This window comes from Bacillus sp. FSL K6-3176, from assembly GCF_038003325.1.
Lineage (GTDB): Bacteria > Bacillota > Bacilli > Bacillales > Bacillaceae > Bacillus > Bacillus altitudinis.
Map to the genome: position 1 here is coordinate 1,494,938 of NZ_JBBOOX010000001.1, position 230,686 is coordinate 1,725,623.

219 protein-coding genes and 1 riboswitch (2 of these 220 cut by a window edge) are annotated in these 230,686 nt (G+C 41.5%); of the genes, 214 read left to right on the forward strand and 5 right to left on the reverse strand.

The annotated features are described in order from the left end of the window. The 46 genes from MHB38_RS07770 to MHB38_RS07995 all read left to right on the forward strand — a co-directional run. On the forward strand, positions 1-516 hold the 3' portion of the coding sequence (locus tag MHB38_RS07770; protein WP_035392138.1) for a cell division protein FtsQ/DivIB. The gene continues 264 nt to the left of window position 1, outside the view; only the last 516 of its 780 coding nucleotides appear in the window; its start codon lies beyond the left edge, outside the window; its stop codon occupies positions 514-516. Further along, on the forward strand, positions 513-1,202 hold the full coding sequence (locus tag MHB38_RS07775) for a DUF881 domain-containing protein (RefSeq protein WP_017367196.1): 690 nt from the start codon (positions 513-515) through the stop codon (positions 1,200-1,202). Before MHB38_RS07770 ends, MHB38_RS07775 begins: the two co-directional genes overlap by 4 nt. Positions 1,203-1,222: 20 nt before the next feature. Continuing rightward, positions 1,223-1,948 (forward strand): DUF881 domain-containing protein, encoded by a 726-nt coding sequence (locus MHB38_RS07780; RefSeq protein ID WP_007499758.1) that lies wholly within the window; start codon positions 1,223-1,225, stop codon positions 1,946-1,948. Next, entirely contained in the window at positions 1,948-2,316 is a 369-nt protein-coding gene (locus tag MHB38_RS07785) for a small basic family protein (protein ID WP_003210988.1), read from the forward strand. The genes MHB38_RS07780 and MHB38_RS07785 overlap by 1 nt, the downstream gene beginning before the upstream one ends. A 159-nt stretch (positions 2,317-2,475) precedes the next feature. Then, a complete protein-coding gene (ftsA, locus tag MHB38_RS07790; protein WP_007499754.1) occupies positions 2,476-3,798 on the forward strand; it encodes a cell division protein FtsA in 1,323 nt (440 codons plus the stop codon). 33 nt (positions 3,799-3,831) lie between these two features. Next, complete coding sequence (ftsZ, locus tag MHB38_RS07795) at positions 3,832-4,977, forward strand: cell division protein FtsZ (RefSeq protein WP_007499752.1); 1,146 nt, start codon at positions 3,832-3,834, stop codon at positions 4,975-4,977. A gap of 299 nt (positions 4,978-5,276) precedes the next feature. Then, entirely contained in the window at positions 5,277-9,596 is a 4,320-nt protein-coding gene (locus MHB38_RS07800) for a S8 family serine peptidase (protein ID WP_445661572.1), read from the forward strand. 248 nt (positions 9,597-9,844) lie between these two features. Then, positions 9,845-10,774 (forward strand): sigma-E processing peptidase SpoIIGA, encoded by a 930-nt coding sequence (gene spoIIGA / locus MHB38_RS07805; RefSeq protein ID WP_017359360.1) that lies wholly within the window; start codon positions 9,845-9,847, stop codon positions 10,772-10,774. A 59-nt stretch (positions 10,775-10,833) separates the two neighbouring features. Continuing rightward, entirely contained in the window at positions 10,834-11,553 is a 720-nt protein-coding gene (gene sigE, locus MHB38_RS07810; RefSeq protein WP_007499746.1) for an RNA polymerase sporulation sigma factor SigE, read from the forward strand. 143 nt (positions 11,554-11,696) lie between these two features. Beyond that, a complete protein-coding gene (sigG, locus tag MHB38_RS07815; RefSeq protein ID WP_003211879.1) occupies positions 11,697-12,476 on the forward strand; it encodes an RNA polymerase sporulation sigma factor SigG in 780 nt (259 codons plus the stop codon). A 150-nt stretch (positions 12,477-12,626) separates the two neighbouring features. Continuing rightward, positions 12,627-13,565: a sugar-binding transcriptional regulator gene (locus MHB38_RS07820; protein ID WP_017359359.1), complete on the forward strand. Its 939-nt coding sequence runs from the start codon at positions 12,627-12,629 to the stop codon at positions 13,563-13,565. A gap of 243 nt (positions 13,566-13,808) precedes the next feature. Further along, positions 13,809-15,053 carry an NAD(P)H-dependent oxidoreductase gene (locus MHB38_RS07825; protein ID WP_008344966.1) on the forward strand — a complete coding sequence of 415 codons (1,245 nt, stop codon included), beginning with the start codon at positions 13,809-13,811 and terminating at the stop codon, positions 15,051-15,053. 12 nt (positions 15,054-15,065) lie between these two features. Next, on the forward strand, positions 15,066-15,497 hold the full coding sequence (locus MHB38_RS07830) for a transcriptional regulator GutM (protein ID WP_008354650.1): 432 nt from the start codon (positions 15,066-15,068) through the stop codon (positions 15,495-15,497). Positions 15,498-15,514: 17 nt separating this feature from the next. Next, positions 15,515-16,045 (forward strand): PTS glucitol/sorbitol transporter subunit IIC, encoded by a 531-nt coding sequence (gene srlA / locus MHB38_RS07835; protein ID WP_003210918.1) that lies wholly within the window; start codon positions 15,515-15,517, stop codon positions 16,043-16,045. A gap of 13 nt (positions 16,046-16,058) precedes the next feature. Then, on the forward strand, positions 16,059-17,069 hold the full coding sequence (gene srlE, locus MHB38_RS07840) for a PTS glucitol/sorbitol transporter subunit IIB (protein ID WP_024720315.1): 1,011 nt from the start codon (positions 16,059-16,061) through the stop codon (positions 17,067-17,069). Positions 17,070-17,095: 26 nt separating this feature from the next. Continuing rightward, on the forward strand, positions 17,096-17,452 hold the full coding sequence (locus MHB38_RS07845) for a PTS glucitol/sorbitol transporter subunit IIA (RefSeq protein WP_007499733.1): 357 nt from the start codon (positions 17,096-17,098) through the stop codon (positions 17,450-17,452). A gap of 126 nt (positions 17,453-17,578) precedes the next feature. Next, positions 17,579-18,355: an ABC transporter ATP-binding protein gene (locus MHB38_RS07850; protein ID WP_019743283.1), complete on the forward strand. Its 777-nt coding sequence runs from the start codon at positions 17,579-17,581 to the stop codon at positions 18,353-18,355. Positions 18,356-18,434: 79 nt separating this feature from the next. Further along, the gene (locus tag MHB38_RS07855) at positions 18,435-18,671 is read left to right on the forward strand and encodes a YlmC/YmxH family sporulation protein (protein WP_008344958.1); all 237 of its coding nucleotides are present in this window, start codon (positions 18,435-18,437) and stop codon (positions 18,669-18,671) included. Between the two features lie 212 nt (positions 18,672-18,883). Then, a complete protein-coding gene (pgeF, locus tag MHB38_RS07860; RefSeq protein WP_136944394.1) occupies positions 18,884-19,747 on the forward strand; it encodes a peptidoglycan editing factor PgeF in 864 nt (287 codons plus the stop codon). Positions 19,748-19,753: 6 nt separating this feature from the next. Continuing rightward, the gene (locus tag MHB38_RS07865) at positions 19,754-20,443 is read left to right on the forward strand and encodes a YggS family pyridoxal phosphate-dependent enzyme (RefSeq protein ID WP_026050091.1); all 690 of its coding nucleotides are present in this window, start codon (positions 19,754-19,756) and stop codon (positions 20,441-20,443) included. A 1-nt stretch (position 20,444) separates the two neighbouring features. Beyond that, positions 20,445-20,903 (forward strand): cell division protein SepF, encoded by a 459-nt coding sequence (gene sepF, locus MHB38_RS07870; protein ID WP_017359354.1) that lies wholly within the window; start codon positions 20,445-20,447, stop codon positions 20,901-20,903. Between the two features lie 9 nt (positions 20,904-20,912). Further along, a complete protein-coding gene (locus tag MHB38_RS07875) occupies positions 20,913-21,191 on the forward strand; it encodes a YggT family protein (protein ID WP_373422526.1) in 279 nt (92 codons plus the stop codon). Positions 21,192-21,245: 54 nt separating this feature from the next. Next, positions 21,246-22,022: a YlmH family RNA-binding protein gene (locus MHB38_RS07880; protein ID WP_025207303.1), complete on the forward strand. Its 777-nt coding sequence runs from the start codon at positions 21,246-21,248 to the stop codon at positions 22,020-22,022. Between the two features lie 26 nt (positions 22,023-22,048). Then, positions 22,049-22,543 carry a DivIVA domain-containing protein gene (locus tag MHB38_RS07885; protein ID WP_008344947.1) on the forward strand — a complete coding sequence of 165 codons (495 nt, stop codon included), beginning with the start codon at positions 22,049-22,051 and terminating at the stop codon, positions 22,541-22,543. 356 nt (positions 22,544-22,899) lie between these two features. Next, complete coding sequence (ileS, locus tag MHB38_RS07890) at positions 22,900-25,665, forward strand: isoleucine--tRNA ligase (RefSeq protein ID WP_008344945.1); 2,766 nt, start codon at positions 22,900-22,902, stop codon at positions 25,663-25,665. Positions 25,666-25,825: 160 nt separating this feature from the next. Further along, complete coding sequence (locus tag MHB38_RS07895; RefSeq protein WP_341003028.1) at positions 25,826-26,200, forward strand: TraR/DksA family transcriptional regulator; 375 nt, start codon at positions 25,826-25,828, stop codon at positions 26,198-26,200. A gap of 94 nt (positions 26,201-26,294) precedes the next feature. Then, entirely contained in the window at positions 26,295-26,762 is a 468-nt protein-coding gene (gene lspA, locus MHB38_RS07900) for a signal peptidase II (RefSeq protein WP_025207304.1), read from the forward strand. After that, positions 26,759-27,673, forward strand: a complete 915-nt coding sequence (locus MHB38_RS07905; protein WP_007499719.1) for an RluA family pseudouridine synthase — start codon at positions 26,759-26,761, stop codon at positions 27,671-27,673. Before lspA ends, MHB38_RS07905 begins: the two co-directional genes overlap by 4 nt. A 170-nt stretch (positions 27,674-27,843) precedes the next feature. Continuing rightward, a complete protein-coding gene (pyrR, locus tag MHB38_RS07910; RefSeq protein WP_007499718.1) occupies positions 27,844-28,386 on the forward strand; it encodes a bifunctional pyr operon transcriptional regulator/uracil phosphoribosyltransferase PyrR in 543 nt (180 codons plus the stop codon). A 155-nt stretch (positions 28,387-28,541) separates the two neighbouring features. Then, positions 28,542-29,870, forward strand: coding sequence for a uracil-xanthine permease family protein (locus tag MHB38_RS07915; RefSeq protein WP_017367205.1), 1,329 nt, complete (start codon positions 28,542-28,544; stop codon positions 29,868-29,870). Positions 29,871-30,000: 130 nt separating this feature from the next. Continuing rightward, positions 30,001-30,924: an aspartate carbamoyltransferase catalytic subunit gene (locus tag MHB38_RS07920; RefSeq protein WP_017367206.1), complete on the forward strand. Its 924-nt coding sequence runs from the start codon at positions 30,001-30,003 to the stop codon at positions 30,922-30,924. Continuing rightward, a complete protein-coding gene (locus MHB38_RS07925) occupies positions 30,908-32,194 on the forward strand; it encodes a dihydroorotase (protein ID WP_017367207.1) in 1,287 nt (428 codons plus the stop codon). The genes MHB38_RS07920 and MHB38_RS07925 overlap by 17 nt, the downstream gene beginning before the upstream one ends. Further along, on the forward strand, positions 32,191-33,285 hold the full coding sequence (locus tag MHB38_RS07930) for a carbamoyl phosphate synthase small subunit (protein ID WP_019743288.1): 1,095 nt from the start codon (positions 32,191-32,193) through the stop codon (positions 33,283-33,285). The genes MHB38_RS07925 and MHB38_RS07930 overlap by 4 nt, the downstream gene beginning before the upstream one ends. Beyond that, positions 33,270-36,485 carry a carbamoyl-phosphate synthase (glutamine-hydrolyzing) large subunit gene (gene carB / locus MHB38_RS07935; RefSeq protein ID WP_060832317.1) on the forward strand — a complete coding sequence of 1,072 codons (3,216 nt, stop codon included), beginning with the start codon at positions 33,270-33,272 and terminating at the stop codon, positions 36,483-36,485. Before MHB38_RS07930 ends, carB begins: the two co-directional genes overlap by 16 nt. Further along, on the forward strand, positions 36,482-37,258 hold the full coding sequence (locus tag MHB38_RS07940; protein ID WP_008344928.1) for a dihydroorotate dehydrogenase electron transfer subunit: 777 nt from the start codon (positions 36,482-36,484) through the stop codon (positions 37,256-37,258). Before carB ends, MHB38_RS07940 begins: the two co-directional genes overlap by 4 nt. Further along, a complete protein-coding gene (locus MHB38_RS07945) occupies positions 37,252-38,184 on the forward strand; it encodes a dihydroorotate dehydrogenase (protein ID WP_017359348.1) in 933 nt (310 codons plus the stop codon). The genes MHB38_RS07940 and MHB38_RS07945 overlap by 7 nt, the downstream gene beginning before the upstream one ends. Further along, complete coding sequence (pyrF, locus tag MHB38_RS07950) at positions 38,156-38,860, forward strand: orotidine-5'-phosphate decarboxylase (protein WP_017359347.1); 705 nt, start codon at positions 38,156-38,158, stop codon at positions 38,858-38,860. The genes MHB38_RS07945 and pyrF overlap by 29 nt, the downstream gene beginning before the upstream one ends. 7 nt (positions 38,861-38,867) lie before the next feature. Further along, positions 38,868-39,506, forward strand: a complete 639-nt coding sequence (gene pyrE, locus MHB38_RS07955) for an orotate phosphoribosyltransferase (protein WP_017367212.1) — start codon at positions 38,868-38,870, stop codon at positions 39,504-39,506. A gap of 159 nt (positions 39,507-39,665) precedes the next feature. Next, positions 39,666-39,768, forward strand: a riboswitch (SAM riboswitch). 74 nt (positions 39,769-39,842) lie between these two features. Next, complete coding sequence (locus tag MHB38_RS07960) at positions 39,843-39,989, forward strand: YezD family protein (protein ID WP_008344920.1); 147 nt, start codon at positions 39,843-39,845, stop codon at positions 39,987-39,989. A gap of 45 nt (positions 39,990-40,034) precedes the next feature. Continuing rightward, positions 40,035-40,736: a phosphoadenylyl-sulfate reductase gene (locus MHB38_RS07965; RefSeq protein WP_008344917.1), complete on the forward strand. Its 702-nt coding sequence runs from the start codon at positions 40,035-40,037 to the stop codon at positions 40,734-40,736. 13 nt (positions 40,737-40,749) lie between these two features. Next, a complete protein-coding gene (locus tag MHB38_RS07970) occupies positions 40,750-41,814 on the forward strand; it encodes an inorganic phosphate transporter (RefSeq protein WP_050827247.1) in 1,065 nt (354 codons plus the stop codon). 57 nt (positions 41,815-41,871) lie between these two features. Next, positions 41,872-43,008: a sulfate adenylyltransferase gene (gene sat, locus MHB38_RS07975; RefSeq protein ID WP_046527256.1), complete on the forward strand. Its 1,137-nt coding sequence runs from the start codon at positions 41,872-41,874 to the stop codon at positions 43,006-43,008. Between the two features lie 13 nt (positions 43,009-43,021). Then, complete coding sequence (gene cysC, locus MHB38_RS07980; RefSeq protein WP_074042033.1) at positions 43,022-43,615, forward strand: adenylyl-sulfate kinase; 594 nt, start codon at positions 43,022-43,024, stop codon at positions 43,613-43,615. A gap of 28 nt (positions 43,616-43,643) precedes the next feature. Further along, the gene (gene cobA / locus MHB38_RS07985) at positions 43,644-44,399 is read left to right on the forward strand and encodes a uroporphyrinogen-III C-methyltransferase (RefSeq protein ID WP_144625882.1); all 756 of its coding nucleotides are present in this window, start codon (positions 43,644-43,646) and stop codon (positions 44,397-44,399) included. A 76-nt stretch (positions 44,400-44,475) separates the two neighbouring features. Further along, positions 44,476-45,261, forward strand: coding sequence for a sirohydrochlorin chelatase (locus MHB38_RS07990; protein ID WP_144740265.1), 786 nt, complete (start codon positions 44,476-44,478; stop codon positions 45,259-45,261). Continuing rightward, on the forward strand, positions 45,242-45,745 hold the full coding sequence (locus MHB38_RS07995) for an NAD(P)-dependent oxidoreductase (protein ID WP_341003039.1): 504 nt from the start codon (positions 45,242-45,244) through the stop codon (positions 45,743-45,745). The genes MHB38_RS07990 and MHB38_RS07995 overlap by 20 nt, the downstream gene beginning before the upstream one ends. A gap of 31 nt (positions 45,746-45,776) precedes the next feature. Here the strand turns inward: MHB38_RS07995 and MHB38_RS08000 are convergent, their stop codons facing one another. Further along, positions 45,777-47,486 (reverse strand): Rqc2 family fibronectin-binding protein, encoded by a 1,710-nt coding sequence (locus MHB38_RS08000; RefSeq protein WP_224559774.1) that lies wholly within the window; start codon positions 47,484-47,486, stop codon positions 45,777-45,779. 165 nt (positions 47,487-47,651) lie between these two features. On the opposite strand from MHB38_RS08000, the gene MHB38_RS08005 reads away from it, so the two are divergent. From MHB38_RS08005 to spoVM, 17 genes are all read left to right on the forward strand, one after another. Beyond that, entirely contained in the window at positions 47,652-50,327 is a 2,676-nt protein-coding gene (locus MHB38_RS08005) for a calcium-translocating P-type ATPase, SERCA-type (protein WP_224559773.1), read from the forward strand. An 83-nt stretch (positions 50,328-50,410) separates the two neighbouring features. Beyond that, entirely contained in the window at positions 50,411-51,286 is an 876-nt protein-coding gene (locus MHB38_RS08010) for a YicC/YloC family endoribonuclease (protein ID WP_007499682.1), read from the forward strand. 76 nt (positions 51,287-51,362) lie between these two features. After that, entirely contained in the window at positions 51,363-51,632 is a 270-nt protein-coding gene (remA, locus tag MHB38_RS08015; protein ID WP_008344898.1) for an extracellular matrix/biofilm regulator RemA, read from the forward strand. Positions 51,633-51,641: 9 nt separating this feature from the next. Continuing rightward, positions 51,642-52,256 carry a guanylate kinase gene (gene gmk, locus MHB38_RS08020; RefSeq protein WP_007499680.1) on the forward strand — a complete coding sequence of 205 codons (615 nt, stop codon included), beginning with the start codon at positions 51,642-51,644 and terminating at the stop codon, positions 52,254-52,256. Between the two features lie 3 nt (positions 52,257-52,259). Next, positions 52,260-52,463, forward strand: coding sequence for a DNA-directed RNA polymerase subunit omega (gene rpoZ / locus MHB38_RS08025; protein WP_008344896.1), 204 nt, complete (start codon positions 52,260-52,262; stop codon positions 52,461-52,463). 115 nt (positions 52,464-52,578) lie between these two features. Next, positions 52,579-53,796: a bifunctional phosphopantothenoylcysteine decarboxylase/phosphopantothenate--cysteine ligase CoaBC gene (gene coaBC, locus MHB38_RS08030; protein WP_017367218.1), complete on the forward strand. Its 1,218-nt coding sequence runs from the start codon at positions 52,579-52,581 to the stop codon at positions 53,794-53,796. After that, positions 53,793-56,201 carry a primosomal protein N' gene (priA, locus tag MHB38_RS08035; RefSeq protein WP_224559772.1) on the forward strand — a complete coding sequence of 803 codons (2,409 nt, stop codon included), beginning with the start codon at positions 53,793-53,795 and terminating at the stop codon, positions 56,199-56,201. Before coaBC ends, priA begins: the two co-directional genes overlap by 4 nt. Before the next feature lie 15 nt (positions 56,202-56,216). After that, positions 56,217-56,699 carry a peptide deformylase gene (def, locus tag MHB38_RS08040; protein WP_017359337.1) on the forward strand — a complete coding sequence of 161 codons (483 nt, stop codon included), beginning with the start codon at positions 56,217-56,219 and terminating at the stop codon, positions 56,697-56,699. A 5-nt stretch (positions 56,700-56,704) separates the two neighbouring features. Then, positions 56,705-57,658 (forward strand): methionyl-tRNA formyltransferase, encoded by a 954-nt coding sequence (gene fmt, locus MHB38_RS08045; protein WP_017359336.1) that lies wholly within the window; start codon positions 56,705-56,707, stop codon positions 57,656-57,658. Next, positions 57,645-58,988: a 16S rRNA (cytosine(967)-C(5))-methyltransferase RsmB gene (gene rsmB / locus MHB38_RS08050; protein WP_341003042.1), complete on the forward strand. Its 1,344-nt coding sequence runs from the start codon at positions 57,645-57,647 to the stop codon at positions 58,986-58,988. The genes fmt and rsmB overlap by 14 nt, the downstream gene beginning before the upstream one ends. A gap of 3 nt (positions 58,989-58,991) precedes the next feature. Further along, positions 58,992-60,080 carry a 23S rRNA (adenine(2503)-C(2))-methyltransferase RlmN gene (gene rlmN / locus MHB38_RS08055; RefSeq protein WP_017367222.1) on the forward strand — a complete coding sequence of 363 codons (1,089 nt, stop codon included), beginning with the start codon at positions 58,992-58,994 and terminating at the stop codon, positions 60,078-60,080. Between the two features lie 3 nt (positions 60,081-60,083). Then, a complete protein-coding gene (locus MHB38_RS08060) occupies positions 60,084-60,854 on the forward strand; it encodes a Stp1/IreP family PP2C-type Ser/Thr phosphatase (protein WP_017367223.1) in 771 nt (256 codons plus the stop codon). Further along, positions 60,848-62,803, forward strand: a complete 1,956-nt coding sequence (gene pknB, locus MHB38_RS08065; protein ID WP_277687765.1) for a Stk1 family PASTA domain-containing Ser/Thr kinase — start codon at positions 60,848-60,850, stop codon at positions 62,801-62,803. Before MHB38_RS08060 ends, pknB begins: the two co-directional genes overlap by 7 nt. Before the next feature lie 12 nt (positions 62,804-62,815). Then, on the forward strand, positions 62,816-63,712 hold the full coding sequence (rsgA, locus tag MHB38_RS08070) for a ribosome small subunit-dependent GTPase A (protein ID WP_019743292.1): 897 nt from the start codon (positions 62,816-62,818) through the stop codon (positions 63,710-63,712). Between the two features lie 3 nt (positions 63,713-63,715). Continuing rightward, a complete protein-coding gene (gene rpe, locus MHB38_RS08075) occupies positions 63,716-64,366 on the forward strand; it encodes a ribulose-phosphate 3-epimerase (RefSeq protein ID WP_007499663.1) in 651 nt (216 codons plus the stop codon). A gap of 59 nt (positions 64,367-64,425) precedes the next feature. Continuing rightward, complete coding sequence (locus MHB38_RS08080; protein WP_341003047.1) at positions 64,426-65,070, forward strand: thiamine diphosphokinase; 645 nt, start codon at positions 64,426-64,428, stop codon at positions 65,068-65,070. Positions 65,071-65,141: 71 nt separating this feature from the next. Continuing rightward, complete coding sequence (gene spoVM / locus MHB38_RS08085) at positions 65,142-65,222, forward strand: stage V sporulation protein SpoVM (protein ID WP_008354550.1); 81 nt, start codon at positions 65,142-65,144, stop codon at positions 65,220-65,222. 69 nt (positions 65,223-65,291) lie between these two features. On the opposite strand, the gene rpmB is transcribed toward spoVM, so the two are convergent. After that, entirely contained in the window at positions 65,292-65,480 is a 189-nt protein-coding gene (gene rpmB / locus MHB38_RS08090) for a 50S ribosomal protein L28 (RefSeq protein ID WP_003212514.1), read from the reverse strand. A 271-nt stretch (positions 65,481-65,751) separates the two neighbouring features. Between rpmB and MHB38_RS08095 the strand changes: the two genes are divergently transcribed. From MHB38_RS08095 to MHB38_RS08555, 93 genes are all read left to right on the forward strand, one after another. Beyond that, positions 65,752-66,114, forward strand: coding sequence for an Asp23/Gls24 family envelope stress response protein (locus tag MHB38_RS08095; RefSeq protein ID WP_008344871.1), 363 nt, complete (start codon positions 65,752-65,754; stop codon positions 66,112-66,114). A 15-nt stretch (positions 66,115-66,129) separates the two neighbouring features. Next, positions 66,130-67,803 (forward strand): DAK2 domain-containing protein, encoded by a 1,674-nt coding sequence (locus MHB38_RS08100; protein WP_025207321.1) that lies wholly within the window; start codon positions 66,130-66,132, stop codon positions 67,801-67,803. Between the two features lie 149 nt (positions 67,804-67,952). Continuing rightward, the gene (gene sdaAB / locus MHB38_RS08105; RefSeq protein ID WP_017367229.1) at positions 67,953-68,615 is read left to right on the forward strand and encodes an L-serine ammonia-lyase, iron-sulfur-dependent subunit beta; all 663 of its coding nucleotides are present in this window, start codon (positions 67,953-67,955) and stop codon (positions 68,613-68,615) included. Positions 68,616-68,635: 20 nt separating this feature from the next. Then, positions 68,636-69,538 carry an L-serine ammonia-lyase, iron-sulfur-dependent, subunit alpha gene (gene sdaAA, locus MHB38_RS08110; protein WP_024720342.1) on the forward strand — a complete coding sequence of 301 codons (903 nt, stop codon included), beginning with the start codon at positions 68,636-68,638 and terminating at the stop codon, positions 69,536-69,538. After that, positions 69,516-71,564, forward strand: coding sequence for an ATP-dependent DNA helicase RecG (gene recG / locus MHB38_RS08115; RefSeq protein WP_249670185.1), 2,049 nt, complete (start codon positions 69,516-69,518; stop codon positions 71,562-71,564). Before sdaAA ends, recG begins: the two co-directional genes overlap by 23 nt. A 112-nt stretch (positions 71,565-71,676) precedes the next feature. Continuing rightward, complete coding sequence (gene fapR / locus MHB38_RS08120; protein ID WP_017359102.1) at positions 71,677-72,243, forward strand: transcription factor FapR; 567 nt, start codon at positions 71,677-71,679, stop codon at positions 72,241-72,243. A 15-nt stretch (positions 72,244-72,258) separates the two neighbouring features. Next, on the forward strand, positions 72,259-73,257 hold the full coding sequence (plsX, locus tag MHB38_RS08125) for a phosphate acyltransferase PlsX (protein WP_017359101.1): 999 nt from the start codon (positions 72,259-72,261) through the stop codon (positions 73,255-73,257). 15 nt (positions 73,258-73,272) lie between these two features. Further along, positions 73,273-74,217 carry an ACP S-malonyltransferase gene (gene fabD, locus MHB38_RS08130; protein ID WP_136944387.1) on the forward strand — a complete coding sequence of 315 codons (945 nt, stop codon included), beginning with the start codon at positions 73,273-73,275 and terminating at the stop codon, positions 74,215-74,217. Next, positions 74,217-74,960 (forward strand): 3-oxoacyl-[acyl-carrier-protein] reductase, encoded by a 744-nt coding sequence (gene fabG / locus MHB38_RS08135; protein WP_156060482.1) that lies wholly within the window; start codon positions 74,217-74,219, stop codon positions 74,958-74,960. The genes fabD and fabG overlap by 1 nt, the downstream gene beginning before the upstream one ends. A gap of 81 nt (positions 74,961-75,041) precedes the next feature. Next, on the forward strand, positions 75,042-75,275 hold the full coding sequence (acpP, locus tag MHB38_RS08140; RefSeq protein WP_003212028.1) for an acyl carrier protein: 234 nt from the start codon (positions 75,042-75,044) through the stop codon (positions 75,273-75,275). A 184-nt stretch (positions 75,276-75,459) separates the two neighbouring features. Further along, a complete protein-coding gene (rnc, locus tag MHB38_RS08145; protein WP_017367233.1) occupies positions 75,460-76,203 on the forward strand; it encodes a ribonuclease III in 744 nt (247 codons plus the stop codon). Positions 76,204-76,308: 105 nt separating this feature from the next. Beyond that, a complete protein-coding gene (gene smc, locus MHB38_RS08150) occupies positions 76,309-79,869 on the forward strand; it encodes a chromosome segregation protein SMC (RefSeq protein ID WP_341003056.1) in 3,561 nt (1,186 codons plus the stop codon). A gap of 21 nt (positions 79,870-79,890) precedes the next feature. Then, positions 79,891-80,877, forward strand: coding sequence for a signal recognition particle-docking protein FtsY (gene ftsY, locus MHB38_RS08155; protein WP_017359097.1), 987 nt, complete (start codon positions 79,891-79,893; stop codon positions 80,875-80,877). A 342-nt stretch (positions 80,878-81,219) separates the two neighbouring features. Further along, the gene (locus tag MHB38_RS08160; protein WP_017367235.1) at positions 81,220-81,552 is read left to right on the forward strand and encodes a putative DNA-binding protein; all 333 of its coding nucleotides are present in this window, start codon (positions 81,220-81,222) and stop codon (positions 81,550-81,552) included. Between the two features lie 13 nt (positions 81,553-81,565). Then, the gene (gene ffh, locus MHB38_RS08165) at positions 81,566-82,909 is read left to right on the forward strand and encodes a signal recognition particle protein (protein ID WP_008344842.1); all 1,344 of its coding nucleotides are present in this window, start codon (positions 81,566-81,568) and stop codon (positions 82,907-82,909) included. 105 nt (positions 82,910-83,014) lie between these two features. After that, positions 83,015-83,287, forward strand: a complete 273-nt coding sequence (gene rpsP / locus MHB38_RS08170) for a 30S ribosomal protein S16 (protein ID WP_008344841.1) — start codon at positions 83,015-83,017, stop codon at positions 83,285-83,287. After that, the gene (locus MHB38_RS08175; protein WP_012009937.1) at positions 83,287-83,532 is read left to right on the forward strand and encodes a KH domain-containing protein; all 246 of its coding nucleotides are present in this window, start codon (positions 83,287-83,289) and stop codon (positions 83,530-83,532) included. Before rpsP ends, MHB38_RS08175 begins: the two co-directional genes overlap by 1 nt. 103 nt (positions 83,533-83,635) lie before the next feature. Continuing rightward, positions 83,636-84,022 carry a YlqD family protein gene (locus MHB38_RS08180; protein WP_008344839.1) on the forward strand — a complete coding sequence of 129 codons (387 nt, stop codon included), beginning with the start codon at positions 83,636-83,638 and terminating at the stop codon, positions 84,020-84,022. An 8-nt stretch (positions 84,023-84,030) separates the two neighbouring features. After that, entirely contained in the window at positions 84,031-84,555 is a 525-nt protein-coding gene (gene rimM / locus MHB38_RS08185; protein WP_017367236.1) for a ribosome maturation factor RimM, read from the forward strand. Next, complete coding sequence (gene trmD, locus MHB38_RS08190) at positions 84,552-85,286, forward strand: tRNA (guanosine(37)-N1)-methyltransferase TrmD (protein WP_007499635.1); 735 nt, start codon at positions 84,552-84,554, stop codon at positions 85,284-85,286. Before rimM ends, trmD begins: the two co-directional genes overlap by 4 nt. 137 nt (positions 85,287-85,423) lie before the next feature. After that, a complete protein-coding gene (gene rplS / locus MHB38_RS08195; protein ID WP_008344834.1) occupies positions 85,424-85,771 on the forward strand; it encodes a 50S ribosomal protein L19 in 348 nt (115 codons plus the stop codon). Between the two features lie 90 nt (positions 85,772-85,861). Then, positions 85,862-86,710 carry a ribosome biogenesis GTPase YlqF gene (gene ylqF, locus MHB38_RS08200; protein WP_007499632.1) on the forward strand — a complete coding sequence of 283 codons (849 nt, stop codon included), beginning with the start codon at positions 85,862-85,864 and terminating at the stop codon, positions 86,708-86,710. Between the two features lie 76 nt (positions 86,711-86,786). Next, entirely contained in the window at positions 86,787-87,551 is a 765-nt protein-coding gene (locus MHB38_RS08205; RefSeq protein ID WP_341003060.1) for a ribonuclease HII, read from the forward strand. A gap of 28 nt (positions 87,552-87,579) precedes the next feature. Continuing rightward, positions 87,580-89,313, forward strand: a complete 1,734-nt coding sequence (locus tag MHB38_RS08210; protein ID WP_341003062.1) for a glycosyltransferase — start codon at positions 87,580-87,582, stop codon at positions 89,311-89,313. Then, entirely contained in the window at positions 89,310-89,585 is a 276-nt protein-coding gene (locus MHB38_RS08215) for a FlhB-like flagellar biosynthesis protein (protein ID WP_008344827.1), read from the forward strand. Before MHB38_RS08210 ends, MHB38_RS08215 begins: the two co-directional genes overlap by 4 nt. A gap of 176 nt (positions 89,586-89,761) precedes the next feature. Further along, positions 89,762-90,922, forward strand: coding sequence for an ADP-forming succinate--CoA ligase subunit beta (sucC, locus tag MHB38_RS08220; protein ID WP_008344824.1), 1,161 nt, complete (start codon positions 89,762-89,764; stop codon positions 90,920-90,922). A gap of 22 nt (positions 90,923-90,944) precedes the next feature. Further along, the gene (sucD, locus tag MHB38_RS08225) at positions 90,945-91,847 is read left to right on the forward strand and encodes a succinate--CoA ligase subunit alpha (protein WP_007499624.1); all 903 of its coding nucleotides are present in this window, start codon (positions 90,945-90,947) and stop codon (positions 91,845-91,847) included. Between the two features lie 63 nt (positions 91,848-91,910). Then, entirely contained in the window at positions 91,911-92,813 is a 903-nt protein-coding gene (gene dprA / locus MHB38_RS08230; protein ID WP_341003064.1) for a DNA-processing protein DprA, read from the forward strand. A gap of 194 nt (positions 92,814-93,007) precedes the next feature. Further along, positions 93,008-95,083 (forward strand): type I DNA topoisomerase, encoded by a 2,076-nt coding sequence (gene topA, locus MHB38_RS08235; protein ID WP_008344821.1) that lies wholly within the window; start codon positions 93,008-93,010, stop codon positions 95,081-95,083. A 70-nt stretch (positions 95,084-95,153) separates the two neighbouring features. After that, positions 95,154-96,458, forward strand: a complete 1,305-nt coding sequence (trmFO, locus tag MHB38_RS08240) for an FADH(2)-oxidizing methylenetetrahydrofolate--tRNA-(uracil(54)-C(5))-methyltransferase TrmFO (RefSeq protein WP_007499618.1) — start codon at positions 95,154-95,156, stop codon at positions 96,456-96,458. A gap of 62 nt (positions 96,459-96,520) precedes the next feature. Further along, on the forward strand, positions 96,521-97,438 hold the full coding sequence (gene xerC / locus MHB38_RS08245) for a tyrosine recombinase XerC (protein WP_007499616.1): 918 nt from the start codon (positions 96,521-96,523) through the stop codon (positions 97,436-97,438). 14 nt (positions 97,439-97,452) lie between these two features. Continuing rightward, the gene (gene hslV, locus MHB38_RS08250) at positions 97,453-97,998 is read left to right on the forward strand and encodes an ATP-dependent protease subunit HslV (protein ID WP_007499614.1); all 546 of its coding nucleotides are present in this window, start codon (positions 97,453-97,455) and stop codon (positions 97,996-97,998) included. A gap of 16 nt (positions 97,999-98,014) precedes the next feature. After that, the gene (gene hslU / locus MHB38_RS08255; RefSeq protein ID WP_057079562.1) at positions 98,015-99,415 is read left to right on the forward strand and encodes an HslU--HslV peptidase ATPase subunit; all 1,401 of its coding nucleotides are present in this window, start codon (positions 98,015-98,017) and stop codon (positions 99,413-99,415) included. A gap of 34 nt (positions 99,416-99,449) precedes the next feature. Beyond that, positions 99,450-100,229, forward strand: coding sequence for a GTP-sensing pleiotropic transcriptional regulator CodY (gene codY, locus MHB38_RS08260; RefSeq protein ID WP_007499612.1), 780 nt, complete (start codon positions 99,450-99,452; stop codon positions 100,227-100,229). A gap of 288 nt (positions 100,230-100,517) precedes the next feature. Next, a complete protein-coding gene (gene flgB, locus MHB38_RS08265; protein WP_017359092.1) occupies positions 100,518-100,907 on the forward strand; it encodes a flagellar basal body rod protein FlgB in 390 nt (129 codons plus the stop codon). Next, positions 100,907-101,359: a flagellar basal body rod protein FlgC gene (gene flgC / locus MHB38_RS08270; protein WP_008344813.1), complete on the forward strand. Its 453-nt coding sequence runs from the start codon at positions 100,907-100,909 to the stop codon at positions 101,357-101,359. The genes flgB and flgC overlap by 1 nt, the downstream gene beginning before the upstream one ends. A gap of 11 nt (positions 101,360-101,370) precedes the next feature. Further along, positions 101,371-101,688, forward strand: coding sequence for a flagellar hook-basal body complex protein FliE (gene fliE / locus MHB38_RS08275; RefSeq protein WP_007499609.1), 318 nt, complete (start codon positions 101,371-101,373; stop codon positions 101,686-101,688). Positions 101,689-101,738: 50 nt separating this feature from the next. After that, positions 101,739-103,331 (forward strand): flagellar basal-body MS-ring/collar protein FliF, encoded by a 1,593-nt coding sequence (gene fliF / locus MHB38_RS08280; RefSeq protein ID WP_024720350.1) that lies wholly within the window; start codon positions 101,739-101,741, stop codon positions 103,329-103,331. A gap of 11 nt (positions 103,332-103,342) precedes the next feature. Beyond that, positions 103,343-104,359, forward strand: a complete 1,017-nt coding sequence (gene fliG, locus MHB38_RS08285; RefSeq protein WP_017367244.1) for a flagellar motor switch protein FliG — start codon at positions 103,343-103,345, stop codon at positions 104,357-104,359. Then, complete coding sequence (gene fliH, locus MHB38_RS08290) at positions 104,352-105,116, forward strand: flagellar assembly protein FliH (protein ID WP_341003070.1); 765 nt, start codon at positions 104,352-104,354, stop codon at positions 105,114-105,116. The genes fliG and fliH overlap by 8 nt, the downstream gene beginning before the upstream one ends. Then, positions 105,113-106,429 carry a flagellar protein export ATPase FliI gene (gene fliI / locus MHB38_RS08295; RefSeq protein ID WP_008344803.1) on the forward strand — a complete coding sequence of 439 codons (1,317 nt, stop codon included), beginning with the start codon at positions 105,113-105,115 and terminating at the stop codon, positions 106,427-106,429. Before fliH ends, fliI begins: the two co-directional genes overlap by 4 nt. Positions 106,430-106,437: 8 nt before the next feature. Next, positions 106,438-106,881 (forward strand): flagellar export protein FliJ, encoded by a 444-nt coding sequence (fliJ, locus tag MHB38_RS08300; protein WP_024720352.1) that lies wholly within the window; start codon positions 106,438-106,440, stop codon positions 106,879-106,881. Positions 106,882-106,893: 12 nt separating this feature from the next. Then, positions 106,894-107,580, forward strand: a complete 687-nt coding sequence (locus MHB38_RS08305) for a MotE family protein (protein ID WP_017359089.1) — start codon at positions 106,894-106,896, stop codon at positions 107,578-107,580. After that, a complete protein-coding gene (gene fliK, locus MHB38_RS08310) occupies positions 107,581-108,903 on the forward strand; it encodes a flagellar hook-length control protein FliK (protein ID WP_272511497.1) in 1,323 nt (440 codons plus the stop codon). Beyond that, positions 108,903-109,346, forward strand: a complete 444-nt coding sequence (gene flgD / locus MHB38_RS08315) for a flagellar hook assembly protein FlgD (protein ID WP_017359087.1) — start codon at positions 108,903-108,905, stop codon at positions 109,344-109,346. The genes fliK and flgD overlap by 1 nt, the downstream gene beginning before the upstream one ends. 21 nt (positions 109,347-109,367) lie before the next feature. Next, the gene (flgG, locus tag MHB38_RS08320; RefSeq protein WP_017359086.1) at positions 109,368-110,159 is read left to right on the forward strand and encodes a flagellar basal body rod protein FlgG; all 792 of its coding nucleotides are present in this window, start codon (positions 109,368-109,370) and stop codon (positions 110,157-110,159) included. A gap of 37 nt (positions 110,160-110,196) precedes the next feature. After that, a complete protein-coding gene (locus tag MHB38_RS08325) occupies positions 110,197-110,412 on the forward strand; it encodes a flagellar FlbD family protein (protein ID WP_008344794.1) in 216 nt (71 codons plus the stop codon). After that, a complete protein-coding gene (fliL, locus tag MHB38_RS08330) occupies positions 110,409-110,837 on the forward strand; it encodes a flagellar basal body-associated protein FliL (RefSeq protein WP_007499592.1) in 429 nt (142 codons plus the stop codon). The genes MHB38_RS08325 and fliL overlap by 4 nt, the downstream gene beginning before the upstream one ends. Before the next feature lie 32 nt (positions 110,838-110,869). Then, on the forward strand, positions 110,870-111,868 hold the full coding sequence (gene fliM / locus MHB38_RS08335; RefSeq protein ID WP_008354483.1) for a flagellar motor switch protein FliM: 999 nt from the start codon (positions 110,870-110,872) through the stop codon (positions 111,866-111,868). After that, positions 111,858-112,979: a flagellar motor switch phosphatase FliY gene (gene fliY / locus MHB38_RS08340; RefSeq protein ID WP_007499588.1), complete on the forward strand. Its 1,122-nt coding sequence runs from the start codon at positions 111,858-111,860 to the stop codon at positions 112,977-112,979. Before fliM ends, fliY begins: the two co-directional genes overlap by 11 nt. Before the next feature lie 27 nt (positions 112,980-113,006). After that, positions 113,007-113,369, forward strand: a complete 363-nt coding sequence (locus MHB38_RS08345; RefSeq protein ID WP_007499584.1) for a response regulator — start codon at positions 113,007-113,009, stop codon at positions 113,367-113,369. Between the two features lie 18 nt (positions 113,370-113,387). Next, positions 113,388-114,047 carry a flagella biosynthesis regulatory protein FliZ gene (gene fliZ, locus MHB38_RS08350; protein WP_144740250.1) on the forward strand — a complete coding sequence of 220 codons (660 nt, stop codon included), beginning with the start codon at positions 113,388-113,390 and terminating at the stop codon, positions 114,045-114,047. Beyond that, the gene (gene fliP / locus MHB38_RS08355) at positions 114,040-114,705 is read left to right on the forward strand and encodes a flagellar type III secretion system pore protein FliP (protein ID WP_007499580.1); all 666 of its coding nucleotides are present in this window, start codon (positions 114,040-114,042) and stop codon (positions 114,703-114,705) included. The genes fliZ and fliP overlap by 8 nt, the downstream gene beginning before the upstream one ends. A 16-nt stretch (positions 114,706-114,721) precedes the next feature. Next, positions 114,722-114,991: a flagellar biosynthesis protein FliQ gene (gene fliQ, locus MHB38_RS08360; protein ID WP_003211206.1), complete on the forward strand. Its 270-nt coding sequence runs from the start codon at positions 114,722-114,724 to the stop codon at positions 114,989-114,991. Positions 114,992-114,997: 6 nt separating this feature from the next. Then, a complete protein-coding gene (gene fliR / locus MHB38_RS08365; RefSeq protein ID WP_007499578.1) occupies positions 114,998-115,777 on the forward strand; it encodes a flagellar biosynthetic protein FliR in 780 nt (259 codons plus the stop codon). After that, positions 115,774-116,862, forward strand: coding sequence for a flagellar biosynthesis protein FlhB (gene flhB, locus MHB38_RS08370; RefSeq protein ID WP_144740247.1), 1,089 nt, complete (start codon positions 115,774-115,776; stop codon positions 116,860-116,862). The genes fliR and flhB overlap by 4 nt, the downstream gene beginning before the upstream one ends. A gap of 29 nt (positions 116,863-116,891) precedes the next feature. Continuing rightward, positions 116,892-118,925, forward strand: coding sequence for a flagellar biosynthesis protein FlhA (gene flhA / locus MHB38_RS08375; RefSeq protein WP_035392063.1), 2,034 nt, complete (start codon positions 116,892-116,894; stop codon positions 118,923-118,925). Further along, positions 118,925-120,043, forward strand: coding sequence for a flagellar biosynthesis protein FlhF (gene flhF, locus MHB38_RS08380; RefSeq protein WP_144740244.1), 1,119 nt, complete (start codon positions 118,925-118,927; stop codon positions 120,041-120,043). The genes flhA and flhF overlap by 1 nt, the downstream gene beginning before the upstream one ends. Beyond that, complete coding sequence (locus tag MHB38_RS08385) at positions 120,040-120,945, forward strand: MinD/ParA family protein (protein WP_144740241.1); 906 nt, start codon at positions 120,040-120,042, stop codon at positions 120,943-120,945. Before flhF ends, MHB38_RS08385 begins: the two co-directional genes overlap by 4 nt. Further along, complete coding sequence (locus tag MHB38_RS08390; RefSeq protein ID WP_008344775.1) at positions 120,942-122,024, forward strand: protein-glutamate methylesterase/protein-glutamine glutaminase; 1,083 nt, start codon at positions 120,942-120,944, stop codon at positions 122,022-122,024. Before MHB38_RS08385 ends, MHB38_RS08390 begins: the two co-directional genes overlap by 4 nt. 5 nt (positions 122,025-122,029) lie before the next feature. Then, positions 122,030-124,057, forward strand: a complete 2,028-nt coding sequence (locus MHB38_RS08395) for a chemotaxis protein CheA (protein ID WP_052320408.1) — start codon at positions 122,030-122,032, stop codon at positions 124,055-124,057. A 24-nt stretch (positions 124,058-124,081) separates the two neighbouring features. Next, positions 124,082-124,543: a chemotaxis protein CheW gene (locus MHB38_RS08400; RefSeq protein ID WP_008344771.1), complete on the forward strand. Its 462-nt coding sequence runs from the start codon at positions 124,082-124,084 to the stop codon at positions 124,541-124,543. A gap of 12 nt (positions 124,544-124,555) precedes the next feature. Continuing rightward, on the forward strand, positions 124,556-125,182 hold the full coding sequence (locus MHB38_RS08405) for a chemotaxis protein CheC (RefSeq protein WP_017367253.1): 627 nt from the start codon (positions 124,556-124,558) through the stop codon (positions 125,180-125,182). Beyond that, entirely contained in the window at positions 125,182-125,682 is a 501-nt protein-coding gene (locus MHB38_RS08410) for a chemotaxis protein CheD (protein ID WP_007499566.1), read from the forward strand. Before MHB38_RS08405 ends, MHB38_RS08410 begins: the two co-directional genes overlap by 1 nt. Positions 125,683-125,706: 24 nt before the next feature. Further along, entirely contained in the window at positions 125,707-126,474 is a 768-nt protein-coding gene (locus MHB38_RS08415; protein WP_007499565.1) for a FliA/WhiG family RNA polymerase sigma factor, read from the forward strand. 21 nt (positions 126,475-126,495) lie between these two features. Continuing rightward, entirely contained in the window at positions 126,496-127,035 is a 540-nt protein-coding gene (locus MHB38_RS08420) for a hypothetical protein (protein ID WP_017367254.1), read from the forward strand. 155 nt (positions 127,036-127,190) lie between these two features. Beyond that, entirely contained in the window at positions 127,191-127,925 is a 735-nt protein-coding gene (rpsB, locus tag MHB38_RS08425; protein ID WP_007499561.1) for a 30S ribosomal protein S2, read from the forward strand. Positions 127,926-128,016: 91 nt separating this feature from the next. Next, entirely contained in the window at positions 128,017-128,898 is an 882-nt protein-coding gene (gene tsf / locus MHB38_RS08430; RefSeq protein WP_007499558.1) for a translation elongation factor Ts, read from the forward strand. Positions 128,899-129,032: 134 nt separating this feature from the next. After that, the gene (gene pyrH, locus MHB38_RS08435; RefSeq protein WP_008344767.1) at positions 129,033-129,755 is read left to right on the forward strand and encodes a UMP kinase; all 723 of its coding nucleotides are present in this window, start codon (positions 129,033-129,035) and stop codon (positions 129,753-129,755) included. A 1-nt stretch (position 129,756) separates the two neighbouring features. Next, on the forward strand, positions 129,757-130,314 hold the full coding sequence (gene frr, locus MHB38_RS08440) for a ribosome recycling factor (protein ID WP_008344764.1): 558 nt from the start codon (positions 129,757-129,759) through the stop codon (positions 130,312-130,314). 129 nt (positions 130,315-130,443) lie between these two features. Then, positions 130,444-131,226: an isoprenyl transferase gene (locus tag MHB38_RS08445; protein ID WP_007499552.1), complete on the forward strand. Its 783-nt coding sequence runs from the start codon at positions 130,444-130,446 to the stop codon at positions 131,224-131,226. 12 nt (positions 131,227-131,238) lie between these two features. Beyond that, positions 131,239-132,033 (forward strand): phosphatidate cytidylyltransferase, encoded by a 795-nt coding sequence (locus tag MHB38_RS08450; protein ID WP_007499550.1) that lies wholly within the window; start codon positions 131,239-131,241, stop codon positions 132,031-132,033. Between the two features lie 39 nt (positions 132,034-132,072). Next, a complete protein-coding gene (gene dxr / locus MHB38_RS08455; protein ID WP_019744167.1) occupies positions 132,073-133,224 on the forward strand; it encodes a 1-deoxy-D-xylulose-5-phosphate reductoisomerase in 1,152 nt (383 codons plus the stop codon). 6 nt (positions 133,225-133,230) lie between these two features. Then, positions 133,231-134,496, forward strand: coding sequence for an RIP metalloprotease RseP (gene rseP, locus MHB38_RS08460; protein ID WP_007499546.1), 1,266 nt, complete (start codon positions 133,231-133,233; stop codon positions 134,494-134,496). Between the two features lie 80 nt (positions 134,497-134,576). Beyond that, a complete protein-coding gene (locus MHB38_RS08465) occupies positions 134,577-136,274 on the forward strand; it encodes a proline--tRNA ligase (RefSeq protein WP_341003076.1) in 1,698 nt (565 codons plus the stop codon). Positions 136,275-136,349: 75 nt separating this feature from the next. Next, positions 136,350-140,663, forward strand: a complete 4,314-nt coding sequence (locus MHB38_RS08470; protein WP_017367257.1) for a PolC-type DNA polymerase III — start codon at positions 136,350-136,352, stop codon at positions 140,661-140,663. Positions 140,664-141,081: 418 nt separating this feature from the next. After that, on the forward strand, positions 141,082-142,932 hold the full coding sequence (locus MHB38_RS08475) for a glycoside hydrolase family 9 protein (RefSeq protein ID WP_202734495.1): 1,851 nt from the start codon (positions 141,082-141,084) through the stop codon (positions 142,930-142,932). Positions 142,933-142,949: 17 nt separating this feature from the next. Further along, positions 142,950-145,058 (forward strand): glycoside hydrolase family 48 protein, encoded by a 2,109-nt coding sequence (locus tag MHB38_RS08480; protein ID WP_046343546.1) that lies wholly within the window; start codon positions 142,950-142,952, stop codon positions 145,056-145,058. 79 nt (positions 145,059-145,137) lie between these two features. Next, positions 145,138-146,364, forward strand: a complete 1,227-nt coding sequence (locus MHB38_RS08485; RefSeq protein ID WP_202734494.1) for an endo-1,4-beta-xylanase — start codon at positions 145,138-145,140, stop codon at positions 146,362-146,364. A 20-nt stretch (positions 146,365-146,384) separates the two neighbouring features. Further along, positions 146,385-147,515 carry a glycoside hydrolase 5 family protein gene (locus MHB38_RS08490; RefSeq protein ID WP_058213774.1) on the forward strand — a complete coding sequence of 377 codons (1,131 nt, stop codon included), beginning with the start codon at positions 146,385-146,387 and terminating at the stop codon, positions 147,513-147,515. A gap of 241 nt (positions 147,516-147,756) precedes the next feature. Continuing rightward, complete coding sequence (gene rimP, locus MHB38_RS08495) at positions 147,757-148,230, forward strand: ribosome maturation factor RimP (RefSeq protein WP_008344744.1); 474 nt, start codon at positions 147,757-147,759, stop codon at positions 148,228-148,230. A gap of 32 nt (positions 148,231-148,262) precedes the next feature. After that, entirely contained in the window at positions 148,263-149,378 is a 1,116-nt protein-coding gene (gene nusA / locus MHB38_RS08500; RefSeq protein WP_007499530.1) for a transcription termination factor NusA, read from the forward strand. Positions 149,379-149,393: 15 nt separating this feature from the next. Continuing rightward, positions 149,394-149,678, forward strand: coding sequence for an RNase P modulator RnpM (gene rnpM, locus MHB38_RS08505; protein WP_008344742.1), 285 nt, complete (start codon positions 149,394-149,396; stop codon positions 149,676-149,678). Continuing rightward, positions 149,671-149,973, forward strand: a complete 303-nt coding sequence (locus MHB38_RS08510; protein WP_007499528.1) for a YlxQ family RNA-binding protein — start codon at positions 149,671-149,673, stop codon at positions 149,971-149,973. The genes rnpM and MHB38_RS08510 overlap by 8 nt, the downstream gene beginning before the upstream one ends. Positions 149,974-149,992: 19 nt before the next feature. After that, positions 149,993-152,113 carry a translation initiation factor IF-2 gene (gene infB / locus MHB38_RS08515; RefSeq protein ID WP_007499526.1) on the forward strand — a complete coding sequence of 707 codons (2,121 nt, stop codon included), beginning with the start codon at positions 149,993-149,995 and terminating at the stop codon, positions 152,111-152,113. After that, entirely contained in the window at positions 152,110-152,388 is a 279-nt protein-coding gene (locus MHB38_RS08520; RefSeq protein WP_017359071.1) for a DUF503 domain-containing protein, read from the forward strand. Before infB ends, MHB38_RS08520 begins: the two co-directional genes overlap by 4 nt. Positions 152,389-152,405: 17 nt before the next feature. Then, entirely contained in the window at positions 152,406-152,756 is a 351-nt protein-coding gene (gene rbfA / locus MHB38_RS08525; RefSeq protein WP_007499525.1) for a 30S ribosome-binding factor RbfA, read from the forward strand. Between the two features lie 68 nt (positions 152,757-152,824). Next, positions 152,825-153,754: a tRNA pseudouridine(55) synthase TruB gene (truB, locus tag MHB38_RS08530; protein ID WP_202734493.1), complete on the forward strand. Its 930-nt coding sequence runs from the start codon at positions 152,825-152,827 to the stop codon at positions 153,752-153,754. Positions 153,755-153,772: 18 nt separating this feature from the next. After that, entirely contained in the window at positions 153,773-154,723 is a 951-nt protein-coding gene (ribF, locus tag MHB38_RS08535) for a bifunctional riboflavin kinase/FAD synthetase (RefSeq protein WP_017367263.1), read from the forward strand. A gap of 155 nt (positions 154,724-154,878) precedes the next feature. After that, the gene (gene rpsO / locus MHB38_RS08540; RefSeq protein ID WP_008354438.1) at positions 154,879-155,148 is read left to right on the forward strand and encodes a 30S ribosomal protein S15; all 270 of its coding nucleotides are present in this window, start codon (positions 154,879-154,881) and stop codon (positions 155,146-155,148) included. 183 nt (positions 155,149-155,331) lie between these two features. Next, positions 155,332-157,449 (forward strand): polyribonucleotide nucleotidyltransferase, encoded by a 2,118-nt coding sequence (gene pnp, locus MHB38_RS08545; protein ID WP_007499522.1) that lies wholly within the window; start codon positions 155,332-155,334, stop codon positions 157,447-157,449. Between the two features lie 125 nt (positions 157,450-157,574). Next, positions 157,575-158,528, forward strand: coding sequence for a polysaccharide deacetylase family protein (locus MHB38_RS08550; protein WP_056704734.1), 954 nt, complete (start codon positions 157,575-157,577; stop codon positions 158,526-158,528). Positions 158,529-158,561: 33 nt separating this feature from the next. After that, on the forward strand, positions 158,562-159,794 hold the full coding sequence (locus tag MHB38_RS08555) for a M16 family metallopeptidase (protein ID WP_041090488.1): 1,233 nt from the start codon (positions 158,562-158,564) through the stop codon (positions 159,792-159,794). A gap of 52 nt (positions 159,795-159,846) precedes the next feature. Here MHB38_RS08555 and MHB38_RS08560 read toward each other — a convergent pair whose 3' ends face one another. Continuing rightward, positions 159,847-160,110 (reverse strand): acyl carrier protein, encoded by a 264-nt coding sequence (locus MHB38_RS08560; protein WP_052463354.1) that lies wholly within the window; start codon positions 160,108-160,110, stop codon positions 159,847-159,849. Between the two features lie 170 nt (positions 160,111-160,280). Here MHB38_RS08560 and MHB38_RS08565 point away from each other — a divergent pair, with 170 nt between their 5' ends. From MHB38_RS08565 to MHB38_RS08575, 3 genes are all read left to right on the forward strand, one after another. Continuing rightward, positions 160,281-161,201 carry an aminoglycoside phosphotransferase family protein gene (locus MHB38_RS08565; protein WP_234922840.1) on the forward strand — a complete coding sequence of 307 codons (921 nt, stop codon included), beginning with the start codon at positions 160,281-160,283 and terminating at the stop codon, positions 161,199-161,201. A gap of 173 nt (positions 161,202-161,374) precedes the next feature. Continuing rightward, positions 161,375-163,144 (forward strand): ABC transporter ATP-binding protein, encoded by a 1,770-nt coding sequence (locus MHB38_RS08570; protein WP_341003080.1) that lies wholly within the window; start codon positions 161,375-161,377, stop codon positions 163,142-163,144. Next, entirely contained in the window at positions 163,141-164,856 is a 1,716-nt protein-coding gene (locus MHB38_RS08575) for an ABC transporter ATP-binding protein (RefSeq protein WP_135227173.1), read from the forward strand. Before MHB38_RS08570 ends, MHB38_RS08575 begins: the two co-directional genes overlap by 4 nt. On the opposite strand, the gene MHB38_RS08580 is transcribed toward MHB38_RS08575, so the two are convergent. After that, positions 164,843-165,103: an acyl carrier protein gene (locus MHB38_RS08580; RefSeq protein ID WP_041507289.1), complete on the reverse strand. Its 261-nt coding sequence runs from the start codon at positions 165,101-165,103 to the stop codon at positions 164,843-164,845. The genes MHB38_RS08575 and MHB38_RS08580 overlap by 14 nt on opposite strands. Before the next feature lie 101 nt (positions 165,104-165,204). Between MHB38_RS08580 and MHB38_RS08585 the strand changes: the two genes are divergently transcribed. The 4 genes from MHB38_RS08585 to MHB38_RS08600 are packed head-to-tail and all read left to right on the forward strand — an operon-like array spanning position 165,205 to position 169,157. Next, positions 165,205-166,218, forward strand: a complete 1,014-nt coding sequence (locus MHB38_RS08585; RefSeq protein ID WP_135227172.1) for a hypothetical protein — start codon at positions 165,205-165,207, stop codon at positions 166,216-166,218. A 19-nt stretch (positions 166,219-166,237) separates the two neighbouring features. Beyond that, positions 166,238-166,816: a CYTH domain-containing protein gene (locus tag MHB38_RS08590; protein WP_057079546.1), complete on the forward strand. Its 579-nt coding sequence runs from the start codon at positions 166,238-166,240 to the stop codon at positions 166,814-166,816. Positions 166,817-166,821: 5 nt separating this feature from the next. Beyond that, entirely contained in the window at positions 166,822-167,967 is a 1,146-nt protein-coding gene (locus MHB38_RS08595; protein WP_135227171.1) for a nucleotidyltransferase domain-containing protein, read from the forward strand. A gap of 23 nt (positions 167,968-167,990) precedes the next feature. After that, positions 167,991-169,157: a hypothetical protein gene (locus MHB38_RS08600; RefSeq protein ID WP_341003083.1), complete on the forward strand. Its 1,167-nt coding sequence runs from the start codon at positions 167,991-167,993 to the stop codon at positions 169,155-169,157. On the opposite strand, the gene MHB38_RS08605 is transcribed toward MHB38_RS08600, so the two are convergent. Continuing rightward, the gene (locus MHB38_RS08605) at positions 169,154-170,236 is read right to left on the reverse strand and encodes a serine hydrolase domain-containing protein (RefSeq protein ID WP_167764463.1); all 1,083 of its coding nucleotides are present in this window, start codon (positions 170,234-170,236) and stop codon (positions 169,154-169,156) included. The two genes, MHB38_RS08600 and MHB38_RS08605, sit on opposite strands and share 4 nt — an antisense overlap. 109 nt (positions 170,237-170,345) lie before the next feature. On the opposite strand from MHB38_RS08605, the gene MHB38_RS08610 reads away from it, so the two are divergent. The 51 genes from MHB38_RS08610 to mutS all read left to right on the forward strand — a co-directional run. Beyond that, positions 170,346-171,575, forward strand: a complete 1,230-nt coding sequence (locus MHB38_RS08610; RefSeq protein WP_135227169.1) for a methionine adenosyltransferase — start codon at positions 170,346-170,348, stop codon at positions 171,573-171,575. Positions 171,576-171,580: 5 nt separating this feature from the next. Beyond that, entirely contained in the window at positions 171,581-172,615 is a 1,035-nt protein-coding gene (locus MHB38_RS08615) for a hypothetical protein (RefSeq protein WP_135227168.1), read from the forward strand. A 14-nt stretch (positions 172,616-172,629) separates the two neighbouring features. Then, entirely contained in the window at positions 172,630-173,181 is a 552-nt protein-coding gene (locus tag MHB38_RS08620) for an AAA family ATPase (protein WP_135227167.1), read from the forward strand. A 4-nt stretch (positions 173,182-173,185) separates the two neighbouring features. Further along, positions 173,186-174,175 carry a phosphotransferase enzyme family protein gene (locus tag MHB38_RS08625; RefSeq protein WP_135227166.1) on the forward strand — a complete coding sequence of 330 codons (990 nt, stop codon included), beginning with the start codon at positions 173,186-173,188 and terminating at the stop codon, positions 174,173-174,175. Next, complete coding sequence (locus tag MHB38_RS08630; RefSeq protein ID WP_041507281.1) at positions 174,172-174,900, forward strand: SDR family NAD(P)-dependent oxidoreductase; 729 nt, start codon at positions 174,172-174,174, stop codon at positions 174,898-174,900. The genes MHB38_RS08625 and MHB38_RS08630 overlap by 4 nt, the downstream gene beginning before the upstream one ends. Before the next feature lie 14 nt (positions 174,901-174,914). Next, entirely contained in the window at positions 174,915-175,688 is a 774-nt protein-coding gene (locus MHB38_RS08635) for an SDR family NAD(P)-dependent oxidoreductase (protein ID WP_048001546.1), read from the forward strand. A gap of 16 nt (positions 175,689-175,704) precedes the next feature. Further along, the gene (locus MHB38_RS08640; RefSeq protein WP_096881418.1) at positions 175,705-176,511 is read left to right on the forward strand and encodes a histidinol-phosphatase; all 807 of its coding nucleotides are present in this window, start codon (positions 175,705-175,707) and stop codon (positions 176,509-176,511) included. A 24-nt stretch (positions 176,512-176,535) separates the two neighbouring features. Beyond that, complete coding sequence (locus MHB38_RS08645) at positions 176,536-177,618, forward strand: inositol-3-phosphate synthase (RefSeq protein WP_234922839.1); 1,083 nt, start codon at positions 176,536-176,538, stop codon at positions 177,616-177,618. Between the two features lie 3 nt (positions 177,619-177,621). Continuing rightward, entirely contained in the window at positions 177,622-178,473 is an 852-nt protein-coding gene (locus tag MHB38_RS08650) for an HAD hydrolase family protein (protein WP_135227164.1), read from the forward strand. Continuing rightward, complete coding sequence (locus tag MHB38_RS08655; protein WP_135227163.1) at positions 178,474-179,610, forward strand: aminoacyl--tRNA ligase-related protein; 1,137 nt, start codon at positions 178,474-178,476, stop codon at positions 179,608-179,610. Then, positions 179,597-180,727: a nucleotidyltransferase family protein gene (locus tag MHB38_RS08660; RefSeq protein ID WP_341003093.1), complete on the forward strand. Its 1,131-nt coding sequence runs from the start codon at positions 179,597-179,599 to the stop codon at positions 180,725-180,727. The genes MHB38_RS08655 and MHB38_RS08660 overlap by 14 nt, the downstream gene beginning before the upstream one ends. A 4-nt stretch (positions 180,728-180,731) precedes the next feature. After that, positions 180,732-181,988: an ATP-grasp domain-containing protein gene (locus tag MHB38_RS08665; RefSeq protein WP_135227161.1), complete on the forward strand. Its 1,257-nt coding sequence runs from the start codon at positions 180,732-180,734 to the stop codon at positions 181,986-181,988. After that, entirely contained in the window at positions 181,975-183,285 is a 1,311-nt protein-coding gene (locus MHB38_RS08670) for a hypothetical protein (RefSeq protein ID WP_053069925.1), read from the forward strand. The genes MHB38_RS08665 and MHB38_RS08670 overlap by 14 nt, the downstream gene beginning before the upstream one ends. Beyond that, a complete protein-coding gene (locus MHB38_RS08675) occupies positions 183,251-184,444 on the forward strand; it encodes an acyl-CoA dehydrogenase family protein (RefSeq protein ID WP_048001540.1) in 1,194 nt (397 codons plus the stop codon). The genes MHB38_RS08670 and MHB38_RS08675 overlap by 35 nt, the downstream gene beginning before the upstream one ends. 25 nt (positions 184,445-184,469) lie before the next feature. Further along, positions 184,470-185,465, forward strand: a complete 996-nt coding sequence (locus MHB38_RS08680) for a hypothetical protein (protein ID WP_135227160.1) — start codon at positions 184,470-184,472, stop codon at positions 185,463-185,465. Beyond that, positions 185,434-185,988: a hypothetical protein gene (locus MHB38_RS08685; RefSeq protein WP_041507274.1), complete on the forward strand. Its 555-nt coding sequence runs from the start codon at positions 185,434-185,436 to the stop codon at positions 185,986-185,988. Before MHB38_RS08680 ends, MHB38_RS08685 begins: the two co-directional genes overlap by 32 nt. Positions 185,989-186,006: 18 nt before the next feature. Beyond that, positions 186,007-187,968, forward strand: a complete 1,962-nt coding sequence (gene asnB, locus MHB38_RS08690; RefSeq protein WP_167764462.1) for an asparagine synthase (glutamine-hydrolyzing) — start codon at positions 186,007-186,009, stop codon at positions 187,966-187,968. 61 nt (positions 187,969-188,029) lie between these two features. After that, positions 188,030-188,302, forward strand: coding sequence for a YlmC/YmxH family sporulation protein (locus MHB38_RS08695; RefSeq protein WP_341003096.1), 273 nt, complete (start codon positions 188,030-188,032; stop codon positions 188,300-188,302). Between the two features lie 327 nt (positions 188,303-188,629). After that, entirely contained in the window at positions 188,630-189,532 is a 903-nt protein-coding gene (gene dpaA, locus MHB38_RS08700; RefSeq protein WP_007499517.1) for a dipicolinic acid synthetase subunit A, read from the forward strand. Continuing rightward, positions 189,529-190,122, forward strand: coding sequence for a dipicolinate synthase subunit B (dpaB, locus tag MHB38_RS08705; RefSeq protein ID WP_008344723.1), 594 nt, complete (start codon positions 189,529-189,531; stop codon positions 190,120-190,122). Before dpaA ends, dpaB begins: the two co-directional genes overlap by 4 nt. A 139-nt stretch (positions 190,123-190,261) precedes the next feature. Next, positions 190,262-191,281 carry an aspartate-semialdehyde dehydrogenase gene (gene asd / locus MHB38_RS08710; RefSeq protein ID WP_341003097.1) on the forward strand — a complete coding sequence of 340 codons (1,020 nt, stop codon included), beginning with the start codon at positions 190,262-190,264 and terminating at the stop codon, positions 191,279-191,281. Between the two features lie 92 nt (positions 191,282-191,373). Beyond that, positions 191,374-192,588: an aspartate kinase gene (dapG, locus tag MHB38_RS08715; RefSeq protein WP_025207348.1), complete on the forward strand. Its 1,215-nt coding sequence runs from the start codon at positions 191,374-191,376 to the stop codon at positions 192,586-192,588. A 30-nt stretch (positions 192,589-192,618) separates the two neighbouring features. Beyond that, the gene (gene dapA, locus MHB38_RS08720; protein ID WP_008344717.1) at positions 192,619-193,485 is read left to right on the forward strand and encodes a 4-hydroxy-tetrahydrodipicolinate synthase; all 867 of its coding nucleotides are present in this window, start codon (positions 192,619-192,621) and stop codon (positions 193,483-193,485) included. A 171-nt stretch (positions 193,486-193,656) separates the two neighbouring features. Next, entirely contained in the window at positions 193,657-195,324 is a 1,668-nt protein-coding gene (gene rnjB, locus MHB38_RS08725) for a ribonuclease J2 (protein WP_074042026.1), read from the forward strand. Positions 195,325-195,445: 121 nt separating this feature from the next. Beyond that, positions 195,446-196,174, forward strand: coding sequence for a ClpP family protease (locus MHB38_RS08730; protein WP_008344713.1), 729 nt, complete (start codon positions 195,446-195,448; stop codon positions 196,172-196,174). Continuing rightward, on the forward strand, positions 196,171-196,407 hold the full coding sequence (locus tag MHB38_RS08735) for a YlzJ-like family protein (protein WP_008344712.1): 237 nt from the start codon (positions 196,171-196,173) through the stop codon (positions 196,405-196,407). Before MHB38_RS08730 ends, MHB38_RS08735 begins: the two co-directional genes overlap by 4 nt. Positions 196,408-196,517: 110 nt before the next feature. Further along, positions 196,518-198,893, forward strand: a complete 2,376-nt coding sequence (locus MHB38_RS08740) for an FtsK/SpoIIIE family DNA translocase (RefSeq protein ID WP_035392030.1) — start codon at positions 196,518-196,520, stop codon at positions 198,891-198,893. Between the two features lie 164 nt (positions 198,894-199,057). Next, a complete protein-coding gene (locus tag MHB38_RS08745; protein ID WP_057079526.1) occupies positions 199,058-199,783 on the forward strand; it encodes a GntR family transcriptional regulator in 726 nt (241 codons plus the stop codon). Between the two features lie 103 nt (positions 199,784-199,886). Further along, entirely contained in the window at positions 199,887-201,116 is a 1,230-nt protein-coding gene (locus MHB38_RS08750; RefSeq protein ID WP_445661580.1) for an MFS transporter, read from the forward strand. 319 nt (positions 201,117-201,435) lie between these two features. Next, complete coding sequence (locus MHB38_RS08755) at positions 201,436-204,552, forward strand: MMPL family transporter (RefSeq protein ID WP_202734486.1); 3,117 nt, start codon at positions 201,436-201,438, stop codon at positions 204,550-204,552. 145 nt (positions 204,553-204,697) lie between these two features. After that, entirely contained in the window at positions 204,698-205,978 is a 1,281-nt protein-coding gene (gene yfmF, locus MHB38_RS08760; protein WP_182489155.1) for an EF-P 5-aminopentanol modification-associated protein YfmF, read from the forward strand. Further along, complete coding sequence (gene yfmH / locus MHB38_RS08765) at positions 205,975-207,267, forward strand: EF-P 5-aminopentanol modification-associated protein YfmH (RefSeq protein WP_341003102.1); 1,293 nt, start codon at positions 205,975-205,977, stop codon at positions 207,265-207,267. The genes yfmF and yfmH overlap by 4 nt, the downstream gene beginning before the upstream one ends. Positions 207,268-207,418: 151 nt before the next feature. After that, positions 207,419-207,895, forward strand: coding sequence for a MarR family winged helix-turn-helix transcriptional regulator (locus MHB38_RS08770; RefSeq protein WP_007499493.1), 477 nt, complete (start codon positions 207,419-207,421; stop codon positions 207,893-207,895). Then, on the forward strand, positions 207,873-210,992 hold the full coding sequence (locus tag MHB38_RS08775; RefSeq protein ID WP_202734485.1) for an MMPL family transporter: 3,120 nt from the start codon (positions 207,873-207,875) through the stop codon (positions 210,990-210,992). Before MHB38_RS08770 ends, MHB38_RS08775 begins: the two co-directional genes overlap by 23 nt. A gap of 29 nt (positions 210,993-211,021) precedes the next feature. Then, positions 211,022-211,750, forward strand: a complete 729-nt coding sequence (ymfI, locus tag MHB38_RS08780) for an elongation factor P 5-aminopentanone reductase (protein ID WP_341003103.1) — start codon at positions 211,022-211,024, stop codon at positions 211,748-211,750. 73 nt (positions 211,751-211,823) lie between these two features. Further along, complete coding sequence (locus MHB38_RS08785) at positions 211,824-212,081, forward strand: DUF3243 domain-containing protein (protein WP_008344693.1); 258 nt, start codon at positions 211,824-211,826, stop codon at positions 212,079-212,081. A gap of 131 nt (positions 212,082-212,212) precedes the next feature. Next, entirely contained in the window at positions 212,213-213,004 is a 792-nt protein-coding gene (locus MHB38_RS08790) for a DUF3388 domain-containing protein (protein WP_003211480.1), read from the forward strand. Positions 213,005-213,027: 23 nt separating this feature from the next. Then, positions 213,028-213,939, forward strand: coding sequence for a helix-turn-helix domain-containing protein (locus tag MHB38_RS08795; protein WP_135227155.1), 912 nt, complete (start codon positions 213,028-213,030; stop codon positions 213,937-213,939). Positions 213,940-214,012: 73 nt separating this feature from the next. Continuing rightward, complete coding sequence (gene pgsA, locus MHB38_RS08800; RefSeq protein WP_008344688.1) at positions 214,013-214,594, forward strand: CDP-diacylglycerol--glycerol-3-phosphate 3-phosphatidyltransferase; 582 nt, start codon at positions 214,013-214,015, stop codon at positions 214,592-214,594. A gap of 16 nt (positions 214,595-214,610) precedes the next feature. Further along, complete coding sequence (locus MHB38_RS08805; RefSeq protein WP_057079522.1) at positions 214,611-215,861, forward strand: competence/damage-inducible protein A; 1,251 nt, start codon at positions 214,611-214,613, stop codon at positions 215,859-215,861. A gap of 177 nt (positions 215,862-216,038) precedes the next feature. After that, positions 216,039-217,082: a recombinase RecA gene (recA, locus tag MHB38_RS08810; protein WP_007499478.1), complete on the forward strand. Its 1,044-nt coding sequence runs from the start codon at positions 216,039-216,041 to the stop codon at positions 217,080-217,082. A 300-nt stretch (positions 217,083-217,382) separates the two neighbouring features. Beyond that, positions 217,383-218,945 (forward strand): ribonuclease Y, encoded by a 1,563-nt coding sequence (gene rny / locus MHB38_RS08815; protein ID WP_007499477.1) that lies wholly within the window; start codon positions 217,383-217,385, stop codon positions 218,943-218,945. 89 nt (positions 218,946-219,034) lie between these two features. After that, entirely contained in the window at positions 219,035-219,829 is a 795-nt protein-coding gene (locus tag MHB38_RS08820) for a TIGR00282 family metallophosphoesterase (RefSeq protein ID WP_019744184.1), read from the forward strand. A gap of 202 nt (positions 219,830-220,031) precedes the next feature. Further along, positions 220,032-220,292 carry a stage V sporulation protein SpoVS gene (spoVS, locus tag MHB38_RS08825; RefSeq protein WP_003211281.1) on the forward strand — a complete coding sequence of 87 codons (261 nt, stop codon included), beginning with the start codon at positions 220,032-220,034 and terminating at the stop codon, positions 220,290-220,292. Positions 220,293-220,495: 203 nt separating this feature from the next. Beyond that, entirely contained in the window at positions 220,496-223,540 is a 3,045-nt protein-coding gene (locus MHB38_RS08830; RefSeq protein WP_135227152.1) for an efflux RND transporter permease subunit, read from the forward strand. Between the two features lie 176 nt (positions 223,541-223,716). After that, a complete protein-coding gene (tdh, locus tag MHB38_RS08835; RefSeq protein WP_135227151.1) occupies positions 223,717-224,781 on the forward strand; it encodes an L-threonine 3-dehydrogenase in 1,065 nt (354 codons plus the stop codon). Continuing rightward, positions 224,778-225,959 (forward strand): glycine C-acetyltransferase, encoded by a 1,182-nt coding sequence (locus MHB38_RS08840; protein WP_123766738.1) that lies wholly within the window; start codon positions 224,778-224,780, stop codon positions 225,957-225,959. Before tdh ends, MHB38_RS08840 begins: the two co-directional genes overlap by 4 nt. Positions 225,960-226,116: 157 nt before the next feature. Then, entirely contained in the window at positions 226,117-227,643 is a 1,527-nt protein-coding gene (gene miaB / locus MHB38_RS08845) for a tRNA (N6-isopentenyl adenosine(37)-C2)-methylthiotransferase MiaB (RefSeq protein ID WP_007499471.1), read from the forward strand. Between the two features lies 1 nt (position 227,644). Beyond that, positions 227,645-228,079, forward strand: coding sequence for a RicAFT regulatory complex protein RicA family protein (locus MHB38_RS08850; protein WP_008344661.1), 435 nt, complete (start codon positions 227,645-227,647; stop codon positions 228,077-228,079). Positions 228,080-228,327: 248 nt separating this feature from the next. After that, on the forward strand, positions 228,328-228,873 hold the full coding sequence (cotE, locus tag MHB38_RS08855) for an outer spore coat protein CotE (RefSeq protein WP_007499466.1): 546 nt from the start codon (positions 228,328-228,330) through the stop codon (positions 228,871-228,873). Positions 228,874-228,997: 124 nt separating this feature from the next. Beyond that, positions 228,998-230,686 carry the 5' portion of a DNA mismatch repair protein MutS gene (mutS, locus tag MHB38_RS08860; protein ID WP_341003117.1) on the forward strand. It continues 888 nt past the right edge of the window, so the window shows 1,689 of its 2,577 coding nt (coding positions 1-1,689); its start codon is at positions 228,998-229,000; its stop codon lies beyond the right edge, outside the window.

The window sequence follows — 230,686 nt, forward strand, 5'->3', positions numbered from 1 at the left end:
AATAAAGATATGACAGCAGACCATATAAAGCAAAATAAATTGATTAAAAGTGTCAATATCAAAAAACATTTCCCTAATAAGGTCAGTATTGCTGTCAAAGAGTATGCAAATATTGCGTATCTGCAAAAGGGACATTTTTATTATGAGCTTCTTGAAAACGGGACGGCTTTGCCAGATGAAGTAACGCCAAGTCACGCAGGACCTATTTTTGTCGATTGGGACAATAAAGAGAAATTGAAGCAAACAGTGAGAGCTCTGAATCAACTGCCGGCTTCTATTCAGGAACTAATCTCAGAAGTATATTACGTACCGACTAGCTCCAATCAGTGGCTCGTTAAATTTTATATGAATGATGGAAACACCGTTATTGCATCAATTAAAACATTCGCAGATAAAATGACGACGTACCCTGCCATTGTCAAAGAGCTTTCGTCCTCTGAGAAAGGTACTATTCATATGGAAGTAGCTACGTATTTTGAAGCTTTTAAATCTAAGAAAAAGGAAGATGAACGTTGAGAGGCAAAACCGTCATATTCTCAATTGTAATGCTTGTTCTTGGATTTCTGATTTCTTTTTCATACCAATATACGAAGCAGCATCAAGCAGATGTCAATCGAACAGAACAATGGAAAAAAGAATATTCTTTGAAAAGTCAGCTAACAAAGCAAGAAAAGGCGAATCAAAAACTTGAAAAAGAACTTTATCGTCTTCAATCAAAGGTTCAAGCAACAGAGTTTGGTTTGAAAAATGAAAAAGAGCAGTATTTTAATGTTTTGGAAGATGTTGAGAAATACAGAATGTTTACAGGAGAAATAGGTGTAAAAGGGAAAGGGGTAAAAGTATCTCTTGAAGATGCATCTTATATCCCGAGTGGACAAAATGTCAATAATTACATTGTGCATGAGAGCCACATTTTCCATGTGATAAACGAACTATTTATATCAGGGGCATCTGCTGTAGCTATAAACGGACAAAGAATCACACACCAATCATACATACATTGTAACGGTCCAGTCGTCACGGTTGATGGTGTTCAACATCCAGCACCATTTGTCATTTCTGCTATTGGAGATCCAGCTGTTTTAATTCCTGCATTAAACATTGCAGGCGGGGTGGTTGATCAGCTGACAAGTGATCATATTTCCATGACGATTGAAAAGAAGGATATTCGTATGAATCCTCTTCTAAGAAACAAAGATTAAATGTGAAAAGGTGAGTGGTGTTGAGGAAAAAGAAGCCATTACTTAGTTTGACAGTCCTGATGGTCATATTTGGCATCATGGTCTCCATCCAGTTTAACTCTCTACAAAAGCCTAAAGTTCGCGATACTCGAGACGTTTGGGAATTAAGAGAGGATTTATCTGCATCTAAAAGTAAGGAACTGGATCTATTGAAAGAAATTGATAAATATGATGAAATGCTAAAAAAGTATGGCAACCAAGAAGATCAATCCAAAGAAGCACAATTAACAAAAACGTTGAAGGATTTGAAAGAAAAGGCTGGTTTTACAGAGGTAACGGGTGAAGGAGTTGAAATAGAAATTACTCAGCTTTTTTCTAAGGAACTTACCGGAGAAGAAGTCAAAAATATACCACCTGATCTTCTGAAAAAATTAATCAACGAAGCCAATATGTTTGGGGCAAAACATATTTCCATTAATGAACACCGGGTGATTAACACCAGTGTTATTCGAGATATTAATGGTACGACGAAAATGGATGGTTACAGCATAGATGGTGATACAGTCACTATTAAGATGGTCAGCGAGCAGGCCGATAAATTATACAGCCGTTTAAATGTATCAGATATTGGTGATTTGTTTGCTCAGGAAAATTTTAGTTTGAGTATTAGACCGCCGAAGAAAAAAATTCATTTAAAAGCATTTGACGGTACAATTCAGTTAAATGAATTGAAGCCTCTTGACGATGTAAAGGAGGGAAAATCTTAATGTGGCTTCCTGTACTTGGTCTAATCATAGGAGTTGCGATCGGTTTCTTAACGAATTTTACGATACCGAATGAGTATTCTAACTATCTTTCCCTCGCTGTACTTGCTGCGCTTGATACATTGATTGGTGGAATCAGAGCACATCTGCAAGGGGCATACGATGAACTAGTGTTTGTATCAGGTTTCTTCTTTAATATTATACTCGCAATAAGTTTAGCTTTTCTGGGCGTCCATCTTGGTGTAGACTTGTATTTAGTCGGAATGTTTGCATTCGGTGTTAGATTGTTTCAAAATATCGCCGTTATTCGAAGAATTCTACTAACAAAATGGACAATTTCTAGAGAAAAAAAGAAAAAAAGTGAGTCATAAAAAAGGATATACATATGATGTAACGAATATTTTCAGTAATCCTAATAAAAAATGTTGATTTTTTAAGTTTTGTTACACACTTGTAAAAACACATTCATTGTATTGTTGTTCAGCAAATAATAGAATAGAAAGTATTGATATGTGAGGAGGTGCCATAGAATGAACAACAATGAAATTTACGTCAGCCTTGACATCGGTACATCCAATATAAAAGTCATCGTCGGAGAAATGGCGGATGATTCGCTTAACATTATAGGTGTTGGAAATGTCCCTTCAGAGGGGTTAAAAAAAGGATCGATTGTTGATATAGATGAAACAGTTCATTCTATTAGACAAGCATTTGAACAGGCTGAGAGAATGGTAGGTTTTCCTTTACAAAAGGCGATAGTCGGAATTAACGGAAACCACATTCATATTCAGAATACGAGCGGCGTGGTCGCAGTGTCTAGTGAAAATAAAGAAATACATGCTGAAGATGTGAGACGTGTCTTGGATGCTGCACAGGTAGTATCTATTCCGCAAGAACATCTCGTAGTAGACGTCATTCCGAGACAATTTATCGTCGACGGAAGAGATGAGATCACAGATCCGAAAAAAATGCTAGGTGTACGGCTAGAAGTGGATGGATCGTTAATCACAGGTTCTAAAACGATTCTACATAACTGGCTCCGATGTGTAGAGCGGGCTGGTATTGAAATTATGGATATTTGCTTGCAGCCACTCGCATCGGGTTCAGCAGCGTTATCGAAAGATGAAAAAAATCTAGGGGTAGCTCTTGTCGATATTGGCGGCGGCTCTACTACGATATCCGTATTTGAAAACGGGCATCTCTATTCTACTCACAGTATCCCATTGGGCGGAGAGAACATTACAAAAGATTTGTCTATAGGACTTAGAACTTCCACTGAAGAAGCTGAACGAATCAAAAAGCAATTTGGGCATGCATTCTATGATGAGGCATCGTCTGAGGAGACATTTGAAGTTTCCGTCATCGGTACGGACCAAAAGCAGACGTATACACAACTTGAAGCAGCCAATATCATCGAAGCGCGATTGGAAGAGATTCTGCTTTTTGTGGCAGAGGAATTACGCAATATGGGTGTCCATGATTTGCCTGGCGGATTCGTTCTAACAGGTGGACAGGCAGCTATACCAGGTATCCTTTCTCTGGCACAAACGGTCTTACAAAACAATGTAAGAATCGCAAGTCCTAATTATATTGGGGTCAGGGAACCTCAATATATGACAGGAGTGGGCCTGATCCATTTTGCTTATCGCAATGCAAAGATTCAGGGCAGACAGGTTGGATTCCAAATGCCGGATGAAGCATTTCATGAAGTAGGCGCGTCCATGGAGCCGGTTTCTTCTACACCACAAGTAAAAGAAGCTCAGCCAAGACCGAAAGTGAAACAAAAAGCGCAACAAGAGACAAATAAAAAACCGGGCAAAATGAAAAAACTATTTAATATGTTCTGGGAATAGAACTAGATTTTCGACGGATTAGGAGGATTCAGCATGTTGGAGTTTGAAACAAATATAGACGGCCTAGCATCAATTAAAGTAATCGGTGTAGGTGGCGGCGGAAATAATGCTGTCAACCGAATGATTGAAAATGACGTACAGGGTGTCGATTTTATTGCAGTGAATACAGATGCACAGGCGTTAAACTTATCAAAAGCAGAAACAAAAATGCAAATCGGTGCTAAGCTGACAAGAGGGCTTGGAGCAGGTGCGAATCCTGAAGTTGGTAAAAAAGCTGCTGAAGAAAGTAAAGAACAAATTGAAGAAGTCCTAAAAGGCGCTGACATGGTCTTTGTCACAGCTGGTATGGGCGGTGGAACTGGTACGGGTGCTGCACCTGTCATTGCGAAAATCGCAAAAGATTCTGGAGCCTTGACAGTTGGAGTTGTGACTCGTCCTTTCACATTTGAAGGAAGAAAGCGTCAGCTTCAAGCAGTTGAAGGGATTGCTTCTATGAAAGAAGCAGTTGATACGTTAATCGTGATTCCAAACGATCGCCTGCTTGAAATTGTCGATAAAAACACGCCGATGCTTGAAGCATTCCGTGCAGCAGATAACGTGTTAAGACAAGGTGTTCAAGGGATCTCAGATCTCATTGCAACACCAGGTTTAATTAACCTTGACTTTGCTGACGTGAAAACGATCATGTCTAACAAAGGTTCAGCTCTTATGGGAATTGGTGTCGCAACAGGCGAAAACCGTGCTGCTGAAGCAGCGAAAAAAGCCATTTCTTCACCACTTCTTGAAACAGCGATTGATGGAGCACAAGGTGTTATCATGAATATTACTGGTGGTACGAACCTTAGTCTTTATGAGGTACAAGAAGCAGCGGATATTGTTGCATCAGCCTCTGATGAAGATGTCAACATGATCTTTGGATCTGTCATTAATGATAACTTGAAGGATGAAATTGTGGTCACAGTCATCGCAACCGGTTTTATTGAGCAAGAGCCGGAAGTGACAAAACCTCAAAGAAATCCATTAGGACAAGGATTAAAGCAAAATCAATCCATTCCACAAAAGCGTGAAGTAAAACGTGAGGAACATCAGCAAACATCATCACAACCAAGACAAAATACACAGTCAAGTGATGATACATTGGATATCCCAACGTTCTTACGTAACCGCAATAAACGATAAGCAAGCACGATTCAACCCCTTCCTTTGGAAGGGGTTTTTTATGTATGCATGGTGAGAAGATCCTGAGCCTGATTGATATAAAAGTCTTGTTTCTGTGTGTTAATTGGAACTATCGTATGTGTTTTGGCTTGAGTTTTTTAAGTCAAAAGAATCATTTTTAATTTCCTTTACAAAAAACGACAAAATGTTGAACTTTATTTGACTACATTAATGAGAACACCAAGAAACTTGTCATGATCAAAAAGAAGGGGGAGGGGCAGGATACACACTGTTTGACCATTTGAGGAGGAGGGATTTTATTGAAAGTGAAGTTTCGCAAAACCGCCGTCTATCGTTTCATAAGTCTTTTGGTGATTGGTACTTTAACGATGACAAGCTTTGGGATGGTTCAAGCAAAATCGACTTCTACCTCATATCAGGAGGAAGCCGTTTCCTCTAAGACAACAAAAGCCAAGATTTCTTCGAGATTAAAGAAGCAGTTTCAAAAGGAAGATAAGGTGACCTTCTTAGTCAAAATGAAGGAACAAACGAATGTACAAAAAGTAGCAAAAGAAGCTGTATCAAAAGCAAAAAAACAAAAATTAACTGCGGCTAAAACGCAGTACACAAAAAGATCAGCCGTTGTATCTGAGCTGAGAGCAACATCTGATGAAACGCAGCAAGCGCTCCTAGCGTATTTACAAAAGGAAAAAAAGAATAAGCAAGTGAATGATATTCATTCCTACTATATTGTGAATGGTCTAGCTGTGACGGCAACAAAAGAAGTGATGGAAAAGGTTGCTTCTTTTCCAGAAGTAGCTCAAGTGCTGCCGAATGAAACACGTCAACTTCATCGTCCTGTTGATTTGAAGCATGCTAAGCCAAACAAACAAATCAAAGCAGTAGATGGAGTCGAATGGAATATTGCTCAGGTGCATGCACCAGAAGCGTGGGATTTAGGCTATGACGGGACCGGAACCGTTGTGGCAAGTATTGATACAGGTGTCGAATGGGATCATCCTGCGCTAAAAGAAAAATACCGCGGGTTTGATCCTGCTCGTCCGAACGAACCATCTCATGAACTGAATTGGTATGATGCCACGACAGGCTCTGAAGTCCCTTATGATGACTTGGAGCACGGGACCCATGTGACAGGCACAATGGTTGGTTCTGAGCCAGATGGAAAGAATCAAATTGGGGTCGCACCGGGAGCAGAATGGATTGCAGTGAAAGCTTTTTCAGAAGATGGCGGTACAGATGCTGATCTGTTAGATGCTGGTGAGTGGATTTTAGCCCCGAAAGATCAAAACGGAAATCCTCACCCAGAAAAGGCACCTGATGTTGTGAATAATTCGTGGGGCGGTGGGCCAGGTCTTGATGATTGGTATAAAGATGTAGTGAATGCTTGGAGAGCAGCAGACATCTTTCCAGAATTTTCAGCCGGTAATACCGATTTATTCAATCCAGGCGGTGCGGGTTCGATTGCAAATCCTGCTAACTATCAAGAAGCCTTTGCTACAGGCGCAACAGACCAGGACAACAAGTTAGGGTCTTTCTCCCTTCAGGGTCCTTCTCCATATGGCGTAATGAAACCAGATATTGCGGCTCCGGGAGTAAACATTCGTTCTTCGATCCCGGGAAAAGGATATGAGGATGGGTGGAATGGTACATCGATGGCAGGTCCGCATGTCTCAGCAGTTGTTCTTCTTCTTCGCCAAGTGCAATCAGACCTTTCTGTTGATGAAATACAGCAAATTCTCATTGAGACAGCGAAACCACTGACAGATCAGCAATTTCCTGAATCCCCTAACAATGGCTATGGGGCAGGGTTGGTTGATGCAAGAGAGGCGATTACGGCTTTAACCAATGGAATCGGTACGATTGAAGGTCAGGTGACAAAAGAGGGAGAAGATACAGAACCACCTGTTTTTTCACATAAAGGTCCGAATGAAATTTTTGCTGCAACGCCAACCCCATTAACCATCACTGCAGAAGATGGGATAGCAGTGACAAATGTTTCTTTGACTTACCGAGTAGATCAAGGTGAGTGGGAGACGCTGAAAGCCGACCGCACGGATGGAAATCATTTAAAAGGAACCTATACGGTGCAGCTCCCTGAACTTGAGGGGGAAAACGTGACATACCGATGGATTGTGAAAGATTTTGGAGGAAATGAAGCGGCATCAGATTCTTATACACTTCCAATTAAAACATCCATCACCACTGGCTACTCACAAGATTTTGAAGCATGGCCAAGTGGATGGTTCAGTGGTGGAACAAAAGATCCGTGGCAGTGGGGAAAACCGTCCACAGGTCCAAAACAAGCATTTAGCGGGGAACATGTCTATGCCACTAATTTAGACAGTCCTTATGAAAATAAAACGGACGCCAATTTGTCTATGCCGCTCATTGCTGTACCAGATTCAGGTTCTTCCTACCTGCAATATCAATACTGGCATGATCTCGAAGCCAATTATGATTATGTGCATGTCTATGTACAGCCAGAGGGTGAAGACGCTGTTCAAGCGACAGCTTATACGGGGAAAACAAATGCGTGGACAGCAGGCGAAGTTGATTTATCTGCTTATAAAGGTCAAAAAGTGAGAGTCTTGTTTCAGATAAGAACAGATGGCAGTGTCACAAAAGATGGCTTTTATTTAGATGATGTGAAAATCACAGATGAGGCATTGTCTCAACAAGCCAAGAACCAGTTGGGTGTGATCAAAAAAGAAAAATCCACAAGCCAGAATAAGAAATCAGTTGATCCAAAAAAGGCAAAGCCTGCTAAAGTAAAAAATAAACATGTACAAATTCAAAAGCAAAACAGTCATGATGCTCCGTCTATTCAAGCTCTTCCAATGAGAGCGCAAATCAGTGTTCTAGAAAGCGGAAAATCAACTTCCACCGATGAAGCGACAGGGAAATATCAGCTGTCTCAAGGAGCAGGAGAATGGACAGTGAAAGCGGAAGCTTACGGCTTTGAATCACGGTCCCAAAAAGTCAAAGTGGCATCAAAAGAAACAGCAGAAGCGAATTTCTCCTTACAGCCGCTAGAGAAACGAACGATCTCCGGCACGGTCGTCAATGAAACAACTGGTGAAAAGGTGAAGAATGCAACTGTTTATCTTGTGGAGGACGCAAAAATTGAGCCGGTGAAAACAGATGAATCCGGTGAATTTTCTCTAGAGGCATTAAGCGGTGTCTATACAGTCAAAATTTTTGCGAAGGGGTTTAAAGGCTATACGTTTACAGCGGATGTGACGGAAAAGCCGCTTGAAAAGTCAGTGAAACTTGAGCCTTTTATCGGTTTTCCGGGAGAGATTGGCTACGATGATGGAACGGCTGAAAATGCACGGGCTTTCTACGATCCTGGCAATGGCTGGGCTGTGAAGTTTTCATTAGAAAAAGGAAAGAAACAAGCACAAGTCACAGGTGGTCTTTTCCGGTTTTGGACATCAGAATGGCCAGCTCCTGGAGGCGATGAATTTGCTGTTGAAGTATATGATGCTTCTGGGAAGGGTGGCGCACCAGGTGAGAAAATCGCAGGACCTTTAAAAGCAAATGCGCTGCGTAATGGTGAATGGACAAAAGTAGATTTAGAAGATCAAGCCATTACAGTGGATGGCGATTTCTATCTTGTTTATATTCAAACGAAAAAGAATACCGAATCTCCGGGACTTGCCACAGATGAAGATGGCCCTAATGCTGAAAGAAGCTGGCAGCTGACGAGCGGTGCTTTTTCTCCTTCTCCGAAAGAAGAGGGGAATTATATGATACGTGCGCTCGTAAACTATGAAGCAGATATACCAGAAATCACTTCTCCAAAGGCAGGAACCATTACAAATCAAGGTGAATTGACGATTGAAGGCACGGCCTCTCCGGGTCTCGATGTGGCCATTTATCAAAATGATGAAGAGGTGGCCAACGTCAAATCAGATGAGTCGGGTACTTTCAAAGAAAATGTATCTGTTCCAAGTGGAGAGCATGTCTTCACGGCGGCGACTGTAACGGATAAAGGCTCAACAAAACATTCCAAGCCAGTCAAGGTGATCATCGATCAAACAGCACCGACATTGACCATTGATACACCGAAAAAAGGCGACAAGTCTAATAGAGAATCACTCACGGTGGAAGGGAAAGTAGCGGATGATTATCTAGATCAAGTCACAGTCAATGGAAAAAAAGCGACCGTAAAGGATGGGGCATATTCTGCAAGGGTGCTGCTTGAGAACGGGAAAAATACAATCAAAGTGACAGCAAAAGATGCGGCTGGAAACAAAACGACTAAAAAGGTCGACATCGATGTACAATATGATGCACCTGTCATTTCTGAATTAACGCCAAAAGACAATATGAATCTATCATCAGGTGAATCGGTTAAGATTTCATTTAAAAGCAGGGAAAAGCTAGATGCCACCTTTGTTCTTCATATGCCGCTGACAAATGCTAGATCAAAACTTCAAAACACAACCGAACTGCCGATTCGTGAAGTAGCACCGGGAACGTATGAAGGGTACTGGACGGCGACATCTATTGCAAAAGCAAAAGGTGCAGTGATTGAAGTCATTGTCAAAGATGATTATGGAAATGTCACAAGACAGAAGGCAGAAGGAACACTCACCATCAATGAGAAAGAATGACAGCGAAAAAGACACGACTCTTCGGAGCGTGTCTTTTTTGTGCAATTGATAGAGGAGACACTTGTCCAACAAATCATCCTGATGTTCTTTCTGTTTCATACGTCGACAAAAACGATAACAATCCACCAAAAGTTCTCTATCATCCCCTACAAGAATTGACAGACTTCCATCCGATGACTGTTTTATACTGGTACAAACAAGTGCAAGTACTGCTTTTGATTCTTTGTTTCAGATGAAAGGAGCAGAAGGTGGTCATTTATTTAGATGTCATTTGGCTGTTAAACTTTTGTTTTGATCTATTGCTGCTCTTACTCACGGCATTTATTCTCAAACGACAAGTGAAAAAAAGGCGATATATGTTAGGAGCTCTCATTGGATCGAGCATTGTTCTCTTGCTCTTTACGCCATTTGCAATGATTGTGTCGCACCCTTTAGGCAAACTGCTTTTTTCTGTCTTGATCGTGCTTGGAACCTTTGGCTTTCAAAGATTTCGTTCCTTTTTTCAAAATCTGTTTGCTTTTTACTTTGTCACATTTTTGATGGGAGGGGGCATGATCGGGGTTCATTCGTTTTTGCAGACAAATACAGTTATTCAAGATGGACTGCTTATTTCACAAAATGATGGATTTGGTGATCCCATTAGCTGGCTTTTTGTTCTCACTGGCTTTCCGGCCATTTGGCTGTTTTCAAAGAAACGATTAGGAGAGGTTGGTGCGAAAAAAAGACAATATGACGAACAAGTACTTGTGGAGATCCACATTCAAGGAGAAACGATCCGCTTAAATGGTCTGGTCGATTCTGGAAATCAGCTGTATGATCCATTGACGAAAACACCTGTCATGATCGCCCAGCTCGATCAGCTCACATCTATTTTCGGAGAGCCATTTATAGAAAAAATGAAACAGTTTCATCCTGTTGAAGTGATGCAAAAGCTCGATGACCATTTTCCGCTGCTTGATCGTTTAAGACTTGTTCCGTATCGCGCAGTCGGTCATGATCACGGGTTTCTACTATGCTTTAAACCAGATACGGTCGTCCTTTATACAAAAACGCATATGATCCAGCCAGCGAAGTGTTTTGTTGGGATGAGTCTAAGTGGATTATCAGCAGATCAGGAATTTCAATCCATCATTCATCCAGAGATGTTAGACGGAAAAATGATACAAGGGGTGTCGTAGTTTTTTTGTGATGTCTTTTATCTTACGAAGTCAACTGGACATTTAGAAGGGAGAAGAAGATGAAAAAATTAAAATTTAAACTCACTTACTACTGGTATAAACTCCTCATGAAGCTAGGGCTAAAGAGTGATGAGATTTATTATATTGGTGGAAGTGAGGCACTGCCTCCGCCATTATCAAAGGATGAAGAACAAGAATTGCTCGTTAAATTACCTAAAGGTGATCAAACAGCAAGAGCCATTTTGATCGAAAGAAATTTGCGATTGGTCGTTTATATCGCAAGAAAATTTGAAAACACAGGCATTAACATTGAGGATTTGATTAGTATCGGAACGATAGGCCTCATCAAGGCAGTAAATACGTTCAATCCAGAAAAAAAGATCAAACTGGCCACATATGCGTCTAGATGTATTGAAAATGAAATTTTGATGTATTTGCGCCGAAATAATAAAATCCGTTCAGAAGTATCCTTTGATGAACCGCTTAACATCGACTGGGACGGTAATGAACTGCTTTTATCAGATGTACTTGGGACAGATGATGATATTATCACCCGCGATATTGAAGCAAATGTCGATAAAAAATTACTGAAAAAAGCGTTAGAACAATTAAACGATCGTGAAAAACAGATCATGGAACTGAGGTTCGGTTTAGTTGGCGGTGAAGAAAAAACACAAAAAGATGTTGCCGACATGCTTGGTATTTCTCAGTCCTATATTTCAAGGCTCGAAAAAAGAATTATTAAACGATTGCAAAAAGAATTTAATAAGATGGTCTAAAAAAATTTTTTTGAAAGCTTTATCCCTGCACTGTCAAAGGGATCACCATTTTTTCACATCTTTCTCGTCGTAGACCGTGCATATTTTTCCATCCCACGGAGATACTGAACTTTGTACAACAGCTCCTGTAGGGAGGGAAAAAAGTGTCCAGAAATAAAGTGGAAATCTGCGGAGTCGACACCTCCAAACTGCCTGTGCTGAAAAACGACGAGATGAGAAAATTATTCAGACAGCTGCAAGATGAAGGTGACGATACAGCAAGAGAAAAGCTAGTTAATGGCAATTTGCGGTTGGTTTTAAGTGTGATCCAGCGTTTTAACAACAGAGGCGAGTATGTTGATGATCTCTTCCAAGTAGGCTGTATCGGATTAATGAAATCAATTGATAATTTTGATTTAAGCCACAATGTCAGATTTTCAACTTATGCGGTCCCTATGATCATAGGAGAAATCCGTCGATACTTGCGCGATAACAACCCTATCCGGGTGTCTCGTTCACTAAGAGATATTGCCTATAAGGCGCTTCAAGTCCGTGAGAGATTGATTAGTGAGACAAGCAAGGAACCAACGGCAGAAGACATTGCCAAAGTGTTAGAAGTCCCTCATGAGGAAATTGTTTTTGCCCTAGATGCCATTCAAGATCCTGTTTCTTTGTTTGAACCGATTTATAATGACGGAGGAGATCCGATTTATGTGATGGATCAAATTAGTGATGAACGGAACAAAGATACACAATGGGTAGAAGAATTGGCCTTAAAAGAGGGAATGCGCAGATTGAATGATCGAGAAAAAATGATTCTTCGTAAACGCTTTTTCCAAGGCAAAACACAAATGGAAGTGGCAGAAGAAATCGGTATTTCTCAAGCACAAGTATCAAGGCTTGAAAAAGCAGCAATCAAACAAATGAATAAAAATATTTTTTAAAGCCGCCGCTAATGTGCGGCTTTTTTCATTCTTTTTAGAGAACCCATCTCTAGTATTGACTCTGTTATTTTTTTCATTTAATCTGTTTTTAACAAATGTTATTTAAAATATCATTTGTGAGGGAATAGAGAAGCGGAAAGAAGGGTTATTATGACATTCCATGATGAAAGAAGGCTGCTCATTAAGGTTGCGCATATGTACTATGAAGAAGGCGCCACTCAATCTAAAATTGCAGAAGCTGTTGGGGTTAGCCGTTCGCTCATATCGAAATATTTGGCAAAAGCACGTGAAGCAGGAATCGTGGAAATCATTATTCATGATGAAGTAAATCAACAATATGGTTCGTTAGAAAGAAAAATAGAGCGAAAATACGGGCTGCGAGAAGTCGTGTGTGTGGAATCTCTCAGTCAAGAAACAACAAAAAGTCGAATAGGAGCTGCGGCTGCGGGCTTTTTATTAAAAGTCATGAAGGATGGACAAGTCATCGGTTTTTCATCAGGGACAACCTTGCATGAAATGGCGAAAGCGCTTACGTCTGTTCAGCATTTTCCGTCTGTGACATTTGTTCCGCTTGTCGGAGGCGTCGGAAATGAAGATGTTGATATTCATGCCAACTATATTATTGGAAGATGCTCAGAAGCACTCAAATCCAAATGTGAGTTTTTACATGTACCTGTCATGCTTGATACGAAAGAAGCGAAAGATGTACTCATTAGACAGCCGTCGATCAAAAAAGTCATTGAATTAGGAGAATCATCAAATATCGCGGTCGTAGGAATAGGCGGTGTTCCGCAACATTCAACGATGGTGAAATCCTATATGACAAGTGGTGAGGAAGATATCCTGCAAGCGAAAGATGTCGCGGGTGACATTTGTTATAACTTTATTGATCATACAGGTGAAGTGTATCCGCATCCGTGGAACGACCGGGTGATGGGGATCAGTCCTCAAAAACTGAAAGAGATCCCGCTTGTGATTGGTGTCGCTGGAGGAGAAGAAAAAATTGAAGCGATCAGGGCAGCGTTAGAAGGTGGATTAATTCATGTGTTAATTACAGATGAACAAACCGGAGATGCCCTATTAAAGTAACTACCTAAGCCGATTAGGTAGTTTTTTTGAGTCTTTAGACTCAAAAAGATTGAAAATTTTATCGATTTTATCTTGACACAAAGTTGACACATCATATAAACTAAGTTCATAACAAATGATAAATAAAATAACAAATGTTACAAGAAACAGATTTTTGTTAATTTTTATAACATTTGTTAAAAGTTTCAGATTATTTTTCTAGCAATCTATTGTGAAGCAAGAAAACCTGAAAGGATGATTTAGATGTCAATTTATCAACAATTGTTAGCACGAGAACGCAGCGGAGATCCAATCAAAGTTGGGATAATCGGGGCAGGCCAAATGGGGTTTGGACTCATTTCACAAATTTCTAAAATTCCAGGCATGATTGTCGCAGGTGTTTGTGATATTCATCTTAGTGCAGCTGAGAAAGCAGCGAATTTTTACAAGCAACATGCGAAACCACATCAAATGGTCGTCACAAATGATTACAGAGAAGTGATTCAATCAGATTCCGTGGAAGTCGTTGTGGATGCAACAGGTGTTCCAGAGGTCGGAGCAAACATTTCTTTGGAAGCGCTTAATTCAAAAAAACATCTCGTTCTTTTAAATGTAGAAGTCGATATTACGATCGGTTTGGTCATGCATAAATTATTCACGAATGCAGGACTTGTTTACTCTGGATCAGCTGGAGATGAACCAGCAGCAACGCTAGAACTATATGAATTTGCAAAAACAATGGGGCTTGAAGTATTGGTTGCTGGGAAAGGTAAGAACAACCCATTCTTCCCAGAAGCAAACCCAGATACGTGTAAAGCTGAAGCAGATAGTAAACATATGAGTGCCCACATGCTGGCAGCATTCCAAGACGGAACAAAAACGATGGCAGAAATGAACCTATTAAGTAATGCAACAGGACTTTTGCCTGATAAAGTCGGCATGCACGGAGTAGAAGCGAATTTAGAAAATGTAGCAGATAAATTAAATCAAAAACAGCAAGGCGGCGTACTGGATAACTTCGGAGTCGTTGAATATGTAAACGGACTGGCACCAGGTGTCTTTGTCATCGTCAAGAGTGATCTTGAGCCAGTAGATGAAGAGCTTCGTTACTTAAAAGTTGGAAAAGGTCCTCACTACACACTGTATCGTCCTTTCCACTTAGCAAGCCTTGAAACACCAGTGACGATCGCAAAAGCAGTCTTACAACACGATTCTTCAATCCATCCAATTGGTGTACCAGTATCAGAAACTGTCGCTGTGGCGAAAAGAGATATTAAAGCAGGAGAAACACTTGATGGTATTGGCGGATACTCCGTAAGAGGTGTACTTGAAACACATCAAGACATGAAAGCGAACGGCCACATCCCAATTGGCTTAATCAGCGGAAAAGTGGTAGCGAAAAAAGATATCAAATTGGGGCAATTCCTATCTCATGATGATGTAGAACTTGATTCAAACACAACGGTCTGGAAGCTGCGTTCATTACAAGATCACTTATTTCAATCATAAGGACGTGAGGCTATGGAAAAATTAGCAATCGTACTTTGTATCATTCTGATTGTGCAGTATGGTTTATCGTTTATTCAAATCAAGTACTACCGCAAAAGCATGGATTCACTGATTGACGACTATAAAGGGAAACAAGGCTATCACTTGTTTTCAGGAATGGAGCGGCGCAAATTTGGCCCTGGAGCCATTGCGCTCATCATTGTCGATGAATCATACATCATTCAAAAGTGTCATGTGCTGGGTGGCGTCTCGATTTTGTCTAAATTTAAGGAACTGCCTTCCTATGAAGGAAAACATGTGGGGGCTGTGCTTGATGAGCATCACATGATGAAACAAACATTGAAAAAGCGCAAAAGGGGACCAGCTGTCATGCAAGCACTCTCCATGGCAGCGGAGCAGGCGCTTGTCTCGATTTCTAAAAAAAATATAACAAATGTGAACTAAGAAAGGGGAGATGAAACATGGAATGGATTCAATGGTTTGGAGAGCACTTTATCGGGATGTTTGAAGCCGGCGGAAAGCAATTCATGGGTCTTGTTACAGGTATCGTTCCAACGCTTGTTGTGTTACTTACTTTCACTTATGCTGTCATGAAGTTTATTGGAGAAGAGCGAGTGAATAGAGCGATTCAGTTTGCAGCGAAATATACCATTTTGCGCTATACGTTAATGCCGATCTTATCCGTTCTTATTTTGACAAACCCAATGGCTTATACGTTTGGCCGCTTCTTACCTGAAAAACAAAAACCAGCATTCTATGATTCAGCTGTTTCATTTGTTCATCCGGTAACATCACTGTTCCCGTATGCCAACGCAGGAGAACTGTTTGTCTACTTAGGAATTGCGAACGGGATTAAAGAAGCTGGATACTCTATGTCAGAGCTGGCTGTTCGTTACTTCTTAGTCGGGATCGTTGTCATTTTACTTCGCGGAATCATTACGGAATGGATCACAAAGTACTTAGCAGGAAAAATGAAAGCGAATTCACAATAGGGGAGGGTTAGACATGACAAACCACAAAGTATTTGTTGCAAAAGGTGCTGGCGGATGGGGAAAAGGATTAGAGCTTGAACCAACCGGTAAAAGAAGAAAGGTCGTTTCCATTACAGGAGGAGGCATTCACCCAGTTGCACGTAAAATTGCAGAAATGACAGGGACAGAAGCATGTGATGGCTTTAAAAATTCTATACCAGAAGATGAAATGATGTGTGTTGTCATTGACTGCGGAGGAACAGCGCGAATTGGGCTTTATCCAATGAAACGCATTCCTACTGTCGATGTGCTGGCATCCTCTCCTTCTGGACCGCTTGCAAAACACATTACAGAGGATATCTTCGTATCAGGTGTCACAGAAAAAGATATTTCCTTTGCGGAAGCATCTGATAGTGAAGGGAATGTAGAAGGTCAAGAAAGCAGCGGCCCAATTGACAAAGAGAATTTCAAAGAAACCTATTCAAAATTGAAAGAGGAAAATATCGAACGTCAAGAAAAAGGGAATTTCCTCATGAGATTCTCAAGAGGAATCGGAAAAGTAACCGGCACATTCTATCAAGCTGGTCGTGATTCTGTTGATATGCTCCTTAAAAACATTATTCCATTCATGGCCTTTGTCAGTATGTTAATTGGAATTATCAATTATACAAAAATCGGTGATCTGATTGCCCATTTCCTTTCACCTTTGGCAGGATCTTTATGGGGGCTCTTACTGCTCGTTGTTGTCTGTACCTTACCGTTCCTATCGCCTGTCTTAGGACCTGGGGCAGTCATCGCACAAGTCATCGGTGTACTGATTGGTAGTCAAATTGCACTAGGAAACATTCCGCCTCAATTTGCTCTTCCAGCACTGTTTGCGATCAACGGTCAAGTAGGGTGTGACTTTATCCCGGTTGGGCTATCACTTGGTGAAGCAAAGCCGGAAACGGTACAATATGGGGTACCAGCTGTTTTGTATAGCCGTCTCATTACAGGCGTTCTATCTGTTGTGATCGCATACGTTGCCAGCTTCGGTATGTATTAAACGTATTAAAGGAGGAATCGAGATACATGGTAACACAATCTGTCGTAAAAGAAATTGGGATCTTAGTCCCGCAGTTTAAAGAAGATAAGCTGATTGTTTTATTTGGACCAGCAGCGCCGCAGGAATTAAGAGATATGTCTGTCATTCATGAGTTTGAACACTTAGAAGAAGAGCCGCTGAAATTAGGCGGAACGATTCAAGTGGGCGACCAAACGTATACCATTACTGCTTTAGGCAATAAAGCAAATGACAACTTTAAGGAACTCGGCCATATTTCGATCTACTTCCAAGAGCCGTTTGATGATGTATTACCGGGAGCTGTCTTTGCATCCCCGCATACGTTTCCTGATATTAAAGAAGGCGTACGAATTGAAATTTCGTAACCATGGAAAAAGCTGTTCCTTATAGGGAGCAGCTTTTTTGCGTTAGGTTTACTGATTGAAACATTTGCGATATGCTGTAGACGTTATTATTTGTATATTCAGAATTTTTATTCAGGAGGAAAAGATGTGTCGCTTGACTTGAAGGATGTTTCTTTAAAACGAAATGGAAAATGGCTGCTTCGTTCTATTGACTGGCAGGTGAAAAACCAGGAACACTGGGTGCTTTATGGTTTAAATGGTGCTGGGAAAACGGCTTTATTAAATATGCTTTGCTCATATTATTTTCCAACGTCAGGTGAGATGACGGTGTTAGGCCATGTGTTTGGCAAGGAAGCGCTTGGTGAAAAACTAAGGAAGAAAATTGGTCTCATCTCTGCTGGTCTTGAAAAGAAGCTGCACAGAGATGACAATGCATTTGAAATTGTTTTGAGCGGGGCATTTGCTTCCATCGGACTTTATGAAACACCGACAGATGAGATAAGAGAGAAGGCGATTGATTTATTAAAAACATTTGGCTCATTTCAATATGCCAATCGCACGTATGAAACCCTGTCGCAAGGGGAGAAACAAAAAGTGCTCATCGCAAGAGCTTTAATGAATGATCCGAAGCTTCTAATCTTAGATGAACCTGTGACGGGTCTTGATTTTTTAGCAAGAGAACAAGTGCTGGAGACGATCTCATTGATTGCATCAAAACCAGATGCGCCCACATTGCTCTATACGACCCACCATGCAGAAGAGATTCTCCCGATTTTTCAGCACACTTTATTATTAAAAGAAGGTACTGTTTTTCATAAAGGGGAGACAAAGCAGATGATGACAAGTGACTTGCTTTCTTCCTTTTTTGAATGTCCAGTCGAAGTCATGTGGCAAAACGGCCGTCCTCACTTAAGTAAATTGTAGATAAGAGAAACTATTGGTCTGCTTCCCTGCTTTTCCATCATACATATTATAGTAGAAAACGAAAGGCGGGGAAGGACAGATGATCAGTATTTCTGAATTCCAAATCAAAGATGTCGTCGATGTGTCCAGCGGAAAAAAATTAGGTACTATTGGAGACATTGATATCAATGTCACGAGCGGTAAAATACAAGCGATTATCATTGGCGGTACAGGTAAAATGATGGGATTTTTCGGAAAAGAAGAGGAAATGATTGTCCCGTGGCGAAATATAGTAAAAATTGGCGAAGATGTGATACTTGTCCGTTTGTCTTCTTAATTTGTGTAAATTCCTCAACTAATAGATCAAATTTTCCTTAAAACAAGCTCTCCATTCTCAGCAATCAATGTCTTTTTCGGGTAAAAAGATTACGTTTTCATATCAATTTGAAAAAAAACCTGTAGAAAGGGCACATTTGAGTGTAATATTTAATGAATCCCACTAACTGTCTTAGCAGGTCTTGTGGTAAAATAGGAGCGATATAAAGAGAGATGAATGAAAGGTGGGAGGCAGCTTTGATAGACAAATATGACCCCTTTCAGCAGAAATCACCTTATGCAATGCTGATCCATGATTGGACGAACATGACATGTTCTGGAAAAGAGATATTGGCCGGTTTTACGACAAAAAATGGCGGCTTTAGTCTTTCTCCATATCAATCAATGAACACTGGACTCCATGTAGGAGATGATGCTTCTAGTGTCCAAATGAATCGTCAAGTCATTGCAGATGCTACTGCTGTGCCGCTCTCAAATTGGGTGTTTGCTGACCAAACACACGAGGATCGCATCATGAAAGTCACAAAGGAACAAAAGGGAAGAGGAAGTCTTCAGTATGATGAGGCGCTCTCTAGAACAGATGGTTTATACACCTCTGAACCAAACATCATGCTCGCTCTTTGTTTCGCTGACTGTGTTCCGCTTTATTTTCTAGCGCCGCAATCTGGGCTGATTGGAACGGCTCATGCCGGCTGGAAAGGAACCGTCAAACAAATTGGCGCCAACATGGTTCATGCATGGGTTCGCCAAGAAGGCGCTGATGCCGATCATATACAAGTCGTCATTGGACCATCCATTGGCAGCTGCTGCTACATAGTAGATGATGTTGTCATAGATCAAGTGAAACAGCTTCCTTTTTCAACAGAGGATGTGTATTCCGAGATGTCACAAGGACAATACAAAATTGACTTAAAAACACTAAACAAAAACGTATTACTTCATGCAGGATTAAAAGAAGAAAACATACATGTCAGTTCGATGTGCACAAGTTGCAATGAGCAGCATTTCTTCTCACATCGGCGTGATCAAGGGAAAACAGGACGTATGATGTCTTTTGTCGGGTTTAAGGAGGCATAACTGCAATTGAATGTACGAGAGAATCTCAGACAAATAAATGAACAAATCAACGAAGCATGTAAAAGAGCAGGTAGACATCCAGACGATGTATCGGTTGTCGCTGTCACAAAATATGTCTCGATTGAACGAGCATTAGAAGCAAAGGATGCCGGAATTTTGCACTTTGGTGAAAATCGTGACCAAGGGTTACTTGAAAAACAGGCAGCTATAACCGATGAAAACATTAGCTGGCACTTCATCGGCAGTTTACAGACGCGAAAAGTGAAATCTGTCATTCAGACCATTGACTACTTACATTCGCTAGACAGAATGTCCCTTGCGAATGAAATTGAAAAAAGAGCGGATCACACGGTTCGCTGTTTTGTACAGGTGAACACATCACTTGAGGAGTCAAAACACGGCTTACAAAGCGAAGACGTGATTCCATTTGTCAAACAGCTCGCTGATTTCAAACATATTGAAATTGCTGGACTCATGACGATGGCTCCATTTACAGATGATCATACTGTGATACGAAACTGTTTTAAAACATTAAAAAGCCTTCAACAAGAGGTAAAACAACTGAACCAAGTAAATGCACCTTGTCAGCATTTATCGATGGGCATGTCAAACGATTTTGAAATCGCAATTGAAGAAGGTGCGACATTTGTTCGGATTGGCTCTTCACTTGTTGGAAATGAAACAGGAGGTGCGTGACATGAGCATAAAAAATAAGTTTAAAAGCTTCTTCACACTCGATGATGAAGAGTATGAGTACGAATATATTGATGAAGAAAGAGAACCAGCACAAGAAGAAAAAAACACAAAAGATAAAGCGGCATTTCAAGAGCGTCCTCAGGCAGGAAAACAAAATGTCGTCAGCTTGCAAAGCGTGCAAAAATCCTCTAAAGTGGTGTTAAGTGAGCCACGTGTTTATGCAGAGGCTCAAGAGATTGCAGATCATATTAAAAATCGGCGTGCAGTCGTCGTCAATTTGCAGCGCATTCAGCACGATCAAGCAAAGCGAATCATCGACTTCTTAAGCGGAACGGTTTATGCAATCGGTGGAGACATTCAGCGTATTGGCTCGAATATATTCCTCTGCACTCCTGATAATGTGGATGTATCTGGCACAATATCAGAGCTATTGACAGAGGAAGAACCTCAGAGGTGGTAAATCATAGTTATTCTAAATTTCATTTTTAATATTTTGGGTACGGTATTAACGATTTACTCATTCGCGATCATTATTTACATCTTTATGTCATGGGTGCCATCTGCAAGAGAAACATCGATTGGCCGCTTCTTGACAAACATTTGCGAACCGTATTTAGAACCATTCCGTAAAATTATTCCGCCAATTGGCATGATTGACATCTCGCCGATTGTGGCATTGCTTGTGATTCGTTTCGCATCATCGTATGGACTAACTGGTCTTTATAATATGATTGTACGATTCATGTAAACAGGCTGCCGGGCTTGGCATCTGCCAGGCTCTTTTACATAAAAGGGGAACAAAATGAGCGATATTTATCAACATTTTAGAAAAGACGAACAGCCATTTGTCGACCAAGTATTAGGCTGGAAAAACATCGCACTCGATCAATATCGAATGAAATTAACAGACTTTCTTGATCCGCGTGAGCAGTTCATTACCCAGTCCGTGATTCAGCATTCTGATGAACTGGGTCTCATGTTTTTTGGCGGGTATGAGGAAGCAGAGCGAAAAAGGGCTTTGATCTATCCTGATTATTTAGCACCGTCTATACAGGATTTCGAGCTGACTTATTTTCAGGTGAACTATGCGAAAAAGTTTATTTCTATAGAACACCCCAACCTTCTCGGTTCGCTCATTGGGACAGGCCTGAAGCGTCAAAAATTCGGTGATTTGTTGTTTTCAGAGGACAATGTGCAATTTATTTGTACAAGCGATGTTGCCGATTTTGTTCGGGCTCAGCTGACGCATGTCGGCAGAGCATCTGTTTCATTAGAGGAAATTAGCAAGGCAGATCTTCAGCCAGTCATCAGCAAAACCGATATCAAAGAAGATACGATTTCTTCACTGCGGCTTGACGCTGTATGTGCTGCTGTCAGCCGTCAGTCTCGGCAAAAAGCACAACTTTTGGTCAAAAATGGTCTTGTCAAAGTAAACTGGAAAGTCACTGAAGACCCTTCCTTTACAATTGGTGAAGGTGATCAGCTCTCTGTCAGGGGATTTGGCCGCTTTAGCTTAAAAACAATTGATGGGAAGACGAAAAAAGATAAATTTAAAGTAACATTTGAGCTTCTGACATAACGAATTTGAATCTGGAGGTGGCAAGATTGCCATTAACACCTAATGATATTCATAATAAAACGTTCACAAAAAGTTTTCGCGGCTATGACGAAGATGAAGTAAATGAGTTTTTAAGCCAAGTACGTAAAGATTACGAGATCGTACTTCGCAAAAAGAATGAGCTTGAAGACAAAGTCAACGAGCTTGATGAAAGACTAGGCCATTTTGCAACAATTGAAGAAACATTAAACAAATCCATTCTTGTGGCGCAAGAAGCAGCAGAAGACGTGAAGCGTCATTCTGATAAAGAAGCGAAATTGATCATTCGTGAAGCTGAGAAAAATGCAGACCGTATTATCAACGAAGCGTTATCAAAATCAAGAAAGATTGCAATGGAAATCGAAGAGCTCAAGAAACAGTCGAAAGTCTTTAGAACTCGTTTCCAAATGCTCATCGAAGCTCAGCTTGATCTTCTAAAAAATGATGATTGGGATCATTTGCTGGAATATGAAGTTGACGCTGTCTTTGACGAAAAAGAATAAGCGCATCACCTTGACATGACGTGCTCATGTTGCATATAATACCATCATAAATTAACAAGAGATAAACGTTTGAAAGGGACACTCGCAGCGGTTACATGCGTAATAAAGCGAATCAGGGACGGTGGAAGCCTGACATTACGAAACGCTGCAATGAGATCACCCCTTTAGTTCCTTTTCTGAAATGAATGAGTAAGTAAAGGCGTCTGATCACGTTACGATTTTAGAGTGGATAAGCGGCAATTTCAAAGCGCTTGTCTAAAAGGGTGGTACCGCGAGACAAGCCTTCTCGTCCCTTATGGGATGAGAGGGCTTTTTTTATTGTTTTTTAATACGAATTTGCATGTGGAGGAATAGGTATGAACTACAAAGACACCTTATTAATGCCAAAAACAGAATTCCCGATGAGAGGGAACTTGCCGAACAAAGAGCCTGAAATCCAAGAGGAGTGGGCAGAAAAAGACATCTATCAAATGGTTTTAGAGCGGACAAAAGGACGCCCGACCTTTATTTTGCATGATGGACCTCCATATGCGAATGGTGACATTCATATGGGGCACGCACTCAATAAAATCCTCAAAGATTTTATTGTCCGTTTTAAATCAATGAATGGATTCCATGCACCGTACGTACCGGGCTGGGATACACATGGCTTACCGATTGAAACAGCCCTTACGAAAAATAAAAAAGTCAAACGCAAAGAAATGTCGACAGCAGAATTCCGTAAACTATGTGAGGAGTATGCTTGGAAACAAATCGAAGGTCAGCGCAATCAGTTTAAGCGTTTGGGCGTAAGAGCAGACTGGGACAATCCATATGTGACATTAAAGCCTGAATACGAAGCGCAGCAAATTCTTGTCTTTGGTGAAATGGCGAAAAGAGGCTATATTTACAAAGGTCTTAAGCCTGTTAACTGGTCTCCATCAAGTGAATCAGCACTTGCTGAAGCAGAAATTGAATACAAGGACAAACGTTCACCATCGATTTACGTATCATTTAAAGTGAAAGATGGCAAAGGCGTACTTGAAAACGGCGAGCAGTTCATCATCTGGACAACAACACCTTGGACACTTCCTGCAAACCTTGGCATTTGTGTACATCCAAACCTAGAGTACAGTGTGCTTCAAGTGGGTGCTGAGCGATATGTCATCGCATCTGAACTAGTTGAACAAGTGGCAAAAACACTTGGCTTTGAAGAGTACGAAGTTGTGAAAACGTTAAAAGGTAAAGAATTAGATAAGGTCGTTGCAGCACATCCAATTTACGATAGAGATTCTCTTGTGATGCTTGGCGATCACGTCACAACAGATGCAGGAACAGGCTGTGTTCACACAGCGCCAGGTCACGGGGAAGATGACTTTATCGTAAGTATGAAGTACGGTCTTGATGTGTTATGTCCAGTAGATGAAAAAGGTGTGATGACAGAAGAAGCACCTGGTTTTGAAGGACTATTCTACGAGGATGCCAATAAAGCCATCACAGAACAGCTTGAAGCAAAAGGCGCATTGAAAAAACTCGACTTTATCACGCACTCCTATCCGCATGACTGGAGAACGAAAAAACCAACAATTTATCGTGCAACTGCTCAGTGGTTTGCTTCCATTAAAGATTTCAGAGAAGCGCTATTAGATAATATTAAAGAAACGAAATGGGTTCCAGCTTGGGGCGAAACGCGCCTGTTCAATATGGTGCGTGACAGAGGTGACTGGTGCATTTCAAGACAGCGTGTATGGGGCGTTCCAATCCCAGTCTTCTATGCTGAAAATGGTGAGCCAATCATCACAGATGAAACGATTCAGCACGTCTCTCAATTATTTAGAGAACATGGCTCGAATATTTGGTTTGAAAAAGAAGCAAAAGAATTATTGCCTGAAGGCTTTACACATCCAGGCAGCCCGAATGGTGAATTTACAAAAGAGCAAGATATCATGGATGTATGGTTTGATTCTGGTTCTTCTCACCAAGCGGTATTAGAAGAACGAGATGACCTTGTTCGTCCGGCAGACCTTTACCTTGAAGGTTCTGATCAATATCGCGGCTGGTTTAACTCATCTTTATCTACAGCAGTTGCTGTCACTGGAAAAGCGCCATATAAAGGTGTTCTCAGCCATGGCTTTACGCTTGATAAAGAAGGACGCAAGATGAGTAAATCATTAGGCAATACGATTGATCCGACGAAAGTGGCGAAGCAGCTTGGTGCGGAGATTCTTAGACTTTGGGTATCTTCTGTCAACTATCAAGCCGATCATCCAGTGTCTGACGACATTTTAAAACAAGTCGCAGAAGTTTATCGTAAAATCCGTAACACGTTCCGCTTCTTGCATGGTAACCTGTTTGACTTTGATCCAGCAGTCAATGCAGTACCAGTCGAAGAGCTTCGCGAAGTGGATCAATATATCTTAATCAAATTAAACAAATTGATTGATAAAGTGAAAAAAGCTTATGATGATTACGAATTTGCGGTTGTCTATCATGCCATCCACAACTTCTGTACGATTGAGCTTAGCTCTTTCTATCTCGATTTTGCAAAAGATGTGGTATACATTGAGCATGCGGATCATCCAGACCGCCGCAGCATGCAAACGGTCTTCTATGAAACATTAATGGCGTTAGTGAAGCTGACAGCACCAATTCTTCCGCATACAGCAGATGAACTATGGAGCCACTTAAGCTTTGTTGAAGAGCCAAGTGTTCAGTTAACAGATATGCCAGAAGGTGTGGCTGTTCCTCAAGCAGAAGCGACAGAAGTGAAGTTTGACCGCTTTATGGAAGTACGTGACGATGTGCTAAAAGCGCTGGAAATTGCGCGTAATGAGAAAGTCATCGGACGTTCACTTGAAGCAAGTGTGACCCTTTATGCAACAGAGGAAGTGAAAAACCTTCTTGCATCCATTAAAGAAGATGTGAAGCAGCTGTTTATCATTTCTGAGTTAACAGTAGAAGATGAGAAGCATGCAGACGCATCAGCGCCTGAATACACATCAGGACGTATTGTTGTTCAAAAAGCAGAAGGAGAACTGTGCGAACGCTCCCGCATTATTTCAAAAGATGTTGGCGCAAATCCAAAATACCCAACATTGTCTCTCAAAAATGCTGAAATCGTGGAGAAATATTACCAGAATTAACAGCGTGATATCACCAACTAGCGCCCCGCATATAGCGGGGCGTTTTTGATATAGAGAAAATGACAGCGTTTAGAGCGAAAGGAAAAATCTTATGGCTTTAAAGTGAACAGGCGGGGCAACAATATGATTATCACGACAGGGCAGGAGTTGAAACAGCGACATGAATGGCGATCTAGAGACGATTTACATGGAACTCCTTCAAATGAGAGAAGAACTGCAATCGAAACTGTTTGAATATGCATCATTGCGTTCACCCGCTGAACATGTCACGTTTGATCAAGCAAAAACGACCACGCTTCTTTATCACATCAAAGAAGAACTGCAAGATGTTTCGCTCGCGATTGCAAAAATTGAACAAGGAACTTATGGCATATGTGAGGCGACAGGGCATACAATGCCTATTGAACAAATGAGTATTCTTCCGACGGCTCGTACGACTGACGACTTTTTATATCATAAGCAATATGAGAAAAAAGCATTCACCCATTATCCTTATGAATCAAACGATTCTCATTTTGAAGCCTTCCACATGTAGGGAGGTTTTTGTCTGTCAACTAAAGTTTCTTTACTCCTTCCTGTTTTCTTGATAAAATGCTTAAAGACCAAAGTATGAAGATGGAGGAACGTGTGTGTTCTATTACATAATCGCATTCGTGATAATTTGTTTAGATCAATTTACAAAATGGCTCATTGTCAAACATATGATGCTCGGTGATTCTATTCCTGTGATTGATGGCTTCTTTTACATCACATCCCACCGAAATTCAGGAGCCGCATGGGGGATTCTCCAAGGACAAATGTGGTTTTTCTATGTGATCACACTCGTTGTTATTGCAGGAATTGTTTATTATTTGCAAAAACATGGACAAAAGGACAAGCTACTTGGCGTAGCGCTTGCCTTAATGCTTGGCGGAGCGATTGGAAACTTTATTGACCGTATTTTCCGTCAAGAAGTGGTTGATTTTGCTCATTTCGTATTTGGGGATTATCATTATCCAATCTTTAATATCGCAGATTCCTCTCTATGTGTGGGGGTCATTCTGCTCTTTATTCAAATGCTGTTAGATGGAAAGAAAAATAAGGAGTCAACTACATGAATCAAGTAAACATTGCCGTTTCAGAAGAACAAACGAGTGAACGGCTTGATAAATTTTTAAGCACAACTGAACCAGAATGGTCAAGAACCCAAGTCCAGCAGTGGGTGAAAGATGGGCTCATCGAAGTAAATGGAAAACAAGTGAAGGCCAATTATAAAGTACAAGCTGGAGATCAAATCAAAGTAGAGATTCCAGATCCAGAAGCACTAGATGTAGAAGCGGAATCAATGGATCTTGATATTTATTATGAGGATGAAGATGTACTAGTGGTCAATAAACCAAGAGGAATGGTCGTTCATCCAGCACCAGGACATGTGACAGGTACTCTTGTCAATGGCCTCATGGCTCATTGCAATGATTTGTCAGGCATTAATGGTGTGATGAGACCAGGAATTGTTCACCGGATTGATAAAGATACGTCAGGGCTTTTAATGGTCGCAAAAAATGATATGGCGCATGAATCACTCGTCAATCAGCTGGTGGCGAAAACGGTCACTAGAAAATACACAGCCGTTGTTCATGGTATCATTCAGCATGATACTGGAACGATTGATGCACCAATTGGTCGAGACAAAAAAGATCGCCAAAGCATGACGGTCACAAAAGAAAATGCAAAGCAGGCAGTCACTCATTTTGATGTGATGGAGCGCTTTAAAGACTTTACCGTTGTAGAATGCCGCCTTGAAACGGGAAGAACCCACCAAATTCGTGTTCATATGAAATACATTGGCTATCCGCTTGCAGGAGATCCAAAATATGGCCCGAGAAAAACCGTTGATTTCAATGGACAACTGCTGCATGCAGGCGTGTTAGGATTTGATCACCCTAGAACAGGAGAATATATGGAGTTTACAGCTCCAATTCCAGCTGATATGCGGGGCTTTATAGATTCATTAAGAAATAACGATTGACAGGCCGTTCTTTTTTTGAAATAATAAACGAAGAAATTGAGATTCTTTAAAACAGTCCAGAGAGGCTGAGAAGGATAACGGATCAATTTGTGCACGAGTATGCACAAATGAGCGCCCCTCTCTGCCCTTTGCAGAAGGGGCTTTTTATTTGTCAAAAAGAGGTGTAAAAGATGGAACAAAAAGCAGTCATTCTTGATGAACAAGCGATAAGACGAGCGCTTACCCGTATTGCACATGAAATGATTGAGCGCAACAAAGGGATGAAGGATGTCATCCTAGCCGGGATCAAGACAAGAGGCATTCATCTTGCAAAGCGCCTTGCAGAGCGCATCGAGCAAATTGAAGGAAACCCAGTGACTGTGGGTGAACTTGATATTACGCTATACCGTGATGACCTGACAAAAAAGACAGAGAACCAAGACCCGCTTGTCAAGGGTGCAGACATCCCAGCTGACATTAATGACAAAACACTGATTGTCGTAGATGATGTTTTGTTCACAGGTAGAACCGTCAGAGCGGCTATGGATGCGCTTGTGGATGTAGGAAGACCATCTTCCATTCAGCTAGCTGTTCTAGTCGACCGGGGACACCGGGAGCTGCCGATTCGAGCGGATTATATCGGGAAAAACATCCCGACATCAAAAGCAGAGACAGTCATGGTTCAGCTCAATGAAGTAGATCAAAACGACCTTGTCGCTATATATGAAAAATAACCTTTTTAAATGCATTCCAGAGAGTTTGCAAAGAGGGCATTAACAAGAGACACCGAGCACACGGCTAAAGTGACGTGTACGGTTTTTCTAGGCCTCTTTGCGCATACTCGCAAAGAGGCTTTTTAATGAAAAAGGACACATCTAGGAGGAAAATCATGAGTCAGCAAAAAGCCAATTTAGGCATTCGAGATATCCCAAAACCGTTCACATGGCTGTCACTCAGCCTGCAGCACTTGTTTGCGATGTTTGGTGCAACCATTCTTGTACCAAAGATCATTGATATGAGCCCAGCCGTCGCGCTCATATCAAGCGGGGTTGGAACCATTGTGTATTTAATCATCACAAGAGGGCAGATTCCGGCGTATCTTGGATCGTCCTTTGCTTTTATCGCCCCCATAGTGAATGTAAAAGCCACTGGCGGCCCTGGAGCTGCAATGGTAGGTGCCTTTATGGCGGGTGTGGCTTATGCACTCATCGCATTATTTATCAAATGGCTCGGCACAGGCTGGCTAATGAAGCTTCTGCCTCCTGTCGTTGTAGGACCCGTCATTATGGTTATCGGACTCGGACTCGCTGGAACAGCTGTTAACATGGCGATGTACGTCGATCCAAATGCAAAGGAGCTTGTTTACAGCCTGAAGCATTTAATGGTTGCAGGCTTCACGCTCGCTGTCACCATTATTAGTATGATCTTCCTAAGAGGATTCCTTAGCTTGATTCCAGTCTTAATCGGCATTATTAGCGGCTACCTCTTTGCCTTAACACAAGGCATTGTGAACTTCCAGCCGGTCATTGCTGCAAAATGGTTTGCTGTTCCAGACTTTGTTGTACCATTTGTCGACTATACACCCGCTGTGACCTTAAGCATTCTCACAGTGATGGTGCCGGTTGCCTTTGTGACCATGTCTGAGCACATCGGCCATCAAGTCGTGTTAAGCAAGGTGGTCGGGCAGGATTTTATTAAAAAACCAGGTCTTCACCGCTCCATTTTAGGAGACAGTGCAGCGACGATCTTTGCATCACTCATTGGCGGACCTCCAACAACGACTTATGGAGAAAACATTGGCGTCCTTGCCATCACAAGAGTGTTCAGTATCTTCGTCATCGGCGGAGCAGCGGTGTTTGCGATCTGCTTCGGCTTTGTTGGGAAAATTTCAGCATTAATCAGTACAGTACCGTCCGCGGTTATGGGAGGCGTTTCGTTCCTGCTCTTTGGAATCATAGCTTCAAGCGGACTGCGAATCCTGATTGATCATAAAGTGAATTTTGAAGAAAAGCGCAATCTCATTATCGCATCAGTCATCTTAGTCATTGGTATTGGCGGGGCATTCATTGAGGTGAAACAAATCAATCTGACGCTGTCAGGAATGGCACTCGCTGCTATTACTGGCGTCCTGCTAAACCTGATTCTGCCGCATCAAAAGGCAGAAGATGATGAGTCAAATGAATCGAATACCGAAAACCTTTTAAAAGAAGTCCAGTGAGGCTGACAAGGGTTCTAAACGGAGCAGAACGTGCGAAAGCACCCCTGCTTCTTTTGGAGAACCCTAAGCTGCCGAGGCTTAGGGTTTTTTTGAACCTGAAAGTGATGAAAAACTAGAGGGGGCAGAAAAAATGAATGATTTATCGACAATGAGCAGCTTGTCAAAGGAAGAAATTTTACAGCTGATTGAAGAAGCATGTGCATTGAAAAAAGGGAAACAGGAACATGGTTTAGCAGGTGAATTTGTAGCGAACCTCTTCTTTGAACCAAGTACAAGAACGCGTTTTAGCTTTGAGGTGGCAGAGAAGAAACTTGGAATGAATGTGCTGAACCTAGACGCAGCAAGTACCTCTGTTCAAAAGGGAGAGACCCTTTACGATACAGTGAAAACACTTGAATCCATCGGAGTCAAGGCATGTGTCATCAGAGACAGTACAGACGAATATTACAAAGAGCTGATTGGGAAGGTCGGGATTCCAATCATTAATGCTGGAGATGGCTGCGGTCAGCACCCTACCCAATCATTGCTGGATTTGATGACGATCTTCGAAGAGTTTGGCGGTTTTGAAGGCTTAACCATCTCGATTCATGGTGATATCAAACATAGCAGGGTGGCAAGGTCCAATGCTGAAGTCCTCGCAAGACTAGGAGCGACAGTGCTCTTTTCAGGACCAGCTTCTTTCCAAGATGAACAAAACCCTCATGGAACGTATGTCGAAGTGGACGAAGCCATGAAGCGGTCTGACGTGGTGATGCTGCTGAGAATTCAGCATGAAAGACACTCAGAAAAGATGGGCAATGAGGGTTACTTATCGACTTATGGATTAACAGTAGACAGGGCAAGCAAAATGAAAGAAAGAGCGATTATTATGCATCCAGCACCAGTAAATAGAGGTGTTGAAATAGATGATTCATTAGTAGAGTCAAAACAGTCAAGGATTTTTAAACAAATGGAAAATGGTGTGTATATCCGAATGGCTGTGTTAAAAAGGGCTTTTCAAAATAGCAGACTACATCAAAAAGGGAGAGATTCTGTCTATGTCATATCTCATTAAAAACGGTTTTATCTTATCAAGCACAGGGGAAAGAGTGCAGCAGGATATTAGGGTAGAAGGAAAAGTGATTCAAGCAATGGGTCACTTAGAAAGAGAAGACGGAGAAGAAGTCATTGATGCAGCAGGGCTATTTGTATCACCAGGTTTGATTGATCTGCATGTGCATTTAAGAGAGCCAGGCGGTGAGAAAAAAGAAACCATTGAAACAGGTTCTAAGGCAGCAGCAAGAGGCGGGTATACGACCATTGCAGCGATGCCGAATACACGGCCAGTTCCAGATACAAAAGAACAAATGGAATGGCTGATGAATCGAATCAAAGAGACCTCCTCTGTAAGAGTACTGCCATACGCTTCCATCACGACGAGACAAATTGGCGAAGAGATGACAGACTTTGCAGCGTTAAAAGAAGCGGGCGCTTTTGCCTTTACGGATGACGGTGTAGGTATTCAAACCGCAGGCATGATGTACGAAGCAATGAAAAAGGCAGCAAGCCTTGATCAAGCCATAGTGGCGCACTGTGAAGATAACTCACTCATTTATGGAGGATGCGTTCATGAAGGAGACTTTTCAAAAGCAAATGGGTTAAACGGGATACCGTCAATTTGTGAATCGGTGCATATTGCAAGAGATGTCCTCTTAGCAGAAGCAGCGAATTGTCATTATCATGTATGTCATATCAGTACAAAGGAATCCGTCCGAGTGGTACGCGATGCAAAAAAAGCAGGCATTCGTGTGACGGCTGAGGTCTCTCCGCATCACCTGCTCTTATGTGATACAGACATCCCAGGTCTTGACACAAACTATAAAATGAATCCGCCGCTCAGAGGAGCAGAAGATCGCGAGGCACTGATCGAGGGACTCTTAGATGGCACGATTGATTTTATCGCCACAGACCATGCACCGCATACAGAAGAAGAAAAGAACGAAACGATGCAGAGAGCACCTTTTGGGATTGTCGGACTTGAAACAGCGTTCCCGCTTCTGTACACACGTTTTGTGAAAACAGGGGAATGGACATTAAAAGAACTTGTTGATTATATGACCATCAAACCAGCAGAAGCCTTTGCTCTTCCATACGGAAAGCTGGAAGAAGGTCAAATCGCTGATATCACACTGATTGATTTAAACAAAGAAATGGCAATTGACAAAAAAAGCTTCTTATCTAAAGGACAAAATACACCGTTTGACAAATTGACTGTATCAGGATGGCCGGTCATGACACTTGCATCTGGGAAAGTCGTTTATGAAGAGGGGAGACTAGTAAAATGAAGAGACGCTTAGTGCTAGAAAACGGAACAGTATTCGAAGGAACAGGCTTTGGCAGCTTAGAACCGTCAGTCGGAGAAGTCGTCTTTAACACAGGGATGACAGGCTATCAAGAGATTTTGTCTGACCCGTCGTACTGCGGACAAATTGTCACACTCACTTACCCGCTGATCGGCAACTACGGCATTAACCGTGATGATTTTGAATCGATCACACCGTTTGTGAAAGGGCTGATCGTGAAAGAGCTTTGTGAAAAGCCTTCAAACTGGCGCTCTTCATACTCACTTGATGAGTATTTAAAAATGAAAAATATCCCGGGTCTTAGCGGCATTGATACACGCAAGCTCACGCGCATGATCCGAAGTGCAGGTACATTAAGAGGAGCTTTTGCAGGACCGGATGAACAAGTAGAAGACGTTGTAAGCCGCCTTCAAACGATGCAGCTACCAACAGATCAAGTAAGCCAAGTATCTGTGAAAAATGCGTATCCAAGCCCAGGAAGAGGCAAAAGAATTGTGCTTGTCGATTTCGGCATGAAGCACGGCATTTTGCGCGAGCTCAATAAGCGAGATTGTGATGTCATTGTGGTGCCATACAATATCACGGCAGATGAAGTATTACAGTTAAAACCAGATGGCATCATGCTTTCAAACGGACCTGGGGATCCAGTCGATGTGCCAGAAGCAGTTGAAATGATTCAGCAGCTGATTGGAAAGGTACCACTCTTTGGTATCTGCCTGGGACACCAGTTATTCGCGCTTGCGTGCGGCGCAAGTACAGAAAAAATGAAATTTGGGCATAGAGGATCCAATCATCCAGTCAAAGAACTAGCAACTGGCAAGGTAACCTTGACGTCTCAAAACCACGGTTACACGGTTAGCGCCATTAATGAAGACGTGCTTGAAGTCACACATATTGCGCTAAATGACAATACCATTGAAGGATTAAAACATAAAGAAGCACCAGCATTCACTGTCCAGTATCACCCAGAAGCATCACCGGGTCCAGAAGATGCGAACTACTTATTCGACGAGTTCATGGACATGATTCATACAACTGAGAAAGAAGGGGAAGAAGTATGCCAAAACGCGTAGATATCAAAAAGATTTTAGTGATCGGTTCAGGTCCAATCATCATCGGTCAGGCAGCGGAGTTTGACTATGCAGGCACACAGGCTTGCTTAGCGCTAAAAGAAGAGGGCTATGAAGTCGTTCTTGTGAACTCTAACCCGGCGACGATCATGACAGATACAGAAATGGCCGATAAGGTATACATCGAACCACTGACACCAGAATTTTTAACACGAATCATTCGAAAAGAACGTCCTGATGCGATTCTGCCGACACTTGGCGGACAAACTGGATTGAACCTTGCTGTTGAGTTATCAGATCTTGGTGTACTCGCTGAATGCGGTGTTGAAGTACTAGGCACCAAGCTGTCAGCTATTCAAAAAGCAGAGGACAGAGATTTATTCCGTAATCTAATGAATGAATTAAATGAACCTGTACCAGAAAGTGAAATCATCCATAACCTTGAAGAAGCGATGGCATTCACAGATCAAATCGGTTTCCCGGTCATTGTTAGACCAGCCTATACACTAGGCGGAACAGGCGGCGGAATTTGTACAAATGAGCAAGAATTAAAAGAAATCGTCGAGAATGGACTGAAGTTAAGTCCGGTGACACAATGCTTGCTTGAAAAAAGTATCGCAGGCTTTAAAGAAATTGAATATGAGGTCATGCGTGACAGCGGAGATCATGCCATTGTGGTTTGTAACATGGAAAACTTTGATCCTGTCGGCATCCACACAGGTGACAGTATCGTTGTGGCACCAAGTCAAACGCTAAGTGATCGTGAATATCAGCTGCTTCGTAATGTGTCACTCAAGCTGATCCGTGCACTTGGCATTGAAGGCGGATGTAACGTACAGCTGGCGATTGATCCAGACAGCTTCCAATACTATATTATCGAAGTAAACCCGCGCGTGAGCCGTTCTTCTGCTCTTGCGTCTAAAGCAACTGGATATCCGATTGCAAAACTTGCAGCGAAAATCGCAGTTGGCCTAACACTTGATGAAATGATGAACCCAGTCACAGGTAAAACATATGCAGCGTTCGAACCAGCACTCGACTATATCGTTTCAAAAATCCCGCGCTGGCCGTTCGATAAATTTGAATCTGCCAACAGACGACTTGGAACACAAATGAAAGCAACGGGTGAGGTCATGGCGATCGGCCGTACATTAGAAGAGTCTCTTTTAAAGGCTGTTCGTTCACTTGAAGCGGATGTGCATCACATTGAATTAAAAGACGAAGCGGACATTACGAACGAAGTGCTCGAAAAGCGGATTATCAAAGCAGGAGATGAGCGTCTGTTTTATATCGCTGAGGCGCTAAGAAGAGGCTATACCGTCGAACAGATTCATGAATTCTCGAAAATTGATTATTTCTTCCTTCATAAGCTGAAAGGCATCATCGCATTTGAAAAGACACTAAAAGAAAACAAAGGCAATGTAGACGTTTTAAAAGAAGCGAAAGAAAAAGGTTTCTCAGATATTTATATTAGCCGCGAATGGAATATGAATGAGGCAGATGTCTATAACCTAAGAACAGAAGCAGGCATCGTTCCTGTGTATAAGATGGTGGACACATGTGCGGCAGAATTTGAATCAGAAACACCGTATTTCTACAGCACATATGAAGATGAAAATGAATCCGAACGAACAGATAAGAAAAGTGTCATCGTGCTAGGCTCAGGTCCAATCAGAATCGGACAAGGGGTTGAATTTGATTATGCGACCGTTCATTCAGTGTGGGCAATCAAACAAGCAGGCTATGAAGCCATTATTATTAACAACAACCCTGAAACCGTCTCAACAGACTTTAGTATTTCAGATAAGCTCTACTTTGAACCACTCACTGTAGAAGATGTGATGCACATCATCGACCTTGAACAACCAGAAGGTGTCGTCGTTCAGTTTGGCGGACAAACAGCGATTAACTTAGCAGATGAATTATCAAATAGAGGGGTTAAGATACTTGGAACATCGCTTGAAGACCTTGATCGCGCGGAAAACCGTGACAAGTTTGAACAAACATTAGAAACTCTCGGCGTGCCGCAGCCAAAAGGTAAGACAGCAACGTCTGTGCCAGAGGCAGTAGCAATTGCGAATCAAATCGGTTACCCCGTGCTTGTCCGTCCTTCCTATGTATTAGGCGGCCGTGCAATGGAAATTGTGTATCAAGAAGCTGAGCTCCTTCACTACATGGAGAATGCGGTGAAAGTCAATCCGCAGCACCCAGTGCTCATTGACAAGTATTTGACAGGAAAAGAAATTGAAGTAGATGCTGTGTCTGACGGAGAAACGGTTGTCATACCAGGCATTATGGAACACATTGAAAGAGCCGGAGTTCACTCTGGAGACTCCATTGCGGTCTACCCGCCGCAAACTTTGTCAGAGGACATCAAAGCGAAGATTGCAGAATACACGATTAAACTCGCAAAAGGCCTTAACATCATTGGGCTTTTGAACATTCAATTTGTTCTATCAAAAGGAGAAGTGTACGTACTTGAAGTGAATCCGCGCTCAAGCCGGACTGTCCCATTCTTAAGTAAAATTACAGGCATTCCAATGGCGAACTTAGCTACAAAGGTTATTTTAGGAGAAAAACTGAAAAACTATGGCTACCAAGAAGGGCTTCATGTTGAGCAAGAAGGCGTATATGTGAAAGTTCCAGTCTTCTCTTTTGCAAAACTAAGAAGAGTAGATATTACACTAGGGCCTGAAATGAAATCAACAGGTGAAGTCATGGGGAAAGATGTCACAATCGAAAAAGCCCTCTATAAAGGGTTGATTGCATCAGGCATTCAAATTCCAAAAGACGGAACGGTTCTCCTGACAGTGGCTGATAAAGATAAAGAAGAAGGACTTGAGATTGCAAGAAGATTCCATTCCATCGGCTATCATATTTTAGCAACAGAAGGAACAGCGAATTACTTAAAACAAGCCTCTATTCCATCAAGTGTTGTCGGCAAAATAGGAGAAGAAGGAAAGAATCTGCTGGATGTCATTCGAAATGGTGAAGCCCAATTTGTCATCAACACCTTAACAAAAGGAAAACAGCCGGCAAGAGACGGCTTTAGAATTAGACGTGAATCTGTTGAAAATGGTGTCGCTTGCTTAACGTCACTAGATACAGCGGAAGCGATTTTAAGAGTGCTAGAGAGCATGACATTTAGAGCAGATGAAATGCCAGAAGTGAAAACGAATGCTGAGGTGACAGTAACGATATGAAAAAAGCATACTTGACGGTCGTCTCAAACCGAGAGATCGCTGATCATATTTACGAAATGACATTAAAAGGTGATCTTGTTGAATCCTTTCAAACAGCTGGACAGTTTCTTCATATAAAGGTCAGTGAATCCATGACACCGCTGCTGAGAAGACCGATCAGTATTGCCAACATTCATGCCGAAAAGCAAGAAGCAACCATCATTTACCGCGCAGAGGGAGAGGGCACAAAGCTCCTTTCCCAAAAGCGGGCGGGAGAGTCAGTCGATGTGTTAGGACCGCTTGGAAACGGCTATGACCCTTCAGTCGTTCAGGCCGGACAGACCGCATTATTAGTCGGTGGAGGAATCGGTGTGCCTCCGTTATATGAACTGTCTAAGCGGTTAACGAAAAAAGGCGTCATCGTAAAACATGTTCTCGGTTTTCAATCGAAAAAGGATGTATTTTATGAGGAGATGTTTCAAGCGCTCGGAGATACATTTATCGCAACCGTTGATGGAACATATGGCTCGAAAGGTTTCGTGACAAATGTCATTGAAGAGAATGAGCTGGACTTTGATGTCTTGCTTTCCTGTGGACCGACACCTATGTTAAAAGCACTAAAAGACTCTTATCCCGATAAGCCTGTCTATATTTCAATGGAAGAACGAATGGGCTGTGGAATCGGTGCATGCTTTGCTTGTGTCTGTCATACCGATCAGCACGAGAAACCGTACGTTAAAGTTTGTCTGGATGGACCTGTTTTTAAAGCGGAGGAGGTGGCGCTATCATGCTAAACATCGAATTACCCGGCTTATCTTTAAAAAATCCAATCATTCCTGCATCAGGCTGTTTTGGATTTGGAAAAGAATTCGCATCATTATATGACCTTTCCTTGCTGGGCGGCATCATGATTAAAGCCACGACCCTTGAACCGAGATTTGGCAACCCGACACCGAGGGTAGCTGAGACAGGAGCCGGTATGCTGAATGCGATTGGTCTCCAAAATCCAGGTCTAAAAGGCGTGCTTGAACATGAATTACCTTGGCTTGAGCAGTTCGATACCCCTATTATTGCCAATGTTGCTGGATCACAAGTTGATGATTATGTTGAAGTAGCAAAGCAAATTAGTCAAGCAAGCAATGTTCACGCCCTTGAACTGAATATCTCGTGTCCGAATGTGAAAACAGGCGGAATTGCCTTTGGGACCGATCCAGAAATGGCGGCTACATTGACAAAAGCTGTTAAGGAAGTTTCCTCCGTTCCTGTTTATGTGAAACTGTCACCTAATGTAGCCAATATCGTTGAGATTGCTAAAGCGATTGAATCGGCTGGAGCGGATGGACTCACCATGATCAATACCTTAATTGGGATGCGTTTAGATTTAAAAACAGGCAAACCCATTCTTGCCAATAAAACAGGCGGATTATCAGGTCCTGCTGTAAAACCTGTTGCCATCCGAATGGTGCATGAGGTCAGTCAGGCCGTTTCTATTCCGATTATTGGGATGGGCGGGGTGCAAAGCGCTGAAGATGTACTTGAATTTTTACTAGCTGGCGCAAGTGCGGTAGCTGTTGGGACAGCCAATTTTGTGAACCCATTTATTTGCCCGGAAATCATTGATGAACTGCCGAATGTGTTAGCGGCTTATGGGTATTCATCTGTAGAGGAATGCATCGGAAGGAGCTGGAAACATGAAGCACTTGCCCATCATCGCGCTTGATTTTCCATCAGGACAGGAGGCGCACGCCTTTATAGATCGTTTTGAAGGCACTCCATTATTCGTAAAGGTCGGCATGGAGCTGTTTTACCAAGAAGGTCCTGCCATTATTGACGCACTGAAAGAAAAAAATTGCCGTATTTTCCTTGATCTGAAGCTTCATGACATTCCAACAACTGTGCAAAAAGCGATGAACAGACTTGCTGCACTTGGTGTTGATTTGGTGAATGTGCATGCAGCCGGCGGGAAAAGAATGATGCAGGCGGCCGTAGAGGGGCTTGAAAGCGGAACCCTTGCCGGGCAAAATCGCCCAAGCATTATTGCAGTGACCCAGCTGACAAGCACGTCAGAAGATATGATGAAAAAAGAATTACTAATTGACCGCCCATTGCAAGAGGCTGTGCTTCATTATGGACAATTGGCATATGAAAGTGGACTTGATGGTGTGGTGTGCTCTGTTCATGAATCAAAACAGCTTCATGAACAAATCTCTCCTTCCTTTCTCACTGTGACGCCAGGAATTCGCTTACCAAATGATCAAACGGATGACCAAAAGCGTGTGGCGACACCTGCCTTTGCCAAAGAGCAGGGTGTTTCACAGATTGTTGTGGGAAGATCGATCACAAAAGCCACAAACCCAGTGGAAGCTTATCAACAAATTTTGAAAGAGTGGGAGTGATTGCCGGATGAAAACGAAAATCGCGAAGCATTTATTACAAATCAAAGCTGTCTCTTTAAAACCAGACGAACCATTTACATGGGCGAGCGGTATCAAATCACCGATTTACTGTGACAATCGCCTCACCTTGTCTTATCCTGAGGTCAGAGGGGACATTGCGGAAGGTTTAAAAGACTTGATTCTCACTCATTTTGAAGGAGCGGAAGTTGTCGCAGGTACAGCTACAGCTGGCATTCCTCATGCGGCATTAGCAGCTGATCGTCTGAACGTACCGATGTGTTATGTAAGAAGTAAACCAAAAGCACACGGAAAAGGAAATCAAATTGAAGGAGCCGTATCACCTGGACAAAAGGTGGTTGTCGTAGAAGACCTCATCTCAACTGGAGGCAGCGTTCTTGAAGTTGTAGCGGCTCTAGAAGAAGAAGGCTGTGACGTACTCGGAGTTGTTGCGATCTTCACTTATGGACTGCCAAAAGCAACTGCGGCTTTTCAAGAGAAAAACATTCCCTATGTCACGCTGACAGACTATGACACACTGACAGAAGTGGCACTTGAGCTAAAAGCAATCGAGTCTTCTGCTATGAATAAACTAAAACGCTGGAGACAGGATCCTTCGTCTGAATCTTGGATGGAAGAAACGGTCTAAAAAGCTTGTTTTGTTTTAAAAAAAGCTGTGCTGCGCTGCACAGTTTTTTATTTGGTTAAAAATAGTAAAATAGACTCAAATTTAAATAAAAACTAATCCTATCAATAAAGTCGGGTTGACTTTTGTTTGAATTGTGTTAATATTTAATACAAATTAAAACTCTTATCCAGAGAGGTGGAGGGACTGGCCCGATGAAGCCCGGCAACCTGCGATTTGCAAGGTGCTACTTCCTGCAAAATGATTCTATTTTGAAAGATAAGGAAATCGTGAGCTTCCTCATCTTTCTTTCGGACTGAAAGAAAGTTTTTTTATTTTAACGGTGAGGAGGAAGAGGAGATGGAACTGAAACAAAACCAGGATGAGGACTTAGTGAAGCATATGCAAGAGCTGATTGGGGATATGAAATTCGGTTCAATTACGTTGATCGTTCAGGACGGTCAAGTGATTCAAGTGGAAAAAAATGAAAAAATCAGATTAAAGTAGTGCGGAGAATAGCAATAGAAGCAGTACTCCGGAAGGGGAGAAACAATGTTAACTTATGAAAATTGGCAAGAGCCGTCCATTACATTTCAAGAGGACGATTTGTATAAAGGAGCCCTATCTGTGCTGAAATGGGCGTACGGCCACTATGGTGATCAGCTCGTTTATGCATGCAGTTTTGGCATTGAGGGCATTGTCCTGATCGATCTTATTGCGAAAGTAAAAAAAGATGCAAGAATTGTCTTTTTAGATACAGGTCTGCATTTCAAGGAAACATACGACACCATTGATGCAGTGAAGGAAAGATATCCTGGTTTAGACATCGTGCTGAAAACACCTGAGCTGACGGTGGAAGAGCAGAATGAGCAGCATGGTGATAAATTATGGGAAACGAATCCTCAAAGCTGCTGCCATATGAGAAAGGTCATTCCATTGCAAGAGGCACTATCTGGCTATCCGGCATGGCTGTCGGGTTTAAGAAGAGAGCAGTCGCCTAAACGAGCAGGTACGAACTTCTTAAATAAGGATGAAAAATTCCAATCAGTCAAAGTATGTCCGCTCATCCACTGGACGTGGAAGGACATATGGAGATATGCGTCTAGAGAGGATCTTACTTATAATCCGCTGCATGACCAAGGATATCCAAGCATCGGGTGTGCACCTTGTACACAGCCGGCATTTACTGCTGATGATTTGCGTTCTGGAAGATGGTCAGGGACAGCAAAGACTGAGTGCGGATTACATGAGTAAGGGAGCATAATGTATGGAAATCGCCGCAATTTTATTTAGCTTATTCTTTGCTTTAAATATTGGCGCAAGCGGAGCAGCTGCTTCGATGGGCATCGCATATGGTTCAGGTGCGATCAAAAAGCCAATATACGCGCTCAGCGTTTGTGCGGTTGGAATATTAGCAGGTTCAGTGATTGGCGGCGGTGAGGTCGTCAAAACGATCAGCTCCGGGATTATGCCGGAATCTGTCATCACACTTGAAATTGTGTGTATCATCATTGGCTCGGCCGCATTATCACTTTTCATAGCGAATCTCTTGGCCATTCCTTTATCCACAAGTGAGGTCACAGTAGGAGCTGTGGTCGGTGTGGCAGCCGCATATAAAGTGCTGTATGTGAAATCGATCTTAGTCATTGTCTCTTTTTGGGTGATTATTCCGATTGTTGCCTTTGTTTTTACCTTTGCTGTTGTCAAAATCATCAGATTGTTCCCTAAACGGACATTATCCAAAAAAGGTACATTGATCTTATCTGTTGTTTTGATTATCAGTGGGTTTTTAGAAGCATTTTCAGCCGGCATGAACAATGTCGCCAATGCGGTCGGCCCGCTTGTCGCGTCAGGTGTTTTAACAGTCGGGCAAGGAACCCTTTACGGCGGAATCTTTGTGGCCATTGGGGCGCTGCTTCTAGGAAGAAGGGTACTAGAAACAAACGGAAAGAAAATTACACGCTATCAAACGGGTGAAGGCATTCTATTATCGAGCACCGGTGCAGGACTTGTCATCGTCAGCTCTATATTCGGACTCCCTGTTCCCCTTACTCAAATTACCTCCTCGTCCATTATTGGGCTAGGTATGGCAAAGGGTGGACCGAACATTTTTCATAAACATGTTGTGAAAAAAATGCTGAAGGTATGGGTTGTGTCACCTTTCTTATCACTTAGTCTATCTTATTTGTTGGTAAGCCTTTTCTTAAAAGGAGACTATTACTCTATCTTTATCATGATGAGTGTACTGCTTGCTTCACTAGGTGCACTGAGTCTTATGAAGGCAGTTAAAAATGAGAGCAGCTCGATTCATGAACAGGGCGGCGGGATTTAAATATAAATCCGACTATTAACATCTAATAAATATGAACATTGAGAGGAAGATGAACAAATGAGTTTAACACCACATGGTGGCGTATTAATTAATCGAGTAAATGAAGAATTTGATCTAAGCACAGCTGCGAAAGAAATTGAGCTGGATGCCATTTCTTTTGCAGACCTTGAACTCATCGCAATTGGCGGGTATAGTCCAATTGAAGGGTTTTTAACGAAAGCTGATTATGAAGCAGTTGTCAGCAGTATGCGACTAGCAAGTGGTGTCGTTTGGTCTCTTCCGATTACTCTGCCTGTCACAAAGGAACAAGCAGCGGAGATCAATCAAGGTGACATTGTTCGTTTATCGTATAATGGAACAGTATACGGGGTCATTGAGGTGGAAGATCAATACACACCTGATAAGGAAAAAGAAGCAGTGAATGTGTATAAAACAGATGACCGCAATCACCCAGGCGTGAAAAAATTATTTGAACGCGGTGACACGTATATTGGTGGTAAAATTACACTGACAAAACGCAGTGAAAAACCTTTCCCGCAATTTACGTATGAGCCAGAAGAAACAAGAAAACATTTTAAAGAAAACGGCTGGAAAACCATTGTCGGTTTCCAAACGAGAAACCCAGTCCATCGTGCGCATGAATACATTCAAAAGACAGCACTGGAAACAGTGGATGGTCTATTTTTAAATCCACTTGTTGGTGAAACAAAATCTGATGATATTCCAGCAGATGTAAGAATGAAAAGCTATCAAGTGTTACTGAACGGTTATTACCCGAAAGACCGCGTCTTTTTAGGTGTTTTTCCTGCTGCCATGCGTTATGCTGGACCAAAGGAAGCGATTTTTCATGCGCTTGTGCGTAAAAATTATGGCTGTACACATTTTATTGTCGGCAGAGATCATGCGGGTGTTGGTGATTATTACGGCACATACGAAGCGCAGGAGCTATTTGAACAATTTACAAGCGAAGAAATTGGGATCACACCATTAAAATTTGAGCACAGCTTTTACTGCAATACATGTGAAGCCATGGCAACACCAAAAACATGCCCACATGATAAAAGCGAACATGTCATTCTTTCAGGTACAAAGGTCAGAACGATGCTGAGAAATGGTGAATTACCTCCGAGCACGTTCAGCCGAAAAGAAGTCATTGAAACATTAATCGAAGGATTAAAAACGACGGTATCTTAAAGGAGGATATGACATGAGCAACGAACATATCGTGTGGCATGATTCATCTATTACTAAAAAAGAATATCAACAGAAAAACAACCATACAAGCGGGATCATTTGGCTGACAGGTCTAAGCGGTTCAGGTAAATCGACGATCGCCAACGCAGCGGCTCGAGAGCTGTTTGAACAGGGGTACCAAGTGACAGTTCTTGACGGCGATAACGTACGCCATGGACTCAATAAAGACTTAGGCTTTTCAGATGACGACAGAAAAGAGAACATTCGGCGCATCGGTGAAGTGGCGAAATTATTTGTTGAGCAAGGAACGATTGTCATTACTGCTTTTATTTCACCATTTCAAGAAGACCGCCAAATCGTAAGACAGTTAGTCGAAGACGGAGAATTTCACGAAGTGTTTGTGAAATGTGATCTGAACGTGTGTGAAGAGCGTGATCCAAAGGGATTATATAAAAAAGCAAGAAACGGCGAAATTCCATTTTTCACGGGAATCGATTCACCATACGAAGAGCCAGCTGCGCCTGAGCTCGTTCTAGATACAGGTGAATTATCACGCGAGGAGTCAAAACAGCGCCTTGTTGATTATGTAAAGAATAAAACGAAATAATCGCCTGATGGCAGGGGGAGAAAGCAAGATGGGGAAAGTATACATTGTTGGTGCCGGACCGGGTGACCCAGACTTAATTACGCTAAAGGCCCATAAGGCAATACAGCAGGCAGATGTCATTTTATATGATCGTCTTGTCAATCAAGAGATTCTTGCCCATGCCAAACCGGAGGCGGAGTTGATCTATTGCGGCAAACTGCCGAATCATCATACGATGAGACAGGAAGCGATTAATGAAGCGCTTGTTGCTTATGCGAAGGAAGGGAAAATAGTCGTTCGTCTAAAAGGCGGTGATCCCTTTGTATTTGGCCGCGGCGGTGAAGAAATCGAATGCTTAGCTGAGCATGGTATTCCGTATGAAGTTGTCCCGGGGATTACTTCTGGTATTGCAGCGGCTGCTTATGCAGGCATTCCAGTCACGCACCGAGAATTCAGCTCAAATGTTGCGTTTGTGACAGGGCATTATCAAAAGGATGAACATTTTGAAGAAAAGTGGGAAGCGCTGGCGACGGGGATTGATACCCTTGTCATTTACATGGGCGTCAAAAATGTGGAAAGAGTCCAGCGGCTGCTTTTGAAAAATGGGCGGAACCCTGAAACCCCAGCTGCGTTTATTCACTGGGGAACGACCACGAGGCAAAAGACGACTTGCTGCACGGTGGCGACACTATCTGAAACGGTTGAAAAAGAAGGGATCGAGCATCCGAGTTTAATCGTAGTAGGAGATGTCGTTCACTTTCATCAAAAGTTGAACTGGTTTGAACCAGCACTGATTGAGAAATGAGAACAAAGGTGAAAAGACACGTGTGGACATCGTGTCTTTTCGTCTGAATAAAACTAGGGTTGCAAGGAGGAGTCAAATGAAACAAGCTGTCCTTTATGTTGGGCATGGAAGCAGGGTAAAAGAAGCACAGGATAAAGCCATTTCTTTTATGAAAAGCTGTATGCCGTTAGTGGAAGCAGATATACAAGAAATTTGTTTTTTAGAGTTGACGGACCCTTCAATCGAAGAAGGGTTTGAGACTTGTGTACAAAAAGGAGCAACTCACATTGCGATCGTCCCGCTCCTCCTTTTAACTGCCATGCATGCCAAATCAGATATTCCAGATGAGATTGTGAAAGTACAAAAACGTTTCCCACAAGTGAAGGTGACATATGGAAGACCTATAGGCGTGAACCAAGAAGTCACGAAAGCGGTTATCGCAAGGATTGAAGAAGCTGGATACAAGGGAGAGCGCGCAAAAATTCTCTTAATTGGCCGCGGAAGCTCTGATCCAGATGTAAAGCGGGATGTGTTTGGCATTGTAGATGATGTCCGAAGCATGCTGCCTTGTGCAGAGGTTTTTCCGTGTTTTATTACAGCGTGTGAACCGAATTATCGTGACGTCTTAGCACAGTTAACAGTAGATGACGATACGCCTGTCTATCTCGTGCCTTATCTTTTATTTACAGGCATTTTAATGAAAGAGATTGAGAATGAAGCGAATCAGGCGAGAGAGCGGCTGCGAGATGTCCGTGTCTGCCGGTATATTGGTTTTCATCCCCATGTAAAAGCAGCTTATATTGAACGTGTGCAGGAAACGATCTTAAACAAAGAGGATGCGTTTCGTTTTCAAGGAGAAAGCCATGCTTCCAGTTCATCTTGATCTAACCAATAAACACGTGCTGATTGCCGGCGGTGGAAGGATTGCGGCTAGAAGGACGAGTGCGCTATGCATGGAGCCATGCAACATAACCATTGTGAGCCCTGACATTTGTGAAGAAATGGCGAATCTCATTGAGACATATCAGCTGATTTGGAAGAAAAAGAAAGTTGATGCGGAAGATGTAAAGGATGCATTTTTGATTGTCGCTGCTACAGACGATCCTTCAGTAAACGAGTGGATGACGCAATCAGCGCTTCCTCATCAGCTCGTCAACTGTGTGAGCCAGTCAGAGCTTGGCAATGTGATTGTGCCAAAGGTTGTGAGGGCAGGAAAAGTGACAATCTCTGTATCTACGAGTGGTGCAAGCCCAGCCCGCACTAAACAGCTGGCTGCGGCCATTGAGACCTTGCTTGAACAAGAGGACGTAGATGCACTGGATGAGCTCTATATAGAAAGGAAAAAACGACAAAGAAAGAGCCGATAAAATCTCATCTAAAGATTTAATCGGCTCTTTTTTATTTTCTCAGCTTTAGGACAACATCCTCATCAGGCGTCACAAATAATGTTTGCTGCTGATCATACGTGACAAAGCCCGGTTTTGCTCCGTTTGGTTTTTTCACATGCCGGATTTTCGTATAATCGACAGGGACGGAGCTTGATTCTTTTGCCTTCGAGAAGTAGGCAGCAATTTGTGCCGCTTCAAGCAAGGTTTGTTCATCAGGCGCTTGGTGACGAATGACGACATGTGATCCAGGAATATCCTTTGTGTGCAGCCAAATGTCATCACGAGCTGCCGCCTTTGTGGTCAAATATTCGTTTTGCTTGTTGTTTTTTCCAACGAGAATCGGAACACCTTGAGAAGATTCATATGCTTCAAGCTGAATGGCCGATGGTTTTTTCTTTTTGGCGTTGCGTTTTTGTTTGGGACGCAAATATTTTCCTTCCACCAGTTCTTCTCTTATTTCCTCTAAATCTTTTGGTGAGGCAGAGGACAGCTGCTGGATCAGCTCATTAAAATAAACAATTTCTTCATGTGTTCGTTCGATTTGTTCATTTACGGCCTCTACTGCATTTTTTGCCTTTTGGTATTTTGTAAAATACGCTTGTGCATTTTCAGAAGGGGTTTTGTTTGTTTTGAGCGGGATCGTGATCTCTCCGCCTTCTTCATCATAATAATTGATGACAGTCGCTTCTTTATCCCCTTTTTTAATTGCATATATATTGGCAGTAAGCAATTCACCATAAAGCTGGTACTTATGCGCATTTTGAGATTCTTCAAGCGTTCTTTTTAGTTTTTTTAGCTTGTTTTCATTTTTCTTTTTTTCATTCACAACAAAACGTTCAAGATCAGCCGCCTGCTGTTTGACTCTGTCTCTTTCAGCTTTTCCGAAATAAAAGCGGTCAAGTAGCTCACTAAGAGAATCAAATGTCTTCATGTCACCATGGACGTGCTGAAGTTCTAATAAATAAAAATACTCTTTCCCGTCTTTTCTCGTGAGCTGAGGGGTAAAAGAATGCGCCTGAATGAGCTGAAACATCTTGAGCAATGTACTTGGAATCGTTTCCTGATTGGCAAGACCGGCCCTGTGGACAGCTTCCTTAGCAAACAGCGGAGAAACCCCGGAGAATGTATCGACAATTTGATTGGCAATTTTCCCTTCTTGAAAACGTAAATGCTTTAAAATATCTTCCTTCGTCACGTCAAAAGGATTCAGCTTTTGCTGTGCCGGCGGCAGAAGATATTGATGTCCGGGCAGCACCGTTCGATAGCTGTTCACAGATGGAGAAAGATGTTTCAGTCCGTCAATGATCTGCTCCGTTTCGTCCTCCACGAGAATTAAGTTGCTGTGCCTGCCCATAATTTCAATATACAGCTTACGGGTTTGTTCATCGCCAATTTCATTTCGGCTTCGCACGTGCAGCACGATCACCCGATCTAACCCAATTTGTTCAAAACGTTCAATGAACCCACCCTCAAGATGTTTTCTGAGAAGCATACAAAACATTGGCGGTTCGCTCGGATTATCATCATGGTGCTCAGTGAGCTGTACCCTTGCATAGCTCGGGTGAGCGGATAAAAGAAGCTTATGATTCTTCCCCTTTGATCGGATATGAAAAATCAGCTCATGCTTGTATGGCTGATGTATTTTCGAAATTCTTCCGCCAGATAATGTTTCTTGCAATTCATTTGTCATACCGTATGTAAAAATGCCGTCAAATGACATGTTGGATACACCCTCTTCTTTCACACAAATCTACTGAAAGAACCTTACGTTTTCTCGTTCTTTAGGCAGTCTTATTATTATAGCATGATTTAGGACGAGTCTGAATAAACTGGCTTATAGAACACTGCATAAGAGAGAGAACAAAAGAGGAGTGGACGAGGTCAAATGAATTGGCATGAACTGAACCAAACCGATTTATTAAAAACAATGAATACATCGATAGGTGACGGACTGTCAGAAAAAGATGTGCAAAAGCGGCTTGAAAAGCATGGGCCAAATGAATTGCAGGAAGGGAAAAAGGCGTCGGCGTTCGTTATTTTTTTAGCGCAATTTAAAGACTTTATGGTGTTAATCCTGCTTGCGGCAACGATTATTTCTGCCTTTTTAGGTGAATATATTGATGCTGTGGCGATTGTGGCGATTGTGCTGATAAATGGTGTGCTTGGCTTTTATCAGGAACGCCGTGCGGAAAAGTCCCTCCAAGCACTAAAGGAATTATCAACGCCGCATGTCTATGCAAGGAGAAACAATGAATGGGTCAAGATCCCGTCCAAGCACCTCGTGCCGGGAGATATTGTGAAGTTTTCAAGTGGGGATCGAATTGGGGCAGATATCAGATTACTAGAAACAAAGAGTTTGGAAATCGAAGAATCTGCCCTCACTGGAGAGTCCATCCCAGCAGTCAAACATGCGAGTCCGCTCTCGCGAGATCATGTCTCGCTTGGAGATTTGACGAACATGGCCTTTATGGGGACGCTTGTCACAAGAGGAAGCGGTGTAGGAGTTGTCATTGGTACAGGGATGAATACAGCGATGGGACAAATTGCCGGTATGCTGGATTCAGCAGGTAATATGGAAACACCGCTGCAAAGACGCCTTGAGCAGCTGGGGAAAATTTTAATTGTTGCTGCGTTATTTTTAACTGTTCTTGTGGTTGTTCTTGGTGTGGTGCAAGGTCATGATTTGTATCATATGTTCTTAGCGGGTGTATCTCTCGCTGTTGCTGCGATTCCAGAAGGACTGCCGGCGATCGTCACTGTCGCACTTTCCCTAGGTGTGCAGCGGATGATTAAACAAAAATCCATTGTCAGAAAGCTGCCGGCCGTGGAAACACTCGGCTGCGCCTCGATTATTTGCTCAGATAAAACAGGCACAATGACACAAAATAAAATGACAGTGACACATGTATGGGCAGAGGGGAAAACGTGGAATATTTCTGGCACTGGGTACGAGCCGTCAGGTGATTTTACCTTAAACGGAGAACTTGTCCACGTAGACAAACATCCAAGCCTGCAAAAGGTGCTATTATACGGAGCACTTTGTAATACATCGACCATCGTTGAAAAAGACGGAGAGATGAGACTTGATGGCGATCCGACAGAAGGAGCACTTCTAACCGCTGCGCGTAAAGCGGGTTTTACAGAGCAATTCATCGAAGCGGGATTTCGTGTGGTGGAGGAATTCCCTTTTGACTCTGAAAGAAAAATGATGTCAGTCGTCGTGGAAACGAATCAGAAGGAGCGGTATGTCATTGCCAAAGGGGCGCCAGATGTGCTGATGAACCGTTCAAGTCATATGATGCACGGCGGACGCACCGCCTCATTTTCAAAGGCCCACCGGCAAGAAACAGAAGCTGCCATTCAAGGTTTAGCAAGACAAGCGCTTAGAACCATTGCGATTGCATATAAAAAAGTAAGCCTGACAGAAAAAATCACCTCTGTTCAGCAGGCGGAAACTGGCCTCACATTTATCGGTCTAGAGGGCATGATTGATCCACCTCGTCCTGAAGTGAGACGAGCGATTAAAGAATGCCGGGATGCTGGCATTAAAACAGTGATGATTACAGGCGATCACGTAGAAACGGCTAAAGCGATCGCTAAAGATTTAAGTCTCTTACCGAAGCAAGGAAAGGTGCTTGATGGAAAAGCTCTGGATCAGCTAAGCGACAAAGAGCTGGAGCAAACAGCAGAAGATGTGTACGTCTTTGCCCGTGTATCACCTGAGCATAAACTGAGAATTGTGAAGGCCTATCAAAAAAATGGCCATATTGTCGCGATGACAGGTGATGGGGTGAATGATGCGCCAGCGATTAAACAGGCGGATATCGGCATATCCATGGGGATTACCGGAACAGACGTTGCCAAAGAAGCTTCTTCTCTTATTTTGCTTGATGACAACTTTGCGACCATTAAATCCGCTATTAAAGAGGGCCGGAATATTTATGAAAACATTCGCAAATTTGTCCGCTATTTGCTGGCATCGAATGTGGGAGAGATTTTGGTCATGCTGTTTGCGATGCTTCTTGCGCTTCCATTGCCTCTCGTTCCAATTCAAATTTTGTGGGTAAACCTTGTCACAGACGGCTTGCCGGCTATGGCACTTGGAATGGATAAACCAGAAGGCGATGTCATGAAGAGAAAGCCGCGGAACATGAAAGAGGGGATTTTTGCAAGAGGGCTTGGCTGGAAGGTCGTATCAAGAGGGTTTCTGATCGGGATTGCCACTTTGTTAGCCTTTATGTTTGTGTATCACCGTGATCCGAACAATCTTCAATATGCGCAGACGGTTGCATTCAGCACACTCGTTTTGGCGCAGCTCATTCATGTGTTTGACTGCCGCAGTGAACGGTCTATTTTTGAACGCAATCCATTCGGGAATATGTACTTAATCGGCGCCGTTGTGTCTTCCCTGCTGCTGATGCTTGTGGTCATTTATTATCCGCCGCTTCAGCCGATTTTCAAAACGGTGGCGGTCGCACCAGTTGATTGGCTTCTGATCATCGGTATGTCTGCATTGCCAACTTTTTTACTGGCGGGATCACTTTTGACAAGAAAAAAATAATTGGTTATGGTATAATTTTGAGGTAATAGTGTCTGCTATTACCTTTTTCATTTTATTAATATGAAAGAATTGGGTGTTTTCACATGATACGCAGTATGACGGGATTCGGCCAAGCGAGTAAAACGGATGGAGAACTGACAGTGTCAGTTGAGCTAAAATCGGTCAATCACCGTTTTAAAGAGGTTCATGCCCGTTTGCCGAGGCCGCTTTTATATTTCGAAGATACATTAAAAAAAATTATTCTTCGTCACGTGCAGCGCGGTCGAATTGAGCTGTTTGTTACGATTGAAGGCGGTAAACTTGCAAGCCGGTCTTTACAGATTGACTGGCCGCTGCTTGATGAATATATGAAAGCCGCAAAAGACCTTGAGGACCGCTATCATATTTCAGGTATTCAGCATGCACATGACTTACTGAAGCTGGAACAGGCTGTTCAGGTGGAAGAGTCAGTCAGCCGTAATGAGCAGCTGGAGCATTTGCTGATAGACACTTGTGAAGAAGCTGTCAAGGAGCTTTGCTTTATGAGAGAGCAGGAGGGAACATCACTTCAAAAAGACTGTGAACTCAGGCTGTCTGAACTTGAGGCATTTACAGAAGAAATCAAAGTGTTTGCACCAGAGGTTGTGAGTCAGTACAAAGAACGATTGAATCAAAGATTGCAAGAATGGATCGGAGAGGCGCTTGAAGAGAGCAGACTGACCACAGAGGCGGCCATCTTTGCTGATCGCTGTGACATTACAGAAGAGATTACCAGGCTGAAAAGTCATTTTCAGCAGTTCCAGCAAATTTTGACGCAAGGCGGCGCTGCCGGACGAAAGCTTGACTTTCTTGTACAGGAGCTCAACCGTGAAGTGAACACGATTGGATCAAAAGCAAACCATCACCATTTAACAAAGCTCGTGGTTGAAATGAAAAGCGCTATTGAAAAAATAAAAGAACAAGTGCAAAATATAGAATAGTCATTGTGTATGCTGTTTACAGTGCGTCTCTTTCGGCGAGACTAGAGACGTTTATATTACAGGGGGACGTTAGAAGATGACCATAAAGTTGATCAATATCGGATTTGGAAACATCATTTCAGCGAATCGGATGATTTCGATCGTCAGTCCGGAATCAGCACCGATTAAACGAATGATACAAGACGCAAGAGATCGAGGCATGCTCATTGATGCGACATACGGAAGAAGAACCCGTGCTGTTGTCATTATGGACAGTGACCATGTCATCTTATCTGCCGTTCAGCCTGAGACTGTCGCGCAAAGACTTTCTGTAAAAGAAGAAATCATAGATGAAGGGCAGGGGTAATACGCCATTATGAAAGAAAGAGGACTTTTAATCGTTCTCTCTGGACCTTCGGGAGTTGGAAAAGGAACGGTCAGACAAGCCATTTTCTCCCAGGAAGATACGAAATTTGAATACTCTATTTCTGTGACAACCCGCAAACCGCGTGAAGGTGAAAGAAATGGTGTTGATTATTTCTTTAAAACCAGGGAAGAATTTGAACATATGATTGAAAACAAAAAGCTGTTAGAATGGGCAGAATATGTCGGGAATTACTACGGCACGCCTGTTGACTATGTAGAACAAACATTGAGCGAAGGAAAAGATGTTTTCCTTGAAATCGAAGTGCAAGGTGCACTTCAAGTAAGAGAAGCATTCCCGGAAGGTCTCTTTATTTTCCTTGCACCGCCAAGTCTTTCAGAACTTCAAAACCGCATTATTACACGCGGGACAGAATCTGAGGATCTCATCCGTAACCGAATGGCTGCTGCAAAAGAAGAAATTGAAATGATGGATGCTTATGACTATGTCGTTGAAAACGACGATGTCGAGCTTGCATGTGAAAGAATTAAAGCGATCGTCCTTGCAGAGCACCTGCGAAGAGACAGAGTCGCACCAAGATATAAAAAAATGCTGGGGGTAGAATAAACCATGTTAGATCCTTCAATTGACTCATTGATGAACAAACTTGACTCAAAATATACACTTGTCACAGTGTCTGCACGCCGTGCACGTGAAATGCAAATCCATCAAGATCAACAAATCGAAAACACAAAATCCTACAAATTTGTAGGGAAAGCTCTTGAAGAAATCGATGCTGGTCTTTTGACATTTGAAAAAGAAGAGCAAGAATAACATCGCTTCTGCCATGCAGATACGATACGTTCAAAAAAGTCAAAACTATGATTGGTTTTGACTTTTTTGAATTGTAGACGAATTTGTGAAAAAGGCCGTTAAGGGGGACAAACAAATGTTACAGTCAAAAAATATTTTACTCGGCGTCAGCGGAGGAATCGCCGTATATAAAGCAGCTGCACTCACTAGTAAACTCGTACAGGCAGGCGCAAACGTAAGAGTGATTATGACAGAATCTGCCCGTGAGTTTGTGTCTCCGCTCACCTTTCAAGCCCTATCTCGGCATGAGGTGTATGTGGATACATTTAAAGAAAACAATCCAAAAGTCATTGCGCATATTGATGTAGCTGACTGGGCCGATCTCATTCTTGTTGCCCCTGCAACAGCACATACCATTGGTAAAATGGCCGCAGGACTTGCTGATGATATGCTCACAACGACCTTGCTTGCTTCAACAGCTCCTGTATGGGTTGCACCGGCTATGAATGTGCACATGTATGACCATCCAGCTGTCAAGCGGAACATCCGCACTTTATATGAAGACGGCTACCGGTTTATAGAGCCAAGTGAAGGCTATTTAGCATGCGGCTACATTGGAAAAGGACGCTTAGAGGAGCCTGAAAAAATTGTTGAACACATTCGTGCGTTTTTTGATGAGCCAACCAGCTTGCCGCTTTCAGGTAAAAAAGTTGTGGTCACAGCTGGCCCTACACGAGAAGTGATCGACCCTGTTCGTTTTCTTTCAAATCGATCTTCTGGGAAAATGGGCTATGCCATTGCAGAAGCTGCCGAGCAAATGGGGGCTGATGTCACGCTCATTTCAGGACCTGTTTCGTTGACTGCGCCTGAGCATGTGGATGTGGTGCAAGTGGAATCGGCTGAGGAGATGTATCAAGCAGCGTTAGATGTATACGAGACAGCAGATATCGTGATTAAATCAGCAGCCGTTGCTGATTATACGCCTGTCACGACGTATTCTCATAAAATGAAAAAACAAGACGGTGCACTAGCGGTTGAATTTAAGCGGACGAAAGATATTTTAAAAGAGCTTGGGAAAAGAAAAGAACATCAGGTGCTAGTCGGCTTTGCAGCTGAGACACAAGATGTAGAATACTATGCGAAAAAGAAAATCGAATCCAAGCATTTAGATATGATTGTCGCGAACAATGTTGCAGCAGAGGGCGCAGGCTTTGGCACAGATACGAATGTCGCAGCATTGATCAAAGCAGACGGAACAAAAAAAGAGCTGCCAATGATGAGTAAAAAAGACCTTGCCTTTGAAATCTTACAGGAGGCAAAACAGCTGCTGCCAAAAGAGCGTGATCGAGCATGATTGCTGAAGTGATCGTCGATGTCACAACGAAAGCCATTGACAGGCCATTTGACTATCGTGTGCCAGACCGCTTTAAAGGCCTTGTCAAGGCTGGTATGAGGGTAGTAGTTCCTTTTGGACCAAGGAAGATTCAAGGGTTTGTGACAAAAATCAAAGAAGAAACAGACGTACAGTCAGGAAACATCAAGGACATTGTCGATTTATTTGATTTATCTCCTGTTCTGACAGATGAGCTATTGGAGCTTTCCCACTGGCTGACGGAAAAAACATTGTCCTATCATATTACGGCGCTTCAATCGATGCTTCCTGCAGCGATGAAAGCCAAATATGAAAAAGAAATTCAGGTGTTATCAGCTGAGGAACTTCCGCAGTCATTGAAAGAGCTTTTCGGTCAGCAAGAGAGCATCCTTTACGCTGACATTCCGCCTGAACAGCTGAAGCCTATTCAAAAGCATGTCCAAAAAGGTCATCTAGAAGTCAGATATCACGTCTCGCAAAAATCCGGAAAGAAAAAGGTGCGGACACTTCAGACAGCTGTTTCAAAAGAAAAACTTGAAGAAAAGCAGGAACAGTTAAAGAAAAATGCGGTGAAACAGAAGGCGCTGCTTGCTTTTTTACTTCAATCGAATGAAACGACGTTTTTAGCAAAAGATTTGCAGCAGCAAACAGGTGCTAGTTCTCAAACGATAAAAGCCTTGATTCAAGAAGGTCTGTTAACAGAAAGCTATGAAGAGATTTATCGAGATCCTTATCGGGATAAGGAGTTTACACCATCTACTCCTCTTGATCTCACAACAGAGCAAGCAGAAGCGGCAAAACCCATTCATCAAGCAGTGAGCGATGACAAACATGAAACGTTTTTACTGCACGGAGTCACAGGAAGCGGTAAAACCGAAATTTATTTACAGACGATTGATCATGTCCTCCAAAAGGGAAAAGAAGCGATCGTCCTAGTTCCTGAAATTTCATTAACGCCTCAAATGGTCCAGCGTTTTAAAGAGCGCTTCGGGTCCAATGTGGCTGTTCTTCATAGCGGCTTATCGACTGGGGAAAAATACGATGAATGGCGGAAAATCCACCGCAAGGAAGTCAAGCTTGTCGTTGGCGCAAGATCGGCTGTTTTTGCCCCGTTTGAGAATCTAGGAATGATCATTATAGATGAAGAACACGAATCGTCATATAAACAAGAAGAAATGCCTCGGTATCATGCGAAAGATGTGGCCATTGAACGAGCAGGGCGGCACCAATGTCCGGTTGTATTAGGCAGTGCAACGCCTTCACTTGAGTCATATGCGCGTGCGAAAAAGGGTGTGTATACACTGCTGACGCTCAAACGGCGCGTCAATCAGCAGCAGCTGCCGCACGTTTCGTTAATTGATATGAGAGAAGAATTAAGAAACGGCAACCGCTCCATGTTCTCAGAAGAATTAATGCTCAGGTTAAAAGAAGTACTTGAAAGAAAAGAACAGGCTGTTTTATTTCTAAATAAAAGAGGCTATTCATCCTTTGTGATGTGCCGTGATTGCGGATATGTGGAACAATGTCCACATTGTGAGATTTCTCTCACTTATCACCGCTTTCAAAAACGGCTGAAGTGCCATTACTGCGGTCACGAAGCTCCTGTACCTGCAGAATGTCCAGAATGCCATAGTGAGCATATTCGCTATTTTGGTACAGGCACGCAGCGTGTGGAAGAAGAGTTGACGAAGGTATTGCCAGAAGCAAGGGTCATCCGAATGGATGTAGATACAACCTCTCGGAAAGGCGCGCACGAAAAGCTTCTCACGTCCTTTGGTAACAAAGAAGCGGACATTCTGCTTGGGACGCAAATGATTGCAAAAGGATTAGACTTCCCAGATGTTACACTTGTCGGTGTCCTTAGTGCGGATACGTCTCTTCACATCCCTGATTTTCGTTCAAGTGAAAAAACGTTTCAGCTTCTTACACAAGTAAGCGGACGGGCGGGACGTCATGAAAAAGCGGGGTCAGTCATTATTCAATCATATACACCTACGCATTATAGTATTGAATTAACCAAACAGCATGATTATGAAGCCTTTTATGAGCAGGAGATGTTGCACCGTCGTCATCAGTCCTATCCGCCATTTTATTTTTTGGCGATGGTGACTGTATCACATGAAGAAGTGACAAAGGCAGCGCATGTCACAGACAAAATTGTTCAGTTCCTGAAAATGAATTGTGCACCGAATACAAGGATTCTCGGTCCTGCTGCTTCTCCGATCGCTAAGATCAAAGATAGATATCGATATCAATGCGTGATAAAATACAAAAGGGAAAATGAACTGGCAAGTTTATTACGGAAAATACAAGATCATTATCAAAAAGAAATGGAACAAAAACAGTTGATGATATCAATCGATATGAATCCATATATGATGATGTAAAACGGAGGTCTTTTCGTGGCAATCAAACCGATAGTCTTACATCCTGCAGACGTGCTTGAACAACAAACAGAGCTTGTTGATACATTCGATAAAAAACTGAAAAAACTGCTGGATGATATGTATGATACAATGCTTGAACTAGATGGAGTCGGCCTAGCCGCACCGCAAATTGGCATCTCAAAAAGAATTGCCGTGGTCGATATCGGAGAAGATTCTGGGAGGATTGACTTGGTAAATCCTGAGATTCTTGAAGTGGAAGGGAGCCAGACAGACATTGAAGGCTGCCTGAGCTTTCCATCTTTGTACGGAACGGTTGAAAGACCAAATTATGTGAAGGTGAAAGCCTTTGATAAGAAAGGCAAACCATTTACAATAGAAGCAGAAGGATTTTTAGCAAGAGCTTTATTGCATGAAATTGATCACTTAGACGGCGTATTATTCACGTCGAAGATCATTCAAACCTATACAGAAAAAGAACTTGCGGAAATGGAAGGGTGAAGAAAATGGCACGTATCGTATTTATGGGAACCCCTGATTTCTCAGTACCTGTGCTGCAAACACTTATAACAGAAGGATACGAAGTGGTAGGGGTCGTCACACAGCCAGATCGCCCGAAAGGCAGAAAACGAGTGCTCACGCCGCCTCCTGTAAAAGTAGAAGCCTTAAAACACGGCATTCCAGTTTTACAGCCTGAAAAGGTACGTCTTGATGAAGAAATTGATAAAGTGCTTGCGTTAAAGCCAGATTTAATCGTAACAGCAGCATTCGGACAAATCTTGCCAAAAAGATTACTTGATGAACCTGAATTTGGCTGTATCAACGTTCATGCCTCACTGCTGCCAGAACTAAGAGGCGGTGCACCGATCCATTATGCGATCCTGCAAGGCAAAAAGAAAACAGGCGTGACGATCATGTATATGGTGGAAAAGCTTGATGCAGGTGACATGATTAGCAAAGTAGAAGTAGAAATTGATGAATTAGACAACGTCGGAACACTGCACGATAAATTAAGTGTGGCTGGTGCGGCCTTATTAAAAGACACCGTTCCAAATGTGTTAAGCAGGTCTATCTCGCCAATTCCGCAAAATGAAGAGGCAGCAACGTATGCACCAAATATTAAGCGTGAGCAGGAAAGGTTAGACTGGACAAAACCAGGAGAAGAGCTTTACAACCAAGTTCGCGGCTTAAATCCATGGCCAGTTGCCTATACTGAATGGAACGGCGCCAACTTAAAAGTATGGGAAGCGAAAAAAGTGCCGCTTCAAGCACCAGAAGAACCTGGGAAAGTGATTGAGCTTCAAAAAGAAGGACCAGTCGTTGGAACAGGAAATCAGCAAGGCCTTTTATTAACGAGTGTACAGCCCGCTGGAAAGAAAAAAATGAGCGGTGAAGACTTCTTAAGAGGCGCAAATATCGAAATTGGACAGAAATTAGGGTTAATCAATGAAGAAAAGTAATGTGAGAGAAGTAGCGCTGGACGCTTTAATCAAACTCGAACAAAATCAAGCCTACAGTAACTTGCTTTTGCAGTCAGTGATGAAAGAGAAAGAACTCTCCGATCAAGACAAACCGCTATTAACAGAACTTGTATACGGTACACTGCAAAACAAGCTAGCACTTGATTATATGCTCACACCCTTTGTGAAAAAACCGCAAAAGGTGGCTCCATGGGTCATGCAGCTTTTGCGTATGTCTCTTTATCAGATGGTTTATCTTGAAAAAATTCCAGATCGTGCAGCCATCCATGAAGCAGTGGAACTAACGAAAAAGCGCGGACATAAAGGCATTTCTTCACTAGTCAACGGCGTTTTGCGTTCCGTGCAAAGAGAAGGCGTGCCAGCATTTGATGCGATTAAAGATCCGGTAAAAAGGCTTTCAATAGAGACAAGCCATCCATTGTGGCTCGTACAAGAATGGGTGGAGGCGTACGGTTTTGAAGCAGCAGAAAGCATGTGCCGTATTCATTTAGTCCCGCCAAAGCAGACATTGCGTGTCAATCGAATGAAAAAAGACCGCACTGCACTGCAGCAAGAACTCATGGATGCAGGAATTGAAACAGAGCTCGGCGACTTATCTGAGGATGCACTCAAACTCATGAAAGGATCTATCGTATCCACTCCTTTCTTTCAAGAGGGCTTTGTCACGATCCAAGATGAAAGCTCCATGCTTGTCGCAAGAGCGCTGGACCCTCAGCCGGGAGAAATGGTGCTTGATGCCTGTGCCGCTCCTGGTGGTAAATCAACACATATCGCAGAGCGAATGAACGATGAGGGGAACATTGTGTCTCTTGATTTACATGAGCACAAAGTAAAACTGATTAAACAGGCAGCAAAGCGTCTGAACTTAACGCATATTGATGCAAAAGCGCTTGATGCAAGAAAAGCATCCGACCATTATGATGATGCTTCGTTTGACCGTATTCTCATTGATGCACCATGTTCAGGTTTTGGCGTCATCAGACGAAAACCAGATATGAAATATACAAAGTCCTCGGAAGACTCAGCAAGACTTGCGACAATTCAGCAATCGATCTTGCATGAAGCAGCCCAGCTGCTAAAGCCAGGCGGAACCCTTGTATACAGTACATGTACAATGGATCCAACAGAAAATCAACAAGTGATTCATGCGTTTTTACAAGAACACCAAGACTTCGAACCCGATCTATCTCTTAATGAACGGCTGCCTGAGCAGGTTGCTCCGTTTGTTCAAAACGGAAGTGTACAAATTCTTCCTCATTATTTCGGAACAGATGGTTTCTTTATTTGCAGCATGAGAAAGAAGGGATAAAAAATGACAGAACAAAAACAAAAAGTAAGAAAAGAACTGAAAACAGATATGCCGTCGATCTACTCATTTGAGCTAAACGAAATCAAAGAATGGTTAAAGGAACAAGGCGAAAAGCCTTTCCGTGCAACACAAATTTTCGAGTGGCTTTATGAAAAACGCGTCACATCCTTTGATGAAATGTCTAACCTTTCAAAGGAATTAAGAGAAAAATTAAAAGATCAATTCGCCATCACGACTTTAAAAACAGTGATCAAACAAACATCTCAAGATGGAACGATCAAGTTCTTATTTGAATTACACGATGGCTATACCATTGAAACCGTGCTGATGCGCCACGAATACGGCAACTCTGTCTGCGTCACAACACAGGTTGGCTGCCGGATTGGTTGTACATTCTGTGCATCTACACTTGGCGGTTTGAAACGTAACCTTGAGGCGGGAGAAATTGTGGCCCAAGTATTGAAAGTACAACAGGCGCTTGATGAAACAGATGAACGCGTCAGCTCAGTTGTCATCATGGGAATTGGCGAACCGTTTGATAACTTTGATGAGATGCTTGCATTCCTTAAAATCATTAACCATGATAACGGCTTAAATATTGGAGCACGTCATATTACCGTTTCGACGAGCGGGATCATTCCAAAGATTTATCAATTTGCTGATGAGCAAATGCAAATCAACTTTGCTGTCTCCCTGCACGCACCAAATACTGACATTCGAAGCCGCCTCATGCCAATCAACAAGGCATACAAGCTGCCAAAATTAATGGAAGCTATTGAATACTACATTCAAAAAACAGGCAGACGCGTGAGCTTTGAATACGGTCTGTTTGGCGGAGTCAATGATCAAGTCCATCACGCAGAAGAACTTGCTGATTTATTAAAAGGAATCAAATGCCATGTAAACCTCATCCCGGTGAACTATGTACCAGAAAGAGATTACGTGAGAACACCAAGAGAACAAATCTTCCTATTTGAAAAAACGCTGAAAGAACGAGGCGTAAACGTAACGATTAGACGAGAGCAAGGCCATGATATTGATGCTGCTTGCGGTCAGCTAAGAGCGAAGGAGCGTCAGGAAGAGACGAGGTGACGAATGTTGATAAGGGCAGCCTTTCAAACCGATACAGGAAAAGTCCGTCAGCATAATGAAGATGATGCAGGTATTTTTGAAGCAAAAGAAGACACACTTCTAGCTGTTGTAGCAGATGGAATGGGAGGTCATCTTGCTGGTGATGTAGCCAGCAAGATGGCAGTTTCTTCTTTAAAAGAATACTGGCAGGAAACATCTTCAATTCCAAATAAACCAGCCGATCAAGAGAATTGGTTAATCTCAAAAATTAGTGAAATTAATGACCAAGTATACGAACATGCGAAAAACAATGAGGAGTGCCAAGGAATGGGGACGACCATCGTTTGTGCGCTCGTTCATTTGCAAACGGTCACAATTGCCCATATTGGTGACAGCCGCTGCTACTTGCTAAGAGAAGGAGCACTGACCCAATTAACAGATGATCACTCACTAGTGAATGAGTTAGTGAAAACAGGAGAGATTTCAAAAGCGGATGCAGAATATCATCCAAGAAAAAATGTGCTGACCAAAGCGTTAGGAACGGATAAACACGTTCAAATTGATGCACGAACTTTTGAAGTGGATCCAGGAGATCAAATTTTGCTTTGCTCAGACGGGTTATCGAATAAAGTAGAAGAAGAGCATTTGATTCAGATTTTATCGCAAACAACCGCACCAGATGAAAAAGTAACAGAGTTAGTTCAAACAGCGAATGACAACGGCGGTGAAGATAACATTACAGCAGTACTGTTAGAAATCTCCTCCCAAACAGAGGAGGGTGACAGCAAGTGTTGATCGGAAAAAGGATCAGCGGCCGTTATCAAATTCTTCGCGCCATAGGCGGAGGCGGAATGGCCAACGTTTATTTGGCGGAGGATATGATTTTAGATCGCGAAGTGGCGATTAAAATTTTACGGTTTGACTTTGCAAGCGATGATGATTTTATTAGACGGTTCCGGCGAGAAGCGCAATCAGCAGCCAGCTTAGATCATCCGAATATTGTCAGTATCTACGATGTAGGGGAAGAAGATGACATTTATTATATTGTCATGGAATATGTCGAGGGGATGACGCTGAAGGAATACATACACGCCAATGGACCACTTCATCCAAAAGAAGCCGTTCGCATCATGGAGCAAGTCGTTGCGGCGATGGAAGAAGCCCATGCGAAACAGCTCGTCCATAGAGATATTAAGCCTCACAATATATTAATAGACAACTTAGGGAATATCAAAGTCACTGATTTTGGCATTGCCATGGCACTTAGCTCAGCGACCATTACCCATACGAATTCTGTTCTTGGCTCCGTGCATTATTTGTCCCCAGAGCAAGCGCGCGGCGGTCTTGCAACGAAAAAGTCAGACATTTATTCACTTGGTATTGTTCTTTATGAGCTGATTTCAGGACGCATGCCATTTGAAGGAGAATCCGCTGTCAGTGTCGCACTGAAGCATTTGCAATCAGAGCCGCCATCTGTGAGAAGATGGAATCCTTCTGTACCACAAAGCGTGGAGAACATCATTTTAAAAGCGATGGCCAAAGATCCATTCTATCGATACGAAGATGCATCTGAAATGCAAAAAGACTTAAAAACGGCTTTTGACCCTGCAAGACTAAAAGAAAAGCGCTTTGTCATTGAAGAAGATCATGAAGCAACAAAAGCCATTCCTATTATAAAAGATCATCAAGTCGATCAAGACAATGAAAAAACAGCCGTCCACCCGGTTCAAAAACCAAAGAAAAAAGAGAAGCAAAAGCCGAAGAAAAAACGGAAAAAATGGCCGTGGATTGTAGCGTCGATCTTATTTGTTTTGACGGCTGCGACCATTTTAGCGATCACGGTATTCCCAGGATTACTCTTTCCAAAGGATGTAGAGGTGACCGATGTTTCTGGCATGACTGTTGAAAAAGCGGAAGACACCTTGAAGAAAGCCGGATTTACCGTCGCTTCTGAACCCATTGATATTGCCGACGAGAAGATTGAAAAAGGGCTGGTTGTCAAAACAGACCCGAAAATCGGAACTAAGGTAAAAGAAGGGACAGAAATTCAGCTTTATCAAAGTACAGGTAAAGAAAAAACCGAATTACCTGATGTAACAGGTGAAAAGGTCGAGAAAGCAAAAGAACTATTAGAGAAAAAAGGGTTTAAACAGGTTGTTGTAGAGGAAGTGAATGATAATGACATAGAATCAGGTATTGTCATGGAACAGAAACCTTCCGCGAATACAGAACTTGTCGCAGCAGATGAAGAAGTCACATTGACCGTCAGTATAGGCCCTGCCGATATTACCTTACGGGATTTAACGACGTATAGTAAACAGGCCGCATCAAATTATCTAGAGGATAATGGACTAAAGCTAGATGAAAAAGAAGCATATTCTGACGATGTGCCGAAAGGTGAGGTCATGAAGCAGGAACCGGGAGCGGGGACAGCTGTTAAACCTGGTGATACGGTTAAAATTACGTTCTCTCTTGGACCAAAAGAGAAACCGGCCAAAACGGTGACTGAAAAGATTGCGATCCCGTATGAACCAGAAACAGAAGGACAAGAAATGAATGTTCAAATATCTATTGATGACGCAGAACATAGCATTTCTGATTTATATGAAAACTTTAAAATCACTGCGCCCACTGAGCGAACGATTAAATTTAAGATAGAACCTGGTCAAAAAGGATACTATCAGGTGACAGTGGATGATAAAGTAGTGAGCTCCAAAACGATTGAATACCCTGATGATGAATAAAGGAGGGACTTTATGCCTGAGGGCAAAATTATTAAAGCATTAAGCGGATTTTATTATGTGCTAGATGAGTCTCTAGAAAGTGGCAAAGTAATTCAGTGTAGAGCGAGAGGGATTTTTCGTAAAAACAAAATAACCCCTCTTGTTGGAGATTATGTCGTCTATCAAGCAGATAACGATAAGGAAGGCTATTTGCTGGAAGTAAAAGAGCGGACAAATGAGCTGATTCGGCCGCCTATTAGCAACGTTGATCAAGCTGTGCTCGTTTTCTCAGCAGCAGAGCCGACCTTTAGTACATCGCTTTTAGACAGATTCCTAGTGCTTGTTGAAGAGAGCCAGATTGAACCGATTATCTGCATCACAAAAATGGACTTGCTGAAAACAGACCAAGAGCGAGAAACGATTCAAGCCTATGCAGAAGACTATCGCCAAATTGGATACGACGTTCATTTAACATCGACGATCGAAGGGGATGGAATTGAAAAACTGACCCCGCATTTCCATCACAAGATTACTGTATTTGCAGGTCAATCAGGTGTAGGGAAGTCTTCTCTCTTAAATGCGATGAGTCCTGATTTAGCACTGAAAACAAATGATATTTCCTCCCATCTTGGCAGGGGGAAACATACAACAAGACATGTGGAACTCATTCGAACGGCTGAAGGGCTCATTGCTGATACACCAGGATTCAGCTCACTTGAATTTACAGGCATCGAAGCGGAAGATTTAGGGCTCTATTTCTTAGAAATCAGAGAGAAGAGTGCAGAATGTAAATTTAGAGGCTGTTTGCACGTAAAAGAACCTGGATGTGCGGTAAAAGAGGCAGTAGAACACGATCGCATCAGAGAGTATCGCTATCAGCATTATTTAGAGTTTTTAACTGAAATTAAAGACAGAAAGCCGAGGTACTAAATCATGGTTTATATTGCCCCATCCATTTTATCAGCCGATTTTGCCAATCTTGCGAAAGATATCCGTGATGTGGAACAAGGTGGTGCGGATTATATTCATATTGATGTGATGGACGGTCATTTTGTACCGAATATGACATTTGGACCAAATGTAGTGGAGGCGATCAGGCCGCATACAAAGCTGCCGCTCGATGTTCACTTAATGATTGAGCAGCCAGACCAGTATATCCCTGCATTTGCAAAAGCGGGCGCTGATATTATTTCTGTTCATGTCGAGGCGTGTCCACACTTACATCGCACGATTCAGCATATAAAAGAACAAGGTGTCAAAGCAGGGGTCGTTTTGAACCCGCACACACCCGTTTCTCAAATCGCGCATGTATTAGAGGATGTTGACCTAGTCTTATTCATGACGGTGAACCCTGGTTTTGGCGGACAGGCGTTTATTCCTTCTGTTCTCTCAAAGGTAAAAGAAGTAAAGACACTTAGTGAACAAAAGGGCTTAACCGATTTACTCATTGAAATAGATGGCGGTGTCAATGTAGAGACAGCAAAGAGCTGCAAAGAAGCAGGCGCTAATCTACTGGTTGCCGGCTCAGCGGTATATGGGAAAGACGACCGCGCGGCGGCCATTCAGGCCATTCGAGAAGCATAAGAAAAAGAACCAAAGTCATTGTGATCTTTGGTTCTTTTTCAATGGAGAGGAGCGTAATCATGCACATACGTATCGTAGCCGGCGGTCCTTTTGCGTACATCCCGCCGCTTGATCATGAAGCATCTGAGGAGGACATTCTCTGGGTCGGCGTAGATCGGGGAAGCCTTTTCTTACTAGAGCATGGCATTGTACCTGACAGAGCATTTGGTGATTTTGATAGTGTGACAGAAGAGGAGCTTCATGAACTGAAAAAGAAATTGCCTGCACTCAATCTATTTCAGGCAGAGAAAGATGAAACGGATTTAGAACTTGCGCTGAACTGGTCTTTGCGTCAGAATCCAGCACATATTCAAATTTACGGTATCACAGGCGGAAGAGCAGATCATTTTCTTGGGAATATCCATCTCCTTTATAAAGGCATTCAGCACAAACAGAGCATGACCCTTGTAGACAAACAAAATATCATTCAAATGTTTGGACCTGGTACATACGAAATCAAACAAGACCCGGATAAAAAATATGTGTCGTTTTTGCCCTTCGGTACATCGGTTGAAAAGCTGACATTAAAAGGTTTCAAATATCCTCTGAAAAATTGTCATATTGAGCCTGGTTCCACACTATGTATTAGTAACGAACTCATCCACTCAAATGGTACTTTTTCTTTTCATGAAGGCATATTAATAATGGTAAGAAGCAAAGATTGACCAACCTATCAATGTGGATGGCTGATTAAGCTCAATTGTGCTGCAAGCGGTACTTTTAGGAGGGGGACAAAATGAAATTTTATACAATCAAACTGCCTAGATTTCTTGGCGGCATTGTCCGTGCGATGCTTGGTTCATTTAAGAAAGATTAATGAGTATTCTCCTTTATTTCCACATAAAAACGCCTGCTACAGTTAAATGTAGCAGGCGTTTACTCTTGCTTATACACGCTCAACTTTACCAGATTTCAAAGCTCGAGCTGATACATATACTCTTTTAGGCTTACCGTCCACTAGAATACGAACTTTTTGAAGGTTCGCGCCCCATGTACGTTTTGTAGAGTTCATTGCGTGAGAACGGTTGTTCCCAGCTTTTGTTTTTCTGCCTGTAATAACGCATTTACGTGCCATTTGTTTCCCTCCTAACTGCGAAAACATCATCATATTCTTCATATACGTACTTAGAGATGCCTCAAGATACTTTAATAATTTACCACAGCTTCAAGGGGTTTGCAAGGATTGTTTACTCCTCTTTCAAGAAAAATACCTTGACATCTTGATAAAAAATCAAGGCTATAGTATAAGTAGGATTGGGTCGGATTGAATGATTTCTTTTAAAAAGAAGGGTCTTATAGTAAAATAGTGATAACTCAGGGCAATTTCTCAAAAAGGGGGAACCAATGTGTCCATTGAACTTAGAACGAAATACGGACAAATTGATATATCAAATGAAGTCATTGCAATGGTGGCAGGAGGCGCTGCGATCGATTGCTATGGTATTGTTGGCATGGCGTCCAAAAATCAAATAAAGGACGGCTTGACGGATATTCTCCGCAAAGAGAACTTCAGCCGGGGTGTTCTTGTGCGTCAAAAAGAAGATCGCATTCATATTGATATGTACATCATCGTCAGCTACGGTACAAAAATATCAGAAGTCGCACATAATGTTCAAACGAAAGTCAAATATACGATTCATCACACGATTGGACTTTCAGTTGACTCAGTCAACATTTATGTACAAGGAGTAAAAGTTACGAACCCGTAGTAAGGAGGAAATATATTGTCTATTAGAAATCTGGGTGGCCGCTCATTTGCAAAAATGATTCTTGCAGGTGCTCACCATCTTTCTCAAAACGCACAAATTGTTGATGCGTTAAATGTTTTTCCAGTGCCAGACGGAGACACGGGGACAAATATGAATTTGTCAATGACTTCAGGGGCAAAAGCAGTTGAAGAAACAAATACCGATCACATTGGTAAGGTCGGGGTGGCTCTGTCGAAAGGGCTGTTAATGGGGGCAAGAGGAAACTCAGGTGTGATCCTGTCTCAGCTCTTCAGAGGTTTCAGCAAAAATATAGAACAAAAAGAAACAATTGACGCAAAAGAATTTGCGCTTGCCTTGCAGGCCGGTGTTGATACAGCATATAAAGCCGTCATGAAACCGATTGAAGGAACCATCTTAACGGTTGCAAAAGACGCAGCAAAGAAAGCGGTTGCTGTTTCAGCAACAGAAGACCAAATCGATCGTGTGCTAGAATTAACGATTGAGGAAGCAAGAGCATCACTTGACCGAACGCCAGATCTCCTTCCTGTTTTAAAAGAAGTCGGCGTTGTAGATAGCGGCGGTAAAGGGCTTCTTTGTGTATATGAAGGTTTTCTTGCTTCCTTAAGAGGAGAAGAGCTTCCTCCTAAAACGGCCTCTTTGCCAACATTAAAAGAATTAGTGAGTGCAGAGCATCATAAAAGTGCACAAAGTCATATGAACACAGAAGATATTGAATTTGGCTACTGTACAGAATTTATGGTGAAATTTGAAGAAGACAAACAGTCCTTTGACGAAAATGCCTTCAGAGAAGAATTAAGCGAATTCGGAGATTCACTTCTTGTGGTATCTGATGATACGCTTGCAAAAGTTCATATTCATGCAGAGCAGCCGGGAGATGTCTTATCATATGCACAGCGCTACGGCAGCTTGATTAATATGAAAATTGAAAACATGAGAGAGCAGCATAGCTCGATCGTCAATGAAGAAAAAGATCACTCGCCTGCTGCACCAAAAGCAACAGCTGCTGAAAAACAGCGTTTTGGAGTAGTGAGTGTCGCAATGGGAGAAGGGATTGCTGACTTGTTTAAAAGTATCGGAGCATCCGTCGTCATTGAAGGCGGACAGACAATGAATCCGAGCACAGAAGACATTGTCAAAGCAATTGATAGCATTCATGCCGAAACCGTCTTTATCTTACCTAATAATTCTAATATTGTCATGGCAGCTAAACAGGCGGCAACTGTCTCAAGTCGTGAGGTCGTTGTTATTCCGACAAAGACCGTTCCTCAAGGAATGTCGGCACTTCTTTCTCTCAATGAAGCAGCTTCAAATGAAGACAATGAAGCAGCGATGTTAGAAGCGATTGATCATGTGAAAAGCGGCCAAATTACCTTTGCAGTGAGAGATACCCAAATTGATGGGATCGACATTGCCAAAGGCGACTATATGGGCCTATACAATGGAAAAATCACCTTAACAGCTAAAAATCAATTAGATGCAGCAAAAGAGCTTTTGACCCAAATGGTGACAGAAGATGATGAGATTGTCACAATCATCAAAGGGGAAGATGCATCATCTGATGAGATGGAAGCTTTAGAAGCATATATTGAAGACACATTTGAAGATGTAGAAGTTGAAGTCCACGATGGAAAACAGCCGCTTTATTCATATATTTTGGCTGTTGAATAAAGAAAGAAGGGCACATGAAGCCCTTCTTCTTCTTTTGCATTTTTTTACTATGTGTTCATCGGTGAAATGAGTTGCGGGAATCGAATGAATCCATTAGTCTAAAGGGAGTAACAAACCAATCTGTGATTGGTGATGAGAGGGGAAGACCTATGAAATTTAGAAGTGTGTTTGATATTATTGGACCCGTCATGATTGGTCCATCAAGTTCGCACACGGCGGGTGCGGCTCGTATTGGAAGAGTGGCTCGCAGCTTGTTCGGAAGGGAACCGAAACGAATTACTGTGTCGTTTTATGGCTCTTTTAAAGATACGTATAAAGGACACGGGACAGATGTAGCCATTATCGGCGGTGTTCTTGATTTTGATACATTTGATGAACGAATTAAAACAGCGATTGATATTGCAAAAAGCAAAGAAATCGACATTGAGTTTAAAGAAGAAGATGCGGTGCCAGCGCATCCAAATACAGCAAAAGTAGAAATTTCAGATGCGAATGGAAGCCTTGAATTAATCGGGATTTCCATTGGCGGAGGTAAAATTGAAATCACAGAATTAAATGGCTTTGAACTGAGACTCTCAGGGAATCATCCGGCCATTCTTGTGGTTCATAACGACCGCTACGGGACGATTGCAGCAGTTGCCAATGTGTTAGCGAAATTCGCCATCAACATTGGTCATATGGAAGTGGCACGTAAAGAGGTCGGGCAAGAAGCACTCATGACGATTGAAGTGGATCAGAATATTGATCCAGCGGTTTTAACAGAGCTTGAGACGCTGCCAAACATTATTCAAGTCACACAAATTGCAGAGTAACAACAAGGAGGTTATGTATGATGTTTAAAAACGTCAAAGAACTCGTGCAGCTAACAGAAGAACGGAATACCTCCATTTCAGAAATTATGATTACTCAAGAAATGGAAGTGACAGGGAAGTCACGTGAAGACATTTTCTCGCAGATGTACCGCAACCTAGAAGTGATGGAACAGGCCGTTGAAAACGGACTGAAAGGTGTGAAATCATTATCTGGTTTAACAGGCGGGGATGCTGTGAAACTTCAAGCATATATCGCATCAGGCAAAACATTGTCTGGTCATACCATTTTAGATGCCGTGAGTAAGGCAGTGGCAACAAATGAAGTGAATGCAGCAATGGGAACGATCTGTGCAACGCCTACTGCTGGCTCAGCAGGTGTTGTGCCAGGAACGCTCTTTGCGGTGAAAGAAACATTAAAGCCAACAAAGGAACAAATGGTCAGGTTCCTATTTACATCTGGTGCATTTGGTTTTGTTGTCGCCAATAACGCAAGTATCTCTGGTGCAGCAGGCGGCTGTCAGGCAGAAGTAGGATCTGCATCAGGTATGGCAGCAGCAGCCATTGTAGAAATGGCAGGCGGTACGCCGCAGCAATCCGCTGAAGCCATGGCCATCACCTTAAAAAATATGCTGGGTCTTGTTTGCGATCCAGTCGCAGGACTTGTGGAAGTGCCATGTGTGAAACGAAACGCAATGGGCGCTTCTAATGCGATGATTGCAGCAGATATGGCACTTGCCGGCATTACAAGCCGTATCCCTTGTGATGAAGTCATTGATGCGATGTACAAAATTGGTCAAACGATGCCAACAGCTCTTCGTGAGACTGCACAAGGCGGACTTGCTGCAACACCGACAGCAAGGGAGCTTGAAAAGAAGATTTTCGGAGGTGTGACCTCATCTCGTGATACAGAAATTGCAAGATAAGATCTCTGCCCTCAAAGGGATTGGAGAAGAAACAGAAAAAACACTAAATGAACTTGGAATCTACACAGTAGCCGATTTACTCGGCTACTTTCCTTATCGATATGACGACTATGAGCTTCGCAATTTAGAAGAAGTCAGACATGACGAACGTGTCACAGTTGAAGGAAAAGTGCACAGTGAGCCCGTTCTCACCTATTATGGAAAAAAACGAAGCAGGCTGACATTCAGGCTGCTTGTCGGTCGTTTTTTGATTACAGCCATATGCTTCAATCGCCCTTATTTAAAACGAAGTCTTGTTTTAGGCGATACGGTATCCGTCACAGGGAAGTGGGATAAAAACCGGCAATCCATTATGGTGCAGGAATTTAAAAAAGGAACACACGAACAAGATGGCAGTATAGAACCTGTTTATTCGGTCAAAGAAAATGTAACCGTGAAGATGATGAGACGATTTGTAAAACAAGCGTTGTCACTCTATGTAGACCATGCAGATGATCCACTGCCAAAGCAGCTTGTAGCTGCTTATAAACTCATGTCTTATCAAGAAGCACTAAAAACCATTCATCTCCCTGAAACGAGAGACTCGCTCAAGCAAGCAAGACGACGCTTCGTGTACGAGGAATTTCTCATCTTTCAGCTGAAGATGCAGGCGATCAGAAAAAAAGAACGAGAAAAAACATCAGGCATCCAGCATCCGTTCTCAAAAGAGGCGGTCTTTGAGTTTGTTCATAGCCTGCCGTTCCCGCTGACAAAAGCACAATCAAGAGTGCTGGATGAAATTATGTCAGATATGGAATCCCCGTACCGGATGAACCGGCTTCTTCAAGGGGATGTTGGATCGGGGAAAACAGCTGTTGCAGCAATTGCCCTTTATGCCGCTCATTTATCCGGCTTTCAAGGTGCGCTGATGGTGCCAACTGAAATCTTGGCAGAACAGCATGCCGATTCACTGTATCAGCTATTTGAAAAATGGGGGCTAAATATTGCTCTTTTGACGAGTTCAGTGAAAGGAAAGCGCCGCAGAGAACTGCTTGAACGTCTGAAAGAGGGAGATATTGATATTTTAGTCGGCACGCATGCCCTTATCCAGGACGAAGTGGAATTTCAGCAGCTTGGTCTTGTTATTACAGATGAACAGCACAGGTTCGGCGTGGAACAACGGAAAAAGCTGCGAAGCAAAGGGCAGGACCCAGATGTTTTGTTTATGACCGCAACGCCGATTCCAAGAACGCTTGCCATCACAGTATTTGGAGAAATGGACGTCTCAGTCATTGATGAGCTGCCAGCCGGCCGAAAGCAGATTGAAACGTATTGGGTGAAGCATGACATGCTTGAGCGGATTCTTGCTTTTGTTGATAAAGAGCTGAGAAAAGGCAGACAAGCGTATATTATTTGTCCACTTATAGAAGAATCAGACAAACTGGATGTCCAAAATGCGATAGATGTTCACAGCATGCTGACAGAGGCGTATCGCGGAAAATGGTCGATCGGCTTAATGCATGGGAAACTCGCAAGTGATGAAAAAGATCAAGTGATGAGAGATTTCACTTCCAATGAAGTACAAATCCTTGTGTCAACGACAGTTGTTGAAGTTGGCGTCAACGTGCCAAATGCGACCATCATGGTCATTTATGATGCGGACCGCTTTGGACTGTCACAGCTTCATCAGTTAAGAGGCCGGGTCGGACGCGGAGAGCATCAATCTTTTTGTATTTTAATGGCGGACCCTAAATCAGAGACCGGTAAAGAGCGCATGCGGATCATGTCTGAAACAACGGATGGCTTTGAACTGTCTGAAAAGGACTTAGAATTAAGAGGCCCTGGCGACTTCTTTGGCAAGAAACAAAGCGGAATGCCTGAATTTAAAGTGGCAGATATGGTTCATGACTATAGAGCGCTTGAAACCGCTAGAAAAGATGCGGCAGAGCTCGTGCAGTCTGAAGCCTTTTGGACAGACCCTGAATACAAAGAACTTAGGCAAACACTCGTAGACAGCGGTGTGCTTGGCGGAGATAAATTGAGCTGATCAAGTGCTGGAGGAATTTTCTTGTCTTTTTGAAACAAGGATTGATTTATCATCTATGAGATTATATACTACTATTAGTACCTAGTCATAAATGTACGGATGGTGTCTGCATATGAAACTAAATAAAAAAGAACGACAAAAGCTTCTCCAGCAAACGATCAGCTCGACTCCGTTCATTACTGATGAAGAATTGGCAAGTAAATTCGGTGTAAGCATTCAAACAGTTCGTCTTGACCGTTTGGAGCTGTCAATCCCTGAATTACGCGAAAGAATTAAGCACGTGGCCGAAAAGACATTAGAGGATGAAGTGAAGTCTCTTCCGCTGGATGAAGTCATTGGAGAAATGATTGATGTAGAGCTTGATGATCAAGCGATTTCCATTTTTGAAGTGAGAAAAGAGCATGTATTCAGCCGTAACCAAATTGCCAGGGGACATCATCTTTTTGCCCAGGCAAATTCGCTGGCAGTAGCCGTCATCGACGATGAACTGGCTTTGACAGCAAAAGCAAATATTAAGTTTACAAGGCAGGTCAAACAAGGCGAAAGAGTCGTCTCAAAAGCCAAAGTTGCCTCACATGATAAAGAAAAAGGCAGAACCGTAGTTGAAGTAAACAGCTATGTAGGTGAGGAAGTTGTCTTCTCAGGCGATTTCGTCATGTATCGCTCAAAACAAAAGTAAAAGGTGGCACATAACATGAGAATTGCAGTCGATGCAATGGGGGGAGATCATGCCCCTAAAGCCATTATTGACGGTGTGCAAAAAAGCTTAGAAGCATTTTCAGATATCGAGATTACACTTGTCGGCGATGAAAGCAAGATCAAATCATACATAACAAATCATGAACGCATCACGATCTTAGATGCAAAAGAAGTCATTGAACCAACGGATGAACCAGTGCGTGCAGTGAGACGTAAAAAGGATTCTTCTATGGTGAAAATGGCGCAGGAAGTTTCAGAAGGAAGAGCAGATGCCTGTATTTCAGCTGGAAATACTGGGGCACTCATGACAGCAGGCCTGTTTATCGTAGGCAGAATTGATGGCATTGACAGACCAGCACTTGCTCCGACGTTGCCAACACTTGATGGTAGCGGGTTCTTATTATTGGATGTCGGTGCAAACGTTGATGCAAAGCCAGAGCATCTTGTGCAATATGCCATGATGGGATCTATTTACGCAGAGCATGTCTTCCCGAAGAGCAATCCACGCGTTGGACTTTTAAATGTCGGGACAGAAGATAAAAAAGGCAACGATTTAACGAAAAAAACCTTTGAATTATTAAAAGCATCAGATTTGAATTTCGTAGGAAATGTAGAATCGCGTGACTTATTAGAAGGTGTAGCTGATGTCGTTGTCACAGATGGTTTCACGGGGAACATCGCTCTTAAAACGATCGAAGGCACAGCCCTTTCTGTTTTTAAAATGCTGAAAGAAACCTTAACATCCAGCTTCACAGCTAAAATAGCAGCAGGTATGATGAAGCCAAAATTAATGCAGATGAAATCTAAAATGGATTACTCCGAATATGGTGGTGCCGCATTATTTGGTTTAAAAGCACCCGTTATTAAAGCGCATGGTTCCTCTGATGAAAATGCGATTTTTCATGCCATTCGTCAGGCGCGCGATATCGTTAAAAAAGACGTTTCAGCCATCATTCATCAAGAAGTTCAAAAAGAAGACACGAATGAGTCGTAATGGAGGTAGAGCAACATGAGTAAAATTGCTTTTTTATTCCCAGGCCAAGGCTCTCAAAAAATTGGCATGGGAAAAGATTTATTTGACCAAGAAGCAGCATCTAAAGCTGTGTTTGAAGAAGCAGATCAGACCCTTGATTTTGATTTATCTTCAATGATTTTTGAAGGAGATGCAAAAGAACTGACGCTGACATATAATGCACAGCCAGCTCTTTTAACGACAAGCATCGCGATCTTAAAGAAATTTGAAGAGAGCGGAATCAAAGCAGATTATGCAGCAGGGCACAGTCTGGGTGAATATACAGCCCTTGTTGCAGCGGGAGCTCTTTCGTTTAAAGATGCCGTTTTCGCAGTGAGAAAGCGTGGCGAATTAATGAATGAAGCCGTTCCAGCAGGAGAAGGCGCAATGGCGGCGATTCTTGGCTTAGACCAAGCGGCGCTTGTAGAAGTGACAAAAGAAGTGACAGAAAGCGGTCATCTTGTAGAACTTGCGAACTTAAACTGTCCGGGCCAAATCGTCATCTCTGGTACAGCAAAAGGTGTGGAACTTGCATCAGAGAAAGCGAAAGAAAAGGGCGCAAAACGTGCAATTCCACTTGAAGTGAGTGGACCTTTCCATTCTGCATTAATGAAACCAGCAGCTGAAAAATTCACAGATGTATTATCTAAATTAGACATTTCTGATGCCGCGACGCCAGTGATTTCAAACGTAACAGCAGACATCGTGACATCACGTAATGAAATTGAAACGAAGCTGATTGAACAATTGTATTCTCCTGTTCGATTTGAAGAAAGTGTAGAACGCCTGATTGACTTAGGCGTGACAACATTTATTGAAATTGGTCCTGGTAAAGTGCTCTCAGGTCTTGTGAAAAAAGTCAATCGCCGCCTGACGACCATTTCCGTATCAGATCAAGAAACAATTGAAGCAGCAATTCAAACACTCAAGGGGGATTCTTGATGCTTACAAATAAAACAGCCGTTGTCACAGGTGCATCTCGCGGTATTGGCCGTTCGATTGCGATCGATTTGGCGAAAAAAGGTGCCAATGTTGTGGTGAACTATTCAGGCAACGAAGCAAAAGCAAATGAAGTCGTCGATGAGATCAAAGCACTTGGCCAGCAGGCTTTTGCTGTCAAAGCGGATGTGTCAAATGCAGAAGATGTACAGGCATTAATGAAACAAGCCGTTGATACATTTGGTTCAATCGACATTCTTGTGAATAATGCTGGAATTACAAAGGACAACCTGCTCATGAGAATGAAAGAAAATGAATGGGATGATGTCATTAACATAAACTTAAAAGGTGTCTTCAACTGTACAAAAGCTGTGACACGTCAAATGATGAAACAGCGCAGCGGAAGAATCATCAATGTAGCATCTGTTGTCGGCGTTTGCGGAAACCCTGGACAAGCAAACTACGTTGCAGCAAAAGCTGGTGTGATCGGTTTAACGAAAACAACAGCGAAAGAGCTGGCAAGCCGTCATATTACAGTCAATGCCGTAGCACCAGGCTTTATTTCTACTGATATGACTGACAAGCTTGATGAGAATGTTCAAACAGAAATGCTTAAGCAAATCCCGCTCGCACGCTTTGGTGCGCCTGAAGATATAAGCAACGTTGTTGTCTTTTTAGCTTCAGAAGGAGCAGGTTATATTACAGGCCAAACCATCCAAGTGGATGGCGGAATGGTTATGTCCTAAGAAATATCAAAATTTCGTTACGTTTTCTCTAGTTTTTTAAAAACGAATCAACTATAATACTTTGAGGGGAGGTGAAAGGCAATGGCAGACGTATTAGAGCGTGTATCAAAAATTATTGTAGACCGCCTTGGCGTTGATGAGGCTGACGTGAAAATGGAGGCTTCATTTAAAGAAGATTTAGGCGCTGATTCCCTTGATGTAGTTGAGCTAGTTATGGAACTTGAAGATGAGTTCGATATGGAAATTTCTGACGAAGATGCTGAAAAAATTGCAACAGTCGGTGACGCTGTGAACTACATAAATAGCCAGCAATAAGCGTAACAAAGTCCCGTCTATTTTCATGGCGGGACTTTGAAAATTTATGTTAGTTTCAACATATTCAGCTGATCAATTGTCAGCCTTTTTCAGATGCTAAGGAGCACGGTTTCCTTGCATGTAGAAAGAGAGACTCCATATAATCAGTATCCTTAAAGGCGATAACGCCTACCTGGAGGTTGCTATGCCAAAACACTATAAAGACAAACAGAAACAGAGCAAAAAACTAGAGCAATTCAGAGAATTTCAGCAGCGCATTTCTGTACACTTTAAAAATGAAAAACTACTCTATCAAGCCTTTACACATTCCTCTTATGTGAATGAGCATCGTAAAAAACCTTATGAGGATAATGAAAGACTTGAATTTTTAGGGGACGCTGTTTTAGAGTTGACGATCTCACAGTTCTTATTTGCAAAGTACCCAGCCATGAGCGAGGGAGATTTAACAAAACTGAGAGCGGCGATCGTATGTGAGCCATCACTTGTGTCATTAGCACATGAGCTGTCCTTTGGAGACCTTGTTCTTTTAGGAAAAGGGGAAGAAATGACAGGCGGCAGAAAACGCCCAGCACTCTTAGCAGACGTATTTGAGGCGTTTATCGGAGCGCTTTATTTAGATCAAGGACTTGAGCCTGTTGAACGATTCCTAGAAGCCTATGTATACCCGAAAATTAATGACGGGGCATTCTCACATGTCATGGACTTTAAAAGCCAGCTTCAAGAATTTGTTCAGCGAGATGGAAAAGGTGTACTTGAATACCGAATCCTGCATGAAAAAGGCCCAGCACATAACCGGGAATTTGAAGCCAATGTATCCCTTAGAGGAGAAGTGCTCGGGATTGGAAATGGCCGTTCAAAAAAAGAAGCGGAACAGCATGCTGCACAGGAAGCACTTGCTAAATTACAGAAACATCATATGAACCAATAAAATCCCCCTCGTGATTCAGGGGGATTTCACTCTGTTTTCCATCATCTTTTTTCAGTTCATATGGTAAGATAATAGTACTTTAAATACATAAGGAGGATCACTCTCATGTTCCTCAAACGTTTAGACGTGATAGGATTCAAATCTTTCGCACAGCGGGTGACTGTAGACTTTGTCAAAGGGGTTACAGCTGTTGTTGGACCAAACGGAAGCGGCAAAAGTAATATTACTGATGCGATCCGCTGGGTACTTGGAGAGCAATCAGCAAAAAGCCTCCGCGGAGGAAAAATGGAAGACATCATTTTTGCAGGAAGTGACTCAAGAAAACGAGTCAACTTAGCAGAAGTGACATTAACGCTCGATAACGAAGATCACTTTTTGCCGATCGATTTTCACGAAGTCAGTGTGACAAGAAGAGTCTATCGTTCTGGAGAAAGTGAATTTCTCATTAACAATCAATCTGTCCGCTTAAAGGATATTATTGATCTTTTCATGGATTCAGGTCTTGGAAAAGAAGCTTTTTCGATCATCAGTCAAGGTAAGGTAGAAGAGATTCTATCGAGTAAAGCTGAAGAAAGACGTAGCATCTTTGAAGAAGCAGCTGGTGTCCTGAAATATAAAACAAGAAAGAAAAAAGCCGAGAATAAACTGTTTGAAACGCAGGACAACTTAAACCGGGTGGAAGATATTCTGCATGAACTAGAAGATCAAGTAGAACCACTAAGAATGCAGGCATCTATCGCAAAAGACTATCTGCAAAAGAAAGAAGAACTTGAAAATGTAGAAATTGCTCTCACCGTCCATGATATTGAAGCACTGCACAAAAAATGGACAACACTTGGTGAAGCTGTCGAGCGGTTCAAACAAGATGAAATGAAGCAGTCCACAGACATTCAAGCGAAGGAAGCCAAAATCGAAGAATCGAGAGACCGTATTCAGGCGCTTGACGATTCGATTCATGACCTCCAAGAAGTCCTCCTTTTCACAAGTGAAGAACTAGAAAAGCTTGAAGGGAAAAAAGAAGTTCTAAAAGAACGGAAAAAAAATGCGGCCGCTAACCAAGGGCAGCTAGAAGACACGCTCGTGCGTTTAACCGAAAAACAGTCGTTGTTAACGGAAAAGATTGAACAGCAGAAAGTCACACGTGACAGCCTGCAAACAGAAGTGCAGCAGCTAAAAGATGAAGTGAAAACAAAACAACATCAGCTGTCTCTTCATAGTGAAGATGTGGAAGGGCAAATTGAACAGCTGAAAAGCGATTATTTTGACCTATTAAACGAGCAAGCTTCTATCCGAAACGAACGTAAATTACTAGAAGAGCAACAGCGCCAAGCAGCCTTGCAGCTAGAGCGGTTAACGCAAAATAATCAGAAACATATCGAAGAACGGGTGTCTGTGAAGGAAAAGAAAACAGAAGCCGAGCAGCAACTTTCAGAACGAGAAGAAGACATTTTGGCTCAGGTGAAACGCTTTAGAGAAGCGGAACAAAAGCTAGAGCAGATGAAGCGTCAATACGAGAAAAAAGAAACGGCTCTTTACCAAGCCTATCAATATGTACAGCAGGCAAAATCTAAAAAAGAAATGCTTGAATCGATGCAGGAAGACTTCTCAGGTTTTTTCCAAGGAGTAAAAGAGGTTTTAAAGGCAAAGGACCGGTTAGGCGGTATTCACGGGGCGATTGCAGAGCTGATTCAAACAGAGCAGCAACATGAAACAGCGATTGAAATTGCACTTGGCGCAGCCACGCAGCATGTCGTTACTGAAAATGAAGCGGCTGCCAGACAGGCCATTGGATACTTAAAGCAGCATTCCTTTGGGCGTGCGACCTTCCTGCCGATGAACGTCATCAAAGAACGAACCATTCAGTTTAGAGATATTCAAACAGCTGAGCAGCATGACGCATTTATCGGCGTAGCGAGTCAGCTCGTTTCCTTTGACGAAAAGTATGAAAAAGTCATACAGAATTTGCTTGGAACGGTCCTGATTGTTCAAGACTTAAAAGGTGCCAATGAGCTGGCGAAAATGCTTGGACATCGTTATCGCATCGTGACCCTTGATGGGGACGTGGTGAACCCAGGCGGTTCAATGACTGGGGGCGGCGTAAAGAAAAAGAACAATTCCCTCCTCTCCAGAACCCGAGAGATTGAAACATTAACAAAGCAGCTCGTTGAAATGGAAGAAAAAACAACGATCCTTGAAAAAGAAACAAAAGAAACGAAGCAATCGATTGCCGCAAGCGAAGTCCAATTAAATGAACTGCGTCAGCGCGGCGAAATTCTTCGAGAAAAGCAGCAAGAGTTAAAAGGGACCTTATATGAACTGCAAGTAGCGGAAAAAAATATTAACGCTCATCTAGAGCTCTATGATCAAGAAAAAGAAGAGTTGCAGCAGCGCTCTAGCGAACTTGCGAGCAAGGACAAAGAGCAGGCAGCCCTTGAAACATCTATAGGTGAGAAACTGACCTCTCTTGACGAAGAGATCAACACGTTAACAAAACGGAAGCAGACCCAAAGCTCAACGAAAGAAACCATTTCTTCCGAATTAACAGAGCTGAAAATCTCGCTTGCCAAAAAAGAGCAGTCTTTAGCGAATGAACAAGAAAAACTATCGAGCTTAACGGCTGAATTAGAAGAGGCTGAAAAGACGCTGACGGAAACAAAAGAAGATTTGTCCCTCTTAACAAGTGAAATGTCATCCAGCTCAAGCGGCGCCGAACAACTGGAAGAAGCGGCAAAAGAGAAACTGGAACATAAAAACAAAACGACAGCGCTTATCTCAGAGCGACGCAAACAGCGCCTGGCTCTTTCTGAAACATTAGAATTCGCAGAACGTGAACTGAAAGAACAAAAACGCCTGTATAAACAGCTCACGACAAGCTTAAAAGATGAAGAAATCAAGCTTGGCCGCATGGAAGTTGAACTTGATAACCTCATCGCCTATTTAAACGAAGAGTATGCCCTTTCGTTTGAAGGAGCAAAAGAAATGTATCATCTGACGCTATCGCCGGATGAAGCAAGAAAACGCGTGAAATTGATCAAACTAGCCATTGAAGAGCTTGGAACAGTGAACTTAGGCAGCATTGACGAGTATGAACGTGTGAATGAACGTTATCTCTTCTTAACAGAACAGCGCAATGATCTGACAGAAGCGAAAAATACGTTATTCCAAGTCATTGAAGAAATGGATCAGGAGATGACGAAACGTTTCTCTGAGACATTCTCTCAAATCCGCGGGCATTTTGAATCTGTTTTCCAAGCATTATTTGGCGGAGGAAGAGCAGACCTTAAGTTGACAGATCCAAACGATTTACTAAACTCAGGCGTCGATATTGTGGCGCAGCCGCCGGGGAAAAAGCTGCAAAATCTAAGCCTGCTTTCAGGCGGAGAAAGAGCATTAACAGCCATCGCCTTATTATTCTCGATCTTAAAAGTGAGACCAGTTCCATTCTGTGTGCTAGATGAGGTAGAAGCGGCACTTGATGAAGCGAATGTGTTCCGCTTTGCCCAGTATTTAAAGAAATATAGCCAAGAAACACAGTTCATTGTGATTACACACCGAAAAGGAACCATGGAAGAAGCAGATGTTCTGTACGGTGTCACGATGCAGGAGTCGGGTGTCTCAAAACTAGTATCTGTCAAACTAGAGGAAACGAAAGAGCTTGTCCAGTAATTAAAGGAGGTTTTTGAACCCATGAGCTTTTTTAAGAAATTAAAAGAAAAATTTACGCAGCAAACCGATTCAGTATCAGAAAAGTTTAAAGATGGACTTGAAAAAACGAGAAATTCGTTTCAGGGAAAAGTAAATGAACTCATTTCTCGCTATCGTAAAGTGGATGAAGACTTTTTTGAAGAACTAGAAGAAGTGTTAATCGGTGCGGATGTCGGTTTCACGACTGTGATGGAACTGATTGATGAGCTGAAAAAAGAAGTGAAATTAAGAAACATTCAAGACCCAAGTGAAGTACAAGCAGTCATCTCTGAAAAACTCGTGGAGATTTACAATAGCGGTGAGGAACAAATTTCTGAACTGAACATTGAAGACGGCCGTTTAAATATTATTTTATTTGTAGGCGTGAACGGTGTCGGTAAAACCACCACCATTGGTAAGCTGGCAAACAAGCTAAAAAATGAAGGGAAATCCGTCATTTTAGCAGCAGGTGATACGTTCCGTGCGGGGGCGATTGAACAGCTTGAAGTGTGGGGCGAGCGCTCTGGTGTTCCTGTCGTTAAACAAACAGCAGGCTCTGACCCGGCAGCGGTCATCTATGATGCCGTTCAATCAGCTAAAGCCAAAAAAGCAGATGTCTTGATCTGTGATACAGCAGGCAGACTGCAAAACAAAGTCAACTTGATGAAAGAGCTAGAGAAGGTCAAGAGAGTCATTGAACGCGAAGTGCCCGATGCGCCGCACGAAGTACTGCTTGCCCTTGATGCGACAACAGGTCAAAATGCGATGGCGCAAGCGAAGGAATTTTCTAAAGCAACAAACGTGACAGGTATTGCTTTAACAAAGCTTGACGGTACTGCAAAAGGCGGGATTGTTCTTGCCATTCGCAATGAGCTCAACATCCCTGTAAAACTTGTCGGACTAGGTGAAAAAGTAGACGATCTGCAAGAGTTCGATGCTGAATCGTATGTGTACGGATTATTCTCAGACATGATTGATCAAGAAGACTAATCAAGATGCCGACAAAACTGCCGGCATTCAGCGTGTAGACAAACCCTCGCATTCTTTGTCAGTCCTGCGCTCTGGTGCTCACGAATGTCAAATTCGCTCCGCGCCAGTACTCGTCCTTCCTAGACTTCAAAGGTTTTCTATCACGCTGAAAAGAAGACAAAGGGCTAAAATCAAGTTCATTTTAGCCCTTTGTCAACAATCTGGGGATGCCGGCAAAACTGCCGGCTTTTTTATTTAAATATCGCCGCAGGAAGTGACAAGATAAAAACTTGACACGTAGATCAGAACCGTGTAAACTTAGTTGTTGTAAAGGGAATGAACTTAACAAAGGGGAGAGAGCCCATGACGCTTGAAAAGACAACGAGAATGAACTACTTGTTTGATTTCTATCAATCGTTGTTGACCGCAAAACAAAAGAGCTACATGTCGCTTTACTACCTAGACGATTTTTCCCTCGGTGAAATTGCGGATGAATATGAAGTATCAAGACAGGCTGTTTATGATAATATTAAACGGACTGAAGCGATGCTTGAACAATATGAAGAAAAGCTGCTCTTGTTTAAGAAATTTAAAGAGCGTAAAGAACTTCTCACAAAAATGAGAGAGCTTGTAGCAGATTCCGTGCAAAAGGAAGAAGCAGAAGCTTTAATTGAATCGCTTGAGAAATTAGATTAGGAGGCGGCACAGTATGGCATTTGAAGGATTAGCCGACCGACTGCAGCAGACGATTTCAAAAATCCGCGGCAAAGGAAAAGTGTCAGAGCAAGATGTAAAAGAAATGATGCGCGAGGTACGCCTTGCCCTTCTTGAAGCTGACGTCAATTTTAAAGTAGTCAAAGACTTTGTGAAAAAAGTAAGCGAGCGGGCAGTTGGACAAGAGGTCATGCAAAGTCTTACCCCAGGACAACAGGTCATTAAAGTTGTAAAAGAAGAACTCACTGAATTAATGGGCGGGGAAGAGAGTAAAATCGCTGTAGCGAAAAAATCTCCAACTGTCATTATGATGGTTGGTCTTCAAGGGGCAGGTAAAACGACCACAACTGGAAAGCTTGCCAACTTACTTCGCAAAAAACATAATCGCAAGCCGATGATGGTGGCCGCTGATATTTACAGACCAGCAGCGATCCAGCAGCTTCAAACGCTTGGGAAACAGCTTGATATGCCCGTATTCTCATTAGGTGATCAAGTTAGTCCCGTCGAAATTGCCAAACAGGCAATTGAAAAAGCGAAAGAAGAACATCATGATTATGTCATTTTAGATACAGCAGGACGTCTTCATATTGATGAAGACTTAATGGATGAACTTCAGAAAGTAAAAGAAGTCGCAAATCCAGAAGAGATTTTCCTCGTTGTTGACTCGATGACTGGTCAAGATGCTGTCAATGTCGCAAAAAGCTTTAATGAACAGCTTGGTTTAACAGGTGTCGTTCTGACAAAACTAGACGGTGATACACGAGGCGGGGCAGCACTTTCAATTCGTGCAGTCACAAATACGCCGATTAAATTCGCCGCACTAGGTGAAAAGCTTGATGCAATTGAACCATTCCATCCAGAGCGGATGGCATCGAGAATTCTTGGCATGGGAGATGTGCTCACGCTTATTGAAAAAGCACAAGCAAACGTTGACCAAGATAAAGCGAAAGAACTTGAACAAAAAATGCGGACAATGAGCTTCACGCTCGATGATTTCCTCGAGCAGCTTGGGCAGGTTCGCAACATGGGTCCACTTGATGAACTGATCCAAATGATGCCGGGAGCCGGTAAAATGAAAGGGCTCAAAAACGTCCAAGTAGACGAAAAGCAGCTCAATCACATCGAAGCGATCATTAAATCAATGACGACCGAAGAAAAAGAACAGCCAGAGGTCATCAATGCAAGCCGCAGAAAACGGATTGCAAAAGGAAGCGGAACATCTGTACAGGAAGTCAATCGCCTTTTAAAACAATTTGACGAAATGAAAAAGATGATGAAGCAAATGACCAACATGTCCAAAGGAAAGAAAAAAGGCGGCTTTAAATTACCATTTATGTAATTGGTTATACATGATAAAACCGTTGTTAAGAAAAAACACTTTACAAACCCTTTTATCATTGTTAATATACTATCTTGTTGAAATATTTTCGGAGGTGCTAGTAAAATGGCAGTAAAAATTCGTTTAAAACGTATGGGAGCAAAAAAATCTCCTTTCTATCGTATTGTTGTAGCAGATTCTCGTTCACCACGTGACGGTCGTTTCATCGAAACAGTTGGAACTTACAACCCAGTGGTATCACCAGCTGAGGTGAAAATCAACGAAGAATTAGCGCTTAAATGGCTTCAAAATGGTGCGAAACCATCTGATACAGTTCGTAACCTTTTCTCAAGCCAAGGAATTCTTGAAAAATTTCATAATGCGAAAAACAGCAAATAATGAATGAGCTGTCCTTGGAAGAATTGATTGTGTCCATCGTCGAGCCACTTGTTGATTTCCCTGAAGATATTCACGTATCTTCATTAGAAAAAGATGAGCAGGTCATTTACACACTGTCTGTCAATGCTGAAGATACCGGAAAAGTGATCGGAAAGCAGGGACGTACAGCTAAAGCGATACGAACAGTCATGTTTGCAGCAAGTGCAGAGTCTTCTAAGAAAGTTCAACTTGAGATTGCTGACTAAAAAGGGAGAGGGCTTAGGACCTCCCCTTTTTTTACACGTTTAAATCTATTTTTCGTTATACTGTAGAGGACAAATGCCTTCGGATAGGGGGACAAAAAGGAAGATGCAGATCATTCAACATGTCACCGTCATGCAAGTATTAACTGAAAGCAGTAAGGACAAACTGTTAACGACTTTTTTGGAGAAAAAAGAAAGACTAGAACGTGAATGCAATCAACTATATTTTCAACTAAAAAAGCATGAAAAAGAACCACATCAGCAAGAAGCCATCCCTCAATTTCAAAAAGCCATTGAAAAAAGACAAGAGAAAATGAGGCAAATTGATTTTCAAGTCGAGCAGCTGCATATCTTGCCTCTTGGCAGTGAAATGAAAGAAACAGAAGTGGATGCGCTGATTGAAGTAAAAATAGGTGATAAATGGGATGACAAAATGCAAGACAATGTCATCGTCGTGAAAGACGGCACCATTGTGGAAATACGTCAGGGGTGATTGAGAACATGGAGCTAGAATGGTTGAATGTCGGAAAGATCGTCAATACACATGGAGTGCGCGGAGAAGTACGTGTTGTGTCAAAGACTGATTTCCCAGAAGAACGCTACAAAAAAGGCAGCGTCCTTTATATTTTCAAACAAAATCAAAAAGAACCAATAAAAGTGACTGTCGCATCACATAGACAGCACAAACAATTTGATTTACTGACATTTGAAGAAGTTGGCTCGTTAAATGAAGCTGAGCAATTAAAAGAGTCGATTTTAAAAGTAGAAAAAGAACATCTTGGTTCATTAGATGAAGGGGAATTCTATTTCCACGAAATCATCGGCTGTGAAGTATATGATGAAGAGGACAAACTGATTGGTCAAATCAAAGAAGTTTTAACGCCAGGGGCAAATGATGTATGGGTGGTTGGAAGAAAAGGCAAAAAAGATGCCCTCATCCCTTATATTCCATCTGTCGTCAAAACAGTTGATATTTCATCCAAGAAAGTACACATTGAAGTGATGGAAGGACTCATTGACGAATGAAAATTGACTTTTTAACACTATTTCCTGAAATGTTTGAAGGGGTGCTTCACTCATCGATCTTAAAAAAAGCTCAGGAAAAAGATGCGGTCTCATTTGATGTCGTGAATTTTAGGGAGTATTCCGATCATAAACATAAAACAGTGGATGACTATCCGTATGGCGGCGGTGCTGGCATGGTTCTGAAAGCACAGCCTGTATTTGATGCGGTAGAAGATTTAACGAAAAAAGCAAACAAGAAGCCCCGCATTATTCTTGTCTGTCCTCAAGGAGAAAGATATACACAAAAGAAAGCAGAAGAGCTTGCAAAAGAAGAGCATCTTATGTTCATTTGCGGCCACTATGAAGGCTACGATGAGCGCATCAGGGAGCATCTTGTCACAGATGAAATTTCAATCGGAGATTTCGTTCTCACAGGCGGAGAGCTGCCGGCGATGATGATTGCAGACAGTGTGGTCAGGCTTTTGCCTCATGTGCTTGGAAAAGAAGCGTCTCATATCGAAGATTCATTTAGTACAGGTCTGCTTGAGCATCCACACTATACAAGACCAGCTGATTATAAAGGATTGAAAGTACCAGATGTGCTTCTCTCTGGAAATCATGCCAAAATTGAAGAGTGGCGGCGTAAAGAATCGTTGAAGCGAACCTATACAAGACGGCCAGATTTGATCGATTCTTGCAAAACATTAACGGATGAAGAAAAAAGATGGCTTTGGCAGCTTCATAATGACTAGATTGTATTGCACAAGGTATACAGGTGTGGTATGATACTACTTGTGACTTGGACGGCTTGCCGATTCAAGTTTGAAAACGATGTTCCGCTGCAATGAAGAAAGAGGACATGAGCATCTGTTGGAAGGAGTTGAAAACGATGCAACAATTGATTGAAGAAATCACAAAAGAACAATTACGCACTGATCTTCCTGCGTTCCGTCCTGGTGACACTTTACGTGTACACGTGAAAGTTGTCGAGGGTACTCGTGAGCGTATCCAGATCTTTGAAGGTGTTGTAATTAAGCGTCGTGGTGGTGGAATCAGCGAAACTTTCACAGTTCGTAAGATCTCTTACGGTGTAGGCGTTGAGCGTACATTCCCTGTACACACACCAAAAATCGCTAAGATCGAAGTTGTACGTCACGGTAAGGTACGTCGTGCGAAACTTTACTACCTACGTGAACTTCGCGGTAAAGCGGCTCGTATCAAAGAAATCAGACGATAATGATATCAAAGGAAAGAGCTTGTTACCTGTAACAGGCTCTTTTTTTGTACAATGTATAGAGACAACCGTTAGAAGAGAGAAGGTGCACATATGACAATTCAATGGTTTCCAGGCCATATGGCAAAAGCAAGACGGGAAGTCACAGAAAAATTAAAGCTCATCGACATCGTATTTGAATTAACCGATGCAAGGATTCCGATGTCCTCTAGAAACCCAATGATTGAAGAAATCCTCCAAAACAAACCGAAAATTATGCTTTTGAACAAAGCAGATAAAGCAGATCCTCGTATGACAAAAGAGTGGCAGGCACACTTTGAAGCGCAAGGTGTACGGTCGCTTGCCATTAATTCTGTCGATGGACAAGGGTTAAATCAAATCATTACGACATCAAAAGAAATCTTAAAAGAAAAGTTCGATCGAATGAAAGCAAAAGGTGTTAAGCCGCGTGCCATTCGAGCTTTGATTATAGGAATTCCCAATGTCGGCAAATCAACGCTGATCAATCGGTTAGCAAAGAAAAATATTGCGAAAACAGGAGATCGACCTGGTATTACGACGTCACAGCAATGGGTGAAGGTAGGAAAAGAACTTGAACTGCTCGATACCCCTGGAATTCTCTGGCCGAAATTTGAAGATGAACAAGTAGGTCTTAGGCTGGCCGTCACCGGAGCGATTAAAGACTCAATCATCAACTTGCAGGATGTCGCCGTTTATGCGCTGCGCTTTTTAGAAGAGCACTATCCAGAGCGATTAAAAAAACGCTATGATCTAGCAGAAATACCTGAAGATACAGTTGAGCTGTTTGATGCCATTGGCACAAAACGCGGCTGTCTGATGAGTGGAGGATTCATTAATTACGACAAAACGACCGAAATCATCATTCGGGATATTCGAACGGAAAAATTTGGTCCCCTCACTTTTGAGAAGCCTGAAAGCTAAAAGACACGCAGCTCATGCGGGTCTTTATTTTTTGCGAAAAACTGCCGATATAAAGAAGGAGGCTGCGGAAAAGCCAATGTACACGGTCAAACAAATAAAAGAATTAATAGAACAACATGCTGACGACGAGTCATACATTCGTGAACTATTGAAAGACGATACAAGAAAAAGTGTCCAGAAGCTGATGGACAAATGGAACAAAGAGAGAGAGAAACAGCAAGAACTGCATGCAGCATGGAAGCAAATGCTGCAATTTGAAACCAAAGCAAAAGCGCAAGGATACACTTATATTGCAGGCATAGATGAAGCAGGAAGAGGACCACTGGCTGGCCCAGTTGTTGCGGCAGCTGTGATATTAAAAGAAGATACCGTCCTACTCGGTTTAAATGATTCAAAACAGCTATCTGAGAAAAAAAGAATGACCTATTATGAGCTCATTCAAAAGGAAGCACTCGACATCGGCATCGGCATTGTTGATGCGGCAACGATTGACGAAATCAATATATACGAAGCATCAAGACTGGCGATGGTGAGGGCTGTAAAGCAGCTCACTCACACACCTGATTATCTACTCATAGATGCGATGACGCTCCCGCTTCCTACTCAACAGGAGAATATCATCAAAGGAGATGCTAAAAGCGCATCCATCGCAGCTGGTGCATGTATTGCCAAAGTGACAAGGGACCTAATGATGGAAGAGTATGGACGCCAGTACCCTGAGTATCAATTTGAAAAACATAAGGGGTATGGAACGAAAGAGCACCTTGCTGCCATTCAAACACATGGCGCTACACCTATCCACCGGTTATCATTTGCACCAGTGAAATCTGTTATTTCATAAATATATTGACACAAGGAGGCTGCCTGTGATGACAAGAGTTGAAGATATACATACTGAACTGAATAGTCGGCTGAATACGGCAGAATCTGTTCCGCTTAACACGGAAGGAAAGGAAAATATTCACCGGCTCATTCTTGGTAAAGTACTAAAAATGCTTGGAGATGATACAGCGCTTGTTCAAATAGGCGCTACTAAAATAAAAGCGCAGCTAGCGGCTCAGCTCAAAGCCGATTCATTCTATTGGTTCCAATTAGAACAAGAAGGTGGAGGCAGCCTGAGTAAATTAAGACCTGTTCAGCAATTTGACCAAGATCCTAAAACTTTAAAGGATGCCGCAGCTAAACTACTAGAAGGTCTGTCGCTTAAAAATGGACTTGAACAAATGTTAACAGCTACAGCCTTTTTAAAAGAAAAACCGGTCATCAACGAAGCAGAGTTAAAAACGGCAGTAAAATGGATTGAACAACTTCAAGGCGCGGATATCAAAAAAGGTCTGCAAGCACTTCTTTTTGCTTTAAAGAAAGATTTGCCGATTCAGCAAGGAGTGCTCCAATCAATATTAGCGATGAAATCCCCCTCTGCACTTCACCAGGATGTGACAGCACTGCTAGATCGATTAACACAGCTTCCGAAGCACTCAGAAGCCACACAGGCTCTTACACAGGCCGTTCGTACGGTTGTAAATGCTGAGACAACCGTTCATGCAGAAAAGCTCTTATCGGTGCTTCTAGGAGCAAAAGAAGGCCAAACGAAGCAAGGAGAAAGCTTGCAGGTGCAGCCTCATGTCAATCCGGCTCAGCAAACAAAGCAGAGCCAGCCCGCCTCTATACAACAAGGGCGACAGGTGGATACAGTGAATCAGAACAGCGTGCAGCAATTATTAAGTCCAAAACAGCTCCCGCTTCAGCAAATAGAACGCATTCTGACAAGCATCACAAAGCAAGGCATAGACGGACAGCAGCAGCTTGATGTAAAACAGCTCACATCACTGGTTCAAGCAGTCCAGCAGGCAGGACCACAGGCTGACGCAAAGGCAGCCGTGCTTCAAAAGGAATTTCCGTTTCTTTCAAAAACAGAGGCGAACGCATTGGTAAAGGTCATTCAGCAGACTGAACCAGCATTAAGCAATAAAACCGATGTACTCGATTTACTGATGACGATGAAAAAAGCGATAGGTGTACGAGATGAAATTGGGATGCTGAAATTACTGGAAAAGGGCAGCCAAGATGTCAAAAGCCAAGAGCTTCACCAATTAAAGATGGTTTTAAATGATGCAAGGCAAGCTGATGTTCCCGAGCCCGTAAAAAAAGAAGTGGATCAATTATTCCATAGATTAAATGGGCAGTTACTAGTGCATCAGGAAAACCAAACAGTTAGTCAAATGATGGTTTCTTACCCGCTTTTCTCAAAACATAGTGTTCAAGATTTAACCTTTATTCTAAAAGGGCATAAGAAAAAAGATGGCTCTATCGATATTTCTCAGTGCCGTTTAATGTTTTATTTAAACATGGAAAACTTAGAAGAAACGTTAATAGACTGTACGATTCAGCAAAAAGTGATGTCAATTACAGTCGAGACGGCTCACGAACTGCAAGGGACCATTAATCCAATGATTCCAGCTGTTCGAGAGAATTTAAATGCCCTAGGGTATAGTTTGACGGGGATTACAGCGAAAAAGAGAGAAGAGCCAATTGATCCGTCTGACTTTCTAGATGAACACTTTCATAAAATCAGCGAGAAAGGGCTGGACTTACGAGTATGAAAGATTCAAAACCGCTTAGAAGAGCGGTCGCTCTACACTATGATGAAGAAAAACAAAAAGCGCCAAAAGTCGTTGCAACAGGCAGTGGCTATGTGGCTGATCATATTATTGAAGAAGCTCAAAAAGCTGGGGTCCCTATTCAAGAAGACCGTAATTTAGTAGAACTGATGCGCCACTTAACGCTCGATGAGGAAATCCCAGAAGCGTTATACGATACTGTAGCAGAAATATTTTCATTTATCTATCGATTGGATCAAAAAATGAAAAAATAAGGTAAAATAAGTGTTTTGACTGAAAAATTTATATTTTTAATAAAATAAAAGTTTGAATGTTTAGAAGGATTTTACGATTTTACATAGAACCCTAGACATTCTCTTTTTTATTCTTTAAAATGAAAGCGCAGTCTATTTTATAATTTTTGTTTCTACATATGTTGGGAGGATGGGAAATGAATATCCATGAGTACCAAGGAAAAGAAATCCTAAGAAAATATGGGGTTTCAGTTCCAAATGGTAAAGTAGCATTTACACCTGATGAAGCAGTGAAAGCATCAGAAGAGCTAGGAAGCTCTGTATATGTCGTAAAAGCACAGATTCATGCAGGCGGCCGTGGTAAAGCAGGTGGGGTAAAAATTGCAAAAACAAAAGATGAAGTGAAAGGGTTTGCAGAGGAATTGCTCGGCAAGACACTTGTCACACATCAAACAGGGCCTGAAGGGCGCGAAATAAAACGCTTACTTATTGAAGAAGGCTGCGATATTCAAAAAGAGTACTATGTAGGACTCGTTTTGGATAGAGCGACATCAAGAATTGTTTTGATGGCTTCTGAAGAAGGCGGTACTGAAATTGAAGAAGTAGCAGAAAAAACGCCAGAAAAAATCGTGAAAGTGGTCATCGACCCAGCGATTGGTCTTCAAGCTTATCAGGCGAGAGAAGTTGCGTTTAAAATTAATATTCCAACAAAATTAGTTGGTCAAGCTGTTAAGTTTATGACAAGCCTTTACAATGCGTTTATTGAAAAGGATTGTTCAATTGCCGAGATAAATCCTCTTGTTGTAACAGGTGATGGAAAAGTCATGGCACTTGATGCAAAATTAAACTTTGATAGCAATGCCTTATATAGACAAAAAGATATATTAGAATACCGTGACCTTGATGAAGAAGATCCAAAGGAGATTGAAGCATCTAAATATGACCTAAGCTACATTTCTCTAGACGGGAATATTGGCTGTATGGTGAATGGAGCAGGCCTTGCGATGTCTACAATGGATATCATCAAGCATTACGGCGGGGACCCTGCAAACTTCCTTGATGTTGGCGGCGGTGCAACTGCTGAAAAAGTAACGGAAGCATTTAAAATCATCTTATCTGATCAAAATGTCAAGGGGATTTTCGTGAACATTTTTGGCGGCATCATGAAATGTGATGTCATCGCAGAAGGTGTTGTTGAAGCGACGAAACAAGTCGGCTTAACATTACCACTCGTTGTACGTCTTGAAGGAACAAACGTTGAATTAGGGAAGAAAATCCTGAGTGATTCAGGCTTAAATATCACTTCTGCTGAGTCTATGGCTGACGGGGCAGAAAAGATTGTATCTTTAGTCAAGTAGAGCAGAAAGGCAGGGAACCTAAATGAGTGTATTTATTAATAAAAATACGAGAGTAATTGTTCAGGGGATTACCGGTTCAACCGCTTTATTCCATACAAAACAAATGATTGAGTATGGAACAAATATCGTTGGCGGTGTCACACCTGGAAAAGGTGGAACTGAAGTAGAGGGAGTTCCTGTATTTAATACTGTATCTGAAGCAGTACAGACAACTGGAGCAAATGCTTCTGTTATCTATGTACCAGCACCATTTGCAGCAGACGCCATTTTAGAGGCTGTTGATGCAGAAGTGGATCTAGTGATTTGTATCACAGAACACATTCCAGTTCTGGATATGGTTAAAGTGAAACGCTATATGGAAGGTAAGAAGACAAGACTTGTTGGACCGAACTGTCCTGGCGTGATTACACCTGAAGAATGTAAAATTGGCATCATGCCTGGCTACATTCATAAAAAAGGTCATGTTGGTGTTGTGTCTCGTTCTGGAACGCTTACATATGAAGCGGTACATCAGCTTTCAGAGGCTGGTGTTGGTCAATCAACAGCTGTAGGAATTGGCGGAGACCCTGTCAATGGCACGAACTTTATTGATGTATTAAAAGCCTTCAATGAAGATCCTGAAACGCATGCTGTGATCATGATTGGTGAAATCGGTGGTACTGCTGAAGAAGAAGCAGCTGAATGGGTAAAAGCAAATATGACCAAGCCGGTTGTTGGCTTTATTGGCGGTAAAACAGCGCCTCCAGGAAAACGCATGGGCCATGCTGGTGCCATTATTTCTGGTGGTAAAGGAACTGCTGATGAAAAAGTAAAAACAATGCGTGAATGTGGAATTGAAGTGGCAGAGACACCATCTGTCATGGGAGAAACCTTAATTAAAGTGTTAAAAGAGAAGAATCTCTTCGAAGCTTGTAAAACGCATTAATGACACAAGAAGACTTGTTCTTTGACAAGTCTTCTTCTTTCTATCTTAAACTGGAGGAATGGTATGTACAACGTGTCCGAAAGAATGATTTTTCACCGCTTAAAAGGCCTCATCTCACCCTCTTTGTTAACAAAATGGTGGAAAGTCGATCCTGAGCTATATATAAATGAAGAAACACATCATTTCAAACAGGATCGATCATTACAAAAGATCGACTTTACCCGCTTACAACAAGCTGAAGAAAATGAATTCCCCATTTTTCAACACATCGTTCAAGCCTATTTAAAGCAAAATATTCACATGATTCCCATCACATCACCTTTATATCCCAGCTCACTAAAACACATTTATGATCCTCCCCCAGTATTATTCCTAAAAGGAAACGTTACCTATTTAAATGAAGAAAAAAGTTTAGGTGTAGTAGGTACACGTGTGCCATCCTCTTACGGAGAAGCGTGCGTGAAGAAAATTGTTGGAGAACTTGTAGAGGAAGATTGGATGATTGTGAGTGGTTTAGCAAAAGGAATTGATGGACTTGCACACAAAGAGTGCATAAGAAAAAAAGGAAAAACGATTGGTGTTGTAGCTGGCGGCTTTCAACATGTATATCCAAAAGAACATGTGCAAATGGCTCAATATATGGGAGAACATCATTTACTGTTGTCAGAGCATCCGCCTTATATCAAACCAGAAAAATGGCATTTTCCAATGAGAAACCGATTAATTAGTGCCCTGACAAGAGGAACCATCGTGGTTCAGTGCAAAGAAAAGAGCGGTTCGCTTATTACAGCCTACCAGGCATTAGACCAAGGAAAAGAAGTGTTTGCTGTTGCAGGATCGATCTTTGATTCTAATTCTATAGGTCCAGCTAGACTGATTCAGCAAGGTGCCAAGCTTGTTCATTCAACGAAGGATATTTTAGAGGAATTCTCCTTGAGTGGTGTTCAATATACTGAACTCCCATAAAAATATCGTTTGACAAAAGACATCGGAATATTTAATAATAGTGAGGATTTAAGTTTACACTTTGTTTTTCGTGTTTATAATGATGTTCATCATAAAGAATTTTTAACGATTGCCTGATAGATAGGTGCAATTAACATAAATATAAATTTGTGAAATGGATAAAGAGAGAACACCTCTTAAGGGGGATTTTGAGTATGGCTGATTATTTAGTCATCGTTGAGTCGCCAGCAAAGGCGAAAACGATTGAGCGTTATTTAGGAAAAAAGTATAAAGTAAAGGCTTCAATGGGGCATGTAAGGGATTTACCGAAAAGTCAGCTTGGTGTTGACACTGAGCATGACTTCGAACCGAGATATATTACGATTCGAGGAAAAGGTCCAGTCTTAAAAGAATTAAAAACAGCAGCGAAGAAAGCAAAAAAAGTATATCTCGCAGCTGACCCCGACAGAGAGGGAGAAGCGATTGCTTGGCATTTAGCCCACAGCCTTGACCTTGACCTCTCTTCAGATTGCCGCGTTGTCTTTAACGAGATTACAAAAGATGCAATTAAAGATTCCTTTAAACATCCACGTATGATCGATATGGACTTGGTTGATGCGCAGCAGGCAAGACGAATCTTAGATCGTCTGGTTGGATATAAAATTAGCCCAATTTTATGGAAGAAAGTCAAAAAGGGCTTAAGCGCCGGTCGTGTTCAATCAGTTGCACTCCGCCTGATTATTGACCGCGAGAATGAAATTAATGAATTCAAACCAGAAGAATACTGGACAATTGATGGCACCTTCCTAAAAGGGAAAGAAAGCTTTGAAGCGAGTTTCTTTGGCGTAAATGGCAAAAAACATCCGCTAAAAACAAAAGAAGATGTAAAAGAAATCCTTTCGAAATTAAAAGGAAGCAAGTTTTCTGTTGAAAAAGTGACGAAAAAAGAACGTAAACGCAACCCAGCTGTTCCGTTTACAACATCTACCTTACAACAAGAGGCAGCGAGAAAACTAAACTTCCGTGCGAAGAAAACGATGATGATTGCACAGCAATTATATGAAGGAATTGATCTTGGTAAAGAAGGTACAGTAGGTCTCATTACATATATGAGAACGGACTCAACACGTATTTCCAATACGGCAATTGAAGAAGTATCTGCTTTCATTGATCAAACGTACGGCAAGAATTTCTTGAATACAACAAAACGTACTGCCAAAAAGAACGAAAATGCACAGGATGCTCACGAAGCTATCCGTCCGACTTCTACGCTAAGAAAACCAGCAGATGTCAAACATGTGCTAAGTAGAGATCAGCTTCGTCTTTATAAATTGATTTGGGAACGTTTTGTGGCAAGCCAAATGGCACCAGCTGTTCTTGATACAATGAGTGTGGATCTTGAAAATAACGGACTTACTTTCCGTGCAAATGGAAGTAAGGTGAAATTCCCTGGATTTATGAAAGTATATGTTGAAGGGAAGGACGACCAGTTAGAAGAAAAGGACAAAATGCTTCCTGATCTGAAAGAGGGAGATACCGTTCTTTCAAAAGATATTGAACCAGAGCAGCACTTCACGCAGCCGCCTCCACGTTACACTGAGGCAAGACTTGTCAAAACCCTTGAAGAGCTAGGTATCGGCCGCCCATCTACGTATGCACCAACATTAGATACCATTCAAAAGCGTGGCTACGTGGCACTTGATAACAAACGGTTTATTCCAACAGAGCTTGGAGAGATTGTGCTCAACTTAATTATTGAATTCTTCCCTGAAATCATTAACGTAGAATTTACTGCGAAAATGGAAAAAGAACTTGATAGCGTTGAAGAAGGTACGATTGAATGGGTACGCATTATCGACAGTTTCTATCAAGATTTTGCAAAACGGGTAGAAAAAGCAGAAGCAGAGATGCAGGAAGTTGAGATCGAGCCTGAATACGCCGGAGTTGATTGCGAAGAGTGTGGTCATCCAATGGTGTACAAAATGGGGAGATACGGTAAGTTCATGGCATGCTCTAATTTCCCTGACTGCCGTAACACAAAACCAATTGTCAAAGATATTGGTGTCAAATGCCCGACTTGTCACGAAGGAAATATCGTTGAACGGAAATCTAAGAAGCGCCGAATTTTTTACGGTTGCGATCGTTTTCCAGAGTGTGAATTCGTTTCTTGGGACAAACCAATTGAAAGAAAGTGTCCAAAATGCGAAAATATGCTAGTAGAGAAAAAGCTGAAAAAAGGCATTCAAGTTCAATGTGTGAACTGTGATTATAAAGAGGAACAACAAAAATAGCGGTGAGCAGCCTTGTTCACCTGCTTTTTTATGTCATCAAATAGAACTTACGAAATAGGAGAGTTGTACAATGAGTCAATTTGTAAATGTGATCGGAGCAGGTTTAGCAGGAAGTGAAGCGGCATGGCAAATTGCCAAGCGCGGAATTAAAGTCCATCTGTATGAAATGAGACCTGTGAAACAAACACCAGCTCACCACACAGATAAATTTGCGGAGCTCGTATGCAGTAACTCATTGCGTGCGAATGCTTTAACGAACGCAGTCGGTGTTTTAAAGGAAGAAATGCGTCATTTAGATTCAGCAATCATCGCAGCAGCAGATGAAAGCTCGGTTCCTGCTGGTGGAGCGCTTGCAGTAGATCGTCATGAATTTGCAGCTAACGTCACAGACCGCGTGAAAAATCACCCGAATGTGACGGTCTTTCAAGAAGAAGTGCAAAGCATTCCAGAAGGTCCGACGATTATCGCAACGGGTCCTCTTACATCAGAAGCACTTTCAAAAGAATTAAAATCTTTAACAGGTGAAGAGTATTTATATTTCTACGATGCAGCAGCGCCGATCCTCGAGAAAGACAGCATCGATATGGATAAAGTGTACTTGAAATCACGTTATGATAAAGGGGAAGCGGCTTATTTAAACTGTCCGATGACAGAAGAAGAATTCGATCGTTTTTATGAGGCGCTCATTTCTGCTGAAACTGTGCCGTTAAAAGAGTTTGAAAAAGAAATCTTCTTCGAAGGCTGTATGCCCATTGAAGTCATGGCCAAAAGAGGGAAAAAAACCATGCTCTTTGGACCGATGAAACCAGTTGGACTTGAAGATCCGAAAACAGGAAAAAGACCTTACGCTGTTGTTCAATTAAGACAGGATGATGCAGCAGGTACTTTATATAATATTGTTGGTTTCCAAACACATCTGAAGTGGGGCGATCAAAAGGAAGTATTTCGTTTGATCCCAGGTCTTGAAGAGGCAGAGATTGTTCGTTATGGTGTGATGCACCGTAATACATTTATTAACTCGCCAAGCCTTCTAAAACCGACGTATCAATTTAAAAATAGAGACGACTTATTCTTTGCCGGACAAATGACTGGTGTTGAAGGATATGTTGAGTCCGCGGCTTCAGGACTAGTGGCTGGAATCAACGCAGCTCGTTTTGTTAAAGGAGAAGAGCTTGTGACACTTCCAGAAGAAACAGCGATTGGCAGTATGGCTTACTACATCACATCAACAAACAAGAAAAGCTTCCAGCCGATGAATGCAAACTTTGGCTTGCTGAAAGATCTTGGCGTTCGAATTAAAAACAAACAAGAGCGCTATGCAGAGTACGCTAAACGCGCAATCGAAACTATTCAAACTATTTCGAAATCTCTGTAGTAAAACATTGCACGGGAAGCAAGATATGTGATACCATTTAAAAGCCTTAAAGAGGTGTAAAAATGACAGATAAACAGCGTCTTGTCCACTTATTCATTGAATATTTGCAGATTGAAAAGAACTATTCAGCTTTAACGATCTCAGGTTATACTGAGGCGATTGAAGAGTTTGTCAGATTTATGAACATTCAAGGAATAGACGGTTTTGAAGAGGTATCCTATCAAGATACGAGAATTTATTTAACAGAAGCTTATGAAAAAGGCCTTACAAGAAGAACGATTAGTAAGAAAGTCTCTGCACTTCGCAGCTTTTATAAATTTTTATTAAGAGAACAGCTTGTGAAAGAAAATCCTTTTTTACTCGTTAGCTTACCAAAGCAGGATAAGCGAATTCCTTCATTTTTGTATGAAGAGGAACTAAAAGAGCTATTTACAGTTTCTGATGTAAATACACCGCTTGGTCAAAGAAATCAAGCCATTTTAGAACTTCTTTATGCAACAGGTATGAGGGTCAGTGAGTTATGTTCATTAAAAGAATCTGATCTTGATTTATCGATGGATACAGTGCTTGTTCATGGGAAAGGCAGCAAACAGCGGTATGTACCTTTCGGCTCTTATGCACATGAAGCGCTCTCCACATATTTAGAGGATGGAAGGCAGAAGCTGAAAGTGAAGGGAAAGGATCGTGCTGATTCACATGTGTTTTTGAATCAGCGCGGAGCTCCTCTTACAGACAGAGGCGTTCGATTCATTCTAACTGAATTAATGAAAAAGGCATCTGGCACATTACATATCCATCCTCACATGTTAAGGCACACCTTTGCTACGCATCTTTTAAACGAGGGAGCGGATTTAAGAAGTGTTCAAGAACTTCTCGGTCACTCAAATTTATCATCAACACAGGTGTACACGCATGTATCAAAAGATTCTTTAAGAAAAACGTACATGTCTCATCACCCAAGGGCTTTTAAACGATCCTAAAAGGAGGTTTTTTCATGTCATCATTTCATGCAACCACAATCTTTGCCGTTCAACATAAAGGAAAAAGTGCGATGGCTGGAGACGGTCAAGTCACTTTTGGGCAGGCTGTCGTCATGAAACACACAGCAAAAAAAGTGCGCCGTCTTTTCGGAGGCAAAGTACTCGCAGGTTTTGCTGGTTCAGTTGCAGATGCATTTACACTCTTTGAGAAGTTTGAAACGAAGCTTGAAGAATACGGTGGTAACCTAAAACGAGCAGCTGTAGAACTGGCGAAAGAATGGCGAAGTGACAAGATGCTCAGACAGCTTGAGGCCATGCTGATCGTCATGAATAAAGAAAGCATCCTGCTCGTATCTGGAACAGGAGAGGTCATCGAGCCAGACGATGGCATTTTGGCTATCGGGTCAGGCGGTAACTACGCGCTTAGCGCCGGGAGAGCACTCAAAAAACATGCAGGTGACCATCTCTCAGCTCGAGAGATTGCAAAGGCGGCTCTTGAAACGGCCGGAGAAATCTGTGTCTACACGAACGATCAAATCACTTTAGAAGAGCTTGAATAGAAAGGACATGAGACGTATGGAGAAAAAGCCGTTCACCCCAAGAGAGATAGTTGAAAAGCTTGATCAGTACATTATTGGTCAGCTTGATGCGAAAAAAGCAGTGGCGGTGGCTTTAAGAAACCGTTACAGAAGAAGTCTTTTACATGATAAGCTAAAGGATGAAGTCGTTCCTAAAAACATCTTAATGATTGGTCCGACAGGTGTGGGGAAAACAGAAATTGCCCGCAGAATTGCAAGGATTTCTGGTGCACCTTTCATTAAAGTGGAAGCGACGAAGTTTACTGAAGTTGGATATGTCGGACGTGACGTAGAATCAATGGTCAGAGATTTAGTGGAAACAGCAATCAGAATAGTCAAAGAAGAAAAAATGAAGGATGTTCAAGAAGAAGCGGAAAAACAAGCAAACAAACGGCTTGTTCATCTACTTGTTCCTGGAAAGAAAAAAAGTCAGTCTGTGAAAAATCCTTTTGAGATGCTGTTTGGTGGTTCTGATGCTGATGAAAGTGATCGAGATCACTCAAGTGAAGAAGTAGAGCTTGAGTCGACGAGAAAACGCATTGCGCACCAGCTGGCGATGGGTGAACTTGAAGACCATTACGTCACGATTGAAGTTGAAGAGCAGCAGCCTTCCATGTTTGATATGCTTCAAGGCTCGGGTATGGAGCAAATGGGTATGAACATGCAGGATGCGCTTAGCAATCTCATGCCTAAAAAGAAAAAACGCAGAAAGCTGACCGTCAGAGAAGCGAGAAAAGCGTTAACTGCTGAGGAAGCTTCAAAACTGATTGATATGGATGAAGTCGGTCAGGAAGCCGTGCAAAAAGCAGAGCAGCAAGGAATCATCTTTATCGATGAAATCGATAAAATTGCCAAAAGCGGTGGTGCATCGTCTGCAGATGTTTCTCGTGAAGGGGTTCAACGTGATATTTTACCGATTGTAGAAGGTTCCACTGTGATGACGAAGTATGGGGCTGTGAAAACAGATCATGTTCTATTTGTAGCAGCAGGCGCTTTTCATATGGCGAAACCCTCGGATTTGATTCCAGAGCTTCAAGGGCGCTTCCCAATCCGTGTAGAATTAGATAAATTAAGTATAGAAGACTTTGTGAAAATCTTAACGGAACCAGATAACGCGTTATTAAAGCAATATAAGGCTTTACTTGAAACAGAAGGTATATCTCTTGAATTTTCTGACGATGCTATTCATAAGATTGCCGAAGTGGCTTATCACGTCAATCAGGAGACGGATAACATCGGTGCAAGAAGGCTTCACACCATACTTGAGAAGCTGCTAGAAGAGCTCTCATTTGAGGCGCCTGATATTACAATGGAAACAGTGACTATTACCCCTCAGTATGTAGAAGAGAAGCTAGGAAAGATTGCAAATAACAAAGATTTAAGTCAATTTATACTTTAACAAATGAATAAAGTAATCTAGGAGGATCATTATTATGGCGTTACTACAAAAAACAAGGATTATTAACTCGATGCTGCAAGATGCAGCGGGGAAACCGGTTAATTTTAAAGAAATGGCAGAAACACTGAGAGATGTCATTGATTCAAACATTTTCGTATTAAGCAGAAGAGGGAAGCTTCTTGGCTACTCCATTAACCAGCAGATTGAAAATGCACGTATGAAAAAAATGCTGGAAGATCGTCAGTTCCCTGAAGAATATACAAAAAGCTTATTCAATGTCCCTGAAACATCTTCAAACCTTGACATCAACAGTGAGTACACAGCTTTCCCGATTGAGAATCGTGATTTATTCCAATCAGGTTTGACAACGATTGTGCCAATCATCGGAGGCGGGGATCGCTTAGGGACGTTAATCCTTTCTCGTTTGCAAGATACATTCACAGATGATGATTTAATTCTTGCTGAATACGGCGCAACAGTTGTTGGAATGGAGATTCTTCGCGAGAAAGCGGAAGAAATTGAAGAAGAAGCAAGAAGTAAAGCGGTTGTTCAAATGGCGATCAGCTCTCTTTCATATAGTGAACTTGAAGCGATTGAGCATATCTTTGAAGAACTTGATGGCAACGAAGGGCTGCTTGTGGCAAGTAAGATTGCTGACCGTGTAGGAATCACTCGTTCAGTGATCGTAAACGCACTTCGTAAATTAGAAAGTGCAGGCGTTATTGAATCTCGTTCTCTTGGAATGAAGGGAACATACATCAAAGTATTAAACAACAAATTTTTAATTGAACTTGAAAATTTAAAATCTCACTAATCAAAAAACCCTTTTCGGCCGAAATAAACGCTGAAAAGGGTTTTTTTGTATAAAAAAAGAGGATTTGTCCGAAAAATGACACTCTTTTTTCGAAGAAACCCCTTACAATTCTGTAGTGCTTTGAATCTAGGTCTTTATACCTATTCGTAAAATAGATATATATTACGAGTTTTTTTTACAATTACATCATAGACTTTAATCCTATTATTTCTTACAATGAACATATGGTTTTACAAATCTCGACATGATTAAATGGAATGAAATACATATGATTGGAGGTATATGGTTTTGGATATATTTTCTGGAACGATAAGCAACCTTGAGAATGCCTTGGGCAGAGCGAATGTTAAGCAAAAAGTCATAAGCAATAATATCGCGAATATAGACACACCGAACTACAAGTCTAAAAAAGTTGCATTCCACGACATGCTAAATGATGCGTCAATCAAATTAGATGCTAAAAAAACATACCAAGGTCACATTGATTTTTCTAAAACAGGGTCTAATTATTCAGTTGTTTCGAGTAACCGTACTTCTTATCAAGAAAACGGAAATAATGTCGATATTGATCAAGAGATGAGTGAACTCGCTAAAAACCAAATTCAGTATAATGCGTTGGTTGAAAGAATGAGCGGAAAGTTCAATTCTCTTAAAACAGTTTTGACAGGAGGTAAGTGATGTCAATTTTTTCAGGCGTTAACGCTTCGGCCTCAGCATTAACAGCACAGAGGCTCAGAATGGACGTTGTATCCTCAAACCTTGCGAATATGGATACAACAAGAGCTAAACAGGTTGATGGCGAGTGGGAGCCTTATAGACGCAAGCTCGTCACATTACAGCCGTCAGGTGAATCATTTTCATCTATATTGAACTCAAGCATGAATTCGAGCGGCAAATTAGGAAACGGCGTCAAAGTAACGAAAATTACTGAAGACGAAACTCCATTCAACCTTCAATATGATCCTACAAATCCCGATGCCAATGAAAATGGATATGTTCAAACACCAAACGTTGATCCATTAAAGGAAATGGTTGATCTCATCAGCAGCTCAAGATCATATGAAGCAAACGTGACTGCGCTGAATGCGAATAAAAGCATGCTGATGAAAGCTTTAGAAATAGGAAAGTAAGGTGAAAAGAATTGGTTAACGCAATATCTCCTTTCCAGCTTCAAACCGCTCAGCAAGCAAGTGAATTGACGAATGCATCGTCTGTGCAGGCGGCTGCACCTAAAAGTCAAACGAATTTCTCTGATGTGCTGAAGAATTCCATTGAGGCATTAAATCAATCACAGCTGAAATCAGACCAGTATACGAATGCTCTCGCACAAGGGAAAGATGTCAATCTCGATGAAGTCATGATTGCTTCACAAAAAGCGAGTGTGACACTCACAGCTGCAACCGAGTTTCGGAATAAAGCAGTCGAAGCGTACCAAGAGATTATGAGAATGCAGATGTAGGAGGTGCTGGTGGACAAAAAATAGACTGAATGGAATGACCGGGGGTTAAGATGAATCGTACTTTAATGCAATTAAGAACAAAAACAGTTGAGTTTTGGCGAAATCGATCAAAATTACAAAAAATACTCATGATTGGCGGCGTAGCTGCCCTAGCAATCATTATTACGGTTGTTAGCATCTTTGCTTCTTCTGAAAAAATGGTTCCGTTGTTTAGAGATTTGTCTGAGGCAGAAGCAGGACAAATCAAACAGGAACTGGATGGCAAAAACGTTAAATCGGAACTTGCAAATAACGGAACGACGATTTTAGTTCCAGAAAAGCAAGCAGACACTTTAAAAGTCACACTTGCATCAGAAGGACTTCCTAAAACGGGGAATATTGATTACTCCTTCTTTGCGAACAATTCCGGCTTCGGTTTAACAGATAATGAATTTGATGTTCTGAAAGTAGACGCAACTCAGACAGAACTATCCAATCTGATCAACACGATTGATGGGATTAAAGATTCAAAGGTTATGATTAACCTGCCAAAAGATTCCGTTTTTGTTGGAGAAGAGCAAAGTAATGCATCAGCATCAATTGTGCTGCAAGTTCAACCAGGCTACACGCTTACTCAGCAACAAGTAAAAGGCCTTTATCATCTTATTTCAAAAAGTGTGCCGAATTTAAAAACAGAAAACATTGTCATTATGGACCAAGATTCCAACTACTATGACTTAAACAGCAGCTCAGATTCCTATGCAAGTGGAATGGATGCACAGCAGCAGAAAAAAGAGGAGATTGAAAAGAATCTTCAACGGAAAATTCAACAGCTGCTTGGAACGATGATGGGTCAAGAGAAAGTTGCCGTATCGGTCACTACAGACATTGATTTTACTGAAGAAAAAAGAAAAGAAGATCTTGTCGAACCAGTTGATCAAGAAAACATGCAAGGAATTGCTGTCAGCGCTGAAAAGATTGCTGAAACTTATTCAGGCAATGGTGCAGCAGCTGGAGGCACCGCTGGAACAGGTGACGATGATGTCACAAATTATCAAGGCGCCGATGGAACGAACGGAAGCGGAGATTACGAAAAGAGCGAAGATCGTATCAATTATGAAGTCAACCGCATTCATAAAGATATCAAAGAAAGTCCTTATAAAATCAGAGACGTTGGCATTCAGGCACTGGTTGAACCGCCTACTGCAAACGATCCGAATTCATTAACTGCTGAAAGGCAGGATGATATCAAAAAAATTCTTTCAACCATCATCAGTACATCGATTGATAAAGAATACACAAACGGTCAAGCGCTCACTCAAGCAGACTTAGATAACAAAATCGTTTTATCTGTATCAAAATTAGACGGTAAACAGCAAACGGCAGCAGAAAACCCTTCAAACAATATTCCGATTTGGGTTTATATTGTTGGCGGTGTGCTACTACTTGCCATTATCGCTCTCATTATCCTTCTCGTACGTAAGCGAAGAAAAGATGAGGAAGAAGAGTTTGAGTTTGATGAACGTACACCAATTCATGTTCCTGATATCGATACTGAGCCAGAAACAGAAGAAATGGTGAGAAAAAATCAGCTTGAAAAAATGGCAAAAGATAAACCAGAAGACTTTGCTAAATTGCTACGCAGCTGGCTGTCCGAGGATTAGGAGGAATACACATGTCGAGAAAAGATCCAAATCGACTAACAGGCAGACAAAAAGCAGCAATCCTAATGATTTCCTTAGGGCTAGACGTGTCAGCATCTGTATACAAACATCTGTCTGAAGACGAAATAGAAAAATTAACATTAGAAATTTCAAATGTAAGAAGTGTAGATACTGCTAAAAAAGATGAGATCATCGAAGAATTTCACAGCATTGCCATCGCGCAGGACTACATATCACAAGGTGGCCTTATGTACGCAAGACAAGTGCTTGAAAAAGCGCTTGGTGAGGACAAAGCGGACAGCATCTTAAATCGCTTAACATCCTCACTTCAAGTGAAACCATTTGATTTTGCTAGAAAGGCTGACCCAGAGCAAATTTTAAACTTTATCCAGCATGAGCATCCACAAACCATTGCGCTCATTCTTTCCTACCTAGATCCAGTACAGGCTGGACAGATTTTATCTGAGTTAGGCGAAGAAGTACAAACCGAGGTTGCAAGAAGAATTGCTTTAATGGACCGCACATCTCCAGAGATCATCAATGAGGTGGAACGTATTCTTGAACAAAAGCTGTCTTCAACCTTTACGCAAGATTATACCCAAACGGGCGGAGTCGAAGCGGTAGTCGAAGTCCTGAATGGTGTAGACCGTGCAACGGAGAAAACCATTTTAGATACACTGGAAATTCAAGATCCTGAGCTTGCTGATGAAATTAAGAAACGTATGTTTGTCTTTGAAGACATTGTCACTCTTGATAGCAGAGCCATTCAGCGCGTGATTCGAGATGTTGAAAATGACGATTTACTGCTTTCACTCAAAGTGGCAAGCGAAGAAGTCAAAGAAATTGTCTTCCGCAACATGTCGCAACGTATGGTCGAAACGTTCAAAGAAGAAATGGAGTTTATGGGACCTGTCCGGCTTAGAGATGTCGAGGAAGCACAGACTCGTATTGTCAGTATCGTAAGACGACTTGAAGAGGCTGGAGAAATCGTCATAGCTCGAGGTGGAGGAGACGATATCATTGTCTAGGATTATCAAACATGAAACATCTGTTATTCCTGAACAAGGCCGTCAAACCATTCCCTTACAGCAAGTGGAATTCAAAAGAGAACATCACGAAGAAGAGCTTGTCAACGAGACAGAAGCATCTCGGCTTGTATTAAGTGATGCACAAGATGAAGCAAGCCGTATTTTAGAAAAAGCAAATCGTGAGCTGGAACAAACAATGGCTGAAATCAATCAGCGGCGAGCTGATTTTGAAGCAGAAAGAGTACAGCTCATTGAAGAAGCGAAACAAACAGGATATCAAGATGGTTTTCAAAAGGGCGAAGCAGATGCGACTTTACAGTATCAATCGATTCTTGATCAAGCGAATGACATTGTCAGCCTTGCAAAGCAGGACTATGAAGCAAAAATTGAAAGCTCTGCTGAAGAAATTGTCGAACTTGCCTTTGAGCTCGCTAAACGAGTATGGAATGCGGCTGAGGATACAAAAGAACAATTTTTAACGCTAGTGAAGCAGGTCATTTCAGAAGTGAAAGAATATGACGATATTTCCATCTATGTCGACCCTGCACATTACGAACATGTGATGGAATATAAAGACGAATTAAATAGAATCCTTCAAAAGAATACACATCTTGCCATTTACTCGGATGAAAAAGCACCAAAAGGTACTTGTTACGTCGAAACAAGCTTTGGAAAAGTGGAAGCGAGTGTTGATACCCAAATGAATCAGTTAAAAGAAAAGTTATTAGAAGTCATTGATTCAGGTGATCACAAATGAACATAGATGTGCTAAAAGAAACGATTGAAACTGCCGATCCTTATAAACGTTTTGGTAAAGTCAATCGAGTTGTTGGACTGATGATCGAGTCCAAGGGGCCAGAAAGCTCAATCGGTGATGTATGTCTGATTCACAAAAAAGGGAGTAAGAATCATCCGATCAAAGCAGAAGTCGTTGGCTTTAAAGATGAAAACATTCTGCTCATGCCCTATGTAGAAGCCTCTAACATCTCACCAGGCAGTCTTGTTGAAGCAACAGGTGAGTCGTTAAAGGTCAAAGTAGGAACTGGTTTAATCGGGCAGGTTGTTGATGCCTTCGGTGATCCACTGGATGGCAGCATGCTTCCTAAAGGACTTGCACCTGTCTCAACAGAACAATCTCCTCCAAACCCGATGGACAGACCGCCTATTCGTGAAAAAATGGGCGTTGGTGTCAGAGTGATCGACAGCTTGCTCACAGTCGGCACTGGTCAAAGAATTGGCATATTCGCGGGAAGCGGTGTTGGTAAAAGTACCTTGATGGGGATGATTGCCAAGCAGACAGAAGCGGATCTCAATGTCATTGCACTTGTTGGAGAGCGTGGACGTGAAGTTCGCGAGTTTATCGAAAAAGATTTAGGAGCTGAAGGACTGAAGCGTTCGATTGTTGTTGTCGCAACTTCAGATCAGCCCGCACTGACAAGATTAAAAGCAGCCTATACAGCAACAGCTATTGCCGAATATTTCAGAGACAGAGGAAAAAATGTCATGTTTATGATGGATTCTGTCACAAGGGTTGCCATGGCACAGCGGGAAATAGGACTTGCAACCGGTGAACCGCCAACAACAAAAGGATATACGCCTTCAGTGTTCGCTATACTGCCAAAATTGCTAGAACGAACTGGTACAAATCAACTTGGTTCCATCACAGCGTTTTACACAGTGCTTGTTGATGGTGACGATATGAATGAGCCGATCGCTGATACAGTGCGGGGGATTTTAGATGGCCACATAGTACTTGATCGTGCATTGGCCAACAAAGGACAGTTTCCAGCTGTCAATATTCTGAAAAGTATCAGTCGTGTCATGAGTAATATCGCAAGTCATGATCATAAGGAAGCGGCTAACCGGTTCCGCCAGCTTTTATCCACATATCAAAACGCTGAAGACCTCATTAACATTGGAGCATATAAAAAAGGCTCCTCTAAAGATATTGATGAGGCCATGCAAGCTTACCCACAACTGATTTCATTTTTGAAGCAGGACGTTGAAGAGGCTGTATCGATTGAAGACAGCGTGAGGATATTGCTCAGTTTGATGAATAGAGAGGATTGACAAAAACAGTGAGATATCAATACAAATTTCAAAAGCTCTTAGAATTGAAAGAAAGTGAAAAAGACAAATCACTCGCAGCGTATCAACAATCCGTTTCGGCATTTGAGCAAGCCGCTGAAAAACTCTATGAAAATATGAGTAAAAAAGAGCTAATGGAAAAGAGCAAAGAAGAAAAGCTGAGAAGTGGGATGAGTGTTCAAGAAATGCGTCATTACCAACAATTTGTGACGAACTTAGATAACACCATTCATCATTATCAGCAGCTTGTGATCATGAAACGCCATCAAATGAATGAAAAACAATCTGATTTAACTGAAAAAAATATTGAGTTTAAAAAGTTTGAAAAAATGAAAGAAAAGCAATTTGAAAAGTTCTCCCTTGAACATAAGGCAATTGAAATGAAAGAAATGGATGATATCTCTATCAGCCAATTCATGTTTCAAGGACATTAGGAGTCGAGATGAATGCCTAAGAAGGAAAAAACAAAGGAATCAAGCGGCGGCGGTAAATTTCAATGGATCTTGTTTATTGTCATTATCCCATTGGTTGTGCTTGTGATCGTGACGGGCACAATCCTTTATATGGCGGGTTATGATCTAAAGAAACCGCTCCAAAACATTCCGGGGATTAGCAGCTTGGTTGGATCAGATGACACATCAAAAACGTCATCTTCAAATAACGATCAACGTGATACAGAGTTGAAAGCGTTGAAAAAGACGATTAAAGAACAAGAGAATGAACTTGAAATTGCTCAAAAAGACTTGAAGACAAGTGATGAAGAGATTAAACGATTGAATCAAAAAATCAATTCACTTGAAAAAACATCTGATAAAGAGAACACGTCAGCAAGTGACAGTTCATCAAACAGTACATCATCAAGTAATAACGCATCAGGATCTTCCTCTGATTCGTCAGCATCTTCTAATCAGCAATCAAAAGGAAAGGTCGCCAGCATTTATGAAAGCATGGATGCAGGGAAATCTGCCAAAATTTTATCAGAGCTAAGTGATAAAGAAGCTTTGAAGATCCTTGAAGAACTGAGTAAAAATAAGCTGACGGACATATTAGCAAAACTGACACCTCAGAAGGCAGCAACGTTCACGAAGGAGCTTGCCAAAAAAGAAGAAAGTGAAAATGGGGGTGGACAATAAGTGAAGCTATTGGACATTGGAGCCTTACAGCAATCTTCCCAAAGTCTCTCGGGACTAAAGGGAGAGGGGGCAGTATCTGCTCGCGGCCTGTTTAAACAATTGTTAAATGGCGCAGGTATTCAAAGTGGTCCAGCTATTTCTCAGCCAGCGGAAACCACTCTATCCATGAATGATGCGATGCAAATCATTGAAAAATGGATGCAATCACCTGAAGAAGGAATAGATGGAGATCTTCTTGCGGCACTTCAGGCGCTGCAAGGTCAAAAGCTTGAAGGGGCTGACTTAAAGTCACTTGAAGAGCTATTTCAAAAGATGGAATCGGTTATCTATGGCGATCAGGATGAGAAGCCAGTTGCTGAACATAGTGAACAGCTCATACAAGTCCACTTTTTCTTATATCAAATACTGAATCAGCAGCCGGTGAGCTTTGATGCAAAACTTGTACAGGATATTCAAGCAAAAGGTGAAGATTTCATCAAGTTTCTAACGAAAAACGGAGCAGATGAAAAGCTCATTCAACAAGTAAAAGAGCAGTTTTTCTCGCAAGGATCGGCACCTAAGCTGAATAATATGTCGCAAAGCGAGCTGAAACACTTTAATCAGTTAATCGATCATATGATGGCGAATGCGAAAGGGTCAGATAAAGAGTGGAAAATTTCCTTAGGAGAGTTAAAAGAAATGGTTGCTCCAAGGCAAGAATCTTCCTTCTCATCTCCAGCAAAAGGTGCTGCCTCACTTGAATGGCTTATGAAGAAAGAAGTCATCAAAGGTCAAGGCACTGCGGCACCTGCTTCTGAAAAAACAATCACCCATACGCTGCTTCCAGGGCATAAACAGTTTTTCCAACTGCAATCAGCTGCTCCTATGCAGCAGACGCAAACAACTGACGAAAAGCCAGGCACGGTTGATCAGCAGATTTTAAATACGTGGAAACAAATGAAGTTCACACCATTTGGCAATTCAAGCGGACGGTTTACCGTACGATTAAATCCAGAAAATCTCGGGTTTATCACCATCCAGCTAACGAAACAAAACGGGATGTATGCGAGTAAAATTACAGCTTCAACGCAAGCAGCAAAAGAGCTGCTCGAGCATCATCTGCCTCAGCTCAAGCAGGCGCTACCGAATATGTCGGTTCAAGTTGACCGTTTCCATATACCGCTTCAGTCAAATGAGCAACCGTCTTTTGGACAATTTAATGAGGAAGGCAAGCAGCAGCCATCAAAAGGACAAAGTTTCCAGCAGCCTGATGAACAGGAAGCTGAATTCCAAGATGTACTAGATGCGCTTGTTGGATCAGAAGAAGAAGAGGAGGAGATCTAATGGCAACTGTTGATGCGACGAATAGAACAGCCGCACAAGCGGACACTTCTTCAAACGCAGCAAAGAAAACAGATACACTTGGCCGAGATCAGTTCTTGAAAATCTTGCTTACGCAGCTTCAAAACCAAGATCCGACAAACCCGATTGATGACCGTGAGTTTGTCACACAGCTTGCAACATTTTCTTCTTTAGAACAGCAAATGAATATGAACGAATCTATCACCAAAATGAATCAGATCATGTCTACATTTGTTGCACACCAAGATCCATTTACGACATATGTAGGCTGGATTGGTAAAGAAGTAGCGGGTAAACAAGATGATAAAGACATATCTGGCACTGTGAAGTCTGTGAAAAACATAAACAATGAATACTTCCTATATTTAGAAGATGGAACGAAAATCAGCCCTTGGGACGTTACAACTGTTGGAGAAAAATCGTAAGCAAATCGAGGAGGAAAATAAATGTTACGCTCACTTTACTCAGGAATTAGTGGAATGAAAAACTTCCAATCAAAATTAGATGTTGTAGCCAACAACGTAGCCAACGTCAACACACACGGATACAAAAAAAGCCGTATCACGTTTAAAGATATGGTCAGCCAAACCATTGGAAGTTCTGGTGGGCCAACGAACAACTCTGGTTCAATCAACTCAAAGCAAATTGGTTTAGGGTCATCTTTATCTTCAATCGATAAAATCATGTCAGCGGGATCTTCTCAAAATACAAATGAACCTTACGACTTCTATATCAATGGAGATGGGTTTTTCCGTATTGAAGTTCAAGGAGAAGTTCTTTATACAAGAACAGGAAATTTCGACACTGATTCAGAGGGAAGCTTAGTCACCCCTGATGGAAATTATCTACTTGGAATGAATGGACAAAAGATAACGATTCCAGACGGTGTTTCAAGTGTAAGTGTTGGTCCAGATGGAACGATTTCGGTTGTTGAAAACAATGTATCAAGAACCGTTGGTCAAATATCACTCGTATCTTTCCGTAACGCAGGAGGGCTAGACAAAGTTGGTGACAACCTTTACCGCCAAACGTTAAGCTCAGGTGCTCCAAGTAATCCAATCGTACCAGGTGAACAAGGAACGGGCGTCGTCCAAACAGGTAAACTTGAAATGTCAAACGTTGATTTAACAGATGAGTTTACAGAAATGATTATCGCACAGCGTGGATTCCAATCGAATGCAAAGACGATCACAACATCTGATGAAATTCTGCAAGAACTTGTGAATCTGAAACGATAGGAGGTAGGAGGAGCGGTTTATCGCTTCTCTGCTTAATATGATTGAAGTGACAAGATTAAATGGCAAAGGATTTATGCTCAACGCTCTCCATATCGAGCAAATCGAAAGCTTTCCAGACACGACCATTACACTCGCCAATGGAAAGAAATTCGTTGTGAAAGAAGATGAAGAGCAGCTTCAGGAGAAAATCATTTCTTTCTATAGAAAAATCCAAGTCATTTCATTGAATCAAGGAATAGAGGAGTTTGAATGAAGAAGAAATTAGTCGTAGTAATGCTAATCATGATTATTGCTATCGTCGGAATTGGAGCAGGTATTGTCTTTCTGGTGAATGGGTCAGACGAAGCAAAAGCAGAAAAAGAGCCAACAGCAGATGAAGTCGTAAAAGCTTCTGTTGAAATTCCTGAGATTGTGACCAATTTAAAATCTGAAGGAAATGCGGTTAAACTTGTACTAAATATTGAAACAGATTCAGAAAAAGCCAAAGAAGAGCTTGAAAAAAGAAGCTTCCAAGTGAAAGATGCCGTGATTGACATTTTATCAGACACGAATGCAGATGAACTTGATGGCAAAAAAGGCAGAGAACATTTTAAAACACAGGTCAAAAACAAAGTGAATAACTATTTGCAAGATGGCAAGGTGAAAGAAGTTTATATAACCTCCTTTAATCTGCAATAGAGGCGATTAATTGACACGATGGAGGTGAAGAAATGTCAGGAGAAGTGCTTTCCCAGAATGAGATCGACGCATTATTATCCGCCATATCAACAGGCGAAATGGATGCAGAAGAGCTGAAAAAAGAAGAAACGACGAAAAAAGTGAAAGTGTATGACTTTAAACGTGCACTGCGCTTTTCAAAAGACCAGATTCGAAGTTTAACAAGAATTCATGATAACTTCGCTAGACTGCTTACCACACACTTTTCAGCGCAGCTAAGATCATATATTCAAATTTCTGTCAGCTCGGTTGACCAAGTGCCATATGAAGAATTTATTCGTTCGATTCCTAATATGACATTATTAAACTTATTTTACGTCAGCCCGCTTGAAGGAAGAATCATGCTTGAAGTGAACCCAACGATTGGCTATGCCATGATGGATAGGCTGATGGGTGGGATTGGCATTAGTCATAATAAGACAGAATCACTGACAGAAATCGAAACAAAGATTATCTCAAACATGTTTGAGGGAGCTTTGGAAAACTACAGAGAAGCGTGGCAGTCCATAACCGACATCGAGCCAGAAATGGCAGATTTCGAGGTAAATCCCCAGTTTGTTCAAATGGTGTCACCAAACGAAACAGTTGTCGTCATTTCTCTTAATACACAAATTGGTGAGGTAAGCGGGGTTATTAACCTCTGTATTCCTCACGTAGTATTAGAGCCTATTATTCCGAAGCTGTCTGTACACTACTGGATGCAATCGGAACGAAATGAACCGAAACAAGAAGAAACAAAGGCCATTGAAAAACGGATTATGACGGCGAAAATACCGGTAGTCGCAGAGCTTGGACAATCGGAAATGACGGTGGAAGAGTTTTTGAATTTGGAAATTGGTGATTGTATTGCCTTGGACAAACCAGTAAATGCGCCTCTTACTGTTATGGTCGGAAATAAACCGAAATTCTTGGGACAGGCCGGCCGCGTGAATCGGAAACAGGCGATTCAAATTCTAGATCACGACATAAGAGGTGAAGAAGATGGAGAATAACGGAAGTAAATTATCACAAGATGAAATCGATGCGCTCCTTAAAGGAGGCAGCAATGACGATATAGAGCCTGATACACTCCTTTCTGCAATGGAACAAGATGCCATTGGGGAAATCGGAAATATATCATTTGGAAGCTCTGCAACAGCACTTTCAACCCTATTAAGTCAAAAAGTGGAGATTACAACTCCAACTGTCACAGTGATTCAAAAAAGCAAGCTGAATGAGGAATTTCCTCATCCGTATGTCGCAATTGAAGTGAATTATACGGAAGGCTTCAGCGCTAGTAACCTGCTTGTCATCCAACAAACCGATGCGGCAGTCATTGCGGATTTAATGATGGGCGGAGATGGAACAAATGCTGACCCGTCGTTAAGTGAAATTCACTTAAGTGCAGTACAAGAAGCGATGAACCAAATGATGGGTTCAGCCGCGACGTCCATGTCAACAGTCTTTAATAAAAAGATTGATATTTCTCCGCCTCGCGTTGAGCTGCTTGATGTGAAAGAAGGAGAAGGCACAGACCGCATTCCAGCTGAAGAGATGCTTGTCAAAGTGTCCTTTAGATTAACAATAGGTGAACTCATAGATTCAAATATTATGCAGCTTTACCCTATTACGTTTGCGAAAGATTTGATTGCAGAATTAACAGACCCAGCGGAAGAAGAGCCGGTTCAAGAAGCACCTCAGAGTGCACCTGAACCACAGCAGGCTGCTCCGCAAGCACAATCTGCTCCTATGCAGCAATCGGCACCGCCGAAAAGACAGGCGAAGCCAAAGCCAGCAGAACCTGTCAATGTGGCGCCAGTTGAATTTGAGGCATTTAGTGAGCCTCAGCATACAACAAGTCAGCTCGGTAATCTTGATATGCTGATGGATATTCCACTTTCCATTACAGTGGAGCTTGGAAGAACGCAGCGCAGTGTGAAAGAAGTACTTGAACTTTCCGCTGGAAGTATCATTGAACTGGACAAACTTGCAGGTGAGCCAGTCGACATTCTGGTCAACAAACGAATCGTCGCCAAAGGAGAAGTTGTTGTCATTGATGAGAACTTTGGTGTACGTGTGACTGACATTTTAAGTCAGTCTGAAAGACTTTCTAATTTAAAATAAACAAACATATAGGGAGAGAATAAGTAAATGGCTACTAAGGTATTAATCGTAGATGATGCAGCATTCATGAGAATGATGATTAAGGATATTCTTGTAAAAAATGGATTTGATGTAGTAGGAGAAGCAGAAAACGGCGCACAAGCTGTTGAAAAATATAAAGAAACATCTCCTGATCTAGTCACAATGGATATCACAATGCCAGAAATGGACGGGATCACAGCATTAAAAGAAATTAAACAAATCGATGCTTCTGCAAAAATCATTATGTGCTCAGCGATGGGACAACAATCAATGGTTATTGATGCCATTCAAGCAGGTGCAAAAGACTTTATCGTGAAGCCATTCCAGGCAGACCGTGTACTTGAAGCAATTAATAAAACGTTAGGCTAAAAAAGGGTGTAAGACTTGTTGAAAAAACGTTTGATATGTATAGCAATGATCAGTTTTATGCTTTTCTTGACAGCGGAGCCCGCCTCACTGTTTGCTGAAACAAAAGATCCTGAAAATGGCACAGTGAATGACTGGCTCAAAGATGAGAAAGAAAGCAAAAAGGATACAGAAAAGAAAACCACTGACAATCAAACGAATCCGGCAGAAGAAGTTCCCTCTTCTTCTGTCTCCATTATGGATTTTGTCAAAATGATTGGTGCCTTACTTTTTGTCATCCTGCTCATTTACGGATTGGTGAGATTTGTTGGAAAGCAAAACCGCTTACTCAAGCCATTTCGCTATGTTGAAAATATTGGCGGAACGACGGTTGGTCAAAATCGTTCAGTTCAGCTGATCAAAGTGGGCAAACGAGTATTAGTTGTCGGCGTAGCAGACTCAATCCAGCTGCTAAAAGAAATCGATGATGAACAAGAATGTGAAGCGATTGTGAAACAATACGAAGAAGCGATGGAAAGTAAGACTGACTTACCGAAAATGATGCAAAAATTAACATCGCAAGTGAAGAAACACGATCAGCCGACCACTTCTTCTTTTTCAGCCAATTTAAAGGCGCAGCTAGCCGAATTGAAAAAGACCCAATCAGAAGTCAGAAAGAAAGGCCCGAAACAAAATGAATGAGTTTATCGATTTATTTAATTCCAGTGGCGCAGGAAATATTAGCACATCTGTCCGTCTTCTTTTATTGTTAACTGTATTTTCAGTTGCACCAGGCATTCTGATTTTAATGACCTGTTTTACACGGATTGTGATTGTTCTTTCGTTCGTTAGAACATCACTTGCAACCAACTCAATGCCGCCAAACCAAGTGCTTGTAGGACTTGCTTTGTTTCTCACATTTTTTATTATGGCACCCACGTTCTCAGAGATTAATAAAGAGGCACTCACGCCGCTGTTAAATGATGATATTACGTTAAATCAGGCCTATGAAAAAGCCGAAGTGCCAATTAAAGAGTTTATGAGTAAACATACGAGACAGAAAGATTTGGCTTTATTTCTTAGTTACGCAAAAATGGATACCCCTGAATCGATTAAAGATATTCCCTTAACGGCGATGGTACCAGCATTTGCAATTTCAGAATTAAAGACGGCATTTCAAATTGGTTTTATGATTTTTATTCCATTTTTAATTATTGACATGGTGGTCGCAAGTGTCCTGATGTCGATGGGGATGATGATGCTTCCGCCGGTTATGATATCGCTCCCTTTCAAAATATTGTTATTTGTATTAGTTGATGGATGGTATTTGATTGTTAAATCTTTGCTGCAAAGCTTTTAGAGTAGGTGCTTAAAACATGAGTTCAGAATTTGTCATTACGATGGCTGAAAGATCAGTGTATGTTGTATTACTTGTCAGCGGGCCGCTTCTAGCGCTCGCACTAATCGTGGGACTAATTGTCAGTGTGTTTCAGGCGACAACCCAAATCCAAGAACAGACGCTTGCGTTCATTCCAAAAATTGTTGCAGTGCTCATTGGACTTGTTGTGTTTGGTCCGTGGATGCTTTCAACAATTGTGTCATTTACTACAGAGCTGTTCTCGAATTTAGATCGATTTGCAGGTTAATCAGAGATGTCAATCATAGAATTATTTCCTGCCTTTCTTCTCGTTTTCATTCGGATCACCGCTTTTTTTGTGACAGTGCCGCTATTAGCGCATCGAACGATACCAGCGGTTCACAGAGTTGGTTTTTCACTGTTTTTGGCTGTCATTAGTTTTAGCACCATTAAAGAACCGCCAGCACTCGATATCGACGGTCTTTACATGATGCTTGCCGTGAAAGAAGCAATGGTCGGACTTCTTCTTGGACTGATTGCATATATCATGGTGTCCGCAGTTCAAATTGCCGGCTCATTCATCGATTTTCAAATGGGTTTTGCGATCGCCAATATTATTGATCCACAAACAGGGGCGCAAACGCCGCTGATGGGGCAGTTTTTTTATACGGTGACCTTGCTGCTGATGCTGGCAACAAATGCTCATCATTTGCTGCTTGATGGAATCTATTACAGTTTTCAATATATTCAAGTTGATCAGTATGCGCTGAACTTCGGCAGTGAATCCTTTGCTTACTTTATTGCAAAGAGCTTCAACCAAATGTTCATCATAGCCTTTCAAATCTCAGCACCTGTTGTGGCTAGTTTGTTTTTAGTCGATTTGGCATTAGGAATTGTGGCACGTACAGTTCCGCAAATGAACGTATTTGTCGTTGGACTTCCCATTAAAATGGGCGTGAGTTTTATTATGATCATCATTTGTATGGGTGTCATCTTCGGGGTCGTCCAAAATACATTCGAAACGATTGTGCTCACCATGAGGAATTTCTTAGCATTGGTCGGTGGTTCGTCATGACGACAAGACTTAGACTCGACTTGCAATTTTTCGCAGGTGAAAAAACAGAAAAAGCAACACCGAAAAAAAGACGGGATTCACGTAAAAAAGGGCAGGTTGCCAAAAGTACCGACGTCAATACAGCCATCTCATTTCTACTAATCTTTTTATCATTCTTTTTTATTGGGCCTTTTATGAAAGAGCGTATTATTGCGCTCATTGAACGTTTTTATTCAACAACGATGCTAATGAAGGTTAGCACATCTAATATTCACCAGTTATTCTTGGAATTGCTTCAAGAGACAGGTCTCCTCCTCATGCCAATTCTTGGTGTTGGGATGCTGGCAGGGATCATCAGTAACTATTTACAAGTTGGATTTCTCTTTTCAACTGAAGTGATCAAGCCCAAATTAGAAAAGCTTGATCCAATCAAAGGGTTTAAACGAATATACAGTATTCGAGCACTCGTTGAGCTATTAAAATCCATTTTGAAAATTGGTTTAATTGGTTTTGCGACATTTATTGCACTTTGGATGCACTTTGACGATATCCTGAGGCTTCCTTTATTAACAGCAGAGGAAACTCTTCATTTCGTGGCAAATATGACCTTGATTATGGGTCTATATGCAGCAGGTGCTCTCATGGTCTTAGCAGGGCTTGATTATATGTATCAGAAATTTGATTATGAAAAAAACTTACGGATGTCTAAACAAGACATCAAAGATGAGTATAAAAAATCAGAGGGTGACCCGCTCATAAAATCAAAAATTAAACAGCGGCAAAGGGAAATGGCCATGAGACGGATGATGCAGGAAGTCCCAAAAGCGGACGTCATCATTACAAACCCGACCCACTACGCAATTGCCTTGAAATATGACGAAGAAAAGATGGACGCGCCGTTTGTTGTGGCAAAGGGAACAGATATTTTGGCTTTGAAAATTAGAACAATTGCGAAAGAACATGATGTTATGACTGTAGAGAACCGGCCGCTCGCCCGCGCCCTCTACGACCAAGTGGATATCAACCAAGCGGTGCCGGAAGAATATTTTAAGGCGATCGCAGAAATTTTGGCTTACGTATATAAAACGAAACAAAAGATTTTATGAATTTTTGGTTTTAAAAGGAGAGAACAGGCATGTCAGCAAGAGATTTATCTGTTTTATTCAGTGTTATTTTAATCGTGGCGATGCTGGTCATACCGTTTCCGCCCGTCCTATTAAGTATTTTAATTATTATTAATATTTCTCTTGCGCTTATCGTGCTTCTCACCACAATGAACATGCAAGAACCACTGCAATTTTCCATTTTTCCGTCTTTGCTTTTGCTCTTAACACTGTTTCGTTTAGGGCTTAACATCTCTACAACCCGTTCTATTTTATCAACTGGAGATGCTGGTAAGGTTGTAGAAACGTTTGGATCATTTGTTGTTGGGGGCAATATACTCGTTGGTCTGGTTGTCTTCCTTATTCTGATCATCATTCAGTTTATTGTCATCACCAAAGGGGCAGAGCGTGTATCAGAGGTTGCGGCCAGATTTACACTCGACGCGATGCCAGGTAAACAAATGAGTATTGACGCAGATTTGAATGCAGGAATGCTGACAGAAAGTGAAGCTAGAAACCGCCGTGAAAAAGTAGCAAGAGAAGCAGACTTTTATGGTGCGATGGATGGTGCAAGTAAGTTCGTTAAAGGGGATGCCATCGCAGGTATTATCATCGTTATTATCAATATTATTTTTGGCATCATTATTGGGATGATTCAGCAAGGAATGTCAATTCAAGAATCAGCTTCCCACTTTACTCTTTTAACAGTAGGGGACGGAATTGTTTCGCAGATCCCTGCACTTCTTATTTCAACAGCGACAGGGATTGTTGTCACGAGAGCGGCTTCTAACGGAAACCTTGGTTCAGACATTACGGGTCAGCTCTTTGCCTTCCCTGCCATGCTTTACGTCACAGCAGGTACGATCTTCCTGCTTGGATTGTTTACGCCAATTGGCGTACTTTTGACAGGGCCGATCGCAGGTTTACTTGCACTCGGTGCGTACATGATGTCGAAAAACAAACAGGATCAAGAAGAGATTGAAGAAGTACTGGAAGAACAGGCAGAGGTAGAAGAGATGAAAAGTCCAGAAAGCGTCATTCATCTCCTGCAAATGGATGCCATTGAATTTGAATTTGGCTACGGGTTGATCCCGCTTGCAGATGCCAATCAAGGCGGAGACCTGCTAGACCGAATTGTCATGATCAGAAGGCAGCTTGCTCTTGAACTAGGTCTTGTCATTCCAGTTGTCCGTATTCGAGACAACATTGCGCTGAACCCGAATGAATACAGGCTCAAAATAAAAGGGAACGAAGTGGCAAAAGGAGAGCTGCTGCTCGATCATTACTTAGCGATGTCTCCAACGCCTGATGATGATCCGATTGAAGGAATTGAAACAATCGAACCATCCTTTGGTCTGCCGGCAAAATGGATATCAGAAGCAGAAAAAGATCAGGCTGAAATGCTTGGGTATACAGTGGTCGATCCAGCATCTGTTGTGTCTACCCACATCACAGAGAAGATTAGACAAAATACCCATGAGCTGCTTGGACGCCAAGAAACGAAGCAATTAATCGATCATCTGAAAGAAAGTTATCCAGTTCTAGTAGATGAGGTAACACCGAATCCACTAGCAGTCGGAGATATCCAAAAAGTACTTGCAAAACTTCTGAAAGAAAAGGTCTCCATTCGAAACCTTGTGACCATTTTTGAGACCCTTGCAGACTACGGAAAATTAACGACTGATACAGACTTGCTAACAGAGTATGTTAGACAGGCACTTGCAAGACAGATTACTGCACAGTATGCAAGAGAAAATGAATCACTGAAAGTCGTGACATGCTCAGGCCGAGTCGAAAAGGTGATTGCAGATAGCGTGCAGCAAACAGAGCATGGGAACTACTTATCGTTAGATCCAGAATCCTCTGAAAGTGTGATTCAATCAGTGGCGAGAGAAATTGAACAGCTTTCGCTTCGTCAGGAAACGCCGGTTCTATTATGCTCACCTCCTATAAGAATGTACGTCAAACAGTTGTTAGAAAGATATTTCCCAGATTTACCGGTACTATCTTATAACGAACTAGAAGCAAATGTGGAAGTACAGAGCATCGGAGTGGTGGATATCTAATGAAAATGAAAAAAATCACAGCGAATTCTATGCAGGAGGCAACGATTCAAATCAGGCAGCAGCTTGGGAAAGATGCCGTCATATTAAATTCGAAAACCGTTGTCAAACGAAAGCTGTTCGGTTTAAAGAAACAGCAAATGGTCGAAGTGATTGCAGTGCTGGATCAAGATTTTGAAGAAAGAGCCGGTAAAGGATTACAACCAGCAGCTGCGCCTATCCCGGTGTTACCGAAAAAGGAGCAGACTGAACACCTTACACAAGAGCTGCCGGCTGCTGCTCAAGCAGTCAAAGCAGCGCCTTCTCATTCTCAGCCTATAGAATATGCAAGAAACGAACGCCATGCCGGGATCTTGCCGGATTCTCTCATGAAAATGGATCAAAAGCTAAAGGATCAAGGTCTTGATACTGAGATTCGAGATGAGTGCTTAAAGGGTCTTTTAACAAAAGGTGCTGTAAAAGAAGAGCAGATTGAAAAAGAACTTGAAAAACTACTCACAGGGATGCTTCCGGCTCACACTTCTGATGAGCCGATGATTCGTTCGAAATACATTGTGTTGTTTGGTTCAACTGGTGCTGGTAAAACGACAACGATTGCAAAGCTGGCTGCGAAAACGGCTATTCAGCAGCAAAAGAAAATTGCTTTTATCACAACAGATACGTACCGGATTGCAGCGATTGAACAACTAAAAACATATGCTGAACTGCTGAATGCACCTCTTGAGGTTTGTTATTCAAGAGAGGACTTTGTGAAAGCACAGCAGACCTTTAAAGACTATGATCATATTTTCATCGATACAGCAGGCCGTAACTTTAAAGAAGAGGCGTACATCAAAGAGCTGACAGATATCATTCCATTTGATGAAAGCATTCAAAGTTTTCTCGTCATGAGTGCGACATCCAAATATCAAGATATGAAAGCCATGGTCAAACGTTTTGAACACGTTCCAATCGATCAATTTATTTTTACAAAAGTTGATGAAACAGACACGATGGGAACGATCTTTCAAATCATTGCAGAATCTCAAATCGGGCTCGGGTTTTTAACAAATGGTCAAAATGTACCTGAGGATATTCTTGAGAGTTCCCCCCTTGATTTGACAAGGATGGTCTTACAATGATGAAGCCTGACCAAGCCGAAGGTTTAAGAAAGCTTGTTCAGCAGAATCAACTGATTGTACCGAACTCTCTTCATGCGAATGGACAAGCGAAAACCATTGCTGTCATGAGCGGTAAAGGCGGAGTAGGTAAATCGAATTTGACGCTGAATATGGCACTGTCTATCGCAAGTACGGGCAAGCAAGTGCTCATCATCGACCTCGACTTTGGCATGGGGAATATTGATATTTTACTAGGGAAAACATCGACCAGCTCTATATTAGACGTGCTTGTTAGAAAAAAATCCTTCCAAGCGGCTATGACAAAAGGAACGGACAATCTGTATTACATTTCTGGCGGAAGCGGGCTTGAACAGCTGTTTTCTTTAGACAAAGATCAATGGTCGTTCTTTTTAGAAGAGATGGAGAAAATATTGAATGACTTTGATTGTATATTCTTTGATATGGGTGCAGGCTTGTCAAAAGATCAACTCCCATTTGTTTTATCGGCAGGAGAAGTGGTCGTTGTGACAACGCCAGAACCAACATCCATCATGGATGCCTACAGCGCAATTAAGCACTTAGCCATTCATCAGTTTGAACAGTCTGTTCAAATCATTGTCAACCGGTGTAAAACCCCGTCAGAAGGGTCTGAAACGTACCGGAAATTAGCAGGAGTGGTGACGTCATTTCTACACCGAAAGCTTGTATTTGCTGGTGCGGTACCTGATGATCCTGCTGTTCCTAAAGCAGTCACTGAACAAATGCCATTTTATATGAAGCAGCCTCATTCAAGGCTAAGTAAAACCATTAAAATGCTGGCTGAAACGCTTTATCATCAGCAGATAAGAGAGGCACAGAGAGAGCAGCATACGTTTATAGATAAGTTGTCCTCTTTTTTTAAAAGGAGGAAGGTGGACTCATGATTAGAGTGCTTGTAGTAGATGACTCGGCTTTTATGAGAAAACTCATCAGTGATTTCCTAAGTGCCGAGCAAGAAATTGAAGTCGTCGGAACGGCGCGAAATGGAGAAGATGCCTTAAAACGGATTAAGGAATTGAATCCAGATGTTGTCACACTTGATGTGGAAATGCCTGTTCTAAATGGAACAGAAGCATTAAAACAAATTCTGGCTGAACACGACCTTGCTGTGATTATGGTGTCAAGCCAGACGAAGCAAGGGAAGGAATTAACCATCCATTGCTTAGAACTCGGTGCTTTTGACTTTGTGACAAAGCCTTCAGGAAGTATTTCGCTCGATTTACACAAAGTAAGAGGTCAAATTGTAGAGCGGGTACTTGCGGCAGGCCTGTCCAGAAAACGTACTGAGAAACAAGTTTCTCCTAAGCCGTTCATGAAGCCGCCAAGTCCAATTCCAGCGGCCGCTCCCCGCCTGCAAGAAGTAAGAAGCGGCTCATCACTCCGAAAGATTATTTCAATCGGAACATCTACGGGAGGGCCTAGGGCGCTTCAACGAGTCGTCACGAAGCTGCCAAAAGACATAGAGGCGCCGATTTTGATTGTGCAGCATATGCCGGCAGGATTTACGGCATCGCTGGCTACTAGATTAGATCATTTATCACAAATTACGATCAAAGAAGCTCAAGATGGAGACATCGCTAAAAATGGAGTGGCTTACATAGCTCCTGGTGGATTGAATATGTCACTTCATGAACAAGGGGCAGCTTTAGTGATCAGGCTGTCCCCAGAAGACACTGACAGCCGTCACAAACCTTCTGTTAACTATTTATTTGAATCCATCAGCAACATAAAAGGTTACGAGAAAATCGCTGTCATTATGACAGGAATGGGTAGTGACGGCACAGAAGGTGTCAAAAAAATGGTCGCAAGTGGTCATACAAAAGTCATTGCAGAAAAAGAAGAATCATGTGTTGTTTTCGGAATGCCTAAATCAGTCATTAAAGCAGGCCTTGCACATGAAACAAGGCATGTGGATGACATCGCACATGCAATTATAAGCTCCATGAAAAAAGAGAGGGCGTGAACACGTTGGATGTAAACCAATACTTAGATATCTTTTTAGATGAAAGCAGAGAACACTTACAAACTTGTAATGAAAAACTTCTTGAATTAGAAAAGAACCCAACAGACTTGCAGCTAGTGAATGATATATTCAGAGCCGCTCATACACTGAAAGGCATGAGTGCAACGATGGGCTATGATGATATGGCTCAATTAACACATCATTTAGAAAACATGTTTGATGCCATCAGAAACGAACAAATGATTGTCACTCCTGAATCAATGGATACGATGTTTGAAGCACTCGATCACCTTGAAGCAATGGTTCAATCGATTGCAGAGGGCGGGGATGGAAAACGTGATGTCACGGAGATTAGTAAAAAACTAGATGTGACAGGAAGCCATGCAGAAACAGCATCTGCCGTTGAGACAGCTGAAGCATCATCAGCTGCAAGCGACCTAGATTATAACGAATTTGAACGAACAGTTCTTGATGAAGCAAGAGAACAAGGCTTTAAATGTTATGAGCTGACCGTGACATTAAGTGACGCATGCTTATTAAAAGCCGTTCGTGTCTATATGATTTTTGAAAGACTGAACGAAGCAGGAGAAGTTGTCAAAACGGTTCCGAATGCAGAACTTTTAGAATCAGAAGATTTTGAATCTGAATTCAGCATTTCTTACTTATCGAAACAGCCGATGGAAGAAGTGAAAAAAATCGTGACAGCGATCTCAGAGGTTGAACAAGTGGAGATTTCTGAAGTCTCTGCCTTTGAAGAAGCGGCTCCGGCTGAAACAAAAGCAGCGAAACCTGAGCAGAAAAATGAAGAAGCCACAGTTCCTGCCACTAAAGCGCCAGCAAACGATGCGCCAAAAGCAAATGGCAATAACGGTGCAGCTGCCGGCGGAACGAAAACGATCCGTGTCAACATCGATCGTCTAGATTCACTTATGAACCTGTTTGAAGAGCTTGTCATAGATAGAGGACGTTTAGAACAGATTGCCAAAGAACTTGAAAACAACGAACTCACGGATACAGTGGAAAGAATGTCCCGTATTTCTGGCGACCTGCAATCGATCATCTTGAACATGAGAATGGTGCCTGTAGAAACGGTGTTTAACAGATTCCCTCGTATGATTCGTCAATTGACGAAAGAGCTCAATAAGAAAATTGAACTGATCATTGAAGGTGCTGAGACAGAGCTTGATCGAACAGTGATCGATGAAATTGGCGATCCGCTCTTACACTTACTTAGAAACAGTCTCGATCACGGGATTGAATCACCAGAAGAACGTGTGAAAAAAGGCAAACCAGAAAAAGGAACTGTTCTTTTAAAAGCATATCATAGCGGAAACCATGTCTTCATTGAAGTAGAAGATGATGGCGGCGGGATTAACCGTAAAAAGGTCCTTGAAAAAGCATTAGAGCGCGGAGTTATTACGGAAAGAGAAGCGGAAACACTTGAAGATCACCAAATTGATTCATTGATCTTTGCAGCAGGGTTCTCTACAGCGGATACGATTTCTGATATCTCGGGCCGAGGTGTAGGTCTTGACGTTGTGAAAAACAAGCTGGAATCATTAGGTGGTTCTGTGAGTATTAACTCAACAGAAGGTCAAGGCTCACTTTTCTCAATTCAGCTTCCACTCACATTATCGATCATTTCCGTACTTCTTGTGAAACTAGAGGAAGAAACATTTGCTATTCCGATTTCTTCTATTATAGAAACGGCTGTCATTAAGAAGAGTGACATCCTTCAAACGCATGATCGTGAAGTCATTGATTTCCGCGGATTTATCGTACCGGTTGTGTACTTGAAGAAACAGTTCAACGTACCAAATGCGAATGATTTAGAAGAAGAACTGCACATTATTGTTGTCCGTAAAGGAGACAAGCTAACAGCATTTGTGGTCGATTCGTTTATCGGTCAGCAAGAGGTCGTATTAAAATCACTTGGAGATTACCTACCAAACGTATTTGCGATATCAGGCGCAACAATCTTAGGTGACGGTCAGGTTGCACTCATCGTTGACTGTAATGCACTGATCAAGTAAAAAACAATAGAGGAGCGGTCTGAAATGAGTACAGATATCAAAACTGGCGAAAAGATGATTGTGTTTATCGTAAACAAAAAAGAATACGCCATTTCAGTATCAGAAGTAAAGTCCATTGAAAAATGGCAGCAGCCGACAAGAGTTCCTGGCGTTGCCCCTTATATATGCGGTGTCATTAATCTACGCGGTGTCGTGACACCTGTCATTGACCTTAGAGTGAGACTTGGATCAACTGACAACGAGATTACAGACGAAACAAGAATGATTATTGTACAAGTTGGTGACATTGAAGTCGGCTGGATTGTTGATGAAGCAAATGATGTCATTACTGTCCATCAGGAAGAGGTAGAATCTTCTACTGATTCAGCTGAAAAAGAAGGACTGTCATGGGTGACAGGAATTATTAAGCATGATCAGCGTCTATTCAATATCATTCATGCTGGTGCGGTCCTCGACAAGAGCGTGCAAGATGCACCTGTTCATTAAGGGGGATGTGAAATGAGCATTTTCAATGAAATTAAAGATGAACAGCTAGATATATTAAGTGAGGTTGGGAATATCGGAGCAGGCCATGCAGCGTCTGCTCTTGCCAGCCTATTGAATCGCAAAATTGATATGGCTGTTCCTTTTGTCAAAGTTCTCTCGTTTGAAGATTTAATGGATTTCTTTGGTGGAGCAGACCTTCCAGTTGCCAGTATCTTTTTGCGAATGGAGGGTGATCTTACCGGTTCAATCTTTTTCATTATGCCGTTTGAACAAGCTGAACAATTTGTAAGGGAGCTTGTTCAGGACCCAGCATTTGATATTGATACGATTCATGAACACATGCTAGGAACATCAGCGCTTCATGAGCTAGGAAATATTTTAGCAGGTTCTTATTTATCAGCACTTGCCGATTTAACAAAACTGCAGCTTCACCCAAGTGTTCCAGATGTCACGCTCGATATGTTCGGGGCTGTCATTAGTGAAGGGTTAATGCAGTTTAGTCCTCTCGGCGATCAGGCAATTGTGATTGATACATCGATTTTTGATGATCAAAATAAGCAAGAGCTGAAAGGAAATATGTTTCTATTACCAGACTTTGAATCGTTTGAAAAACTGTTCAAAGCATTAGGTAACCTATAATGAACGTGCAGATTCCGGCAGTTGTAAAGGTTGGTATAGCGGATGTTCAGCTTGTGAAAACACCGGACCGTATTCGGACATCCGGTCTTGGTTCTTGCGTAGGACTTGTCCTTTTTGACCAAGAAAAAAAACTGGCAGGACTTGTCCATGTCATGCTTCCAGACTCCTCTCTTTCAAAAGGAGCGGTAGAGAACTTGGCTAAGTATGCAGATACAGGTGTCAAGCATACAATTGATCTGCTCTTAAAAGAAGGAGCACGCAAACATGCGCTAAAAGCGAAGCTTGCTGGCGGCGCAGAAATGTTTAAATTTAAGTCAACCAATGATCTGATGAGAATTGGACCTAGAAATGTATCAGCTGTGAAAGAACATCTGTCTCTTCATCATATCCCGATCATTAGTGAGGACACGGGCGGGAACAATGGACGCACGATTGAATTCGATCCGCTTACAACAGAACTTGAGATCCGCACTGTGAAACAAGGCATTATGAAGATATAACTAAGGAAGTATAGGGGGAGAAAGATGCAATCCTTAAATTACGAAGATCAGGCGCTATGGGCTAGATGGAAAGAGTGGAAGGACCCAGCTGCTGGAGATGATCTTATGCGCCGCTATATGCCGCTCGTCACATATCATGTTGGAAGAATTTCCATCGGTCTCCCGAAGTCAGTGCACAAAGAAGACTTGATCAGTCTAGGGATGCTCGGTTTATATGATGCCCTTGAAAAATTTGACCCCGGAAGAGATCTGAAGTTTGATACATATGCATCCTTCAGAATTCGTGGGGCCATCATCGACGGTCTTCGTAAAGAGGACTGGCTGCCTCGTACATCAAGAGAAAAAACAAAAAAAGTAGAAGCGGCAATTGAAAAGCTTGAACAGCGATATTTGCGAAATGTGACACCAACAGAGGTTGCTGAAGAACTCGGCATGAGTGAACAAGATGTGGTCACAACGATGAATGAAGGGTTCTTTGCGAATTTGCTCTCGATTGATGAGAAGCTGCATGATCAAGAAGACGGAGAAAACGTTCAAGTCATGATTCGTGACGAAAAGACTGTGACACCTGAAGAAAAAATGCTGAAAGATGAATTAATTGAACAGCTTGCCGAAAAAATGACAGAGCTTTCGGAAAAAGAAAAGCTTGTGATTAGTCTTTTCTATAAAGAGGAATTGACGTTAACGGAAATCGGTCAAGTGCTTAATTTATCGACCTCTCGCATTTCGCAAATTCATTCAAAGGCATTGTTCAAGCTTAAGCATCTGCTTGATAAAGCCATTCAATCTTAAAGAGTTAGTGAGTGAAAAAATATGCTATGGCTGATTAGCTTTATGCTTCATGCTGCACTTATTTATTTTGTGATCATTTTATACACGAGAATGAATTCGCTGAAGGCAACAGAACAAAAGCAGCGAGAGCTTTTAGAAGAAACGGAAAATACCCTGGCTGCATTTTTGATGGAAGTCAAAGAAGAGAATGAAAAACTATCAAAAGCTGCAGCCACTTCCCCTGATTTTTCTGCTGAAGAGCTGAAATCGGATCTTCAGACACCAAAGCAACCACAACCACCAATTGAATCCCAGCAATCGGTAGAAAGTGAAGATCCAGTTCCAGAGCACCTGTCGGCTCTCCTTAGCGAAGTTGAGGTGCAGGAAGAGAAGGTAAACGAACCCGTTTCAAGTCTTGAAACAGAAGCTTCTGTGCCTTCTGAAAGTGAAATAGAAGAAACATTTGAGGATCAAGTAAAGGCCTTATATGATCAAGGGCTATCATTAGAAGAAATAGCGAAAGAATTAAAAACGGGCAAGACAGAAATCGAGCTTTTATTAAAATTTAGCGGAAAGCTGTAAAGGATTCTTGATTGTCAGTCCATCATGTGTTATATTATTTCTTGGTGTTAAATACACACGCTTAATGATTCGTATGAAGGTGCTGCCGTGGCGCAGTTTTATGTGAACATGACTTAAGCGGAGGAAAAAAAACCATTATATTAGGAGGCAACAACATGTCAGTTATTTCTATGAAACAATTGCTAGAAGCTGGTGTTCACTTCGGTCACCAAACACGCCGTTGGAACCCAAAAATGAAGCGTTACATCTTTACAGAGCGTAACGGTATCTACATCATCGATCTTCAAAAAACGGTGAAAAAAGTAGAGGAAGCTTACAACTTCACGAAAAACCTTGCTGCTGACGGAGGAAAAATTCTTTTCGTTGGTACGAAAAAGCAAGCACAAGATTCAGTGAAAGAAGAAGCAATCCGTTCTGGTATGTTCTATGTAAACCAACGCTGGCTTGGTGGAACGTTAACAAACTTTGAAACAATCCAAAAACGTATCAAACGTTTAAAAGATATTGAAAAAATGCAAGAAAACGGTACGTTCGAAGTTCTTCCTAAGAAAGAAGTCGTTCAACTGAAAAAAGAATTAGAACGTCTTGAAAAATTCCTAGGCGGAATCAAAGACATGAAGGGTCTTCCAGATGCACTTTTCATTATCGACCCTCGTAAAGAGCGTATTGCAGTTGCAGAAGCTCGTAAATTGAATATCCCAATTATCGGTATCGTTGACACAAACTGTGATCCAGACGAAATTGATGTTGTGATCCCTGCAAACGATGATGCAATCCGTGCTGTAAAACTTCTAACTGCTAAAATGGCAGATGCGATTCTTGAGTCTAAACAAGGCGAAGAAGAAGCTGTTGTAGAAGAAACGACAGAAACTGAAACAACAACTGCGTAACCTATTCAAAAGGTGATAAGAGGGAACTGCCTTTTATCACCTTTTTTTCACCTAGTAATCCGTGTTTTAACATAGAAGGAGGAAATGTAAAATGGCAATTACTGCTCAATTAGTAAAAGAACTGCGTCAAAAAACTGGTGCAGGTATGATGGACTGTAAAAAAGCGTTAACAGAAACTGATGGTGACATCGATAAAGCAATCGATCTTCTAAGAGAAAAAGGGATCGCAAAAGCTGCGAAAAAAGCAGACCGTATTGCGGCAGAAGGATTAACTCTTATTAAAACTGACGGCAACACTGGCGTTATCCTAGAAGTGAACTCTGAGACTGATTTCGTTGCGAAAAACGAAGGATTCCAAAATCTTCTTAACGAACTTGCTGATCATTTACTTGCTGCGAAACCTGCAACAATTGAAGAAGCACATGCTTCTAAAATGGAAAATGGTTCAACAGTTGAAGAACATATTACTTCTGCAATTGCGAAAATCGGAGAAAAAATTACGCTGCGCCGTTTCTCAGTCATCACAAAAGAAGATAACGCTGCATTCGGTTCTTACTTACACATGGGCGGACGCATCGGTGTATTAGCGGTTCTTAACGGAACAACTGATGAAGAGCTTGCGAGAGACATCGCAATGCACGTTGCTGCTGTAAACCCTAAATACATTTCTCGTGACCAAGTGTCTGAAGAAGAAGCAAACCGTGAGCGTGAAGTATTAACACAACAAGCGCTTCAAGAAGGAAAGCCTGAAAATATCGTTGCTAAAATGGTAGAAGGCCGTCTAAACAAATTCTTCGAAGAAATTTGCTTACTTGACCAAGCATTCGTTAAAAACCCAGATGAAAAAGTGAAACAAGTTGTAGGTGCGAAAAACGCAACTGTTCAAACTTATGTTCGCTATGAAGTGGGCGAAGGTATCGAAAAGCGTCAAGACAACTTTGCTGAAGAAGTTATGAGCCAAGTGAAAAAATAATGTTTGAAAAGCTCTCTGGGGCTTTTTTAGGGAGCACAAGCACTGTGTTCCCTATTTTTTAGAGGATATTGATTTACAAAAGACGGTTTCTTACGCATAATAAGAGACGGTATAGTTTACACTTGGAGGTTATCATGAGCAAACCGAAATATAATCGCATTGTACTGAAGCTAAGTGGAGAAGCACTAGCTGGTGATGCTGGAAATGGAATTAACCCAACTGTCATTCAATCAATTGCAAAGCAAGTAAAAGAAATTGCAGAGCTTGATGTTGAAGTTGCAGTCGTTGTAGGCGGAGGAAACCTTTGGCGTGGTAAGACAGGCAGTGACTTAGGAATGGACCGGGCAACAGCAGACTATATGGGGATGCTTGCAACAGTGATGAATTCATTGGCATTACAAGACAGCCTAGAAACGCTTGGCATTCAGTCTAGAGTACAAACCTCTATTGAAATGAGACAGGTTGCAGAGCCATACATAAGAAGAAAAGCGATCCGTCACCTTGAGAAGAAACGTGTCGTGATTTTTGCTGCAGGTACTGGTAACCCTTATTTCTCTACTGATACAACAGCAGCACTTCGTGCAGCTGAAATTGAAGCAGATGTCATTTTAATGGCGAAAAACAATGTAGACGGTGTCTACAGTGCTGATCCTCGTACAGATGCGGATGCAGTAAAATATGATAAGCTTTCATATCTTGATGTACTAAAAGAAGGGCTTGCTGTAATGGATTCTACTGCGTCCTCATTATGTATGGACAATGACATTCCATTAATTGTCTTCTCTATTATGGAAGAAGGTAATATTAAACGTGCCGTCAATGGCGAATCAATCGGAACGATCGTGAGGGGGAAATAACGTGTCAAAAGAAGTGTTGAACCAAACAAAAGAAAAAATGGAAAAAGCCGTTCAAGCATACGGACGTGAACTAGCAACTGTCCGTGCGGGCAGAGCTAATGCTTCCCTTTTAGACAAAGTAACAGTGGATTACTATGGGGCGCAAACACCACTAAACCAAATTGCGTCAATTACAGTGCCAGAAGCACGTATGCTGATTATCACACCTTACGATAAAACAGCGATTGGTGATATCGAAAAGGCGATCCAAAAGTCTGATCTTGGTATCACACCAACTAGTGACGGAAACGTGATCCGTATTGCGATCCCAGCACTAACAGAAGAAAGACGTAAAGAACTTGTAAAAGTTGTGAGAAAATACTCAGAAGAAGCAAAAGTAGCTGTTCGTAACGTTCGTCGTGATGCAAACGATGAATTGAAAAAGCTAGAGAAAAATGGGGAGATCACTGAAGATGAATTAAGATCATCTACAGAGGATGTTCAAAAATTGACAGATGAATATGTCGCTAAAATTGATGAAGTGACAAAAGATAAAGAAAAAGAAATCATGGAAGTTTAAGAAAAAACTATGTACAATAGATAATAGTGAAAAGACCCTCTTCATGTTTACAGGGGGTTTTTTTGTTAATACTGTTGAGGACTATATTATTAGCGGGAACGCAACCTTTTTGGGTGATGGAGGAATCTCATGCTCAATATACTCAAAAATTGGAAGAATCAGCAAACAGCAGCTTCCAACTTAGAAAGCCTGACAAAAGAAGACATATTAAATGGAGAAATTCCTGAACATATCGCCATTATCATGGATGGGAATGGAAGATGGGCGAAGAAACGTGCGCTTCCACGGGTAGCAGGACATCATGAAGGAATGAAAGTTGTCAAGCGCATGACCAAGCTTGCAAATGAGCTGAATGTCAAAGTGCTGACTTTGTATGCTTTCTCTACAGAAAATTGGAAACGTCCAAAATTAGAAGTAGACTTTTTAATGAAGCTTCCTGAAGAGTTTCTAAACATCTATCTGCCTGAACTCATCGAGGAAAATGTCCGTGTACGTTTAACAGGTGATCCAGACGGCCTCCCGCAGCATACGAAAAAAGCGGTAGAGAACGCAGTGAAGAGTACGGCGAATAATGACGGACTCATTTTAAATTTTGCGCTCAATTATGGAGGACGGACAGAAATTATTTCTGCATGCAGACAAATTTCTGAAAAAGTCAAAGAAGGCAAGCTTCGAGCAGAAGACATAACAGAAGAGATGTTTTCAGCTTATTTAATGACAGAATCTCTTCAAGATCCGGATTTGCTTATTCGTACGAGTGGAGAAATTAGATTAAGCAACTTTATGCTTTGGCAAATTGCATACAGCGAGTTTGTCTTTACGGATGTGCTTTGGCCTGACTTTTCTGATGAGCATCTCATAGGCGCTATCGGAGAGTACCAGCGCCGCGGCCGGAGGTTCGGTGGAATTTAGAGGGTGGTGCAGATGAAACAAAGAATTTTGACGGGTGTTCTGGCAGCTGCAGTGTTTTTACTTGCAGTGATTTATGGACAAATGCCATTTACCCTGCTGATTTATTTAATGGGAAGTGTCGCTCTCTTTGAGCTTCTTAGAATGAAAAAGATTTCGATTTTCAGCTTTCCTGGCATTGTCAGCTTAATATTGCTTTGGCTTTTAATGGGCGGAGAAAATAGCTTCTTCCCGAACGTAGACGCATCAAAAATGCAGATTGCTTTATTTGCAGTCTTAATCCTTTTAACTTATACAGTTCTGAGCAAAAACTCTTTCACATTCGATGAGGTTGCTTTTGTTATATTAGCCACATTATATATTGGCGTTAGTTTCTATTATTTTATTCAAATTAGAGGCTTGTATGGCATGAGTGCGATCTTCTTCGCAGCGGTGATTATTTGGTCCACTGACTCAGGTGCCTATTTTATTGGGAAATCTATGGGGAAACGAAAGCTTTGGCCAGAGATCAGCCCAAACAAAACAGTAGAAGGATTTATCGGCGGAATCGTCACAGCGGTCGTGCTGTCACTTGTGTTCCAGGCGGTTACAGGATTTTTGCCATCATATCTGCTTGTTATGTTTATTACTCTTTTGCTCAGTATTTTTGGACAGCTTGGCGACCTTGTGGAATCTGCTTTAAAGCGTCATTACCATGTGAAGGATTCAGGGACAATACTCCCAGGTCATGGCGGAATTTTGGACAGGTTTGACAGCTTTTTATTCGTTCTGCCGTTTTTATATTTATTGCTGGCCACGTTTGCTAGCTAACCTCATAGAAACTAATTGAACGAGAGAAGGAGTGGCAATTTGAAATATATTTCGCTATTAGGCGCAACAGGATCAATTGGAGAACAAACATTAGATGTGATCAGGCAGCATCCAGACAAATTCAAGTTGAAAGCGATGACGTTTGGCAGAAATATAGACAAGGCCATCCCTATCATTGAACAATTTCAGCCTGAATTTGTTGGATGTGTAGACGAAGAGACCTATCGCACGTTAAAAGGTCATTCATTTCAATACGATGTCAAAATGGCTGCGGGTGATGAAGCGAACATCGAAGCAGCGACCTATGATGCAGTGGATGTTGTGGTCAATGCACTGGTAGGAAGTGTCGGACTTGTGCCGACATTAAAAGCCATTGAACAAAAAAAGACGATCGCACTTGCAAATAAGGAAACACTTGTGACAGCTGGTCATATAGTAAAAGAGTACGCCAAAAAGTATGACGTGCCTTTACTTCCTGTCGATAGTGAACACTCCGCTATTTTTCAATCCCTGCAAGGTGAACAAGCTAAAAACATTGAACGCTTAATCGTCACAGCTTCAGGCGGCAGTTTCCGAGATAAAAAACGCACGGAGCTTGAAGGTGTCACGGTTGAAGAAGCGCTGAATCATCCAAACTGGTCCATGGGCGCAAAAATCACGATTGATTCAGCGACCATGATGAATAAGGGGCTTGAGGTGATTGAGGCGCATTGGCTGTTTGATATCCCATACGATCAAATTGATGTGCTGTTACATAAAGAGAGCATCATCCATTCCATGGTGGAATTCCACGACAAAAGTGTCATGGCTCAGTTAGGTACACCTGACATGAGGGTTCCGATTCAATACGCGCTCACTTACCCTGATAGAGCGCCATTAAAAGAAGCGAAATCATTAAACCTTTGGGAGATTGGACAATTAAATTTCCAAAAAGCGGATTTTGACAGGTATCGCTGCTTACATTTTGCTTATGAATCAGGTAAAATAGGAGGGACAATGCCTACTGTGCTTAATGCAGCCAATGAAATTGCTGTTGATGCATTTCTAAAAGGCAAAGTAACGTTCCTGCAAATTGAAGAATTGATTGAAAAGGCACTGAACAGACATCATGTGATTTCAACGCCTAGTTTGCAAGATATCCATGAAGTGGACAAAGATACACGAGACTTTGTTCAATCAATCCTCGCATAAGGTGGTATGTTCGTGAATACAGTGATTGCGTTTATTATTATTTTTGGAACGCTCGTTTTTTTCCACGAGCTTGGCCATTTAATTATGGCGCAGCGCGCAGGCATTTTATGCCGCGAGTTCGCAATTGGTTTTGGACCGAAGATTTTCTCCTTTAAACGAAAAGAAACCGTCTATACCATCAGACTTCTGCCAATCGGCGGATTTGTTAAAATGGCTGGAGAAGATCCTGAAGTCATTGAAATTAAACCGGGTCATACAGTGGGGCTCTTATTCAATGAGCAAAATGAAGTAGAAAAAATCATTTTAAATGATAAAGAGAAATATCCTGATGCACTTGTCATTGAAGTTGAACAAATTGATTTAGATCATGCGATGAGAATTTCAGGATATGAGGCTGGAAATGAAGACATCCTTACTGGCTACAATGTAAGCCAAACAAGCTTCTATATTGCAGATGGTGAAGAAATTCAAATTGCACCATACAACCGTCAGTTTGGTTCAAAAACAGTATGGCAGCGCATTAAAGCCATTGCAGCTGGACCGATTATGAACTTTATCTTGGCATATGTGATTCTTGTGGCTTTAGGATTTATTCAAGGTGTAACCGTGGATGATCCTGTACTTGGTAAGCTGACAAAAGACGGCCGGGCAGCGCAAGCTGGGCTTATGCAGGGAGATCATATCGTTTCAATTAACGGGGATAAAATGAATTCTTGGACAGACGTTGTTCAAACGGTTCAAAAAAACCCAGATAAAAAAATGAATGTCGTCATTGACCGAGATGGCAAAGAAAGCACCATTCAGGTTGTACCGGAAGCTGTGAAGGCAGAAGGAAAAACCATTGGCCGTTTTGGCTCTTATCCGCCAACGGAAAATGGCTTTCTCAAAGTCATTTCATCCTCAGGCACTACAGTGATATCTACAGCAGGTCTCATCTTAACGAACTTGCAAAAGATTGTCACAGGACAATTTTCGTTAGATATGCTTGCAGGTCCTGTTGGAATATATGACATGACAGGAGAAGTAGCGAAACAAGGTGTGTTAACATTAATGCAGTTTGCTGCGTTTCTTAGTATCAACTTAGGGATCGTGAATTTATTACCGATTCCTGCATTAGACGGAGGAAGATTACTTTTCCTATTCGTTGAAGCCATTCGCGGCAAACCAATTAATCGTGAGAAAGAGGCACTTGTTGTCTTCATTGGTGTTGCGTTCCTCATGCTATTAATGCTAGTAGTGACATGGAATGACATCCAGCGATTATTTTTATAAAAACCATTGTCTCTTGTTTCTCATTCTGGGAAACAAGAGTTTTTGTGAGAAGTCCTATTTCTTAAATGAGGTGTAACGACATGAGACAATCCCTGACTTTCATTCCAACTCTTCGAGAGGTGCCGGCAGATGCTGAGGCAAAAAGTCATCAGCTGTTAGTAAGAGCTGGATTTATTAGACAAAACACGAGCGGTATCTATCATTACCTGCCTTTAGCACATAAAGTGATTCAGCACATTCAAGCCATTGTTCGCAAGGAAATGGAAAAGGCGGGAGCAGCTGAGCTGTTAATGCCAGTGCTGCAGCAAGCAGAAATGTGGCAAGAGTCAGGAAGATGGTATACATACGGTCCAGAACTCATGCGTATGAAAGATCGCCATGGCCGCGAGTTTGCACTTGGCCCAACACACGAAGAAGTGATCACATCACTCGTACGCAGTGAAGTCAAATCGTATAAAAAGCTTCCTTTGACACTGTATCAAATCCAATCTAAATTCCGTGATGAACAAAGACCTCGCTTTGGGTTATTGCGCGGACGTGAATTTATTATGAAGGACGCCTATTCATTCCACTCTTCACCAGAGAGCCTTGATGACACATACAACAAGATGTTTACAGCTTACTCGAATGTCTTTTCAAAAGTAGGTCTTAACTTTAGACCCGTCATTGCCGATTCTGGGGCAATGGGAGGAAAAGATACACATGAGTTTATGGCGCTGTCAGAAGTAGGAGAAGATACAATCGCATACTCTGACACATCTTCCTACGCTGCGAACATTGAAATGGCTGAGGCTGTGTATCACGGAGAAGAAGCAAACCCTGCGGACTTCAAAGAACTTGAGAAAGTACACACGCCGCAGGTGAAGACAATACAAGATGTTGCGTCATTCTTAGAAGTAGCTCCTTCTACATGTATCAAATCTGTCTTGTTTAAAGCGGACGATGCGTATGTACTTGTCCTGACAAGAGGCGATCATGAAGTAAATGATGTGAAAGTGAAAAACTTAGTTGGAGCACAGCTTGTAGAGCTTGCTTCACGTGAGGAAGTACTAGACGTGATTGGAACAGAACCAGGATTTGTTGGACCAGTGAAGCTTGAAGCGGAAGTAACGATTTATGCAGACCACGCTGTAAAAGGAATGACAAATGCAGTTGCAGGTGCAAATGAATCGGATTATCACTATGTCAATGTTAATCCTGCTCGTGATCTGTCAGTGAAGGAATACACAGATCTTCGCTTGATTCAAGAAGGAGACGTTTCTCCAGATGGTGAAGGCACAATCCAGTTCGCAAAAGGAATTGAAGTAGGACAAGTCTTTAAGCTAGGCACACGTTATTCAGAGGTAATGGATGCAACATACCTCGATGAAAATGGACGTGCGCAGCCAATGATCATGGGCTGCTATGGCATCGGAATTTCTAGAACCCTTTCTGCGATTGTTGAACAGCATCATGATGACAAGGGGATTATTTGGCCAGAAACAGTTGCGCCATATGATCTTCATCTACTTGCCTTAAATATGAAAAACGATGCACAAAAGGAACTGGCTGAAACGCTGTATGAGCGTTTACAGGAAGAGGGCTATGATGTCCTTTTCGATGACCGTCAAGAGCGTGCAGGCGTCAAATTTGCCGACAGTGACTTAATTGGACTGCCAATTCGCATTAGCTGCGGGAAACGTTCAGAAGAAGGTATTGTCGAAGTGAAATTCAGAAAATCAGGTGAATCACACGAAGTATCTGTTGATGAACTGATTTCATTTATACGCCAAGCATAAAAAACGAACAAAAAAATGAAGGTACCTCCTGCAAAAAAGAGGTACCTTTCTGATTTGCAAAAGGAGGGTCCTGTCTTGGATGAACAATTACCGATTACCCGGCGGCAATTTCATATATTACTCAATCAGATTCAAATGACAGATGATGACCTCAGTCGTTACTTTGAAGAAGGCGAGATCGTCAAATTGACGGTGCATAAGGCGGCAAAAACGTGGCATTTCCATTTTAAATTTAAGGCGCTTTTGCCTTACCAAGTATATGCAATGTTTTTAAGCAGGCTGACAAATGCATTTTCTCATATCGCACAAGTCACTTGTACAATTGAAGTCAATGATCCGCACATATCTGAAGAGCTCGTTCAATCGTATTGGTCACATTGTGTGGAAGAGCTTCAAGGAATTTCTCCCCCAATCATCAGCTTGCTTCAACAGCAAAAACCAGCGCTGTCTGGACATAAGATCATCATCAAAACAAAAAGCGAAACTGAGGCTCTGGCCATCAAGAAGAAATATAGCCCAATGCTTCAGGCTGCATTTAAACAAGTTGGTTTTCCAGAACTTCAATTTGATACAGAAATTTTTGTATCAGATCAAGAGATTCAGAAGTTCAGAGAACAAAAACTCGCTGAAGATCAAGAAAGAGCCATGCAAGCCCTTGTTGAGATGGAGAAGAAGGAAAGTGAGGATCAAGAGGAAGCTCCTTCTGGCCCTCTGATGATTGGCTATCAAATCAAAGACAATGAAGAAATACGTACGCTTGATAGTATTATGGACGAAGAAAGACGAATCACCGTCCAAGGGTACGTGTTCGATGCAGAAACGCGCGAACTAAAAAGCGGTAGAACCCTTTGTATCTTTAAAATTACCGATTATACGAATAGTATTTTGATCAAAATGTTTGCGAGAGAAAAAGAAGATGCTCAGCTCATGAAATCCTTGAAAAAAGGGATGTGGGTCAAAGCAAGAGGAAGCATTCAAAACGATACGTTTGTGAGAGATCTTGTCATGATCGCAAATGACGTCAATGAAATGAAACCTCAGCTGAAAGAAGATACTGCACCTGAGGGAGAAAAGCGTGTTGAGCTTCATTTGCATTCGCCAATGAGCCAGATGGATGCTGTCACTGGCATCGGTAAACTTGTTGAACAAGCAAAAAAATGGGGGCATGAGGCCATTGCCCTGACAGATCACGCCGTTGTACAATCCTTTCCAGATGCGTATGCAGCAAGTAAAAAGCATGGCATCAAAATGATGTACGGGGTGGAAATCAATTTAGTCGACGACGGGGTACCGATTGCGTATAATCCAGAGCACCGCTTGTTAGAAGATGCGACGTTTGTCGTATTTGATGTTGAGACAACAGGACTCTCTGCTGTGTATGATACGATCATTGAGCTTGCAGCCGTGAAAATCAAAGGCGGGGAAATCATTGACCGCTTTGAGGCATTTGCAAATCCTCATCATCCGTTATCAGCAACAACCATTGAACTAACCGGTATCACGGATGACATGGTGAGAGATGCACCAGATGTGGTCGATGTTGTTCGAGATTTCAAAGAGTGGATTGGACAAGATATCCTTGTTGCTCACAATGCGAGCTTTGATATGGGCTTTTTAAATGCAGCATATAAGCGACTGTTAAAAACCGATAAAGCGTCAAACCCTGTCATTGATACACTAGAACTCGGCCGATTCCTTTATCCAGAATTTAAAAATCACCGGCTGAACACGCTGTGTAAAAAGTTCGATATTGAACTCACGCAGCATCACCGGGCGATTTATGATGCAGAAGCAACTGGTTACCTCATGCTGAAGATGCTAAAAGATGCGGCTGAAAAAGAGATTGCCTACCACGATCAATTGAACGAAAACATGGGGCAGTCCAATGCGTATCAGCGCTCACGTCCTTACCATGCAACGGTGATTGCACAAAATGAGACGGGTCTAAAGAATTTATTTAAGCTTGTTTCACTTTCTCATATTCATTATTTCTACCGCGTGCCGCGTATCCCGCGCTCACAGCTTGAGAAATATCGAGAAGGTTTAATTGTTGGGTCTGCTTGTGATAAGGGTGAAGTGTTTGAAGGGATGATGCAGAAGTCACCTGATGAGGTAGAAGACATTGCTGCATTTTACGACTATTTAGAAGTTCATCCGCCAGAAGTGTATCAGCATTTACTCCAGCTGGAGCTTGTTCGGGATGAACGTGCATTAAAAGAGATCATCACAAACATTGTAAAACTTGGTGAAAAACTGAATAAACCAGTCGTGGCGACTGGAAATGTGCACTACCTGCATCCAGAAGACAAAATTTATCGCAAAATCTTAATTTCATCACAAGGCGGGGCGAATCCACTCAATCGTCATGAACTGCCAAAAGTTCATTTTAGAACAACTGATGAAATGCTAGAAGCCTTCTCTTTCCTAGGGGACGAAAAGGCGAAAGAGATTGTCGTGACGAATACGCAAAAAGTATCTGAGATGGTCGAAAGTATTAAACCAATCAAAGACGATCTTTATACACCAAAAATCGAAGGTGCAGATGAAGAAATTCGGGAAATGAGCTATAACATGGCTCGCAGCATCTACGGTGACGATTTACCGAAAATTGTAGAAGACCGGATTGAGAAAGAATTAAAGAGTATTATTGGTCATGGTTTCGCTGTTATTTATTTAATTTCTCATAAGCTTGTTAAGAAATCACTTGATGATGGATATCTAGTTGGTTCAAGGGGGTCAGTTGGTTCATCCCTCGTTGCGACATTAACAGAGATTACAGAAGTGAACCCGCTTGCGCCGCACTATGTATGTCCAAGTTGCAAGCACTCTGAGTTCTTTAATGACGGATCGGTTGGCTCAGGATTTGACCTTCCTGATAAAGACTGTCCTGAATGCGGGACGCCGTATAAAAAAGACGGACACGATATTCCGTTTGAAACGTTCTTAGGTTTTAAAGGAGATAAAGTGCCTGATATCGACTTGAACTTCTCAGGAGAATATCAGCCGATTGCCCATAACTATACGAAAGAGCTGTTTGGTGAAGAGTATGTATACCGCGCAGGTACAATCGGTACCGTTGCAGAAAAAACGGCATATGGTTATGTGAAAGGCTACGCAGGAGATCATAACCTTCATATGAGAGGTGCTGAAATTGACCGGCTCGTACAGGGCTGTACGGGCGTCAAACGGACAACGGGCCAACATCCAGGCGGAATTATCGTAGTGCCGGATTATATGGACATTTACGATTTCTCACCAATTCAATATCCAGCAGATGCGACAGGTTCTGATTGGAAAACGACACATTTTGATTTCCATTCAATCCATGATAACTTGCTGAAACTAGATATTCTTGGACACGATGATCCAACGGTCATTCGGATGCTTCAGGACTTGAGCGGAATTGATCCAAAAACGATTCCGACAGATGATCCTGAGGTCATGAAAATCTTCCAAGGAACGGAACCTCTCGGTGTCACAGAAGAACAAATTGGATGTAAAACGGGAACACTTGGGATCCCAGAGTTTGGCACAAGGTTTGTTCGTCAGATGCTTGAGGATACAAAACCGACCACCTTCTCGGAGCTTGTTCAGATCTCTGGTCTATCTCACGGTACAGATGTATGGCTCGGCAACGCCCAAGAGCTGATTCATAATAAAACGTGTGAACTAAGTGAAGTGATTGGCTGTCGTGATGATATTATGGTATATCTGATTTATCAAGGTTTAGAGCCGTCACTTGCCTTTAAAATCATGGAATCTGTTCGTAAAGGGAAGGGACTTCCTCCTGAATGGGAAGAAGAAATGAAGAATAATAACGTACCGAACTGGTACATTGATTCTTGTAAAAAGATTAAATACATGTTCCCTAAAGCCCACGCGGCTGCTTATGTATTAATGGCCGTTCGGATTGCTTATTTCAAAGTGCACCATGCACTTCTGTACTACGCGGCTTATTTTACCGTTCGTGCAGATGATTTTGATATCGAAACGATGACAAAAGGATCGAATGCGATTCGAGCGGTCATGGACGATATTAACTCAAAAGGTCTTGATGCATCACCGAAAGAGAAGAACCTATTAACTGTACTAGAGCTTGCACTTGAAATGTGTGAAAGAGGCTATCACTTTAAAAAAGTAGACCTATACCGATCAAGTGCCACTGAGTTTATCATTGATGGAGACGGGTTAATCCCGCCATTCAACTCCATCCCTGGACTCGGAACAAACGTTGCGTTAAATATTGTACGCGCACGCCAAGATGGTGAATTCCTTTCAAAAGAAGATTTACAAAAACGAGGAAAAGTGTCTAAGACCATCCTTGAGTATTTGGATCGTCAAGGCTGCTTAGAAGCACTTCCTGATCAAAACCAGCTTTCTTTGTTCTAATGTGAAAAATGAAGAGCGCCCTTAAAGGGCGTTCTTTTTTATATACAATAATATTATTATGTTAACTAAATATTTTAACTGGAATTATTTTCTTGTTGGTTCATATATCTTGATTTAACGTCGTGTTTTGAGAGAAGAGATTGTATGTCATTCTTTCTACCCAAATAGAGCAAAAAAGAGAATTTAGCCGTCTGAAATGTTCTCATACGACATATGATCATTTTGGGTACAGTCACATGAAGAATCAGGAGAAAACCCTCGGTGAGCGTCAAGCTGATGGCTGTTTACTATGCACATTTTTGAAACACGCTTGATTCTTTTCAACACTGTACAAAACACGTACGGAATGACAAGGAGGTGGTCATTTTTTGTTCAATGTTTCACGTTTAAGAAAAAAGAAGGGGTGAGAAGTAGGTACATGTCAGATTACAACTATGTAGAGGTGCTTCAAAAATCCATTTTGTTTTACGAAGCCCAGCGTTCCGGAAAGCTTCCTGAAAGCAATCGTCTTAACTGGCGAGGGGATTCTGGACTAGAGGATGGGAAAGATGTTGGTCATGATTTAACAGGCGGCTGGTACGATGCTGGTGATCATGTGAAGTTCGGGCTTCCGATGGCTTACTCTGCAGCCGTGCTTGCATGGACAGTCTATGAGTACCGAGAAGCTTACGAAGAGGCAGAGCTGCTTGATGATATGTTAGATCAAATCAAGTGGGCAACCGATTATTTTTTGAAAGCCCATACAGGTCCAAATGAATTTTGGGCACAAGTAGGCGATGGGAATGCGGATCATGGCTGGTGGGGTCCAGCAGAAGTGATGCCGATGAACCGGCCGGCATTTAAAATTGATGAACATTGTCCAGGAACAGAAGTAGCCGCCCAAACCGCAGCCGCTTTAGCAGCAGGTTCAATTATTTTTAAAGAAACAGACGCGCCTTATGCAGCAAAGCTTCTCACCCATGCAAAGCAGCTTTATGCATTTGCTGACCAATATCGCGGTGAGTATACAGATTGTGTCACCAATGCTCAGCCGTTTTATAATTCCTGGAGCGGCTATATTGATGAGCTCATTTGGGGTGGAATATGGCTGTACTTGGCGACAAATGACCAGACCTATTTAAACAAAGCACTAAAAGCAGTAGAAGAATGGCCGAAGGATTGGGATTATACGTTTACGATGTCGTGGGACAATACCTTTTTTGCTTCGCAAATTTTACTTGCGAGAATCACAAAGGAGAAAAGGTTTATCGAATCGACAGAGCGTAATCTCGATTACTGGTCCACGGGTTTTGTTCAAAATGGAAAAGTAGAAAGAATCACTTATACGCCTGGCGGGTTGGCGTGGTTAGATCAATGGGGGTCACTTCGTTATACAGCAAATGCCGCATTTTTAGCGTTTGTATACGGAGATTGGGTCTCTGATCAAGAAAAAAAGAATCGATATCAAACGTTTGCGATCAGGCAAACACACTATATGTTAGGGGATAATCCGCAAAATAGAAGCTATGTCGTTGGGTTTGGCAAAAATCCGCCGATGCATCCACACCATCGAACTGCACATGGCTCATGGTCTAATCAGCTGACAACTCCTTCTTCTCATCGGCACACGCTTTATGGAGCGCTTGTTGGGGGGCCTAATGCACAGGATCAGTATACCGATGACATCTCTGACTATGTATCAAACGAGGTAGCAACAGACTATAATGCCGCCTTTACTGGAAATGTAGCCAAAATGGTGCAGCTGTTTGGTCAGGGGCAGTCAAAGCTGCCGAATTTTCCGCCTAAAGAAAAAGTGGAAGATGAGTTTTTTATAGAGGCAGCTGTCATGAGTAACGATACAACATCTACTCAGATCAAAGCCATTCTATACAATCGATCAGGCTGGCCGGCAAGAAGTAGTCAATCACTTTCTTTTAGATATTATGTCAATCTGAGCGAGATATTTGCGAAGGGATTCACTGATAAAGATATTCAAGTGACAGCTGTCTACAATGAAGGCGCTTCCTTATCTCCGTTAACGGTGTATGACGCATCATCCCATATCTATTTTACAGAAATCGATTTTACTGGCGTAGCTATTTTTCCAGGAGGCGAATCGCTTCATAAGAAAGAAATACAGTTCCGGTTATCTGCGCCAAATGGTGCGAATATATGGGATGCCTCAAATGATTATTCCTTTCAAGGATTAACATCCAATATGCAGAAAACAGCGAGAATTCCTGTTTTTGATCAAGGTATTTTAGAATTTGGTACGCTTCCGAATAAATAAATATAAAGGGTGAGGACATGACAAATAAAGAACGGTTTTTAGCGCTTTATCATCAAATGAAAAACGATGCGAATGGATATTTTTCAAAAGAAGGCATTCCGTATCATTCCGTTGAGACACTCATTTGCGAGGCGCCTGATTACGGGCATATGACCACTTCAGAAGCTTACAGCTACTGGTTATGGCTTGAAGTATTGTATGGGCATTACACAGGCGATTGGAGCAAACTAGAAGCTGCTTGGGATAATATGGAGAAGTTTATCATTCCAGTAAACGAAGATGGACATGACGAACAGCCGCATATGAGTTCTTACAATCCATCTAGCCCAGCCACATACGCTTCAGAGAAACCATATCCAGATCAATATCCGAGCCAGTTGACGGGTGCTCGCCCTGCTGGTCAAGATCCGATTGATCATGAACTGAGGTCAACTTACGGAACGAATGAAACGTATTTAATGCACTGGCTTCTTGATGTAGACAACTGGTATGAATATGGGAATTTGCTCAACCCATCACATACAGCCGCATATGTAAACACATTCCAGCGGGGTCCACAAGAATCCGTATGGGAGGCCATCCCTCATCCATCACAAGATGATAAAACGGCCGGAAAGCCCAATGAAGGTTTCATGAGCTTGTTCACAAAAGAAAATCAAGCGCCAGCCGCCCAGTGGCGCTACACAAATGCGACGGACGCTGATGCACGTGCGATACAGGCAATGTATTGGGCAAAGGAACTTGGCTATAATGGTTCAGCCTATCTTGATAAAGCGAAAAAGATGGGGGATTTCCTTCGTTACGGAATGTACGATAAATATTTTCAAACAATTGGAAGCGGCAAGCAAGGTAATCCGTATCCTGGAAATGGAAAAAGTGCATGTCATCACTTAATGGCATGGTATACCTCTTGGGGCGGGGGACTTGGAGAATATGCGAATTGGTCATGGCGTATCGGAGCGAGCCATTGTCATCAAGGGTATCAAAACCCAGTCGCTGCCTACGCTTTATCCTCAGATAAGGGAGGCTTAAAGCCATCGTCACCGACTGGTGCAAGTGATTGGGAAAAGACGTTAAAGAGACAGCTTGAATTTTACGTCTGGCTTCAATCAAAAGAGGGAGCGATTGCAGGAGGTGCTACCAACAGCTGGAATGGAGACTATAGCGCTTATCCAGCAGGAAGAAGCACATTTTATGATATGGCTTATGAAGATGCGCCTGTTTACCATGATCCTCCGTCCAATAACTGGTTTGGAATGCAAGCATGGCCGATTGAGCGTGTAGCAGAGCTTTATTATATCTTTGCAAAAGATGGCGACAAAACATCTGAAAATTTCCAAATGGCTAAATCTGTCATCACAAAATGGGTCAACTATTCACTAGATTATATTTTTATTGGCACGCGTCCTGTGTCGGATCAAGATGGGTATTTTTTAGATGGTCAGGGTCAAAGGATTCTAGGGGGGGCAAATGTGGCTGTTGCTACGACGAGTGCACCCGGAGAGTTTTGGATTCCTGGGAATATAGAATGGAGCGGTCAGCCTGACACTTGGAGCGGATTCCAATCTGCAACAGGTAATCCAAATTTAACGGCAGTTACAAAAGATCCTACTCAAGATACTGGTGTACTGGGCAGTCTCATCAAAGCGCTCACATTCTTTGCTGCTGCAACACAGAAAGAGACAGGGAACTACACAGCACTTGGCATAAGAGCAAAAGAGACAGCGGCACAGCTCCTTGAGGTTGCTTGGAATTACAATGATGGTGTAGGGATTGTGACAGAGGAAGACAGAGAAGACTACCACCGTTTCTTTAAAAAAGAAGTGTACTTCCCAAATGGCTGGAACGGAACATTTGGTCAAGGAAATCAGATCCCTGGTTCCAGCACCATTCCTTCTGACCCGCAGCGAGGAGGTAACGGAGTGTATACGAGCTTTGCAGATCTTCGTCCGAAAATCAAGCAAGACCCAGCTTGGTCAGCCCTGGAGAGTAAATATCAATCATCTTTTAATGAAGCAACAGGCAAATGGGAAAACGGAGCGCCAAGTTTCACCTATCACCGTTTCTGGTCGCAAGTTGATATGGCTACAGCTTATGCAGAATACCATCGTCTCATAAACGAATAGAACGTAGTGCAGCTGCCGGCTTTTTTAGTCGGCGGTCTTCTCATAAGATAAATGAAGTGAAAGCAAAGGTGATGTCATTATGGTTAAAAAGAAAGAATTTATGAATCATTCATCGAATGGCGGATCACAGGAACAAGAAAATCAAAGCTGGAGAAAAGAAGCAAATGATCGAATCTTACAACATAGACAAAGAGAGCTTGTCATAAACGTCATCAATAAGGAAAAAAAGCCAGTTGCCGGAGTAGAGGTGGAAATAAAACAAATCAGACATGAATTTGCATTTGGTTCAGCAATGAATGACCAAGTACTATTCAATCAAACGTATGCTGATTTTTTTGTTCAACATTTTAATTGGGCTGTGTTTGAAAATGAGGCAAAATGGTATGCAAATGAGCCTGAAAGAGGGAAAATAACCTACGAAAAAGCAGATGCCATGCTGAATTTTGCCAATAGACACCAAATTCCAGTGAGGGGGCACGCCTTATTTTGGGAGGTAGAGGATGCCAATCCAAACTGGCTGAAATCATTACCGAATCATGAAGTATATGAAGCCATGAAAAGGCGGCTTGAACATGCAGGGAATCATTTTAAAGGAAAATTCCGTCATTGGGATGTAAACAACGAAATGATGCATGGCTCATTTTTTAAAGACCGGTTTGGGAAACAGATTTGGAAATGGATGTATGAAGAAACGAAGAAAATTGACCCTCAAGCCTTGCTGTTTGTCAATGATTATAATGTAATCTCATACGGCGAACATCACGCATATAAAGCACATATCAATGAACTTCGTCAGTTGGGGGCACCAGTTGAGGCTATTGGAGTTCAAGGTCACTTTGAAGATCGAGTGGATCCAGTCGTTGTAAAACAAAGACTAGATGTGCTTGCTGAGCTTGGTCTACCGATATGGGTGACAGAGTATGACTCTGTTCATCCGGATGCCAATAGACGAGCGGATAACTTAGAAGCTTTATATCGGGTTGCCTTTAGTCATCCAGCCGTAAAAGGTGTGCTGATGTGGGGATTTTGGGCAGGTGCTCATTGGAGAGGTGAGCACGCAGCCATCGTGAATCATGATTGGTCGTTAAATGAAGCAGGCAGGCGTTATGAAAAGTTACTGCAGGAATGGACGACACAAAGAGTGGAAAAAACAGATGCGAATGGCCAAGTGACATGTCCAGCGTTTCACGGGACGTATGAGGTTCGAATTGGTGAAGAAAGTAAAATGTTGCAGCAGCAGACGATTGAACTTGACTCAACCAAACATACACCTCTTCAACTAGATATCATCGTACCAGTAGAATAAGAGATTGTGAGGAGAATGGAATGAAAAAATGGGTTCAACGGGTGGCTTGTTTTATGCTGCTGATCACTTTATGGGCGGGTTGGTTCACTCTGACCGTAAAGGCCTCCTCCTATGTGCAAACATCTGGTACACATTTTGTATTGAACAACCACCCATTTTACTTTGCTGGCACAAATAATTATTATTTCCATTACAAATCAAAAAAGATGGTAGATGCTGTTTTTGACGATATGAAGGCAATGGATTTAAAGGTTATTCGTATTTGGGGATTTCACGATGGCACCCCTCAAGAAAATTCAGTCTTACAATCTCGTCCAGGTGTTTATGAAGAATCCGGTTTTCAAAAACTAGACTATGCGATTCATAAAGCAGGGCAGGAAGGAATCAAGCTGGTCATCCCGCTTGTGAACAATTGGGATGATTTTGGCGGGATGAATCAATATGTGAAGTGGTTTCAGGCAGGATCACATGATCACTTTTATACAGATCCTCGGATTAAAACAGCTTACAAAAACTATGTGCGCTATGTATTAGAGAGAACCAATACGTACTCAGGTGTTCAATATAAAGATGATCCTGCTATTATGACATGGGAGCTCGCCAATGAGCCGCGCGCTCAGTCAGACCCTTCGGGAGATATACTAGTAAACTGGGCAGATGAAATGAGTGCATGGATCAAATCAATTGACTCGAATCACCTTGTTGCAGTAGGAGACGAAGGGTTCTTTCGCATGACAGGTCATGATGATTGGTTTTACAGTGGAGGAGAAGGTGTTGATTGGGATCGTTTGACTGCTCTCCCTCATATTGATTATGGAACCTATCATTTATACCCGGATCACTGGAATCAGTCTGCTGCATGGGGAGTGAAATGGATCAAAGATCATATCACCCGAGGAAACGCAATTGGAAAACCTGTTGTATTAGAAGAGTTTGGCTATCAAAATCAAACAGCCCGTCCTGATGTATATGATAGCTGGCTGAAGACAATTGAACAGCTCGGAGGCGCAGGTAGCCAATTTTGGATTTTAACAAGCATTCAAGACGATGATTCCCTCTACCCGGATTATGATGGTTTTCGAGTTTTAAAGGAGAGCCGGGAGGCAGGAATCATTCGTGAACACGCCAAAAGAATGAATGAAAAGAACTGATGAAGAATGCCTGTTTATAAGGAACTTCATTTGCATAAAAAAATTGGATATGGTATAGTTTTTATGGAAATGCTAACGATTACCGAGACAAGAGTGGGGAAACCCGCTCTTTTGTATTGAACAGGCAATTTTTGTCTCGACATTATTCATCCGTTTTCTGCTCCCCCTGCTCACAATAAAGCAGGGTTTTTATGCAGAATGATTGATAAGAGCGTTTATCGAAAGCACAAGGAGGAAGAGAATGAGCAAAAAAGTAGTGGATATCGTAAGCGACATGGTGCAGCCAATTTTAGATGGCTTACAGCTTGAACTCGTTGATGTTGAATTTGTCAAAGAGGGTCAAAACTGGTTCCTTCGCGTATTTATTGACTCTGATAAAGGCGTCGATATCGAGGAGTGTGCCAAAGTGAGCGAAGCCTTGAGCGAAAAGCTTGATGAGGCAGATCCAATTAGCCAAAACTACTTTCTTGAAGTGTCCTCTCCTGGAGCGGAGCGCCCATTAAAGAAAAAAGCTGATTTTGAAAAAGCACTTGGAAAAAATGTTTTCATGAAAACATACGAACCAATTGATGGTGAAAAGGCATTTGAAGGTGAGCTTACAAGCTTTGATGGTGAGATTGCAACAGTGACAGTGAAGATCAAGACAAGAAAGAAAGAGATCAATATTCCATACGAAAAAATCGCTAACGCAAGATTAGCAGTTTCGTTCAATTAACCTTTTCATTGATATAAGGGGGAACCATAAAAATGAGTAGTGAGTTGTTAGATGCCCTGACTGTTCTTGAGAAAGAGAAGGGCATTAGTAAAGAAATTATTATTGAAGCGATAGAAGCTGCACTCATTTCTGCATACAAGCGTAATTTTAATCAAGCACAAAATGTGCGTGTTGATTTAAACCGTGAAACGGGAACGATTCGCGTATTCGCAAGAAAAGATGTTGTAGATGAAGTGTATGATTCTCGCCTTGAAATCTCTGTAGATGATGCAGCAAATATCAACCCGAATTACATGGTTGGTGACGTGGTTGAAATTGAAGTCACACCAAAAGATTTCGGACGCATTGCAGCTCAGACAGCGAAACAAGTCGTGACGCAGCGAGTGAGAGAAGCAGAGCGAGGTGTGATTTACACTGAGTTTATCGATCGTGAGGAAGACATCATGACGGGAATCGTTCAGCGAATTGACAGTAAATTCATTTACGTGTCACTTGGCAAAATCGAAGCCCTTCTTCCGGTCAATGAACAAATGCCAAATGAGGACTACAAACCACATGACCGCATTAAAGTGTTCATTACGAAAGTAGAAAAAACAACAAAAGGACCACAAATTTATGTATCAAGAACACACCCAGGTCTTTTAAAGCGTTTATTTGAAATCGAAGTGCCAGAAATTTATGATGGTACTGTAGAGCTTAAATCTGTCGCTAGAGAAGCAGGGGACCGTTCTAAAATATCTGTTCGTACAGATGATCCTGATGTTGATCCAGTTGGTTCTTGTGTAGGACCTAAAGGTCAGCGTGTACAAGCAATTGTCAATGAGCTGAAAGGCGAAAAAATTGACATTGTTCATTGGTCGAATGACCCTGTTGAATTTGTTGCCAATGCGTTAAGTCCATCAAAAGTTCTTGATGTCATTGTAAATGAAGAAGATAAAGCGACAACTGTCATTGTCCCTGATTATCAGCTGTCATTAGCCATTGGTAAAAGAGGTCAAAATGCGCGTCTAGCAGCGAAATTAACGAGCTGGAAGATTGACATTAAAAGCGAAACAGATGCAAGAGAACTCGGTATTTTCCCAAGAACTGAAGACTCTGAATCTCTTTTCTTAGAGGCTGAACCAGTAGCTGAGGAATCTGACGAATAAGAGGTGATATAAAAGGTGAAAAGCCGAAAAAAAATCCCGCTTAGAAAATGCGTCGTGACGGGAGAAATGAAACCAAAGAAAGAACTGATTCGCGTTGTTCGTTCAAAAGAAGGTGAAGTGTCTGTTGACGCAACCGGAAAAATGAACGGGCGCGGCGCTTACCTATCTCTCGATAAAGAAACCATTCTTGCGGCGAAGAACAAACGTAGTTTACAGCAGCAATTTCAGACACAGATTGACGAACACATTTTTGAAGAATTACTAGAACTAGCTGAAAAGGTGAAAAAACCTAATGACTGAATCTGAATGGTATCCTTTGCTTGGTCTAGCAAATCGAGCTCGTAAAGTCGTGTCAGGAGAAGATCTGGTGATCAAAGAAATTAGACATGCGCGTGCTAAGCTGGTTCTTCTTGCAGCAGATGCCTCATCCAACACAGAGAAAAAGGTATCTGACAAATGCAAATTTTACAATGTTCCGGTTAGAAAAGTTGAAGACCGTTCCGTTCTCGGACGTTCTATAGGGAAGGAAGCTCGCGTAGTTGTCGCTGTCACTGACCAAGGCTTCGCTAAGAAGCTCATAAGCTTGCTCGATTAATTTATTTGGGGGTGAACGAATGGCTAAAGTGAGAGTATATGAATACGCAAAAGCCATAGATGTTTCAAGTAAAGATATTATAGCAGCGCTTAAGGATATGAACGTGGAAGTGAACAACCACATGGCGACGCTTGAAGACGACACTGTGAAAAAGCTAGACGCTATCTATAAAAAAGCCAAAGCAAAAGAGACAGCTAACGAGAAACCCGCAGAACAAAAAAAACAATCATCTAACAAAAACAATGATAGAAAGAAGAATGACGTGCAGAATAATCAATTTAATAAAAACAAAAAAAACAACAACCAAAACAAAAACAAAAATAAACGCGGCGGCAACAACAAGGCGCAGCATCAGCAAGCAAGACCTGTGAAGCCGAAAAAAGAGCTTCCTGAAAAAATTGAATTTACAAATTCAATGACAGTCGGCCAGCTTGCTGACGAGCTTGGCAAAGAAACTGCTGAAATCATCAAAAAACTGATGATGCTTGGTGTCATGGCTACGATCAACCAAGAGCTCGACAAAGATACAGTCGAATTAATTGCTTCTGAATATGGTGTTCCAGTAGAAGAAGTGATCATTTTAGAAGAAACTGAACTTGAAAAGTATGAAGTTGAAGATAAAGAAGAAGATATGCAAGTACGCCCTCCAGTCGTAACGATCATGGGACACGTTGACCACGGGAAAACAACGCTTCTTGACAGCATTCGTAAAACGAAAGTTGTTGAAGGCGAAGCGGGTGGAATTACGCAGCATATTGGTGCATACCAAATTGAAGAAAACGGTAAGAAAATCACGTTCCTTGATACACCAGGACACGCAGCTTTCACTACGATGCGAGCACGCGGTGCTGAAGTAACAGATACGACGATCTTGGTCGTTGCAGCAGATGACGGTGTCATGCCGCAAACGATTGAAGCGATCAACCACGCAAAAGCGGCAGAGGTGCCAATCATTGTGGCTGTCAATAAAATTGACAAACCAACAGCGAACCCTGACCGCGTGATGCAGGAATTAACTGAGCATGGTCTTGTACCTGAGGCTTGGGGCGGCGAAACCATTTTCGTTCCTTTATCTGCAAAAACAGGTGAAGGCATTGACGAATTGATCGAAATGATCCTTCTTGTCAGCGAAGTAGCAGAACTAAAAGCCAACCCAAATCGTGCGGCAAAAGGAACTGTGATCGAGGCTGAGCTTGATAAAGGAAGAGGTTCTGTTGCAACCCTTCTCGTTCAAACTGGTACACTTCAAGTAGGTGACCCAATCGTTGTCGGAAATACATTTGGCCGTGTACGTGCAATGGTCAATGACATCGGACGCCGCGTGAAAACAGCAGGACCATCTACACCTGTTGAAATCACTGGTTTAAATGATGTACCGCATGCAGGGGATCAGTTCCTCGTATTCAAAGATGAAAAAACAGCTCGTCAAGTCGGTGAGGCGCGCGCGTCTAAACAACTTGATGAACAGCGTTCAGACAAAGCGAAATTATCTCTCGATGACCTATTTGAGCAAATCAAACAAGGTGATGTGAAAGATATCAACTTAATCGTAAAAGCAGACGTACAAGGTTCTGCTGAAGCACTGACGGCAGCTCTTCAAAAAATTGAAGTAGAAGGCGTAAAAGTGAAAATTATCCATACGGGTGTTGGAGCGATTACAGAATCTGATATCATTTTAGCAAGTGCTTCTAATGCGATTGTGATCGGATTTAACGTACGTCCTGATGGCAATGCGAAGAGCACAGCTGAAACAGAAAACGTAGATATCCGCTTACACCGCATCATCTACAAAGTTATCGATGAAATTGAAGCTGCGATGAAAGGGATGCTTGACCCTGAATATGAAGAAAAAGTCATCGGTCAAGTTGAAGTTCGTCAAACGTTTAAAGTATCAAAAATCGGTACAATTGCTGGTGGCTATGTCACTGAAGGTACCATTACTAGAGACAGTGGTATCCGCTTAATTCGTGATGGCGTCGTCATCTTTGAAGGTGAAGTCGACGTATTAAAACGATTCAAAGACGATGTGAAAGAAGTTTCACAAGGCTATGAATGTGGTATTACCATTAAGAAATACAATGATATCCGTGAAGGTGATGTCATGGAATCATTCGTTATGCAAGAAATCGAAAGAAAATGATCGGTTATACCGAGTGTGAGTGTATGATCTATGATGCATCCTCACTGAAGGAAAAACGTGCGGTTCTGCAGCGTATCATGACAAGAACGCGCCATAAATTCAATGTGACCATTGCTGAAATGGACTATCAGGATACATGGCAGCGTACTTCGATCGGAATCGCCGTCATTTCCTCCTCCCGGGTTCAAGTGGAAAAGGAACTTCAGCGTGTGTTAAGCTTTATTGATTCTTTTCCGGAAATTGAACGAACGATCACGAAAACTGAGTGGTTTTAATTAGAGGTGATAAGATCATGAGTATGAGAGCAACCCGTGTGGGTGAGCAAATGAAAAAAGAATTAGGCGACATCCTTGGCAGAAAGCTAAAAGATCCAAGAATCGGCTTTTTGACTGTAACGGATGTTGAAGTATCCGGTGATTTGCAAATTGCCAAAGTCTACATTTCTGTTCTTGGCGACGAGAAGAAAAGAGAGGAAACCTTAAAAGGTCTTGCAAAAGCGAAAGGGTATATCCGCTCTGAAATTGGCAATCGAATTAGACTTCGCAAAACACCAGAGCTTCACTTTGAATTCGACGAATCTGTAGATTACGGTAACCGAATTGAAAGCCTGATTGCTGAACTAAACACAAAAGATCACGAATAAGACGTTGGAATAAGGATAGGCGATGATCGTCTGTCCTTTTTCATCGTTTATGAAAGGAGAGAACGCAGGTGCAAAACGGTGTTCTTTTATTACATAAAGAAAGAGGCATGACCTCTCACGACTGTGTGTTTAAAGTGAGAAAGATTTTACACACAAAAAAAGTGGGACATACAGGGACACTCGATCCAGAGGTTTCAGGTGTTCTGCCTATTTGTATTGGACGAGCGACAAAAATTGTGGAGTACTTAACAGATAAATCGAAAACGTATGATGCGGAAATCACCATTGGATTTTCTACAACGACAGAAGACCAAACAGGTGAAGTAGTAGAAGAAAAAAAAGTGTCAGAACCGATATCAGAAGATGACATTGATGCTGCGCTGAAACAATTTGAAGGAACCATTGAACAGATACCCCCCATGTTTTCTGCTGTAAAAATTGGCGGAAAAAAGCTCTATGAATATGCAAGGCAAGGCATTGAAATTGAACGTCCAAGCCGTGAAATTACAATTCATCGCATCGAGCGGACAACACCTGTCACATTTGAAAATGGAAAGGTATCCTTTAGATTCACCGTACTGTGTTCAAAAGGCACATATGTGAGAACGTTAGCCGTCGATATCGGAAAAAAACTTGGGTTCCCAGCCCACATGTCTCACCTCATTCGCATTGGATCTGGTGACTTTACGTTAGATGAATGTATCACTCTTGATGAGCTGCGGGAGATCAGCGAGAAAGGAACGGTTGAGGAACATCTTGTGCCGATCGAGCGTGCGCTCAATCATTTGCCGAAATGGGAGATAAATGATACATTAGCAAGTAAAGTGGAAAACGGTGCAGTCCTACCTATGCCTGATGAATTTGCTCATTTTGCAGAGGAAGATCGTGTCGCTGTCTTTGCTCCTTCAGGCCGTTGTATGGCGATTTATATGAAGCACCCGACCAAACAGAACCTGATGAAGCCGGCGAAGATTTTATCACAGGACAAGCAATCTTAAAGAAAAGGTGACCATCTCGTGAAGACTATACATATTTCACACCCACATACATTGAATCAAAAGGATCAAGTCCCGTCTGTGATGGCTTTAGGGTATTTTGACGGTGTTCACCTCGGACACCAAAAAGTGATTGAGGCAGCGAAAAACATTGCGGAAAAAGAGGGTTTAGCTCTAGCTGTCATGACTTTTCATCCGCATCCATCACATGTTCTGCAAAAAGCACGTGAACCAAAAGACTTAATCACACCGCTTGAGGATAAGATTGATTTTATCGAACAATTAGGTGCTGACTACTTATACATTGTGCAATTCAGCGAAAGCTTTGCAGCACTGTCTCCTCAAGAGTTTGTCGATCAATATTTGGACGAACTGAATGTGAAGCATGCAGTCGCTGGTTTCGATTTTACATTCGGCCGGTTTGGCGCAGGCACAATGGAAACGTTTGACGAATACGGGAAAGGGCGGATTTCTGCGACCATTGTACCTAAGCTTTCCAACCAAGACCGGAAAGTCAGCTCGACCCTTATACGTTCCGCATTGAAAAATGGAGACGTTGAATATGTGAGTGAGCTTTTAGGGAAACCGTATCAGCTGCGCGGCATTGTGATTCATGGAGATAAACGAGGACGCACGATTGGCTTTCCAACCGCCAATGTTGGTTTGTCTGCTGAATACATCATCCCGCCAACAGGCGTATATGCAGTGAGAGCAGAAGTGAAAGGCAAGGTGTATGACGGTGTTTGTAACGTTGGCTACAAACCAACATTTTATGAAAAACGTCCTGATCAGCCTGCCATTGAAGTGAACCTTTTTGATTTTAACGAAGAAATTTATGGTGAACCGATTAAATTACAGTGGTACAAACGGATTCGCAGTGAACAAAAATTTAACGGTATCCAAGAATTAACTGCTCAAATTAGTCAAGATAAAGAAGAAGCGATTCAGTTTTTTCAAGATCATCTTCATTAAACAAAAAAATCGCAGAAAAACCGCTCTATCATTTGCAAAATCGGCATATTTTTAGTATGATAATTCCTGTAGCTTTAAAACCACTTACTTGGCAGGCCGACTTCACCGACGGTTGCGAGGTAGATGGGGCTAACATGATTTGGAGGTGAAACAGGATGGCTATTACTCAAGAGCGTAAAACTCAATTAATTAATGAGTTCAAAACACACGAATCTGATACTGGATCTCCAGAAGTTCAGATCGCTGTCCTAACAGAATCAATTAACAACTTGAACGAGCATTTACGTACTCATAAGAAAGATCACCACTCACGTCGCGGTCTTTTGAAAATGGTAGGTAGACGTCGTAATCTTCTTACGTATCTACGTAATAAAGACGTAACTCGTTACCGTGAGTTAATTAACAAACTAGGCTTACGTCGATAATCGTAAAAAGCGGGAGGATTCCCGCTTTTTTATCGTATAATCACTAATATTTTATGGTTAAAATGTTGAAAGAATGGCAAAAACCCTTCTACATACAGCTTTCACATTGATATGTGAAAATCATTTTGTTCATAATAAGAAATAACCTAAAAACTTTACGACAAGAGAGGAGTTTATCTCAGAATGGGACAAGAGAAACAAGTCTTCACCATAGACTGGGCTGGACGTCAACTGACAGTTGAAACTGGCCAGCTTGCAAAGCAAGCAAACGGAGCAGTTCTCGTACGCTACGGAGATACGGCTGTGCTTAGCTCAGCAACAGCTTCTAAAGAACCAAAACCACTTGATTTTTTCCCGCTCACTGTAAACTACGAAGAAAGATTATATGCAGTTGGTAAAATTCCTGGTGGTTTCATTAAAAGAGAAGGCCGCCCAAGTGAAAAAGCAATCCTTGCGAGCCGCTTAATTGACAGACCGATCCGTCCACTATTTGCAGACGGATTTAGAAATGAAGTACAAGTCATTAGTATTGTCATGAGTGTGGATCAAGATTGTTCATCTGAAATGGCTGCAATGTTTGGCTCATCATTAGCTTTATGTGTGTCTGACATTCCATTTGAGGGACCAATCGCTGGCGTGACAGTAGGACGAGTAGATGGAAAGCTAATCATCAACCCAAACGTTGAGCAGCTTGAACAAAGCGATATCAACCTTGTTGTAGCTGGAACAAAAGATGCAATCAACATGGTAGAGGCTGGTGCTGATGAAGTACCAGAAGAAACGATGCTTGAAGCCATCATGTACGGCCATCAAGAGATCAAACGCTTAATCGAATTCCAAGAAGAAATTGTGAAAGCTGTCGGTAAAGAAAAAATCGATATTCCTTTATATGAAGTCGATCAAGCATTAGCAGAGGAAGTAAAACAACTTGCTGAAGCGGATCTACTGAAAGCGATTCAAGTACATGAGAAGCATGCTCGTGAAGATGCCATCAGTGCTGTGAAAAAAGCTGTCGTTCAAAAATTTGAAGAAGAAGAGCGTGACGAAGCAACGATTAAACAAGCGAAGGATGTCTTAAACAAGCTTGTGAAAAACGAAGTTCGCCGCCTTATTACTGAAGAGAAAGTACGTCCAGATGGACGCGGTGTCGATCAAATCCGTCCACTTTCTTCAGAAGTAGGACTTCTTCCAAGAACGCACGGTTCAGGATTGTTTACAAGAGGCCAAACACAGGCACTCAGTATTTGTACATTAGGTGCACTTGGTGATGTACAGATTCTTGATGGTCTTGGTGTTGAAGAGTCTAAGCGATTCATGCACCATTATAACTTCCCGCAATTCAGTGTTGGTGAGACCGGCCCAATGCGTGGTCCAGGCCGTCGTGAAATTGGACATGGTGCGCTAGGCGAACGTGCATTAGAGCCAGTCATTCCATCTGAAAAAGATTTCCCTTATACGGTTCGCCTTGTGTCTGAGGTGTTAGAATCAAACGGTTCTACTTCACAAGCAAGTATTTGTGCGAGCACACTTGCGATGATGGATGCAGGTGTTCCAATTAAAGCACCAGTTGCAGGGATTGCAATGGGACTTGTTAAATCTGGTGAATACTACACAGTGCTGACAGACATTCAAGGAATGGAAGATGCACTTGGAGATATGGACTTTAAAGTAGCAGGTACATCTAAAGGTGTAACAGCGCTTCAAATGGACATTAAAATCGATGGTCTATCAAAAGACATTTTAGAAGAAGCACTTCAACAAGCGAAAAAAGGAAGAATGGAAATTTTAGATAGCATGCTGTCAACGATTCCAGCTTCTAGAGGAGAATTGTCACGTTATGCACCAAAAATCTTAACGATGACAATCAATCCAGATAAAATTCGCGATGTCATTGGACCAAGCGGTAAACAAATCAATAAAATTATTGAAGATACCGGTGTGAAAATTGATATTGAACAAGACGGTACAATCTTTATCTCTTCTACTGAAGAAGACATGAACCAAAAAGCGAAGAAAATCATTGAAGATCTTGTCAGAGAAGTTGAAGTTGGCCAACTTTACTTAGGTAAAGTAAAACGAATTGAAAAATTCGGTGCCTTCCTTGAAATCTTCAGCGGCAAAGATGGACTTGTTCATATTTCTGAGCTTGCACTTGAACGTGTTGGCAAAGTAGAAGATGTCGTGAAGATTGGTGATGAACTACTCGTCAAAGTCACTGAGATCGATAAACAAGGCCGTGTAAACCTTTCTCGTAAAGCTGTTTTACGTGAAGAAAAGGAAAAAGAAGAAAAGCAGTCTTAATGAGAACAAATAAAATGTGTTAGAAGCCAGGTATCCGTGCCAGGCTTCTTTCTTTTCTTGCGCGTAACAATAGTTCTAGCTTGTTTCTCCCCATCATAATTTGTGGTAAAGGGGAGGGACAACCATTGAAAAAAACGATACCATTCTTTGTGTTTGTATTTTTACTGCTCGTGTCATATCAAACGATGAAGCAGCCGGCTGCTGTTACATATATGAATTCAATGAAAGAGCACGCCGAGGTAGCATCTGTTTCAAAAGATATTCTGTATCAAGAGATCGAATCGAAGTCTTCTGACTATGAAGAGAAGCCGCAAAATGCTAAGATTGATAAAGTGTGGAAAAAGATGCCTGGCTTAAATGGACAGACAGTCGATATCGATGCTTCTTACGAAAAAATGAAAAAACAGGGCTCTTTCGATGAAAAGCTGCTTGTTTTTAAAGAAACAAAACCATCTGTCCATTTGCATGAACTTGGTGCTGAACCTATCTATAAGGGACATCCAGATAAAAAGATGAATGCATTCCTGATCAATGTAGCTTGGGGCGACGAGCATTTAACAAAGATGTTGAATACACTAGAAAAGCATCAAGTGAAGGCAACCTTTTTCTTAGAGGGCAAATGGGTGAAAAACAGTTCAGATCTTGCTAAAAAAATCGTGGCAGATGGTCATGAAATTGGAAATCATTCATACAATCACCCGGATATGCGCACACTGACAAGAGAACGAGCATTAGAGCAGATGATTAAAACAAATCGCCAAATTGAAGAATCCCTTGGGAAAAAACCGATATGGTTTGCGCCTCCAAGTGGCAGCTTTAAAGAAGAAACAGTAAAGCTTGCGAAACAAGAAGGAATGGAAACCATTATGTGGACAGTAGACACGATCGACTGGCAAAAACCATCACCAGCTGTATTACAAAAACGAGTGCTTGGGAAAATTCACAATGGGGCGATGATATTAATGCATCCAACAGACGCAACAGCGAGAAGTCTTGACGCACTTATCACTCAAATCAAAGAAAGAGGATATGAATTAGGAACGGTTTCTGACCTCCTAAGTGAAAAAAGACATCCGTGATGCGATCTGTTTGTTGAATAGGAGGAGCAAAACTTGGTCAAAACGTATACATGCCAAAACGGAGTAAGAATTGTACTTGAAAACAATCCCACTGTAAGGTCTGTCGCAATTGGCGTCTGGATTGGAACAGGTTCTAGACATGAGACACCAGAAGTAAATGGGATCTCACACTTTTTAGAGCATATGTTCTTTAAAGGAACAAAGACGAGATCTGCACGTGATATCGCAGAATCCTTTGACCGCATTGGTGGTCAAGTGAATGCCTTTACGTCAAAAGAATATACTTGCTATTATGCAAAGGTACTTGATTCACATGCTGGGTATGCCCTCGATGTGTTGAGTGACATGTTTTTCAACTCTGCTTTTGACGAAGAAGAGCTGAAGAAAGAAAAAAATGTGGTCTATGAAGAAATTAAAATGTATGAAGATACTCCTGATGACATCGTTCATGATTTGTTAAGCAAAGCCATTTACGGTGATCATTCATTAGGTTATCCGATTTTAGGGACAGAGGAAACACTCTCTACTTTTAACGGTGATTCCCTTAGAAAATATATGGATGAATTCTATACGCCAGATCGCGTCGTCATCTCTGTTGCAGGGAACGTCGATGACACCTTCATTCGTGAGGTCGAAACATTATTTGGCTCGTATGAAGGAAAGGGGAAAAAGCAGCCTGTCGAAGCCCCGCAATTCCACTATGACAAACTGACACGCAAAAAGGAAACAGAACAGGCGCACCTTTGCATGGGCTTTAACGGACTTCCTGCTGGAGATCAGGGCATCTATGACTTAATCGTCTTAAATAATGTTCTAGGCGGTAGCATGAGCAGCCGGTTGTTCCAAGACGTAAGAGAAGATAAAGGACTTGCGTATTCTGTATTCAGCTATCATAGTTCATTTGCAGATAATGGAATGCTGACGATCTATGGTGGAACTGGAGCGAAGCAGCTGAACCTGCTATCTGAAACCATCTTACAAACATTAGACGTCTTAAAACGTGAGGGAATTACGCAGAAAGAACTTGAAAACTCTAAGGAGCAAATGAAAGGCAACCTCATGCTCAGTCTTGAAAGCACAAACAGCAAGATGAGCCGAAATGGTAAAAATGAATTACTCCTTGGCAAACATCGTACGCTTGATGAAATTATTGATGAAATCAATCGCGTCTCATTAGACGGCGTGAACAATTTATCGAAAAGAATCTTTACAGAAGATTATGCGCTCTCGCTTATTAGTCCGACGGGTGATGTACCTTCTGCTTAATCAAAAAAAGGCATGTCTTTTAAAAGAGATGCCTTTTTTTCATGTCTAAAGATTAATCAGCTAACTTGTTTTGCAGCTGATGAACAATTTTATTGATTGTCGAAAAGTGCTCTGTCAATAATTCCTCATCTGCAAATTGAATATCAAAAACCTCTTCTAATTCCAAAATGAGTGAAACTGCTTTTATTGAATCGAGACCGTGATTTGTTAACTCTTCATCTGCACCAATAGAAATCTTGCTATCATCGTCCAAAGAACGCAGGACCAAATCTTTTACTTGACTTGATAGTGAAAGGGCATCCGTCGTTTCATTCATCTGCAACGCTCCTCTTTACAAATTTTCTATTCTTTACATAAATTAACTATATTAGAATGGAAAAACATTGTAAAGCAGTTTCGAGATAAATAGGAATTGTTGATCATTCTCTTCAAATGAAAAATTTGGTAGAGTGAGAAGAAAAGAGACTGGGAAGGATGGATCAATCCATGAATAAAACAGACCTTATGCAGCACATTCCCTTATTAAAAAAAGCGATCTCCATAGACCAAATTGATAAAGGCTATTCTCGAGATGAAAAATGGGTCGTGACGATGTCATCAGATGAAAAGTATGTCCTTCGATTCACAGATCAAGAACAATATGACAAAATAAAGACGCAATTTGAGCTCCTTTCCCAATTAAGACGTCACGGTGTTCAGTGTGCTGATCCAGTGAAAATGGGTGTTCTAGATGAAACACAGCAAGTGTACTATATTTTATCGTTTGTAGAAGGTCAAGAAGCAAAAGAAATCATGAGTCAGTTAACAGAAGAACAGCAGTATGCGATCGGGGTAAGTGCAGGACGGGATTTACGAAACATGCATACATATCCAGCGCCATCACATATCGAACTTTGGGAAGAGCGTGTTGTGAAAAAGCATCATCGATATTTAACTGCTTATCGGGAAAGCGGTATCTCCATAGAAGGGGATGAAAAAGTTGCGCAGTTTATCGCACAGCACATAGATAAGGTGAAGGGAAGGCCTAACCAATTTCAGCACGATGACTTTCATTTAGGGAATATTATTATAAAGAATGATAAATATGCAGGCGTTATTGATTTTAATAATTTTGATTGGGGAGACCCCATTCATGATTTTTATAAAGTAGCTCTCTTCAGTAGAGAAACAAGTGAAGCATTTGCGGCTGGTCAAATAAATGGGTATTTTGATGGTGAAATACCAGCTGATTTTTGGCAGCTTTACTCTGTATATGTCGCAATGAGCATCTTTTCATCGATTATGTGGGTCATTAAATTTGATCCAGGTCAAATGGATGAGATGATCGAAAGACTAGAAAATGTATTAAAAGATCATGATTATTTTCGTCAAATAGAACCTCATTGGTATACGCATATCACTAGATAACAGTGAAATATAGGACGATTAGGCGGTGATGGAAGTCACTGCCTTTTTTGTTATAATGATACAAATTACACATTGTCATGAGTAGAAACATTTTATATAATCCAAACAAGGATCGAAAAAGTTGTAAAAAAATTCCGTTTTTTGTTGAAAAAGAGCAAAAGGCTGGTGATGGATTGAAACAAATCGACAAAGATTCAAAGCAGTTATGGCGTGTATATTTATGGACACTCTCATTTTTAAAGCCTTATACAGGTAAAGTGATTCTAGTCATTATGAGTGGATTCGTTATTACCTTGAGCGAACTCATTATACCTAAATTTATTCAATATTTTATTGAAACGATTTTGCCAGCAAAAGACTTTTCTAAAATGAATGGATTATTGTTAGGCCTGACTGGCTTGATAGCACTTGGTATTATACTGACAGCTGCACGAAATTTATGGCAAAGAAAATTAATCGAACAAGCCTCAAGAGATTCACAATTTGCTGCCTTCCAGCAAATCCGTCAACTCGGTTTCTCATACTACGAACAACATTCTGTTAGTGAAACACTCTCCTTTGTTAACACACAAACACGAGCTGTACAAGAAATTTACAGACGATACTTCCCACAATTTATCAATCAGACACTATTTATCGCCATCTCACTATACTTTATGATACAAATTTCTATCTTACTCACTCTCATCATTATTCCAAGTTTTATTCTCTACTATATCTTTGGCCCTTGGCTTGAAAAAAAGGCAACGATCTACGGAAGACAAAGTGCAGAAGGTTTTCGCACGTTGCAAACAAAATTATACGAAAGTCTTGCTTCAATGGAAGAGCTTAGAATTTTAGGTTATATGAAATGGGACATGGAGCGGATTCAAAAGCTGCATGAACAGGTCCGCCAAGATCATGAAAAAAATGTTTTTTTCGCTTACTTACGAGGAAGCAACCGCAGGCTCACTTATTATATTGGCGCTCTAGCTACATTTGCTCTCGGCATCTACCTTGTAAATAATGGCCAGCTGACGACAGGCGGTTTTGTGGCATATATACTATATTATTTTTCAGCAATGCATATGCTTACTTCTATTGTCACACTTCTAACAGAACAACGAATCTTAACCTTTCAAATTGAACCTTTATATCATTTTATGAAAAAAACACCCGATATTAGAGAGCCTCGTCAGCCTATGCTGCTTGATCAAGTCGAAGGCGATATCGTGTTTCATGACGTTGATTTTCATTATCCCAATCATCCTCCTTTATTAAAGGGGATGAATCTACATATTCGGCGTGGTGAAAAAGTGGCGCTTGTCGGTACGAGCGGTGGAGGGAAAACATCGCTTCTTAAATTAATTGGACGCTTTTATGATCCCTCATCTGGGATGATCACACTTGATGGAGTTGATTTGCGCTGTTTACCTACTAGTCAAATAAGAGGTGCGATGGGGTTTGTTTTTCAAGAAACGTTTTTATTTAATATGAGTGTAAAGGACAATATTCGTTTTGGAGATACAAGTCTTTCAGATCAAGAGATTATTGAAGCCGCTAAAAAAGCTGATTGCGACTCATTTATAAGAGAACTAGAAAACGGATACGACACCATACTTGGGGAAAGAGGATTAAAACTATCTGGTGGTCAAAAGCAAAAGATCGCCATTGCCCGGCTATTTGCTAAAAATCCAAGTGTTGTATTACTCGATGAAGCAACAGCATCTCTTGACAGTGTCAGCGAGCAAAAAGTCCAGCAGGCATTACATCAAACATTTAAGGAATCTACTGTCATTGCAGTCGCACATCGTTTATCTACTGTAAGACATTTTGACAGAATTATTTTGATAGAAGACGGTTGTATGTTAGAAACTGGACATTTTAATGAATTGATGAGAAAAAAGGGACATTTTTATCAATTGGCGTCTGACCGTTCAGAAAAGGAGGCAGGTGTAACATGAGGAAAAATTGGCTGTTTCTTTTGATCACAAAGCAAAAATGGATGCTCATCCTCGCTCTTTTACTCGTTTTGATTGAAGCAGCAGCTAATTTAGCCATGATCGGGCTGCAAAAGTGGCTCATTGACGATGTCCTTTTGAATAGCGGCAATCAACAATTCCCTCATATCTTGATGCTGTTTGCCATCATTTTTCTTGTCTATGTTGTCATGTTTGTCGCCAGCCCATATGTGATGCACAAAAACTACCTTACCATCCACCATTCATTACAGAAAAAGATGTTAGATCAGCTTCAGCAAGTATCGATGAGATCATATAAAATGCATCCAGTTAGTTATTATTTACACAAGCTTAACCAAGATGTAAAGACAGTCGCTGTCACAGCTGCTTTACATATACCGAAGATTGTACAAACCATTTTTATGGCCGTTGTTTTATCGATCATTTTACTATCTGTGAGTCCTGTATTATTTTTCTTGCTTCTTTTTGCAAGCACGTGTTATTTCATTGTCGGTAAAAAAATGGCGAAAACGGCAACAAACATCGCAAAAGAAGTGCAAGAGAGAAAGTCAGATCTATTCGTGCATGTCGAAGAAGGAATTTCTTCTACAAGAGAAGTTGTTGCATTTGATCGACGCAAATGGGAAATCGGTTTGTATAAAAAGCTATTTAACAAGATGATGGATCGTGTCATTAAAGAAGGTAAGTTTCAAAATAAGCTTCTATTTTTAACAGAGCCATTGAAATGGTTTGGAATACTATCTGTGCTTGTGTTTGGCACATATCAAGTAGCAGCAGGAAACATGTCAATCGGCTTATTTGTCGTCATTTACCAATATGCTTCTCAATTAATGAAAAGTTATCAGGAGTTATTCCAGTATGTATTTGAATTTTTCCACCAACGTGCATCTGTTCATCGAATTGCAGACGTACTGCAAATAGAAAACGAAGAAAAAGGAACGAAGCGAATACATTCTGTGGAAGATGTGGTGTTTGAAGATGTTTGTTTTTCTTATGAACAAACATCTAAAGGGGCTTTAAACGACTTGAATCTTCATATTCCAAAAGGAAAAAAAGTGGCCATTGTTGGAGCGAGCGGCAGCGGGAAATCGACTATCTCAAAGCTGGCACTTGGACTTTATCAACCGGATAGCGGAAACGTTTTAGTAAATGGCGTTGAACGATCAGAGATAGAGCCATCTCATTTCTTAAAACGAGTAGCCGTTGTCCCGCAAGAACCCTATTTCTTCCCAGACACCATACGTCTCAATCTCATCATGGGATTAACTGATATTACTGAAGAACAACTTGAACAGGTTTGTGAGATTGCACAAATTCTTCCCTTCATTAAAGGACTTGAAAAAGGATTTGATACAGTCATTGGAGAGAGGGGAATTTCCTTGTCAGGGGGACAACGACAGCGTTTAGCTATCGCTAGAGCGCTTTTAAAACAGGCTGATTTTCTGATATTAGATGAGGCGACATCGGCCCTTGACCGGCAGACAGAAAGGCAGGTTCAAAAAGGGATAGACGATGCAAAAGGAGGAAGCACTTTGCTTGTAATTGCACACAGATTATCGACCATACAAAATGCAGATATGATCTATGTACTTGAAGACGGTGCTGTTCAAAGTTGCGGTACTCATGAGGAGCTGATGGAAGCCTCCTCGCATTACCGCTCTTTATTTATGGCGCAGGTCATCACAGCGTCTTAGTCAGTTTGGTTTTGACCAAAGTAAAGAGTCGATCTAAGGTGCGGAAGTGGTCAGGGTGTAATTCTTCGTCTTCAAACGCAATGTGAAAGGTGTCCTCTAATGAAATAACAAAAGAGACAATTTGGACAGAATTTAATCCTAAAGCTTTTAAACTATCATCAAGGCCTGGCTGCTCAGTGAGCGATAACTTATTCATCACAAGTTGGACAATTTTTTCTTCAACTTCTGTTCGTGTCAGTTCATTCATGTCGTGGCTCCTTTCTAAAAGATTAATATGTGTTATATTTTGGTGGATGAAGAAGAAAATTGCAATCGTTTTTATCAATCTATCATAAGGGGTGGCATTCATTGTCATATGTAAGCTATCAAAAAAATAATGTTCGTGTGGTATTAGGGGCAGATGAATCAGTTCAGAATTTAGTCATCAGTAAAGTACATCCCTATGTTGAGTGCAGCAAAATAACAGACAGACTTGAAGGAGACGTTTGGACGATTTTAACGAGCAAATATGCACAAGACATTCAAACAGAAGTGCCACTTGAAGAAGTCTTTTATCAAACCAAGATGGAACCTCGCTGCCGCTACCTGTATCACGGAGAGAAGAAAGTCGTTGTGATAGATGAACCAAAAGATGTCAGATGGACAGCCCAACACGCACTGCGTTTAATAAGAGTACTGCTTCGCCTTTTGTGTTATCAGGATGGACTTGTCTATTTGCATGGCGGCATGATGGAGATGAATCAAAAAGGGATTGCACTAGTAGGCGGATCAAGAGCGGGCAAAACATCCACCATTTTATCCTTGTTATCCTTAACCGATGCAACGTACATCACAAACGATGATATAGGGATTTCATATACGAACAACGAGTACAAAGGAACTGGTTGGCCGAGATCTATGAGTATTCGGAAAGATTCTTTTGAAGCCATTGAAAAGCTTGGAACACCATATAGACTTCAAACATCGAGTCATCCATTTAATGAAGATGATAAGAACTATCATTTCGTCTATCCGGAGGAATTAGAAAAATGGTTTTCACGTGAAGTCAAAACAATGGGGAAAATCGATGTCATGGTGTTTCCTGAGTTTTTACCTCATGGGCAAACGGGCGCCACACTTTCGAAAATCAGTCCACATGAAGCAGGGGAACGTCTAAAGGAGCACGCAGTCATCAATCCTGGAAGACATAATGAATTCCTCTTACCATATTTCACATTACCGACACCCGAAGAGCTAGAACCATTTCTTAAACATCTAGCGGAAAAGATCCCTTGTTATTCATTAAAACAGGCATTTACTTCTTTAGAGAAAGGAACCTTTCTCATTCAAGAGCTTCTTGAACAATCCGATATAGTCGTGTAAGACGTTTTGGAGGTGAGTCATGGTTGAGCAGGAGTATAAATATTTGTTGTCACAAACAGATTTTCAACACATCTACAACATGTTAAGTCAACATCATAAACCTACTTATTTAATGAACTTCAATTACTATTACGACACCTCAGATTTTTTATTAAAACGATATGGCTATACCGTACGGATCCGTCAAACCAGCGGCAAACGAACACTTGAGATCAAATGTCCCAGTCAAACGTCTGGTTATAAAAGAGTAAGAGAAGAAAAGTCATTTCCTATTGAGGATCTACCGCAAAAACTAGATGTACAGAACATCGTAACGTCTTTACCTTTTACAATGACTGAACAGCCAGAGTTGTTAGGACTATTGGTTACTGAACGAACTACCTTTTATATCGAGACAGGCATCAAAGTGGATTTGGATCAAAGCAGCTATCTTGGCATCACAGATCATGAATTAGAAATTGAATATGACAGTGAAAAAGCATATGAGGCAGATCAATGGTTTCATAGACTAACGGATGATTTGGACATACCAGTCAATCGAAAAGGGAAACGCTCTCGATTTATCACTAGATTTAAATCACTATACGGGAAGGAGTAATCAACATGCGGGCTGTTTTGGATCAATCCACTCTCACAAATGAAGAGAGGCTGCTATTACTTGGCTCACGTATTCAATTAAATGAAAAAGAAGAAGAGTTGATGAGAGATTTATTAAAAGACGGCATCGATGTACCTCAATTGATTGGACTTGCATCAAGACATAAGGTACTTCAACTGATGACGCCTCATTTGATTCGCCTTGATGATGAAAAAAAAATCACGACAACCTACAAATTTTTACTTCATTATCATTATATCGGGAATCGTCAAAAAAATATGGAGAGATTCAAGGAATTAAAGCGTCTTTTACAAACATTTCGAAAAGAAAATCTGAAAGCAGTCCCTCTTAAAGGAGCCATTTTAACGCCTCTTGTTTACAAAGATTATGGACTCCGAATGATGTCAGACATTGATTTCTTAATTCATCCAGATGATCGAAAAAGAGCTTCTTCATTGCTCAAGGAGGAAGGGTTTATCATCGGTAAATATGACTGGGCAACCGATCAAGAAATACCGATTTCCCGAGAAGAAGAAATGATGTGGAGAATGAATGCCGGGAATCTTTATTCACATATTAAACGAAGCGGAGAAGACTTTTTGAAGGTTCACCGTGTTGATTTCTCATACGATGTTGAGCTGAAAAAAAACTACGACGCTACAAATGCCTTGCTAGATGCTGCTATAGAAAAGTCATTTTTGCAAACGGATACTTATATGCTTGAACCTTTAGATTTTCTCATTCATCTTGCTTTCCATTTATACAAGGAAGCAACAAATGTACAGTATGTCTATTTACATGCAGATCTCAATTTGATTAAGTTCTGCGATGTAAGGGAGTACGTCAAGTTTGCTGAAGAGCAAAACCAACTTGATTGGCATGCTTTGCAAGCAAGAGCGAAGGAATTAGGGGCCGAGAAAGCACTTTTTTACACGTTTACGTTTGTAGATTTATTGTATCAAACGAACTATATCGATCAATTGCAGCAGTTAGATATGAGTGACCAATCGTTCTTAGAAGCCTATGGAGAAAATGATTTCGGTTCTTCGAAAATGTGGAAGAAATCTTTTGTTGAGCGTTTTTTCAGCTTGGATAATCGTGATGAGCTTGAAGAGGAGCCTGTCGTACAGCTGTTCCCTGAAAGGCAGTAGCAAAATGAAGAGGAGGATTCTATATGGAGATAAAAGCGCTTTTTGAAAAGCCAAAGAACGATTTTCCTTATGAAAAATCATTTGTGTTTGCAGGTATTCATTTTAACATTTTATCAACCGAATCGCTGGCAATTGAAGATATCGAACATTATATCCCGAAAGAACCAGACAGTGTGGGGGATATGCCTTCACAGATTGATATACGGTTTATCATTGATCCTGAGCTTGAACAGTCCGTTCGCAATGCGTGCTTTCAAAAGGGTGAAACGATTACAGCAAAAAGGAAGTTTACTTACAAACGATTGAAATTAGACGATCAAGTATTGTTTGCCTCGCATGAAGGTGACGAGCCGCACAGTGTGGCGGTCAATAAAGGGCGTTATGCTGTGATTGGAAAAAACAATAATGAATCTGCGATACGCTGTCCACTGCGAATCGTTCGAGAAATTGCCCTTAGAACATTAGAAAACCAAGGTGGATGCTTTACGCATGCAGCGGCTGTCTCTTTTGAAGATGGCCAAAAAGGAGCGTTAATTATTGGCGATAAAGGTGCCGGGAAGTCAACTACTATGTGGCAGTTTTTGCATCATGGGGGAGCAGATTTTATCACAAACGATCGTTCTATTTCAGTGCTTGAAGATCAGGAACTTACTGTGTATGGATGGCCGATGTGCTTGGCGCTTGGAGTAGGAACCGTCCAAGCCACAACAAATATACAGGAACTGAAAAACAAAAAATTCAGCCGGTCTCAAGATAAAAGAATATGGGATGAAACCATATCAACAGAGGAAGAGGCAAAAGAAAAATGGGCGAGCGGCTGTAAGTTTGAAATTACACCAAAAGAAGCTACTGACATGACAGGAACAACGATTCGGAGCTCTACGAAAGTAAATATGGTGATTTTTCCTTCACTCAAAATAGGTTCAGGTGAGATCAGGCTTGTACCAGTAAAAAACGATGATCAGAGAGCAAAAGATATCATGGTCGCCAATATAAGAGAACCAGAAGATCCTGACTATTTAAAAGGCTGGCTCGGCCTTCGGCATGTGTCAGATACCTTTCTTGAACAAAAGGCATCTGAGCTGATCCATCATTTATTCAATATGCCATGTTTTTATTTAGAGGGTGATCCGCGGTATCTCCAGGACGCGATTCCAGATCTATTAAACAAAAAAGTGAGTTCCATTTAAAGAGAGGATTGTCTAAACATTCGTTTGAGACGGTCTTCACGCTTTTTCATCTGTTCGTGATCTGCTGGCAGCATGATTTGAAAGAGCATGTCGGCAATCGGCCGTGCGAGCCTTTCGTCAGAGTTTAAGAGAATGCAAACGCCTAATTTACGCTTTGGAATGAAGCCAATATAGGAGGTGAAGCCTTTAATTTCTCCGCTATGTTCAGCTAAGGTGAATCCGTTAAAAGGTCTCAAAAACCATGATAGACCAACACCTCTAGTGAAATCTTCTTCAACCATAACGGGGCTTTGCATTTCTTTTAGCGAATGCTGATGAAGCAGACGGTTTCCGTCGTATTGAGCTTGAATGAATCGAATCAAATCGTCTGCTGTAGAGAATAGTCCGCTTGAACCGTCCTCCCAAGATGGTGTTTCAGCACTTGGATAAGATATGCCGGAAAGACCAGAGGAAGAAAGGGTATACCCTTTGGCTGTGGATGCTGTTTCAATAAATCCAGTTTGCTGCAAATCGAGCGGTTCTAGTATGTGGGTATGCACTAATTCTCTAAATGGCTGTTGACTCACTTTTTCTAGTACTTTACTTAAAATTGAATAGCCAAGACTGGAATAATTGATGATAGACCAAGGCGGTGTAAAAATAGTCAGTATTTCCATGCACTGAGCTAATGTCATATCTCGCAGATGAGTTGCTTTATCGAGTGTTTTGGGCAGGCCTGAGATATGAGAGGCAATCATTCGGAAAGTGAGTGGAATTGGTTCAGACATGTGACTTTTTATGAAAGAAAGTAAAGGTTCGTAAGTATGAATAGGCTCATCGAGTTGAATCAATCCTTCCTCTCGTATTTTCATCATGACCATTGCAGTAAAAGGCTTAGTCACTGAACCAATTCGAAAGGTTGTGTCTTTTGTAACAGGGGTGCCGCTTTCAATATCAGCTAGGCCCTCATGCCACGACCAAACGTGCTTATCTTCATGAGAAATACAAATAGAGCAGCCAGGAATTTGATGTTGATTCAATAACTTCTTCATGTCAGTGGTTGTATCTTGCAAGCGTTGTAGGATCGATTCATTGATCAAAATAGACACCTCTTTCATACAGAATATATATATATTACCAAATGTTTCATGTTGTTTTGAGGTAAAGAATCAATATTTTTATATTTTAAAAGAGAGCGGGCGATTGATAATGAAAACAATTCAAAAAACCATTCTTGATATTTTAAAAGGCGATGGCCAGGATATTGAACAAATTCCATATGAGCTTGTAGAACGTAAAGGAGTAGGGCATCCAGATACGATGTGTGACGCCATCGCAGAAAGAGCTTCTCAATATTATTCTCAATATTGCATGGAACATTTCGGCAGAGTAGCACACCACTGGTTTGACAAAGTGATGCTTCTTGGTGGAGATGCTGATGTAACGTACGGAAAAGGAACAATGGTCAAACCTTATCAAGTTGTGTTTGCTGGAAAAGGGGCATACGCATACGGTGATGAGCCGATTCCTCTTAAAAAGATTCTTTTCGATGCAGCCAAAGATGTGTTATCAGAGGTGACGACCGGATTTGATGCTGACGAACATCTCGTCATTGACTGCCGGATTGTTGATCATCAAGGGGCAGGGCGTAAAAATTCTAGATATCGTCCGATGGTTGAAACAGATATGATCGAGATTGGTGATCCAAAGCTTGTTTCAAATGACTGTAATTTACTGCATGCTCATGCCCCGTTAAGCCGTCTTGAGAAGCTAGTTCTCTATACAGAGCGTTATGTGAATGGACCAGAATTTAAAAAGGTGAACCCAGATACCGGCTGGGATGTGAAAATATTTGGAAGCAGACGTCATGAAGATTTCAAACTCATAGTAAACATGCCTTTTCTAGCAAAAGATATTCATAGTCTTGCGGAATATTTTTCCCGTAAAAAAGAATGTCAGGATCAAATTGCACGCTATATTCATGAAACGTTAGGACTTACCCCTGATCTTATGCTGAACGCAACAGATCGCAATGGTCGCCCGTACTTAACAGCACTTGGTTCTGTAGCAGATACAGGCGATGTAGGTGTTGTTGGAAGAGGAAATCGATTAAATGGATTGATCACCCCAATGCGGTCTATGAGTATTGAAGCACCGGCTGGTAAAAACCCGCTTGATCATACAGGGAAATTGTATGGAGTGCTCGCGCAACGATTGGCAGATCAAATTTTTGAGACCATTCAAAAGCCAACAGAAGTGCATATCTTTACTTCAAAAGAAGCACCGCTCCACAACCCTGATGAAATTGCCGTCCGTATTGAACAGTGGGATGGAAATGAAGTGGATAGAAAGAGAATTGAAGACATTGTCATGAATGCGGTTCATTCGATGGGCGATGTGACAAAAGATTTAATTTTTAAAGGCGTGACAATGTGGTAATAAGGATGAAAGAAAAAGTCATTGATGCCGTTCATGCATGTATTCATACAAAAGAACCAATGGCAGTGACCATTCATCCATATGAAATTGAAAAACACAAACAATTGAATCAACATCATCTTCTATTGATACTAAAGCCTGAATTAACCAGTATCCATAAAGGTGTACAGCTTGATCGAATACTAGATGAACTTCTCCTACGCTTAGATAATCATGATGTAGAAATAGGAGCCGTGCGCGTTATATCATCCTTATATTTGAAAGAAAAGAAAATAATAGAAAAACAATATGGGATGCTGAACAAAATCTCTAAAAACGGTCTGAGTGAATTGTCAGATACGGCAAAAAAGATGCTGTTCTTTAAATATCCAGAGTTTAAACAGAAGGAACATTTCATATATGGAGGCCATCAATTTTTACAAAAGTACGAAGAGCTTACGCCATATGGTTTAGAGCTTCTGACACGGAACATGAAGGTGGACAAGCTAGGTGCGGGCACATACGCCATAAAGGCCGAGGTGGATGGAGAACAGATGCTTCTGCTCAATTCATTCCACCCTTGTCAAATTGAGTGGTTCACTGCACCTGCAAAGTCTATTATCGTCATGGAATGTTTTTCAAAGAAGCCTATGAGGATGTTAAGAGAAGATTTTATCGGTGCAACGGACCCTAAAGAGGCAAAAGCAGGTTCTTTTAAACACATGCTGCTGTCGGAGCAAAAACGGTTTGGTTTAACGAACGTGTGTACTCGATTTAATGGCATTCACCTGTCACCAGGACCTGTAGAAGCAATGGCGGGAATGATTCACTATTTTCGTACACCTGACACAAGGCTGACTCCCGCACATACACTTTTTGGCCAGTTGTTAAAGAAAAATGGCTTTTCGGAGGAATCACTAGATCTGTTATGTGAAGATGTGTCCATTCATTCAAGCGAAGTGCCAGTATTTGAATTAACTGAAAACCTCAATTGGGATGAATCATTAGATCTGTTAACAAAGGTGAGAAACGACATTCAAAAGCATGAACGTGTTCTGTAACAGGGGGGAACCACTTGAATAATGAAGGAGCTAGCCAGAGAATATGGATTGTTGGTCCACCTGGATCTGGAAAAACGACCCTTGCCCATCACTTGAAACAGGAATTAATGTTACCTCACTATGAGCTCGATGCCCTATTTTGGCAAGCGAACTGGAAAAAAACAGATAGGAAGTTGTTTATCGATAACGTCCATGAAGTTGTTAAACAAAAGAAATGGGTGATTGATGGTCAATATTCATCTGTTCACCATATCTTGACTGAATATGCTGATACGATCATATGGCTTGATGTGAAGAGAAGGAAGACATTCCCCCGTCTCATGAAAAGGACGTTCAAGCGGCTCATGACAAGGGAGAAACTTTGGAATGGAAATAAGGAGCGAATAGGTAATGCGCTCCAATTTTTCTCATATGCCTTTCATGTGTATCCAGAGGTGCTCCATCAAAACGAGAAGCTTTTTCACAAATTAAAAAAAGAATCACGTGTGAAATGCCTGCGCATAGACAAGCAGGAAGCGGCAGATCTGGTACTTAGGAAAATCAAAAACCTTGAGAAAAAGGGGTGAGGACATGATGAAATCTGATGATGCTGATAATGTCCTGAAATATTGGTTTTCGGAACAGCCAATCCGCTTAACACCTTTAAACGGAAGAAGCCCTAATGAAGGCTGGCTTGTAGAGGATGCTAAAAACCGCTTTGTCTTAAAAAAATGTGCGAGAAATCATGATGCAAAGTGGCTTCAATATTTAGAAGATTTAACAGATGCTTTGCTTGATTATGGTTTCCCGATTCAACCCATGATAGAGGCAGAGAACGGTCGTAAAACCATTTTATTCAAAGAACATTTTTGGCAGTTGCGGCCCTATTTTGAAGGAAGACCATATGAAATGGGAAATCGTTCAGATGAACAAGAAGCCATTCGGGTATTAAGACAACTTCATTCATTAAAGAACTTACCGAAAGGGCCTGTGAACCCAAACTGCGAATTGAAAAACTGGATAACTTCACCGGACGAAACACTGGATAAGACGGCAAGTGTATTAAAGAAAGTCGTTTCTTCTAAAAAGGCTGCTTCTTTGCTCAAAGTGTATGAACAGGAGCTGATGAATGTACTCACGCTGCTAAATCCTAGTCTGTATGAGGCATTACCTCATGCTGTCACACATGGTGATTTTCATTCTGGCAACCTGCTCATCCGTCACAAGAAGCTCGCCATGGTTCTTGATTTCGATACAGCAGGTTATAGACCCCGAATCTATGATGCAGCCATATCTGCTTTTTTGTTAACGAGAATCAAGCGGGGAACATTTCAACTAGATATTGTGAAAACGATTCAATTTTTAAAGGCATATGCCAATGACTTATCTGAAAACGAGTGGCGTTCTATATCTGGTTTTATCAGACTTTTATATATTCCGACAGGGCGGTATTTAACCCTTCTGCATACTTACACACCTCACTTATTGAACTGGTATATTGATTGGTCCTTGGAAGCACTAGAATCTGCATCAAGCCAGCTGAAAGAAGAGTGGTATCTCCAAAAGGAGATGAGGATATGAAGGTTGCTGTTGTCACTGGTGGAAATAGAGGCATTGGAAAAGAAGTGTGCAGACAGCTTGCGCAAGATGGCATGCTTGTCATTTTAACAGCGCGGCAGATTGAAAATGCTGAATTAGCTGCTTCTGATATAAATGAGCAGGTTGTGCCATACCAGCTAGATGTGACAAACGAAGAGTCGGTTGAACGTCTGTCGGCTTTTATAAAGGATTCGTACGGGAGAGTGGATGTGCTGATTAATAATGCGGGAGTCTTTCTTGACAACATAATGGATGACGCCTTTCCATCTTTTTTAGATCTTCCTGTATCGACACTTCAAGAAACGATGAATGTCAATGTATATGGCGCAGCTAGAATGACCAAGGCGGTTTTCCCTTACATGAAAGAGGCTGGATATGGACGAATCGTCAATGTATCTAGCGGCATGGGCAGGCTCTCCGCCATCTCCGCTTCAAACGATGTTAGGCGTGACGGAAAAAGCGGTCCTTACTACAGGATGTCAAAAGCGGCTTTGCACGTTCTGACAAAAGTCACGGCTTTAGAGGGGGCGCCATTTTCTATTCTTGCGAATGCGGTTTGTCCTGGCTGGGTACAAACGGACATGGGGACATCAGAGGCTGTTAAAACTGTACAGGAAGGCGCATCAGGAATCGTATGGGCGGCACAGCTCCCCCGAGATGGACCAACAGGAGAGCTACTAAGAGACGGTAAAAGACTTCAGTGGTAAGAGGAGGCAGCTACATGCGAGGAATGAAAGAAAAGACAGTGATTGTGACAGGCGGGGCGCAGGGGATTGGATATGCGGTCGCAGAACGAGCAGCACAAGAAGGTGCGCAAGTCGTCATTGCTGATCACCATGTAGATTACGGACTAGCAGCAGAAAAACAGCTCAAAGAAAACGGATATGATGTGTTGTTTATAGAAGCTGATATTGCTGATGAGGCAGCCATTGTCTCAATGGTAGAAAGAACAGTCGATCATTTTGGGAAAATTGACATGCTTGTGAATTGTGCAGCCGTTTTTATCATGCGTGGCCTTGAAGCTACTGTTGAAGAATGGCGGCGCATCATGGACTTAAATATTATGGGGCAAGCCCTATGTGTCAAACACACGTCACCTTACATGGAGAAAATAGGAAAAGGATCCATTGTAAATATTGCCTCCATTTCAGGTCATATTGCCCAGCCGAAATATTTAACATACAACGCAACAAAAGCAGCCGTTGTGAATATGACGCGATGCATGGCAATGGATTTGGCGGATGCAGGTATTCGTGTGAATGCAGTGAATCCCGGTACGGTGTGGAACAAAAATAACGAACGATTCCACTTGGAAGAACTTGGGTTGACAAGAGATCAAGCAAATCAGCACCCTGATATTGGAGGGATGCACATGTTAAAACGAACAGCTGATCCAGAAGAGATCGCATCTGCTGTCATCTTTCTTCTCTCTGATGAAGCGAGTTTTATCACAGGAGAAAATTTAATGGTTGACGGCGGCTATACTGCCATGTAGAGGAGTAAACATTTTGATGAAATTTGATCTGCACACACATCATCAGCGCTGTGGTCATGCGGAGGGAAACATCAGAGAATATATCGATGAGGCTGTCAAATTAGGCCTAGAATGTATTGGAATATCGGATCACTCCCCGTTTTTTGGTGAAGAGGCCGATCATTTTAAACCATGGGTAGCGATGGCTAAGAGTGAATTTCAATCATATGTAGAGGAAGTCCTGCAATTGAAAAAGGAATATGAGGGGAAAATTCACGTGCTGTTAGGTGTTGAATCTGACTATTTTCCAGAACACGAAGCCCTCTACCGAGACGTGTATCGACATTATCCATTTGATTATATCATTGGCTCGGTTCATGTCAGTAATGGATACGACCTATTTAACCGGAAACGCTGGGAACGAATCACAGAGAAACAAGCAATCATTGAAAAAGAGACGTATTACCAGTTGATTAAGATGTCTGCTGAGAGTCAAATGTTCGACGTTTTAGGTCATATTGACGCCTTAAAAGGTTTTTATCCAGAAATTGCTCATCTCAAAACAGAAGCTGTCGATGATGCGCTAAAAGTCATTGCGGAGAGTGGTTCTGTGATTGAAGTGAATACCTCTGGCAAAACAAAAGACTGCGGAGGCTGGTATCCATCAATGGATCTATTAGAGCGAGCCAAATTTTATGGTGTGGATGTCACGTTTGGCTCAGATGCTCATCAGCCCGCCCGCGTGGCAGATGATTGGCTGAAAGTGAAACAAACGCTGAAGGAATTAGGTTACCAGGAATGGTGTATTTTTCAATCTCGTCAAAAGCGAAAATTGGCTCTATAAATTCATAAAAAAGGGGTTATGAACATGACAAAAGTTCGTGTAGCAATTGCAGGAGTAGGATCATGTGCGTCAAGTATCGTTCAATTTGTTGAGTTGGCTAAGGAAAAGAAGGATACGCTCTCTGGTGTTATGCATGACGTCATTGGAGGCTATCAGTTATCTGATGTCGAATTTGTTGCAGCTTTTGAAGTAGATCAAAATAAAGTCGGAAAAGACTTATCAGAGGCCATTTTTACTAAACCAACAGCTGCAGTGAAACATATCGATGTTCCGTTTTTCCAAGTAACCGTCGAAGCAGGTCCTTTATGCGATGGACTTGAAGGAGATTTGTCCAACTGCATTCAACCACATGAACATTCACTGAATATGAAAACACATGATGTGACGCAAAGGTTAAAAGATGTTCAGGCAGATGTACTCGTCTGCTTCTTACCAACAGGTTCGTTTGAAGCAGTTCGTGTGTACGCAGAGGCCTGTGCACACGCTCAAACAGCCTTTATTAATGCGACACCTGAACCGGTGGCAAATGATCCTGAGTTTGTCAAAATGTTTGAAGAGTCGGAGACCCCGCTCCTTGGAGACGATTTAAGAAGTCACTTAGGTGCAACCACACTGCATACAGCCTTAATTGAACTATTAAAATCCCGCGGGATTGATATCACCAATACGTACCAACTAAATGTTGGAGGCAATACGGACTTTTTAAACCTAGCCAACCCTATGAGATCAACGAGTAAGCAAAAATCGAAGAGAAAAGCATTGTTCGCTTCAGGTATTGATGCCAGTGAAGTGGCAGCAGGTCCAAATGGTTATGTCAGCTACCTAGGGGATCATAAGGTCTGCTTCCTGCGATTAGAAGGGAATTCGGTTTTAGATTCTGACATTTCACTTGAAATTCGTTTACAAGTAGAAGATAGTCCGAATTCAGCTGGTGTCATTGCGAATGCGATGCGTGTTGCAAAAGCAGCTAAAGATATGAATCATAGCGGTGTCATACATGACGTCTGCCCATTCTTATTTAAGAGTCCACCAGTTGGACAAGTCGATTCAGAATCATTACGTCTGTTCAATGAATATGTGGCAAATGCTGAGCTGAAAAAGGTATAACCAGTGGAAGCGGAACTCAATCTTCGCAAGATCAAATTTGCCGCTTTTGACTTGGATGGAACATTAATTGATGACAGAGGCGAGCTTATTGGTGATGTCCATGGCGCAGTGAACATGCTGCGCCAAAGAGGCATTATACCCATTATTGTGACAGGAAGAACCTATGATTCTTTCTTCTCTCTGGATTTAGATCGATCTCTACTCGCCTTATTTCATCATGATGTTTTGCTGAATGATGGGAATGTCATTTGTCATCATGAAAAGAAAACATTTGAGGTGAAGCAGTATGTAGATGCAGCTTTATGCCAACAGATCATCACATCACTTGATGGAAAAGCTGAATTTGTCATGGAATCTCATGGAAAGCACGTGGCATCAAGTAAAAGCGCTAAGTTGAAATACTGCATGCTATACACCTTTCCACGAGAAAAAATAGAGGTTGGTCACAAGAAAGAATTTAGCTTTGACCATGTAACTAAACTATTTATTTTACCAAAAGAAAAAGTGGATCTTGCTCAACAATTAAAAAATTGTCATTGCGACGTAGCAGATGCCCAGTTTTTAAATGCTCAAGTCATATCTCCAAAAGGGATTTGTAAGGCAGACATGCTTGAGCACCATTTATTCGATTGTTTTGGAGAAAGAGATTTAGATCGTGTGATTGCCTTTGGAAATGGTCATAATGACAGGCTGATGCTGAAGAAGGCCAAGTGGGGGCTAGCCGTTCAAGATAGTCATCCGTCGGCGATTGAGTTAAGTGATGTTCATTTACAGGAGCCTATTTCTGATTATCTATTTAAAGTTTTACAATCATTTGAAACGCCGCACGTTATCAATGAAAAGGGAGGTATTTAGTTGAGGACCCTTCAACTGCCTTTACCAGAAGCATTAGAAGATACAATGATATCGGATTTTATGGAAAGAGTTTCATTTCTATCTGCTCATATTGTGCACGTGGCTCTTAACGAAGAGGAATCTATGATTGAAGTAACCGTAGATAAAATGGGAGACAAAGAGGCAATATCAACTGCGTTTTCGAATCTATCGTCAAATATCGCACAGCTGCGGAGATTTCGTGAAAAAGAAATAAAATCAAATATTTATTTATCTAGTGAGCCTGTTCATTCAAAACTAAGCGAGGAAGATCAGAAAAGAACCTTCTATGATGAAGTTGAATTGGAACTATCAAACTACTTTGATGAATTATTTTTAAATATAGGGATTTCACTTGGAGCGAAAGTAAGGCGATATCCTTCGACGATCAGTAAAGATTTAATGGAAAAATGTAAGTATCATACGAATTTTCCGCAAAATATTTATTCTGTTTTTGAGATCCCTCATGATTATCAAATCATTGATGATATTCGAGAAAAGCATCGTGGTTTTCAGCCTGAACACTTCCAGCAGGCAGGCCGTTTTTTACAGCCGTGTATTTGTTATCACTGCTATGAGGAATGGGAAGGGAAGACGTATACAGACAATCAAATGATGACAGCAACGGGGCAATGTTTTAGACATGAAATCTCTTGGAAAGTGGACCCTCTCAGGAAAATAGAATTTAGTATGCGCGAAATTGTCTTTATTGGTCATCAAGAATTTATCAATGAAACGAGAAAAACACTCCTTGAAAACACATGGGAATGCTTTAATCAACTTGGTCTAAGTGGAAAGGTCACGACCGCAAATGACCCTTTTTTCTTTTATGATGATATGGATAAAGCGAATTATCAATTAATGGCTAATAGCAAATATGAATTAGTCGCTGTGACAGAAAAGAAAGACGTTTCGATCGCTTCTTTTAATGACTGCGGAGAGATGCTTTGCGAAAGGTTCCATATTAGCGGAGAAGATGGTATGCCGCTTTATTCAGGTTGTGCGGCATTTGGGATCGATCGTTGGGTTCAAGTGTTTTTACAAACATACGGTCGAAATCGAAAGGATTGGCCGAAAGACATGCTTCATTTAAAGGAGGAGCGCTATGTTGCAAAGTAATCTGACTCAAGAAGAACATACAGCTCTCACTTTATCCACTCCTTTTTTAAAAGCCAGTCAAATTGAAGAGATGCAGGAGCTTTTGTATAAGCAGCAAGACTGGAATGTCATTCTCGGAATGCTGCATGTTCACCGGACAGCAGGAATTGCGTGGAAGAATATTAAACGTTATGCCATTCATTTAAGAAAAGAGTTTAAAGCGACTTATTTTTTAAAGTCACTAGAGATTATGTATAAGGGTCAATTAGAAACGGCTCGAGACAATATCAAGTTCAATGATCAGTTATTTCAAGCACTTGATCAAAAAGGAATTGAGTATGCCATTGTAAAAGGAAGTGTGATTGGCCAGTGGGCCTACGGTGATGTTGGGCTTCGCTTATTTGGGGACAACGATCTCTTTATCTCACAAGATCAGCTGCAAGAAACTGGACGCGTATTAAACGAATTAGGCTATATTCAAGGTTCTTGGAACTATGAAACGGGGACAGTCACACCTGCCAAACGCAAAGACATCCTTTACCTCATCATGAACTCACATCAAACCTACACCTATATGAAACCTACACCAGATTGCCGCTTTATTGATTGTCATAAAATTGATGTTCAGTTTTCAGTTGATCTCATGACAGGGAACCGAACGGATTCAATCGTCAAAGAAATGCTGTCTAGACGAATTCAAACGTCTGTTGATCAGCACGATGTATGTTCTTTAAAAGAAGAGGATATGCTTCTTTTCCTATGTATTCATTTTTATAAAGAAGCGATTTATTTAAATGAAGTGGAGTCAATGAAAGACTTACTGCTTTATAAACTGCTAGATATATATGGCATGTTTATGAAGGAAGACCTACTCGATGTGGATTTGTTTGTCCGCCAGACGAAAGAGTATGGCTTTGAAAAGATGGTCTATTTTGCTTTTCATTATGTGAATGAGGTCTTTCCTCAAACGATTCCTGAACTTGTCATGAACGCACTTCAGCCTGAATCGCTTACTTATTTATCCGAAGTGCTGGATGCAAATGATGTCGTTCATACTTGGAATCAACCAATTCGCAAACGATTCTTTCATATTAATCGATCTTTAGATATTAACAAGCATTCTGTGCATAAGGAGTAGTGTCATGAAAGATCCGGCATCGCTATTTGATTTTAAGGGAAGAAATGACGTGATTTGGTATGGGAATATGAATCAAGAACAAAGCTGGGATCAAACAAGAGCTTTACCAGTCATGACAGATCATGTTCAAAATGAACTGGTTCTTCAGCAAGAACAACAACTGCTTTTGATTGCATCTAAAGAGCATCATGTCATCTTGCATCATCAGCCTGATAAAGCTTTTTTAGCCTATTTGGAAAATCAAGGTGTCCAGCTTCCGCATATGACTCAACTAGACCAAGCATTTAAATTAAATGGACTGATTGTACCGTATCTTTTAGATGAATCCCTTGAAAAAGAAGCATTGATTGAAAAAAGAACGATATACGGCTCAAATGCTACACTCGTAAAGCGGTTCAATCATAAGATTTCTACTAGAAGATGGGCAGAAGAACATCTGTTTAACGTCACATGCGGCGCTATCTGTCATCATGCTGACGAATTAAAACAGACGTATGAAGAATTAAAGGCGAAGAATTTCTCCAAAATGGTTCTGAAAATACCTTATGGATCATCTGGGAAGGGGCTGCGTATTTTAAAAAGTGACCGAGAATTTATGCAGCTGCTGACCTTTATTGAAAGAAGGAATATCGAAACGGATTTGCTCTTAGAGGGATGGCATCCGATTAAACGGTCCTTAAATGCCCAATTGCTCATTCAAGAGAAGGGGTCACACTTACTCTCCATTACAGAGCAGAAAATTAATGAGGACGGCATTTACTTAGGGACGGATTTTGCGCCTGTGTATGAATTGGACAAAAAACGTGAATACGAAGCAAGCATGCATAGAATCATAGAGCTTCTTTATGATGAAGGGTATCGTGGTGTGGTTGGTGTCGATTCAATTATTGATGAAAATGAACAGCTCATACCGATCATTGAAATAAATGCCCGGTTCACACAGGTCACTTATTTACTCCCACTGATTTGTCGTTTTTTTTCAACCTACGAATATATCGAAAGCCGCTTTAAAAGATTCTCATGCTGCGCTGACCTGCCATTTGAAGATGTCTTAACGGAGGTAACAGAAGCACTTAATCCGGGAGAAGATGGCGGGTTCTTTATTTATACTTTTGGTAAGACGAGATCTGATGATACGTGGCACTATCGATTGTTTATCTTGTTTTACCATATGAAGAAGGACAAGCAGATTCATATGCTGACAATGTTTGATGAGATGGAATTTTCATCAGAAAGGAGGAGGAGATGTGCTGGAAAATGACTTTACGCTCTTAGAGAAAGCGAATCGTTATGGGACGCCGATGTATGTATACGATGGAGATGCATTGAAAGAGCACTATGAGCACATTACATCATGGCTCCATCAAACAGCTGAGGTGTTCTTTTCATTTAAGTCCAATGGAAATGTCTCGATTGCATCATTGTTACGGTCTTTTGGAGCTGGTATAGAAGTGGCTTCTGAAGGAGAGCTTTTCATGGCGATAAAAGCAGGTTATTCACCGCAGCAAATCATTTTTTCTGGACCGGGTAAGCAGAAGGAAGAGATTGATACCGCTGTTCAGCATGAGATCTATTGTATTATCGCCGAATCTAAGGAAGAACTCACCTACATCGCTGAGTCTGCAAAACGTCAAGACAAGCAGGCATCAGTAGGCATTCGGATCAATCCAGAATCAATTGAGTCACGAGCCAAAATAAAAATGGGCGGAGTTCCAAGTCCATTTGGAATAGATGAATCTAAACTGAATGATGTATTTGATCTGTTTCAGAAGTATGATCATTCGCTGCTATTTAAAGGTATCCATATGTATCTGGGAACTCAAGTTCTTGATGAAACATCGCTTTTATCATCGTTTGAATACACACTTAACACAGCTGTTCGAATCAAGAATGAATATGGACGAACATGCCAGATGGTTGATTTAGGTGGCGGTTTTGGCATTCCGTATTTTCAGCATGAAACCCCGCTTCATGCTGAAAGGCTATTTCAACACGTAGCGGATTTGATTAGATCATATGAAACAGAGCTTGAATTTCCGAGATTTATTATAGAAATGGGGAGATTTCTTTTAGCAGAATGTGGTGTTTATTTAACAACCATACAATATGTAAAAGAATCAAAAGGGCAGCCGTTTTTAATAGCAGATGGCGGGATGCATCATCATCAAGCGATGACGTTTAGAGGCAGACTGCTCCGCAATAATTACCCTATGCGGCTCATTAAACATTCCAGCAACACCGCAGACGTAGTGAAACAATCAATTGTTGGTCCGCTTTGTACACCAGAAGACTTAATTGGCAGGCAGGTGGAGCTTCCGCAAGGGGAAGTAGGAGATCTTCTTTGTATTGAGAAATCTGGTGCATATGGACTGAGCTACAGCCCTACCTTATTTTTAGGTCATTCTTCTCCTCTTGAGCTACTGTTGTTTGAGGGGAACGATTATGTTGTGCGAGATAGAGGGACACCGGAAGATCTCTTATTGAAACAAAATAGATCACTCTTTAGACAAAGGAGGGGTGAAGATGAAACTGACAGAGCTTCGACAAGAAACGATTGATCGTCTCATTCACCAATTTTCAGAAAGAGCAGGGCAGCTGGATGCCGAATCTCGGTTCCCGCATCAGAATCTAGACGAGCTGATTGATTGTGGATTACATGTCGCCAATATGCCGAAACAAGACGGAGGTCTTGGATATGGATTTGAAGAAACGATCACCTTGTTGTCACACATATCTAAAGGGTGTGCGTCAACTGGCCTCATTATGGCGATGCATTACTATTCGCTCGGCGCATTTTCTGAAGTGCTGACAAGTGAGCAGCAGGCTTCGGTATTTGACGATATTCGGCATTCAGGAGAGTTCATCGCTTCTGTCAGTGACCCGAATGTGATTTTTATTTATCAGCGAAAGCAAATGGAGGGAATTCCAACCATCACCGCCGAAAAAACAGATGGCGGATATCTTGTGAGTGGAACTAAGTTTACTGTGACAGGTGCACCGCGCATTAAATATTTGCCAATCTATTGTGAGTATGCCCCGTCGTCATGCACATCTCAATATGGAATGACGGCGCTCTTAATGACATTACCGAGTGAAGGTGCTGAGGTGGAGGAATCGTGGAATTATTCGGGAATGAGAGCATCGATGAGTCATCACATTCATTTTGATCAAGTGTTTATACCCGATCATCAGCTCATCGGGCGGGAAGGCTACGCAATAGAAGATACTGAACATTTAATCTATTGGTTTCGTTTAGCTGTTACCGCTGTTTATTACGGGATTGCAAAGGCAGCATATGAACATGCCCTCGGTATGGCATATAAAAGGAATGATCGAATTTCTAAGAAGAAATCAGCCTTTTTACCAGGTCAACAATTTCGTATTGCAGATATGAAAATGAAATTAGATGTTGCACATTCTCAGCTCATGGCCTGTGCCCAGCAAGCAGATCGAGAAAAGCAACAAACTCATTACTCGAGTGAGTTGTATACGAAGACGCTGATTACTAAACACTTTGTGACGCAGGCGGCAGAAGAAATCGTGGAGCTGGCTTCTCAGGTCGAGGGTTTTTCTTCATTACAGCAAGGATCTTTGCTCGAGCGCTTAAGCCGAGATGTGAAAGCGGCAAAATTTCATCCGCCTTCAAAAGATGTATTAAAAGAAGTGATTGCGAAAAAAGAGCTGGGCATTATCCCGTTAAAAAATCGCTGGGTATGATGGCGTAAAAAAGGAGGAGACATATGTGGCTACTGCAGCACCTATTTACCGAAACAATTATTTAAACTGTTCTCAATTAACGATTGCAGCCATGCTTCTTAGAAAAGGAATTCAAATCGACAGGATTTGGAGGCAAGCGGGTCTTGTTTATAGATCTCAAGACCAAGGATTTGTTTTGATCGGTTCCTTTAAACACTTTCGTGAAGATATTCTGCATCATAATGGCATTCATTTAGAAGAAATTTTTTACACCGAAGAGGAATTAGACCTCTATATGAATCGGGTATTTAAACAGCATCCAAAGAGAGGCACTGTGTCTGTTTCTTTAGATATATTTGAATTACCGTACTGTCCATTTTTTGAAAGAGAACACGGATATCATACATTGGAAGTACTTGAGGTGAATGATGATCATGTAGTGATCAGTGACCATGCTTATTCTTATCATGGCACATTGAGTAAAGATCATTTGATGAAAGCCGCACGCTCTGTCTACGAACATACGCCTCGAACCGAAAATCGTTATAAATGGATCAAACAGGTTGATCTTGAGAAAGAACCGGATGTAATGAAAGTTTTAAAAGAGCATGTTGCCATATTAGAAGGTGCACCGCCACATTTTGAATTGCCTGGAGCTGTCACAGGTCTTGACGCAATTTCAGTCATTCAAAGAGATTATATTGATAGTATTAAAGGTGATGAAAATGGTAATTTATTAGACAATGTTTATTTTGAAGGACTAAAGGATGTCGCCAACTCCAGAAAACATATGGTGACATTTTTATCATCATATGAAAATGAGCATTTACAACCCCTTATTCAAGCATTTGAAGATGCTTATCAAAGCTGGACAGTGCTTGCTAATTTTACAGCTAGAGTCGGCCTCAGCAAAAATCCTCGCAGTATGATTGAAAGGACGTCGAATCGGTTTCAAAAAACATTAGAAGTGGAGACAAGCCTTCTCACGCAACTAAAAGAGGTGATTCAAAATGAAAACCTATCAACCCCTCACTCTTCATGATTATGTCAATAACAGAGGCATCACATATCAAAATGAATATGAAAAAGGCCAATTAACCATTGGTGGGGCTTCTTTGCCGGCTGAGTTGGTCATGAACGTGAAGGACTCTTTGGTCGAAGGCATTCCTTTTCAGTTCATTTATCAAGATCAAGGAGACAATATTGAATTAGAGGGTCAGTCTATTCAACTTCAGGCAGTTGAAGCAGAAGCGCTCCATGTCGTAGGTTGTTCATCTAATGGTAATCTCTATGAAAAGATGACATTATTACGAGAGGGGACCGTTGTCTTGGAGTCTCGTCTTTCATTAACCGATGTGATTGAACGTGAACCTGCATTTGATGATCGATTGGCTTATGCATTTGATTATATTCATACGGTAGCCGGCATCAATCATCATTTAACATCAAACCTATGGATTGATTCGCTTTCCTTCTCGCAAAAAATCGTTTTTGATGAAATCCGCTTTCAAGATAATCCATTTATGCATATTTTCGCAATGACGATCCAGCAGTCAGATCATTGATGGAAGGGGGCCATGTCTATGTGCGGTATTGCAGGTTATTGTCATTTTAACAAAGCACCAATTGATCCACACATCTTACTGAAGATGAAAAACGCACTTAGTGTGCGTGGACCTGATGATAGTGGTGTATATCAAGACGACTCAGTTGGTTTGGTTCATACGCGGCTTTCCATTATCGATATTCAATCTGGGCCGCAGCCAATAACAAATGAAGATGAGTCTATTTGTGTGATTTTAAATGGCGAGATTTATAATTTCCAAGAACTAAGAGAGGACTTATGGAATAAAGGCCATACGTTTCGTACGCTGACAGATACAGAAGTACTTGTTCATGGCTATGAAGAATACGGGATTTCTTTTATTGAGCAATTAAATGGAATGTTTGCAGCTGCGATTTGGGATCAAAAGAAGAAAGAATTCTTTTTATTTAGAGACCGGTCTGGGATTAAACCGCTTTATGTTTCAGAATGTAGAGGAGGGCTTATTTTCGGATCGGAAATGAAGGCTCTTCTTCAGCATCCAGATATACAAGTTGCCATTCAGCCTGAGGCTGTCCTTAGTTATTTATCCTTCCGTTATGCGATCGGTGAGCAAACTTTCTTTCAAGGAATTCAAACATTACCCCCAGGTGTCATCTTGAAAATAGATGAAACAGGAATGACAAAAGAGGCCTATTGGCAATATCCTTTCCCATCTGATGGAATTGACAGGGGAGAACGTTATTATCAAAAGGGATTGTTTGAATTACTTCAAGATAGTGTGCAAAAACAAATGATGTCTGATGTACCTGTAGGAGCTTTTTTGAGTGGAGGAGTGGATTCGACTTCTATTGTTGCTTTGATGTCCAAATATGCGAACGAGAATATTCACTGTTTTTCGACCAGCTTTGAAGAGGAAGGTTTTTCTGAAGAAAGCTATGCCAAGCTCGCAGCAGAACAATACAACGTCAAGCTTCACTCGCATCGAATGAGTGAAGAAGAATACTTTCAATTATTGCCAGAAGTTGTGAAACGAAGAGATCATCCTCTTTCCATTCCTCATGAGGTCGCTTTTTACCATATGTCACGTGAAGCAAAAAAGCATGTAACGGTTGTTTTGTGTGGTGAAGGAGCGGACGAATTGTTTGCAGGGTATGGTCGTGTATTTAGGAGTCCTTCAGATTGGCGTAAAATTTTATGGCTTCAAAAAAACCGAAAGCTGTCATCCATCCTTTCAAAGGTATTATTTGAACCGTCCTTTCAGCAGCAGGTGCATCAATTTATCCATCTTGATGGGGAAATGGAACATTATAAAAAAAGATATGCTTGGTTTACTGATAGCGAAAAAGAGCAGCTCTTAGGTCAGCACGCGCATTCAATTGATTCTGCTGATTTGCACATGAATCAATTGATCGCCCATTGCTTTAAAGAAATGGAAGGGGCGTCGTATGAAAACAAACTGCTCTATTTATTTCAACAAATCCATTTACCCAACTTGTTAGACCGGCTTGATATGATGACGATGTCACACGGACTAGAAGCACGTGTACCGTTTCTTGATCATCGCATCATCCAATTTGTCAATGATATGCCTTTCAAGTACAAACTTCCTTATAAAGGGCTACCTAGCAAAGTGCAAGCATTTTTCCAATCGAGCCTTAAAACAAGTGAGGTCCAAGATATTCCGAAATATATGTTGAAAAAGACAATGGAGCAAACGGTGGATAAGCGTATATTATATAGAAGAAAAATGGGTTTTCCTGTTCCGGTGTATCATTGGATGAACAAAAGAATGGGAGAAATTGAAGAGAAACTTCTTGATCAACAAAGCTTTGCAACACAATTATTTCAAAAGGAGCCGCTAGAACAATTTTTGCGACATCATTCGAATCAGAAGAAGAAAAATGGAGCGGACCAAAAAGTGTGGATGCTTTACAACTTGGAATTATGGCATGATCACTATATCAAAGGGGCGCGTCTTCCGCTCCAAACTAGTCATTAAGAGGCCCGGTCTATTCACCTTGCCTGCTGCATATATGATATGGAAGGGGAGTGATGCGATTTTGAGGCTGAGTGAGCTGTCAGGAAAAGAGATCGTCGATATTAAAAGAGCGGAGCGGCTTGGCGTGCTTGGACAAACCGACCTTGAAATAAATGAACAGGACGGTCAAATTACAGCACTCATCATACCTTCCGTCAAATGGTTTGGCTTTCGAAAAGAAGGAAATGACATCCGCGTTCCGTGGAATCACATTCAAAAAATAGGTTCAGATATGATCATTCTCGATGTGCCTGAAGAACTTCAGCCGCACGGAGAAAAAGAGCACCCATCATAAAAGGGTGCTCTCAGCGTGTAGACAAACCCTCGCATTCTTTATCAGTCCTGCGTGCTGGTGCTCACGAATGTCAAATTCTCTCCGCACCAGTACTCGTCCTTCCTAGGGCTGCAAAAGTTTTCTATCACGCTGAAAAGAAAAAAAGAGCTAAAATAAGGAGCATTTTAGCCCTTTGTCCATGATTTGAAAGAGCACCCACTATAAATGGGTGCTCTTTTTCTTTTCTCTCCCCGATTTGTTCACAGGCTGAATCATCTCCTCATATGCTGAAAGGGAGATTCGGAAAATATTACAGACTTTTTTAAATAAAGAAGGTGAACGGTCAGTATGTTGAGCGGTTTAACGGTTGCGGTGATCGGGGGAGATGCTAGGCAGCTTGAAATCATTCGCAAGCTGTCACAGCAGCATGCCAAAGTGTTTTTGGTCGGTTTTGATCAGCTGGATCATGGATTTATTGGTGCTGAAAAGCTGAAAATGTCAGAGCTTCCATTTGAGCAGGTAGACAGTATGATCCTTCCGGTATCAGGTGCTACAGACGAAGGGGTCGTTGCCACCGTTTTTTCAAATGAGAAGGTCGTGCTAGAAGCTAAATATTTAGAAAGAACCCCTGCACATTGTACCTTGTACTCAGGTATTTCTAATATGTACTTAGACAATATGGCAAAGCAGGTGAACCGGAAGCTTGTGAAGCTGTTTGAGCGAGATGATATTGCCATATATAACTCTATTCCAACAGTTGAAGGGATTATCATGATGGCTATTCAGCAAACGGACTATACGATTCATGGGTCACATGTCGCTGTTCTCGGACTTGGTCGAACAGGGCTCACCATTGCCCGCACATTTCGGGCGCTAGGTGCGGAAGTGAAAGTTGGTGCTGCGGATACAGCCCATTTAGCGCGAGCCTTTGAGATGGGACTTGATCCATTTTCAATGGACCGTTTAAAAGATGAAGTAACGGATGTCGACATCATCATCAATACGATTCCAAGCTTAGTATTAGATTCATCTGTCATCGTCAGCATGACACCAAAGACACTCATTTTGGATATCGCCTCCCGCCCAGGTGGAACAGACTTTGACTTTGCACAAAAGCATGGAGTGAAGGCACTTCTTGCACCAGGACTTCCAGGGATTGTGGCACCAAAGACAGCCGGGCAGATCATTGCAAAAGTGCTTTCTGGGCTCTTATGTGAACTTGCGGAGGAAAAAAGGGGGATGAAATCATGACTACACTAAAAGGGAAAAGAATCGGCTTTGGTTTAACAGGTTCTCACTGCACGTACGAAGCCGTTTTTCCGCAAATCGAATCACTCGTGAAAGAAGGGGCAGAAGTGCGTCCTGTCGTGTCATATACGGTGCAAAATACGAATACGAGATTCGGAGAAGGAGCGGACTGGATTGAGCGGATTGAGAAGCTGACAGGATTTCAAGCGATTGACTCAATCGTCAAAGCAGAGCCACTCGGACCAAAACTTCCACTTGATTGTATGGTCATTGCACCTTTAACAGGCAATTCAATGGCGAAATTTGCAAATGCACTGACAGACAGTCCAGTCTTAATGGCTGCTAAGGCGACCATTCGTAATCACCGCCCTGTCGTTTTAGGCATTTCCACCAATGATGCATTAGGTTTAAATGGTACAAATCTCATGAGACTCATGTCGACAAAGAACATTTTCTTTATTCCATTCGGCCAAGATGATCCATTCAAAAAACCGACTTCCATGGTAGCGCATATGGATCTACTGACGAAAACGGTAGAAGAGGCGCTCGAGCATAGACAAATTCAGCCCATTTTAATTGGAGCAAACGAATAATAGATTCACTAGAAAATCATGAAAGATTCAAAAAAGGTACTTCAAGCCTTGCTTTTCTATGGTAAAATAAAATGTAAAAAGTCATAGGATGGCCATCCGAAAGAAAAGAATCATGGATGGGTCGGAAGGAGTTTTACTGATGGGAAGAGGATTGCATGTAGCTGTAGTTGGAGCGACTGGAGCTGTCGGTCAACAAATGTTAAAAACACTAGCTGACAGAGATTTTGAAATGGATACACTTACCCTACTATCCTCAAAACGTTCTGCTGGAACAAAAGTGACATTCAGAGGTCAAGAGTATACCGTTCAAGAAGCAACACCTGAAAGCTTTGAAGGGGTCAATATTGCACTATTCAGTGCGGGAGGAAATGTTTCCAAAGCGCTAGCTCCTGAAGCAGTCAAACGAGGTGCAATTGTTGTCGATAATACAAGTGCTTTTCGTATGGACGAAAATACCCCTCTTGTCGTACCAGAGGTAAACGAAAAAGATTTGCATGACCATCAAGGGATCATTGCAAACCCTAACTGTTCAACGATTCAAATGGTGGCGGTGCTAGAACCGCTTCGTCAAGCGTATGGCATGAAAAAAGTCATTGTGTCTACTTACCAAGCAGTATCAGGTGCAGGACATGAAGCCATAGACGAACTGTACAGCCAGTCGCAAGCCATTTTAAATAAAGAAGATGTGAAACCAGAAGTCATGCCTTATCAAATTGCCTTTAATGCGATTCCGCAAATTGATAAATTCCAAGATAATGGCTATACATTTGAAGAAATGAAAATGATCAATGAAACGAAAAAAATCATGCATTTGCCAGAGCTGGAAGTAGCAGCAACATGTGTGAGACTACCAATTGAAACGGGTCATTCAGAATCGGTTTACGTTGAACTTGAATCAAATGACGCAACGGTTGATGACATCAAGTCCATCCTAAAAGATGCACCAGGCATCACATTACAAGATGATCCGTCTCAGCAAATTTATCCAATGCCTGCAGATGCTGTTGGTAAAAACGACGTATTTGTCGGCCGCATTCGGAAGGATTTGGATCGTCCAAATGGCTTCCATATGTGGATTGTATCTGATAACCTGCTAAAAGGCGCTGCATGGAACTCCGTTCAAATTGCAGAAAGCTTACGAGCATTAAAATTAGTTTAACATTCAATGGATGATGAGGACGAATAGAAGAGAGTTAGGCATCTTTCGCCTGCTCTCTTCTGTTACGTCAGAATGAACTTGGAGTGAAAACAGTGAAAATAATTGTCCAAAAATTTGGCGGTACATCTGTCAAAGATGATCAAGGAAGAAAAAGGGCACTTGCACATATCTTATCTGCAAAAGAGAAAGGCTATAAATCGGTCGTTGTCGTGTCTGCGATGGGACGAAAAGGCGATCCTTATGCGACAGATACACTGCTAGGTCTGCTTTACGGCAGTGCGCAGCATATGACAAACCGAGAAAAAGATTTACTCGTGTCTTGCGGAGAAAATATTTCAGCTGTTGTTTTTTCAAGTATGCTGAATGAAAACGGGCTAAAGGCTGTTGCGATGACTGGATCACAGGCAGGCTTTGTGACAGATAAAGAGCATACAAATGCGAAAATTATTGATATGAAGTGTGAACGTCTTGAGGCGGCACTTTCAGAGCATGATGTGGTTGTCGTTGCTGGATTCCAAGGCGCTGCAAAAAATGGAGACGTGACAACAATCGGACGAGGCGGCAGTGATACGTCAGCTGCTGCGTTAGGCGCTGCATTGCAGGCAGATTTCATCGATATTTTTACAGATGTAGAAGGGGTCATGACAGCAGATCCACGTATCGTAGAAAATGCAAAACCATTGAGAGTCGTGACATACACAGAAATTTGTAACCTCGCATACCAAGGGGCAAAAGTCATTCACCCTAGAGCTGTTGAAATTGCCATGCAAGCAAAAGTACCAATGAGGGTCCGTTCAACATACTCTGATGATGAGGGCACACTCGTGACATCACACTACTCAGATAAAATGAGTCATGATGTGTACGACCGCCTGATTACGGGTATTGCACATGTCAATGATGTCACACAAATCAAAGTCCCAGCTAAAGAGGGACAGTACAGCGTACAAACAGAAGTCTTTAAAGCAATGGCAAATGCCCAAATCAGTGTCGATTTCTTCAACATTACACCGAGCGAAATCGTCTATACGGTGACAGGTGCAATGACTGAAAAAGCAACGGCGATCCTAAAAGATCTAGGCTATACGCCGATTGTCACGACAAACTGTGCAAAGGTATCAGCTGTTGGAGCAGGCATTATGGGTGTACCAGGTGTCACATCTAAAATTGTATCTGCACTATCTGAGCAAAATATTCCGATCTTACAGTCCGCTGACAGTCATACGACGATTTGGGTGTTAGTGAACGAAGAAAACATGAGAGCGGCTGTCAATGCCCTTCATGAAGTGTTTGAACTTTCAAGATAAATGTGATTGAATCATGATGAGGTGAAAAAAATGAATTTCGGAAATATCGCAACAGCTATGATTACACCTTTTGATAAAAAGGGCAACATTGATTTCCAAAAGCTATCAATTCTCATTGATTACTTGTTAAAAAACGGCAGTGACTCTTTAGTCGTTGCAGGGACAACAGGCGAATCGCCAACTTTATCGACTGAAGAAAAAGTCGCTCTTTTTCAGCAATCGGTGAAATTAGCAAATGGTCGTTGTAAAATCATTGCAGGAACAGGCAGTAATAACACAAATGCGTCTATTAAACTAACGAAAAAAGCAGAAGAAGCGGGCGTTGATGCAGTGATGCTTGTCGTACCTTACTACAACAAGCCATCACAGGAAGGCATGTATGCACACTTTAAAGCAATTGCCGAGTCTACATCTCTTCCTGTCATGCTTTACAATGTACCAGGAAGAACGGTTGCTTCATTAGCACCAGAAACAACGATTAAGCTTGCGCAAATACCGAACATTGTCGCAATCAAAGAAGCAAGCGGTGATCTAGATGCCATGACAAAAATCATTGCAGAGACACCAGAAGATTTTGACGTTTACTCTGGTGACGATAGCCTAACGCTTCCTGCGGTTGCGGTTGGTGCAAAAGGAGTCGTCTCAGTTGCTTCTCATATCGTAGGCCTAGATATGCAGCAAATGCTAAAAAGCTACGCTTCAGGACAAACAGCGAATGCGGCATTGATTCATCAAAAGCTGGTGCCGATCATGAACCAGCTATTCTCAGCGCCAAATCCAACGCCTGTCAAAACAGCTCTTCAGCTGAAAGGATTAGATGTCGGATCCGTTCGACTCCCGCTTTTACCTTTATCAGAAGAAGAGAGACTGAATTTAAGCAGCGTATTAAACAGCTGATCAAAACAAAAAAATTCGTAAGCGGTCATTCTCAGATGTCCCTGAGTATGACCGTTTTTTATACATAAACACTTTCTTAAAATGTGACTTCATCTTGTTTTCTAAAATTAGATTCAGTTATAATAGCATTAAGCGATGATGGACGGGCTTGAGACTAGGAGGATAAGAATTTTGAAAAAGAAAAATACAGAGAACGTAAGAATTATTGCACTGGGAGGCGTTGGAGAAATCGGGAAAAACTTATATGTCATTGAGATTGATTCCGACATATATGTTGTAGATGCAGGACTCATGCATCCAGAAAACGAAATGCTAGGCATTGACGTGGTCATTCCTGATATCTCTTATTTAACAGAACGAGCTGATCGGGTGAAAGCAATTTTTCTTACCCACGGACATGATGAAGCAATCGGAGGCGTATTCCATTGCTTAAGTAAATTGTCTGTACCAGTTTACGGCACGAAGCTGACCCTTGCGTTACTTCGAGAAAAGTTAAAGCAATACGGCTTCAATCAAAAAGCTGATTTGCGAGAGGTTCATGCAAAGTCAGTCATTACATTTGAAACAACAAAGGTATCATTCTTTAGAACGAATCACAGTATTCCTGATTCAGTCGGAATCAGCTTCAAAACATCTCTTGGTTCAATCGTATGCACAGGTGATTTTAAATTTGATCAAACCCCAGCGCTTAACCAAGCCTGTGACATCGGAGAGATTGCGAAAATTGGAAACAATGGCGTTTTAGCACTTCTTTCAGACAGTGCAAATGCTGAAAAACCAGGCTATACACCTTCTGAGGCGCTCGTCCAAGACGAAATCTCAAATGCGATGTACAATGCTGAAAATCGTGTGATTGTCGCTGTATCTTCATCAAATATTAACCGTGTACAGCAGATCATTAATGCCACAAACCAAAATGGCCGTAAGCTTGCAGTAGCAGGAAAAAATATGATGACAACTCTTCAGCTTGCGATCAAACTTGGTTATGTGACAGCAGACGAAGAATTATTTGTTCCAGTCCAAGAAGTGAAAAAAATGGCGAAAAACAGTGTGGTCATTCTCACAGCAGGAAGCCACGGTGAGCCTCTCGCTGCTTTAACAAAAATGGCGAAACAAAATCACAAACAGCTTCATATTGAAAAAGATGACACGGTTGTGATTGCGTCTACACCTCTTCCGGGACAAGAACTCATATATTCAAAAACGGTGGATTTCCTTACAAGAAGCGGAGCACAAGTGATTTTTGCTCAAAAACGAGTGCATGTATCTGGACATGGCTGTCAAGAAGAGTTAAAGCTCATGCTGAACTTACTGAAGCCAAAGTATTTAATTCCAGTAAACGGCGAATATCGCATGCAAAAAGCACATTCTCGTATTGCTGAAGAAGTGGGAATGAAACGAAGCGACATTTTCTTAATTGATAAAGGCGATGTTGTAGAATTTAGAGGACAAAACGTAAAGATCGGTGAAAAAGTGCATCAAGGGAACATTTTGATCGACGGTCTTGGCGTTGGTGATATCGGGAATATTGTCTTACGTGATAGACGCCTATTGTCTCAAGATGGCATCTTAATTGTGGTCATTACGCTCGATAAACAAAAGAAACAATTAATTTCTGGACCTGAGATCATCACAAGAGGATTTGTTTATGTAAGAGAATCCGAAGAGCTGATTGTGAAAGCAACAGAAATGGTCAAAGGGATTGTGACAGAGCAAACGGAAAACTCAATTGTTGAATGGTCAACACTGAAACAATCCATGCGCGATGTACTAAATCAATTCCTATATGAAAAAACAAAACGTAAGCCAATGATCATTCCAATTATTATGGAAGTGTGATGAGAAAAGCCCAAAGAGCACAAGCTCTTTGGGCTTTTTTGATGTGACATGATGAATGCGGATGGAATGTGACGATCTTGTTTATAATAGGAGGAGAGTTTTTAGGAAAGGATGGAGACAAATGGACGAACAGAATGAACAGCAGCCTGAGCGAAAACCAGAAGAAAAAGATAGCATTATGAGCAAAATACAACAGCTTGGTGAAACAGCCGTCCCGCAGTTGTCACAAGATACAAACATACATTGCCTGACTATTATTGGACAAATTGAAGGGCACATGCAGCTGCCGCCACAAAATAAAACAACCAAATACGAACATGTCATTCCACAAATCGTAGCAGTTGAACAAAACCCAAAAATTGAAGGGCTTCTGATCATTTTAAATACAGTGGGAGGCGATGTAGAAGCAGGACTAGCTATTGCAGAAATGCTCGCTTCTTTATCCAAACCGACTGTATCCATTGTGCTTGGCGGCGGTCACTCTATTGGGGTCCCAATCGCCGTATCGTGTGATTATTCTTACATTGCCGAAACAGCAACGATGACCATTCACCCTGTACGATTAACCGGTCTAGTCATCGGTGTTCCGCAAACCTTTGAATACTTAGATAAAATGCAGGAAAGAGTCATTAATTTTGTCACGAGTCACTCAAACATTACAGAAGAGAAATTTAAAGAGCTTATGTTCTCTAAAGGCAATCTGACAAGAGACATCGGGACAAATGTCGTTGGCCATGAGGCGGCTGAATACGGACTGATGCATGAAGTTGGAGGCGTTGGACAAGCGATTAAAAAGCTGAACGAGCTTATTGGCGAACGGGCTGCACAAAACGAGGGGCTGATCCAATGATTTTATATACACCTATGCCTTATGAAGCCATTTACGCTGAGGAACAAGGAGAACGCAAACTCCAGCAGGTAAACATTCAGGGCGTGCCAGTGATGGTTGAAATGAAAGAAGATGAAGCGGAAATCGTTCAAGTAATGAGTACAAATCCAATGGACTTTTTGAATCAGGAGCTTGCACCAGGTAAGCGATTGAAGTTACATTTAGGCACCAATCAAACCGACTCATATGAATGATTCTATGCTATAATAAAGGGAAAACTTACAACAAGATGCAGCCAAAACCAGGCTGCTTTCTTTCTGATCTTTTCGTAGGTTATATTTTCTTTTGTAGTAAGGTGATGAGTATGGCGAAAAAGAGAAAACGTAAAACAAGAAAAAAACAAAATAAACAGCTAAAACTGAAATACGAACTAAATGGGTTAGTCTGTATTGCCATAGCGATCATTGCCATTTTACAGCTAGGTGTAGTTGGACAAACCTTTGTACATCTATTCCGATTCTTTGCAGGTGAATGGTTTATTCTCTGCCTTATCGGATTATTTCTTTTTGGTGTGACGATCTTTTGGAAAAAACAAATTCCTGATTTACTGACAAGAAGAAAAGCAGGTTTATACTGCATCATTGCGAGTATCTTGCTTTTGTCCCATGTGAAGCTTTTTCAGCATCTTTCAGCTGCAGGCGTGATAGGTTCTCAAAGTGTAATCAGAAATACGTTTGAGTTATTCTTAATGGATATGAAAGGTGAGACAGGCTCGCCCGATTTAGGAGGCGGTATGATCGGTGCTGTATTATTTGCGGCCTCCTATTTCTTGTTTGCACAAGCAGGGTCGCAAATCATGGCCATTGTGCTAATGCTGATCGGCATTGTGCTGATCACAAACCGCTCACTGCAAGAAATGGTCAAAAAAGTGACGCTGCCTGTATCACAATTTTTGGTGAAGCAGTGGAAAGCATTTATTGAAGATATGAAAGGCATAAGGCAGGCGAAAAAGAATGCACCTGCGCAAAAAACAAGTGAAAAGAAAAAACGTTCACGCTTGCAAGAAGAGGCCGAAGAAGATCATGATCATATCTTGATCGAGGAAGAAGAGCAGGCTTCTGACAATCGTCAGCCGATTATCTCAAGTTTTGCTGATCGAGATGACATGCTCACACCGCCGGTTCAAAAAGATCAGCCGGTCAATGAGCCAAATCCTCTTCAAGAAACTGTACAAGGCACTCCGTCTCATGATACAGGGGACGAACCGAAAGAAGCTCCGCCTATGACGTTTACGGAGCTTGAAAATAAGGATTATGAGCTGCCATCGCTTGATATTTTAGCTGAGCCGCAGCATTCAGGTCAGCAAACAGATAAGAAGAATATTTATGAAAATGCAAGAAAACTTGAAAAGACCTTCCAAAGTTTTGGTGTAAAAGCAAAAGTGACACAAGTTCATTTAGGGCCGGCCGTCACAAAATATGAAGTATACCCTGATGTCGGCGTGAAGGTAAGTAAGATCGTCAACTTGAGTGATGATTTAGCCCTTGCATTAGCAGCAAAAGACATTCGAATTGAAGCGCCGATTCCTGGTAAATCCGCCATCGGAATTGAAGTGCCCAACGCAGAAATTGCGATGGTTTCTTTAAAAGAGGTTTTAGAATCGAAACAAAATGATCGCCCAAATGCCAAGCTACTCATCGGACTGGGCCGAAATATTTCTGGTGAAGCTGTGCTGGCTGAAATGAACAAAATGCCGCATTTACTTGTGGCTGGCTCGACAGGAAGCGGAAAGAGCGTATGTATCAATGGCATTATCACAAGCATTCTCATGAGAGCAAAACCTCATGAAGTAAAGATGATGATGATTGACCCGAAAATGGTTGAATTAAATGTTTATAACGGCATCCCGCATCTGTTGGCTCCAGTTGTGACTGATCCTAAGAAAGCCTCACAGGCACTTAAAAAAGTGGTTAGTGAAATGGAGCGCCGTTATGAATTGTTTTCGCATACGGGCACAAGAAATATTGAAGGGTACAATGATTACATTAAACGAATGAATCAATCAGAAGAAGCGAAGCAGCCAGAACTCCCTTATATTGTCGTCATTGTAGACGAGCTTGCTGATTTAATGATGGTTGCTTCTTCTGATGTAGAAGATTCCATTACAAGGCTTTCTCAAATGGCACGTGCTGCAGGGATTCATTTAATTATCGCCACACAGAGACCTTCGGTTGATGTCATTACTGGTGTCATTAAAGCCAATATTCCATCCCGTATTGCATTTAGCGTATCGTCACAAACCGATTCAAGGACCATTCTTGATATGGGAGGCGCAGAAAAATTGCTGGGCAGAGGGGATATGTTGTTTTTACCGGTCGGTGCGAACAAACCAGTTCGTGTACAAGGCGCCTTTTTATCAGATGAAGAAGTGGAACATGTCGTTGATCATGTCATCACGCAGCAAAAAGCACAATATCAAGAAGAAATGATCCCAAGTGAAGAAACGCAAGATCAGCTTGGGGCTGTGGACGACGACTTATATGATGAAGCAGTTGAACTGATCATTGGCATGCAGACGGCCTCTGTTTCTATGCTGCAAAGGAGGTTCCGCATCGGTTATACCCGTGCTGCACGTCTTATTGACGCAATGGAAGAGCGCGGGGTTGTCGGACCATATGAAGGCAGTAAACCGAGAGAAGTCCTCCTCTCAAAAGAACAACATGACGAGCTCTCTTCATAATTCGAAGAGAGCTTTCCTAACATGAAGTTAACGATATATTGATTATGTTAACTGGAAGTCAGACTATTTATTTATTTGCAAAAACATGATATAGTTATGTTCATCTTATCTCGGAATAGAGATTTCTCATCTTATCATTTGCATTGATTAGACGGAGGGAAAACATGTCGACCAAAACAGACAATCGCCATTTATATTTGAAAGTGATTGACCGTATTAAAGAAGATATTCAAACAGGTGTATATGCCGAAAAGGAAAAGCTCCCTTCTGAGTTTGAGCTCTCAAAGATTTTAGGCGTGAGCAGAGCGACCCTTCGTGAAGCCCTTCGTATATTAGAAGAAGAGAAGTATTTAATTAGAAGGCATGGTGTGGGAACTTTCGTCAACTCAAGACCGCTTTTTTCTACTGGCATTGAACAGCTGACAAGTGTCACAAAAATGATTGAACAGGTCAATATGACGCCAGGTACCATCTTTTTGTCCTCACAAGAAGGGGAGCCGACAGAGAATGATGTCATTCGTTTTCAGTGTGATGAATCCGAGAAGGTTTTTTCAATGGAACGCGTTCGAACAGCAGATGGACAGCCAGTCGTCTATTGTTTAGATAAAATTCCGGTCAAACATCTTCCCGCTTCTTTTACTCATGAGGAAGAATCGCTTTTTGAGCTGTTTGGCAGAGAACCGCACAGCGGAATTAAATATGCAGTGGCAGACATCGAACCGATTGGTTATCACGATCAGGTTTCACCGATACTAGAATGTGACCCAGAAACAGCCTTACTATTACTGAAACAAATGCACTATGATCAAGATGATCAGCCGGTCTTATACTCGCTCAATTATTTTCGAGCGGATAAATTCAGCTTCCATGTCATACGTAAACGATTTTAACAAAGCAGTCGCTTCCATAGGCGGTTGCTTTTTGTTTGCCCATACATAAAACCCGTGAAACATGCCACACTAATATGTAACAGTATATAGAATTGGGTGAATGATGTTGGGCGAGAAAACAGTCAGTAAAAAGAATATTATTGCATTATCATCAGTGCCTCTAATCATGACACTTGGGAACTCGATGCTAATCCCCGTATTACCAGAGATCGAAAAGAAACTCTCAATCACTTCCTTTCAAGTGTCACTCATTATTACGGTATACTCCGTTGTGGCGATTTTGTGTATTCCGATTGCCGGTTATTTATCTGACCGAATTGGGCGAAAAAAGGTGCTTTTGCCGTGCCTTTTAATCGCAGGACTTGGAGGAGCTGTGGCAGCTGTTGCCTCAACCATCATGAAAGAACCCTACATGTGGATTTTATTTGGCAGGGTCCTTCAAGGTGTTGGTTCAGCTGGGGCGGCACCTGTCGTTATGCCATTTATTGGCGATTTGTTTTACGATGATGAAGAGGTAAGTGCGGGACTTGGAGCCATTGAAACTTCTAATACAGCCGGAAAGGTACTAAGTCCTATTATTGGGGCACTGCTCGCTTCTTGGTTTTGGTTTGTACCGTTTTGGTTCATTCCATTCTTTTCAATCATCAGCTTTGTGATGGTACTGTTTATGGTTGAATCCGCAAAGAAAGAGGAAGATCCGCCTACATTTAAAGAGTTTTTAAAATCAACAAAGACGATTTTTAAGCATGAAGGACGCTGGCTTTATGCCATTTTTGCTATTGGCGGTTTTATTATGTTTCTTCTTTTTGGCGTGCTCTTTTATTTGTCAGATAACCTAGAAGCGGCGTATCAAATAACGGGTGTCAAAAAAGGCTTGCTGCTAAGCATCCCGCTCCTTTTCTTATCAATCAGCTCGTACATTGCGGGGAAAACAATCGGAAAAGAAAAGGGGAAAATGAGGATATTTCTCATCGTAGGTATGGCTCTTTTATCACTTTCGTATATATTTTTATGGTGGAATCACAGTTTTTACGTGTTGTTTGTCTGCTTAAGTATTGGAGGCGTAGGGATTGGCATTGTGCTTCCAGCACTTGATGCGTTGATAACAGAAGGTATTGAAAAAGAGCAGTGCGGAACCATTACGTCATTTTATAGCAGCATGCGGTTTATCGGTGTTGCTTTAGGACCTCCAATTTACGCATTTCTGATGGATAAAGGAGACTCCATCGTTTTTATTCTATCGACCATATGTAGTCTCATTTCATTATTTTTGGTCCTCTTTTTCATCCAGCCAGATGAAAAGGATGAAAGTGAACAATTGAAAACGGTTTAAACATAGAAAAAAGACGGTATTTTGCCATCTTTTTTCTTTTTTATAAATTGACATGTAAAATTTTGATAGTTAAACTAATGTATAGTAATATCTTTTAAATTATCCCAAATAGGAGGTGTTCAAAAACATTCATTTTCTGTCTTTGTTTTAAGGCAGAAATTGAGCTCGTGGCTGATGATGGATATGCGTTTCTTCAACACGAAAGGACAATTGAATAGGTCATCCTGCCATTAGCACGTTGAAGGAGACGAAGTCAGCACTTCAGACACGCTCAAAAACAGCAAATTGATTGATGAACTAGAAGGAGCTTGAAGCAGCTATGTTGCAAATAATTAAAGCAAGATGGATTGTATTAATGGTGTGGATGATAACAGCTGTGATTCTGTTTATTACTGCGCCCAATTTAGAGGAATTAACAAGAGAAAAAGGGCAGTTAAAGGTTCCAGAGGGGACACCAACAGCTGAGGCACTTCACTTATTGGATAAGCTTTCAGATCATAATGGGAAAAAAGATACTGGTGTGATTGTATTCTCCGAACAACATTTGTTCCCTGCCAAAGAGCAGGAATTAAAAAAGGCTTTAGCTGCACTCATGACACATGCCCCAGAACTCCACATTGACGGAATTACTTCGTATTTTCATGTAGATCGTGACATTCAAAAACAACTTTTATCAAAGGATAAAAGTACACTTCTTGTTCCATTCAAATTCGACCACTACGAAACAAAAGCTGTGAAGGTTAAAGAACGAATTGAGGAAGTTTTAAAGCCCTACAACGTTTCATATGAAATGACAGGTCAAAAATTTGTGGACTCAGATGTCATTAAAAGCTCTCAACAAGGTCTGAAGAAAACTGAACTTATCACGATGATTTTTATTTTCTTTATTTTAATAATTGTATTCAGATCGATACTGGCACCTGTTGTCCCGCTTATTACGATTGGCATTTCTTATGCTGTCAGCCGGTGTATTGTGGCTTTTCTCGTAGAATATACACCATTTCCTCTGTCTAATTTCACTCAGATTTTTATGGTAGCTATTATGTTCGGTATAGGAACGGATTATTGTATATTACTTTTAAGCCGTTTTAAAGAGGAGATTGGTCAGGGGCGTGATGTCAAAGAATCGATTATCATCACGTATCAATGTGCAGGGAAAACAGTCTTTTTCAGCGGCTTAGCTGTGTTAGTCGGCTTCTCAAGTATTGGTTTCGCAAAATTCCAATTGTACCAATCAGCCGTCAGCGTTGCCGTAGGCGTTGGCATTCTGCTCATTGCACTTGTCACAATCGTTCCCTTTTTTATGTCGGTTTTCGGAAAATCCCTTTTTTGGCCGTCTAAAAGAGAAAACATTCGTCATCCACAAAGTAAGATTTGGGAATGGGCTGGGCGCTTTTCATTTAAAAGACCGCTCATCAGCTTAGGGGTAGTTGCACTCATCACTGTTCCTCCAATTCTGATGTATGACGGCACTCTTTCTTATAATAGTTTAAATGAGATTGGGACAAAGTATGAGTCAGTGTCTGCATTTAATACGATATCTGAGCAATTTGGCTTTGGTGAAGCGCTGCCGCTGAATGTGCTTGTCGAAAGTGACAATGAGCTCGATAATCAAGAAAAGATCGTCATGATTGAAAAACTGACCCGTAAGTTAAGTGACATTGAGGAAGTAAAAGCGGTTCGCAGTGTCACTCGCCCAGTTGGAGATGGGTTAAGTCAGCTCTATGTTACCTCTCAAGCGAAAGAGCTAGGAGGAGAGCTTGGGAAAGGTCATGAGGGCATCGGGAAAATTACAGATGGCTTGACCGAAACAAACTTAGCACTTCTCAAACAAAAACCAAAAATTGAAGAATCCGCTAAAGGGATTGATCAATTGATTGATGGGACAAAAGCCATCAAAGGCGGGATCGGAGAAGTGAGGAAATCACTCATTTCTTTAGAGGATGGTGTGAGGCGCAGTAAAGAGGGCGTAGGAACCATTCGCACTGAAATCAAACAAGCGAAAAAAGAATTAGAGCAAGAATACCGCAGAAGTGAAACCATGATTCAAGACCTTGAACGAGTCGTAAGCACACTGGAAGGTCACGCAACATCAAATGAGCAACTGATGACAACGATTAAGAAAGTGAAACAATCCTATGAAAACGTATCATTTGAAGGACTTGAAAACCGGCTTCCAGAAATCAAAGATATGAATGAATATAAAGAAATCAAAAAAGTATTCGAAGACACAAAAGGAATGCTCGATCAAGCTGGAGAGCAAATGAGCGTCTATGAAGAGGAAGCATCTGCCTTTAAACAAAAGATCAAGAAAGCAGATCAAGTCATTCAAACGTTCTCAAGCAAGCAAAAAGAAATCAAACAACAAGTAAAGGCGCTGATGACAGGTCTAGATCAAATTTATGATGGTCTTGATGAAACGAATAAAGGACAAAAACAGCTCATCAAAGAAATGCCTAAAATTGAAGATGGCGCAGATCAGCTGACAGATGGCCAAAAAGCCGTGAAAAAAGGGTTTAACCAGCTATCATCTAAACTCTCACTATTAACAGATGGATTAGATGAAAGTATTTCAGGACTTGAGCAAGTAAAAAGCGGCTTTACCGAGGCGGACAGCTATTTAAAACAGCTTCAGGAAGCACCAGATGAAGAAGTAACGGGCTGGTTTATACCAGAAGAAGTACTGAAACGCCATGAATTTAAGAAAATATTTAATACGTATATGTCCCCAGATCGTAAATTAACAACCTTTGAAGTGATTTTAAATGTAAATCCATACAGCAATGAAGCAATGAAAGGTGTAGCAAAAATTGAAGAAACCCTTGATCAATATTTACCTGTAAGTGGTTTGAAAAACGCCAACTACGGTGTATCTGGTATCTCCAGTTTAAATGTTGACTTAAAAGAAACGTCAGACGGTGACTTTATCAGAACGGTTATTTTCATGTTAATTGGTATCTTTATTATTTTAGTTATATTATTAAGGTCAATCGTCATGCCGATATACTTAACACTGTCACTCATATTAACGTATTTTACATCCATTGGCTTAACAGAATGGATTTTCAAAATATTCTTTGGCTACGATGGTGTCAGCTGGGCTGTTCCATTTTTCAGCTTTGTGATCCTTGTGACCCTCGGCATTGATTATTCGATCTTCCTCATGGATCGTTTTAATGAATGGAAGGGAGAGCATGTTCAAGCATCCATGATATCAGCGATGAGAAATATGGGGTCGGTCATTATTTCAGCAGTTGCTATTTTAGCGGGTACTTTTGCTGCGATGCTGCCCTCGGGTGTATTATCATTAGTTGAAATTGCAACGGTCGTACTCATTGGACTTTTATTATATGCTTTTGTTGTACTACCACTCTTTATCCCGGTCATGGTTCGCATCTTTGGAAAATGGAATTGGTGGCCGTTTAGAATGAAATAACAACCTGCGTCTCTGCTTTTAGCAGAGGCGTTTTTATTTCCTATCCTTTCCTCTGATTGATATAATGACTATTAAATGGCTGTTTCACGTATATATCAGCTATGTTCTAATACATAATAAATAGGATGAACAAAGGAGGTTTCTCATGACGTACTTACAAGAGAAGACATTTGATACACCTGGTCTTCATACTCATATTGTCAAAACAGAAAAATTTAAAACCGTGACGATCCTTTTTAAAATGCTTGCGCCTTTATCCAAAGATGACGTCACCATGCGTTCTCTTTTCCCGCATGTGCTTTTAAGAGGAACAGAAAAAATGCCGAAAACGGGAGAGCTTCGTGCTTATTTCGACGAGCTCTATGGGGCGACCGTTTCCGCAGACATGGCGAAAAAAGGTGAAAATCACATCATTACCTTTCGTCTAGAAATGGCGAATGAAAAATATTTAAAGGATCAAACCCCTTTACTAGAAAAAGGGATTGCCTTACTTTCTGAACTATTATTCCACCCGTACGTGGAAAACGGGGTATTTCATGAATTGTACGTTGAGCAAGAAAAACGAACATTGAAACAGCGCATTCAAGCCGTTTATGATGACAAAATGCGCTATTCAAACTTAAGACTTGTGCAGGAAATGTGTAAAGGTGAGCCATATGCACTGCACGTCAATGGTGAAATGGAAGACGTCGAAGCGATTACGTCAGAAGCGCTCTTTAAAGCATACGAGCATGCACTTCAGTCAAACCAGCTGGATCTCTATGTTGTGGGAGACGTTGATGAACAAGACATCAATCGAATGGTCTCGCAATACTTTAAAACAAGTGAAAGAGAGCCGGTCAAACAAAATACCGAATCATCAAGATTACAAATAGAGCCAAAAGAAGTCATTGATGAAGAGGACGTAAAACAAGGAAAGCTAAACATTGGTTTTCGCACACATACAACGATAGCGGATAAAGATTATCCGGCGCTGCATTTGTTTAATGGCATATTCGGCGGCTTCTCGCATTCAAAGCTATTTATCAATGTGCGCGAAAAAGCAAGTCTTGCGTACTATGCTGTTTCTAGACTTGAGAGCTTTAAAGGTTTGATGATGGTCATGTCAGGAATTGAAGTCGGCAACTATCAGCAGGCAGTAGACATCATCAAAGAACAATTTGATGCCATGCAAAAAGGCGATTTTTCTGATGAAGCAATTGAACAGACAAAGGCTGTCGTCAAAAACCAGTTGCTCGAAACAATTGATACGTCTTATGGAACAGCGGAATACTTATATCAGCATGCCGTCGTGCCAACAGAGGAGAGCCTCGATTCCTTTTTAGATGCGTTAGACAGAGTGACAAAAGAGGACATCATCAAAGTGGGTCAAAAAATCGAATGGGATACGACCTATTTTCTTAAAGGAACGGAGGGTGCTTCATGACAGTGAAAACAATTCAATTCGATCAGCTGCAAGAGACGGTGTATCATGAAAAAATGGACAGCGGACTAGACGTCTATGTGCTGCCAAAGCAAGGGTTTAACAAAACATATGCAACCTTCACAACAAAATATGGCTCTGTCGACAATGAATTTGTTCCGCTTGGCAAAGAAGACATGATCCGAGTGCCTGATGGAATTGCCCATTTCTTAGAGCATAAGCTGTTTGAAAAAGAAGATGGTGATGTGTTTCATACATTTAGTAAACAGGGAGCAGCCGCAAACGCATTTACGACGTTTACGAGAACGGCATACTTATTTTCAAGCACGGCCAATGTCGAACAGAATCTTGAAACACTCATTGATTTTGTGCAAGAGCCTTATTTTACTGAAAAAACGGTCGAAAAAGAAAAAGGCATCATTGGTCAAGAAATCAACATGTATGATGACAATCCAGATTGGCGTTTATTCTTTGGTCTGATCGAAAACCTCTATCAAGAGCACCCAGTGAGAATTGATATTGCTGGAACCGTTGAAAGCATTGCGCCAATTACGAAAGACCATTTATATGAATGCTACGAAACGTTCTATCACCCAAGCAATATGCTTCTTTTTGTAGTGGGTCCTGTTGATCCGGCGCAAATTTTAGACCAAGTAAGAGCGAATCAGGCAAAAAAACCATTTACCGATCAGCCGGATATTCAGCGGAAAGAGATCAATGAGCCTGATCGTGTATACCGAAAAGAATACGAACTGAAAATGAATGTACAAGGCTCTAAATGTATGTTTGGTTTGAAAACGAAAAACCCGCATAAAAAAGGAAAACAGCTCCTCAAACATGAACTTGGCATGAATCTTATTTTAGAGACATTGTTTGGTAAAAGTTCTCTGCAATACGAGCGTATGTATGAAAAAGGCTTGATTGATGATACATTCAGTTACGATTATACGGAAGAAGGCGGTTTTGGCTTCACTTCAGTTGGCGGAGACACAAATGACCCTGATCAACTCGCAGATGAATTAAAAGAAACGCTTCTTCAAGCAAAAAGCCTGATCACAGAAGAAAAGATTGAACTTGCTCGTAAGAAAAAAATTGGCAGCTTTTTAAAAGCGATGAACTCCCCGGAGTACATCGCCAATCAATTCACTCGATACGCATTCTTAGAAATGAGCTTATTTGATGTCGTGCCAGTACTGGAGCAAATCCAATTAACAGATATTCAGCAAATCTTAGACGAAGAAATTGATGAAGAAAGAATGTCAGTTTTTAAAGTCGTACCGAAAGCAAAATAAAAGAAAAAAAGACAAACTCAACGTATAAGAGTTTGTCTTTTTTGTGTCCAGCTAAAGAAAGCGCTTTATATGCGAAGATATTGATTGACAATTGTTTTGGGTATTAGTTAAACTCTTTAATAGTTAAACAATCAAACTAAAGGAGCAGCATATGGTACAAAATAAAATTGCCCAGCTCATCCAGAGATATGCGGACGTCTATCTCATGATGGAGAAAAAAGTATCGAGTATGATCACGGAAAAGCTCGATAAAGAACTGACACTTGATCAATATTACTCGCTTCGATACATCAATTTACACCCAGGATGTACATCAACAGACCTTGCCATCGAATGTAATGTCAACAAAAGTGCTGTGACATCCATGACCAATCGTCTTTTTAATAAAGATTATATCTATCGAGAGCATGATCAAGCTGATCGAAGAAATGTTCATCTCTATGTGACGCCCGAAGGAAAAGACGTGGTCAGCCGAATGGAAAAGCAGCTTCAGGATCTTGTTCGGTCATATTTAGAAAAATTTGATGAAAAAGAAATCGAATCATTTATTCAAACATATGAAAAGATTTATCAGATTATCATCGAAGAGGAGGCACAACATAGTAATGAGAGCAATCATAAAGGGTAGATGGCTGATCACGATCCTTTGGGTCGTACTAGCGGCTGTATTATTAATCACCGCTCCTAATATGGCGCAATTAACAAAAGAAAAAGGGCAGATTTCCGTTCCAGATGGTTATCCTTCTTCCTACGCCGATCAATTATTAAAGAACATGTCTGAAAATGGGGATACGGAGAAATCTATCGTCATTGTCTTTCAAGGAAAGGATATCGTTAAAGAAAGAGAAGCCTCTTTAAAGAAAGCGATGGAGATTTTAGAAAAGGATCAAGATCTCCATGTGGAAGACATCACTTCTTATTTTGATGCAAACAAAGATATTAAAAAACAGATGCTCTCTAAAGATCAAACAACACTTCTTGTTCCAGTTACATACGACTCGAACAAAATCAAAGCATCCGATTTTAAAGAAAGAGTCAATGAAAAGCTTAAGAGCCTGAACCTGACATTTGAAATGACAGGGCAGCCGCTAATCGACGATGATGTCATCACAAGCTCACAAGAAGGTCTGAAAAAAACAGAATTCATTACAATTGGGTTTATTTTAATTGTTCTTGTGCTTGTCTTTAGATCCGCAGTGGCACCGTTCGTTCCTTTAGTGGCCGTAGCGCTTTCCTATTTGGTCAGCCAATCCATTGTGGCTTACCTAGTAAAGTATGTTGATTTTCCGCTCTCGACCTTTACCCAAATTTTTATGGTCGCCATCATGTTTGGGATTGGAACCGACTACTGCATCCTGTTGCTAAGCCGGTTTAAAGAAGAACTATCTCACGGAAAAGATAAGGTTGAGGCGATTATTACAACATATAAGACGGCAGGTAAAACCGTTTTATTCAGCGGAATTGCTGTCCTCATTGGTTTTACGTGTATCGGTTTAGCCGAATTCCAACTGTATAAATCAGCTGTCGCCGTGGCGGTTGGTGTTGCCGTGTTAATAGTGGCACTGCTCACTGTCGTTCCATTCTTTATGGCGGTTTTAGGAAAAGTGTTATTTTGGCCGATCAAAGGCGATATTGCCCACCCGCAATCGAAAATGTGGGAAACAGCTGGTCGTTTTTCATTTAAGAAACCACTTCTCAGCTTGCTAATCGTTGCAATTATTACCCTTCCAGCGATTCTTATGTATAAAGGAACACTTTCATATAACAACCTAGACGAAATCGGCAATAAATACGAATCTGTCAATGCATTTAATACGATCTCTGACAAATTTGGACCAGGTGAAGCCCTTCCAGCAACCGTTGTCGTGAAATCATCCGATCTTTTAGACAATAACGAAGGTCTGATTGCTGTTGAAAAACTCAGTCGTGCGATTGAACAAACAGATGGCGTGAGTAAAGTGAGAAGTGCCACTCGTCCTGTTGGTAAAGGGCTGAATGATCTGTACGTGAAATCTCAAGCCAAAGAGCTAAATAGCGGGCTTGATAAAAGTAACGAAGGGTTGAAAAAGATCCAAGATGCTCTTACAACCATGAGTAAATCCATCGAGGATCAAACACCACAAATTAAAGCATCAGGAAAAGGCATTAACAAATTGATTTCTGGAACCGAATCCGTAAAATCAGGTATTCAAAACGTCGAAAAAACGATGAGAGAACTGCAAACCTATATCGATCAAAACAAAAAAGGCGTTTCTGAAATTAAAGAAAGAATAAAGGGTGCGAAAAAGGAATTAACAGATCAAGTCGCACAAGTGAATCAGCAAGTGGCACTGTATAAAAGCATTTCCAAAGAATTAAAAGCAGCATTGGCACAAGTCGATACGTCATCCTCTGCCGCAGCGGATGTGAAAGCTTTGATCAGTCAAGCGAATAAACAGTTCAGTACACTTGAGCAGCAAATTCCGCAAGTGAAAGAAAATCAATCATATCAAGCCATCAAAGCTTCATATAAGGAACTTTCTACTACCTTGCAAGAAGGAGCCAAACAGGCTGACAGCTATGCAAAACAAGCAAAAGAAGCAAAAAAACAGCTTGAAGCAGCAGATGCTTTTATCGCAAAAGCTTCAGAGCAGCAAAAAGTGTTTACAAATCAAATTGATGAGCTGATTGCTGGCTTAGAAGCCATTGAAAACGGGCTAGATCAAACGTCTAAAGGCCAAGGGCAGTTAGCTGATGGTATGCCTAAACTTGCAAATGGAGCCGGCGACATCATTAATGGTCAAAAACAAATGAAAGAAAAAATTGGCGGCTTTGGTGACAATCTGACCAAGCTGACAGATGGTCTAAACAAAAGTGTCGACGGCCTTGAGAAAATTTCAAACGGCTTAATGGGTGCAGGAGACTACTTAGATGAACTGAAAAACGCGCCAGATCAAGACATGGCCGGTTGGTTTATTCCAAAAGATGTCCTAAAAAATAAAGCATTCAAGCAAGTGTTCGATTCCTATATGTCGGATGACCGCAAAATGACAAAGATTGACGTCATTTTAGAAGACAATCCATATGGAAACGACGCCATGAAAACAATTAAACAAGTAGAAGCTTCGGTCAAACGTGCACTTCCTGAAACAAACCTAAAAGATGTTTCATTTGGCGTATCTGGTGTTTCAAGTATGAACGCTGATTTAAAACAGCTGTCAGACCAAGACTTCAATAAGACGGTTCTTTACATGATGATCGGTATTTTCCTGATACTAGTGATTCTGTTCCGTTCTCTCGTGATGCCGCTTTACTTAGTAGGCTCGCTGATTTTAACGTACTTTACCGCCATTGGTGTAACAGAATTTATTTTTACCCATTTCTTTGGATATCCAGGCATCAACTGGGCTGTTCCATTCTTTGGCTTTGTCATCTTAATGGCGCTTGGAGTCGATTATTCGATTTTCTTAATGGAACGGTTCAATGAATACAAAACAAAAGACATCCAGTTTGCCATGACTGAATCAATGAAAAATATGGGATCTGTTATTATGTCTGCTGCCGTCATTTTGGCAGGAACATTTGCAGCGATGCTACCTTCAGGTGTATTGTCACTCTTACAAATTGCAACACTTGTTCTAACTGGACTTTTATTGTATGCACTCGTTGTGCTACCATTGTTCGTACCTGTGATGGTCAAATTGTTCGGATCAGCGAATTGGTTCCCATTTAAACGAAAAGAATAAGGATTCCATAAAGAAAGTAGGAACAAAGTATGAGTCGTTGGGCACTGATTACTGGTGCCAGTGGCGGAATTGGGCAGGCGACAGCCAAAAAGCTTGCCCAAGAAGGCTGCCATCTGATGCTCCATTATCATCAAAATGAACAAGCGGCTAATCGTCTTTCCGCCGATCTCAAAGAAACATATCAAGTAGAAACGTACGTCGTTCAAGCTGATTTAGCGAAAACAGGCGGAGCAGCAGAGCTTGTCAGCCGCCTGCCGCTTGATCCAGATATTCTTGTTTTAAATAGCGGAAAGAGTCATGTTGGTTTAGTGACAGATACTGAAAAAGAAGTTCTAGCCAGCATGGTGCAGCTTCATGTGACAAGTCCATATGAGCTTACCCAATCCATTTTGCCTGCCATGATTCAAAAAAAGTCAGGACATATTATTGCGGTTAGCTCAATATGGGGGGAAACGGGTGCCTCGTGTGAAGTACTGTACAGTATGGTCAAGGGTGCTCAAAATGCCTTCATTAAGGGGCTTGCCAAAGAGCTTGCCCCAAGTGGAATTAGAGCAAATGCAGTCTCACCAGGTGCGGTTCAGACTGATATGATGAAAAGCTTCACACAAGAAGACCTTGCGATGATGGAAGAGGAGATTCCACTAGGCCGTCTTGCCGCACCTGAAGAGATAGCCGATGCCATTTGGTTTCTTGCCTCCAAGCAGTCAAATTATATCACAGGTCAAATTTTATCTGTCAATGGCGGCTGGTACTGTTAAAAAACGTGTATAATTCGTCTCTCCATGACAAAAGCTATGGCTGTAATTCATCTTTTCGAATGGAGGAATCGACATGTCTGTACTTGAGAGCTGGGACCATTGGAAAAACTTTTTAGGTGACCGTTTAAATCATGCACAGGATAAAGGTTTATCAGATGATACCATCAATAACCTTGCGTATGAAATTGGCGGATACCTGGCTAATGAAGTTGAAGCAAAGAATGAGCAAGAAAGAGTACTTTCTGACCTTTGGAGCGTTGCATCAGAAGATGAGCAGCGTGCCATTGCAAACATGATGGTCAAGCTAGTTGAAAATAATAGCTCGCACTAAACAAAAAGAGAGGTCGTTTGTGCCTCTCTTTTTATTTTAACCGTTTAGCAACATTGTGCTTTCTAAAAATGTGAAAATGCTTTATGATAAAGGAAGGTAAAAATTTGCCACAATGAAGGGGGTAATATCATTTGGCAAAGCTCGAATGGTATTTTGAATATGAGATACAGGTGAACCGTCCCGGACTTTTAGGAGACATTTCTTCTTTAATGGGGATGCTTTCAATTAATATTGTGACAATTAATGGTGTTGATGTATCAAGACGCGGCATGCTTCTTCGATGTGACCACACAGATCAAATTAAGCGGCTTGAATCAATTTTAAATACAATGGAAACGATAAAAGTAACGAAACTAAGACAGCCAAAACTTCGTGACCGTTTAGCTGTTCGTCATGGAAGATACATTCAGCGTGATGCGGATGACAAAAAGACGTTCCGTTTTGAAAGGGACGAGCTTGGTCTACTTGTCGATTTTATGGCTGAATTATTTAAAAAAGAAGGACATAAATTGATTGGAATTCGCGGAATGCCGCGGGTTGGAAAAACAGAATCAATTGTTGCTTCAAGTGTATGTGCAAGTAAGAGATGGCTGTTTGTATCGTCGACTCTTTTGAAACAGACCATTCGCAGTCAGCTGATTGCAGATGAATACAGCCCAGATAACGTCTTTATTATTGATGGGATTGTGTCGACAAGAAGAGGTTCTGAAAAGCACTTGCAGCTTTTAAGAGAAATTATGAGACTGCCTGCTACAAAGGTGGTAGAGCATCCAGATATCTTTATTCAAAATTCAGAATATACAATGGATGATTTCGACTACATCATTGAATTGCGTAATAGTGCAGACGAAGAAATTACATACGAGCACGCTGAAGAACCACAAGTGTTTGATCATTCTGGTTTTTCTGGCTTCGATTTTTAATATGGTAATGGTAGGTGTTTGTTTTGACTGAATTGGGAAAACGGCTCGTTGAGGCCAGAGAGGAAAAAGGGATGTCGCTGGAGGATTTGATGGCGGCTACCAAAATCCAAAAGCGCTATTTGCTAGCAATAGAACAAGGAAACTATGATATCATTCCAGGTAAATTTTACGTCAGAGCGTTTATTAAACAATATGCCGAGGCCGTTGGACTGAATCCTGAACAATTGTTCGAAGAGTTTCGTAAAGATGTACCAAGCACGTATAACGATGAAGTGTCTGATAAATTATCAAATATTAAACCGCAACGAGAGCTGCCAAAGCCTGCCTCAAAGTTACTGGAGCTGCTTCCGACGATTTTAATCATTGGAGGGATCCTTGTGGTGATCGCTATCATTTATGTGATCGTTCAAGCGGTTAATCATGATAGCGGACAGAAAAATAATCAGGCGGCTCCTCAGCAATCAGAATCAAAATACGAAGTGTCTAAGGATTCATCGCTGGCAAAGGATCAAAAGAAAAAGGAAAAAGCTTCGTCAGATGATCAAGAAAAATCATCTGAAAAAGACGATTCCTCAAAGGATTCATCTAAAGACGATGAAGATGTTTCTTTGAAGGCGACGAATACAGAGGGTTCTACGACAACGTATGAAGTATCAGGTGCAGAAGAGATGGAGCTAACCATTTCTGCCTCACAAGCTTCATGGCTTCGTGTGAGAGACGAATCTGGAAAAGTGCTGAAGATGGGTGAATTGAAAGATGGCGAATCGTTTAAAACAGACTTGACTGATCTTTCCCAAGTCGATATCCGCTTAGGAAATGCATCGGGAATCGATATTAAAGTCAATGACGAAACGCTGAAGTACGAATTAGACCCTAAAAACACCATGACACAAAACATTGTGATTGTGAATAAAGGAAAGGAAAAGTCATCTTAAGCAAGTAGATGACTTTTCTTTTGTTCCTACTATTATATACATAAAAAAATGCTTTATTGGAGGATTGGAATTCATGTTTAACTTACCGAATAAAATTACTCTTTCTAGGATCGCCTTGATTCCTGTGTTTATGTTGATTATGCTTGCTCCATTAGATTGGGGTGTTGCGCGCTTTGGTGACGTCAGCATCGAAGTCACTCACCTTGTTGGAGCGATCTTGTTTATTGTCGCTTCGACAACCGACTGGATTGATGGTTACTATGCACGTAAGCTCAATTTAGTCACAAACTTTGGTAAGTTTTTAGATCCGCTTGCAGATAAATTGCTTGTTTCAGCGGCTTTAATTATACTTGTTCAATACAACCTCACACCGGCATGGATGGCAATTGTGATCATTAGCCGCGAATTTGCTGTAACAGGCCTAAGGCTTGTCTTAGCTGGAGGCGGTGAAGTGGTCGCAGCCAATATGCTTGGAAAAGTGAAGACGTGGGCGCAAATCATTGCGATTTCGGCACTTCTTTTGCATAACCTGCCGTTTGAACTTGTATCATTCCCATTTGGTGATCTTGCCATGTGGGTAGCGGTGTTCTTCACTGTTGTCTCAGGCTGGGATTACTTTGCGAAAAACTGGGAAGCCTTAAAGAATTCTAACTAAAAAGGACGTGTACGCTTTGAAGTCAGAGAGAAAAGCAGAAATTATTGCAGTCGGTTCCGAACTTTTGCTAGGGCAAATTACGAATACGAATGCACAATTCATCAGCAAACAACTAGCTGAAATTGGTGTGAATGTTTATTACCACACAGCAGTTGGTGACAATCCAGAGCGTTTAAAAAGGGCCATTCAAGTGGCACAGGAAAGATCGAATTTTATTATCTTCTCAGGGGGTCTTGGACCAACGAAAGATGATTTAACAAAAGAAACCATTGCAAATACGCTCGATAAAGAGCTTGTGCTAAATGAAGAAGCATTTGAGTCTATTCAAGAGTACTTCCGTAAAACCGGACGTGATATGTCGCCGAACAACCGTAAACAGGCGCTCGTTCTAGAGGGATCTGATGTGCTCGTAAACCGTTTCGGAATGGCACCTGGTATGTTTATACAAGAGGGAGATACGTTTTACATTCTGCTCCCTGGACCGCCAAGTGAATTGCACCCGATGTTTGAAAACGAAGCGAAGCCGCTTATTTCTGAAAAACTCGGCCTAAAGGAAAAAATCGTGTCTGTTGTCTTGCGTTTCTTTGGCATCGGTGAATCTCAACTCGAAACAGATCTTGAAGATTTAATTGATGCACAGACCAATCCAACGATTGCACCGCTTGCAGCTGACGGGGAAGTGACGCTAAGGCTGACAGCCAAGCATGAGGATGAAAAAGAAACAGAGCGTCTGTTAAAAGAAACAGAAGCACAAATTTTAGAACGGGTCGGCGAGTACTTCTACGGATATGGTGATACATCTCTTGCCTTTGAAGCTTCAAAGGCCTTGCATGAACACGGGAAAACAGTAGCAGCGGCTGAAAGCCTGACTGGTGGTATGTTTTCAGAGTGGCTGACAGATCTTGAAGGGGCATCATCCATTTTAAACGGCAGTGTGGTTTGTTACACAAATCAAGTCAAGCAGCAAGTGCTGGGCTGCCGTGAAGAAACATTGTCTTCTCATGGTGCTGTCAGCAAAGAGTGTGCTTTAGAGCTCGCAGAAGGCGTTAGAAAACTGACGGGAAGCGATATCGGTATTAGCTTTACAGGTGTGGCAGGTCCTGAACCACACGAAGGACAGCCGGTTGGAAAAGTATTTATCGGGCTATCGACAAAAGATCAGACAGACGTGTTTGAATGGATGTTTACTGGCAGTCGATCAGGCATTCGCAAGCGTGCTGTGAAATATGGTTTGCACCACCTTCTCAAATTATTAAAAGAAAGTTAATTTTGTTTTTTATGAGGTTTACTCCTTTATAAAAGAGCGTTTTTTCTAATAGAAACAGTTCTTTTCTTAAATAATCTGCCAAGAAAAAATCGAATATGTGTTCGTTTTTTTCTTGGCAAATGACGTAAAACAAGGTATAGTATAGATAGTGGAATTGATAAAGGAGGAAACAATAGAATGAGTGATCGTCAAGCAGCCTTAGATATGGCTCTTAAACAAATAGAAAAACAGTTTGGTAAAGGCTCTATTATGAAACTAGGAGAGCAAACAGATACACGTATTTCAACAGTACCTAGTGGTTCGTTAGCACTTGATACTGCGCTTGGAATAGGTGGATACCCTCGCGGCCGTATTATTGAAGTATATGGTCCAGAGAGTTCTGGTAAAACGACAGTAGCACTTCATGCGATTGCTGAGGTTCAGCAGCAGGGAGGACAAGCTGCATTTATCGATGCGGAGCATGCGCTAGATCCAGTTTACGCTCAAAAATTAGGTGTCAACATTGATGAGTTGTTACTTTCTCAGCCGGATACAGGAGAACAAGCACTTGAAATTGCAGAAGCACTTGTTCGTAGTGGTGCAGTTGATATTGTTGTCATTGACTCAGTAGCTGCTCTTGTACCAAAAGCAGAGATCGAAGGAGACATGGGAGATTCACACGTTGGTCTTCAAGCACGTTTGATGTCTCAAGCACTTCGTAAACTATCTGGTGCTATCAACAAATCAAAAACAATTGCGATCTTTATTAACCAAATTCGTGAAAAAGTAGGGGTTATGTTTGGTAATCCTGAAACAACGCCTGGTGGACGTGCACTTAAGTTCTATTCATCTGTTCGTTTAGAAGTACGCCGTGCTGAACAGTTGAAACAAGGGAACGACATCATGGGGAACAAAACGAGAATTAAAGTTGTGAAAAACAAAGTGGCACCGCCATTCCGTATTGCCGAAGTAGACATTATGTACGGTGAAGGTATCTCGAAAGAGGGAGAAATCATCGACCTTGGAAGCGAACTAGATATCGTACAAAAGAGCGGGGCTTGGTATTCTTATCAAGAGGAACGTCTTGGACAAGGACGTGAAAATGCGAAGCAATTCCTAAAAGAGAATAAAGACATTCTTCTTATGATTCAAGAGCAGATCAGGGAGCACTACGGTTTGGATACAAACGGAGTGAAATCAACTGACGAAGAAGGACAAGAAGAATTGGAATTGAATGACTAAAAAGACGCTGAAAAGCGTCTTTTTTTTACAATTACATAACAGCTAGCGGGTCAAAAGTTCTGTCTTTGCTTGAAATAACGACTTACGCCTCAGTCTGACTAGCTTGACAAGTATTTCCGACACAATTACAATGGGAATGTATCACTTGTTTTTCTTAACATGATTGATAACTAATTTAAACTTGACAAGGGCAGTGAGGATCTCATTCCCTGTGAAGGCCCTGTATGTTGAGACACAAAACAATGTACATGCCGACACTTTATTTGTAAAACCAAGTTCATAGCAAGAGGAGGTGAAAATATGTCGCCTACGATGTTTACGATCATCTCCATTTTGCTGAGCCTAATCTGTTTAGTTGTTGGCTACTTTGTTCGTAAAACCATTGCAGAAGCAAAAATATCCGGCGCAAGAAACATGGCCGAACAAATTGTTGAGGATGCAAAGCGTGATGCGGAAGCATTGAAGAAAGAAGCGCTCTTAGAAGCGAAAGATGAAATTCATTCGTTTCGTGTAGAGGCGGAGCAAGAAGTTCGTGAAAGACGTAATGAGCTTCAAAGACAAGAAAACCGTTTACTTCAAAAAGAGGAAAACCTTGATCGCAAGGACGAGACTTTAGATAAACGGGAGTCCCTGTTGGAGAAGAGAGATCATTCTCTGAATGAACGACAACAACATATTGAAGAGATGGAAAGCAAAGTGGATGATATGATTCGTTTGCAGAAAGCTGAGTTGGAGCGTATTTCTAGTCTAACTCGAGATGAAGCGAAACAAATCATTCTGGATCAAGTTGAAAATGAGCTTTCCCACGACATTGCAGTCATGACGAAAGAATCTGAAAACCGGGCGAAAGAAGAGGCTGATAAAAAAGCGAAAAACATTCTTTCACTTGCGTTACAGCGTTGTGCAGCTGATCATGTAGCTGAAACAACGGTATCTGTAGTCAATCTTCCAAATGATGAGATGAAAGGTCGTATTATCGGACGTGAAGGACGAAATATCCGTACGTTAGAAACGTTAACAGGTATTGACCTGATCATTGATGATACACCTGAAGCTGTCATCTTATCGGGCTTTGATCCGATAAGACGTGAAACAGCGAGGATAGCTCTGGACAAGCTAGTCCAGGATGGACGTATTCATCCTGCACGAATTGAAGAAATGGTGGAAAAATCACGCCGTGAAGTCGATGATTATATCCGCGAGATGGGTGAGCAAACGACATTTGAAGTCGGAGTTCACGGTTTGCATCCGGATCTCATCAAAATTCTCGGTCGCTTAAAATTCCGTACAAGTTATGGACAAAATGTCCTGAAGCATTCAATTGAGGTTGCACATCTTGCAGGTCTCATGGCTTCAGAGCTTGGAGAAGATGCAAAGCTTGCAAAACGAGCAGGTCTTCTGCATGACATTGGAAAAGCCATTGATCATGAAGTAGAAGGAAGCCACGTGGAAATTGGCGTTGAGCTTGCGACGAAATATAAAGAGCATCCTGTTGTCATCAACAGTATTGCATCTCACCATGGTGACCAAGAACCGACATCTATTATCGCTGTTCTTGTTGCGGCAGCCGATGCATTATCTGCAGCACGCCCTGGTGCAAGAAGTGAGACGCTTGAAAATTACATTCGGAGACTTGAGAAATTAGAAGACATCTCTGAATCTTATGAAGGTGTTGAAAAATCGTTTGCGATACAAGCTGGACGTGAAGTGCGTATTATGGTGAAGCCAGATTCAATTAATGATCTTGAAGCTCACCGTCTAGCAAGGGATATTCGTAAGCGGATTGAGGACGAGCTCGATTACCCTGGTCACATTAAAGTGACAGTTATTCGAGAAACTCGCGCAGTAGAGTATGCAAAATAGAGCGGTGCGCTTAGCGCCGCTTTATTTTTTTGTGTAAATATGCAACACTGATAAGAAGATCATTTTATAAGAGAAAGGGTTCAAAACGTATGAAAATATTATTTGTTGGAGATATCGTTGGTTCACCTGGCAGAGATACACTGAAAGAATACTTGCCAAAGCTAAAGAAAAAATATCAGCCGCACTTTACGATTGTCAATGGAGAAAATGCGGCTCATGGGAAAGGCCTTACTGAAAAAATCTATCACGAGCTGCTTCAAGCTGGGGCTGATGTGCTCACGATGGGGAACCATACATGGGATAAAAGAGACATTTTCGATTTCATCGATGATGCACCCCATATTGTTCGTCCGGCAAACTTCCCGCAAGGTACACCAGGGAAAGGGCTTACTTTTATTAAAAAACAAGGTAAAGAACTAGCTGTCATCAACTTGCAAGGCCGCACATTTTTACCTCCGATTGACTGCCCATTTCAAAAAGTAGATGAGCTTATAGCAGAAGCTTCAAAACGTACACCGTTTATTTTTATTGATTTTCATGGTGAAGCCACAAGTGAAAAGCAAGCAATGGGTTGGTATACAGATGGCCGTGCATCATGTGTCGTTGGAACACATACACATGTTCAAACAGCAGATAACCGCGTCTTGCCAAAAGGAACTGCTTATATTTCGGATGTTGGCATGACTGGTCCTTATGACGGCATTTTAGGTGTTGATCGGGAAACGATTATTAAACGATTTAAAACGAGCCTTCCTGTCCGTTTTGAAATTGCAGAAGGCCGCACGACATTAAGTGCAGTGATCGTAGAAATTGACGAACCGTCGAAAAAAGCTGTCAAAATTGATCGAATTTTGATAAATGATGACCATATTTTCTTTGAATAAATATTCACATATTTATTTCAGAAAAATATTAATCAGAAAGAAGGAATATGCGCCCTCTATCGTGAATATAGTAAAAATGGTAGGTAGCCTGCTATTTTTGAAAAACATTTTGGGGATGGATTTTCAAAAAAATAGCAACATCTAACAAAGATTGTTCTAATGAACACTCACTTATCCATTGTAAATTTAAGGGGGAGCAAAAATGGAAATTTTAAAAGTTTCAGCAAAGTCAAATCCAAATTCAGTAGCAGGAGCATTAGCCGGCGTTTTACGTGAACGCGGTGCAGCAGAAATACAGGCTATCGGCGCTGGAGCACTGAATCAGGCGGTCAAGGCTGTCGCCATTGCAAGGGGATTTGTTGCGCCTAGCGGAGTGGATTTGATATGCATTCCAGCCTTTACTGACATTCTTATCGATGGAGAAGAAAGAACAGCAATCAAACTGATTGTTGAACCACGATAATTCTAATTTTATTATTTTCAACCTGCTTACATCATGTAAGCAGGTTGTTTTTGTTTACCGCTATACATTTCTCATATAACATATTTCTTTCACAAAATAGATAGAAAATGACATATTAGAGCTTGCATTTTTTCACCATGATGATAAATTAAGATTAAGTTGAAAATACTTCATCAAAAATAAATATTTAAGTAGGTGAAATAATGGTTGAAGCTTTTTTAAAAAGAGGAAAGCTTGTTTTTATTTTATTTTTTATCGTTCTCATTGCTGGAGGTTATTTGTTTACACAGCTTCCTAAACGAGAACTGCCAGAGTTTCAAGCGAATATTGTAACCATTTCGACTGTTTTCCCTGGTGCAGATGCAAAACAGGTAGAAAGTGATGTCACCAATAAGCTTGAGTCGGCCATTTCTGATATCAATGGTGTAGAGAAGACAAGCTCTGTTTCTGCTATTGGTTTCTCAAATATTGTGCTTGAAATTGATGATCAAGCCGATTTTCAAAAGGTGGCAAGTCAAATCAAGAGTGAAACCACAAATGCCGCCTCTTCTTTTCCAGATGGTGTGATGGAGCCAGATGTAAAGGATGAGTTTGGCAACGTGCCAGTTGGTTCTTATATGATTGTAGCAAGTAACTCATCTGATTTAGCAAAAAGTCAGGAATCGCTGCGTGCGTTAAAAGAAAAAGTGGAGGACATCAAAGGTGTTGATGGAGTCGTCATCAAAGGGTTCAATGACAAACAAGCAATATTGAACTTGGATTCAAGTAAACTGGAGGATAACGGGTTAAACGTGACTGATGTCACAAATGCCATCAATCAAGAATTTGACACATCCCCTCTAGGTGACGTCCAGGCAGCTGGAGAAAAGGTCAAGCTGTCCATTGATGCCTATGATCGTTTAGATCAAATCAAAAAGATTGAGATCTTCTCAAAAATGAGCCGAGAGCCTGTTACAATCGGTCAGCTTGGTCGTTTAAAAGAAGTAGAAAAAGAGAAAAGTGATATCGTTTCATATAACGGAAAGCCAGCCTATTCATTTACAGTCAATATCAAGCCAGGACTGGATATTCCTAAAATGTATGACAAAGTCAGTGCGGTCATTGAAAAAGAGAAAGAGCTGCCAAATGGTGTGGATTGGATAGACTACTATTCACAAAAAAGTGAAGTAGATGCCATTTTTAACGATTTAATCAAAGAAGCGATCGTGGCCGTCATCGCCGTCATTGTCGTCACCACACTTGGTCTAACCATTGGTGGTGCGTTTATCGTTTCACTTGCGATTCCGCTATCCATAACGATCGGAACCATCCCGCTGCCGTTTTTACAAGTGGACCTTAATCAAATTTCAATTATTGGCTTTATCATTGCGCTAGGGATACTTGTAGATGACGCCATTGTCGTCAACGATAATATTTTAAGGCAGATGAAAAAATACGAAAGTCCGCTTAAAGGAACAATTGCAGGTGTAAAAGAAGTGGCTGGATCCATTTTGACGTCAACACTGGCTGTTGTCTTTGCCTTCTTGCCGCTTGTTTTCCTTTCTGGTGCGAACGGTTCATTTATTCGAGCGTTACCGTCTGTTCTAGTCACAACTGTACTTGCGTCAATGGTCATTTCATTGACACTTGTGCCCGTGTATCAATATACAGCAAACCGAAAAAGAAAGAACAAGAAGATTCAAAAAGAACCGGGCTTTTTAGGCAAACCATTAAAAAGATTAGCCGATTTTTATGCAGATCGAATACTGACAAACATCGTGAAGCGACCACTTCTCATTGGATTAAGTGGTTTGCTCGTTGCCACACTTGCCTTTTTGCTTATTTTCGCCACACCATTTGAGTTTTTCCCTGCGGCGAATAAGAAAGAGGTGGTTGTCACTGTGACACTGCCAAGTGAAATAACCTTAGATAAAACGAATGAAACATTAGAGAAAATTGAACAAGAGATCAAACAGCAAAAAGGCATTGAAGAGACGGCCATTTTTGCAGGCGGCGGAGTGCCGAACTTGTTTAATGAAAGTATCTCAAACGCAAGTGATCATACGGGTCAGGTTGTTGTCAGAGTAGACAATGAGCAGATGACAAGCAAGGCATTGATCGATCGTATGACAGAGCCATTGCGAAAGAAATTTAAAGATGCTGATATCTTTATGAAAACCATTGTTCAAGGACCACCAACGGGAGCGCCTGTGACCGTCACTGTTGCAGGAGAACAATTTTCAAAACTCGTTGATGTGAAAGAGAAGCTCACAAAAGAAATGAAAGAAAGCGGAGCGAGCCTGATCACAGACGATGTCAATCAGCCGGTGAAAACCATCTCATTTGAATTAAATCGTGACCGAATGGCAGAGGATGGGCTCACTGCTCAGTTTGTCAGCAGACAGCTCGGCCTTGTTACAGAAGGAATTCCATTAGGCACCTTTAAACAAGGAACAGATGACATCGACCTCGTAGTGAAACAAGACATGAGCACACATCAAAACGGACTGAAGCTAAAAGACATCAAGGTGCCTGTGAGTGCAAATGAGGAGGGCATGCCTCAGCTTGAGCCGCTTAGCCGATACGTAAAAGAAAAAGAAACAGAGCAATTTGAAAGCATTCCGCATGAAAACGGGATGCCGACGATCACGTTAAAGGCATATCCTGGTGCATCAGATACGTTTAAAGACGATATGACGGAAGTCGTAAATGAAGTTGGGAAAAGCGATGCGGCGAAGAATTTGACCATTTCTCAGGGCGGAGAAAATGAAGATCAAACTCAATTCTTTATTGAAATTAGTCTCTTATTTGGGGTAGTCCTTCTGCTCATTTATGTGACCATCGCTTTCCAGTTCAATTCACTCCTGCTTCCGCTTTTAGTTCTTGGAACGGTTTACTTAGCGATATCCGGCGCCATTATTGGACTATTTGTCACTCAAACGCCGTTTAGCTTTATGGCCACAATGGGGATTGTATCATTGGCAGGTATTGTTGTCCGAAATGCAGTCGTTTTGTTTGAATTTATTGAACAGCGGCGCAAGCAAGGTCTCGATCAACAGGCAGCTGTGATTGAAGCGGGGAGAGCAAGGATTAGACCTATTTTGCTGACAGCATTTACAGCACTTGTCGCTCTTATGCCCGTTGCTTTAAGTAATGACCCACTCTTTAAGCCGCTAGCGATCTGCATCGTATCAGGTGTCTTTTTCTCAACGATTCTGACACTACTGATTGTGCCGGCTTTATATGTAGCCGTTTCAAAAAAACGCTGACAACTTAAAAGCAAATCTCCGAATAAAAGGAGATTTGCTTTTTTTTTAGAAAAATACCTAAAAAAATATGTGGAGTGTTCATTTGTCTTCTCCTGAAAGACAGTGGTATTTACGCCTAAAATAAGACATGATAAGATCGGATTGGGAGAAGTTTTTTAACAAAGGGGTTGTACGTCATGTGTGGAACGATGAAATCGATTGTTAAAAAAGAAAGCGCTTACGGAGCGGCGATGATGGAAATGCCGATTCCAGAAATAAGGGATCATGAAGTGCTCATCCAGGTAAAGGCTACATCAATATGCGGAACGGATGTGCATATTTATAATTGGGATGATTGGGCGAAGGGGAGAGTCAAAGCACCGTACATTTTTGGTCATGAATTCACAGGGGAAGTTGTCAAAACGGGGAACCAAGTCTCACGAGCAAAAGTAGGGGACTTTGTATCGGCTGAGACGCATATTGTCTGTAATCAGTGTTATATGTGTTTAACGGGTCAGCAGCATTTGTGCAGCGAAACGAAAATTTTAGGGGTCGACATTGATGGCTGTTTTGCTGAATATGTCAAAGTACCAGAACAAAATGTGTGGCATAATCCAGCTCAAATGCCAGTGGAACTTGCATCTATTCAAGAACCGCTTGGAAATGCTGTTCATACAGTTCTGCATACACCTGTTTCAGGAAAGTCAGTGGCGGTTTTTGGCTGCGGGCCCATTGGTTTAATGGCGATTGCGGTTGCAAAAGCCTCCGGGGCTGTCCAAGTGTTCGCTGTTGATAAAAATGAATACAGACTGGATCTTGCCCGTAAAATGGGTGCAGATCATATCGTGGATATCGGAAAAGATGATCCTGTTGCCATGATCAAGCAGCTCACGCGGATGGAAGGGGCAGACGTGATGTGTGAGATGTCAGGACATCCCGTTGCGATTAATCAAGCACTCGAAGCTTGTGCAAATGGAGGGAAAGTGAATATACTAAGTTTGCCAGAGCGGCCGGTAACCATTGACATTACGAATCAAATTGTTTTTAGGGGATTAACCGTGCAAGGGATCACGGGGAGAAAAATGTTTGAGACGTGGCGTCAAGTATCTGAACTTTTAAGAACGAATACCATTGATGTACAGCCGGTTATCACTCATACGCTGCCGTTTGAAGATTTTGAAAAGGGATTTGAACTCATGAGAAATGGTATGTGCGGGAAGGTCGTACTGATCATGCCATCATATCAAAGGGGGACGAAATGATGAAAGAATTTACGTATTTACAAGATGAATTAGACACAATGAAGCAGCAAGGCACCCATCAAACACTGAAAGAAATCGATTCCAAACAATCATCCACGGTGACACTAAATGAACAATCCGTCATACAACTCTCTTCAAATAACTACTTAGGTCTCACCTCACATCCAAGGCTGATGAAAGCGGCAAAAGAGGCGATTGATGAATTCGGTGCTGGAACAGGATCTGTACGAACCATTGCTGGAACGATGACAATGCATGAACGGCTTGAAAAAAAGCTCGCAGCTTTTAAAAAGACAGAGGCAGCCCTTGTATTCCAATCAGGCTTTACGACCAACCAAGGGGTCTTATCCAGTATTCTCACAAAAGATGATATTGTCATTTCAGATGAGCTGAACCATGCATCAATCATCGATGGGATTCGCTTAACAAAGGCAGATAAAAAAGTATATGCTCATTCTAATATGGAAGAGCTTGAGAAAATTTTAAAGAAATCGATGAATTACCGCGTCCGTCTTATCGTGACAGATGGTGTGTTCTCAATGGATGGAGATATTGCACCGCTTCCTGAGATTGTAAGACTTGCAGAAACATATGATGCCTTTGTGATGGTAGACGATGCCCATGCGTCTGGAGTACTTGGTGAAAATGGGCGCGGAACAGTGAATCATTTTCAACTTGACGGCAGAGTGCATATTCAGGTTGGCACACTTAGTAAGGCAGTTGGTGTGCTAGGCGGTTACGTCGCTGGTTCTGCCGTTTTAATCGACTACTTAAAACATAAAGCAAGACCATTTTTATTCAGCACCTCACATCCGCCGGCTGTCACAAGAGCCTGTGAAGAAGCCATTGAAGTGCTGTTAGACGAACCGGAACGCATTGAAACACTTTGGGAGAACGCTGCCTATTTTAAAGAAAAAGTCATCGGTCTTGGATTTGAGGTGGCACCAACAGAAACGCCTATTATTCCAATGATGATTGGAGACGAGGCACTCACTTTCCGGTTTTCAAAAGCATTAATCGAGCGCGGCGTTTTCGCTCAAGGCATTGCTTTTCCAACTGTAGCGAAAGGAAAAGCGAGAATTAGAGCCATCATCACAGCAGAGCACACAAAAGAAGAGCTTGACCGTGCACTGACAATCATCGAAGAAGAAGCAAAAAAACTGAATATACTTGATTGAGAGAGCTGAGGCTCTCTTTTCTTTTGATCAAGAGTATTGATGACTGTCCAGATGATAGACATTTTTCATAGAAAAAACACATATGAATTTATTTTCATTTCACGACAAAATAGTCTATACTGTAGGGTGGAGCTTGGTTTGAAAGGAGTACAAATTCATGAATGAAGAGCAGAGAAAAGCGAGCGGACAAGTAAGTTCATCGGACAAAAAATCCGAGAAGGACTACAGCCAGTATTTTGAAGCTGTGTACATTCCGCCTTCCTTAAAAGATGCAAAAAAACGGGGTAAAGAAGAAGTCGAATACAATCAATTTCAAATTGACGAGCGTTTTCAAGGGTTAGGAAACGGCCGCAAGTTTTATATTCGCACATATGGCTGTCAAATGAATGAGCATGACACAGAAGTGATGGCTGGTATTTTTATGGCGCTTGGTTATGAACCAACAAATTCGACTGAAGATGCGAATGTCATCTTATTAAACACTTGTGCCATTCGTGAGAATGCAGAAAACAAAGTGTTTGGAGAGCTTGGTCATTTAAAAGCATTAAAGCGTGAAAAGCCAGATTTAATCTTAGGCGTCTGCGGATGCATGTCGCAAGAAGAATCGGTCGTTAACCGTATTTTAAAGAAACACCCATTTGTTGACTTGATTTTCGGTACCCACAACATTCACCGCCTGCCAGAGCTATTATCTGAATGCTACCTTTCAAAAGAAATGGTCATTGAGGTTTGGTCTAAAGAAGGCGATGTGATTGAAAATCTTCCGAGAGCCCGCCAAGGAAAAATTAAGGGCTGGGTGAATATTATGTACGGCTGTGATAAATTCTGTACATACTGTATCGTCCCTTACACGCGCGGTAAGGAAAGAAGCCGCCGTCCGGATGAAATTATTCAAGAGGTCAGACGCTTAGCAGCAGAAGGATATAAAGAAATTACCCTTCTTGGTCAAAACGTGAATGCGTATGGAAAAGATTTTGAAGACATGGAATATGGTCTTGGTCACCTAATGGATGAGCTGCGTAAAATCGATATTCCACGTATCCGTTTTACAACAAGCCACCCGCGTGACTTTGATGATCACTTAATTGAAGTGCTTGCCAAAGGCGGAAACCTTCTCGATCATATTCATTTGCCGGTTCAATCAGGAAGTTCTTCTGTGCTGAAACTCATGGCAAGAAAATACGACCGTGAACGTTACCTTGACCTAGTGCGCAAAATCAAAGAGGCAATGCCAAATGCTTCATTAACAACGGACATTATCGTTGGGTTCCCAAATGAAACAGATGAGCAGTTTGAAGAGACGCTTTCCCTCTATCGTGAGGTTGAGTTTGATGCGGCTTATACGTTCATTTACTCTCCAAGAGAAGGAACACCAGCAGCCAATATGAAAGACAACGTGCCAATGCGTGTAAAAAAAGAACGTCTGCAGCGCCTGAATGCACTCGTAAATGAAATTTCTGCGAAAAAAATGAAGGAATATGAAGGGCAGACTGTCGAAGTATTAGTAGAGGGTGAAAGTAAAAACAACCCTGAGATCCTAGCCGGATATACAAGTAAAAGCAAGCTTGTGAATTTTAAAGCACCAAAAGAAGCGATTGGCAACATCGTCAAAGTGAAAATCACACAAGCCAAAACTTGGTCTCTTGACGGAGAAATGGTTGGAGAAGCTATCGAGGTGAATTAAAATGACGCTTTATTCAAAGAAAGAGATTGTCGAGCGCGCAAGAGAGCTCGCGAAAATGATTTCTGAAACAGAAGAAGTTGATTTCTTCAAAAAAGCAGAAGCGCAAATCAATGAAAATACAAAAATTGCAGCGATCATTAATCAAATTAAGGCGCTTCAAAAGCAAGCTGTGAATTTAAAGCATTATGGCAAACATGAAGCCTTAAAACAAGTGGAAGAAAAAATTGATGCCCTGCAAGAAGAACTGGATGAGATCCCAGTGATTCAAGAATTCAAAGAATCACAAACAGAGGTTAATTCCCTGCTTCAGCTTGTAGCGCACACGATTTCTAATCAAGTAACGGATGAAATCATTCTTTCAACCGGCGGTGACCTCTTATTAGGAGAAACCGGTTCAAAAGTGAAAAACTCATCCCCAAGTTGCTCCATTAAATGAGAAAACCCCGCAGATGCGGGGTTTTTTGTTTTCTGATGTAAGAATTGCATACCTTCTTTCTCCTTCAGCTTCCATCAACCCCAATCTCTCATTCTCCAACTTTTCCAATTTTCAAGGCAAGTTTATGGGCGACCATGCATACACTGAAACAGAAATGAATTTAATTGAACATGAGACTCAAAATCGTGACACACTAGACGAATGCCCAGCATAAGATAAAACGATCAAGAACAAGGAGGCATGCCGGAATGTCTGAATACAGAGAAATTATTACAAAAGCGGTGGTCGCAAAAGGGAGGAAATTTACCCAAAGCACACACACCATTTCTCCATCGCAAAAACCAACCAGCATCCTAGGCGGTTGGATCATTAATCATAAGTACGATGCTGAAAAGGTCGGTAAAACAGTTGAGATTGAAGGTACATTTGATATTAACGTGTGGTATTCTTACGCAGACAACACGAAAACCGAAGTGGTCACAGAACGTGTAAAATATGTAGATATCATCAAACTGAGATATAAAGATAAAAACTTCCTTGATGATGAGCACGAAGTGATTGCGAAAGTCTTACAGCAGCCCAATTGCTTAGAAGTCACCATTTCTCCAAATGGCAATAAAATTGTCGTTCAAGCAGAGCGTGAATTCATTGCTGAAGTAGTAGGGGAAACCAAAATTGTTGTAGAAGTCAATTCAAGCTGGAAAGAAAAAGATGATCACGAATGGGAAGAAGAAGTGGATGAGGAATTAGAAGATATTCATCCAGAATTCCTCGCGGGTGATCCAGAAGAGTAATTGATGACTAGGGCGCATATCTCCCTAGTTTTTTTGTGCTTTGATCTAGGGAAAAAAGGTGAATTTTTATGCTATAATGAAAGATGGTATGAATTCGAAAGTAATATAGTGAGGGATTAGAAATATGGCAAGTTATACGCCCATGATACAGCAATATTTAAAGATCAAGGCAGATTACCAAGATGCCTTTTTATTTTTTCGCTTAGGCGATTTTTATGAAATGTTTTTTGATGATGCAAAAGAAGCAGCACAAGAATTAGAAATTACGTTAACAAGCAGGGATGGCGGGACGATTCCAATGTGTGGTGTTCCATATCATTCTGCGTCTGCATACATAGAACAACTGATAGAAAAAGGCTATAAAGTCGCCATTTGTGAGCAGGTGGAAGACCCTAAAACAGCAAAAGGTGTGGTCAAAAGAGAGGTCGTTCAACTAATTACACCAGGTACGGTCATGGATGGCAAAGGACTGAATGAAAACGAAAATAACTTTATCGCGTCTGTTTCCAGCTTTCAAAATGGCTACGGTCTTGCGCTTTCCGATTTATCAACAGGTGAAAACATGGCGGCTTTCATTGAACGGTTAGATGAAGTTGTGTCTGAAATTTATTCTGTCGGTGCAAAAGAGATTGTGGTATCAAAGCAGCTCGATGAAGAAACGGTGAAAACCCTGAAGGAACGCTGCCAAGCGACCATCTCATACGAAGATAGCGCTGAATTAATAGATGAAGCGGAACGACTCGTTGCTCATCTTGACGAACATCTGAAAATAGCATTTTTAACACTCTATGCATACTTAAGAAGAACGCAAAAAAGGAGTCTTGATCATCTTCAGCAAGTTCAAGTGTTTCAGCTTGAACAAACGATGAAAATTGATCTTTACTCAAAAAGAAACCTTGAATTAACAGAAACCATCCGTTCAAAAAGCAAGAAGGGTTCTTTATTATGGCTCTTAGATGAAACAAAAACGGCAATGGGCGGAAGATTGCTGAAGCAATGGATCGATCGTCCGCTCATCCGCCTTTCACAAATCAAAGAACGCCAGGAAATGGTGCAAATTTTGATGGAACATTTCTTTGAGCGAGAGGATCTGCGAGAACGTTTAAAGCAAGTGTATGATCTTGAACGTCTAGCGGGCCGTGTGGCATTTGGAAATGTGAATGCCCGTGATCTCATTCAATTGAAAGAATCTCTCAAGCAAGTGCCGGCTATTAAAGAGCTTGTCCATTCTCTCCCGGAGGAAATGGCAAAATCTAGAGCAAATGACATTGACCCATGCGGTGATTTACTTAATTTATTAGAAGATGCTCTTTATGAGAATCCGCCGATGACGTTAAAAGAAGGCAATTTGATTAAAGACGGCTACAATGCAAAATTAGATGAATATCGTGATGCGAGCCGAAACGGGAAAGATTGGATCGCTCGTCTTGAACAACAAGAAAGAGAATATACAGGCATTCGTTCGTTGAAAGTCGGCTTTAATAAGGTGTTTGGCTACTATATCGAAGTGACCCGGGCAAATACGCATTTATTAGAAGAAGGTCGTTATGAAAGAAAACAAACCCTTGCCAATGCAGAGCGGTATATTACACCTGAATTGAAAGAAAAAGAAGCCCTTATTCTTGAGGCGGAATCAAATATTAGTGAATTGGAATATGAACTATTTTCTGCGCTTCGGGAACAAGTAAAAGCCTATATTCCTAGATTACAGTTGCTTGCAAAACAAATGAGTGAGCTTGATGCGCTGCAATGCTTTGCCACTGTGAGTGAAAAACGGCGTTATGTTCGCCCTGAATTTTCATCAGATGAAGTG

Excerpts from the sequence above, each read along its gene's own strand:
- MHB38_RS07785 (WP_003210988.1), top strand. The coding sequence starts at position 1,948 with ATGTGGCTTCCTGTACTTGGTCTAATCATAGGAGTTGCGATCGGTTTC.
- ftsA (WP_007499754.1), top strand. The coding sequence starts at position 2,476 with ATGAACAACAATGAAATTTACGTCAGCCTTGACATCGGTACATCCAAT.
- ftsZ (WP_007499752.1), top strand. The coding sequence starts at position 3,832 with ATGTTGGAGTTTGAAACAAATATAGACGGCCTAGCATCAATTAAAGTA.
- sigE (WP_007499746.1), top strand. The coding sequence starts at position 10,834 with ATGAAAAAATTAAAATTTAAACTCACTTACTACTGGTATAAACTCCTC.
- MHB38_RS07820 (WP_017359359.1), top strand. The coding sequence starts at position 12,627 with ATGACATTCCATGATGAAAGAAGGCTGCTCATTAAGGTTGCGCATATG.
- MHB38_RS07825 (WP_008344966.1), top strand. The coding sequence starts at position 13,809 with ATGTCAATTTATCAACAATTGTTAGCACGAGAACGCAGCGGAGATCCA.
- MHB38_RS07830 (WP_008354650.1), top strand. The coding sequence starts at position 15,066 with ATGGAAAAATTAGCAATCGTACTTTGTATCATTCTGATTGTGCAGTAT.
- srlA (WP_003210918.1), top strand. The coding sequence starts at position 15,515 with ATGGAATGGATTCAATGGTTTGGAGAGCACTTTATCGGGATGTTTGAA.
- srlE (WP_024720315.1), top strand. The coding sequence starts at position 16,059 with ATGACAAACCACAAAGTATTTGTTGCAAAAGGTGCTGGCGGATGGGGA.
- MHB38_RS07845 (WP_007499733.1), top strand. The coding sequence starts at position 17,096 with ATGGTAACACAATCTGTCGTAAAAGAAATTGGGATCTTAGTCCCGCAG.
- MHB38_RS07855 (WP_008344958.1), top strand. The coding sequence starts at position 18,435 with ATGATCAGTATTTCTGAATTCCAAATCAAAGATGTCGTCGATGTGTCC.
- pgeF (WP_136944394.1), top strand. The coding sequence starts at position 18,884 with ATGAATGAAAGGTGGGAGGCAGCTTTGATAGACAAATATGACCCCTTT.
- sepF (WP_017359354.1), top strand. The coding sequence starts at position 20,445 with ATGAGCATAAAAAATAAGTTTAAAAGCTTCTTCACACTCGATGATGAA.
- MHB38_RS07880 (WP_025207303.1), top strand. The coding sequence starts at position 21,246 with ATGAGCGATATTTATCAACATTTTAGAAAAGACGAACAGCCATTTGTC.
- ileS (WP_008344945.1), top strand. The coding sequence starts at position 22,900 with ATGAACTACAAAGACACCTTATTAATGCCAAAAACAGAATTCCCGATG.
- MHB38_RS07895 (WP_341003028.1), top strand. The coding sequence starts at position 25,826 with ATGAATGGCGATCTAGAGACGATTTACATGGAACTCCTTCAAATGAGA.
- MHB38_RS07905 (WP_007499719.1), top strand. The coding sequence starts at position 26,759 with ATGAATCAAGTAAACATTGCCGTTTCAGAAGAACAAACGAGTGAACGG.
- pyrR (WP_007499718.1), top strand. The coding sequence starts at position 27,844 with ATGGAACAAAAAGCAGTCATTCTTGATGAACAAGCGATAAGACGAGCG.
- MHB38_RS07915 (WP_017367205.1), top strand. The coding sequence starts at position 28,542 with ATGAGTCAGCAAAAAGCCAATTTAGGCATTCGAGATATCCCAAAACCG.
- MHB38_RS07920 (WP_017367206.1), top strand. The coding sequence starts at position 30,001 with ATGAATGATTTATCGACAATGAGCAGCTTGTCAAAGGAAGAAATTTTA.
- MHB38_RS07925 (WP_017367207.1), top strand. The coding sequence starts at position 30,908 with ATGTCATATCTCATTAAAAACGGTTTTATCTTATCAAGCACAGGGGAA.
- MHB38_RS07930 (WP_019743288.1), top strand. The coding sequence starts at position 32,191 with ATGAAGAGACGCTTAGTGCTAGAAAACGGAACAGTATTCGAAGGAACA.
- carB (WP_060832317.1), top strand. The coding sequence starts at position 33,270 with ATGCCAAAACGCGTAGATATCAAAAAGATTTTAGTGATCGGTTCAGGT.
- MHB38_RS07940 (WP_008344928.1), top strand. The coding sequence starts at position 36,482 with ATGAAAAAAGCATACTTGACGGTCGTCTCAAACCGAGAGATCGCTGAT.
- MHB38_RS07945 (WP_017359348.1), top strand. The coding sequence starts at position 37,252 with ATGCTAAACATCGAATTACCCGGCTTATCTTTAAAAAATCCAATCATT.
- pyrF (WP_017359347.1), top strand. The coding sequence starts at position 38,156 with ATGAAGCACTTGCCCATCATCGCGCTTGATTTTCCATCAGGACAGGAG.
- pyrE (WP_017367212.1), top strand. The coding sequence starts at position 38,868 with ATGAAAACGAAAATCGCGAAGCATTTATTACAAATCAAAGCTGTCTCT.
- MHB38_RS07960 (WP_008344920.1), top strand. The coding sequence starts at position 39,843 with ATGGAACTGAAACAAAACCAGGATGAGGACTTAGTGAAGCATATGCAA.
- MHB38_RS07965 (WP_008344917.1), top strand. The coding sequence starts at position 40,035 with ATGTTAACTTATGAAAATTGGCAAGAGCCGTCCATTACATTTCAAGAG.
- MHB38_RS07970 (WP_050827247.1), top strand. The coding sequence starts at position 40,750 with ATGGAAATCGCCGCAATTTTATTTAGCTTATTCTTTGCTTTAAATATT.
- sat (WP_046527256.1), top strand. The coding sequence starts at position 41,872 with ATGAGTTTAACACCACATGGTGGCGTATTAATTAATCGAGTAAATGAA.
- cysC (WP_074042033.1), top strand. The coding sequence starts at position 43,022 with ATGAGCAACGAACATATCGTGTGGCATGATTCATCTATTACTAAAAAA.
- cobA (WP_144625882.1), top strand. The coding sequence starts at position 43,644 with ATGGGGAAAGTATACATTGTTGGTGCCGGACCGGGTGACCCAGACTTA.
- MHB38_RS07990 (WP_144740265.1), top strand. The coding sequence starts at position 44,476 with ATGAAACAAGCTGTCCTTTATGTTGGGCATGGAAGCAGGGTAAAAGAA.
- MHB38_RS07995 (WP_341003039.1), top strand. The coding sequence starts at position 45,242 with ATGCTTCCAGTTCATCTTGATCTAACCAATAAACACGTGCTGATTGCC.
- MHB38_RS08000 (WP_224559774.1), bottom strand. The coding sequence starts at position 47,486 with ATGTCATTTGACGGCATTTTTACATACGGTATGACAAATGAATTGCAA.
- MHB38_RS08005 (WP_224559773.1), top strand. The coding sequence starts at position 47,652 with ATGAATTGGCATGAACTGAACCAAACCGATTTATTAAAAACAATGAAT.
- MHB38_RS08010 (WP_007499682.1), top strand. The coding sequence starts at position 50,411 with ATGATACGCAGTATGACGGGATTCGGCCAAGCGAGTAAAACGGATGGA.
- remA (WP_008344898.1), top strand. The coding sequence starts at position 51,363 with ATGACCATAAAGTTGATCAATATCGGATTTGGAAACATCATTTCAGCG.
- gmk (WP_007499680.1), top strand. The coding sequence starts at position 51,642 with ATGAAAGAAAGAGGACTTTTAATCGTTCTCTCTGGACCTTCGGGAGTT.
- rpoZ (WP_008344896.1), top strand. The coding sequence starts at position 52,260 with ATGTTAGATCCTTCAATTGACTCATTGATGAACAAACTTGACTCAAAA.
- coaBC (WP_017367218.1), top strand. The coding sequence starts at position 52,579 with ATGTTACAGTCAAAAAATATTTTACTCGGCGTCAGCGGAGGAATCGCC.
- priA (WP_224559772.1), top strand. The coding sequence starts at position 53,793 with ATGATTGCTGAAGTGATCGTCGATGTCACAACGAAAGCCATTGACAGG.
- fmt (WP_017359336.1), top strand. The coding sequence starts at position 56,705 with ATGGCACGTATCGTATTTATGGGAACCCCTGATTTCTCAGTACCTGTG.
- rsmB (WP_341003042.1), top strand. The coding sequence starts at position 57,645 with ATGAAGAAAAGTAATGTGAGAGAAGTAGCGCTGGACGCTTTAATCAAA.
- rlmN (WP_017367222.1), top strand. The coding sequence starts at position 58,992 with ATGACAGAACAAAAACAAAAAGTAAGAAAAGAACTGAAAACAGATATG.
- MHB38_RS08060 (WP_017367223.1), top strand. The coding sequence starts at position 60,084 with ATGTTGATAAGGGCAGCCTTTCAAACCGATACAGGAAAAGTCCGTCAG.
- rsgA (WP_019743292.1), top strand. The coding sequence starts at position 62,816 with ATGCCTGAGGGCAAAATTATTAAAGCATTAAGCGGATTTTATTATGTG.
- rpe (WP_007499663.1), top strand. The coding sequence starts at position 63,716 with ATGGTTTATATTGCCCCATCCATTTTATCAGCCGATTTTGCCAATCTT.
- MHB38_RS08080 (WP_341003047.1), top strand. The coding sequence starts at position 64,426 with ATGCACATACGTATCGTAGCCGGCGGTCCTTTTGCGTACATCCCGCCG.
- spoVM (WP_008354550.1), top strand. The coding sequence starts at position 65,142 with ATGAAATTTTATACAATCAAACTGCCTAGATTTCTTGGCGGCATTGTC.
- rpmB (WP_003212514.1), bottom strand. The coding sequence starts at position 65,480 with ATGGCACGTAAATGCGTTATTACAGGCAGAAAAACAAAAGCTGGGAAC.
- sdaAB (WP_017367229.1), top strand. The coding sequence starts at position 67,953 with ATGAAATTTAGAAGTGTGTTTGATATTATTGGACCCGTCATGATTGGT.
- sdaAA (WP_024720342.1), top strand. The coding sequence starts at position 68,636 with ATGTTTAAAAACGTCAAAGAACTCGTGCAGCTAACAGAAGAACGGAAT.
- fapR (WP_017359102.1), top strand. The coding sequence starts at position 71,677 with ATGAAACTAAATAAAAAAGAACGACAAAAGCTTCTCCAGCAAACGATC.
- plsX (WP_017359101.1), top strand. The coding sequence starts at position 72,259 with ATGAGAATTGCAGTCGATGCAATGGGGGGAGATCATGCCCCTAAAGCC.
- fabD (WP_136944387.1), top strand. The coding sequence starts at position 73,273 with ATGAGTAAAATTGCTTTTTTATTCCCAGGCCAAGGCTCTCAAAAAATT.
- fabG (WP_156060482.1), top strand. The coding sequence starts at position 74,217 with ATGCTTACAAATAAAACAGCCGTTGTCACAGGTGCATCTCGCGGTATT.
- acpP (WP_003212028.1), top strand. The coding sequence starts at position 75,042 with ATGGCAGACGTATTAGAGCGTGTATCAAAAATTATTGTAGACCGCCTT.
- rnc (WP_017367233.1), top strand. The coding sequence starts at position 75,460 with ATGCCAAAACACTATAAAGACAAACAGAAACAGAGCAAAAAACTAGAG.
- smc (WP_341003056.1), top strand. The coding sequence starts at position 76,309 with ATGTTCCTCAAACGTTTAGACGTGATAGGATTCAAATCTTTCGCACAG.
- ftsY (WP_017359097.1), top strand. The coding sequence starts at position 79,891 with ATGAGCTTTTTTAAGAAATTAAAAGAAAAATTTACGCAGCAAACCGAT.
- MHB38_RS08160 (WP_017367235.1), top strand. The coding sequence starts at position 81,220 with ATGACGCTTGAAAAGACAACGAGAATGAACTACTTGTTTGATTTCTAT.
- ffh (WP_008344842.1), top strand. The coding sequence starts at position 81,566 with ATGGCATTTGAAGGATTAGCCGACCGACTGCAGCAGACGATTTCAAAA.
- rpsP (WP_008344841.1), top strand. The coding sequence starts at position 83,015 with ATGGCAGTAAAAATTCGTTTAAAACGTATGGGAGCAAAAAAATCTCCT.
- MHB38_RS08175 (WP_012009937.1), top strand. The coding sequence starts at position 83,287 with ATGAATGAGCTGTCCTTGGAAGAATTGATTGTGTCCATCGTCGAGCCA.
- MHB38_RS08180 (WP_008344839.1), top strand. The coding sequence starts at position 83,636 with ATGCAGATCATTCAACATGTCACCGTCATGCAAGTATTAACTGAAAGC.
- rimM (WP_017367236.1), top strand. The coding sequence starts at position 84,031 with ATGGAGCTAGAATGGTTGAATGTCGGAAAGATCGTCAATACACATGGA.
- trmD (WP_007499635.1), top strand. The coding sequence starts at position 84,552 with ATGAAAATTGACTTTTTAACACTATTTCCTGAAATGTTTGAAGGGGTG.
- rplS (WP_008344834.1), top strand. The coding sequence starts at position 85,424 with ATGCAACAATTGATTGAAGAAATCACAAAAGAACAATTACGCACTGAT.
- ylqF (WP_007499632.1), top strand. The coding sequence starts at position 85,862 with ATGACAATTCAATGGTTTCCAGGCCATATGGCAAAAGCAAGACGGGAA.
- MHB38_RS08205 (WP_341003060.1), top strand. The coding sequence starts at position 86,787 with ATGTACACGGTCAAACAAATAAAAGAATTAATAGAACAACATGCTGAC.
- MHB38_RS08210 (WP_341003062.1), top strand. The coding sequence starts at position 87,580 with ATGACAAGAGTTGAAGATATACATACTGAACTGAATAGTCGGCTGAAT.
- MHB38_RS08215 (WP_008344827.1), top strand. The coding sequence starts at position 89,310 with ATGAAAGATTCAAAACCGCTTAGAAGAGCGGTCGCTCTACACTATGAT.
- sucC (WP_008344824.1), top strand. The coding sequence starts at position 89,762 with ATGAATATCCATGAGTACCAAGGAAAAGAAATCCTAAGAAAATATGGG.
- sucD (WP_007499624.1), top strand. The coding sequence starts at position 90,945 with ATGAGTGTATTTATTAATAAAAATACGAGAGTAATTGTTCAGGGGATT.
- dprA (WP_341003064.1), top strand. The coding sequence starts at position 91,911 with ATGTACAACGTGTCCGAAAGAATGATTTTTCACCGCTTAAAAGGCCTC.
- topA (WP_008344821.1), top strand. The coding sequence starts at position 93,008 with ATGGCTGATTATTTAGTCATCGTTGAGTCGCCAGCAAAGGCGAAAACG.
- trmFO (WP_007499618.1), top strand. The coding sequence starts at position 95,154 with ATGAGTCAATTTGTAAATGTGATCGGAGCAGGTTTAGCAGGAAGTGAA.
- xerC (WP_007499616.1), top strand. The coding sequence starts at position 96,521 with ATGACAGATAAACAGCGTCTTGTCCACTTATTCATTGAATATTTGCAG.
- hslV (WP_007499614.1), top strand. The coding sequence starts at position 97,453 with ATGTCATCATTTCATGCAACCACAATCTTTGCCGTTCAACATAAAGGA.
- hslU (WP_057079562.1), top strand. The coding sequence starts at position 98,015 with ATGGAGAAAAAGCCGTTCACCCCAAGAGAGATAGTTGAAAAGCTTGAT.
- codY (WP_007499612.1), top strand. The coding sequence starts at position 99,450 with ATGGCGTTACTACAAAAAACAAGGATTATTAACTCGATGCTGCAAGAT.
- flgC (WP_008344813.1), top strand. The coding sequence starts at position 100,907 with ATGTCAATTTTTTCAGGCGTTAACGCTTCGGCCTCAGCATTAACAGCA.
- fliF (WP_024720350.1), top strand. The coding sequence starts at position 101,739 with ATGAATCGTACTTTAATGCAATTAAGAACAAAAACAGTTGAGTTTTGG.
- fliG (WP_017367244.1), top strand. The coding sequence starts at position 103,343 with ATGTCGAGAAAAGATCCAAATCGACTAACAGGCAGACAAAAAGCAGCA.
- fliI (WP_008344803.1), top strand. The coding sequence starts at position 105,113 with ATGAACATAGATGTGCTAAAAGAAACGATTGAAACTGCCGATCCTTAT.
- MHB38_RS08305 (WP_017359089.1), top strand. The coding sequence starts at position 106,894 with ATGCCTAAGAAGGAAAAAACAAAGGAATCAAGCGGCGGCGGTAAATTT.
- flgD (WP_017359087.1), top strand. The coding sequence starts at position 108,903 with ATGGCAACTGTTGATGCGACGAATAGAACAGCCGCACAAGCGGACACT.
- flgG (WP_017359086.1), top strand. The coding sequence starts at position 109,368 with ATGTTACGCTCACTTTACTCAGGAATTAGTGGAATGAAAAACTTCCAA.
- MHB38_RS08325 (WP_008344794.1), top strand. The coding sequence starts at position 110,197 with ATGATTGAAGTGACAAGATTAAATGGCAAAGGATTTATGCTCAACGCT.
- fliL (WP_007499592.1), top strand. The coding sequence starts at position 110,409 with ATGAAGAAGAAATTAGTCGTAGTAATGCTAATCATGATTATTGCTATC.
- fliM (WP_008354483.1), top strand. The coding sequence starts at position 110,870 with ATGTCAGGAGAAGTGCTTTCCCAGAATGAGATCGACGCATTATTATCC.
- fliY (WP_007499588.1), top strand. The coding sequence starts at position 111,858 with ATGGAGAATAACGGAAGTAAATTATCACAAGATGAAATCGATGCGCTC.
- MHB38_RS08345 (WP_007499584.1), top strand. The coding sequence starts at position 113,007 with ATGGCTACTAAGGTATTAATCGTAGATGATGCAGCATTCATGAGAATG.
- fliP (WP_007499580.1), top strand. The coding sequence starts at position 114,040 with ATGAATGAGTTTATCGATTTATTTAATTCCAGTGGCGCAGGAAATATT.
- fliQ (WP_003211206.1), top strand. The coding sequence starts at position 114,722 with ATGAGTTCAGAATTTGTCATTACGATGGCTGAAAGATCAGTGTATGTT.
- fliR (WP_007499578.1), top strand. The coding sequence starts at position 114,998 with ATGTCAATCATAGAATTATTTCCTGCCTTTCTTCTCGTTTTCATTCGG.
- flhB (WP_144740247.1), top strand. The coding sequence starts at position 115,774 with ATGACGACAAGACTTAGACTCGACTTGCAATTTTTCGCAGGTGAAAAA.
- flhA (WP_035392063.1), top strand. The coding sequence starts at position 116,892 with ATGTCAGCAAGAGATTTATCTGTTTTATTCAGTGTTATTTTAATCGTG.
- flhF (WP_144740244.1), top strand. The coding sequence starts at position 118,925 with ATGAAAATGAAAAAAATCACAGCGAATTCTATGCAGGAGGCAACGATT.
- MHB38_RS08385 (WP_144740241.1), top strand. The coding sequence starts at position 120,040 with ATGATGAAGCCTGACCAAGCCGAAGGTTTAAGAAAGCTTGTTCAGCAG.
- MHB38_RS08390 (WP_008344775.1), top strand. The coding sequence starts at position 120,942 with ATGATTAGAGTGCTTGTAGTAGATGACTCGGCTTTTATGAGAAAACTC.
- MHB38_RS08400 (WP_008344771.1), top strand. The coding sequence starts at position 124,082 with ATGAGTACAGATATCAAAACTGGCGAAAAGATGATTGTGTTTATCGTA.
- MHB38_RS08405 (WP_017367253.1), top strand. The coding sequence starts at position 124,556 with ATGAGCATTTTCAATGAAATTAAAGATGAACAGCTAGATATATTAAGT.
- MHB38_RS08410 (WP_007499566.1), top strand. The coding sequence starts at position 125,182 with ATGAACGTGCAGATTCCGGCAGTTGTAAAGGTTGGTATAGCGGATGTT.
- MHB38_RS08415 (WP_007499565.1), top strand. The coding sequence starts at position 125,707 with ATGCAATCCTTAAATTACGAAGATCAGGCGCTATGGGCTAGATGGAAA.
- MHB38_RS08420 (WP_017367254.1), top strand. The coding sequence starts at position 126,496 with ATGCTATGGCTGATTAGCTTTATGCTTCATGCTGCACTTATTTATTTT.
- rpsB (WP_007499561.1), top strand. The coding sequence starts at position 127,191 with ATGTCAGTTATTTCTATGAAACAATTGCTAGAAGCTGGTGTTCACTTC.
- tsf (WP_007499558.1), top strand. The coding sequence starts at position 128,017 with ATGGCAATTACTGCTCAATTAGTAAAAGAACTGCGTCAAAAAACTGGT.
- pyrH (WP_008344767.1), top strand. The coding sequence starts at position 129,033 with ATGAGCAAACCGAAATATAATCGCATTGTACTGAAGCTAAGTGGAGAA.
- MHB38_RS08445 (WP_007499552.1), top strand. The coding sequence starts at position 130,444 with ATGCTCAATATACTCAAAAATTGGAAGAATCAGCAAACAGCAGCTTCC.
- MHB38_RS08450 (WP_007499550.1), top strand. The coding sequence starts at position 131,239 with ATGAAACAAAGAATTTTGACGGGTGTTCTGGCAGCTGCAGTGTTTTTA.
- rseP (WP_007499546.1), top strand. The coding sequence starts at position 133,231 with ATGTTCGTGAATACAGTGATTGCGTTTATTATTATTTTTGGAACGCTC.
- MHB38_RS08465 (WP_341003076.1), top strand. The coding sequence starts at position 134,577 with ATGAGACAATCCCTGACTTTCATTCCAACTCTTCGAGAGGTGCCGGCA.
- MHB38_RS08475 (WP_202734495.1), top strand. The coding sequence starts at position 141,082 with ATGTCAGATTACAACTATGTAGAGGTGCTTCAAAAATCCATTTTGTTT.
- MHB38_RS08480 (WP_046343546.1), top strand. The coding sequence starts at position 142,950 with ATGACAAATAAAGAACGGTTTTTAGCGCTTTATCATCAAATGAAAAAC.
- MHB38_RS08485 (WP_202734494.1), top strand. The coding sequence starts at position 145,138 with ATGGTTAAAAAGAAAGAATTTATGAATCATTCATCGAATGGCGGATCA.
- MHB38_RS08490 (WP_058213774.1), top strand. The coding sequence starts at position 146,385 with ATGAAAAAATGGGTTCAACGGGTGGCTTGTTTTATGCTGCTGATCACT.
- rimP (WP_008344744.1), top strand. The coding sequence starts at position 147,757 with ATGAGCAAAAAAGTAGTGGATATCGTAAGCGACATGGTGCAGCCAATT.
- nusA (WP_007499530.1), top strand. The coding sequence starts at position 148,263 with ATGAGTAGTGAGTTGTTAGATGCCCTGACTGTTCTTGAGAAAGAGAAG.
- MHB38_RS08510 (WP_007499528.1), top strand. The coding sequence starts at position 149,671 with ATGACTGAATCTGAATGGTATCCTTTGCTTGGTCTAGCAAATCGAGCT.
- infB (WP_007499526.1), top strand. The coding sequence starts at position 149,993 with ATGGCTAAAGTGAGAGTATATGAATACGCAAAAGCCATAGATGTTTCA.
- MHB38_RS08520 (WP_017359071.1), top strand. The coding sequence starts at position 152,110 with ATGATCGGTTATACCGAGTGTGAGTGTATGATCTATGATGCATCCTCA.
- rbfA (WP_007499525.1), top strand. The coding sequence starts at position 152,406 with ATGAGTATGAGAGCAACCCGTGTGGGTGAGCAAATGAAAAAAGAATTA.
- rpsO (WP_008354438.1), top strand. The coding sequence starts at position 154,879 with ATGGCTATTACTCAAGAGCGTAAAACTCAATTAATTAATGAGTTCAAA.
- pnp (WP_007499522.1), top strand. The coding sequence starts at position 155,332 with ATGGGACAAGAGAAACAAGTCTTCACCATAGACTGGGCTGGACGTCAA.
- MHB38_RS08560 (WP_052463354.1), bottom strand. The coding sequence starts at position 160,110 with ATGAATGAAACGACGGATGCCCTTTCACTATCAAGTCAAGTAAAAGAT.
- MHB38_RS08565 (WP_234922840.1), top strand. The coding sequence starts at position 160,281 with ATGAATAAAACAGACCTTATGCAGCACATTCCCTTATTAAAAAAAGCG.
- MHB38_RS08575 (WP_135227173.1), top strand. The coding sequence starts at position 163,141 with ATGAGGAAAAATTGGCTGTTTCTTTTGATCACAAAGCAAAAATGGATG.
- MHB38_RS08580 (WP_041507289.1), bottom strand. The coding sequence starts at position 165,103 with ATGAATGAACTGACACGAACAGAAGTTGAAGAAAAAATTGTCCAACTT.
- MHB38_RS08590 (WP_057079546.1), top strand. The coding sequence starts at position 166,238 with ATGGTTGAGCAGGAGTATAAATATTTGTTGTCACAAACAGATTTTCAA.
- MHB38_RS08595 (WP_135227171.1), top strand. The coding sequence starts at position 166,822 with ATGCGGGCTGTTTTGGATCAATCCACTCTCACAAATGAAGAGAGGCTG.
- MHB38_RS08600 (WP_341003083.1), top strand. The coding sequence starts at position 167,991 with ATGGAGATAAAAGCGCTTTTTGAAAAGCCAAAGAACGATTTTCCTTAT.
- MHB38_RS08610 (WP_135227169.1), top strand. The coding sequence starts at position 170,346 with ATGAAAACAATTCAAAAAACCATTCTTGATATTTTAAAAGGCGATGGC.
- MHB38_RS08615 (WP_135227168.1), top strand. The coding sequence starts at position 171,581 with ATGAAAGAAAAAGTCATTGATGCCGTTCATGCATGTATTCATACAAAA.
- MHB38_RS08625 (WP_135227166.1), top strand. The coding sequence starts at position 173,186 with ATGATGAAATCTGATGATGCTGATAATGTCCTGAAATATTGGTTTTCG.
- MHB38_RS08630 (WP_041507281.1), top strand. The coding sequence starts at position 174,172 with ATGAAGGTTGCTGTTGTCACTGGTGGAAATAGAGGCATTGGAAAAGAA.
- MHB38_RS08635 (WP_048001546.1), top strand. The coding sequence starts at position 174,915 with ATGCGAGGAATGAAAGAAAAGACAGTGATTGTGACAGGCGGGGCGCAG.
- MHB38_RS08640 (WP_096881418.1), top strand. The coding sequence starts at position 175,705 with ATGAAATTTGATCTGCACACACATCATCAGCGCTGTGGTCATGCGGAG.
- MHB38_RS08645 (WP_234922839.1), top strand. The coding sequence starts at position 176,536 with ATGACAAAAGTTCGTGTAGCAATTGCAGGAGTAGGATCATGTGCGTCA.
- MHB38_RS08660 (WP_341003093.1), top strand. The coding sequence starts at position 179,597 with ATGTTGCAAAGTAATCTGACTCAAGAAGAACATACAGCTCTCACTTTA.
- MHB38_RS08665 (WP_135227161.1), top strand. The coding sequence starts at position 180,732 with ATGAAAGATCCGGCATCGCTATTTGATTTTAAGGGAAGAAATGACGTG.
- MHB38_RS08675 (WP_048001540.1), top strand. The coding sequence starts at position 183,251 with ATGAAACTGACAGAGCTTCGACAAGAAACGATTGATCGTCTCATTCAC.
- MHB38_RS08685 (WP_041507274.1), top strand. The coding sequence starts at position 185,434 with ATGAAAACCTATCAACCCCTCACTCTTCATGATTATGTCAATAACAGA.
- asnB (WP_167764462.1), top strand. The coding sequence starts at position 186,007 with ATGTGCGGTATTGCAGGTTATTGTCATTTTAACAAAGCACCAATTGAT.
- dpaA (WP_007499517.1), top strand. The coding sequence starts at position 188,630 with ATGTTGAGCGGTTTAACGGTTGCGGTGATCGGGGGAGATGCTAGGCAG.
- dpaB (WP_008344723.1), top strand. The coding sequence starts at position 189,529 with ATGACTACACTAAAAGGGAAAAGAATCGGCTTTGGTTTAACAGGTTCT.
- asd (WP_341003097.1), top strand. The coding sequence starts at position 190,262 with ATGGGAAGAGGATTGCATGTAGCTGTAGTTGGAGCGACTGGAGCTGTC.
- dapA (WP_008344717.1), top strand. The coding sequence starts at position 192,619 with ATGAATTTCGGAAATATCGCAACAGCTATGATTACACCTTTTGATAAA.
- MHB38_RS08730 (WP_008344713.1), top strand. The coding sequence starts at position 195,446 with ATGGACGAACAGAATGAACAGCAGCCTGAGCGAAAACCAGAAGAAAAA.
- MHB38_RS08735 (WP_008344712.1), top strand. The coding sequence starts at position 196,171 with ATGATTTTATATACACCTATGCCTTATGAAGCCATTTACGCTGAGGAA.
- MHB38_RS08740 (WP_035392030.1), top strand. The coding sequence starts at position 196,518 with ATGGCGAAAAAGAGAAAACGTAAAACAAGAAAAAAACAAAATAAACAG.
- MHB38_RS08745 (WP_057079526.1), top strand. The coding sequence starts at position 199,058 with ATGTCGACCAAAACAGACAATCGCCATTTATATTTGAAAGTGATTGAC.
- MHB38_RS08750 (WP_445661580.1), top strand. The coding sequence starts at position 199,887 with ATGTTGGGCGAGAAAACAGTCAGTAAAAAGAATATTATTGCATTATCA.
- MHB38_RS08755 (WP_202734486.1), top strand. The coding sequence starts at position 201,436 with ATGTTGCAAATAATTAAAGCAAGATGGATTGTATTAATGGTGTGGATG.
- yfmF (WP_182489155.1), top strand. The coding sequence starts at position 204,698 with ATGACGTACTTACAAGAGAAGACATTTGATACACCTGGTCTTCATACT.
- yfmH (WP_341003102.1), top strand. The coding sequence starts at position 205,975 with ATGACAGTGAAAACAATTCAATTCGATCAGCTGCAAGAGACGGTGTAT.
- MHB38_RS08770 (WP_007499493.1), top strand. The coding sequence starts at position 207,419 with ATGGTACAAAATAAAATTGCCCAGCTCATCCAGAGATATGCGGACGTC.
- MHB38_RS08775 (WP_202734485.1), top strand. The coding sequence starts at position 207,873 with ATGAGAGCAATCATAAAGGGTAGATGGCTGATCACGATCCTTTGGGTC.
- ymfI (WP_341003103.1), top strand. The coding sequence starts at position 211,022 with ATGAGTCGTTGGGCACTGATTACTGGTGCCAGTGGCGGAATTGGGCAG.
- MHB38_RS08785 (WP_008344693.1), top strand. The coding sequence starts at position 211,824 with ATGTCTGTACTTGAGAGCTGGGACCATTGGAAAAACTTTTTAGGTGAC.
- pgsA (WP_008344688.1), top strand. The coding sequence starts at position 214,013 with ATGTTTAACTTACCGAATAAAATTACTCTTTCTAGGATCGCCTTGATT.
- recA (WP_007499478.1), top strand. The coding sequence starts at position 216,039 with ATGAGTGATCGTCAAGCAGCCTTAGATATGGCTCTTAAACAAATAGAA.
- rny (WP_007499477.1), top strand. The coding sequence starts at position 217,383 with ATGTCGCCTACGATGTTTACGATCATCTCCATTTTGCTGAGCCTAATC.
- MHB38_RS08820 (WP_019744184.1), top strand. The coding sequence starts at position 219,035 with ATGAAAATATTATTTGTTGGAGATATCGTTGGTTCACCTGGCAGAGAT.
- spoVS (WP_003211281.1), top strand. The coding sequence starts at position 220,032 with ATGGAAATTTTAAAAGTTTCAGCAAAGTCAAATCCAAATTCAGTAGCA.
- MHB38_RS08830 (WP_135227152.1), top strand. The coding sequence starts at position 220,496 with ATGGTTGAAGCTTTTTTAAAAAGAGGAAAGCTTGTTTTTATTTTATTT.
- tdh (WP_135227151.1), top strand. The coding sequence starts at position 223,717 with ATGTGTGGAACGATGAAATCGATTGTTAAAAAAGAAAGCGCTTACGGA.
- MHB38_RS08840 (WP_123766738.1), top strand. The coding sequence starts at position 224,778 with ATGATGAAAGAATTTACGTATTTACAAGATGAATTAGACACAATGAAG.
- miaB (WP_007499471.1), top strand. The coding sequence starts at position 226,117 with ATGAATGAAGAGCAGAGAAAAGCGAGCGGACAAGTAAGTTCATCGGAC.
- MHB38_RS08850 (WP_008344661.1), top strand. The coding sequence starts at position 227,645 with ATGACGCTTTATTCAAAGAAAGAGATTGTCGAGCGCGCAAGAGAGCTC.
- cotE (WP_007499466.1), top strand. The coding sequence starts at position 228,328 with ATGTCTGAATACAGAGAAATTATTACAAAAGCGGTGGTCGCAAAAGGG.